The 230,686-nt window shown below is 41.6% G+C and carries 189 protein-coding genes and 1 tRNA gene (2 of these 190 only partly in view); 93 read left to right on the top strand and 97 right to left on the bottom strand.

What is annotated here, in order from left to right:
* The 3 genes from G9Q97_RS02885 to G9Q97_RS02875 all read right to left on the bottom strand — a co-directional run.
* Positions 1-519 carry the 5' portion of a LytR/AlgR family response regulator transcription factor gene (locus G9Q97_RS02885; RefSeq protein ID WP_166142933.1) on the bottom strand. It extends 297 nt beyond the left edge of the window, so only the first 519 of its 816 coding nucleotides appear in the window; it begins with the start codon at positions 517-519; its stop codon lies beyond the left edge, outside the window.
* Positions 516-2,369, bottom strand: coding sequence for a tetratricopeptide repeat-containing sensor histidine kinase (locus G9Q97_RS02880; protein WP_166142931.1), 1,854 nt, complete (start codon positions 2,367-2,369; stop codon positions 516-518). The genes G9Q97_RS02885 and G9Q97_RS02880 overlap by 4 nt, the downstream gene beginning before the upstream one ends.
* Before the next feature lie 130 nt (positions 2,370-2,499).
* Positions 2,500-2,649, bottom strand: a complete 150-nt coding sequence (locus G9Q97_RS02875; protein WP_166142929.1) for a hypothetical protein — start codon at positions 2,647-2,649, stop codon at positions 2,500-2,502.
* 492 nt (positions 2,650-3,141) lie between these two features.
* Here G9Q97_RS02875 and G9Q97_RS02870 point away from each other — a divergent pair, with 492 nt between their 5' ends.
* On the top strand, positions 3,142-3,744 hold the full coding sequence (locus tag G9Q97_RS02870) for a DUF6252 family protein (protein ID WP_166142928.1): 603 nt from the start codon (positions 3,142-3,144) through the stop codon (positions 3,742-3,744).
* A 56-nt stretch (positions 3,745-3,800) separates the two neighbouring features.
* On the opposite strand, the gene G9Q97_RS02865 is transcribed toward G9Q97_RS02870, so the two are convergent.
* On the bottom strand, positions 3,801-8,411 hold the full coding sequence (locus G9Q97_RS02865) for a caspase family protein (protein ID WP_166142926.1): 4,611 nt from the start codon (positions 8,409-8,411) through the stop codon (positions 3,801-3,803).
* The gene (locus tag G9Q97_RS02860) at positions 8,335-10,365 is read right to left on the bottom strand and encodes a caspase family protein (protein WP_166142924.1); all 2,031 of its coding nucleotides are present in this window, start codon (positions 10,363-10,365) and stop codon (positions 8,335-8,337) included. The genes G9Q97_RS02865 and G9Q97_RS02860 overlap by 77 nt, the downstream gene beginning before the upstream one ends.
* A 190-nt stretch (positions 10,366-10,555) precedes the next feature.
* On the opposite strand from G9Q97_RS02860, the gene G9Q97_RS02855 reads away from it, so the two are divergent.
* The 4 genes from G9Q97_RS02855 to G9Q97_RS02840 all read left to right on the top strand — a co-directional run bounded on the left by G9Q97_RS02855 (position 10,556) and on the right by G9Q97_RS02840 (position 17,766).
* Entirely contained in the window at positions 10,556-12,769 is a 2,214-nt protein-coding gene (locus G9Q97_RS02855; RefSeq protein WP_166142922.1) for a tetratricopeptide repeat protein, read from the top strand.
* 331 nt (positions 12,770-13,100) lie between these two features.
* The gene (locus G9Q97_RS02850) at positions 13,101-13,778 is read left to right on the top strand and encodes a helix-turn-helix transcriptional regulator (protein WP_166142920.1); all 678 of its coding nucleotides are present in this window, start codon (positions 13,101-13,103) and stop codon (positions 13,776-13,778) included.
* 140 nt (positions 13,779-13,918) lie between these two features.
* Entirely contained in the window at positions 13,919-15,823 is a 1,905-nt protein-coding gene (locus G9Q97_RS02845; RefSeq protein WP_166142918.1) for a hypothetical protein, read from the top strand.
* Entirely contained in the window at positions 15,820-17,766 is a 1,947-nt protein-coding gene (locus G9Q97_RS02840; RefSeq protein ID WP_166142916.1) for a hypothetical protein, read from the top strand. The genes G9Q97_RS02845 and G9Q97_RS02840 overlap by 4 nt, the downstream gene beginning before the upstream one ends.
* A 401-nt stretch (positions 17,767-18,167) precedes the next feature.
* On the opposite strand, the gene G9Q97_RS02835 is transcribed toward G9Q97_RS02840, so the two are convergent.
* The 3 genes from G9Q97_RS02835 to G9Q97_RS02825 form a co-directional block, all read right to left on the bottom strand.
* Positions 18,168-18,572, bottom strand: a complete 405-nt coding sequence (locus tag G9Q97_RS02835) for a SpoIIAA family protein (RefSeq protein WP_166142914.1) — start codon at positions 18,570-18,572, stop codon at positions 18,168-18,170.
* A gap of 140 nt (positions 18,573-18,712) precedes the next feature.
* Entirely contained in the window at positions 18,713-19,048 is a 336-nt protein-coding gene (locus tag G9Q97_RS02830; protein WP_166142912.1) for a hypothetical protein, read from the bottom strand.
* Between the two features lie 380 nt (positions 19,049-19,428).
* Positions 19,429-20,028: a superoxide dismutase family protein gene (locus G9Q97_RS02825; protein ID WP_166142910.1), complete on the bottom strand. Its 600-nt coding sequence runs from the start codon at positions 20,026-20,028 to the stop codon at positions 19,429-19,431.
* A gap of 360 nt (positions 20,029-20,388) precedes the next feature.
* Here G9Q97_RS02825 and G9Q97_RS02820 point away from each other — a divergent pair, with 360 nt between their 5' ends.
* Together G9Q97_RS02820 and G9Q97_RS02815 are read left to right on the top strand one after the other, a co-directional pair.
* The gene (locus G9Q97_RS02820) at positions 20,389-21,036 is read left to right on the top strand and encodes an ureidoglycolate lyase (RefSeq protein WP_187357702.1); all 648 of its coding nucleotides are present in this window, start codon (positions 20,389-20,391) and stop codon (positions 21,034-21,036) included.
* Positions 21,037-21,070: 34 nt separating this feature from the next.
* Positions 21,071-23,191 (top strand): T9SS-dependent choice-of-anchor J family protein, encoded by a 2,121-nt coding sequence (locus G9Q97_RS02815; protein WP_166142909.1) that lies wholly within the window; start codon positions 21,071-21,073, stop codon positions 23,189-23,191.
* Between the two features lie 94 nt (positions 23,192-23,285).
* On the opposite strand, the gene G9Q97_RS02810 is transcribed toward G9Q97_RS02815, so the two are convergent.
* Complete coding sequence (locus tag G9Q97_RS02810) at positions 23,286-23,498, bottom strand: hypothetical protein (protein WP_166142907.1); 213 nt, start codon at positions 23,496-23,498, stop codon at positions 23,286-23,288.
* A gap of 444 nt (positions 23,499-23,942) precedes the next feature.
* On the opposite strand from G9Q97_RS02810, the gene G9Q97_RS02805 reads away from it, so the two are divergent.
* The 5 genes from G9Q97_RS02805 to G9Q97_RS02785 all read left to right on the top strand — a co-directional run bounded on the left by G9Q97_RS02805 (position 23,943) and on the right by G9Q97_RS02785 (position 30,171).
* Positions 23,943-25,526 (top strand): PKD domain-containing protein, encoded by a 1,584-nt coding sequence (locus G9Q97_RS02805; protein ID WP_166142905.1) that lies wholly within the window; start codon positions 23,943-23,945, stop codon positions 25,524-25,526.
* A gap of 159 nt (positions 25,527-25,685) precedes the next feature.
* Positions 25,686-26,918 carry a M16 family metallopeptidase gene (locus G9Q97_RS02800; protein WP_166142903.1) on the top strand — a complete coding sequence of 411 codons (1,233 nt, stop codon included), beginning with the start codon at positions 25,686-25,688 and terminating at the stop codon, positions 26,916-26,918.
* Entirely contained in the window at positions 26,918-27,556 is a 639-nt protein-coding gene (locus G9Q97_RS02795) for an O-methyltransferase (RefSeq protein WP_166143462.1), read from the top strand. The genes G9Q97_RS02800 and G9Q97_RS02795 overlap by 1 nt, the downstream gene beginning before the upstream one ends.
* A 6-nt stretch (positions 27,557-27,562) precedes the next feature.
* Complete coding sequence (locus tag G9Q97_RS02790) at positions 27,563-29,143, top strand: LysM peptidoglycan-binding domain-containing protein (protein ID WP_246255370.1); 1,581 nt, start codon at positions 27,563-27,565, stop codon at positions 29,141-29,143.
* A gap of 44 nt (positions 29,144-29,187) precedes the next feature.
* The gene (locus G9Q97_RS02785) at positions 29,188-30,171 is read left to right on the top strand and encodes a DUF3078 domain-containing protein (RefSeq protein ID WP_166142901.1); all 984 of its coding nucleotides are present in this window, start codon (positions 29,188-29,190) and stop codon (positions 30,169-30,171) included.
* Here G9Q97_RS02785 and G9Q97_RS02780 read toward each other — a convergent pair.
* The 3 genes from G9Q97_RS02780 to G9Q97_RS02770 form a co-directional block, all read right to left on the bottom strand.
* Positions 30,168-30,641 (bottom strand): hypothetical protein, encoded by a 474-nt coding sequence (locus G9Q97_RS02780; protein ID WP_166142899.1) that lies wholly within the window; start codon positions 30,639-30,641, stop codon positions 30,168-30,170. The two genes, G9Q97_RS02785 and G9Q97_RS02780, sit on opposite strands and share 4 nt — an antisense overlap.
* A gap of 116 nt (positions 30,642-30,757) precedes the next feature.
* Positions 30,758-31,903, bottom strand: coding sequence for a DNA polymerase III subunit gamma/tau (locus G9Q97_RS02775; RefSeq protein ID WP_166142898.1), 1,146 nt, complete (start codon positions 31,901-31,903; stop codon positions 30,758-30,760).
* Between the two features lie 149 nt (positions 31,904-32,052).
* Positions 32,053-32,913, bottom strand: a complete 861-nt coding sequence (locus G9Q97_RS02770; protein ID WP_166142896.1) for a GNAT family N-acetyltransferase — start codon at positions 32,911-32,913, stop codon at positions 32,053-32,055.
* 139 nt (positions 32,914-33,052) lie between these two features.
* Here G9Q97_RS02770 and G9Q97_RS02765 point away from each other — a divergent pair, with 139 nt between their 5' ends.
* The 4 genes from G9Q97_RS02765 to G9Q97_RS02750 all read left to right on the top strand — a co-directional run bounded on the left by G9Q97_RS02765 (position 33,053) and on the right by G9Q97_RS02750 (position 36,999).
* Positions 33,053-34,540 carry a DUF5687 family protein gene (locus G9Q97_RS02765; RefSeq protein ID WP_166142894.1) on the top strand — a complete coding sequence of 496 codons (1,488 nt, stop codon included), beginning with the start codon at positions 33,053-33,055 and terminating at the stop codon, positions 34,538-34,540.
* Positions 34,537-35,235 (top strand): ABC transporter ATP-binding protein, encoded by a 699-nt coding sequence (locus G9Q97_RS02760; protein WP_166142892.1) that lies wholly within the window; start codon positions 34,537-34,539, stop codon positions 35,233-35,235. Before G9Q97_RS02765 ends, G9Q97_RS02760 begins: the two co-directional genes overlap by 4 nt.
* Positions 35,236-35,309: 74 nt before the next feature.
* Positions 35,310-36,539, top strand: coding sequence for a sulfite oxidase (locus tag G9Q97_RS02755; RefSeq protein WP_166142890.1), 1,230 nt, complete (start codon positions 35,310-35,312; stop codon positions 36,537-36,539).
* A gap of 4 nt (positions 36,540-36,543) precedes the next feature.
* Positions 36,544-36,999 carry a hypothetical protein gene (locus G9Q97_RS02750; protein WP_166142888.1) on the top strand — a complete coding sequence of 152 codons (456 nt, stop codon included), beginning with the start codon at positions 36,544-36,546 and terminating at the stop codon, positions 36,997-36,999.
* Position 37,000: 1 nt separating this feature from the next.
* Here G9Q97_RS02750 and G9Q97_RS02745 read toward each other — a convergent pair whose 3' ends face one another.
* A complete protein-coding gene (locus tag G9Q97_RS02745; protein ID WP_246255368.1) occupies positions 37,001-38,386 on the bottom strand; it encodes a DUF3748 domain-containing protein in 1,386 nt (461 codons plus the stop codon).
* 138 nt (positions 38,387-38,524) lie between these two features.
* On the opposite strand from G9Q97_RS02745, the gene G9Q97_RS02740 reads away from it, so the two are divergent.
* The 5 genes from G9Q97_RS02740 to G9Q97_RS02720 all read left to right on the top strand — a co-directional run bounded on the left by G9Q97_RS02740 (position 38,525) and on the right by G9Q97_RS02720 (position 44,696).
* Complete coding sequence (locus tag G9Q97_RS02740) at positions 38,525-40,672, top strand: glycoside hydrolase family 31 protein (RefSeq protein ID WP_166142884.1); 2,148 nt, start codon at positions 38,525-38,527, stop codon at positions 40,670-40,672.
* Positions 40,673-40,840: 168 nt separating this feature from the next.
* Positions 40,841-41,269: a hypothetical protein gene (locus G9Q97_RS02735; protein WP_246255344.1), complete on the top strand. Its 429-nt coding sequence runs from the start codon at positions 40,841-40,843 to the stop codon at positions 41,267-41,269.
* 106 nt (positions 41,270-41,375) lie between these two features.
* A complete protein-coding gene (gene typA / locus G9Q97_RS02730) occupies positions 41,376-43,184 on the top strand; it encodes a translational GTPase TypA (protein ID WP_166142880.1) in 1,809 nt (602 codons plus the stop codon).
* Between the two features lie 161 nt (positions 43,185-43,345).
* Complete coding sequence (gene pfkA, locus G9Q97_RS02725) at positions 43,346-44,320, top strand: 6-phosphofructokinase (RefSeq protein WP_166142878.1); 975 nt, start codon at positions 43,346-43,348, stop codon at positions 44,318-44,320.
* A 1-nt stretch (position 44,321) separates the two neighbouring features.
* Entirely contained in the window at positions 44,322-44,696 is a 375-nt protein-coding gene (locus G9Q97_RS02720; RefSeq protein ID WP_166142876.1) for a hypothetical protein, read from the top strand.
* On the opposite strand, the gene miaA is transcribed toward G9Q97_RS02720, so the two are convergent.
* Positions 44,681-45,595 (bottom strand): tRNA (adenosine(37)-N6)-dimethylallyltransferase MiaA, encoded by a 915-nt coding sequence (gene miaA / locus G9Q97_RS02715; RefSeq protein WP_166142874.1) that lies wholly within the window; start codon positions 45,593-45,595, stop codon positions 44,681-44,683. The two genes, G9Q97_RS02720 and miaA, sit on opposite strands and share 16 nt — an antisense overlap.
* Before the next feature lie 47 nt (positions 45,596-45,642).
* On the opposite strand from miaA, the gene G9Q97_RS02710 reads away from it, so the two are divergent.
* Genes G9Q97_RS02710 through G9Q97_RS02690 form a run of 5 tightly spaced genes read left to right on the top strand, consistent with a single transcriptional unit; the run spans position 45,643 to position 49,382 of the window.
* Entirely contained in the window at positions 45,643-46,401 is a 759-nt protein-coding gene (locus G9Q97_RS02710) for a response regulator (protein WP_166142872.1), read from the top strand.
* Positions 46,394-46,774: a response regulator gene (locus G9Q97_RS02705; protein ID WP_166142870.1), complete on the top strand. Its 381-nt coding sequence runs from the start codon at positions 46,394-46,396 to the stop codon at positions 46,772-46,774. The genes G9Q97_RS02710 and G9Q97_RS02705 overlap by 8 nt, the downstream gene beginning before the upstream one ends.
* Before the next feature lie 4 nt (positions 46,775-46,778).
* Complete coding sequence (locus tag G9Q97_RS02700; RefSeq protein WP_166142868.1) at positions 46,779-47,057, top strand: hypothetical protein; 279 nt, start codon at positions 46,779-46,781, stop codon at positions 47,055-47,057.
* Complete coding sequence (locus G9Q97_RS02695; RefSeq protein ID WP_166142866.1) at positions 47,054-47,815, top strand: MBL fold metallo-hydrolase; 762 nt, start codon at positions 47,054-47,056, stop codon at positions 47,813-47,815. Before G9Q97_RS02700 ends, G9Q97_RS02695 begins: the two co-directional genes overlap by 4 nt.
* A 1-nt stretch (position 47,816) precedes the next feature.
* The gene (locus tag G9Q97_RS02690; RefSeq protein WP_166142865.1) at positions 47,817-49,382 is read left to right on the top strand and encodes an NFACT RNA binding domain-containing protein; all 1,566 of its coding nucleotides are present in this window, start codon (positions 47,817-47,819) and stop codon (positions 49,380-49,382) included.
* Positions 49,383-49,481: 99 nt separating this feature from the next.
* Here G9Q97_RS02690 and pyk read toward each other — a convergent pair whose 3' ends face one another.
* Together pyk and G9Q97_RS02680 are read right to left on the bottom strand one after the other, a co-directional pair.
* Positions 49,482-50,912: a pyruvate kinase gene (pyk, locus tag G9Q97_RS02685; RefSeq protein WP_166142863.1), complete on the bottom strand. Its 1,431-nt coding sequence runs from the start codon at positions 50,910-50,912 to the stop codon at positions 49,482-49,484.
* A gap of 13 nt (positions 50,913-50,925) precedes the next feature.
* Positions 50,926-51,354, bottom strand: a complete 429-nt coding sequence (locus tag G9Q97_RS02680; protein ID WP_166142861.1) for an IPExxxVDY family protein — start codon at positions 51,352-51,354, stop codon at positions 50,926-50,928.
* Positions 51,355-51,502: 148 nt separating this feature from the next.
* Here G9Q97_RS02680 and G9Q97_RS02675 point away from each other — a divergent pair, with 148 nt between their 5' ends.
* From G9Q97_RS02675 to G9Q97_RS02655, 5 genes are read left to right on the top strand one after another with little or no spacing between them, the layout of a single operon-like run.
* Complete coding sequence (locus tag G9Q97_RS02675) at positions 51,503-51,739, top strand: acyl carrier protein (RefSeq protein ID WP_010855324.1); 237 nt, start codon at positions 51,503-51,505, stop codon at positions 51,737-51,739.
* Between the two features lie 19 nt (positions 51,740-51,758).
* The gene (fabF, locus tag G9Q97_RS02670; protein ID WP_166142859.1) at positions 51,759-53,012 is read left to right on the top strand and encodes a beta-ketoacyl-ACP synthase II; all 1,254 of its coding nucleotides are present in this window, start codon (positions 51,759-51,761) and stop codon (positions 53,010-53,012) included.
* 2 nt (positions 53,013-53,014) lie between these two features.
* The gene (rnc, locus tag G9Q97_RS02665) at positions 53,015-53,758 is read left to right on the top strand and encodes a ribonuclease III (RefSeq protein ID WP_166142857.1); all 744 of its coding nucleotides are present in this window, start codon (positions 53,015-53,017) and stop codon (positions 53,756-53,758) included.
* Between the two features lie 37 nt (positions 53,759-53,795).
* Complete coding sequence (gene nadE, locus G9Q97_RS02660; protein WP_166142855.1) at positions 53,796-55,652, top strand: NAD(+) synthase; 1,857 nt, start codon at positions 53,796-53,798, stop codon at positions 55,650-55,652.
* 31 nt (positions 55,653-55,683) lie between these two features.
* Positions 55,684-56,790 (top strand): prolipoprotein diacylglyceryl transferase, encoded by a 1,107-nt coding sequence (locus G9Q97_RS02655; RefSeq protein WP_166142853.1) that lies wholly within the window; start codon positions 55,684-55,686, stop codon positions 56,788-56,790.
* A 1-nt stretch (position 56,791) separates the two neighbouring features.
* Here the strand turns inward: G9Q97_RS02655 and yidD are convergent, their stop codons facing one another.
* The gene (yidD, locus tag G9Q97_RS02650; RefSeq protein ID WP_166142851.1) at positions 56,792-57,052 is read right to left on the bottom strand and encodes a membrane protein insertion efficiency factor YidD; all 261 of its coding nucleotides are present in this window, start codon (positions 57,050-57,052) and stop codon (positions 56,792-56,794) included.
* A 73-nt stretch (positions 57,053-57,125) separates the two neighbouring features.
* Between yidD and G9Q97_RS02645 the strand changes: the two genes are divergently transcribed.
* The 3 genes from G9Q97_RS02645 (at position 57,126) to G9Q97_RS02635 (ending at position 61,553) form a co-directional block, all read left to right on the top strand.
* On the top strand, positions 57,126-58,541 hold the full coding sequence (locus G9Q97_RS02645) for a BamA/TamA family outer membrane protein (RefSeq protein ID WP_246255342.1): 1,416 nt from the start codon (positions 57,126-57,128) through the stop codon (positions 58,539-58,541).
* Between the two features lie 79 nt (positions 58,542-58,620).
* The gene (locus tag G9Q97_RS02640; protein WP_166142847.1) at positions 58,621-59,454 is read left to right on the top strand and encodes a PorV/PorQ family protein; all 834 of its coding nucleotides are present in this window, start codon (positions 58,621-58,623) and stop codon (positions 59,452-59,454) included.
* Entirely contained in the window at positions 59,451-61,553 is a 2,103-nt protein-coding gene (locus tag G9Q97_RS02635) for a ComEA family DNA-binding protein (protein WP_246255340.1), read from the top strand. The genes G9Q97_RS02640 and G9Q97_RS02635 overlap by 4 nt, the downstream gene beginning before the upstream one ends.
* A gap of 42 nt (positions 61,554-61,595) precedes the next feature.
* Here G9Q97_RS02635 and mscL read toward each other — a convergent pair whose 3' ends face one another.
* Entirely contained in the window at positions 61,596-62,018 is a 423-nt protein-coding gene (mscL, locus tag G9Q97_RS02630) for a large-conductance mechanosensitive channel protein MscL (protein WP_166142845.1), read from the bottom strand.
* Between the two features lie 127 nt (positions 62,019-62,145).
* Here mscL and G9Q97_RS02625 point away from each other — a divergent pair, with 127 nt between their 5' ends.
* The 6 genes from G9Q97_RS02625 (at position 62,146) to G9Q97_RS02600 (ending at position 69,799) form a co-directional block, all read left to right on the top strand.
* Positions 62,146-64,239, top strand: a complete 2,094-nt coding sequence (locus G9Q97_RS02625) for a S9 family peptidase (protein WP_166142843.1) — start codon at positions 62,146-62,148, stop codon at positions 64,237-64,239.
* 140 nt (positions 64,240-64,379) lie between these two features.
* On the top strand, positions 64,380-65,807 hold the full coding sequence (locus G9Q97_RS02620) for a circularly permuted type 2 ATP-grasp protein (protein WP_166142841.1): 1,428 nt from the start codon (positions 64,380-64,382) through the stop codon (positions 65,805-65,807).
* Between the two features lie 15 nt (positions 65,808-65,822).
* Entirely contained in the window at positions 65,823-66,803 is a 981-nt protein-coding gene (locus G9Q97_RS02615; RefSeq protein WP_166142839.1) for an alpha-E domain-containing protein, read from the top strand.
* The gene (locus G9Q97_RS02610) at positions 66,800-67,540 is read left to right on the top strand and encodes a peptidase (protein WP_166142837.1); all 741 of its coding nucleotides are present in this window, start codon (positions 66,800-66,802) and stop codon (positions 67,538-67,540) included. Before G9Q97_RS02615 ends, G9Q97_RS02610 begins: the two co-directional genes overlap by 4 nt.
* 61 nt (positions 67,541-67,601) lie before the next feature.
* Entirely contained in the window at positions 67,602-68,459 is an 858-nt protein-coding gene (locus tag G9Q97_RS02605) for a transglutaminase family protein (RefSeq protein WP_166142835.1), read from the top strand.
* Between the two features lie 95 nt (positions 68,460-68,554).
* A complete protein-coding gene (locus tag G9Q97_RS02600; RefSeq protein ID WP_166142833.1) occupies positions 68,555-69,799 on the top strand; it encodes a metallophosphoesterase in 1,245 nt (414 codons plus the stop codon).
* Between the two features lie 90 nt (positions 69,800-69,889).
* On the opposite strand, the gene G9Q97_RS02595 is transcribed toward G9Q97_RS02600, so the two are convergent.
* The 3 genes from G9Q97_RS02595 to G9Q97_RS02585 all read right to left on the bottom strand — a co-directional run bounded on the left by G9Q97_RS02595 (position 69,890) and on the right by G9Q97_RS02585 (position 75,036).
* On the bottom strand, positions 69,890-72,937 hold the full coding sequence (locus G9Q97_RS02595) for an efflux RND transporter permease subunit (protein WP_166142831.1): 3,048 nt from the start codon (positions 72,935-72,937) through the stop codon (positions 69,890-69,892).
* A 3-nt stretch (positions 72,938-72,940) separates the two neighbouring features.
* Positions 72,941-73,975 carry an efflux RND transporter periplasmic adaptor subunit gene (locus tag G9Q97_RS02590; RefSeq protein WP_246255338.1) on the bottom strand — a complete coding sequence of 345 codons (1,035 nt, stop codon included), beginning with the start codon at positions 73,973-73,975 and terminating at the stop codon, positions 72,941-72,943.
* Between the two features lie 314 nt (positions 73,976-74,289).
* Positions 74,290-75,036, bottom strand: a complete 747-nt coding sequence (locus G9Q97_RS02585; protein ID WP_166142827.1) for a TrmH family RNA methyltransferase — start codon at positions 75,034-75,036, stop codon at positions 74,290-74,292.
* A gap of 5 nt (positions 75,037-75,041) precedes the next feature.
* On the opposite strand from G9Q97_RS02585, the gene tamL reads away from it, so the two are divergent.
* Genes tamL through G9Q97_RS02570 form a run of 3 tightly spaced genes read left to right on the top strand, consistent with a single transcriptional unit; the run spans position 75,042 to position 78,995 of the window.
* Positions 75,042-77,471: a translocation and assembly module lipoprotein TamL gene (tamL, locus tag G9Q97_RS02580; protein ID WP_166142825.1), complete on the top strand. Its 2,430-nt coding sequence runs from the start codon at positions 75,042-75,044 to the stop codon at positions 77,469-77,471.
* A gap of 22 nt (positions 77,472-77,493) precedes the next feature.
* Complete coding sequence (gene hemF, locus G9Q97_RS02575) at positions 77,494-78,405, top strand: oxygen-dependent coproporphyrinogen oxidase (RefSeq protein ID WP_166142823.1); 912 nt, start codon at positions 77,494-77,496, stop codon at positions 78,403-78,405.
* A complete protein-coding gene (locus G9Q97_RS02570) occupies positions 78,402-78,995 on the top strand; it encodes a phosphatase PAP2 family protein (RefSeq protein ID WP_166142821.1) in 594 nt (197 codons plus the stop codon). The genes hemF and G9Q97_RS02570 overlap by 4 nt, the downstream gene beginning before the upstream one ends.
* Here G9Q97_RS02570 and G9Q97_RS02565 read toward each other — a convergent pair.
* Positions 78,979-79,569: a riboflavin synthase gene (locus tag G9Q97_RS02565; RefSeq protein ID WP_166142819.1), complete on the bottom strand. Its 591-nt coding sequence runs from the start codon at positions 79,567-79,569 to the stop codon at positions 78,979-78,981. The two genes, G9Q97_RS02570 and G9Q97_RS02565, sit on opposite strands and share 17 nt — an antisense overlap.
* A 125-nt stretch (positions 79,570-79,694) precedes the next feature.
* On the opposite strand from G9Q97_RS02565, the gene G9Q97_RS02560 reads away from it, so the two are divergent.
* The 6 genes from G9Q97_RS02560 to G9Q97_RS02535 all read left to right on the top strand — a co-directional run bounded on the left by G9Q97_RS02560 (position 79,695) and on the right by G9Q97_RS02535 (position 83,530).
* On the top strand, positions 79,695-80,351 hold the full coding sequence (locus tag G9Q97_RS02560; RefSeq protein WP_166142817.1) for a protein-L-isoaspartate(D-aspartate) O-methyltransferase: 657 nt from the start codon (positions 79,695-79,697) through the stop codon (positions 80,349-80,351).
* 12 nt (positions 80,352-80,363) lie between these two features.
* Positions 80,364-80,903 (top strand): acyl-CoA thioesterase, encoded by a 540-nt coding sequence (locus G9Q97_RS02555; protein WP_394352948.1) that lies wholly within the window; start codon positions 80,364-80,366, stop codon positions 80,901-80,903.
* 35 nt (positions 80,904-80,938) lie between these two features.
* Positions 80,939-81,499, top strand: coding sequence for a hypothetical protein (locus G9Q97_RS02550; protein ID WP_166142815.1), 561 nt, complete (start codon positions 80,939-80,941; stop codon positions 81,497-81,499).
* Between the two features lies 1 nt (position 81,500).
* Positions 81,501-81,824 (top strand): DUF3817 domain-containing protein, encoded by a 324-nt coding sequence (locus G9Q97_RS02545; RefSeq protein ID WP_166142813.1) that lies wholly within the window; start codon positions 81,501-81,503, stop codon positions 81,822-81,824.
* Between the two features lie 9 nt (positions 81,825-81,833).
* Positions 81,834-82,856, top strand: a complete 1,023-nt coding sequence (locus tag G9Q97_RS02540) for a hypothetical protein (protein ID WP_166142811.1) — start codon at positions 81,834-81,836, stop codon at positions 82,854-82,856.
* Between the two features lie 176 nt (positions 82,857-83,032).
* Complete coding sequence (locus G9Q97_RS02535) at positions 83,033-83,530, top strand: Dps family protein (RefSeq protein ID WP_166142809.1); 498 nt, start codon at positions 83,033-83,035, stop codon at positions 83,528-83,530.
* Positions 83,531-83,575: 45 nt separating this feature from the next.
* Here G9Q97_RS02535 and G9Q97_RS02530 read toward each other — a convergent pair whose 3' ends face one another.
* The 7 genes from G9Q97_RS02530 to alaS all read right to left on the bottom strand — a co-directional run bounded on the left by G9Q97_RS02530 (position 83,576) and on the right by alaS (position 93,587).
* Positions 83,576-86,026: a leucine-rich repeat domain-containing protein gene (locus G9Q97_RS02530; protein ID WP_166142807.1), complete on the bottom strand. Its 2,451-nt coding sequence runs from the start codon at positions 86,024-86,026 to the stop codon at positions 83,576-83,578.
* Entirely contained in the window at positions 86,013-86,852 is an 840-nt protein-coding gene (locus tag G9Q97_RS02525; protein WP_166142805.1) for a hypothetical protein, read from the bottom strand. The genes G9Q97_RS02530 and G9Q97_RS02525 overlap by 14 nt, the downstream gene beginning before the upstream one ends.
* Positions 86,849-87,427 carry a hypothetical protein gene (locus tag G9Q97_RS02520; RefSeq protein ID WP_166142803.1) on the bottom strand — a complete coding sequence of 193 codons (579 nt, stop codon included), beginning with the start codon at positions 87,425-87,427 and terminating at the stop codon, positions 86,849-86,851. The genes G9Q97_RS02525 and G9Q97_RS02520 overlap by 4 nt, the downstream gene beginning before the upstream one ends.
* Before the next feature lie 27 nt (positions 87,428-87,454).
* Positions 87,455-87,925, bottom strand: coding sequence for a nucleoid-structuring protein H-NS (locus G9Q97_RS02515; RefSeq protein ID WP_166142801.1), 471 nt, complete (start codon positions 87,923-87,925; stop codon positions 87,455-87,457).
* Between the two features lie 346 nt (positions 87,926-88,271).
* Positions 88,272-89,390 carry a TlpA disulfide reductase family protein gene (locus tag G9Q97_RS02510; RefSeq protein ID WP_166142799.1) on the bottom strand — a complete coding sequence of 373 codons (1,119 nt, stop codon included), beginning with the start codon at positions 89,388-89,390 and terminating at the stop codon, positions 88,272-88,274.
* A 2-nt stretch (positions 89,391-89,392) separates the two neighbouring features.
* Positions 89,393-90,877, bottom strand: a complete 1,485-nt coding sequence (gene gatB / locus G9Q97_RS02505; RefSeq protein WP_187357701.1) for an Asp-tRNA(Asn)/Glu-tRNA(Gln) amidotransferase subunit GatB — start codon at positions 90,875-90,877, stop codon at positions 89,393-89,395.
* A gap of 73 nt (positions 90,878-90,950) precedes the next feature.
* Entirely contained in the window at positions 90,951-93,587 is a 2,637-nt protein-coding gene (alaS, locus tag G9Q97_RS02500) for an alanine--tRNA ligase (RefSeq protein ID WP_166142797.1), read from the bottom strand.
* 153 nt (positions 93,588-93,740) lie between these two features.
* Between alaS and G9Q97_RS02495 the strand changes: the two genes are divergently transcribed.
* The 4 genes from G9Q97_RS02495 (at position 93,741) to G9Q97_RS02480 (ending at position 97,268) form a co-directional block, all read left to right on the top strand.
* Positions 93,741-94,718, top strand: coding sequence for a M23 family metallopeptidase (locus G9Q97_RS02495; RefSeq protein ID WP_166142795.1), 978 nt, complete (start codon positions 93,741-93,743; stop codon positions 94,716-94,718).
* A 354-nt stretch (positions 94,719-95,072) separates the two neighbouring features.
* On the top strand, positions 95,073-95,429 hold the full coding sequence (locus G9Q97_RS02490; RefSeq protein ID WP_166142793.1) for a MerR family transcriptional regulator: 357 nt from the start codon (positions 95,073-95,075) through the stop codon (positions 95,427-95,429).
* A 118-nt stretch (positions 95,430-95,547) separates the two neighbouring features.
* A complete protein-coding gene (dprA, locus tag G9Q97_RS02485) occupies positions 95,548-96,534 on the top strand; it encodes a DNA-processing protein DprA (protein ID WP_317168712.1) in 987 nt (328 codons plus the stop codon).
* 74 nt (positions 96,535-96,608) lie between these two features.
* Entirely contained in the window at positions 96,609-97,268 is a 660-nt protein-coding gene (locus G9Q97_RS02480) for a hypothetical protein (protein WP_166142789.1), read from the top strand.
* 87 nt (positions 97,269-97,355) lie between these two features.
* Here G9Q97_RS02480 and dnaN read toward each other — a convergent pair whose 3' ends face one another.
* The 14 genes from dnaN to G9Q97_RS02410 all read right to left on the bottom strand — a co-directional run bounded on the left by dnaN (position 97,356) and on the right by G9Q97_RS02410 (position 112,548).
* Positions 97,356-98,480 carry a DNA polymerase III subunit beta gene (gene dnaN, locus G9Q97_RS02475; protein WP_166142787.1) on the bottom strand — a complete coding sequence of 375 codons (1,125 nt, stop codon included), beginning with the start codon at positions 98,478-98,480 and terminating at the stop codon, positions 97,356-97,358.
* Between the two features lie 225 nt (positions 98,481-98,705).
* Entirely contained in the window at positions 98,706-100,367 is a 1,662-nt protein-coding gene (gene gldG / locus G9Q97_RS02470; RefSeq protein ID WP_246255334.1) for a gliding motility-associated ABC transporter substrate-binding protein GldG, read from the bottom strand.
* Positions 100,368-100,380: 13 nt separating this feature from the next.
* Positions 100,381-101,103 (bottom strand): gliding motility-associated ABC transporter permease subunit GldF, encoded by a 723-nt coding sequence (gldF, locus tag G9Q97_RS02465; protein WP_166142784.1) that lies wholly within the window; start codon positions 101,101-101,103, stop codon positions 100,381-100,383.
* Positions 101,104-101,106: 3 nt separating this feature from the next.
* Positions 101,107-102,015: a gliding motility-associated ABC transporter ATP-binding subunit GldA gene (gene gldA / locus G9Q97_RS02460; protein ID WP_166142782.1), complete on the bottom strand. Its 909-nt coding sequence runs from the start codon at positions 102,013-102,015 to the stop codon at positions 101,107-101,109.
* Between the two features lie 251 nt (positions 102,016-102,266).
* Positions 102,267-103,466, bottom strand: a complete 1,200-nt coding sequence (locus tag G9Q97_RS02455) for a phosphoglycerate kinase (protein WP_166142780.1) — start codon at positions 103,464-103,466, stop codon at positions 102,267-102,269.
* Between the two features lie 37 nt (positions 103,467-103,503).
* On the bottom strand, positions 103,504-104,466 hold the full coding sequence (locus G9Q97_RS02450; protein ID WP_166142778.1) for an L-threonylcarbamoyladenylate synthase: 963 nt from the start codon (positions 104,464-104,466) through the stop codon (positions 103,504-103,506).
* Positions 104,466-105,179, bottom strand: coding sequence for a tetratricopeptide repeat protein (locus tag G9Q97_RS02445; protein WP_166142776.1), 714 nt, complete (start codon positions 105,177-105,179; stop codon positions 104,466-104,468). The genes G9Q97_RS02450 and G9Q97_RS02445 overlap by 1 nt, the downstream gene beginning before the upstream one ends.
* 83 nt (positions 105,180-105,262) lie before the next feature.
* Positions 105,263-105,814 (bottom strand): NUDIX hydrolase, encoded by a 552-nt coding sequence (locus tag G9Q97_RS02440; protein ID WP_166142774.1) that lies wholly within the window; start codon positions 105,812-105,814, stop codon positions 105,263-105,265.
* A 4-nt stretch (positions 105,815-105,818) separates the two neighbouring features.
* Positions 105,819-106,406 carry a hypothetical protein gene (locus G9Q97_RS02435; RefSeq protein ID WP_166142772.1) on the bottom strand — a complete coding sequence of 196 codons (588 nt, stop codon included), beginning with the start codon at positions 106,404-106,406 and terminating at the stop codon, positions 105,819-105,821.
* Positions 106,403-108,325, bottom strand: coding sequence for a RecQ family ATP-dependent DNA helicase (locus tag G9Q97_RS02430; protein ID WP_166142770.1), 1,923 nt, complete (start codon positions 108,323-108,325; stop codon positions 106,403-106,405). Before G9Q97_RS02430 ends, G9Q97_RS02435 begins: the two co-directional genes overlap by 4 nt.
* Before the next feature lie 72 nt (positions 108,326-108,397).
* Positions 108,398-110,374 carry a ComEC/Rec2 family competence protein gene (locus G9Q97_RS02425; protein ID WP_166142768.1) on the bottom strand — a complete coding sequence of 659 codons (1,977 nt, stop codon included), beginning with the start codon at positions 110,372-110,374 and terminating at the stop codon, positions 108,398-108,400.
* Positions 110,375-110,529: 155 nt separating this feature from the next.
* Complete coding sequence (locus tag G9Q97_RS02420; protein ID WP_166142766.1) at positions 110,530-111,096, bottom strand: DUF3575 domain-containing protein; 567 nt, start codon at positions 111,094-111,096, stop codon at positions 110,530-110,532.
* 43 nt (positions 111,097-111,139) lie between these two features.
* Positions 111,140-111,589 carry a GNAT family N-acetyltransferase gene (locus G9Q97_RS02415; protein WP_166142763.1) on the bottom strand — a complete coding sequence of 150 codons (450 nt, stop codon included), beginning with the start codon at positions 111,587-111,589 and terminating at the stop codon, positions 111,140-111,142.
* Positions 111,586-112,548, bottom strand: coding sequence for a PhoH family protein (locus G9Q97_RS02410; protein ID WP_166142761.1), 963 nt, complete (start codon positions 112,546-112,548; stop codon positions 111,586-111,588). The genes G9Q97_RS02415 and G9Q97_RS02410 overlap by 4 nt, the downstream gene beginning before the upstream one ends.
* A 100-nt stretch (positions 112,549-112,648) precedes the next feature.
* Here G9Q97_RS02410 and G9Q97_RS02405 point away from each other — a divergent pair, with 100 nt between their 5' ends.
* The gene (locus tag G9Q97_RS02405) at positions 112,649-113,425 is read left to right on the top strand and encodes an SAM hydrolase/SAM-dependent halogenase family protein (RefSeq protein WP_166142759.1); all 777 of its coding nucleotides are present in this window, start codon (positions 112,649-112,651) and stop codon (positions 113,423-113,425) included.
* A 160-nt stretch (positions 113,426-113,585) separates the two neighbouring features.
* Positions 113,586-113,669, top strand: a tRNA-Leu gene (locus tag G9Q97_RS02400).
* A gap of 713 nt (positions 113,670-114,382) precedes the next feature.
* Here the strand turns inward: G9Q97_RS02400 and G9Q97_RS25155 are convergent.
* The 5 genes from G9Q97_RS25155 to G9Q97_RS02380 form a co-directional block, all read right to left on the bottom strand.
* Positions 114,383-114,505 carry a hypothetical protein gene (locus tag G9Q97_RS25155; RefSeq protein WP_262889452.1) on the bottom strand — a complete coding sequence of 41 codons (123 nt, stop codon included), beginning with the start codon at positions 114,503-114,505 and terminating at the stop codon, positions 114,383-114,385.
* 26 nt (positions 114,506-114,531) lie between these two features.
* Entirely contained in the window at positions 114,532-115,551 is a 1,020-nt protein-coding gene (locus G9Q97_RS02395; RefSeq protein WP_166142757.1) for an Lcl C-terminal domain-containing protein, read from the bottom strand.
* Positions 115,552-116,289: 738 nt separating this feature from the next.
* Positions 116,290-116,751, bottom strand: a complete 462-nt coding sequence (locus tag G9Q97_RS02390) for a hypothetical protein (protein WP_166142755.1) — start codon at positions 116,749-116,751, stop codon at positions 116,290-116,292.
* Positions 116,752-117,365: 614 nt separating this feature from the next.
* The gene (locus G9Q97_RS02385; protein ID WP_166142753.1) at positions 117,366-117,707 is read right to left on the bottom strand and encodes a hypothetical protein; all 342 of its coding nucleotides are present in this window, start codon (positions 117,705-117,707) and stop codon (positions 117,366-117,368) included.
* Position 117,708: 1 nt separating this feature from the next.
* Positions 117,709-117,879 carry a hypothetical protein gene (locus G9Q97_RS02380; RefSeq protein WP_166142751.1) on the bottom strand — a complete coding sequence of 57 codons (171 nt, stop codon included), beginning with the start codon at positions 117,877-117,879 and terminating at the stop codon, positions 117,709-117,711.
* Between the two features lie 407 nt (positions 117,880-118,286).
* Between G9Q97_RS02380 and G9Q97_RS02375 the strand changes: the two genes are divergently transcribed.
* A complete protein-coding gene (locus G9Q97_RS02375; RefSeq protein WP_166142749.1) occupies positions 118,287-118,673 on the top strand; it encodes a helix-turn-helix domain-containing protein in 387 nt (128 codons plus the stop codon).
* Between the two features lie 501 nt (positions 118,674-119,174).
* Here the strand turns inward: G9Q97_RS02375 and G9Q97_RS02370 are convergent.
* From G9Q97_RS02370 to G9Q97_RS02335, 8 genes are all read right to left on the bottom strand, one after another.
* On the bottom strand, positions 119,175-119,552 hold the full coding sequence (locus tag G9Q97_RS02370) for an energy transducer TonB (protein ID WP_166142747.1): 378 nt from the start codon (positions 119,550-119,552) through the stop codon (positions 119,175-119,177).
* A 298-nt stretch (positions 119,553-119,850) separates the two neighbouring features.
* On the bottom strand, positions 119,851-120,489 hold the full coding sequence (locus G9Q97_RS02365; RefSeq protein ID WP_166142745.1) for a hypothetical protein: 639 nt from the start codon (positions 120,487-120,489) through the stop codon (positions 119,851-119,853).
* On the bottom strand, positions 120,486-125,102 hold the full coding sequence (locus tag G9Q97_RS02360; protein ID WP_166142743.1) for a DUF6443 domain-containing protein: 4,617 nt from the start codon (positions 125,100-125,102) through the stop codon (positions 120,486-120,488). The genes G9Q97_RS02365 and G9Q97_RS02360 overlap by 4 nt, the downstream gene beginning before the upstream one ends.
* Positions 125,099-125,539, bottom strand: coding sequence for a hypothetical protein (locus G9Q97_RS02355; protein ID WP_166142741.1), 441 nt, complete (start codon positions 125,537-125,539; stop codon positions 125,099-125,101). Before G9Q97_RS02355 ends, G9Q97_RS02360 begins: the two co-directional genes overlap by 4 nt.
* A 7-nt stretch (positions 125,540-125,546) precedes the next feature.
* On the bottom strand, positions 125,547-128,732 hold the full coding sequence (locus G9Q97_RS02350; protein WP_166142739.1) for a hypothetical protein: 3,186 nt from the start codon (positions 128,730-128,732) through the stop codon (positions 125,547-125,549).
* A gap of 507 nt (positions 128,733-129,239) precedes the next feature.
* The gene (locus G9Q97_RS02345; protein ID WP_166142737.1) at positions 129,240-129,959 is read right to left on the bottom strand and encodes a DUF4197 domain-containing protein; all 720 of its coding nucleotides are present in this window, start codon (positions 129,957-129,959) and stop codon (positions 129,240-129,242) included.
* 111 nt (positions 129,960-130,070) lie between these two features.
* Positions 130,071-131,003 (bottom strand): hypothetical protein, encoded by a 933-nt coding sequence (locus tag G9Q97_RS02340; RefSeq protein WP_166142735.1) that lies wholly within the window; start codon positions 131,001-131,003, stop codon positions 130,071-130,073.
* A 6-nt stretch (positions 131,004-131,009) separates the two neighbouring features.
* Positions 131,010-132,392 (bottom strand): MBOAT family O-acyltransferase, encoded by a 1,383-nt coding sequence (locus G9Q97_RS02335; protein WP_166142733.1) that lies wholly within the window; start codon positions 132,390-132,392, stop codon positions 131,010-131,012.
* Between the two features lie 364 nt (positions 132,393-132,756).
* Here G9Q97_RS02335 and G9Q97_RS02330 point away from each other — a divergent pair, with 364 nt between their 5' ends.
* A complete protein-coding gene (locus tag G9Q97_RS02330) occupies positions 132,757-133,854 on the top strand; it encodes an AI-2E family transporter (protein ID WP_166142731.1) in 1,098 nt (365 codons plus the stop codon).
* Positions 133,855-133,897: 43 nt separating this feature from the next.
* Positions 133,898-134,923 (top strand): glycosyltransferase family 2 protein, encoded by a 1,026-nt coding sequence (locus tag G9Q97_RS02325; protein WP_166142729.1) that lies wholly within the window; start codon positions 133,898-133,900, stop codon positions 134,921-134,923.
* A 282-nt stretch (positions 134,924-135,205) separates the two neighbouring features.
* Here G9Q97_RS02325 and G9Q97_RS02320 read toward each other — a convergent pair whose 3' ends face one another.
* From G9Q97_RS02320 to G9Q97_RS02305, 4 genes are all read right to left on the bottom strand, one after another.
* Positions 135,206-136,024 (bottom strand): polysaccharide deacetylase family protein, encoded by an 819-nt coding sequence (locus G9Q97_RS02320; protein WP_166142727.1) that lies wholly within the window; start codon positions 136,022-136,024, stop codon positions 135,206-135,208.
* An 865-nt stretch (positions 136,025-136,889) separates the two neighbouring features.
* Positions 136,890-139,538, bottom strand: a complete 2,649-nt coding sequence (locus tag G9Q97_RS02315) for a DUF7133 domain-containing protein (protein WP_166142725.1) — start codon at positions 139,536-139,538, stop codon at positions 136,890-136,892.
* 125 nt (positions 139,539-139,663) lie between these two features.
* On the bottom strand, positions 139,664-140,356 hold the full coding sequence (locus G9Q97_RS02310; protein ID WP_166142724.1) for a phosphoadenylyl-sulfate reductase: 693 nt from the start codon (positions 140,354-140,356) through the stop codon (positions 139,664-139,666).
* Positions 140,357-140,476: 120 nt separating this feature from the next.
* The gene (locus G9Q97_RS02305; RefSeq protein ID WP_166142722.1) at positions 140,477-141,634 is read right to left on the bottom strand and encodes an MFS transporter; all 1,158 of its coding nucleotides are present in this window, start codon (positions 141,632-141,634) and stop codon (positions 140,477-140,479) included.
* Between the two features lie 383 nt (positions 141,635-142,017).
* Between G9Q97_RS02305 and G9Q97_RS02300 the strand changes: the two genes are divergently transcribed.
* Together G9Q97_RS02300 and G9Q97_RS02295 are read left to right on the top strand one after the other, a co-directional pair.
* Positions 142,018-142,707: a spheroidene monooxygenase gene (locus tag G9Q97_RS02300; protein WP_166142720.1), complete on the top strand. Its 690-nt coding sequence runs from the start codon at positions 142,018-142,020 to the stop codon at positions 142,705-142,707.
* The gene (locus tag G9Q97_RS02295) at positions 142,704-143,624 is read left to right on the top strand and encodes a glutamate--tRNA ligase family protein (protein WP_166142718.1); all 921 of its coding nucleotides are present in this window, start codon (positions 142,704-142,706) and stop codon (positions 143,622-143,624) included. Before G9Q97_RS02300 ends, G9Q97_RS02295 begins: the two co-directional genes overlap by 4 nt.
* Here G9Q97_RS02295 and G9Q97_RS02290 read toward each other — a convergent pair.
* Positions 143,602-144,810, bottom strand: coding sequence for a Gfo/Idh/MocA family protein (locus G9Q97_RS02290; RefSeq protein WP_166142716.1), 1,209 nt, complete (start codon positions 144,808-144,810; stop codon positions 143,602-143,604). The two genes, G9Q97_RS02295 and G9Q97_RS02290, sit on opposite strands and share 23 nt — an antisense overlap.
* Before the next feature lie 371 nt (positions 144,811-145,181).
* Between G9Q97_RS02290 and G9Q97_RS02285 the strand changes: the two genes are divergently transcribed.
* Both G9Q97_RS02285 and G9Q97_RS02280 read left to right on the top strand, forming a co-directional pair.
* Positions 145,182-148,265: a PVC-type heme-binding CxxCH protein gene (locus tag G9Q97_RS02285; protein ID WP_246255332.1), complete on the top strand. Its 3,084-nt coding sequence runs from the start codon at positions 145,182-145,184 to the stop codon at positions 148,263-148,265.
* A 10-nt stretch (positions 148,266-148,275) separates the two neighbouring features.
* Positions 148,276-149,169 (top strand): hydroxypyruvate isomerase family protein, encoded by an 894-nt coding sequence (locus tag G9Q97_RS02280; RefSeq protein ID WP_166142714.1) that lies wholly within the window; start codon positions 148,276-148,278, stop codon positions 149,167-149,169.
* 93 nt (positions 149,170-149,262) lie between these two features.
* Here G9Q97_RS02280 and G9Q97_RS02275 read toward each other — a convergent pair whose 3' ends face one another.
* From G9Q97_RS02275 to G9Q97_RS02180, 20 genes are all read right to left on the bottom strand, one after another.
* Positions 149,263-150,429, bottom strand: coding sequence for a glycosyltransferase family 4 protein (locus G9Q97_RS02275; protein WP_166142712.1), 1,167 nt, complete (start codon positions 150,427-150,429; stop codon positions 149,263-149,265).
* 85 nt (positions 150,430-150,514) lie between these two features.
* Complete coding sequence (locus G9Q97_RS02270; RefSeq protein ID WP_166142710.1) at positions 150,515-151,567, bottom strand: NAD-dependent epimerase; 1,053 nt, start codon at positions 151,565-151,567, stop codon at positions 150,515-150,517.
* A 45-nt stretch (positions 151,568-151,612) separates the two neighbouring features.
* Positions 151,613-153,298, bottom strand: a complete 1,686-nt coding sequence (locus G9Q97_RS02265) for a capsule assembly Wzi family protein (protein ID WP_166142708.1) — start codon at positions 153,296-153,298, stop codon at positions 151,613-151,615.
* Between the two features lie 41 nt (positions 153,299-153,339).
* A complete protein-coding gene (gene pssE, locus G9Q97_RS02260) occupies positions 153,340-153,795 on the bottom strand; it encodes a PssE/Cps14G family polysaccharide biosynthesis glycosyltransferase (RefSeq protein WP_166142706.1) in 456 nt (151 codons plus the stop codon).
* Complete coding sequence (gene pssD, locus G9Q97_RS02255; RefSeq protein WP_166142704.1) at positions 153,792-154,289, bottom strand: PssD/Cps14F family polysaccharide biosynthesis glycosyltransferase; 498 nt, start codon at positions 154,287-154,289, stop codon at positions 153,792-153,794. The genes pssE and pssD overlap by 4 nt, the downstream gene beginning before the upstream one ends.
* The gene (locus G9Q97_RS02250) at positions 154,289-155,161 is read right to left on the bottom strand and encodes a glycosyltransferase (RefSeq protein ID WP_166142702.1); all 873 of its coding nucleotides are present in this window, start codon (positions 155,159-155,161) and stop codon (positions 154,289-154,291) included. Before G9Q97_RS02250 ends, pssD begins: the two co-directional genes overlap by 1 nt.
* Positions 155,162-156,355, bottom strand: a complete 1,194-nt coding sequence (locus G9Q97_RS02245) for an O-antigen ligase family protein (protein WP_222851894.1) — start codon at positions 156,353-156,355, stop codon at positions 155,162-155,164. It abuts the gene before it with no gap.
* Positions 156,348-157,304, bottom strand: a complete 957-nt coding sequence (locus G9Q97_RS02240; RefSeq protein ID WP_166142698.1) for a glycosyltransferase family A protein — start codon at positions 157,302-157,304, stop codon at positions 156,348-156,350. The genes G9Q97_RS02245 and G9Q97_RS02240 overlap by 8 nt, the downstream gene beginning before the upstream one ends.
* A complete protein-coding gene (locus G9Q97_RS02235; protein ID WP_166142696.1) occupies positions 157,297-158,427 on the bottom strand; it encodes a Wzz/FepE/Etk N-terminal domain-containing protein in 1,131 nt (376 codons plus the stop codon). Before G9Q97_RS02235 ends, G9Q97_RS02240 begins: the two co-directional genes overlap by 8 nt.
* A gap of 26 nt (positions 158,428-158,453) precedes the next feature.
* Positions 158,454-159,344: a glycosyltransferase family 2 protein gene (locus tag G9Q97_RS02230; RefSeq protein ID WP_166142694.1), complete on the bottom strand. Its 891-nt coding sequence runs from the start codon at positions 159,342-159,344 to the stop codon at positions 158,454-158,456.
* Between the two features lie 248 nt (positions 159,345-159,592).
* Positions 159,593-161,047: a lipopolysaccharide biosynthesis protein gene (locus G9Q97_RS02225; RefSeq protein ID WP_166142692.1), complete on the bottom strand. Its 1,455-nt coding sequence runs from the start codon at positions 161,045-161,047 to the stop codon at positions 159,593-159,595.
* Positions 161,048-161,050: 3 nt separating this feature from the next.
* Complete coding sequence (locus tag G9Q97_RS02220; protein ID WP_166142691.1) at positions 161,051-162,298, bottom strand: glycosyltransferase family protein; 1,248 nt, start codon at positions 162,296-162,298, stop codon at positions 161,051-161,053.
* Positions 162,291-163,343, bottom strand: coding sequence for a nucleotidyltransferase family protein (locus G9Q97_RS02215; protein ID WP_166142689.1), 1,053 nt, complete (start codon positions 163,341-163,343; stop codon positions 162,291-162,293). The genes G9Q97_RS02220 and G9Q97_RS02215 overlap by 8 nt, the downstream gene beginning before the upstream one ends.
* 64 nt (positions 163,344-163,407) lie before the next feature.
* The gene (locus tag G9Q97_RS02210) at positions 163,408-164,034 is read right to left on the bottom strand and encodes an acetyltransferase (RefSeq protein ID WP_166142687.1); all 627 of its coding nucleotides are present in this window, start codon (positions 164,032-164,034) and stop codon (positions 163,408-163,410) included.
* A complete protein-coding gene (locus G9Q97_RS02205; protein ID WP_166142685.1) occupies positions 164,021-165,163 on the bottom strand; it encodes a LegC family aminotransferase in 1,143 nt (380 codons plus the stop codon). Before G9Q97_RS02205 ends, G9Q97_RS02210 begins: the two co-directional genes overlap by 14 nt.
* Position 165,164: 1 nt before the next feature.
* Entirely contained in the window at positions 165,165-166,352 is a 1,188-nt protein-coding gene (locus tag G9Q97_RS02200) for a UDP-N-acetylglucosamine 4,6-dehydratase (RefSeq protein ID WP_166142683.1), read from the bottom strand.
* A 172-nt stretch (positions 166,353-166,524) separates the two neighbouring features.
* A complete protein-coding gene (locus tag G9Q97_RS02195; protein ID WP_246255330.1) occupies positions 166,525-169,098 on the bottom strand; it encodes an SLBB domain-containing protein in 2,574 nt (857 codons plus the stop codon).
* A gap of 410 nt (positions 169,099-169,508) precedes the next feature.
* A complete protein-coding gene (gene gmd, locus G9Q97_RS02190) occupies positions 169,509-170,648 on the bottom strand; it encodes a GDP-mannose 4,6-dehydratase (RefSeq protein ID WP_166142679.1) in 1,140 nt (379 codons plus the stop codon).
* Positions 170,649-170,680: 32 nt separating this feature from the next.
* Positions 170,681-171,634 (bottom strand): GDP-L-fucose synthase family protein, encoded by a 954-nt coding sequence (locus G9Q97_RS02185; protein ID WP_166142677.1) that lies wholly within the window; start codon positions 171,632-171,634, stop codon positions 170,681-170,683.
* A 4-nt stretch (positions 171,635-171,638) separates the two neighbouring features.
* Positions 171,639-172,637 (bottom strand): mannose-1-phosphate guanylyltransferase, encoded by a 999-nt coding sequence (locus G9Q97_RS02180; RefSeq protein ID WP_166142675.1) that lies wholly within the window; start codon positions 172,635-172,637, stop codon positions 171,639-171,641.
* Between the two features lie 382 nt (positions 172,638-173,019).
* On the opposite strand from G9Q97_RS02180, the gene G9Q97_RS02175 reads away from it, so the two are divergent.
* Together G9Q97_RS02175 and G9Q97_RS02170 are read left to right on the top strand one after the other, a co-directional pair.
* Complete coding sequence (locus G9Q97_RS02175) at positions 173,020-173,526, top strand: UpxY family transcription antiterminator (RefSeq protein ID WP_166142673.1); 507 nt, start codon at positions 173,020-173,022, stop codon at positions 173,524-173,526.
* A gap of 122 nt (positions 173,527-173,648) precedes the next feature.
* Positions 173,649-175,436, top strand: a complete 1,788-nt coding sequence (locus G9Q97_RS02170) for a glycoside hydrolase family 15 protein (protein ID WP_166142671.1) — start codon at positions 173,649-173,651, stop codon at positions 175,434-175,436.
* Here the strand turns inward: G9Q97_RS02170 and G9Q97_RS02165 are convergent.
* Entirely contained in the window at positions 175,426-175,824 is a 399-nt protein-coding gene (locus G9Q97_RS02165; protein WP_166142669.1) for a hypothetical protein, read from the bottom strand. The two genes, G9Q97_RS02170 and G9Q97_RS02165, sit on opposite strands and share 11 nt — an antisense overlap.
* A gap of 203 nt (positions 175,825-176,027) precedes the next feature.
* Here G9Q97_RS02165 and G9Q97_RS02160 point away from each other — a divergent pair, with 203 nt between their 5' ends.
* The gene (locus tag G9Q97_RS02160; protein WP_166142667.1) at positions 176,028-176,378 is read left to right on the top strand and encodes a single-stranded DNA-binding protein; all 351 of its coding nucleotides are present in this window, start codon (positions 176,028-176,030) and stop codon (positions 176,376-176,378) included.
* A 349-nt stretch (positions 176,379-176,727) separates the two neighbouring features.
* On the opposite strand, the gene G9Q97_RS02155 is transcribed toward G9Q97_RS02160, so the two are convergent.
* Positions 176,728-177,714 (bottom strand): aldo/keto reductase, encoded by a 987-nt coding sequence (locus G9Q97_RS02155; RefSeq protein WP_166142665.1) that lies wholly within the window; start codon positions 177,712-177,714, stop codon positions 176,728-176,730.
* Between the two features lie 84 nt (positions 177,715-177,798).
* Between G9Q97_RS02155 and G9Q97_RS02150 the strand changes: the two genes are divergently transcribed.
* Entirely contained in the window at positions 177,799-178,188 is a 390-nt protein-coding gene (locus G9Q97_RS02150) for a Dabb family protein (protein WP_246255328.1), read from the top strand.
* A 40-nt stretch (positions 178,189-178,228) separates the two neighbouring features.
* Here G9Q97_RS02150 and hslV read toward each other — a convergent pair whose 3' ends face one another.
* Positions 178,229-178,771, bottom strand: coding sequence for an ATP-dependent protease subunit HslV (hslV, locus tag G9Q97_RS02145; protein ID WP_166142663.1), 543 nt, complete (start codon positions 178,769-178,771; stop codon positions 178,229-178,231).
* Positions 178,772-178,864: 93 nt separating this feature from the next.
* Positions 178,865-180,535, bottom strand: a complete 1,671-nt coding sequence (locus tag G9Q97_RS02140; RefSeq protein ID WP_166142661.1) for a pyruvate dehydrogenase complex dihydrolipoamide acetyltransferase — start codon at positions 180,533-180,535, stop codon at positions 178,865-178,867.
* A 122-nt stretch (positions 180,536-180,657) separates the two neighbouring features.
* Between G9Q97_RS02140 and G9Q97_RS02135 the strand changes: the two genes are divergently transcribed.
* The 10 genes from G9Q97_RS02135 to G9Q97_RS02090 all read left to right on the top strand — a co-directional run bounded on the left by G9Q97_RS02135 (position 180,658) and on the right by G9Q97_RS02090 (position 193,447).
* Positions 180,658-181,626: a YheT family hydrolase gene (locus G9Q97_RS02135; RefSeq protein WP_166142659.1), complete on the top strand. Its 969-nt coding sequence runs from the start codon at positions 180,658-180,660 to the stop codon at positions 181,624-181,626.
* A gap of 35 nt (positions 181,627-181,661) precedes the next feature.
* Positions 181,662-182,360 carry an SOS response-associated peptidase gene (locus G9Q97_RS02130; RefSeq protein ID WP_166142657.1) on the top strand — a complete coding sequence of 233 codons (699 nt, stop codon included), beginning with the start codon at positions 181,662-181,664 and terminating at the stop codon, positions 182,358-182,360.
* Positions 182,360-183,250, top strand: coding sequence for an MBL fold metallo-hydrolase (locus G9Q97_RS02125; RefSeq protein ID WP_166142655.1), 891 nt, complete (start codon positions 182,360-182,362; stop codon positions 183,248-183,250). Before G9Q97_RS02130 ends, G9Q97_RS02125 begins: the two co-directional genes overlap by 1 nt.
* 662 nt (positions 183,251-183,912) lie before the next feature.
* Positions 183,913-186,258 carry a GumC family protein gene (locus G9Q97_RS02120; RefSeq protein WP_166142653.1) on the top strand — a complete coding sequence of 782 codons (2,346 nt, stop codon included), beginning with the start codon at positions 183,913-183,915 and terminating at the stop codon, positions 186,256-186,258.
* A gap of 35 nt (positions 186,259-186,293) precedes the next feature.
* Positions 186,294-187,169: a beta-1,6-N-acetylglucosaminyltransferase gene (locus tag G9Q97_RS02115; RefSeq protein WP_166142651.1), complete on the top strand. Its 876-nt coding sequence runs from the start codon at positions 186,294-186,296 to the stop codon at positions 187,167-187,169.
* A 27-nt stretch (positions 187,170-187,196) separates the two neighbouring features.
* Positions 187,197-188,600 (top strand): oligosaccharide flippase family protein, encoded by a 1,404-nt coding sequence (locus tag G9Q97_RS25270; protein ID WP_166142649.1) that lies wholly within the window; start codon positions 187,197-187,199, stop codon positions 188,598-188,600.
* The gene (locus G9Q97_RS02105) at positions 188,597-189,877 is read left to right on the top strand and encodes a hypothetical protein (protein WP_187357700.1); all 1,281 of its coding nucleotides are present in this window, start codon (positions 188,597-188,599) and stop codon (positions 189,875-189,877) included. The genes G9Q97_RS25270 and G9Q97_RS02105 overlap by 4 nt, the downstream gene beginning before the upstream one ends.
* 354 nt (positions 189,878-190,231) lie before the next feature.
* Positions 190,232-191,242, top strand: a complete 1,011-nt coding sequence (locus G9Q97_RS02100; protein ID WP_166142647.1) for a Gfo/Idh/MocA family protein — start codon at positions 190,232-190,234, stop codon at positions 191,240-191,242.
* An 8-nt stretch (positions 191,243-191,250) separates the two neighbouring features.
* A complete protein-coding gene (locus G9Q97_RS02095; protein ID WP_166142645.1) occupies positions 191,251-192,141 on the top strand; it encodes a hypothetical protein in 891 nt (296 codons plus the stop codon).
* Between the two features lie 343 nt (positions 192,142-192,484).
* Complete coding sequence (locus G9Q97_RS02090) at positions 192,485-193,447, top strand: beta-1,6-N-acetylglucosaminyltransferase (RefSeq protein ID WP_166142643.1); 963 nt, start codon at positions 192,485-192,487, stop codon at positions 193,445-193,447.
* A gap of 53 nt (positions 193,448-193,500) precedes the next feature.
* Here G9Q97_RS02090 and G9Q97_RS02085 read toward each other — a convergent pair whose 3' ends face one another.
* Positions 193,501-196,083 (bottom strand): malectin domain-containing carbohydrate-binding protein, encoded by a 2,583-nt coding sequence (locus G9Q97_RS02085; protein WP_166142641.1) that lies wholly within the window; start codon positions 196,081-196,083, stop codon positions 193,501-193,503.
* A 445-nt stretch (positions 196,084-196,528) separates the two neighbouring features.
* Here G9Q97_RS02085 and G9Q97_RS02080 point away from each other — a divergent pair, with 445 nt between their 5' ends.
* The 5 genes from G9Q97_RS02080 (at position 196,529) to G9Q97_RS02060 (ending at position 201,776) form a co-directional block, all read left to right on the top strand.
* The gene (locus G9Q97_RS02080; RefSeq protein ID WP_166142639.1) at positions 196,529-197,527 is read left to right on the top strand and encodes a 3-oxoacyl-ACP synthase III family protein; all 999 of its coding nucleotides are present in this window, start codon (positions 196,529-196,531) and stop codon (positions 197,525-197,527) included.
* 11 nt (positions 197,528-197,538) lie between these two features.
* The gene (locus G9Q97_RS02075) at positions 197,539-198,117 is read left to right on the top strand and encodes a hypothetical protein (protein ID WP_166142638.1); all 579 of its coding nucleotides are present in this window, start codon (positions 197,539-197,541) and stop codon (positions 198,115-198,117) included.
* 247 nt (positions 198,118-198,364) lie between these two features.
* The gene (locus G9Q97_RS02070; RefSeq protein WP_166142636.1) at positions 198,365-199,948 is read left to right on the top strand and encodes a toxin-antitoxin system YwqK family antitoxin; all 1,584 of its coding nucleotides are present in this window, start codon (positions 198,365-198,367) and stop codon (positions 199,946-199,948) included.
* Between the two features lie 46 nt (positions 199,949-199,994).
* The gene (locus tag G9Q97_RS02065) at positions 199,995-200,162 is read left to right on the top strand and encodes a Lacal_2735 family protein (RefSeq protein WP_166142634.1); all 168 of its coding nucleotides are present in this window, start codon (positions 199,995-199,997) and stop codon (positions 200,160-200,162) included.
* Positions 200,163-200,324: 162 nt separating this feature from the next.
* Positions 200,325-201,776, top strand: coding sequence for a DUF6600 domain-containing protein (locus G9Q97_RS02060; protein ID WP_166142632.1), 1,452 nt, complete (start codon positions 200,325-200,327; stop codon positions 201,774-201,776).
* Between the two features lie 71 nt (positions 201,777-201,847).
* Here G9Q97_RS02060 and G9Q97_RS02055 read toward each other — a convergent pair whose 3' ends face one another.
* Entirely contained in the window at positions 201,848-202,771 is a 924-nt protein-coding gene (locus G9Q97_RS02055; RefSeq protein WP_166142629.1) for a sugar phosphate isomerase/epimerase family protein, read from the bottom strand.
* 132 nt (positions 202,772-202,903) lie between these two features.
* Positions 202,904-204,559, bottom strand: coding sequence for an Ig-like domain-containing protein (locus G9Q97_RS02050; protein WP_166142627.1), 1,656 nt, complete (start codon positions 204,557-204,559; stop codon positions 202,904-202,906).
* A gap of 285 nt (positions 204,560-204,844) precedes the next feature.
* Here G9Q97_RS02050 and G9Q97_RS02045 point away from each other — a divergent pair, with 285 nt between their 5' ends.
* Positions 204,845-206,347 (top strand): hypothetical protein, encoded by a 1,503-nt coding sequence (locus tag G9Q97_RS02045; protein WP_166142625.1) that lies wholly within the window; start codon positions 204,845-204,847, stop codon positions 206,345-206,347.
* On the opposite strand, the gene porU2 is transcribed toward G9Q97_RS02045, so the two are convergent.
* Both porU2 and G9Q97_RS02035 read right to left on the bottom strand, forming a co-directional pair.
* The gene (gene porU2 / locus G9Q97_RS02040; RefSeq protein ID WP_166142623.1) at positions 206,339-211,366 is read right to left on the bottom strand and encodes a putative type IX secretion system sortase PorU2; all 5,028 of its coding nucleotides are present in this window, start codon (positions 211,364-211,366) and stop codon (positions 206,339-206,341) included. The two genes, G9Q97_RS02045 and porU2, sit on opposite strands and share 9 nt — an antisense overlap.
* Positions 211,367-211,373: 7 nt before the next feature.
* On the bottom strand, positions 211,374-212,489 hold the full coding sequence (locus G9Q97_RS02035) for a putative type IX sorting system protein PorV2 (RefSeq protein ID WP_166142621.1): 1,116 nt from the start codon (positions 212,487-212,489) through the stop codon (positions 211,374-211,376).
* Between the two features lie 394 nt (positions 212,490-212,883).
* Between G9Q97_RS02035 and G9Q97_RS02030 the strand changes: the two genes are divergently transcribed.
* The 8 genes from G9Q97_RS02030 to G9Q97_RS01995 all read left to right on the top strand — a co-directional run bounded on the left by G9Q97_RS02030 (position 212,884) and on the right by G9Q97_RS01995 (position 220,683).
* Positions 212,884-213,222 carry a PadR family transcriptional regulator gene (locus G9Q97_RS02030; protein WP_166142619.1) on the top strand — a complete coding sequence of 113 codons (339 nt, stop codon included), beginning with the start codon at positions 212,884-212,886 and terminating at the stop codon, positions 213,220-213,222.
* A 51-nt stretch (positions 213,223-213,273) separates the two neighbouring features.
* Complete coding sequence (locus G9Q97_RS02025) at positions 213,274-215,172, top strand: PspC domain-containing protein (RefSeq protein ID WP_166142617.1); 1,899 nt, start codon at positions 213,274-213,276, stop codon at positions 215,170-215,172.
* 58 nt (positions 215,173-215,230) lie between these two features.
* Positions 215,231-216,631 carry an MBL fold metallo-hydrolase RNA specificity domain-containing protein gene (locus G9Q97_RS02020; protein ID WP_166142615.1) on the top strand — a complete coding sequence of 467 codons (1,401 nt, stop codon included), beginning with the start codon at positions 215,231-215,233 and terminating at the stop codon, positions 216,629-216,631.
* 66 nt (positions 216,632-216,697) lie between these two features.
* Positions 216,698-217,240 carry a peptidase associated/transthyretin-like domain-containing protein gene (locus tag G9Q97_RS02015; protein ID WP_166142613.1) on the top strand — a complete coding sequence of 181 codons (543 nt, stop codon included), beginning with the start codon at positions 216,698-216,700 and terminating at the stop codon, positions 217,238-217,240.
* 130 nt (positions 217,241-217,370) lie between these two features.
* Entirely contained in the window at positions 217,371-217,940 is a 570-nt protein-coding gene (locus G9Q97_RS02010; RefSeq protein WP_166142611.1) for an RNA polymerase sigma factor, read from the top strand.
* Complete coding sequence (locus G9Q97_RS02005; RefSeq protein WP_166142609.1) at positions 217,930-218,700, top strand: hypothetical protein; 771 nt, start codon at positions 217,930-217,932, stop codon at positions 218,698-218,700. The genes G9Q97_RS02010 and G9Q97_RS02005 overlap by 11 nt, the downstream gene beginning before the upstream one ends.
* 20 nt (positions 218,701-218,720) lie before the next feature.
* Complete coding sequence (locus tag G9Q97_RS02000; protein WP_166142607.1) at positions 218,721-219,746, top strand: hypothetical protein; 1,026 nt, start codon at positions 218,721-218,723, stop codon at positions 219,744-219,746.
* 19 nt (positions 219,747-219,765) lie between these two features.
* Positions 219,766-220,683, top strand: coding sequence for a DUF4097 family beta strand repeat-containing protein (locus tag G9Q97_RS01995; RefSeq protein WP_166142605.1), 918 nt, complete (start codon positions 219,766-219,768; stop codon positions 220,681-220,683).
* Between the two features lie 23 nt (positions 220,684-220,706).
* Here G9Q97_RS01995 and G9Q97_RS01990 read toward each other — a convergent pair whose 3' ends face one another.
* Both G9Q97_RS01990 and G9Q97_RS01985 read right to left on the bottom strand, forming a co-directional pair.
* Positions 220,707-221,165 carry a hypothetical protein gene (locus tag G9Q97_RS01990; protein WP_246255327.1) on the bottom strand — a complete coding sequence of 153 codons (459 nt, stop codon included), beginning with the start codon at positions 221,163-221,165 and terminating at the stop codon, positions 220,707-220,709.
* A gap of 47 nt (positions 221,166-221,212) precedes the next feature.
* Positions 221,213-222,307, bottom strand: a complete 1,095-nt coding sequence (locus tag G9Q97_RS01985; RefSeq protein ID WP_166142601.1) for a ferredoxin--NADP reductase — start codon at positions 222,305-222,307, stop codon at positions 221,213-221,215.
* Positions 222,308-222,514: 207 nt separating this feature from the next.
* On the opposite strand from G9Q97_RS01985, the gene G9Q97_RS01980 reads away from it, so the two are divergent.
* From G9Q97_RS01980 to G9Q97_RS01970, 3 genes are all read left to right on the top strand, one after another.
* Positions 222,515-223,249: a DUF4397 domain-containing protein gene (locus G9Q97_RS01980; protein ID WP_166142599.1), complete on the top strand. Its 735-nt coding sequence runs from the start codon at positions 222,515-222,517 to the stop codon at positions 223,247-223,249.
* A gap of 134 nt (positions 223,250-223,383) precedes the next feature.
* Positions 223,384-224,727, top strand: a complete 1,344-nt coding sequence (gene purB, locus G9Q97_RS01975) for an adenylosuccinate lyase (protein ID WP_166142597.1) — start codon at positions 223,384-223,386, stop codon at positions 224,725-224,727.
* 339 nt (positions 224,728-225,066) lie between these two features.
* Positions 225,067-226,635 (top strand): SulP family inorganic anion transporter, encoded by a 1,569-nt coding sequence (locus G9Q97_RS01970; protein ID WP_166142595.1) that lies wholly within the window; start codon positions 225,067-225,069, stop codon positions 226,633-226,635.
* Positions 226,636-226,679: 44 nt separating this feature from the next.
* On the opposite strand, the gene G9Q97_RS01965 is transcribed toward G9Q97_RS01970, so the two are convergent.
* The 5 genes from G9Q97_RS01965 to G9Q97_RS01945 all read right to left on the bottom strand — a co-directional run.
* Entirely contained in the window at positions 226,680-228,740 is a 2,061-nt protein-coding gene (locus tag G9Q97_RS01965; protein ID WP_166142593.1) for a heparinase II/III family protein, read from the bottom strand.
* A 176-nt stretch (positions 228,741-228,916) separates the two neighbouring features.
* Positions 228,917-229,456 carry a HEAT repeat domain-containing protein gene (locus G9Q97_RS01960; protein ID WP_166142591.1) on the bottom strand — a complete coding sequence of 180 codons (540 nt, stop codon included), beginning with the start codon at positions 229,454-229,456 and terminating at the stop codon, positions 228,917-228,919.
* A 142-nt stretch (positions 229,457-229,598) separates the two neighbouring features.
* Positions 229,599-229,781: an Arc family DNA binding domain-containing protein gene (locus G9Q97_RS01955; protein WP_166142589.1), complete on the bottom strand. Its 183-nt coding sequence runs from the start codon at positions 229,779-229,781 to the stop codon at positions 229,599-229,601.
* A 4-nt stretch (positions 229,782-229,785) separates the two neighbouring features.
* On the bottom strand, positions 229,786-230,268 hold the full coding sequence (locus tag G9Q97_RS01950) for a hypothetical protein (protein ID WP_166142587.1): 483 nt from the start codon (positions 230,266-230,268) through the stop codon (positions 229,786-229,788).
* A 3-nt stretch (positions 230,269-230,271) separates the two neighbouring features.
* Positions 230,272-230,686, bottom strand: partial view of an SPFH domain-containing protein gene (locus G9Q97_RS01945; protein ID WP_166142585.1) — the 3' end only. It continues 434 nt past the right edge of the window; 415 of the gene's 849 nt are visible here — the last part of the coding sequence; its start codon lies beyond the right edge, outside the window — the gene reads right to left on this strand; its stop codon occupies positions 230,272-230,274.

The raw sequence follows: 230,686 nt of genomic DNA, 5'->3' as shown, positions 1-230,686 counted from the left end.
CTCCAGTAAAACGAGTTTCTCTAAAGGTAAGGCTGTTAATTCCCCATGAGCTGTAGCTACAAAGATGGCATCCGGTTGCTGAAGTTTTGAATAGGAAGAGTCCAGGTTATTTGTTTCTGATAAAGTGGATTGGGATTTCCGGATCAATAGCAATTCCAATTGATCGGCGAGTTGCTGGCGGTCGTAAGGCTTGCGCAAGAAGCCGCAAGGAGCGGTGAGTTTGGCCAGATCGAACCCATTCGGCAATCCAGAAACGAAAATAATAGATATAAATTTAAGGGTCAGATTGATATGGTGGGCGAGTTTGATGCCTGCCTGCTTGTCTCCCTGCAAATCAATGTCCAGCAAGACCACATCCGGCTGCCCGGTGCGCAGCAACTCCACTGCCTGTGAAAAAGTCTCTGCCGGCCCCAGAACAGTAAGCGGTGCCAAAGGAAACAGTTTTGATAAATCCGAGACAATTAAGTCTGCCAGGAAAGGATCGTCCTCCACAACCAATACTTTTGAAGGGTTATTCATATCTTCAACTTGAGGGTATAACAGGTTCCAGGAAAAGGTTCAACAAACAATTCTGCATGGATGTATTTAGTAAGTCGCTGCATCAAGCCTGTGCCAACACCTTGTTTCTGCCCACCATCCAAACCTATCCCATTGTCCTTAACATTTATAAGAAGGTATGCCCCTTGTTTATTCATGGACACAACGATTTCTGGATTAATAATTTGATCGGTAAAGGCATGTTTGGTTGCATTGGTAACCAATTCGGCTATGATTATGCCCAAATTTAAAACGATATTTGTAGGTAGAAATATATCAGCCTTAGACTCAACCTGGAAATTAATCCTGTGTTCCGTTAGCTTAAACATCTCTTCAAGTCTTATCACCAATTCTTTAATATACCCTCCAATATGGATTTCCCCTTTTTCATCCTCAAAATTCAGGTACTGTTGCAGGGAGGCTGCTGATAAAATGGCTGCCTCCAAATTTTGCATCACCTGTCTGGATTTATCGGCTTTCAAATTTCCGGATGCCATTCTTATTAATGACTGCACCTTCATCAAAATATTATAAGTCCTATGAGTTAAATCATCCTTCTGTGATGCAATGATTCCATTTTTTTGTTTTAAGGATTGATTTAATTTATACAGGAAATAAACCAGCAGAATAGTCACTCCTATCAAAAACACCAAAACCACTATATATAGGAGGTATCGCTCGTTTTCCATCCGGACTAAAGCTGCTTCCTGTTCGGCGAAATTCCTTTCCAGTTCCTTTTCCCGTAACAAATATTCAGACTCAACACGCTGAACATCCAGCAGCTCCTCCTGAAACAGTTCTTCTTTTAATGCAGCGAGTTCTTTGTGAGCATTGAACGCAGCGGAAAATTTCTGTTCCTTTTCGGAAAGGGAGATTTTCAATTCTAAAAAATTAAGGTACAATTCTTTGATAAATACACTATTAAAAAGAGATTTTATGCTATTCAGGTAGGTATTCGCCGATTGGAAATCATTTTCCATCATAGCCAGGTTGGCAAGGTTTGTTTTGCAGATAATCTGTCCTTCGATATCGCTGTTATCCAGGTATAACCGATGTGCCTCCAACAAGTAACTCGCGGCTTTTTTTAAATTACCAATTTTAAGATAATCCTCGCCAATATTATTTAGATTTGCAGCCTGCTCCGTTTTAGGAAGGCCGAGTGCGGTTTTTACTTCCAAAGCTTCCAGATTAAAATAGAGACTGCTATCATAGCGCCCGGAATGAAAATGGTTCATTGCCATATTGTTGTACAAGTAGGCTATTCCCATAGAATCATCCAACGTAAGGGCGAGGTCGAGTGCGGTGCGTTGTTTTTCAAGTGATTTGTCGTATTGCTTCAGATTGAGGTACATTATTCCCATGGAATTAAGAATATCGGAAACTTGCTCCATGTCCCCATGGAGTTGCGCCAGTGTCAATGCCTTTTGACTGTTTTCCAAGGAGTGGGAGTAAAGGCCAATTTGTCGATAAGCCATGGCCAGGGACTTATAGGAAGTGATTATTCTGGTGGTGTCCATGAGCCGTATGGCCACTTGATTGGATTTCAAATAATACCGCGCACTGGAATCATATTTTAGTAATTTGTAGAATGAAAACCCCAAGCTGTTAAACGTTTTCCTTGCATTGCCCAAATCCTCCATCCAATCGGACTCTTTTATCAGCTGATAATAAATGTCAATTGCCTTTTGATGGTGCCTTTCCTCCTGAAAAGTGGAAGCTTCCGCATAAAGTGACTCATACCTTTTTGCACTATTCACTTCTTGGGCTACTAATTCCTGACCGGGTAAAAAAATGGCCACATGTATGAGGTAGATAAGTACGTTGTAATTCACAGCCCTATAAAATAAATACCTGAAAATTAGAATCCTCGTTAATAATATACATAAAAGGCTTTGAAAACAAATCCAAAGCCTTTTGATTGTAATTCAATGCTAGAAGTTTTAACTTACATCAGCACTTCTGCTAGCCGTTTCCAGGATCCTTTTCTTCGGGATCTTTTACCAATTCCAAATGGGTGGGTTCCATTTCTTCTTTGTCTGCGAGAAGTCCACATCCGGAAATCCCCCAGATTAGAATTAGGATTGCGACGATTTTTTTTACTTGATTTTCCATAGTTAACGATGTTTAAGGTTCGTTTTCCAGGTAATTTCAAGTGTTTGATTACTAATTATTTACATCTTGACGTCAAGCTATCGTCAGGAGAGTAGTCAAGGCTATTTTGCCTGGTGGATGAAAAATGTAAGAAGCTTAAACCCTCTAATTAGTGATCCCAAGCTGTATTTATCTGAGCAGATAGATCGAGGCATGGAATTAAAGCATTTGAAAAAAATTCCGTCAACCGGCCGTCAGGAGAAATTTTCTATCCAATTCACAGGTCCATCTGATTTTTTGATAAATATCAGCATCCGTCCATCAAATTGAAATTTTCAGTGAGTTGTCAGGTTTCACCAGAATTGGTGGTTCGGTTAGAAATTTGAAAAACTAATTTTGGCTGGACCTATGGGTGAGTCTCAAAATCTGTAATAGCGAAAATCAATTGTGGTGACAGTGTAGGAAATCAGACAACCGCCAATAAATTATTCAAAAAACATAAACCAGAATTGTATGAAAACCAGCATGAAGTTAATTGGATTCCTAATCACCGTTTTGATGGGGGTAAGTTGTAGTAACGATGACGAGGGAATGGAACCAGAGGAAACAGGAAGGCAAAGCATTACCGCCAAAATAGATGGGAGAGACTTTGAGGCGGTAATGCCAAATGAACAGGATCCGGAGGCTGAATTTATTTTAACCAACCTCGTAATCAACCCCAATGGAGGTGGGTTCGTACTGGGCATTTCCGGAGTGGACGGAAGTTGGGAGGATGCGGCTGCGGTTGACGTTAGAGTAATATTAATTGGGCCGAATCTAAGTTCACTAAAAGCCGGAACCATTTTCACAAATAGAGGCACGGACACCGAACCGACCTTTGACGGGTATGTGGCAGCTGGAGTTTCTACAATGGTCCTGAACAATATGGAAAACGCTTATATTGCATTAACCGACGATTTTGGAACAATCCAGGTTGAGGTGACCTCCATAGACCATAGTGCCAAACAGATTTCGGGTACTTTTGAATTTACAGCAGTCGATCCGGATGAGGAGAGGACGGTGGTGGTAACTGAGGGAGAATTTAAGAATATCAATTGGGGAGATAAAGTTATCTGAGTGTCGCTGACGGTCTGGGATAATTCTTCAGTGCTTGGATAGCGTGGTAAAGGTATTTACTCCCAAGTTTGGTCACCATAGGCATCCTGTATGGCTTCCTGCCATTCTTTCGCGTCTTGGTCGTTGAAGATGGCTCCGTAGCGTCGCAAACGGTCTTTTTCCTCCTCGGAAAATTTGGAGTCAGGATGGAGGTTGCGAAGGTCTAGGCCTTGGGTGATAAGGCCTGGTTCACTAATGAACTTTCTAATTTCTTTCCCCGTGGTTGTTGACCATTCTCTCACCGTTCCACCGGAATCATTTGACAAAATAGTCTTCCCGTCTCTACTGTGATCTACCGAGCAAATAAAAATATCATGACCTACATAATTCGTCAAGCATTTTCCATTGGACCTTGCCCTTTCCTGTAATTCACCACTATTAAAACCCAATATTAGGCGACTTCCGTCTCGACTGTAGTTTGCGAAACGGGTAAATTCCAAAAATTTATACGATTTCAGATTATCTCCAGTACTAGGCGAAAGTTCCGCTAAAGACCCAATTGGCTTGTGATTATGAACCAATACCCTTTGCCCGTCTGGACTGTAAACCGCAGAATGTACCTTACAATTTCGATCGTTTAATACCTTCACCGATGACTCTGACCACACAGACCATATTTTTGCAATTCCGTCTGCTGAACAAGACAATATATAACTGCCATTTGGGCTGTATACCGCAGAAATAACGCATCTGTTTATATTGATCGTACGCTGACACGAACCCCTCAAAACTGACCACTCTTTTACGGTTCCATCATCAGAGGCGGAAAGTATTTTTTTATCATCTGAACTATATAGGAGCGTATTTATTTTTCTAGTATGTCCCGCAAATTTACGGGTGCATTCCCCCGTTGATAGTTTTAATTCCATCAGAGAATGGTCTGAGGATACTGTGACTATCCGCATACCATTTTGGCTATAACTAATAGTGGAATTGGCACCTTTAAAAATTTTTAAACATTTTGCTTTATAAACTGACCATTCAAAAGTCTTTGTAAATTTACTATTGAGAATACAACGACCATTTTTGCTATATACTGCAGAAGGACCTATACCATTTTCCCCCTTCTGCACAGCAAAAAGGCACTCGCCAGTTTCCACAGACCATTCTATAATACTTCCGCTTTTAGAACAAGAAAGAATCCGCAGCCCATCTTCACTATAAATTGCTTTGTGAACTATATCCATATGGCCCACGAACGTGCGAATACATTTTCCTGTTATTACTGACCATTCCTTTACGGTTTTATCATAGGCACAGGACAGTATTCGTTGGCCATCCTTACTATAAATTGCAGAACACATTCCAATGTAATGACCTTCATATATACTGATACACTTTCCAGTGGATGCAGATAGCTCCTTGATAATTGTACCTGTAACAAAAAGAAATTTTTGACCATCCGGACTATAGACCGCAGATGTAACACCTGAATGCTGTTTATCAAATGACCTTAGGCATTCGCCAGTTTCAGTAGCCCATTCCTTAATGCTTCGGTCCCTAGAGGTAGAAAGAATCTTTTTATTATCCAAACTATACACTGCTGATTTTATATCATCCGAATGTCCAATATAAATTCGTAAACATTCAAGTGATCTCGCACACCATTCCTTAATTGTTCCATCACTTGACGCTGATAGAATTCGACTATCATCCAAATTATAAGTCACAGAATTCACACAGCCCGAGTGTCCAGAAAATATTTTTGTGCATTCACCATTTATTCCAGACCACTCCTTTATGTTACCATTTCTATAACCCAATAGTATTCGCTTCCTATCTCTATTGTAAACTGCAGAGGTGACTGAATTCGAATGTTCTAATTTTAGTATAAATGTACATTTTCCTGTTGCTGCTATCCATTCCCCGATTTCAGAATAACCTGAAATTCCAACTATCCGTTTGCTATCTAAACTATAATCGACGTTTAAAATTCCATATAAACCTTTTGGGTTTTCAAACAGTTCTCCATCTATCCATGCGCCATCGACTTTAGCTGGCAGATAGTTCTTACCTCGAAATGCCGACATCGGAATTCCATTTAAAACCACGCCTCTTAAATCAATATTCTGAAGGTTTGCACCCGCTAAGGTGCCACGAGTCTCATGCAGGATAGTAACTGCATTACAAACGGTAAAATCCTCCTTCATTTCTCGGCCTTCACATTGAGCCAGAAGTCGGGAAACAGAATTATTTCTTATACGAGCGGGAACCTGCTCCCCACGTAGAAGAATTTGTGGTTCAAAAATATACTCTCCTTCCATTTCGCCAATCAATCTCCTCAAATAAACTGGGAAAACTCTGGACTTCCATTCCTTAGGAAGAAGATTTTCCTCAAGCGAAAAACGAATACAATTAACAAGATGACAAGCAGCGAAAAAATGACGAATGTTGGGATGTAAAAACCGTAACTCATTACCTTCCTTCGTGAGAAGTTGTAGATGTTCCACAAGATATTTCAGAAAGGTTTCTGATCGTTCCAGTTTTTGCATATCGCTTAGCTGGCCGATAGGTAAGTGCTCGTTTATTTTCCAAACCTCTTGAAACTGCGAAAAGCTAGTCCTTCCATTGAGTTTCTCATACGCTTTATTAAATACCTCGTAAAAATTATAGTCTGTATCAGTCGCTATATTCCATGCTATGGAAACTCTTCCTTTCTTTTCCATTGACCAAGCCAAAAAGGGAACATAAAAAAATAACAAAAACCGCACTAAAAGCTGTTCATGCGATCGACCCTCATATTCTTCCATCAATTTAGCGAACTGTGCTTCCCTAAAATTCCACAGAAGCTCTGCTTCCGTTCTTACTGTAAAAAAGGTAAATCGGGCATCCTCTTTATATTTTTTTAAAATAACCTCTGAACCTGCATATAATGTCAGCATCATGGGATTACCAAAAAACTGCAATAGTCTCGGGTCAGGTTCATTTGTATTATCAAGTTTGTTTAAGTATGCTATGATTTGTTTATCTTGTAAGGGTACCAATTCTACCACCGTATATTTATTCGCCCAATTAAAATTTTGAATTTCAACTTTTCGTGAGGTGAAGATTATTTGAATTGAAGTACCATCACCCGATAACCAACTGAGTTCAGTCGTCAACTCCTCTCGAGGTACTGTGACATGGTTAAACCCATCAAGAAGTAAAACAAAGCGAGGATTTTCCCGACTTTTAGCGGAATTAGGAATAGAATCGAAAAAAAGTTGGCATATAAAGTTTCTAAGACTTTCAGCCATAGGGTAACTATCAAAGTAATTTTTTGCTATGTAGCGGAGGATAAATCCTTTTCTTTCGGCTTTCTGCACATGATTAAATTCATTCAGTTCCACATAAATAGGGATAGGGTAATCTTCCTTTTCCAAAAACTCTTTCCAAAGCCTTAGGATCGACATGGTCTTCCCACTTCCTCTATTGCCTATTAAAATGGCATGAGTACAGGGTTGCTGCCACAATGAAATAACAGAAGTAGTTAGTGGTGCAGGTTCCCCATCCAACTTAACTTGATTTTGTTGTAACTCGGTGTGGATCGTATCTGCAAGTAATCCACTTTCAATCTGAGAACCCTTTAAGTGTCTATTCAAGAGTTTTGATCGAAATAAAATAGATCTCTTTCTAAGCTGATTTTGTGAATAATCAAGGTTATTCTTCGGGGTATGCTGATTTGGTTGAGGAATGTAAACTTTTCTATTTTGAAAAGCATCATCTAATACAAAATTAAACGTGCCTCCTTTGAAGTCGGCGTTTACACTGTTATCACAATGAGGCGAACTTATAAAGATCCCTGCTTCCTTTCTCTGCTCTTCAATTAAATCATTAATTGAACTTACAGGCAAATGAGAACGTGTGTTTTCTTCGAGAATTTTGATAAGAGAATCTGTAAAAAAACTTTTGTCCGGAACAGGTTCATTTCTTCCAGACGCCAGAATCCATCTGGAGGGATTATCCGGTGAGTAGCTCTTATTTGTAGGTCGGACTGAATCCGGCAATCTGATTTCGTGGGGAGTAAAAGTAGAGGAGTAGCATGTATCAATAATAACTAATATGTCTTTAGCCACAATCTTAGTAAGCCGGTCCATTATATCCTTTTTTCCTAATAAATTAAACGCACTTATATCCATTTCTGGATCTGGTGGCACTGAGTCGTAGGGTGCAAAATAGGGTTGTGACTTCTTATCAAGTTCGTCTCTATATGCATGGCCTGAAAGTATCACGATCAGGTTGTCACTTGGAGTGATAATATCGTTGCCTTTCCGGAAGCTGTGCAGTTTTTGAAGTATGGCCGGTCTCGTGGCTTCCCTATCTTTTAAAAAAGATACCAATTCAGGATCAGCGGAGATTTGATACTTTCTTTGCAATACCTCCAATAATCGTTCGCAATCAGAAACTGGAAATTCAAGCGCGGGCCAACCAGAATCATAGGCGCTAATAGCTACAATCAGCACGAATGTTCGGGCGGTCTCCGGTTTGTTGGTCACCGAATTAAAATTTTTCTTGTTAGAAACTATTCCTCGATTTTGTTCAGCCATTTCTAATCTCTTATTTCTGAATTGGTTAGGAATTGAAGTGATTGGTATGCGGTAATGGCCGGAAAATCCGGATTGAAAAATCAAATGCCGTCCACCGCTCATAGCCCCTCAGTTTTCCCGGCTTAGCTGGAATCGACGAACGCATGGTTTCCTTCTCCTCGGTAGTTAGGGACTTCTGTTGAAAAAAGGCCAGGTTTTGAATGGGATCGGTTGAAACCAAAATCCGCAAATATTCTCTAACCTCCTCTATGCCGGAACGTCCAAAAGCATCGTCCACTTCCAGACAAATATCCTCGTAGCTGCCATCTAGGTTTTCTTCATATTTTAAAAAAACCTTATCACCTTTTTCCAGATATTGGCTATCCGCTTTAATCAATTTTTCATAAATGCCAAAAAGGCTATCGAAGTAAAGAGCCGCAACATAGCAGGATGGCAGATCCGATTCCCTATTTAGCGAAATCGAGAAACGAAACATCGGATTACAACCGTCTTTATACCCTAACTTAATCTCCTGAGTGGGTCTAATATGTAGTATTTTGTTGTCAGATAAGTCAGTCGAATGCATCCTCTTCTGATCTCCACCCACAACACTTTCAACCCTAAACGCAAAATCATCCTCTCGAAAAATAGAGTTTGTGCTGTTCAACGCCAGCGTATAATCCCACCTCCCGATGCTTTCAACAGTGTGCATAAAATTTGAAGCATCCCTTCTTGGCATTAAATAGGGAAAACCTTCCAACTCATACTGATTACCTTTTAAGTTAACCTTAAAATCCCAGGCTTCACTGGTCTCTATAATTGGCTTAACAAAATGATATCGGCCTGCTTCATACGTTTCTAGCAAGCTCATTCTCGATCTTTGATCCAATTCCGAGCAGTCCAACTTTTTTTGTTGAATAGCCAGGTTAACTAAAATGGCGCGATAGGTTTTATTCGCGACGTCCAGAAGATCTAAATCTGGCCCCTCGACAACCGACAATGCCATTGCCACTTCTCCTACTTCCAAAGTTATCGACTGCTTCGCATCCGCTTTCCATTCTACCTGTACCAATGTTTTACCAAGGTCGTTGGAAGGTACCAAGCCATGGATCAATCCCGCATTTAACTGCCAGCGTCTCCTTTGGGAATTGTAATGAAGTTCAAATGAAGGATGATAAGGAAGCAAACCCTCTCCCAAAAAACTGCGGTCAAGCTTCCAATCTCTACTTGCTACCGCCATCGGAGTCTGACTCGTCAAGTTTAATGACACCGTTGCACCGAGGCGTTGAATAATGTCGCGATAACTGCATATACTGCCTCCTGAACGTAACAAAGCTACCAAAGCGTTTGAAAACCTCCCTCCATTCATGGTATCGACCGCCAGCTGTTCTGGCCTGCAAGCAGCTAAGTGTACATAATCCGCAAAAGGGAAGGTTATGGTGCCATTTGATTTTATAAAAAAATGTTCCGAATACCCCAAAAAATCTTCTAGTTTCGCTCCACTATCAGATCCATTTACCGACCTACGTCCAGTCTTCGCTCCACGCGTTACCCCTCCTCCATGGCAACAATCCGTAATGACCAAACAATGGACATTGGGCTTATCTTTCAAGGTACGGTGCAACAAATAGGACATTTCCTTATCCCGTAAATCACGTGAAGTACTTCTACTATCCTTTAAGACCAAGGTTTCAAGCCTTCGATCGGCGAATTCGGCGGGGATGTCCGAAGAGGAATATCCGTGTCCACTGAAATAAAATAGGCAAATATCTCTTCTATCATCATCGGCTTTGGCTAAGTGCTCAAATGCTGAGTTTGTTACATTATTAAAAGTGGGAGACTCGTAGTCTAACGTTTTCCCCAAAGTTTTCTGGTAGCTTGTTATCGCACGCTCCCCATTTTCATTTGGCGAGAGAAAATATTTTGGTTGGTAGTCCAACAATCGCTGTTGAGCGCAAAACTCACGCAGAAATGCATCGATGTTTAGGATATCAATTATACATCCATAAAGGGGAGGTACATTGGATTCATAGGCATTGATCCCTATTAGTGATGCATAAAGGGTCCTATTTTTCATAGGTTCTAAAAAACGTGCTAAATTCTAAAACTAAAATTGACGATCAGATTAAGGGTTTTCTGAAAAATAGGAAATTTTTTTCTAATTTGACCAGTCATCCCATATAAAATACTTCGCTCTTAGGGATAAATTAACAGTCAATCATTACATTGAGCAATTAAATTTTGGTTGAAAAGCATATTCAAAAATCATGGAAAGTAAAATTGACCTTGGAGAACCTATAAATTTTGGTTTGGTGTATGCGCTGTTTCAGAAGCTAATTACTAAATACCATCCAGATTATATTTCGGGGAAGACAAACAAAAGTCTTACATTGGAAAACACGAAAAAAGTCCAGGAATTCAGTCAAAACATTGAAGATGCAAGTAGTCAGAATCAACAACGGGTTGGCCTTACGACTGTAAAATCAATCATTGCAGCCTTAAAGGGCAATCCGCATGGTAGGAATGAACCTAAATTAGCTTTTGATTTGGAAACGATAAATGCTCTTTGTCACTTGGTCGGCAATCCCAATTGGGAAAGTTTTTCCACAGAGTCAAAAGCTGTAGCATTAGCGGAAACCATTATTTTAGAAAATAGGGAAATAATTGAGCGATATAGACGATTCACGATTGTAAGGAACAAATATGTCCATAAACCCACAATTTATTTCAATTTTCGCGCATCAAGCAATTTTGGAACCGCACATCAAATACTGAAAACCGCAAATAGAGAGTTTCAGGACCGATTGATTCGTTCAAATCTGAAAGATACTTTGGAATTAATTTTTACTGACGACAACGAATCAGTCATCTCCGATGGAGAGAACGTATCGATAGCAAAATCGAAGAATGCCGATGTTGCTGTATGGGGATATTTTGATGTAGTGGAGAATGGAGAATTATGGGCACAAGTTAACTATGCCATCATCGGATCAAGTTATGAAAACAGAATTTCCAAAAAAACTAGTTATTTCCCCGAAATGAAAATTAGCTTCAGTGGAGTTCGGAACGGTGAATTTTACACATCCTTTGATCACGCTATTCAATTGATAATTGCTATTGAAACCATATTAAGAGATGAATTTCAAACTGCACTTTCGCATTTAGCTAAAATACCGGACAATCAGAAATGTGCTGAGTCATGGTTTATACAAGGAACCTGCCTATACGAATTGGGCAGAGAATCTGAGGGAGTAGAATGTTGGGAAAATGCGCTCAAGCAGGATGAAAACCACTTGAAATCCATTACCAATCTGGCAATGCATTTGTTCAGAGATTACAACAATAAGGAATGCGACATAAATGAAAGGGCCCAGATTTCAAAGGCTTTGCGACTGTTGCAGAACCCTCTGTTTGATGATGCTCCGGCAGAAATTAAACTTCGAGTAGGTTCTCTATTTGCAGAGTTAGGTGAGAAAAAACACGCAATTAGTTATTTAAACGATGTTGTTAAAGACAAGCAAATCCCTGCAGGGGCAGAATATGCATGGTTAAAATTAGGACAGCTGGAAAATAAACCAGAAAATTTCAAAAAGGCGGCACTGCTTTCTGACGAATTTGAGTTTCACAAAATTTGTAAAAGCCTAATTGAAGGAAGCGGTTTAGATAAACGTAGGATTTTTGAAGAAATTTATCGGCGAAAACGTAGTGATCCTAGGTTACGGGAATTATATGAGGAAAAGGATTTTGGGATAGCGGAACATACCGATCAATTTCCGCTAAAGATTTTTGATTTAACTGGAAAGATTGATTTAATACCTCAATATTCAAGAAGATTGGTAGATAAAAATGTTCGCGACAATGTAATAATTAAAGAAATTGACGGCGGCCTTTACTACGACGATATTATAATCTGCGGTGAGGAAGAAGTGTCGGGTACTGTTTTACTTTGTGATGAACAGGGGAGATTTTCTGATATATTGCGGCTTAAAATTCCGGCCCATAGACAGGGGGTCACAACCGTGGCAGATTGTCTCTATTCCTATTTTGAGAATTTGAGAAGTACGGAGACAAAAGACGCCTATTTGTTTTTGGAACCCCATATTATACGAGATGAATACTTTCTGCCTAATAAACTTATAAAGCTAATAAATAAGTCAAACAAAGAGTTTATTACTTTGGAAACAAAGCGATCAGGTGAACTTGTCCTGGATAAAGATGTTCTTGGAACGTGGTATAAGGAGGGTATTGAGTCGCATCTTAGTTTAGAGATTCAATTACAAACTGATTCAATTGAATTTTACACACTTAAAAACTTAAATTTATTTATTCCAATTGAAATGATGCTGAAAGAAAAGGTGAAAAATTTTACTGATTTTCTACATCCAGCAAATATGAATGAATTTTACTTAGCTATAGCAAATTATTTAACGGACGTTTACGCATATGTTGAAATGGAAGCCGTAAGGAATTGGATAAAATAAAAAAAGTTTGTAGTAGCCGGTTTCACCCTTTTCAAGCTGACCAGCTAATCACTGTGAAAAAAAATCACCTTTCTCCGAACCGCCTCTTCTGCAACTGTTATGACCAGATTAGGATTTGGTAACCTTTTTTGGAATTCGGCTTAATGTACTGTATACCGGGGGTTTTAAAACGAGTATCAATAAGTTTGCCTCTTTACAAATTAACCCCATTCCCTAAAAAGCAACCTTCAGCCCCTAAGTACCCACCTTCGTGAACTTCATTTCTGTTTCTTTTAAGCCCTGATTTACTTGACCACCAAAAGTAGTGGTTACCCCAAAAAATCAGGATCAAATGAGCTCCAAAAGTAATAGCAAACAAGATGGGTTAGCAGCCAAAATCCAAGCCTTTCGAATGGCTGCCGACTGGATTCCCGGTATTAAAATCATACAGCGGACCGAACCCTGGGAAAACCTGTTTATCTGCAGTCAGGGAAAAGAGCGATACCAGCTTTCGGAAAGCTTTTTTCAACACCTTCCCAGCCATGAGTTTCGGCGATTGATTTTCGATCCGGAAAGTCCCGACACCTGCCTGCTGGGACCCTCTGATGCGGACGATAATGGGCGTCCATCCAAAAAATTCTATGTACGCAGGGATCGGTTAAAAGATCAAACCGAGATGGAACTGATCAGTGTTTGCCCTATCCTTCCGGATAGCCCTGGTATTGAGAGCTATTCACTGATCCAGATCATCCCCATCGATTTGCAATCCTGGGCCGCCCCCAAGACCAGTAGAATTGCCAGGGAACTGTCCTTTCAAAAGAGAAACTACATAAAATTCCGGCAACTTTCGGATAGGAACAAGGAGGTACTTTCCCTGATAGGCCGTTGTAAAAAAGCGGAAGAAATCGGAGAGGAATTGTTTATCGGGGTCAATACGGTGAACTCCCACAAGAAACGAATCAAAGAACTCCTGGAAACCAACGACACCTGGGAACTGATCCAGTATGGTCTGGCATTTGACCTGATATAACAATCACTATAGTTTGTTTGTAGAATTTTCCGGGACACCCACCATGCAACTTGAGTAAAAAACAATATTAATTATTTAAACGACATTTTTTTATATTCAAAAATTAAACTACCTTTGTCTTATCATTTTTAAATCAAGCGATGAAAATACGGCTTTTGCGCCCGTACCTCCTGTTTTTTTGGGTTATGGTTTTTGGGGCATGTGAAACGGAGGAGGAACTTCCCCATGAAATTGAAAGTAAGCTATTACTTGAACTGGTACAAACCTTTGCAGGTGCTGAAGGTAGCCGTATGCAACAGGTCCCCATACAGGGTGTCAGCAATCTGGTACTGACCATCGAGGAAGAGAATGGGGCAGCAACAGACTATTCCTTTAAATCCATTCCGGTGCTTAGCTTCGAAAACAGACTCATTATCGAAGAATTAACACTCTCCCCGGGAAAATATCAGATTACCGATTTCCACCTTAGTGATAGCCTTGGATCTATCCTATATGCAAGTCCCCTTGCCGGATCTCCTTTTGGTGAAATTTTGAATCAACCCCTTCCTTTATCTTTTCAATTGAGGGCAGCCGCATCTGAGGCAATACAGGTTGAGGTAATTTCAACTGCTGGGGCATCCCCGGAAAAATTTGGCTTTCAACCTGACATGGAGGGATTTAGGGAAACGTTTTTCTTTTTTCTTACGCTCACGGGAGAGAAAATAGACGAATACCTGGATTTTCTGCCTGGAAAACTAAATGTAAGCACAGAAACATTTAATATGAATTTTTCCCTTGATAGAAACCTGAACAGAATTGTCTTACCAAAGGAAACGACTCCCTACCTTTTCCAAGTAGAAAGTGTAAACTACCAACCCTTAAAGATTTCTTTAGGTTATGACAGCGTGAGCCAGTTTGATCAAAAGCCGCTTGTCCTGGAACTGATTAAAAAACAGGACGAGGAAGCGTATATTGGAGGAAGCTTTGAAGGAATGGTATTCCTTTCTACGCAGACACAGGTGGATTCCTTTGCACGTAAAGGATACGAATCCATACAAGGAAACCTCACCATTAGTCACACATCTATGGATGATGCCGATCCGGTGAAAGACCTGAGTGGATTAAACTCGCTTCAATCCATAAACGGGGATTTTACATTGAGTGACAACCCCTTGCTGACTTCGGTTTTGGGCCTGCAAAATTTACTGGAAATAAGCGGCAAGTTGACAATTCAAAACAATGCCCGGCTTGAATCATTAACTGATTTTTTCAGATTGAGGTATGTTCCTCGTATAAACCTGATCAAAAACCCAAATCTTCGCAATTTTGAGGGATTAGGGACTTCAACGCCCTCATTAAAATATTTGCACATAGAAGGAATGGATCATTTTGAGTCCTTGAATGCTTTAGGGAAATTTGGCAGTTTACATTCCTTGACGATTAAGGCCAACCCCCAATTGACCCAAATTAATTTCAATCTACCAGAACAGAAGTCTATACCTTCATTAACCGTAACCGACAACCCTGAACTGCAGCACTTTGGCTACGCCGAAAATTGGGGGTTTGACAGGATATCATCTTTGGTTTTGGTAAACAATGAAAAATTGGAAGATCTGAAGGGCTTACTTTCACCAGAAGGAATAATTGGTAACAGGATTGAATTGGTCAACCATCCTAAAATAAAAACACTTCAAGACCTTACTTTTCACGAATTTTTTAGCAGAATCAATATTCGGGACAATGAATCTTTGGAGGACCTAATCCCCTTTACACCGCTCACTGTGCTCTTTTCCCGATTAATTCTGGAGAACAATCCTAAAATAAAAAGCCTGCAGGGCTTGCACAATATTAGCGAGGTTGTATACACCGAAATCCCCCAATCGGATAATCATCCTTTTCCAAACCCTATTCCTGTTTTGTTTAAGATCAGGGATAATGCAACATTGACAGATTTCTGTGCTTTTGCTGATCAGATTACTCTATTTGAACCAGCCTTTAGCGAAATAGAAAATAATGGGTTCAACCCTACCCATGAAGACCTTAGAAACGGAGTTTGCAAAGAATGAGAACGCACCTGAAAAACCACCGGTTGATATACCTGATTTATTGGATCGGTCTGTCTTTTTTTTTGTTGAATTGTGAAGGGTTGGAAACTCCTGACCCTACAACGCCATCCACACCAATCGAGGATCCGGTAATTGAAGACCCACAAAATGATGTGGTGGTTCCTTCCATTGTACTCCAACTCAATCGAAAATCCAACTCTTCCGCACAACACCGAATGAAGGAGCTGGTCTTGAAACATGCAGTAATCACCATTCGGACCAAGGAGGGCAACCTAACCGACTACGAATCAAAAAAAATAAGCGTGGAAGAAAAAGATGGGTACTACCTGACTGAAAAAATTCACCTGCCAGAGGGAGCATATGAAGTAATTTCTTTTTTCGTTTTAAATGCGGACCATACTGTCGCAGAGGCAAGCCCTAAAAAAACTTCTTATCTGGGTGAAAATTCAACCATGGCACTCCCCTTACCTTTTGAAATTTCCCCGGTAATTTCAGAAGGCGAGGAAGAACCGGTTACAAGGATTCCTTTACAGGTAGTGACCATAGCAGGGAGTAAACCGGAAGATTTTGGATTTCAATCATTTGAAATAAATGTAAAAAGTCCGCTTGTTTTTTATGTGGCACTGGTCTCCAACCTGCGGTCAATGGACTTCCTCCCGGGATTCCTTCAAATTGTTGTTTTGGGGGAAACTTTTGATTTAGAATTAACTTCAGGCATTACTCAAAGCATGGAGCTGCCGATTGCAGAAACCTATACCCTTAAAGCAATTAGCCAGGACCGGGAAAATCAAAATCTGACATTCTCATTGGAGGAATTGATGCTTTTTACTGAAAAACCACTGTTCCTTGAGATGAAGGAGGAAATTAGCGAATGCCCTGATGGCGATCATTTGGGCAATGTCATCCTGCAAAATCAATCCGAAGTAAATGAATGGAAAAATAGCTGCCGGACGGGAATTGTAGGCGACCTGACAATCCGGGGAAACCATCCACAGGATCCTATTATTGACCTTTCCCCATTGGATGGCCTGATTTCTTTGAGCGGAGCATTAATTATCCGCGACAACCTGCAGTTGAAAACCCTCAAGGGCCTGGAAAACCTAATCCAAATAGGCAGCATGCTCCAAATCGAAAACAACCCCTATTTACAAGGTTTGAATGATTTAGCAGGAATCACAGCTTCTCAGCTCCATGTTTACGTTAAAGACAACCATTCCCTGGTGAATTTAGAGGGGCTAAATGGCATTACTGATGTAACTATATTCGAAATTTCCAATAATACCACCCTTAAAAATTTCCATGGTTTGGAACATTTGAGTTGGGTAAACCAACTACAGATTTTTTTCAATGAAAATCTGGAATCATTTGATGGCCTTGCCGGTCTTCGGCACATTGGAGAACTGGAAATAAACGGACAATCAAAAATCAATTCATTTGAGGGTTTCAAGAATGGGGTACAAAACCTAAACAACCTCTCTTTAAATAATATGTCAGAGATCAAAAATTTGAGGGGTTTACTGGCTCCCGGCGGCAAGATCAACAAAAGCCTGATTTTATTCAGTACAGCACTTGAAACTTTGGAGGGACTTTCATTAGCCGATGAAATCCCTTTCAATATCGAGATCCAGGACAATTATTCCCTTCAAAATTTGAACCAGTTCTCCAACCTTACGGCTGTAGGCAGGAGGTTCAATATAGAAAATAACAGAAATCTCAGGTCTTTATCAGGTCTGGAAAACTTACAATCGGTGGGGGTTGGCGACGGTTCGGACAATGCTGCAAAACATCCATTCAATATTCGGTACAATGATTTTCTGGGAAATTTTTGTGATTTAAAACCCCTTCTGGAGAAAGGGACCTATCATCAGCTGGTCATTGCAGATAATTTTTACAATCCTACTTCACCGGAAATTTTGGAAAACGAGTGTAAGCAGGATTTTTGAAATCCTGCATCACATAGAACAGCCTTCAGTGGTATAGATATCCATTTCAAATAACCAATTTCATTTAAATAAATTACTATTGTAAAATCAAGCTTAAACCTGCAGGTAATCCGTTTCCTCTTTTTACTTATCACAACGGTACAAAATGCCACCCATTGATACAGCTATGGTTGGCATTTTGAGCTTTTAACTTTCTCAAAACCCACTACCCCCATTTCCATCATTCAAGCTTTATTAGGTAATTGGCATGTTTAATTAAGGGTATAGTTCAAGCGGAAAAATAACAAGTCAAATTCACCATAGTCCCTAATCTTCCCATAAGGGTAAAATCATTTCCCAACAATAAACCTTCCAGGAAAGTTGAAAACCCGGAGGATTCTAGACGGCCAAAACAAGAAATATCAACTTCTCATTACCTGACTTTTTTTGGAAGGCTCCTCCATCTCAACTTGATCAGATAGCCAGGACAGGGCCTTTAATTTTTCTGATGGGGCATAATACCTGACCTCCCTGAAGCCGAATTTAGTAACAATATCCATCCTGGGTGTTTCCCAATCGCCATTTCCTACCAGGGCAATTCTACTGAAATTACAGAAATGGCTGGTATCGAATTTCATTTCTTCCCAAAATGATTGAAAAGCTTCCAGATCAAATTCCTCCATCTCCATGTAAAAAAAAGCCTCCCCATTAGCAGTTATTTTGTGGTTAAGCAAAGGCAAGAGCTTTGAATAATCTTCATGGGTGATGTGTTCCATCATTTTGACGGCGATAATTTTTCCCTCAGTCGGACCTAATATTGTTAACATGGCTTGGGTTTTCTGTATTTGATTTTATGATTGATGAAATTATCCTCTTATTTATTTATCCTCCACTTATAAGACAAAAAAACAGTGAAGCACATTTATTAAGGATTAAACTCGTGATAAAGCCGGGAAGGCCGAAAAAATCAGGAAAGAAAGCTTCTCCAGGAATGGTACAGCACAAAAAGCAAAACCTGGTTTCGATTGAAATATTTAATCTCTAATTGATTTAAGAAAAGCCAATGGAGATCATTTCCACTTTTTCCCAGAGCCTGAAACAAATCAAATCCATAAGAATCGTCCCATTTTTTTTCATCCGTAATTTCTCTTGGATCTTCCTCACCCCTGGGCAATGGATCATTACCATAGGGGCCAGGGAAAAGAAATGGACTGTTATCTATCTGGCTGACTTTGGTCAGGGCCCTATTATGCTCTCCCGAGGAAATACCTTGCCTGGATGAGCTTATATAAAAGACAAGCACCAATCCCAATAGTATACCGATGGAATACTGACAAAGCCTTGAAATATATTTAATTGTCCGGTTGACCAATCCTAACAGGGAAAATAATTATTTGAATCCTGTAAATGTATCATTTTTCTTGGTGCTTGCCAACAAATATGGTTTTTTAGGGATGAAACCCTATGGGAATAGTTAAAATAATAAATTTATGAAATCCTTACCGAATAATCTTTAAACGCCCATTGCAATAAACCAGCGGGCTGTCAAGGTTTGCGCTACATTTCAGGTCTGAGGTCTATAAATAGAAAAGGAGCACCATTCACATGATGCTCCTTTCTATGGTAGTACATAAATCATACCGACAAAACAATACGCATCATTTTGTCAATAATCTTAAAGGATCAAGATCCAGCCTGGATCACTCCACAAGCTACTCTTGAACCGGCTGCGCCAGAAGGTTGAGAGGTAAAGTCATCCGCATCAGCGTGAATGATCACTGCTTTGTTGAGGATATCACTGCTTGCGCCGTCCCCAATAGTCCAGCCTTCAACTTCCATTTCGACAGCACCTACACCGTCTTCTCCAACGACCATATTGTCAATATCACCGCTATGGTATTCATCTTCTCCACGCTTTCCGTGGGGATCATCAGTTGGATTCCAGTGTCCACCTGCCGAGGTGGCATCTGCGGCACTGCAATCTCCATTTTCATGGAGGTGAAGGGCATGCTCTCCTTCGGAAAGATTTTCTACCTGGACTACCAGGCGGATCTTACCATTCTCCAGTTCAGTAAAGGTTGCCGACCCGCTGACATTGCTTCCACTAGCTCCGGAAATCATGGCCACAGCCGACTGAAGCTCCATAGTTTCAGTTTCAGTTTCGCTGTCCATAATTTCCACTTCTTCTATCGTCTCTTCGTTGGAACTGGTACTTCCAGATCCGCAAGCAAACGTAATTGATGCAATTCCTACAAGGAATATGTAATTCAGATGTTTTAACATAATTAAAGCATTTAATTTTGTTGATACCCTTAACCCCCGAAAAAAATGTGCCAAGTCTTAATTAACTTCTATATTCTTTAAAAAAACGGCAAAAAAATCTTAATAATTGGAATAGGCAGTAGTTCCCCTGGCAGGATCAATCGTTTTATTTTAAGAAATTATTCCACCCGACCAGTTTTCAGCCTCGCCATATTTGCTGGTATAAGCCTGTTAATTGATGCATTTTGTCAATTTGACATGAATTGGCATTAATTAATTGGACGAGGTTAAAAATACAGAAAAGAAAAAGCAATTTTCTTTATAATCCAATTTTATCCTATATTTTTGATAGTACCATTCACGGTCAACTGTTACATTATCATGCTATTAGATTATCAGCATCCCAAAATACCTGCTGGAATTAAACATGTTGAGATTCCTGTAATTCAAGCAACAGACCAATCCCTGCAAGGTTATGGAAAGCTGGTCAGCAAAGAGGAATACTTAAACTATCCCATAGAGATTGTCCGCTGGCCTGCATCTGGTACCCGGGAGGTAGACGAGGACACCGGAGATGAGGCGGGAACAGTATCAGGTGACTTTGATTTTTACTGGGAGGGGGATTATTTCAAAGGAAAAAACCATGCTGTAAATTCCGAGTACCTCTTTGGATGGAGCAAGGCACCTGAAAAAGCAAGTGCCTCAGGCACAGCAGAACCTGAACGGGTGATGCTTTGGCACGCGAACTATCATCCGGATGGTGGTCAGCTGTTTTTTCCTTTGGAAGGAAAAACCTTCATTTCACCACTCGCTTTACCCGGGGACGCAGTTACTCCCGGAGATTTCAAAGCTTTTCGGGTAGAGAATGGATTGGGCTTGTATATCCACCCAAATGTTTGGCATGAAGCCATAATACCTTTAGAGAAAAAGGCCAGATTTTATGATGAACAGGGAGCTGTTCATGCCAGGGTCAGCGTCCATTTCCCCAATGAATTTGGGGTCCTACTCAGTATTCCTTTGAAACGGTAAATCCGGGGTTATCATGAGCCAAACTTTATGAGACATGTATCTGCTGTATTTCTTTCTGGTCTTTTTGGGCAAAATCACATTTGCAAATCTTCGTGAAGTACCTGACATACTAACTCCTAACTCCATTATTATACAGGAAAATTTTAACCGGAGTTGCACGAAAGGCATTCCCCCGGGTTGGACCGTATATGGGGTGACCGGCAATCAAACCTGGACCTGTACTACTTATGGACATAAAACCATTCAAACAGATAATGAGATTTCGTATGCCCTGCAAATCAACGGCTATTCTGGAAAAGCAGCCGAAAATGAAAGTTGGCTGATCAGCCCGGTTTACGACTTAAGCCATTTCCAGTTTCCATTACTTTCTTTTTATAGCAGGGTAGCATTTGACGGGCCTCGTCCCCAACTTTTTATTTCTACGGATTATGAGGATGGTGATCCCAATGCTGCTACCTGGACAGCCCTGGGCGACCGCTTTGCGAGGGGGGATCATTGGACGCATTCCGGAAAAATCAATCTGGCCAGATACAAATCAAGGGCGATACGGCTTGCCCTCGTATATTTCTCCTCTAACGAACAGGGAGCTGCCCGTTGGACTTTGGACGACTGGACCATCACCAATTCCGGGCAAGCTCCGGCTCCATTTCTCAGTACCAACCTGGAAAACACCGACTACATGCATTTTGAAACGGTGCAAGCGGGTCAATCCGGCACCGATCTTCAAAGTTTTGAGTTTTTGCTATCGGACCCTTCAGGAGGATTGACCATTCGGGTAAATGAGGGTTTTGGCATTTCCAAAACGCAAAACGGATTTTCCCAGCAACTTTCCTATACCGCCGAGGAAGCGGCCCGGAACAATACTTTATGGATTCGGTTCGAACCCCAAACGGAAGGAGCCTTTCATGGACCGATCTCCTTCTTATTCGCAGATAGCATCCAACAGGTCTCATTCCTTTCCGGATCCACCATTAATCAGGAAGAAACGTTGGATATTGTTACCTGGAATATTGCCTGGTTTGGCTCGGACCTCCCCTACCAGGGACCGGAGGATCCCGGGAAGCAATTGGAAAATGTCAGCCAATTGATCAGGGCCATGGATGCTGACATCTATGCCTTGCAGGAAATAACCAACCTGGATCAATTCCAAAAACTGGTAGCTTCACTGGAAGGCTATGAAGCCGAGATTTCCCCCGCCGCTTCCTATGGAGCATCAGATTTTGAAGCAGCGCAAAAACTGGCCTTTCTCTACAAAACCTCAACCGTAAGCCCTGTCACCTTCAGGGTCCTGCTTCAAGGTGTTACTTCCGAAGACATCGGGCACTACCCTGCTGAACCAAATCGCTTTTGGGCCAGTGGCAGACTTCCATTTCTAATGGAAGCAGAAATCCGGCTGGGTGGAATGCAGCAAACCTTGTCCCTGGTCAATCTCCATGCCCGATCCAATGGAGGTGGGGAAAGTGCGGCCAATCCAAGATATGCCATGAGGAAATTTGACGCAACAGTATTAAAAGATTCCCTGGATCAGTATTACGGAACCGAAAACCTCCTTATCCTTGGAGATTTGAATGATGACCTCGATGAAACAATAGCCGATACCAATGCCTCCACCGTATCCGGCTCCGAAACTTCATTTATCCGCTTTATGCTTGACAAGGACAATTATTTCCCGGTTACACTGGCTCTGACAGAGGCGGATTTAAGGTCCTACATTTTATCGGACAATATTATTGACCACATGATCCTCAGCAATGAATTGGCTGAAAGTTATCTTTGCCAGTCTGCAAGAATAGTAGTCCCTGAGGATGGCATAGCAAACTTCCTGAACAATACCTCAGACCACCTGCCGGTAATAATACGGCTGGACCCGAAAAAGAGCCCGGCTAACAATCTGATTTTGGGACTTCCGGAAGAAATAAATACCAGCGGCATCAGCCTATATCCCAACCCGGTAAATCAAACGCTATTTGTCCAACTCAAAGGACAAAACCCTCAGGTAAGTTTAATCAATCCAATGGGAAAAATTATCCAAACCCGGACCAGCCAGGAAGGAATGATTGCTTTTGATGTTTCCATGCTGCCCAGAGGGGTTTATCTTTTACATATTACAGGTGAAGCATCCAGGGACATCTATAAAAAAATCATTGTCAGGTAAGCAATACCCGGAAAATTGATCCTTTGTCCGGTAAAAAGACCGGCCACTCATGCTACTCACAAGTGGCCGGTCTGAACCAACAAACAAAAAAAAATCAGGACAAAGCCTTTGCCCTTTCCGCATGAAAAGATTTCCAAAGTAAATATCCAAATCCCAGCTGAGGGACGACCAATAACAACATCTGCGGAAATACCGCTCCGGAACCCATGGCCAGGTTCACATTCAAAAGCTGCGAAACCGTGAGAATCACCAGCACAGAGACCAAAGCAAACAAATTGGCCAAAATTAATTTCGATTGATTTTTCATAACATGTAAAAGTTAAAAATTTAACAATTCAACAGGTTTTTTGTCCTAGCAACACCTATCTGAAGGCTAAGTTGAGGCAAAAAAAACATTTTTCCAAACCTCTAAGAATCATGAAAATCAGCAGTTTACGGCATTTTTGATTACAAAAAATGATAAATGTAAATCGTTTTAGGTAAACTGTATTTGGGCTCAAAAATATGCTGAAAAAAAAATTAAAAATTTTTTCCGCCCTATCAACCAGGTCTAAAGAAAGGCTGGTTTGAACAAAAGTGATTCACTATTCCCTTACCTGATTTATACCTGGAAAATTTGAATCACATTTTTGAAATTTAGATATTTTTAAAATTTAATTTTGTATATTTACTTTACTATTCATAAAAACATACATAAATGGGATAGTATAAAATTTTCGACTGTTGAAAAATGGGGTTTGTCATAAAAATAATGTTGTTGACATGCCTGGGATTGGGTGCAGCGCTACAAAGTTTTGCCCAGAACCAGGGGCACTTACTTGATCTCAGAACCTGCGGAAAATCCTGTTCCTCCAGTAATTATTCTATTGAATCGGTCTACCTCAGCGATGTAACCGGAAATCCCATCACCAGTTCTCTGCTTACCTGCACACCGGGGGTGGAGCAAACTACTTATATTTCTTTTATCTACCATACCAGTTCAGGCAGTGGCGTAAGCAATGGACGTCTATTTGCTGACCTGTCGGTGGGCGAGAGTACCATGTTTCTAAATTATTATTTTGGCAATATTCCCCCAGCCAAAACCACAGCAGACACCCTAACCCTATCTGCATTCCCCCTAAACTGGGTCTGTGGAGAAGAGGTAATTTTAAGCAATTCACTCCTGGCATGGACCCCAAGTGGATCAGCAGATCTTTCAACAACTTATATTTGTAACGATTACCCCACTGCACAATGTCAGTTTACTTCGGATATAGTGGTGGACGCTCCGTTGGCTGTGCAGTTTGAATATAGCTACGATTGTCCAGAAAATGGGACAAGTACGGTATACTTTACCAGCACCACCAATGGCGGAAGGGAAGCCTACACCTATAGCTGGAGCTTTACCAATGCCAAAATCAGTAGTTCCACGCTCGCTGATCCCATCGTGGAATATAACGAATCCGGCACAGCGGAACTTACGGTCACGGATGCCAATGGCACTCAAAATACCTATAATGTATCTGTAGAAGTACCTGAAGAAATCGATTTGACAGGTACGGTCACAGACCATACTGATGATGAAAACCCCGATGGAGCTATCAGTCTGGATATCAACAGTACAGGAAACTATACCTTCGCATGGACTGGACCGGGTGGTTTTACCAGTGATCAGCAGAACATCAGTGAACTTATTGCAGGGGACTATTTCCTCACGGTTACGGATAGTTTTAGCTGTTTCACGGAGAGGACCTTTGAAGTGCTGTATTTTGGTGCCTTGCCCATCACCTGGGGAAAGATGCGCGTTTCATTTAGTCCTGATCAGTCTGAAGCCATCCTGGATTGGACCACCTATAAGGAAACAGCCTCCAGTCATTTTGAAATTCAAAAATCCGTAGGGAACATTAACAATTTTGAGCCCATTGCTGAAGTCAATAGCGTCGGAAACAGCCAAGATATCAGTCATTATACTTTTAAGGATAAGATTTTAACATCAAACGGGCAAAGGATTTATTACCGAATCCGGCAATACAACCTGGACGGAAGCAGTGAATACAGTGAGACTATTTCTGCAATTGTTCCGGAAGGGACCCAAAAGGCAGCTGATTGGATAATCTATCCCAATCCCTACAAAGAAAATGCCCTCTGGTTACACTATTTGGGGCCGGTTATTCCGGATTCAAAAAAGCTAAAAATCAGGTTGATTTCTGCCGCCATGACTACTACAACGGAAATTGAATGGAACAATAACGCCATAGACCTGAAAGAGAAAATGAAAAATTTACCAAATGGGTTGGTGATTTTGGAAATCCACTATGGAAATATGATCCAACGGTTGAAATTAATCATTAGATAATTTTAGATGTAATTTGGTTGAATCGGGTTAACAAGTGGGGATTTACTGTTTAAGCTTCACTATTGGCAGCGTATCAAATCGCAGGAGGAATCCCTTTTTTCGGTCTACCGGTTTCTTTCCCAATTTTTGCTGTTATTTTTGTGTTTTGAAAAGCAAGGCATGCCATATCAGATCAAGGAATTAGCAAACGGAATCAGGATTGTTCATCAGGAAGTTACCAGCACCAGGTTGGTACACTGTGGGTTTGTACTGGATATAGGCAGCAGGGATGAAACCCATGAGCAGCAGGGACTGGCCCATTTCTGGGAACACATGGCCTTTAAAGGCACCCAAAAGAGAAAAGCCTTCCACATCATCAACCGCCTGGATTCAGTGGGAGGCGAGTTAAATGCGTATACCACCAAAGAAAAAATCTGTTTTTACGCCACCGTACTTCAGCAGCATTGGGACAAAGCCGCCGACCTGCTTTGTGACATTACTTTTCACAGTACCTTCCCACCAAAACAAATAGACAAGGAAAGGCAGGTTATCCTGGAGGAAATGGCCATGTACAGGGATTCGCCTGAGGATTCCCTGCAAGATGAATTCGACACACTATTGTTCCCTGATCATTCGCTTGGGTACAATATTCTGGGAACGGAGGAAAGCGTCGGAAATTTTTGTCAGGAGGATTTTAAAGCCTTTGTGGAAAAGCACATGTCTACTTCCAGGATCGTATGTTCTGTAGTAGGAAACATCAGCTTCAAAAAAGTCCTGAATAGACTGGAGCCTTTGCTGGAAAACATCCCGGCAAAGCAAAGTTTTACAGAAAGAAAATCCACCAACGCCTACCAGCCAAAAACCAATATCCTTTATAAAGAAATTACCCAGGTGCACTGCGCCCTGGGCAAACCTGCCCCATCCTTAACTGATGAAAGACGCATTAAATTATTTTTGCTAAACAATATCCTGGGCGGGCCGAGCATGAATTCGAGGTTGAATATGGCCCTGAGGGAAAAACATGGCCTGGCCTATAGTATTGAATCCATTTACCAGCCCTTTACCGATACGGGATTTATTGGGATATATTACGGAACAGAAGAAAAAACTGCCGCAAAGGCCAGGAGAATCGTACTCAGGGAAATCAAGAAAATCCGGGATAAAAAATTGGGGACCATGCAGCTGCACATGGGAAAGGAACAAACCATAGGCCAAATGGCCATGGCTGAGGAAAACTATTCCGGTTTGATGCTGGTATATGGCAAAAGCCTGTTGGATAAGGGCGGAATCGAATCTTTGGAAGATATTTTTTCCAAAATACGTTCCTGTACGGCAGAAGATTTGCAAGAACTTGCCAACGAGGTGTATGATGATGAAAAATTCAGTTTTCTCACTTATTTACCCAAAGCATGATGATCAATGAAGATTTATTTACATACTGCTTGCAACACAGCGCCCAGGAAGATGATTTGCTCGGACATATCAGCCGGCAAACACACCTGAAAGTGCTAAAACCCCGCATGCTTTCAGGCCCACTGCAGGGTAAACTGCTTGAAATGCTGGTAAAGTTGAGCGGCGCAAAACGGGTTTTGGAGATAGGCACTTTTACCGGTTATGCTACCATTTGCATGGGCCGGGGGCTTGGGAAAGAAGGTAAAATTGTCACCATGGATATCAATGAAGAACTGGAAACCATGGTCAGGGATTTTTTTTCCAGATCAGGCATGGCTTCTAAAATAGATTACCGTATTGGCAATGCCCTGGAATTGATACCAGAAATGGACCAGGCCTTTGATTTTGTTTTTATTGACGCAGATAAAAGAAATTATGTCAATTATTACGATCTTGTCGTTCAGGATATGGAGCCTGGCGGATTGATTTTGGCGGACAACATCCTTTGGTCGGGAAAAGTTTTGGCTCAAAATCGTAAAAAACTGGACAGAGATACGGCTGCTATTCTGGCTTTTAACAAGCGAGTTCAGGAAGATCCAAGGGTGGAAAATGTCGTTTTGCCTATCAGAGATGGTATCATGTTGGCAAGAAAGCTATAAGCAAAAATGATGAGGATATTCATTAGTTGTTTAATCATTTTATTTTTTGACTGGTCTGCTTTGCAAGGTCAGGTTGTACCTCAGGTGCCCAAAACCATTTATTTTGCAGGCATGACCTTGCGGCTCAATGCTGCTGCCCAAAAGGAAATACAGGAAGATGTAGATGCCCAGTACAGGAGCCTTTCCCATTTCCAGGTAAAATTGGACAGGATCAATCTATTTCTTCCAGTAGTAGAACGGGTATTGCGAGAAGAAGGAGTCCCCGAAGATTTTAAATATCTGGTCATTCAGGAAAGCAGCCTGATTTCAGATGCCGTTTCCACATCAAATGCCGTGGGTTTCTGGCAATTTAAAAAAGCGACAGCCGAAGAAGTAATGCTGCGGGTAGACCAGGAGATTGATGAAAGAAAAAGCATAGTAGCCTCTAGCAGAGGTGCCGCCGCCTACCTCAAAAAGCACCAAAGCTACCTCGACAACTGGGCCATTACCCTGGTTTCCTACCAAATGGGCCTGGGGGGTGCCAGAAGCTACTATAATGACAGGTACCGGGGGCAGCAGACAATGGACATTGACCGGTCCACCTACTGGTACCTGAAAAAATTTCTGGCGCATAAAATAGCTTACGAAAAACAACTGAACCAAATGGTAAGTGACGGAGGATACTTACACGAATACCCCGTAAGAGGCCCCACAGACCTGAAGGCGATAGCAAAAACCCTTAGGGTAAGTGAAAGCCATCTAAAAGAGTATAACAAATGGACAACAAAGGGAAAGATACCCGGAGACCGGACCTATGTAGTCACTTACGTTCTCAACGGAATCGTCCCTGAAAGACCTGTTTTGGCCAGTAATCCGCCCATAGCCACGGACGAAGGACTTTCTCCCATGAAAAAAAATGCCCGGGGATACCCTCAGGTAACAGGAAACATCAATAAGGCCGGCCAGGCCGGTCAGATACGGATAAATGGGATCAAGGGGATATTGGCTTCAGGTAGCAACCTCAGCCAATTGGCCAAACAAGCTGGCATTAGTGAAAGGAAGTTGAGGCGGTCAAATGACCTCAAACCTGCTGACCCGGTACAGAGCGGGAAATATTATTACACCAAAAGAAAAAAAAGCAAGGCTGAGGCAGCCGAACATGTGGTACAACCCGGTGAAACGCTTTGGGGGATTGCTCAACTTTATGGTATCCGACTGCATTCCCTGATGGCCAAAAACCGCATTTATAAAGACAAGCAACTGCTTCCTGGCATGGTGTTGCGGCTTAGAAAATACTATAAAAGAAATGAAACCATATCGCGGGTAAAACTGATCCCTGCCAAGCCCCAACAACAAGTCGCAAAATCCAGGATTGAAAAACAGCAGGTCATTGCCCCTGACGAACCTGACAACAAGAACATCGTCGTACCCGAAAGGGGAGAGCGGGAAAAAGAGATAAGCGCGGTGTTTCATCAGGTTTTACCCGGTGATACCCTCTATGCCATTTCTAAAAAATATGATGTAACGGTCGATGAACTAAAAGACTGGAATAAAATCGGTCCTGACAACCTACTTTCGGTGGGACAAAAACTGGAAATCAGAAAATAAATAAAGGAATTGACTGTATATTTGCCCCATAGCTAAAGACAAACATGCCCGGTAGGATTATTTTATTTTTGATTTTGTTATTGATTACAAGAGCCGGCTTCTCCCAGGATATTTCCAAAGCAGATACGGTTATCATAGGAGGAGATACATTGGTCATGCGGGGTGATTCTTTGATTTTCACCACTGAAGCACCACCTGTTTACTGGAAAAATGGGGGGAATTTTAATTTAAGCCTGCAACAGGTAAGTTTAAGCAATTGGGCAGCTGGGGGAGCGAGCTCTTTTGCCTTGAATACTGGTATTCAGCTTTTCGCCAATTATAAAAAAGAAAATATCATTTGGGATACCAAATTATCGGTTAATTACGGCATAAACCGACAAACTGGAAGGGCCTACCCCACCCGGAAATCAAATGACAATTTCAATTTTTCGAGTAAATACGGACGACAGTTGAGTGAAAAGGTTTACCTATCCACCCAAATTGATGCCCGGACCCAACTACTTGAAGGATACCGGTACTTCCGGCCCTCAGGTGCGGAAAGAGAGAGTCGAAACAGAATCTCGGACTTTTTGAGTCCTGGATATGTGCAATCCTCCACTGGTTTGAATTACCAAACAACATTTGAAAACGATGGTAAATTCTCCACCATTCTTTCTCCTTTTACCGGTAGGTTTACCATTGTAATGGATGATTCTCTAAGCAGGGCAGGTGCATTTGGTGTTGTCCCCGGAGAAAAAGTCAGGCCAGAGGCTGGTGTTTCCATGGGCACTACGGCGGATTTTCAGTTGATGGAAAACATTCGCTGGAAAACAGATCTCAACCTATTTTCCAACTATGAAAAACTTGGAAACATGGTTGTCAATTTCAATTCGGTCATCAGCCTCAAGGTAAATAAATACATTTCTACCCGGATTGAAACCATCCTCATCTACGACGAAAGTGTTTTTATAGAACAGGATGATGGCAGCTCTTCCCGGGCCATTCAGCTTCAAAATCTCATTAACTTCGGAATTGGCCTGGACTTCTAAAAATCAGTTTCCAGGCCAAAACGATTCTTAAGTTCTTTTAAGGCTGGAGATTTTTTCAAAAGGAAACTCAATTTTTCACTGGAAGTATACAGGTTTTTTGAAGGATCAATAGCCTCTTCTTTCACTTCAAAACTAACTTCCAGTTCCGGGTGTTGCAATTTTCTGCGCAGGATTCCAGTCAGCTCAGGCCTGAGTTTGGAAAAAAGATCTTCCTGAATCCCTTTGCTCAGAAAGAACACTACATGGTATCCCCTGACTTCAAATGGCTGCTTCAATAGGGCCATCTCCATGTTTTTATGATCTTCACTAAAAGCATGTTTTACCTCTTCCAACATTTGTTGTACTGCCTGCTCCGTGAGTTCTTGTATAGGCTTGACCGTAGTTTCGGCTGATACCGGTTGTTTTTTCGTCTCTTTTTCAACCTGCCCGGTCAATGGGCGCTCCTTTATTTGATTCCTGACGGCAGACAAACTGGAGGGAATTGCAATAGTCTTTTTTACAACCGATCCTTCGTTGACCTGGCCGCTTAAGCTTGAAGGTTTGGGCAGCTGTTTGGTTTCATCTGAATCATCCTTACCTTCAGCTGCTATACTTTTTTTTTTGAATCTGCATCAGAAACAGCCGCAAGATTGATCGCATGAGGAAGTTTGGCCAGTTTCATCAAAACCAATTCTACATGTAACCGCTGGTTTTTACTGCTCTTGTAAGCCATATCTGCCTGATTACAAATGTTCAGGGCCGACAAAAGAAAAGAAAGTGGTGTTTTAGCTGCCTGAGCAGTATAGCGTCCTTTTACAGTCTCCGAAACCTCAAGCAGCTGTACGGTATCCGGGTCTTTGCAAACCATCAATTCCCGAAAATGCTCGCTCAGGCCTACCAGAAAATTGTGACCATCAAATCCCTTCTTCAAAATTTCATCAAAAATCAACAGGGCTTTGGAAATGCTTTCTTCCAGCAATGCTTCTGTCACTTTAAAATAATAATCATAATCCAGCACATGAAGATTATTGATGGTCTCCTGGTAGGTCACTTTATTACCTGCAGAAAAAGTGACAATAAGATCAAAAATCGACAAAGCATCCCTTAGGGCTCCATCGGCTTTCGACGCTATCAGCCTTAAGGCTTCATCTTCATAGTCGATATCCTCTTCTTTTGCAATATAAGCCAGGTGTTGGCTGATATCCTGCACCTGAATTCTGTTAAAATCAAAAATCTGACATCTGGAAAGAATTGTAGGAAGAATTTTGTGCTTTTCGGTAGTAGCCAATATAAAAATTGCATGTTTGGGTGGCTCCTCCAGGGTCTTCAAAAAAGCATTAAACGCCGCTGGACTGAGCATGTGCACCTCATCAATGATGTATACTTTGTACTTGCCCTTTTGAGGCACATACCGGACCTGCTCTACCAAATTACGGATTTCGTCCACGGAATTGTTGGACGCAGCATCAAGTTCATGAACATTAAAGGAACTGTTGGCATTAAACGCCTCACAAGAACTGCATGAATTACAGGCCTCCCCACTGTCCTGTCTGGATTCGCAGTTTATGGTTTTGGCCAGTATCCTGGCACAGGTAGTCTTTCCCACTCCTCTGGGGCCACAAAACAAAAAAGCCTGAGCAAGGTGGTTGTTTTTAATGGCATTTTTTAAGGTGGTGGTAATATGACTTTGTCCCACTACGCTTTTAAAATCGGAGGGCCTGTACTTTCTGGCAGAAACAACAAAATTTTCCATCACTGCAATTTATAAAATAAATTGAACTTAAATCTGCTCCTCTCTCCTTTTTACCTCTCAGAAAAGGTTAAGCCGCTGAAAATATGACTTTTAAAATAAAAGTGGATTCTTATCATAAATTCAATGCCCTTAGTGTAAAAAAGAATGGCTCATCCCAATTCTGGTCCGGCAATCAGGTAATATTTTTCTGGCATGCCTACAGAGGAATTGGTATGTAAATACATCCTTATCAATTCTCTTTGGGTTTTAAAACCTTCCTGCTCCAACCAGACATTCATCGCTGGTCTGTTGGCAGCCATATCCAACACCAATTCCCTTCCCCCCCACTGAATCATGGCCTGTTGCAGAAGTGCCCTGGCTACGGCCTCGTTTTCTGCTATCAGGGGCCCAAGCTGTAAGTAGTTACTGCCTTTTCTGCTCAATAAAAAGCCTTTGACAATCCCTTGCTCCCTGAATAAATATGCTCCCCCGGGAAATGAGGCCCATATATGTCTGAGTACTACTTCCCTATCTGCTCCAAAAACAGCAGCATCAAAGGGAAGTATTTCATTAAAACCGGAAGAATCAAGCTTGTAAACCGACGGGGAAAGGTCACTATTTGTCAAAGCACCACCTGTCTTTCTGATCCACCTGAAAAGTGAATATTCTTTTTTGAATCCCAATTTCTCATACACTGCCTGACCTGCAGGGGTTGCATCTAATTTGATGGTTTGGCAGAAGTTCAGTTTGTGAATCACCTCCCGCATCAATCTTTTACTGATCCCTTTCCTTCTGAATTGTCGATGGACGAGCATCATCCCTATCCATGCCAGTTTGTTTTCAAAAGCAAAAGCCGACACAGTCCCCACTGTTTTTTCTTCCAACCTCGCCACAAGACAAAGATCAGGATGGTGGGTAAGGAACAGCTCCCAGTCTGTTTGGGTTTGGTTCCAGCCCTCTGCCGTTTTTAAATCCATTACAGCCGGCAGGTCTTCTTGCTGCATGGTCCTTAAGAATATTTCCGAATCCATAGCCTTGGGTATTCCTCCAAAGATGTAATATTTACCAGTAAACAGGAAATTTTTAACGGCAGTTGTTAATTTTTTTATATTTTAGAAATTGAATTTTGATTCCTAATTGATAGGCGACAATAAAAACCCAATAACGAATATGGTGAGCAACCTGATAAAACTGGAAATATTAAAAAGGATAAGAAGTACTTCCTTTGCCAGAAGCCTTGCCATTGGGATTTTTGTTTTTTTTATCGGTATTTTCCTTTTGGGTTATCTGTTGCTCCTGGGCCTGGTACTTAACAAGCTCATCAGAGAAGTACTCGGAAAAGATGATGCTGTGGTCTTTATCAACAGTTGCCTGTTGTATTTTTTCTTGTTGGAACTCATTTACCGGTATTTTATACAGCAGTTACCCGTCATCAGCCTGGGCAGTTTTCTGCATCTACCCCTGTCCAAATCCAAAATCATTCATTTCCTACTTGGTAGCAGCTTCATTTCTCCATTAAATATCATTTCTTTATTGGTTTTCGGACCTTTTGCACTTATGGAGATCAAACCCATTTATGGTGGATTTCCAGCAGTAATTTGGTTGGCTGCCGTTATTCTTACCAGTTGGTCCATACATTGGTTTATTCTATGGTTCAAACAGCGATTTGAGGACAGCCTCATAGGCACATTGGCCGTTTTCACTACCCTTCTGATCAGCCTTGGTGCCAATTATTTTGGCTTCTATGACCTGGGGGCCTTTTTTGAGCCTGTATTTACTTTTGCCCTGGAAAGTCCCGTACCCATTTTCTTGCTGCTCACCCTATTGATTTTGAGCTACTTTCTTTGTTTCGCCTTTTATCGCCAAAATGCCTATCTGGAGGAACTTAGTGAAAAAGAACACCTGCAGTTTGCCAATAAAAACCTGGGCTTTCTGTCAAAATTCGGGCTTGCGGGAGAGATGGCCAATTTGGAATGGAAACTGATTATCCGACATAAAAAAAGCCGGACATACCTGATGTTATGCCTGGTCTTCTTGCTATACGGGCTTATTTTTTATAACAATCCTGCCTTTCAGTCAACTTCCGGCTTTAATCATCAATTTATTTTTGTTGGGACCTTTATCACCGGTATTTTCATGTTACAGTATGGACAGCTTTTTTTGAGTTGGAACTCCCCGGCATTTGATTTCTATGTCCACCAAAAAAATGGCTTGAAGGCACTGGTCAGGGGAAAATACCTTTTGTTTACAGGGATTTCCTTGCTGTGTTTCATCCTGTCTATACCATATGTCTATTTTGGTTGGAATGTTTTACTGATCCACCTGGCCACCTTTTTGTTCAATATTGGTATCACCATACACCTGGTCATTTACCTGGCCTTATGGAAACCCAAACCCATGGACCTGAATAAAGGTTCTATGTTCAATTATGAAGGTATGGGTTTGTCACAATTTTTGATGTTCATACCACTGATTGCCGCACCATATGCTGTATTTCTACCTTTTGCCTACCTGTTTGGTGATTACGCAGGCTTGTTGGCCATGAGTATTACAGGGGCTTTTGGATTACTGGTATTTCGAAGGATTTCCACTTCGATGGCAGAAAAAGTCATTCAAAACAAATATGAAATTTCCTCTGCATTTCGACAGGAATTATGATAAAGATAAATGGATTGAAGAAAATTTATGGGGAGGCCACGGTGCTCAATATTCCGGAACTGATTATCCCCAAAAGCCAGTGTTTTGGCCTGGTAGGGAATAATGGTGCTGGAAAAACAACGTTATTCCGGATCATGCTGGATTTGGTTCGTGCTACAGAAGGTATTGTAATGGTAGATGAAGAAGATGTAAGCAAAGGTGAACAGTGGAAAACTAAAGTAGGTGCTTACCTTGACGAAAACATGTTGCTTTCCTACCTCAGTCCTGAGGAATATTTTAATGCCCTACGAAAAATCTATCACCTTTCAGATCAGGACCTGAACCTGCATATGGAAAAATTCACCGATTTCTTCAATGGAGAAATCCTTGGGAGTAAAAAATACATCCGGGACCTTTCCAAAGGGAACATCAAGAAAGTGGGCATTGCGGCAGCCATGCTGGGCAACCCCGAAGCTGTCCTGTTGGATGAGCCATTCGAAAACCTGGACCCCAGTTCACAAATCCGGCTAAAAAAACTTATCCTGAAAGAAAAAGCAGACCATCAGGTCACCTTTCTGATTTCCAGCCATGATCTCAACCATGTCATAGAAATCTGTGACCGGATAGTTTTATTGGAAAAAGGGCAAATGATCAAAGACCTTGATGAAAAGAATAAAATGACGGAGGAATTAAACAGCTATTTCAATGTAGGCTAAAACACCCCAGGAAAACGAAAGTTTATAGATTGATTGAATCCTCCACATGCTATTTTGCTTAAAAATTTAATGATATGAGAAACCCTTCCAACAGAAGAAATTTTATCAGAAAAACATCTTTGGGTTCATTGGGCGCTTTGCTTGGTGCAAAAATTGTTTATGCCCTTCCCGAAGGATATCTTCCCCTGGCTTTACACCAGGAAAATGATCCGGGCAAACTTTTTGGAAAACATGAGGAAATGGTGGTCCTGAATGACCAACCCTGGAATGTGGAGGCTCAGGCCCATTTACTCGATGAGCCCGTTACCCCGGCAGATAAAATGTTTATCCGGAACAATGGTATCATTCCGGAAGATGTAGACGTCAATTCATGGACATTAACCATCAAAGGCGAATCTTCCAGTCAGGAAAAAACCTATTCCCTTCAAGAATTGAAAACCAAATTTAGCCCACACAGCTACCAATTGGTTTTGGAATGTGGTGGAAATGGGAGAAGCGAATTCTATCCTCCGGCCGAAGGTAATCAATGGACAGTCGGGGCAGTTTCCTGCGCCAGGTGGACAGGAGTCAGGTTAAGAGACGTACTCCGGGATGTGGGCATCAAAGATAATGCTGTCTATATTGGATATTATGGAGCAGATACCCACCTCAGCAGGGACCCCAATAAAAACCCGATTTCAAGGGGGATCCCGATAAACAAAGCCATGGAAGACCAGACACTGCTGGCGTATGCCATGAATGATCAGGATATCCCCATTGCCCATGGCCATCCCCTGCGCCTGATAGCTTCAGGATTCCCAGCCTCTGCATCAGGGAAGTGGATCCATACCCTGGCGGTAAGAGATAGGGTACATGATGGGGAAAAAATGGCACCACCTTCCTATTCAGTTCCTTGCGAACCAGTGCAGCCAGGCACGAATGTTGCCAATGAAGACATGTGTATCATTGAAAAAATGCCGGTAAAATCCCTGATCACCTATCCAAAATCCGGAGCCATTATCGGGGAAAACCAAAAGTTAACTATTCGTGGGCATGCCTGGACCGGTGCCGGAAATATCAGCAAAATGGAATATTCTATTGATTTCGGAGCTACCTGGCAGGCCTGCAAACTGCAAGCTGCTGTCAATCCCTACGCCTGGCAACGGTTTGAAGCAGCAATCACCTTTCCCCAAAAGGGATACTATGAAGTCTGGGCAAAAGCTACTGACAGTGAGGGTATAAGCCAACCCATGCTTACCCCTGGCTGGAACCCCAAAGGCTACCTTAACAATGCCTGCCATAGGATAGCCGTAAAAGTATCTTAAGAACATGCAACATCTACCTAATAATTTAAGATTATTGATTGGAGCAGGGCTTTTGGTGCTGATCCTGATTGGTTTTGGTATTTATTTTCAGTCTTTGCCCGATGCGCCTCCCGCCGATGGAGAGATAAAAAATGCAGATAAGCCCCTTGCAGTAGAAGGGATTGAATCTGACATTCAAAACGGCATACATGAACCAACTGGATTTATTGCCAGTGAAGGTTTGGAACTGGTCATTGCCCACTGTACTGCCTGTCATTCCGCCAAACTGGTCACGCAAAACCGTGCAGACCGGGAAGGATGGAAAAAAATGATTCGGTGGATGCAGGAAACCCAAAACCTTTGGGAGCTGGGCGAACAGGAAGAAGCCATACTGGATTACCTGTCAGCAAATTATGCTCCGGTAAAAACGGGTAGACGTCCACCTCTTACCAACATAGAATGGTACGAGTTAAAAGACTGATTTAAGGCCTTTCGGCCAAAAATACCTGAATAAACCCTTCAATCTTTTTGTTAAAAGCCAATCTGTTTCCATTGCGTGAATAAGCCAGGGCATAAGGGGCAGAAACAAACCCAGGGCTGATCCTTCTCGGAAGTCCCGGACTTCCTTGCTCATCCAATCGATTGAGGTAAATGGCATTGTCACATACATAGGCGAATTCCCTGATTTCAGGATGCCAGCTCACCATGCTTTGTACATGGCTATCATGAAAACTTACCTGGATAGAATTCCCACCCAGGCTGGGTACCAAAAACACCTGAACGATTCCCCTGTCGTCTTTGGCCAGGTAACTCACATAAGTCCCGTCCATGGATGAACTTACCCAGTGTCTGGGTTCCGGGGAGACACCAGGATATTTCCTGTTTTCGGTAAATGTCAATCTTCTCCATCTGGCATCCTTCGGGGGCATGGGCATGGTAGTCAGGGTCCCTTCCAGCGGTCCGTAATTACCGGCTTTATGAATATCCTCTGGTACATCCACTATAAAAACCTCTGTCAACTTCTTTCCATCCCCATTTAGCAAATCCCCTAAAAAAGCCCTTGAAAGCTGCCAGCTTCCATCTTCCCGCTGATATCCATTTTTACCAACCCACCAATCGCTATATGCACGGCTGATTTCGTCGCTGCCGGGTTTGGGAGCAGCCACCACTTTGACCAATACTACGGAAAACCAACTTCCCTGAATATTCTCCCCAGGCTGATCCATATCCACTTCTATGACTGGAGCCCGCTTTTTGGACACCCCTACTGTTCTTAAGTCATGTACCTTGCCGGTTTTTTCCTGCAAAGCTACCATCAAGGCATCGTTATAGGTAAAGCCCAACCAGTCTCCATCACCACTCCACTGATGGCGGTGCGTTCCTCCTCGAAGAGCTCCCGGTGTAAAAGGAGCTGAAACATCCCGGCTATCCATCCAATAGGATCGATTTCCGGCGGATTCATCTACAATCATTCCCAGACGCCTGTGTCCTGCGTAAGGAGTATCCTCATCCGAAAGGGGCAAGCCATGAATGAAAACCACCTGGTTATGGTAAGGGTGGTAACTTACCGCCCCTACCCCGGGGCCATAGGGATTTGAGGATGCTACCTGGTAAATGATTTGGGATTCTCCGTTTTCTACATGTACTTTTTCAATCCTGTCATTCAGGGCTATTCCCGCAGGATCCGGGCGGGTATCGTAAACAATCCACTGATCGTCAGGAGAAAAATTTTGGTTATGGTCCAGTTCATGATTTTGAGGTTTAAATGTCAATTGCCGGATATTCCATAAATCCTGGGAGTAAGCAGGCCGTATCAGGAGTATCATAAAGTAAGCAAACGCACAAGTTTTGAAGAAAGAATGGAGCATTGAGCAAGTTTTATCTGTATTTGTTAAATATACTTCCCAATAGCTACTTTTTACCATTTTTCATCAGCCTAATTGCAATCGGTTTTATAAGTCCGATTTTTTTCTGAATATTAGCAGTCTTACAATAAATCCGGAAAAATGAAATATAACATTTACTGCTTGATTTTTTTTATTGGTTTCTATTCTGTCTCCCAGGCCCAGGAAATCCAATGGGAGTCCATCGCCCCGGGAATCTGGAAAGGCACCACTGGGGTTCCTGAAAGCTATGATCTTTTGTCGGCTGCGAATCCCACTACCAAAATGGCTGCCATAGAAAAATTGGGAGCGGCACCATTCCCTATGGATAAAAAAGAGGTTACGGCCAGGCAAAAAGACGGTAAAACCTATTTGAAGTTTCCCTTGACGAGGGAGGAACAGCTTTTTGGATTCGGTTTGAACTTCAAAACGGTCCACCAAAGGGGACGTATAGTAAGACTCCATGTAGATCATTACGGCGGAGTCGATAACGGCCGAACCCATGCCCCTGTTCCATTTTATGTTTCTGATCTGGGATATGGAATTTTCATCAACTCCGCCAGGTACCTTGATATTTATGCAGGATCTGCATCCCGGCTGGACAGCAAAGATCCTGCAATAGCAAGGGATCGCAATACAGATCCGGAATGGACCGCAAGTCCTTATTCAGATGGGGTGGAAATCCTTGTTCCTGCCGGGGGTGTCGAGTTTTACTTGTTTGCAGGCCCTTCTCCCCTGGAGGCTGTGCAAAGGTTTAACTTATTCAATGGTGGAGGCCCCTTACCTCCACGCTGGGGCCTGGGATTCACGCAACGCGTTCACCGGCTTTATGACCAGGATGATGTCATCTCGGAAGTAGATGAGTTTGAAAAGAGAGGTTTTCCCCTGGATTTTATAGGTTTGGAACCCGGATGGCTGAGTAAATCCTACCCAAACACCTTTGACTGGGATGCTGAAAGGTTTCCGGACCCGGCAGCATTGGCAGCGACCTTAAAAAAGAAAGGAGTAGGCTTAAATCTTTGGATCAACCCTTACGTTTCGCCGGAAGCAGATTTTTATGAGGAGCTAAAACCCTATTATGGAAGCCATACGGTCTGGGCAGGAGCTGTGCCTGATCTCAGCATAGAAAAGGCACGAAACATCTACTGGCAAAAATTTAAAAAAGACCATATTGGTGTTGGGGTGGGGGGATACAAAATCGATGAGGTAGATGGATATGACCGCTGGCTTTGGCCGGATGTAGCGGTATTTCCTTCTGGTCTGTCAGCTGAGCAACTGCGCCAGACTTATGGATTATTGGTTCAGCAACAGAGCGCCAAACTTTTTCGGGAACAGGATCGCAGAACCTACGGACTGGTGAGGGCCTCGAATGGAGGTGGGGTTTCTTTTCCCTATGTGTTGTACAATGATTATTACAACCACAAGGATTTCATTACAGCCCTCATTAACAGCGGCTATGCAGGGGTATTGTGGACCCCGGAGGCCAGGGCCTCCGATACTGCTGAGGAATGGTTGAGAAGATTTCAAACAGTGGTCTTTTCTCCCATGGCCATGATCAATGCCTGGGCTAGCGGCACCAAGCCCTGGACCTACCCTGAGGTGGAAGAAAAGGTAAAAGCCATGGCATTATTGCGCATGCAGATGATGCCTTACTGGTACAGCAGCTTTGCCGAATATCATTTTGAAGGAATGCCTCCATTCCGGGGCATGAACCTGGAGCCCGGTTTTGAGGAGAAAATTCAGGTGCAGCATAGGAATGCCATTGACCTGGAATCCAATCCTTATGAAGAAGCACTAAAAAAAGAGATCAAAGACCAATACATGGCGGGACCCTCGCTTTTGGTAGCCCCTTTTTTTGCTGGCGAAACCTCACGGGAGGTAATACTGCCAAAAGGGAATTGGTACGATTTCTATGACGGAAGCTATGCCGGTAATGGGGAAATCATTTCCATAACTGCCCGACTGGACCAGATTCCTGTTTTTGTCAAAGAGGGAGGAATTATTCCCATGATGGAGCCAAGACTTCATGCGCCTGCTAAAGGAGAAACTTTTGACCTGGAAATAAGGCATTATGGAGAAACTCCCTCCACTTATTTGCTTTACGATGATGATGGGGAGTCCTTCGCCTATGAAAAGGGTGATTTTTCTTGGAGGGAAATAAAAGTCGAAAAGGACGGGAGTGGAAAGTGGAAAGGGACTGTATCTAAAGCAGCAAAGGGTAAGCCTGATCATATTGGCGCCGTCAGCTGGAAATTTATGACCAATCAATAATTTGATTGAAATTTAAGAGACATTCTTTTTGGCCTCTTCCCTGGGAAAAACATTGATTTAAAATAACTATATTTAAAGGAATATGTTATCCATTTAGATGTTTGAAGGAATCATGCAATAGGTTACTTCATTCTTTTAATTATCGATACCAAAAATAAAATGAAAAGCATGGCCCATTTCAAAAAAACAAACTTATTTCTTATACTTTTAATCTTATGGGGATTTACATCCTGCTCCACTAAAATCACCTTTCCGGTTTCAGCAGTGGTACCTGCTGCTGAACCTGCTGCCAAAATCGGGAAAAATAAGGAGGGGGCTTATGAAGTGGAGTTGAATGTTAATAATCTGGCCTTACCTGAAAGGCTATCGCCTCCTAAAAAGCATTATCTGGTTTGGATAGATACGGATCAGGGCATCAAAAAGCTGGGAGAAATGTCCAATAATAGTGGCATGTTCAGGAATAGGGGAAAAGCTGCTTTTGAGGCAAGCACCCCATACCGACCCACAATAATCCTGGTAACAGCTGAAAACGATTTGGAAATAAATTTTCCCGGCAGCCATGTGGTATTGAAAAGCCGTCCTTTTGAAGTGAAATAAAAAACGATTGAAGGGTAAAATGATTATTATGAATTCATTATCAATCTTATTTATAAATTAATTTTCAAAATATTATTTGTACTTTTGCACCTTAATTCAATTACACATGCAGAGTATCCGTAATATTGCGATTATCGCACACGTTGACCATGGGAAAACTACCCTGGTAGACAAAATCATTCACGCCTCAAAAATTTTCAGAGAGAATCAACAATTTGAGGACCTGATCCTGGACAACAACGACCTGGAAAGGGAGAGGGGCATTACCATTCTTTCCAAGAATGTTTCTGTCAGGTATCAAGACATCAAAATTAATATCATAGACACACCTGGTCACGCTGATTTTGGTGGTGAAGTGGAACGGGTTTTGAAAATGGCGGATGGGGTAATCCTATTGGTGGATGCCTTTGAAGGTCCCATGCCACAAACCCGATTTGTTCTGGGAAAAGCGCTGGAGTTGGGTCTCACCCCAATTGTAGTCGTCAATAAAGTAGACAAAGAAAACTGCAGGCCCGATGAAGTACAGGAAGCAGTTTTTGAATTGATGTTTAATCTGGATGCTACCGAGGAGCAGTTGGAATTCCATACCCTTTATGGTTCTGCCAAAAATAACTGGATGGGGCCTGACTGGAAAAACCCAACAGATTCCATTATCCCACTACTGGATGCTATTGTAAAGTACATTCCAGAACCGAAGATTGAAGAAGGAAGCACCCAAATGCAAATCACCTCGCTGGATTATTCCAACTTTGTGGGCAGGATAGCTATCGGAAGGGTAAAAAGAGGAAAGATCATAGAAGGCCAGCAATATTCCCTTTGCAAGGCAGATGGAAGCACCAAGAGAATTAAGGTCAAAGAAGTTCATGTTTTTGAAGGCCTGGGTAGAAACAGAGTCACTGAGGTGCAACCCGGAGATATTTGTGCCATTACCGGCATTGAGGGCTTCGATATCGGAGATACGGTAGCCGACCTGGAAAAGCCCGAACCCTTACCGAGGATCACTATCGACGAGCCTACCATGAACATGCTTTTCACCATCAACAATTCTCCGTTTTTCGGAAAAGAAGGTAAGTTCGTCACCTCCAGGCACCTGAGGGACAGACTGATGAAGGAAACAGAGAAGAACCTTGCCCTGCGGGTTGAACCCACTGACAGTGAAGATAAATTTCTGGTCTATGGCAGAGGCATTCTTCACTTGTCCGTGCTGATTGAAACCATGCGCAGAGAAGGATACGAAATCCAGGTGGGACAGCCTCAGGTTCTTTACAAAACCATCAATGGGGAGAAACATGAACCCATTGAAACTTTGGTGGTAGATGTTCCCGATACGGCTGCAGGTAAAGTTATCGAATTGGCTACCCAAAGAAAAGGTGAGCTATTGGTCATGGAGCCAAAAGGAGATTTACAGCATCTGGAATTCAAAATCCCGTCCAGAGGATTAATTGGATTGAGAAACAATGTACTGACAGCCACGCAGGGTGAAGCCATCATGAATCACCGGTTCTCAGCCTATGAACCATTCAAAGGAGTCATTCCCGGAAGAGTCAATGGGTCTTTGATTTCTATGGAAGGTGGCGCATGTACGGCTTATGCCATTGACAAATTACAGGACCGGGGCTTTTTCTTTGTAGATCCGGGAGAGGAGTTGTATGCCGGTCAGGTAATTGGAGAGCATTCCCGTGACAATGACATTGTAGTGAATGTACAAAAAGGAAAACAGCTCACCAATATGCGGGCTTCCGGCTCAGATACAAATACTAAAATTGCGCCGGCCAGAAAATTTTCCCTGGAAGAAGCTATGGAATACATTCAGAAAGATGAATACCTGGAAGTCACTCCGAAAAGCATCAGGATGCGGAAAATACACCTGAACGAGAACGAGAGAAACAAAGCTGCAAAAATGCAGGATGCATAAACTTTCAAAAAGGATGGGATTAATTTTTCATCCTTTTTTTATTTCTTGCTGAACGATTGACCATATTTCCTTAAATTTGAGCGTTGAATATGAATTATTGATCCCGATTGGAAAGCTTGCCTTATTTCCAGCTTCGGGTCCCCTACCCTATAAATCCAATCATGAAGAAAATTGCAGTATTTACATCAGGAGGAGATTCACCCGGAATGAATGCCTGTATCAGGGCAGTAGTCAGAACAGGTATATACCATGAGATTGATGTTTATGGCATCATGTATGGTTATGACGGAATGATAAATGGAAGCATCAGGAAAATGCAATCCCATTCGGTAAGTAATATCCTCCAAAGAGGTGGGACCATACTAAAATCTGCAAGAAGTGAGAATTTCCGAACCAAAGAGGGCCGGAAAAAAGCCTATGATGAACTCACCAAACATGGGATAGAAGGATTGGTGGCTATAGGAGGTGATGGCACTTTCACCGGAGCAAAAATATTCTTTGAGGAATTTGGAATACCTACCGTTGGATGTCCTGGCACCATAGACAATGATATTTTTGGCACCGACTATACCATAGGTTTTGATACTGCAGTTAATACAGCATTGGAAGCCATAGATAAAATCAGGGATACTGCGGCCGCACATGACCGTATCTTTTTCATAGAAGTAATGGGAAGGGATAGTGGATATATTGCCATAGAATGTGGTATAGGTGGGGGAGCTGAACTGGTCATGGTACCGGAGACTACCACTACCATAGATGATGTGGTAAAGTCCCTCAAAGGACTTAGAAAATCCAAAACTTCAAGTATAGTGGTGGTAGCGGAAGGTGATGAAGAGGGCGGTGCAGCCCAGATTATGGATAAGGTTAAATCCCAGTTTAAAGGGGATGATAAAGAATTTAAAGTCACTACCCTGGGCCATATCCAAAGAGGTGGCAGCCCTACGGCCAAAGATAGAATTTTAGGCAGCAGAAGTGGTATGGCGGCAGTGGAGGGATTGCTAAAAGGCGAATCAAACTGTATGGCAGGAATTATTAACGACCAGGTCGTTTATTCTCCCTTTGAGGAATGTATCAATAAAAGCAAACCCCTGAAAGAAGAATACCTCAGGCTTCAGGAACTGTTAAGTATCTGAAATGGGATTCATACCAATTTTTATTTCCCTGGGGGGTTTTGTGTTCCTGTTTGTAATTCTGGTGCATTACAACCTGTTACAAAAAAGAAAAAACATGCAAACAGCCTTGCAGCACATCGCCGGGCTTATGGATAATTTAGGCATGGATAAAACAGATGAACCCCAGAATTCTTTCCCTGTTATTGATCTTTCAAAGGCGGAACGCCTGTTCAGGGAAATGCGGAATTCGCAACGGACTGCTAATGGTCCTGAGAGCACCAAACTTCTTGAAGAAAAAATTCTTCAGGCAAAACGGATAAGGTATGAATACAATAAGCTGATTAAAACCAAGCCTTATTCCTTTGTGGCCAAACTTCTGGGTCACCGGGAAATTTGAGCCAATATCCAGGACTGGATTTCAGTATAAGATTGGGGGTGAAACCAGACGTAGTCCGGATCCCGTCGCAACCAGGTCAATTGCCGCTTGGCATATCTTCGGGAATTTCTTTTCAGCAACCTGATAGCTTCTTCCCTATCATATTCTCTATCTAAATACCCAAATATTTCTTTGTAGCCTACCGTCTGAAGTGCATTCAACTCCCGATAAGGATACAATTGAGCCGCTTCTTCAAAAAGGCCATTGCGGATCATTTCATCCATCCTTTGATCTATCCTTGCATAAAGTTCCTCTCTGTCCCTGCTAAGTGCTATTTTCAAGGTCCTGAATGGTCTTGACTTTTTACTTTTTTTCCTAAATCGACTGAAAGGTTTACCGGTGCTCAGGCATACCTCAAGGGCCCTGATCAGTCGCTGGGGGTTATTGAGATCCACCTGCTGAAAATATTCCGGATCCAGGTCCAACAACCTGTTTTGCAGCTCAGGCAAGCCACCATTCCGGTATTTGAGATTAAGCTCTTCCCTGATTTGCTGGTCTGTTTCTGGCATCTCATCCAGCCCATCTACCACTGCATCTATATACAAACCTGAGCCACCAGTCATGACGAGCAAATCCTGATCTATGAAGAGATTTCCAATTAAATGAAGGGCATCTTTTTCAAATGCTTTAACATCATAAGGATCGTGAATGGACTTGTTATCAATAAAAAAATGGGGTACTTTTTTCAAATCCTCTGTACCCGGTTTTGCGGTACCTACATTCATTTCCCGAAAAAATTGTCTACTATCCGAGGAAATAATAGAAGTATTAAATTTTTTGGCTAAATTTATGCACAAATCAGTTTTGCCTACAGCAGTTGGACCGGCGACGACTAAAAGAATTTTGTTGATGGGAGTCAAATTTTGTGAAACCTAAAATAGAATCCCGAAGTTAAGGAATTTCAGCCATGAAAAACAAAAAAGTCCTGATCGTAGATGACAATGCACTGAACCGCAGGGTTTTCGAAAATGTAATCGGACACAACTATTTTTTTGAATCTGCTTCTGATGGCATGGAGGCCATTGAGATGCTCAAAACAAAAAAGTATGACATTGTTTTGATGGACATACAAATGCCCAGGCTGGATGGAATATCCTGTCTCAAAATAATCAAAGAAGAAGAAATCACCAATATCCCCATCATTGCCATTTCCGCCTATTCCAATCAGGGTGATCGGGAGTATTTTTTATCTACCGGCTTTGATGATTTTATTGCCAAACCTGTGAAACCAAAAGACCTTTTGGAAACCATCCATTTCCATTTGCAACCAGGCCTTCATAAACCCGATACTTCAGAAAATGATTCCAATGAAGAAGTCAATCTCAATGAATCTGTCATTCAACAGCTATTGAAATACCATAACCTGGATAACATAAAATCAGTCTATCATGACTTTTTAGAAGAAGCGGAAAGCCTGACTGAAGAAATAAAAAAATTGGCAGATTTGAAAAAATTTGAGGAAATTGGAGAAAAACTTCACATATTGAAGGGTAATTCAGGAACTTTGGGGGTAATTGTGATCCACAAAGTCACTTCCAATTTTGAAAAAAAAATCAAGCAATTGGAACATAACGAATTGTACAAGGAAATTAGAAAGTTGGAAGAGGGATTAAAAACCTACCAAAAGCTTATTGAAAACGATAAAATATTTGCGAAATATGAGTGAATCCAAAAAAGTACTGGTAGCGGAAGACAGCTCTGTGATCATCAACTTAACAAAAAACGTTCTGTTATTTGAAAACTTTCATATAACAGCTGTTAAAAATGGGAAACAGGTACTGGATAAGTTGGAAAATGAAGACTTTGACCTGATACTGATGGATATCAATATGCCTGTGATGGATGGCATTGCCTGTACCAAGGCCATCCGTAAACTTCCTGATGCAAAAAAATCAGGAATCCCGATCATCGCCATTACAGGGAATTATAAAAATTTCACCCTTGATGATTTCAAAAAAGCAGGTCTTGATGACTATGTTCAAAAGCCTTTGGATTATGATTTACTGCTTTCTACGGTAAAAAAGCATCTTTTCAAGTAATAAAATGCCCATCAAGTATACCAAAAACTATTTGGACAAATTGGAAAATATTTTTGCTGCCTCTGAATATCACCTTAGGTATGAAAAAGGCAATTTTAAATCAGGTTATTGTATTCTAAAAGACACTAAGATCGTTATCATCAATAAGTATTTTACCTTGGAGGGCAAAATAAATGCTTTGCTGGAAATCTTAAAAACGCTTGATTTTAACCCTCAGTCTTTTGAAAATCAAAAGCAACAAGATTTTCTGATTGAACTTAAACAAACTGAATTGAAGCTTTGAACATAACATTTTTAGGGACTGGAACTTCTCAAGGTGTGCCTGTCATTGGTTGCAATTGCGAGGTCTGCCGGTCTTTGGATTTCCGGGACAAACGATTGAGGACATCCCTTCACATTGAAGATCAGGGTACAAGTATCGTCATAGATACAGGCCCGGATTTCAGAATGCAAATGCTCCATAATTCCATTCACAGGCTTGATGCGGTGGTATACACTCATGAGCACAAAGACCATACTGCAGGTCTGGACGACATCAGGCCATTCAATTTCAAACAGCAAACAGACATCCCCTTATTTGGCACAACTCAGGTACTGAATCAGATCAAATCAGAATTTGCTTATATTTTTGCGAAAAACAAATATCCCGGGATACCCAGGGTGATGATGCATGAAGTCAGCAACCTCCCCTTTGATGTGATGGGTATCACATTTACCCCGATTCAAGTCATGCATCACAAATTACCGGTTTTCGGGTTTAGGATAGGTGACTTTACCTACATTACTGATGCCAATTACATCTCACCCGAGGAGATTGAAAAAGTTAAAGGGACAAAAACACTGGTTCTGAATGCTTTGCAAATTAAACCACATATTTCTCACTTTACTTTGGAGGAGGCCCTTGCTTTCATAGAAGAAATCAATCCTGAAAGCGCCTATCTGACTCATATTAGCCATAAGTTGGGCCTGCATCAAAAGGTTCAAACCAACCTGCCTGAAAATGTAGCCATGGCTTTTGACGGCTTACAAATCTGCACCTGACATGCACCTGAATTATCACTTTCTCCGGTTCCTTTGCCCTGCATTGGAAAAAAAAATTCTCGGAGGCCTTACTACAGCCTGCTTTTCACAGCATAAGGAAGAATTGATACTGGAATTTCAAACCAAAGAAAACCGATCTTTTCACATCAGGGCATTGTTGCTCCCATCAAATACCAGCCTGAGCTTTCCAGAGGATTTTAAAAGAAGCAAAAAAAACAATGTTGACCTGTTTCCGGAAGTCCTTCACCATACCCTTACCGGCATACACCTACTGGCATTTGAAAGGGCCTTTTTTCTAGAGTTTGACAATGGCCTGATACTGTTGTTTAAAATGCATGGAAGCCGGTCCAATATCCTGCTATACCCCACCAGGGACGACCTTCCTGTACGGTTGTTCAGGAAGGATCTTAGAGAAGACATGACGATTCAACTTTCTGGATTGGAAAAACCCTTGGACCTGAGCTGGGCCCGGTTCAAAGCCCTGCAAGGCAATGCCAGCCAGTTTTTGCCGACCCTGGGAAAACTTCCCAGAGCCTGGTTGAAAAAACAGGGATATATTGAAGCTGATCTGGAATCAAGGTTCAAATTGATACAGGAAGTAATGGACATGATGGAAAGCCCCCTGTTTTCCATTTATCAGGAGGAAGACAAATACCTGCTGACCCTTCTTCCCTGCTCTAATGCGCTATACGCTACCACTGATCCGCTGGAGGCCGCCAATAGTTATTACCAAAAGGCAGTAGTTCAACAAGCCTTTGACAGCCAAAAACTGGCCTTGTTACGGTCTTTAGCCGAGCAAAGGAAAAAAACGGAGAATTACCTCCAGAAAACCAGGGATAAGCTAAAAATTATGGAAAGCGAACCAGCGCTTAGTCAAACGGCAGACATCATTATGGCAAACCTCCATCAAATACCCCCTGGGTCAGAGCAGGTGAATTTGTTTGATTTTTATTCCAATGAGGTTCGGGAAATAAAGTTAAAAAAAGGAACCAGCCCACAAAAACATGCCGAAAACCTCTACAGAAAAAGCAAAAACAAAAAAATTGAATTTGAACAACTAAGAAAAAATCTCGATGTAAAGGAAAAACAACTTGCTGAATTAAAACAGGAGGAGGAAGAATTGCTGCAAGTGGAAGATTTCCGCACCCTAAAAGCAAAAACCAAAACAGGAACAATCCATGGTTCAAAACAGGAACAGGTACAATTGCCTTACAAAAAATTTGAGGTAGAGGGTTTCGAAGTATGGGTAGGAAAGTCTGCCAGGTCCAATGATGAGTTGTTAAGGAGGTATACCTGGAAAGAGGATATCTGGTTACATGCCAAAGACGTAGCAGGCTCTCACGTAATCATCAAACAACAATCGGGTATGGCTATTCCCAATCCCGTTCTGGAAAAAGCCGCCGCCCTGGCAGCCTATTATTCCAAAAATAAAACAACCTCTCTGGCTGCTGTAATATTCACCCCCTGCAAATTTGTACGTAAAGTAAAGGGTTCTCCTGCCGGGGCAGTAATGGTAGACAGGGAAAAAGTAATAATGGTATCTCCGAAAGGGCCGGAAAACCTGTGAGGCAAAAAAGGCAGCCTGTTTTTACCAGGCTGCCTAAAAATTTATTGGTCAACTAATCGAACCCTGCGGTTTCAAGACAATCCCACCGTTGGGCAGCTATCAATCGACCACATGTATTTTTAGCATATTGGTTCTTCCTTTGGCCTTTAAAGGCATGCTTGCGGTATTGATGATAATATCCCCTTCGGTCACATGGTTCTCCTCTTTCAGCTTATCCTGGATGTCCTGGAAAGTGGCGTCAGTAGAGACCCTGTTGTCGTAGTAAAAGGCCCTGATGCCCCAAACCAAACTCAGTTGGGTCAAAAGTTTTTTGTTCCGGGTAAAAACAAAAATAGCTGCTGAAGGCCTGTGGGAAGAAATCCTAAAGGCGGTAAATCCGGAAGTGGTGATCCCTACTATGGCCTTGGCTTTCACATTTCTTGACAGCCTGCTCGCCATTAATAACAAATTATTGCTTAAAAAGCTCTCCGTGTCTTCAGGGATTTTGTAAAGGTTGTGGTAGATATCTGCATTTACTTCTATATGGTCAATAATCTTGCTCATGGCTTTCACAGCAGCAATGGGGAATTTTCCCGAGGCTGTTTCGGCGGATAACATCACGGCATCTGCTCCATCCAATACCGCACTGGCAACGTCATTTGTTTCTGCCCTGGTAGGTCTGGGGTTCACAATCATACTTTCCATCATCTGGGTTGCAATGATGACAGGCTTGCAGGCGATTTTGCATTTTTCAACCATCCTTTTTTGCCACAGGGGTACGATTTCCATGGGTACCTCCACACCCAAATCTCCTCTTGCCACCATGATGGCATCAGTCGCCGCAATGATTTCATCAATATTGTCCAAAGCCTCAGGTTTTTCAATCTTGGCCACAATTTTACAATCCTTACCGGCATTGGTGATTCTTTCCCTTAAATCCAGGATATCATCGGCTGTGCGGACAAAAGAAAGGGCAATCCAATCTACTTCGTTCTCCAGCCCAAACTCCAAATCGATAAGGTCTTTTTCAGTCAGTGAGGGAGCACTGATTTTTGTATTGGGAAGGTTGATCCCTTTACGGGATTTCAAAATGCCTCCATGCACCACTGTACAATCTACATTTTTACCATCCGTCTTTAATACCACCAACTCAAGATTTCCATCATCTATGAGTATGCGATCACCTTGCACCACATCATTTGGCAGATTCTGATAAACCGTACTTACCAGGGAGGCCGTGCCTACCACAGGATCGTTGGTAATGGTGATGGGATCTCCCTGCTTAATCAGCACACCATTATTTTCCACCTCCCCCACGCGTATCTTTGGTCCCTGAAGATCCTGAAGGATACCTATATTAAATTCTAAATCTTTATTTACCTCCCGTATGGTCTTGACCACTTCTGCGTGGATCCCATGATCCCCATGGGAGAAATTTAATCTGAAAATATCAGCTCCCGCCATTACCAATTCTGTAATGGTTTCTTTGGTGTTGCTGGCCGGACCAACGGTAGCTAATATTTTCGTTTTATTAAAAATAGGTACTCTCATTTTTATGTATTATTTAATATGTTAACAGGTTTTCTTTTGATTTTAACTTATTGATATCAATTTTTACAATGCCATGGATTCCATTAACCTTGGAAAGGCCGTCAATATACGTATTAAAATCCACTTCACAGGTTAAGTCCTGACTGAGTAAAAAGTAATCCATATTCCTGAGCTCAGGAACCAGAAATCTGGACTGCCCCCTTACCGGATATGACTTATTTCTGAGTAATTGTATGTACCCATGTTCTTTTTCTATAATAAATTGAGAAATAATTAAATCCGGCTGATGGAGAAATTCCATTTCATAATCTGCCGTTTTTTTTAAATTGATCCCGAGTGTATGGTTGATCAGCCAGGCCAGTTTATAGTCCTTTAGAGGGGCTACAAGGCCTAAAAGATCAAAATCAAATACCGTTTCGACATGAAGTTTGTTTTTCTTCATTTAGGAAGAATTTAAAAAAACAAAGTTAAAAATTTTATTCCAACTTCAATCTCTGGTGGAAAGTTCTTAATTTAGTTTGCCTTTTTTTTTGACATTCAGGTATTAAATAATTTTCTTTGCGGAGTGTTTAAACTAAACTGATCACAAAATGTCTGAAATTGCACAAAAAGTAAAAGCCATTATCGTTGATAAGTTAGGCGTCGAAGAATCTGAAGTTACTCCCGAAGCGAGCTTCACCAATGACCTTGGTGCCGATTCTTTGGATACTGTAGAACTTATTATGGAATTCGAAAAAGAATTCAACATTTCCATTCCGGATGACCAGGCTGAACAGATCGGTACGGTTGGCCAGGCGGTTAGCTATTTAGAAGCTAACGTAAAATAACCCATACTTAAAATCATTTATGAATTTAAGAAGAGTTGTAGTAACAGGTTTAGGTGCCCTTACACCAATTGGTAACACCGTTGACGAATTTTGGAACGGTTTGACAAATGGTGTAAGCGGTGCTGCGCCTATTACCCGTTTTGACGCCTCAAAATTCAAAACCCAATTTGCCTGCGAAGTTAAAAATCTTGATATATCGGATTTTTTAGACAGGAAGGAAGCAAGAAAAATTGATCCTTACACCCAGTATGCCATGGTGGCTGTGGAGGAGGCCATGAATGATTCAGGTTTAAACCTGGAGAAGATTGACCTAAGCAGGGCCGGGGTGATTTGGGGGTCTGGTATTGGTGGGCTCAAAACCTTTCAGGATGAAGTCACCGATTTTGTCAATGGAGAAGGTGTCCCTAGATTTAACCCATTCTTTATCCCTAAAATGATTGCGGATATAGCTGCGGGGTTTATCTCCATTAAATATGGATTTCAGGGACCTAATTTTGCTACGGTTTCGGCTTGCGCATCGGCCACCAATGCATTAATAGATGCCTTTAACTATATCCGTTTGGGCAAGGCAAATGTATTTATCTCCGGAGGTTCAGAAGCGGCTGTAACAGAAGCAGGTGTAGGTGGTTTCAATGCCCTTAAGGCACTTTCTCAAAGAAATGACGATCCGGCAACAGCCTCCAGACCCTTTGATAAAGACAGGGATGGATTTGTACTGGGAGAAGGTGCAGGTGCCCTGATTCTGGAAGAGTATGAGCATGCCAAAGCCCGTGGAGCCAAGATCTATGCTGAATTGATTGGGGGAGGTATGACTGGCGATGCTTATCATATCACTGCACCACACCCTGAAGGCAGGGGTGCAGCGAATGTAATGAAATTTGCCCTTGAAGATGCAGGGATTTCAGCCGAAGCCATTGACTATATCAATGTACATGGAACCTCTACTCCCCTGGGAGATTTGAGTGAAGTCAAAGCCATAAAAAAAATCTTTGGTGATCATGCCTATAAAATGAATATCAGTAGCACTAAATCCATGACTGGGCATTTGCTAGGTGCTGCAGGTGCTGTTGAAGCCATCGCCTCGATTCTTGCCATGAAAAATAATCTTGTCCCTCCTACCATAAATCATTTTACGGATGATGAAGAAGTGGACCCAAAATTGAACCTCACTTTCAATAAAGCCCAGGAGCGGGAAGTGAATATAGCGCTAAGTAACACTTTTGGATTTGGCGGCCATAATTGTTCCATCATTTTCAAAAAAACAAAGGAATAAATTTGAAATTACTTCGGTTGCTCAGGGTTCAGGAGCTAACTTACAACAAGAAAGAAAAAAGGCTTGCTTCCGCTATCAAGAACATAGTGGGTAGCAAGCCTTTAAATTTATCCCTTTACAGGCTGGCTTTCAGACACGTCTCGGTATCCAAAGAAATAAAGTCCGGCGTAAAAATCAGCAATGAACGTCTGGAGTATCTTGGAGATGCAGTCCTGGGTACCGTTGTAGCAGAATATCTTTTTCAAAAATTCCCCTACAGGAACGAAGGCTTCCTCACAGAAACCCGTTCCCGCATCGTTAACAGAGAATCCTTGAACCAGGTGGGCCAAAAAATCGGTTTACCCATCATTGTAGAATCTGAAATGGATGGCAAAGTACCCAATTCCTTTAAATCCCTTTATGGCGATACCCTTGAAGCACTGATTGGGGCCATTTACCTGGACAGAGGATACTATTTCTGTAAAAAATTCATAAACAAAAGACTCATCAACCCTTTCTTTGATCTGGACAGCATCATCGCTACAACGATAAACTTTAAAAGTAAAATCATAGAATGGTCTCAAAAAGATAACAAGGAGATTGATTTTGAGTTAAAATCCGTAGATGGCAACCAAAGATTCAAGGAATTTACCGTAAGCTTGAATATAGGGGGGGCTTCGTTCTCGGAAGGAAAAGGGCCTACCAAGAAAAAAGCCGAACAGGAGGCTGCCAGAATAGCCTGCGAAAAATTACAGATTATCTTTTAAAAAGATCATTCATTATTTTGGGTGAAAAGCTAAATTTATGTCTTCTCTACATCTTGCAGGCGCAACAGTAAACCAAACACCCCTGGATTGGGAGGGAAACTTTAACCATATTCTGCAAGCCATTCAAAAAGCGAAGGACCAAAGCGTGGACTTGCTTTGCTTTCCCGAACTGAGCATTACAGGCTACGGAAGTGAAGATCTTTTTCTAAGTTACTGGTATCCCAAAAAAGCCCTTGCCTATCTCAAAAAAGCCCTTCCTTTCACCAAAGGAATTACCGTCTGCCTGGGTTTACCCTGCCGCATCAACCAAAAAGTTTACAATTGCATGGCCGTGCTTGAAAATGGCAAAGTCCTTGGTTTTGTTCCCAAGCAATTTTTGGCCATTGACGGGGTACATTATGAATGCCGCTGGTTTACTCCCTGGAAAGCCGGATTGATGACAAGCCTGGATTTTGACGGGGCCTCGGTTCCTTTTGGGGACATGATATTTGAAAAAAAAGGACTTCGCTATGGTTTTGAAATATGTGAAGATGCCTGGAGAGGAGATGCCCGGCCCGGTTACCGGCTGAAAGACCGAAAAGTGAACCTTATACTTAACCCCAGTGCAAGCCATTTTGCTATGGGAAAAAGCCACCAAAGGGAAATACTCGTTACAGAGAGTTCCGAAGCATTAGAGGCTGCTTATTTTTATGTCAACCTGCTGGGCAATGAAAGTGGAAGGATGATCTTTGATGGAGAAGTTCTTTTTGCTGATAAGGGAGAGCTCTTGTATAAGAACCCCTTGTTATCCTTTAAGGATTACCAACTCATTAGCTTCAAATACCCCTTACCCAAAACACTAGAAACCCCTGAAAAAACAGCAACCGAAAGCAAAAACGAAGAATTTACAGCTGCTGTTTCGCTGGCTTTGTTTGATTACTTGCGAAAAAGCAGGAGCAAGGGCTTTGTACTGTCCCTAAGTGGGGGCGCAGACTCTTCCACCATTGCCATTTTGGTTGCGGAAATGGTCAGAAGAGGCATTCTATGCCTGGGTACACCCCTTTTTCTGGAAAAAATTCACCGGTCTTCAGACATTGACCCCAAAAGCAGCGTCAAAGACATTACCGGCAAACTGCTTACCACTGCCTATCAGGGCACAAAAAACTCCTCTGCCGATACATTTAATAGTGCAAAATCCCTGGCCGAAAGCATTGGTGCTGTTTTTAACCAATGGTCTATTGATGAAGAGGTAGCCTCCTACACCAGAAAAATAGAAGCTGCCCTGGGTAGAAAGCTGGAATGGGAAAAGGATGACATAGCCTTGCAAAATATCCAGGCCAGAGCGCGATCCCCGATTATTTGGATGCTGGCCAACATCAACAACAGCCTTTTATTAAGCACCTCTAACAGGAGTGAGGGGGACGTAGGTTATACCACCATGGACGGAGATACAAGTGGCAGTATCTCCCCCATTGCGGCTGTTTCAAAGGATTTTATTTTGCAATGGCTGCGATGGGCGGAGAGCACATTGGGCTATGAGGGATTAAAGGAAGTCAATGCGCTACAACCTACTGCTGAGCTGAGACCAAAGGAAAGAAAACAGACCGATGAGGAAGACCTGATGCCCTACCCGGTACTAACCGCCATTGAGCAACTGGCCATAAAAGACAAACGTTCGCCAATAGATATTTATCTGAACCTGAAAGAAGAACTTTCTCTTGAACCATCTATTTTAAAAAGTTACATTGCCAAATTCTTTCGGTTGTGGTCCAGAAACCAATGGAAGAGAGAAAGACTGGCTCCATCTTTTCATCTGGATGAGTTTAATGTGGACCCTAAAACCTGGTATCGTTTTCCCATTTTATCCGGAGGGTATCAGGAAGAATTAAAGGAAATGGAAAATACCGAAGAATAACTTTAGGCAATTAGCTAAAAAAACAGAAGCAATGATCAACAGTATTTTGTATTATGTGGTTTGGAGTCCAAATCCGGCGGTTTTTTCAGGGTTTGACAGGCTTCGTTGGTACAGCCTGCTTTTCGCCCTAGGATTTATTATTTCCCAGCAGATCATGGTACACTTTTTCAAAAAAGAGGGGCAGGATGAAAACCTTGTTGACCGGTTGACCATCTACATGGTGCTGGCTACCATTATCGGTGCGCGTTTGGGGCATGTGCTCTTTTATGAGCCTGCCAGGTACCTGAGCAACCCCATTGATATACTGAAGGTATGGGAAGGCGGCCTGGCCAGTCATGGAGCGGCCATTGGGATACTTTTTGCGCTCTGGCTATATGCGAAAAAGACCCCGGGCCAATCATACCTTTGGGTGGTGGACCGGATAGTGATCGTAGTTGCGCTGACAGGGGCATTGATCAGGTTTGGTAACCTCATGAATTCAGAAATTGGCGGAAAAGCCACAGGCACGGATTCAGGATTTGTTTTTGCCAGAGATACGGAGGAAATCCTGCTTACCATGAACCTTCCCATTGAAGATATCACCGCTTATAAACCCAATGAACGGAAGGAAGAATTGACTGGATCCGGAAGGGTACCTGTTAACATAGACATACAGATCAACAAGGGGGGGTTTGATGAAAAGAACCTGAGAAACGTTTTGGAAAGGGATATCAAGTATGCCCTGACCCGGTTTAGCAGTTCAAAAAAGTACATGGCAGAAGATCCAGATGCTCCTCTTGATTTGGAGATCCGGGACCAGGGCAGCCACTACCTTGCTGTGGTCAAAACTTTTGGGATAGCCAAACACCCTACCCAAATTTACGAATCCATTACCTACCTGCTGATATTTGCCTTCCTCTTTTTGGGATGGAAGAAGTATACCTCCACCATTCCCGAGGGTTTATACCTGGGAATATTCCTGATATCCGTATTTGGAATGCGGTTTGTTTGGGAGTTCTTCAAAGAAAATCAGGTAGAATTTGAGGACAACCTCGCATTCAATATGGGGCAGGCATTGAGTATCCCCCTGGTTCTTGCTGGAATTGGACTTGTGTTTTATGCCCTGAAAAACGGAAGCAAAAAAAACATTGAGGAGTAAATCAGGGGACAGGATCGTGTCCCTGCCCTCCCCAGGGGTGGCACCTGCTTATTCTTTTCAATCCCAGCCAGCCTCCTTTGAATACTCCATGTTTCAAAATAGCTTCCTTCATGTATTGACTACAAGTAGGATGATACCTGCAAGACCTTGGAAATAAGGGTGATAAGAGATATTGATACACCAATATGGGAAATATTGCAATTTTCTTGACTATTTGCTTCACTTTTATCGTATTTATACCATATAAGAAAAAAAATAACATTAAAGTTCTACATCCACCTATCAACTTTCGGGTCATTTTGACATTTAAACCTTTAATATCCCTTTTCTTACTTTTGATTTTAGGTTTTTTGGCAAGCCAGCAGGGGCATGCCGGGGATATTCCCACCATTGACACTATAAAGCAATCGAGTCCTCCGGAAAGAGTGACTGTGAACAATATATTCGTGGTAGGAAATGAAAAAACCCGCCGAAGGATCATTTTAAGAGAAATGGATATTGAGGAAGGTGAGGTATATGATTGGAATGACTTCGTACAGTTATTGCTGGCCGATCAAAAAAAAATCTATAACCTGCAGCTCTTTACTACCGTCACGCTCACCCCCCTTTTTCTGGAAGATGACCAGGTGGAATTACTGGTATCCTTAAAAGAAAGATGGTACATTCTGCCCAGCATTATTTTTAACCTTGCAGATAGAAATTTTTCGGAATGGTGGATCAATCAGGGAAGGGACTTTTCCAGAGTCAATTATGGTATTAAGTTAGACCACAACAATGTAGGTGGCAGGAATGAAAAATTGAGGATCATAGGGCAATTGGGATTTACCCAGGCCATTGACCTGAATTACAGCATACCTTACTTTGACAAAAACCAGGTGCACGGATTGGCAGCCAAGTTTAATTATTATACCAACAAAAATATTCCCATCAGATCTGTAGACAACAAACAATTTTTTTATAAAAACCAGGAAGAAGATGTCCTCAGAAAAACCATCAATGCTTTTTTGACTTACAACTTCAGGGGTAGTTTTTACAATACCCATTTCCTGACGCTGGGTTTTCACAATACCCGGATACATGAAGATGTGCTGGAGCAAAATCCTGACTACTTTACCCATGACAGCCAAAGGCTCAAGTATTTTCAGGCTACCTACCGGTACCGGCACGACCATAGGGATAACGTGGCTTATGCTACCCAGGGCACATTACTGGACATGAGCCTGACACAATATGGCCTCTTTGCAGGAGACAATATCAGTGAAACCGAATTTTCTATCCTGGCCAGCAAATACACTCCCCTGGGTGGGAAATTCTACTTTGCAACGGGAATTTCGGGATCAGCATTCTTCAGTTCCAGACAACCATATACCCTGGTGAGGGGTATAGGTTATAAACCTGATTTTATCAGGGGCTATGAGGTGAATGTCATAGAAGGACAACAAACCTTCGTGCATAAAAACAGTCTTCGGTATGAATTACTCAATGTAGCTTTTGATATTTCTGATTTTATGCCCCTTGAAGAGTTTTCCATCATTCCCTTTCAACTCTACCTGAGCGCCAATTTTGACCAGGGTTTTGTCAGGGATGCCAACAGGTTGCCGGAAAATGCCCGGCTGACGAACCGGTACCTATCTGGTTTTGGCCTGGGTCTAGACCTTATCGGTATCTATGATGCCGTTTTCCGCTTTGAATATTCTTTCACCAATACGGGTCCCGGAAGTTTCTTTATCAATGTAAAGGCCCCTTTATAAATTCCTTAATTGTTTTTAATATACATTTTTTTGTATTATATTACTTTGTCAATTTATTTTTCCCTAAGCTTTTTTGACAATGGAGAAATGGGTTTTGATAACAATACTTTTATTTACCGTCCAGATCAGGAATGGCGGGGCACAAAACAGTATGGATCATTTCCCGAAAGGTGCGCAAAGCATGGGATTAGGAAATGCCAGCCTCACCCTAAACGAGCCCTGGGCCGTTTTCAACAATATTGGGGCCCTGGGTACAGCACCTGATCAGCTGATCGCATTTGCAGGATATGACCATCGGTTGGGATTAAATGAATTGACCACTCTCGCTGCAGGTTTGACCATTCCTGCAAACAAATTGGGAAACATAGGAATCGGGCTTTCAACCTATGGTGCGGCGCTTTTTAACCAGCAACAAATTGGCATTGGTCTGGCCAATCAATTGGGACTGGCCAGCCTGGGAATCAAACTGAGCTATTTCCAGACCAATATTGATGGTTTCGGCAGAAGTGCCCGGCCCGTTATTGAGTTTGGAGGTACAGCGGAACTCATACCAGGCTTATTTTTTGGAGCCCATATGTACAACCTAACCCGATCAGCGATAAGCAAGGACAGCAGGGATTATCTCCCTACCACCATGAAAGCAGGCATCTCCTACCGGCCTTCAGAAAACCTCATGGTTAATCTTGAAACAGAGAAGGAATTGCTTTCACCAGCACAGTTTAAAGCAGGATTAGCATACAATTTCGAGCAAAAATTTTGGGCAAGAACAGGCATCAATACCCAACCCAACAATTTGTATTTTGGTATTGGGTTCAAGCCCCGGAGGTATCAAATCGACTATGCCATGAGCCGCAATTACCTGTTGGGTTTTACGCATCATTTTTCCTTTAACTATAACCTCTCAGAACCTTGAAAACGCTGATTTTTTCCGGCTTATTTTTACTGGTGGGCATGTATCGGCTTTCAGCTCAAAATGTTGCAACCGGAGAGTTGGATTTAGAAAGTTTTGTTGAGGAACGGTTCTCCTTTCAGGAGGAAGATATTGCCTATGAAGACCTGTATGAGAGTCTTTTACAGGTGCATTTAAACCCACTTGACCTGCAAGAAGCCACTGCCGAACAGCTCCGCTCCCTGTATATCCTCAGCCCCTTTCAGCTAGCTTCCTTTTTGGACTACCGGAATACATTTGGGCCATTAATTTCCGTTTACGAGCTACAGGCCATTCCGGGATGGACCCTGGAAACGATCGAAAATATCCTCCCCTTCATACGACAAGATGTTTACTCAGGAAATCAAAAAATGCCTGGATTTAAACGCTTTCAGGCAGCAGAAAATGCCTACCTTATTTTTAGAAACCGCCGGGTTTGGCAAACCCGAAAAGGATTCACCCCTGCAGATACCCTGAGCAACGGTCAACTCAGCAGCCGCTACCTGGGTGGCCCTGATGACCTTTATGTCAGGTTCCGGCTTCAACAGCCCGGCGACTTCAGCATTGGGTTGACTGCCGAAAAAGATGCCGGAGAGCAGTTTATCTGGGATAAAAAAACCAAAAGGTATGGTTTTGATTTTTTGTCCTTTCATTTTATGCTTTTTGACAAAGGCCCCTGGAAAACCCTGGCTTTGGGAGACTATCAACTCCAATTTGGTCAAGGATTGGTATTTGGTTCTGGCTTTTCGGTGGGAAAGGGGGCAGAAACCATAGCCACGGTAAGGAGAAGCTCTCTGGGCCTGAGGCCCTATACTTCAGTCCTGGAATCCGGCTTTTTCAGAGGAGCTGCTGCTACTTACAAAACCGGAAATTTGGAATTGACTGGCCTGTTTTCCCTTGCTCCCAGGAGTGCAAATTTACAGGTAATCCCGGACAGCCTGGAAGCTTCTGAAAGCTATTTGTCTTCCCTGATCAGTTCGGGATTGCACCGCACCAAAAATGAAATCGAAAAAAAGGGACAAGCCAGGGAACAAAATTTCGGCCTCAACCTGCAATACCGCAATTCAGACAAGGGTATTCAATTAGGGACTAATTTTCTTCATTCCAGATACAGCCAGGAGGTATTTCCACTAAAAAGAATTTACAATCAATTTGAATTCAGGGGCAAAAGCAATTACACAGGTAGTATTTACTTTTCTTATAATTTTGCCAACCACTACTTTTTTGCAGAATCGGCCATTTCAAAAAGCCGGGGAATGGGCCATGTTTTCGGGATCATGAGCAGCTTAAATCGATCTCTGGACCTTTCTCTGGTTTGGAGAAAATTCGATAGAAACTTTCACTCTTTTTATGGAAATGCTTTCTCTGAAGGCTCCCGACCCATCAACGAAGAAGGATTGTATTTAGGACTCAATTTTAAACCCAACAGAAAAATAAATTGGTCTGCATATTACGATTATTTCACCTTTCCCTGGTTACGTTTCCGGATGTATGCACCCTCATCAGGAAATGAATGGCTAAGCCGCTTCACCTACCGACCGCATAAAAAACTGATGTCCTTTATCCAGTGGAGAGAGGAAACCAAAAGCAGAAACCTGGTTTCGGAGGAACAATCCAGCAACCACTACCAGTTGGCTACAGGAAAACGGAGAAATTTTGTTTGGAGCCTTTCCTACCAACCCAATCAGTGGTGGCAATTCAAAACAAGGGTTCAACAAAGTTCATTTCAAATAAATGGACAAAAAACCAGAGGCTTTGCCATATTGCAGGACCTCTCGGCCAACCTGGGAAATTGGAAATTCAGTGGGAGACTTTCTCTTTTTGATACGGATGACTTTGAAAACAGACAATTCCTTTACGAGAGGAACGTACTGTGGGCATTTTCAATACCTAATTTATATGGTCAGGGATACCGGTATTATCTGCTGGGGCAATATAAATTAAATCAACGAATCACCTTCTGGTTAAGATGGGCCAAAACCACCTATACCAATAGGGAGAGCATTGGCACCGGACTGCAGGAGATAGCGGGCAATGAAATAACAGAAACCACCTTTCAGGTACGGTACCAGTTTAACCGGTAAAAGCCACAATAAAAGCTTTTACCGGTTAATAATCCAGAGTTATCATCCTTGCTTTTTCAACAAGTCCCTGATTTCTTCCAGCAACACTTCGGTTTTATTAACCGTAGGAGGTGGAGGAGTAGGTGCCGCTTCTTCCTTTTTCTTCAGGTTATTGATCAGTTTAACGATCATAAACACAGCCAATGCAACAATTGAAAAATCAACCACAAACTGAATAAAATTGCCATAATTTATGGTCACTGCTGCAATTTCTGTCCCCGCCGGATCCAGGTATGCATCTTTGAGGACTACCATCAGGTCGGTAAAATCCACACCCCCCACCAATAATCCGATTGGGGGCATGATAATGTCATTCACCAGGGAGGACACTACCTTTCCGAATGCCGCACCGATAATCACTGCAACGGCCAGGTCGACGACATTGCCTCTGACGGCAAAATCCTTGAATTCTTTAATCAATCCCATACTTTTGTTGGTTGAAGTAAATAAAGATTTTAGTAAAATGTAAGTTTAAAGCCTTTCAATATAGTTATAAATTGAAAACTTTTACAAATAGCACGGAAAACAAAATTTAAAAATACAATTTAACAAGATGGCAAATCAAAAAAATACAGCTCCTCCTATCGCAAAAATTAAACCCACAATCCTTGAATTTCATCAACATACCCGAACAGACAATTATTTTTGGATGAAAGAGAGGGAAGACCCTGAAGTGATAGACTATCTCAATAAAGAAAACGAATTTAAAGAAAGATGCCTGGAACCTACCAAAACTTTGCAGAACAACCTTTTCAAAGAAATGAAAAACCGTATAAAGGAAGAGGATTCCAGCGTACCCTATTTCAAGAAAGGTTTTTTTTATTACCAAAGGTTTGAGAAAGGTAAAGAATATCCCATTCATTGCAGAAAAGAAGGTCAACTCTCAGCCGGGGAGAGTATTCTATTGGATGTCAATAAACTGGCCAGAGGCAAGGCATACATGAATGTGAATGCACTTTCTGTTTCTCCAAACACTCACCTGCTTTCCTATGCAGCAGACGCGGTGGGTAGGCGGATTTATACCATCTATTTTAAAAACCTGACAACTGGTAAATTATTGGAAGACCAACTCAGTGAAGTTACCGGGAACATGGTCTGGGCCAATGACAACAAAACATTGTTTTACAGCAAACAGGATCCAAAAACCCTTCGGCCAAACCGGATTTTCAAACATATCGTTGGTAAAAACCAGGCTACCGATTCACTGGTTTTCGAAGAGAAAGATGAAACATTTACGGTAAGCGTAAAAAAATCCAAATCCGGTAAATACCTTTTTATAAGTAGTAATAGCACGGTATCCACTGAAAACAGGTTCCTTTCAGCGGACCAGCCGGAAGGGGACTGGAAGGTCATCAACCCAAGGGAAAGGGACCTGGAATACGAGGTGGATCACCACGAAGATTTCTTTATCATACTGACCAATGCCGATGGTGCTAAAAATTTTAAGTTGGTTAAAACTCCCGTGGAATCTCCAGGAAAACCAAATTGGGAGGATCTGGTTCCGGGAAGGGAGCATGTATTACTGGAAGAATTCGAAGTATTCCGGCATCATCTGGTGATCAGCAATCGCTTTAATGGTTTGAGCCGGCTGGAAATAAGGTCATGGGATGGTCATAAAAACCATACCATCAGCATGCAGGACCCTACCTATTCGGTTTGGATCGGGAATAATCCCGAATATTATACCGACCTGCTTCGATATGGCTATAACTCCCTTACAACCCCTTCATCGATCTACGATTATCACATGGACAGCCGGGAAAAGACCCTGATGAAACGTCAGGAAGTTGTAGGGGGGCACGAACCGGAAGATTATCAGTCCGAAAGAATTTGGGCCATGGCGGCCGATGGACAGGAAATACCAATTTCTTTGGTTTATAAAAAAGATAGTTTTACCAAAACAGGTGAAAATCCTTTGCTATTGTATGGATATGGTGCATATGGTTTCAGCACAGATCCCTATTTCAGTTCCAGCAGGCTTAGTCTCCTGGACAGGGGTATAGTCTTTGCCATGGCTCATGTCCGGGGTGGACAGGAATTGGGTAGGCACTGGTATGAAGAGGGTAAAATGCTGCATAAAATCAACTCTTTCACAGATTTTATCAGCTGCGGGGAACATTTGATCCAACAAAAATATGTACATCCCAAAAAACTTTTTGCTATGGGAGGCAGCGCTGGAGGATTATTGGTTGGAGCGGTAATAAATATGCGTCCAGATCTTTTTCATGGGGTAATAGCTGCCGTACCCTTTGTGGATGTTGTGACCACCATGCTGGATGAAAGTATCCCGCTCACCACAGGGGAATTTGATGAATGGGGGAATCCCAAGGATAAAATTTACTATGATTATATACTTTCCTACTCCCCATATGACAATGTTAAGCCCCAGGCCTACCCACATTTGCTGGTCACATCAGGGTTTCATGATAGTCAGGTACAATATTGGGAGCCTTCAAAGTGGGTGGCCAAACTCAGGTCCTTACGAACCAATGACAACCTTTTGCTCCTACACACCAATATGGAAGCTGGGCATGGGGGTGCTTCCGGGCGGTTCAGGGCATTGAAAGAACTGGCCATGGAGTATGCATTCATCCTTTGGTTATCAAAAGCTGAAAATCAGCCTAGAAATTCCACCGAAAATGTGTAAAAATGGGAATATCCATTTAAAATTTGTCTTGAAAACACCATGAATTGGCCTAAAAAATTGTAGTTTTAAAAATATTTGATTAAATTTTTAAGCTATTATTTTAAAATCAACTACTGACAAATTCATTTTAAAAAACCAAGATGAAGGTAATCCACAACGACCAACAGGCCTTTTATGATGAAATGTACCATGAAAATCATTCACTTAGGGCCCATTACAAAAGTTTTGGGGAACTCATTAAAACCAGTTCCGCAAAAAAACTGAGCCATCTTCAATATTCCGCAGATAAAGCTCAGATGGCTATGGGCATGACATTTAATGTCTATCATGACAAAGCCGGGCAAGAGAAGATCCTTCACCTGGACATCATACCAAGGATTATTCCTGGCAATGAATGGCTGGTTCTGGAGAATGGGCTTAAACAAAGGATTGAGGCTTTGAATTTATTCCTTCATGATATTTACAATGATCAAAAGATTTTTAAAGACAATATAATTCCAAAGGAATTAATCCTGGGAAGTAAAGATTTCCTTGAGCCCTGTATAGGATTTACTCCTCCTAAGGGAATCTGGTGCCACATCACCGGTACAGACCTGGTAAGAGATAAGGATGGTGATTTTTATGTACTGGAAGATAACCTCAGGTGCCCATCTGGCGTCTCTTACATGCTGGAAAGCAGAGAGATTATCAAGCGGGCTTTTCCGGAGCTGTTTAACAAGCTTGGCGTAAGACCAGTCTCGGATTACAGTACCAAATTGCTGGACATGTTACAATTCCTTTCAGATAAGGCAAAACCGGTCATTGGGGTTTTGACACCTGGGGTATATAACTCAGCTTATTTTGAACATTCCTATCTGGCGCAACAGATGGGTGCCGAATTGGTTTCAGGCCAGGATCTCCTTGTGGTGGACAAAAAAGTATACATGCAAACCACCAAAGGTCTGGAACAAATTGATGTTTTGTACCGAAGAATTGATGACACCTTCCTGGATCCATTGGCTTTTAATCCGGATTCTATGCTTGGGGTACCAGGCCTTTTTGATGCCTACAAGGCTGGAAATATCGCCCTGGCCAATGCCCCGGGCACAGGCGTGGCAGATGACAAAGCTGTTTATGCCTATGTGCCCAGGATTATCAAATACTACCTGAATCAGGAACCCATTTTAAAAAATGTCCCCACCTACCTTTGCAGAGAGGAAAAAGACAGGAAGTATGTACTGGAAAATATTGCTGATCTGGTGGTCAAAGAAACCAATGCGGCAGGGGGCTATGGCATGCTCATTGGTCCCAAATCCGATGAAACAGAACATGAAAAATTCAGGAAACTGATCAAAGCCAACCCAACAAACTATATTGCCCAACCCACACTTTCCCTATCCACCGTACCTTCCATTATTGACAACAAGGCTATCGAAGGTAGACATGTAGATTTAAGGCCCTACATACTTTATGGCAAAGATATAGAAGTGATTCCCGGAGCACTTACCAGGGTAGCACTCAAAAAGGGCTCCCTTGTTGTCAACAGCTCTCAGGGTGGTGGCAGCAAAGATACCTGGGTATTGTATTAACCAAGAACAACCGATATGTTAAGTAGAGTAGCGAATTCGATTTATTGGCTGGGCAGGTACCTGGAAAGGGCCGAAAATTATGCCCGGTTTATTGATGTCAATTTTAACCTGATGCTGGATCTTCCCGGTGACCTGAAAGAACAATGGGAACCACTCGTCATGGCCACAGGAGACAAAGACCTTTTCCAGGCCACAAACAAATCCTACGACATGCAGGAGGTCATTTATTTCCTCGCTTTTAGTGAGGAAAATCCCAATTCCCTGATCAGTTCTATTTCGAAAGCCAGGGAAAATGCGCGGATGGTTCGGGAAAACCTCAGTAAGGAAACCTGGGAAAAGCTGAATGAATCCTATCATTTTGTAAAAAAGGCCTCAGAAACCAAAACCTGGAAAAAGGAAGACCCGAGAAGTTTCTTTGAAAGTGTAAAATCCCAGATCCTGTTGCTGTATGGACTTGCAGACAGCACGGTTGCCAGAACAGAGGGATGGTATTTCAGACAACTGGGCCAATACCTGGAAAGAGCGGACAAAACTTCCAGAATACTTGATGTTAAATACCACATCCTGCTCCCCTCTCCAAAGGAAGTAGGCTCACCACTTGACTTCCTTCATTGGATGGCCTTGTTAAAATCGGTTACGGCATTCAACACCTACAGGAGACTTTACGGTAATATTGACCCATCCGGGGTGGTGGAGTTCCTCGTACTGAACAAATACTTTCCAAGATCTGTGTTCTTTTGCCTTAAAGAAGCTGAACAGAGTCTTTTTAAAATATCAGGGTCAAATGGTGACGGTTATTCCAATAGAGCGGAAAAATCAATTGGTGAATTACGGTCCAAACTGGAGTTTGATGATGTCAATGACATCATTGCCACTGGTCTCCATGAATACCTGGAGCATCTTCAGGTTAAAATCAATCATATATCGAATCAGATAAACGACAATTATTTCCAAATAAAAGATAACTTTGTAAGCCAAACCATGGAGCAAGGATGACATTTTGTATTGGAATAAAAACGAAGAACGGGATCGTTGGTTTATCGGACACCAGAATAACCTCAGGAAATGAGACGACCACCTCAAAAAAATTATATACAGTAAACAGAAAAAAGCACGCTTTCTTTATCATGACTTCAGGACTTCGTTCAGTAAGGGACAAGGCCATCACCTATTTTGGCGAACTGATTGAAAAAGAAGATGCCTCTTATGATAAATTGTACAAAGCTGTCAATGGATTTGCCGATCAGGTGAAGCGGGTGGCGGAAGAGGACATGAATTCCCTGGAAAAATCGGGCTTTTCTTTTAATCTCTTCTCCATCATTGGTGGTCAACTGGAAGAAGACAAGGAACCCAAACTTTACCTCCTGTATCCGCAGGGCAATTGGATAGAAATCAGGCAGGGAACCCCCTTTGTCATAATTGGCAATACGGGCTTTGGGAATCCCGTGCTCAGAAGATCATTGAAATATGATGCCCCGCTTTATTTTGCACTTAAAAGTGCATTCCTTGCTTTCGATGCCACCAGGATCAGTTCCAATGATGTAGATTACCCCGTGGATACGGTGGTCATGGAGAATGACAGCTATAATATTATTGAAAACAGATTCGAGCAACATGAATTAAACCATTTGTCTGAATTCTGGAACGATTCCTTAAAAGAAACCATTAACAACTTGCCGGCTGACATCCTGAAAAAAGCCTTTTCTCATGTAGAATTAGAAGAAAGTGAATAGGTGCCACAGCACTTGAGACCAATTGATGCGAGGTTTCCTTTTTAAAATTAAACGACAAACCATGCGTCTGAAAATCCAACATGAAACCATTTATGATTACCACAATTCTGTAGGCCTAAACCCCCACAGCATCTTTCTTAAACCCTTACCCAGAAACTATCTGGAAATAAGCAATTACCGCTTACAGGTACAACCTGAACCTGAAGGACTGAATGAAAGGTACGACATAGAAGGTAACCCCTATTTTCAGGCCTGGTTTACGGGAGAAACCAACATGCTTGCCATCAAGGTATCCTTTGAGACAGTGCATGTGCCATTCAATCCTTTTTTGTTTTTGGTGGATCAGTGGTTCATCAATAAACTCGATTTGTCTGCAAACAGCCCTTTTCAATACCTGCAGGAGGACCTGCCTATACTTCAGCCCTACCTGGGTCACAGCGACAATGCCCTGCTCAGAAAGTACGGCATGGATAAATTGACTACCAGGGATCCGATACAATTTTTAACACAGTTAAATGCGGCCATTCATGCTGACTGGCGGCACATCATCAGGGAAGAAGAAAATCTCTGGCCAGCCACCAAAACCTTTGCTGCGGGAAGAGGTTCCTGCAGGGATCTGTCCTGGATGTTAATAGAAATCCTCAGACATTTGGGCCTTGCGGCAAGATTTGTTAGTGGTTATGCCTTTAATCCCGAACTGGATGAAGGCCACGAACTACATGCATGGGTGGAAACCTTCCTTCCAGGTGCTGGCTGGATAGGACTAGATCCGAGTCTGGGACTAATGACTGACGAACACTACATTCCTCTGGCCTGTAGTTTTCTTCCCCAAAAAACTTTGCCTGTACATGGCACTTATGGTGGCGAAAATCTGCAAGCAGCCACCTTATCGGCCACAGTCAACATTGAGGCCTTTTAAGCAAACACCGTTCTTTTTTAAAATACCCTATTTTTTTCACCTGGAAATCAAACCTTTTCTATTGGTTTGCGATTAATCAGGGTAACATAAAAACAATGCGTAAAGTGGGGGGCACCATATTCATTTTTATTTTAATGGCTGTACTGTTTTTCCTGAATTGGTACGTATACCAGGCTGTAAAAACAGTATTGCCTCACAGTATTCTGGCCACAGGTAAAATGGTCTATTGGCTAATTGCCAGTGGCGTCAGCCTATGGATAGGTTTTACTTTTTTCACCATCATGCAGGAGGGTAAAATCTCTACCATGTCCCAAAAATCCCTAAACCTTTTTCTCACCATTTCCGTGACGCAGTTTACCGTTATTCTCTTTCTTTTTGGAGAAGACATATACCGTTCACTGAGTTCTTTGTTCGGTTATATGACATCCTCCGAACCTGGCAGCAGTGCAGTCCTCCCCTCCCGGAGGAAGTTTGTGAGTCAATTGGCTTTTTCCATAGCAGCCATTCCTTTCACAGGATTTGTCTATGGTATATTCAAAGGAAAATATGATTTTAGAACAATCCGGAAAACAGTCTTCTTTAAAGATCTGCCGGAGGCATTCGATGGATTCACCATCACCCAATTGTCAGATATTCATGCCGGTAGTTTTACCGATTTTGATGCTGTAAAAAGAGGGGCTGACCTGGCCGCAGCGCAAAACTCAGATCTGTTTGTATTCACAGGAGATCTGGTCAACCACAAAGCAGATGAAATTGATCCTATGATCGCATCTTTTGCACAGATAAAGGCTCCTTTTGGACAATTTTCCATTTTGGGCAATCATGATTATGGCGATTATACCTCCTGGCCAAGCCCTGAAGCCAAACAAGAAAACTTTGATAGGCTTAAAGAAAAACACAAAAAGCTGGGCTATGACCTGCTGCTGGATGAGAGCAGAATTATCGAAAAGGAGGGGCAAAGAATCAGGCTGTTGGGTGTAGAAAACTGGGGTGTTGGCTTTCATGCCAAAGGGGATCTGGAAAAATCCCTTGAAAATGTAGACCAGGATGAATTCAAAATTTTACTTTCCCATGACCCATCCCATTGGGACGAGCAGGTTAAAAATCATTCCAAAAACATCCATTTGACTTTAAGTGGTCATACCCACGGCATGCAGTTTGGTATAGAAACCCCTGTTATCCGCTGGTCTCCTGCCCAATACCGGTATCCTAACTGGGCTGGCCTGGCCGAAGAGGCAGGCAAGTTCCTTTATGTCAACAGGGGTTTTGGCTTCCACGCCTTCTCCGGAAGAGTAGGTATCTGGCCGGAAATTACGGTCATTGAACTAAGAAAGGGTTAAAGACCAATTATTGATTGGGTGTCTTGTCGACATTTACCTTGTTAACCTCAGTCAAAATATTCGAAAGAGCTATAATCTGTCTCAATTATCTCAGACTAGAACTTTTTTCTTTACCCAGCCTCTAGCCAAAAACCAATAAGCTAAGGGAACAAAATACAAGGCAGTAAAGGTACCAATGGTCAATCCTCCAATGACGGAAAACACCAGTGGCCGCTGCAAATCTGCACCCAACCCTGCACTAAAAACTACAGGAAGTAAGGCCAGAATGGTAGTTACCGATGTCATCACTATGGGTTTCAACCGGATTTCTCCTGCCATGTAAAGGGCTTTTTCCAGCGCTGTATCAAGTCCGTCACTGTCTTCGGAATACCTGCTTCGCAACCTGTTGATGGTGTCGATTTTCAATATGGCATCGTTGACCATGATCCCCAGCATGACCACCAGTCCTATGGCAGACATCACATTCAGGGAAGTACCGGTGAGCCAAAGCACCAAAAAGGCTCCGCCAATTCCCAGGGGAAGGGTAAGCATTACAATCAGTGGCTGCAGGAAATCTTCAAACTGGGCTGCAAGAATAAAATACAGCAATAGAATTGCTACCAGTAAAATCCCCATCAATTGCCGGATAGTTTCCCTGTCCTGAAAGAACTGCCCCGTAAAATCGATAGAAAGATTTTTTCCCAAGGCCCAGTTTCTTACCTGTGTTTCATATTGGTTCGGATTTGGACTATCCAGGGTCAGGGACTGATAGATTCCCGCTTTGTCTGCTGTCACAAACTTGTAATTTTCATCATAGGAAAACCGGATAAACTGATCCAGGGAATAAGGAACATCATCCTCTCCATAAAGAAAATTATTTTTTAACAAGGTCTGAAAATTAACCTGATCATTGAGAAGCAATATGGGTGTAATCTCCCCAAATCGCTTGATATCCGTAATCAGGTAATTGCCAAACAATTGTTCGATCTTATCAATCAGTTGTTGCACCTCAATACCATATAGGGTGAGTTTTTCCAGATTGGTTTGAAAAATCACCGAAGACCCTTTTTGCAAACCGGGTCCTTTAGACCAGGAATCAACGGGAAAATCCTCCAGCCAGGGATCCATGATACTGGCTGTAACCGGCTTGTTGGCCCCCAGATCTTTCCACCTGACTTCATAGTAAGGCCTGTCAGAATTAAATAATTGGTCAAAGGCATTTGGTGCATCGCGGAGATCAATACTGGCCAGGGGAAAATTATCCTGAAGCTGCCGGACCAGGTTGGCACTGACCTGTTCCTTCTGTTCCCGGCTGTTAAACAACAGGTAAAGGTCGGCCTGCTGTATGGCATTTTCTCCCTCAAATAGTAAAAACTGCCTCAGTCCCACATCGCTTTCCGCCAATTGGTATTGTCCCTCCATTTGCGTCATTAACTGCTGTATCCTATCCCTGTTTTGACTGGCACTGATGGGTTCATTCCAATCCAAAGCCAACATGACATCAAACTTTTCTATCGGGGGCAAACCTTCCACTTTGAGTAACCATCCGGTGGACAATAATAGCGGAATTAGCAGCAATAAAACGAGAAGGGACCAGCCTCTCTGAGCAAATAATCCTTTGTAAACCACTTTGTATCTCCTTAAAAGCCACAAAAATAAGCGACTGTCCTGTCTTGCCGCCTGCAAGGGTTTGTTCTTAAAGAACAAATGATACAAAAGTGGCAACAAGATAAAGGCCACCAGGAGCGATACGGATAAAATAGCGGCCACAGATACTGCCTGGTCATAAAACAAGGCACCTGCAATACCACTTAAGAAAACCAAAGGAACAAACACAGCCAAAGTAGTCAAAACGGAACTGATAAGGGCAGACATGACTTCGTTGACACCGGTAACACAGGATTCAAACAGAGAGCTACCATCTTTATTTTTTCTGCTGATATTATCAAGTACAATGATGGAATTGTCAATCAACATCCCCAAGCCCAGGGCCAGTCCACTCAGTGAAATCACATTGATGGAAATATCAAAAAAGTAAAAAACAGAAAAACTAATGATCAGAGAGGCAGGAAGACTTATCCCGATAATAATGGGGGTCCTGTAGTTTCCCATAAATACAAACAAAATCCCAAAGGCAAACAAGCCTCCAAAAAGCAGGCTGGTCTGCAAGTTATTGATTCCGGCATTAAGTAGGGTGGATTGATCCTGGGTCAAGTCAAATCCAACCTGGGGATAGTCTTTTTCAAATAAGCTTACTGCCTCATACACCAGCGGCATGATCTCATTCATTTTTGCAGCCGCCTGCTTGTGAACCGTCACCACCAGGCCTTCCTTTCCCTGGTAAAGATGGAAACCAGTTGGTTTTGCCAGATCATAATTTACATCCGCCACCTTTTCCAGATTTACGGTGTAACCGGAGGGGCTGCGAACAGGGAGGTTTTTGACATCTTCGGGAGTCTCTATCCGGGTCGCCAAACGCAGGTAATACCGAAACTGTCCGTCCTCCACACTGATTCCGGGCAACTCACTGTTACCCGCCTCTATGGCCCTGATAAGGTCTGCCTCCTGCATGCCCAGCCCTGCCAATACCGGCTTGTTAGGCGTGACAACAATTACTCTTTCTTGTCGCCCATTGATATCCACCAGGGCTACTCCATCCAACTGCTCAAGTCTTTTTTTGATTACATTCTCGGTGAGTAAGGAGACTTCAGCAAAATCCACACCATCGGAAGGGACCACCTGCAAGCGGACGATTGGAATGTCATTGGTATTGATCCGGACTACCTGGGGTCGGGGCATGTCCTCCGGTAGACTATTGGTAAGGCGGTCTATTTTCTCATTAACTGCGATATAGGCCAGTTCCATTTGCGTCTGGTAGTCAAAAGTCAACCGGACATTACCTACTTCAGAACCTGCTTTGCTTTCCATGTCCTGCAATCCACTCAGTGTTACCATGCCTTCCCTGATGGGACGCAGCACATTCTGTTCTATGGATTCCGGTGAAGTATTGGGATAATTAACCTTGATGACGATCTGAGGCACATCAATTGGTGGCAAAAGAGAAACAGGCAGGGTACGAAACAAGATGATGCTGAAAATAAGCAGTGCCAAAAAGGTCATACCAACCGCGATGGGTCTGGCAAGTAAAAATCGAACCATATCTTATTCTGTTAAAACCTGTACCGGAGCCTGGTGAGCCAGCTGCACATTGTTGCTGATAATTACTTGCTGGCTGGCTACCAATCCATCGAGGATTTCCATTTCCCGGCCATTGTCCTTTCCTACCTCTACATAATTCCAGATGGCTTCATTATTATCTATGGTGAAAACCACCGGTCTGCCAGAACGGTATACCACCGCCTCCTTAGGAACCACCAGACTGTTATTCTGCGGTGCGCGGATCACGGATCTTGCATTCATGCCCGGCAGCAGGCTTCCTGATTTGTTAAGGGTAAGTGTGACCTGCACCAATCCATTTTCATCCACTTTTGGGTTGATACTTGTAACAGTCCCCATGATGCCTTCTCCCGTTCCTGAAACCGGGTATACTTCAGCTTTATGACCTTTGTTCACAAAACCGATATCTGATTCCAGGATTTTTACTTTCATTTCGAGGACATCGGTACTGAGAACCAGACAAACCTCATCGCCCGTATTGACCAAACTTCCCTTTTTCAGTTGCAAATCTGCAATGGCCCCACTGATCGGAGCTTTTATTTCTGTTTTCTCAAGATTTCGTTCGGCTTCTCTTACCGCGATCTCGGCAGATAAAAGACCACTTGATGCCTTCCAGAATTCATCCCTTTCGGCATTCACCAGAGAATCCAACAGGGAAGTTTCTACATCTGCTGCTATCCTCCTACTTTGGTATTCTGCTGTAGCCGACCTCAAATCCACCTGCGCCTTTTCCCAGTCCATCTGACTATCCGTCTTGTCCAGACGGGCAATCAACTGCCCTTTCTCCACCCTTTGCCCTTCCTCTACTACCACATCCAGCAGATAACCGGGCCTTTCCACGATAACCATCACCTCATTGGCCGCTTCAATTTTGCCTGTGGCATTGATCAGGTAGTCAAAGGATTTACTTTCCGAATGCCCCACCCTTACAGTAGTGGCCTTAACCTCATCCCGGAAGGTTTCCATAGGAACTTCCTGGCTTTCTGCTTCAGGTTCGCTGCAAGAAATCAATTGTCCCATTAAAATTGGGATTGCAAAAATTAAAGTGATTTTTTTCATTTCAGGTAAAGGTTAGGACCATTGGTTTTTTTCTGCACAAGGATTTACGAGTTAAATAACTAAATTATTAAATTATCTCCAAGTGATTGCCCTTAAATTTTGTTAAATAAAAAAATCAAACAAGAATCAACCTTTCTAATCCTTCATCCACAGCCCGCAGTTTCACCTGGAGCGAAGTCCAAATTTTTTAATTGGGGGTCTGTCTTGATTTACAGCATGTTGAAAATAAGCTGAGGCCCTTACCATGGCCCTTGGACAGATAATCCACTGATCTGTCATTTGCTTAAACGCCTTAAATTGTCACAAAGAACTGCTGTAGCAACCGCCACATTCAGTGACTCGGCAGCTCCAAATCCGGGAATGGTCAGCTTTTGGGTGACCAGGTTTTTCAAGTCCTCCCGAATGCCGTGGGATTCATTTCCCATTAACAATATACCTTCCGGAACTCCCTCAAAATCATGAATGGAGATTCCTTCCAGAAAAGCACCATAAATGGGCACTGAGGAATCCCGGAGTTTTGAATTCAGATCCACATATTCAAAGGCCAGCCTGCTGAATGAACCCATGCTGGCATGTAGTACTTTGGGATTGTAGACATCCGCCGTCTCGGGAGAAAGCAAGATTTTCTTGATCCCGTACCAGTCTGCAATCCGTATTATGGTACCCAGGTTTCCCGGATCCCTGATATCATCCAAAGCGAGGACCAATTCTCCGGGCCGGATTTCCAGGCTTGTGTTGGGCTTGATGCTGGCTACTGCAAGGGCTTGCTCATTACTTGAAAAAATCCCCAGACTTTTCAATTCTTTCGGACTGCTTTTAATTTTTTCACCTTTAGACCTGTCTATCAAGTCCTGCTGATCAGAAAGGTACTTTTCGGTAAAAAGTAAATGAGTAATGGTGAAATCTGAAAGCAGCAATTCCGTTACATTCTTGGCTCCCTCCACAAAAAAAGCGTTTTCTTGTTTACGGAATTTTTTCTGTTGCAAGGATTTAATAAACTTAACCGTATTTTTGCTTAGCATTAGCCATGAGTGTTGAAGTGAAGAATATCAAATATATAAACTTTCTTTTTTTGATCCTGTCGTTGTGGGGCTGTTCGTTGACCAGAGGGCTAAAACATGACGAACTTCTGCTGTATAACATCAATACCGAAGGAATTGAAAAGAGTGATGCGGAAGCACTCAAGAACCTTATCCAACAAAAGCCCAATACGAGGATTCCTGTTTTTAATCTATCACCAGGGGTATTGGTTTACGATATGGGTACCGCTTTTTATGATAGCACCAAACTCGCCTCCCGGTTAGAGCAGAAGCGCCAGGAGGCCCGTGAACTTTCAACCTTGATAAATGAAGGCAATTCCTCAGGAAAAATTGAAAAACGGTACAGAAAACTGGAAGGCAGTATCAATAATCTGGAGCGAAAATTGGAATACGGAAACTGGTTTATGCGGACTGGCAATGCCAAAGTCATTCTGGACAGTACAAAGCTGGCTTCCTCCAGGCAACAAATGACTGTCTACCTGCAAAATAATGGTTTTTTCGAAGCAAAAGTACATACAGAAATTGACACCTCGGGTAAAAAGGCGGAAGTCAGTTACCTAATTGAAGAGAGGGCAGGTTACAGGATCGATAGCATTTTTACCAAATCTGATGATTCTCAAATTTATAATTTACTCGAAAAACACAAACAGTTCAGTCTGGTAAAGGAGGGTGATATGTATACGCAGGCTGACCTAACCAATGAAAGGCAAAGGATTGAAGACCTGTTAAAAGACAATGGGTATTATACCTTTTCCAAATCATTTATCGAGTACAATGTTTTTAAAGATACTCTGGAGAAACAGGTAGTCATAGAACAATTGATCCGAAAAACAAGCCAGGGTCGAAACCACCGCATTTACACCATTGATTCCATTGTCTTTACCATTGCCAGTCCAAACGACATCATTCCTGACGAGAAAATTCGCTCTGAATTTGACAATGTGCGGTTCATCATGTACCAGGACCGATATGCCGAAAAAATTATCCGCTCCCGCATATTTCAGAAAAAAGGTGATGTCTACAGTAAAAATGCGGTCATAGAAACACAGCGGCAGTTGGCCAATCTGGATGTTTTTAGGTTTGTAAACATCTCCTTTGATACTTTGGATAATCGCATCCGCACGAAAATTTTTACCCGGCCCAACCAAAAATTCCAAATCACCAATCAGCTTGGGGCCAGCGTCACTGAACAGCTCCCCGGACCCTTTTTCAGCCATTCCCTGCGAAACAGAAACCTTTTCCGTGGGTTGGAAATTTTCGAATTTAATTTCAGGGCAGGCCTTGAAGGGGTGGCATCCGCCACAACCGAAGGAGGCGTGTACAGAAGCCGGGAACTTTCCTCTTCTGCTTCCATGATTTTTCCGCAATTTTTGGTCCCTTTTAATTTTGGAACGCTTGAAAAATTTGGCCGTTACAATCCCAGAACAAGGACCTTACTGGGGTACAGCTATGTCAACCGTCCGGAATATGTGAGAGATGCCCTGAATACCATATTGGCCTATACCTGGGCCACCAGAAACCTGAGACATCAATTTTCAGTCAACTTACTGGATGCCAATCTTATCCGTTCTAACCTGGATTCCCTGTTTCAATCCAGACTGGAAGAACTTCAGGCGCAGGGCAACAACCTGATCAACTCTTTCCTTCCTTCGTATGTCAGCAGTATTTCAGGTCAGGTCATCATCAATTTCAATCAGTACGGGCTTTACAGAAAAAACCAGGCTTCCCTTTGGCGCTTGTTTGTGGAAAGTGGTGGAACTACCTTTAATTTCCTAGACCCCGAAAGACTGGCTGACAGAAACCTGAATTATTTCCAGTTTTTAAAATTCCAATCGGACTTCAGAAGATATATACCCCTGACCAATAACAGTACCTTTGCCTACAGACTCAACCTGGGTCTGGCCAAGCCTTATGGTATCAGTGGAGGGGTATTACCCTACGAAAAGTATTTTTTTGCCGGGGGAAGCACCTCTATCCGTGCCTGGCAACCCCGAAGATTGGGACCAGGGAGTTTTACCCCGGAAATCCGGGAGGATGGTTCTTTTGACTACAGGTTTGAACAGCCCGGAGAAATTCTTTTTGAAGCCATGTTTGAATTCAGAAGGAAATTATTTGGGTATTTTGACGGCGCATTCTTTATTGATGCGGGAAATACATGGACATTTGCAGTAGATCCCTCCCGGGAAGGAACCGATTTTAAATTTAACAGATTTTATAAAGAGTTGGCCGTTGGAACGGGTTTAGGGCTCCGCATGGATTTTGACTTCCTTGTACTACGCCTGGACATGGGAATTAAGGCTTATGACCCGGCCAGACCAGAAAAGGAGCGATTTATTTTGGACAAAATTTCCTTCAAACAGCCTTTTGGGGAAAAAGGCCAGCAAGTATTCAATATTGGGATAGGCTATCCCTTCTAAATTTTATTGTCAGCGATAAGTAATGGAAAAAATCAGTAAGGAAGCTATTTCGGAAAAATTCAAAAACATACAAAACCATATTTGCCATGAGCTGGAAATGGAAGATGGGCAGGGGGAATTTATAGCGGATAAATGGCAACGTTCCCAGGGTGGTGGTGGCACAACCCGTGTGATGAAAAACGGCAAAATCATTGCCAAAGGTGGTGTTGCTTTCAGCGCCGTCCATGGTCCAACTCCGGATAAAATCCTGAAAAAACTCAAACTCGACAAATCGGATTTTTTCGCTACCGGAGTATCCATTGTCATTCACCCCATCAGCCCTCTGGTACCCATCATTCACATGAATATTCGCTATTTTGAAATGAGCAATGGTACTTATTGGTTTGGAGGCGGAATAGATCTTAGCCCCCATTATATAAATAGGGCAGATGCGCAGTATTTTCACCGGCAGTTAAAAACCCTTTGTGACGGATATCATCCTGATTTTTACCCAAAATTCAAGAAATGGGCAGATGACTACTTTTATCTTCCCCACCGGGAAGAAACCAGAGGAATCGGAGGTATTTTTTTTGACAGGTTGACAGCAGGTGCCGACATGCCTTTCCCAAAATTGCTTTCATTTGTGGAAGAAGTGGGTTACCTGTTTCCGAAAATTTACCGTTATTTAATGAACCAGCATTCTGGTAAGCCCTATGGAGAAAAAGAGCTTCAATGGCAGGCCTTGAGAAGGGGCAGGTATGTGGAATTTAACCTGGTCTGGGATGCAGGTACCAAATTCGGTTTGGACACCAATGGCCGCACCGAAAGCATCCTCATGAGCATGCCTCCACTGGCAAGATGGGAGTACAACCAAATCCCTGAGCCGGGTTCAGCAGAAGCCATTACCTTGAATCTATTAAAGAAAGACATGGACTGGATTAATGCAGCGGGATGATTGAATCTATAAAAAATTGGGATGAAGCTTTGTTTCTTTTTCTAAACCAGCTGCATGCACCCTGGCTGGATCCCGTCATGTTAACGCTTACCGGGAGGTTCATCTGGATCCCTCTTTATTTGTTTTTGTTGTTTCTGATTATCAAAACCTACAAAAAAGACAGTGTTTGGTACATCATTGGGCTCCTGCTGGTGATCATACTGGCAGACCAGCTGACTTCCAGCATCATGAAGCCCTTTTTTGAAAGACTCCGGCCCTGTCATGATCCAAGGTGGGACAATGTTATTAGCAACTATTCCGGTTGTGGAGGGAGGTATGGTTTTGCATCCTCCCATGCCGCGAATACTTTCGGTTTGGCTGCCTACCTTTGGAAAGTTGGGAAAGATCATATCAGGGCATTCCGCTGGCTATTTTTATGGGCAGCTATAATTTCCTACACAAGGGTTTACCTGGGCGTTCACTACCCATTGGACATTGTCACAGGTGCCTTGATTGGGATGATTATAGCCTGGTCGGTTTATTGGTTGACCGGCAAGGCACAAAAAGCCTGGAAACGACATTTTGGTGCAGGGGCTATTGGTACCCTTTGAGAACTCTCTGGATGTACTTGCCAATGATGTCAAATTCCAGGTTTACCGTATCTCCAGGTCTTAGCAGGTGAAAATTGGTGTGCTCATAGGTATAAGGGATGATGGCGACACTAAAACTACCTTCTTTGGAATTGAAACAGGTAAGGCTGGTTCCATTGACACATATGGATCCCTTTTCTACCGTAATATTCCCAGCTTGACTATCGTAGGTAAAATCAAATAACCAACTTCCTTCCTTATTGCTTACTGCTGCTAAAGTGCCCGTTTGGTCAACATGCCCCTGAACGATATGCCCGTCAAATCTCCCATTGGCAGGCATGCACCGTTCCAGGTTAACAACATGCCCCTTTTCCAAATTTCCTAAATTCGTTTTTTGCAGGGTCTCCTCAATTGCAGTAACCCGATAAATATTCTTATCCACAGCCACCACGGTAAGGCAAACTCCATTGTGACTTACTGATTGGTCTATTTTCAATTCTCCTGCGAGAGGACTTTCAATATCAAAATGCACGTTGGTCCCATCAGTTTTTTTCTGTTTGATTTTACCTATGGACTCTACAATTCCTGTAAACATATGCTTATTCTTTTATGAGAAACAAAAGAGAAACCCCAAGACAGATATTCTTGTTTCCATAACAAAGTAAGCCATTTTTAGCATTAACTTAGCCATTCAATCGGTATAAGATAAGATCAAAAACCATGTTGAGACTGGAAGACAGCTATTTACACAAAGGGCAAAGAAGAAACCTGACGCAAACACTACGCAAAAAAGGGATTAAGGATGAAGCGGTATTAGAAGCGATCAACAACTTCCCCCGTCATTTTTTCTTTGACTCTGCGCTGCTCAGCCATGCCTATGAAGACAAGGCCTTTCCAATTGGTGAAGGACAAACCATTTCCCAGCCTTACACCGTAGCCTTCCAAACCATGCTGTTGAATGTAAAACCAGGAGACAAAATTCTGGAAATAGGAACTGGCTCAGGATATCAGGCAGGCATTTTGTACTGTATGGGAGCAAAAGTGCACACCATTGAATTTAATGAAGTATTGTACGACAGAACCCGAAAATTTTTACCGAAGATCGGTGTAAAAGTGAAGCATTATTGTGGGGATGGAAGCAAGGGTTTGCCGGAACAGGCTCCTTTTGATAAAATTATTGTGACGGCCGGAGCACCTACGGTGCCTAAAACTTTATTAAAGCAATTGGCCATCGGTGGGGTGATGGTCATCCCTGTTGGGGACAGGAATACCCAGCAAATGTTGCGCTTAACCAAGCAAACGGATAAAAAAATCCTTAAAGAGAATTTCGACAACTTTGCATTCGTACCCCTTCTGGGAGAAGAGGGATGGCAATAAAACAGTGGTTTTATGGAAATGAAAAAGAAACTTGTGGAGGAATCAAAGGTGATCATGACCGAAATGGTCCTGCCCAATGATACCAATACCCTGAATAATTTAATGGGCGGGAAATTGATGCATTGGATGGATGTGGTAGCTGCCATAGCTGCCCAGCGGCATTCCAATTCAATAGTCGTAACAGCATCGGTAGATAACATATCATTTAAAAACCCCATTGCCCTGGGAAATGTAGTCACCTTGAAATCTCAGGTTACCAGGGCTTTTGCCACATCTATGGAAGTGTATATTGAAGTATTTGCGGAAGATATTCCAGCCAACAAAAAATATGCTTCTCATAAAGCTTTTTTTACTTTCGTAGCCGTAGACAAACAGGGAAAGCCGATACAAGTCCCGGAGTTGGTCCCTGAGGGTGAAACCCAGGAGGAATTGTATGCCGGAGCATTAAGGCGCCGGCAATTGCGGCTGATTCTGGCCAATCGCATGGACCCCCAGGATGCAACGGAATTAAAATCCCTTTTTGACCTGGATGGGGTCAGCAAGAAGCAATAATTTTTTGTAATTTATAGCTTACTAATCCAATTGAAATGAATAGTAAAGAATTATCGCTTTTCCTTTCTGAAGACATTTTTGTTATAAAGGATGAAATCAATGAAAAAATGGCAGCTGACCGGATGGCAGCCCGTATGGATTTGGAATCCGAGACTTCAGCTGTCCTGGAAGAACCGGAAAATGAACAAATAGGAAGTAAGGAACAAGACCCCGAGCCTCTTCAGTATGAAGGTGAGTTCAAAAAATCTATTCTGGTAATTTACCAGGGGGATGTGCTCGGGGAAAGTTCGAGAGCGTTTTTATTTAAGGTATTCAGAGCGGTAAACCTTTCGCTCAGAGATATTGCCCTGGTATCGGAAAAATCATTGAAGGATTGCAACGAAGACCCTTTGTCACAGCTTGATCCCAATAAAATGATTCTTTTTGGGACCTTGCATCATCCCCTGATGGGAATGAAAAAAGACAACTACCATATTTCTCAGGAACCGTTTGAATATTTCTTTGCCGATGAGTTGGAGGAATTGGAAAAGAATGAGGGACTAAAAAGAAAACTGTGGAACACCCTGCAGGTTTTTTTCAACATTAAAAAACAATAACATGACAAATGAAGAAAGATTGGCCATATTGAAGCGTTTCAGGATCATCAGCCTCACCGAAGGTGTTTCTATGTTGATTCTGGTATTTATCGCCATGCCATTGAAATGGATATTTGAATTACCAGCCATGGTCACTTATGTGGGCTGGATCCATGGTATACTGTTTATCCTATACATCCTGGTATTATTTCCTACTTCCCGAAAATTGCGTTGGACTTTCCGGAATGCATTGTTTGCGCTGATCGCATCGGTGCTGCCATTTGGTCCTTTTTTATTTGACAGAAAGCTTAGAAAGCAGGAAGCCCTCATAGAAGACCGAAATTAACTTCAAGGCATGGCAGTCATCAGTAAAAAGAAGATTGTATACCCCATCAGTGAACCCCTGAGGAAATACCTGATCAAATACGGCCGTGAAGTGGATATCCCCATCCATTACAAGGAGTTATTGAGGTATGGTAATTCCATAGCTTTGTATGACTTTAAGGGAAACGACACCTTGTGGGAGACGGTGTTTTACGATGAATCAGACAGAAATGAAATCCACTTAAAGGTCAAAAAAATCTATGCCCTTTTGAAAGCGGATGGAGACATGAGCGTCATGCAACACCTTTACGTGGATAGAATAGACCTTTGTACCTATGGCAATACGCAGCCTTTCAGGGTTAGAATTGTAAACCGCATCAATGATAATTTTGACTATTTTTACATCAAAAACGCAGATGCCTCACGGGTATATGGTTTGGAGCTTGAACACCTGCTCTCTCCCAATAGGATCGGTTACCTGGTCTACAGAGATTCCCTGATTGAGGAACATATTGCCGGCATTCCCGGTGAGCAATTCATGAAACAACAGATCCATGATCCTTTGTTGAACCCCATCCGATTGTCAAAGGAATTTGTCAAATTCAATGAAAGGTGTTTTGTGCGGCTTCTTGGCGACATGCATTCCTCCAATTTTGTCATAGATGTTACACCGGATTTTGAGGAAACGCATTACAGGATAAGGTCGATTGATTTTGACCAGCAATCCTATGAAGGAAAAAAATCCATTTACTTACCCCAATACTTTAAACAAAATAATGCATTGATACAATTGGGAATCCGGCACATCACCCCTGAATCCATGGCACAGTACCAGAAAGAAGAAAGGGCTTTAATTGCCACCCGCCTGAAAAGTTCCCCAAAAGAAATAGCAGATATTTTAAACAGCATGGAAAAGGATACCATCTCTACCGAAGCCAATACCAACCTGCTCAAACAGGAGCTGGCAAGACATTATAACAATCCGGATTTCTTGAAATGTCGCAATATGGGTGAAATACTGAGAATGAGCCTGAATCAGGTATTACATCGGTAATTTTTATTGCCCTTTTTCCGATTATTCTTCTGTGCAGCGGGTAATATCCCTGAAAAACCAAATAAAAATCATGTATCCTGACGGGAGTAGCATGGAAAAAATCCATAGTTTGGCATAATTTGTGTTTCTATTTTTATAGAATTTCTTTTTAGAACCTATTAAAATAATAGACTATTATGAGCGCTACAGCAGAAAAAAGAGTTTTTAAGAAACTTGGATACAATAAAGATGAATCAGAAAAAATTGTTGGCTCCTTAAACAAGTTATTGGCCAACTACCATGTACATTACCAGAAATTGAGGAATTTTCATTGGAATGTGACAGGAAGTGATTTTTTCGATTTGCACGAGAAATTCGAAGAATTGTACGATGAGTCTTTTGCCAATATTGATTTGATTGCGGAAAGAATCAGGGTATTCGGAATGACTCCCTATAGTTTGATGAAAGAATACTTACAGCACGCAGACATTGAAGAGGTAGGTACGGATTTAAGCTCTAAAGAGATGGTTGAGGAAGTCCTGAGAGATTTTCAGATCCTGGTAGACAATATGAACGAATGTGCTGTAAAGGTAGCCGAATTAGGTGATACGGCTACAGAGGATATGTTGATTGCTTTTATCAAAAGTCTGGAATTACATCACTGGATGCTGAGTTCATTTATCAAAACAGAATAAAAAAAAGCCCGGTTGGGCTTTTTTTTATTCTTAAATGTCAGTTCTTCAATAATACCTTACTTCACAATCGGGTAAATCTTCTTTGAATTTTTCGATATTTCTACTGCTAATACGGGTATTGTAGCAAACCAGATTTTCAAGGTTAATCATGTGGCTGATTGGTTTCAGGTTTCTTACGTTTGTGCTTGCAATATCCAGAAAACGCAAATCATAGAGCATTTCCAATCCTTTGAGATTGCTGATATTTGTACCTGACAAATTCAACTGTCTTATCCTACCCAGACTATTCAAAGGATTTAGGTCCTCCACAGAAGTATTGGAAACATCCAACACTTCCAAATAAGTAAGTGGCTCCAGAACTGTGAGGTCCGTAAATGGAGTTTCTACAATTTTCAAAGACTCCAGCCTTTCCAATCTTGAAAGGGCAGAAGGATCCTGCAGAGGTACGCTTTTTATACTTAGGTCCTTCAGGTTAAAAAAGATCAGTAAAGGTTCAAGATCGTAAATATTTGCACCATCAATGGCAATTTTGTCACTGGCAGTAATCCTGTGCAGGGTCTCCTTGTCGGGTTCATCAGACAAGTCGAAATAGGACCGAAGCAAATTATTCCATTCATTTTCCAACCCATCCCACCAGGAATTCAATGCCGCTGTCCTGAAAATAATATTGGTTTCTGGAAGAATCCTGGCCAGTTCATATACTTCCCAATCAGGCACCTCGGTACTGTCCAGATAAACCAGGCCTAAAGATTGCAATGATTTCAATGGCTCAACAGAACTGATTTTGGTATGCATAAAAGAGATCTTTTTGAGTCCCTTCAATTCCTGCAAAGCCCTTAGGTTATTTACTCCGGATTTATCCCCATGTATATCTGTCAAATTCTTTAATTCAGCGAGTGGCGAAAGGTCCTCCACCATGGTGTTCTTAAAAGAAATGAATACGGCATTTTTGAACTTTAAGGCTGGCCTAAGGTTCACGACCTTGCTGTCATCCAGTGTCAATGAATCGATATTGACCAATTCAGAAAGTTCTTCAATGGTGGGCTGTCCCTGGCCCAATCGGGGGAATTTTTGGATAAAGACCTGGTTCCACCCATCTGGTAGAGTTTCCCACCATGTCTGCAGGTTCTCCACATTGTGAATGAGTAAAATTCTGCGGTTGACTCTGGAAAATGATTCTGCAGCATTTTCTGAAATACTGGTACGGTCTGCATAAATCCTGGTTACGGATTTTGAACCACTTAAGGGATCCAGTTGACTTACCTCTGTACCGTTGATGTTGATCCGCCATAGATTTGTCAGGGCTGCCAAAGGGGAAAGGTCCAGGATGTTGGTGGCCTCAAGGTTTATTTCCTCGAGACTTTTGAGTTCAGCTAAAAACCCGAAGTTGATCAGGTAATTACCTTTGAGATTAAGTAATTTCAGGTTAATGAGATGCCTGATATTTTCAATATTATTAAAACCGCTCTCTTCCAGATCCAACTCCTCTAATTCGATAAAATTTGCCAATACACCAAAACCCATTAATGCCGTTTTAGAAGCCTTAAAAATTTCTAAAGCTTTCAAGCTGGAAAGCTCCTCTATATTGTTCACCTCAGTGCCGGAGATGTCCAAATACCTGAGTTTATCGGAATATTTGATAAACTGAATATCTGTTGCAGCTGTATGAGAGATATCGAGGTAAGATAGGAAAGTAACATTGCTTACGGGTGCCAAATCTTCGATCTGGGTATGGCTAATATCCAAATACTTCAGGTCTCTGAATACCTGGATTGGCGAGAGATCAATTAGCAGGCGATTTCCAGATAGATCTAGGGTATCCAATGCAGCAATTTTATACAACATGGCCAAACCCACTGAATCCTCCTCGATTTGGAATTGCTTCTTTAGCAGGGTTTCCCATTCCAGGGAAAGGGTAGACCACCATTCCAGCAATTCTTCATCCCTACTCAACTTTGTGGTATAGATGCTGGCTATTTTAAGTTCATTTGAATCCCTGTCCAAATTGATCTCAATATAGCGGGACTTGGTGTTTTCAATCTTTTCATTTTCCAATCCCAAACCCGTCAAAGTCCGGTCAAGCGCTATTTCAAAAAACAATTCGTCATTGTCATTCAACTTTGGTTTTACTTCCTTTATCTTGAATTCAAAAGCCACATCTTTAAAAAAAAACTCTATATCCTTAAGGTAAGCAACGACGTTCTTATTGGTGATAACCTTCCTATCGGTCAATAGGTCATCTTCAATCTGTACATTCTCATCTCTGAAAATCTTTTTGTAACTCTCCCTGATGATCACATCTTTGTCTCTGGCAGAGGTCTCACTACTTCCGACAGTATTGAGGAAATATTGCAAAAATCTGACCTGATCTTCGGCTTGCTGGCTAAAGTTTTTAATTTCTTGTTTGCTATACTCTCCCAGATCCTGGGCCAGGAGCAAGGATGTACTACTTAAAAAAATCAGCAGTAGGGAAATATTTATTTTAATTGCGGTCATAGATGTAATTCAATATGATTTCTTTATCCCCTTCCTCAAGCTTCAATAAATTGGCAATGAGCCATCCGGTATTGAATCCCGGTCGATTGAATTGAGTAAGTTCAAAATACCACTTATCGATTTGAAAAAAATGGAATTTAGTATCTTTAACGGTTTCGAATTTCATCCTGTTTTTCTTAATCTCATAAAGAAAAATAGTAAGATAATCAGGTTTATATCCGTCCGGGGTGTAGGATTCCGGCTTTGGATTATCCAACATGGCTTTTTTGAGGTTCATAAAACCCAGCTCATGGCTAAGTGGGTGAAGGAATTTTTTATCGTCACCTTCAGGTTTGTCAAATGCATCCGAAAATGGAGGGAAACTCACATTTTCAACGACCCATTCATAGCCAAGACCCTGCGGTTGCAGCTTCAGGAACAAGGTTACATCCTGCCTTTTCCCATTGTAGTTAAACACCGTAGTGACTTCGGCAAACCACTCTCCCCCATGGAAATTCAAATATTGGGGGTAAACATCTGAAACAACATGATTGATAAATTCCCTTTTAAGGTCATTGGAAACATCCGATGTTTCATTGTCAAAAAGAATATTAATGAAAGATTTTCTCAATGCCTTATCCCGGTAATTTTCATCACCCGGATTATATCTTATGTCTCCTTCTTTACTCTCTTCGGCATTGAATCTTCTGAAAAACTGGTTAACTTGTTTGGTTGCAGCAGCAAATCTGCCGTCATCTATAACCCGCCCGGAGCTATCAAAAGATTGCCCCGGTGCGGAAAATATAGATATAAATATGGTAATTAAAATAATGAATACTATTCTCATGCTGATGTTTCCGTCACTCTCACGTCTCCAAGAAGTACGTCCCAGAATTCAATAGTTCTTCCGGAAATCTGTGTCTGTTTCTTTTCGACGTAAATGGTAATGTCTTTCTTTGTTGTATCTCTGTAGTTCAATCCGGCCTCTTGAGAAGTACCTTCAAACCTCTGGTAGATGGTGATCACTCCAACATACCTGCCATCTGGTTGCCTTTCCAAATCGCTGATATAGTGGATATCATACCAGCTGATGTTTACCCGGTCATAATTCAAAGCCATCAGCCTTTCAAAATATCTTCTGATTTTGTAATAAGCTATTTCGTTGGTATTGATGGATGAGACGCCCATTTCAGCATCTGGAGCAAAAAGTTCTTCAGCACGGTCCATTACTCTGGTAGCCTCAGAAAACTGGGTTTCCTTACTACCTATGATGCTGATATATTTACTCAAATCCTTAACTTTTTCCAGGGCCAGGGAATCTATGGCCTGCTTTCTTTGAGGACTGATGTTTTCATCCTGAGCAAAAACCGAGATAGCGGTAGCCAGGAAAAAAACCAAAAGGGATGGAATATATTTTTTCATAATCGCTTAATTCTTTTTGTTTGTTTATTATCTTCTTCTTAATTCTAATTCGGTAACCTTCCCTGACCCATCCATTCTGATATCACTGATGAAATTCAGATTCTTCCGGGTATCTTTCAAATAATTGAGGTAGCGTTCTATTGTTGTGGGCTCGTCATAATCCTTGACGCCTGATTCTTCATGAATGACAATCAACACCGGCGTATTCTGATTGGAAAACATACCAAGGGCTTCTCTTATTGTATTGTTGGCACTCTGAATATTTGAAGCATTGGCCACAGCGTCAAAATAATTTTCCAATTTTCCAACAGCCACTTCCTCAGCAGAAGGCTGCTCTGGTTCCGGCTCTGGTGCTGGTGCTGGTTCTTCTACAGGTGCAGGTTCAGGCTCAGCCTCAACAACCTTTTTCTTGCTTTTACAGGCTCCCATGGCTAATAGCACAAATAGCATAACAGTCAATGACCGTGTCAGGGGAAATTTTAGGTGTCTTTTTTTCATAAGAATTGAATGGTTTTTAAGGTTAATGCAAAATCAAAATGTATATTAAGTGAGGTCTTTTCACCCTATTTTTCTTTAGATTTTACATTAAAGAATGAAAATATTAGTACTAACTTTTTTAAGGAATTAAATTTTTATTTGGCAAAGTTTTCAATGGGTGACAATTATATAGATTTGAGTAATTGCTATTTCCGATGATCCATTTCAGGAATTTTTACTACAAACATGATCAATTATAGTGAAAAATTCCTTGAAACGCACAATTGAAACAGCATTTTCTGAATTTGCTTTAACTTTATAGAATATTCATTTTTGATATGTCCTGGCGAATTATTCAATGTAATCTTTAATCGAATAATTCTTCCAATTTTCGTTCCAGTGACTTACCTCTAAGGTCTTTCGCCAGAATATTCCCTTCAGGATCTATCATATAAGTAGCTGGTATGGCATTGATCTGATAGGTGGCAGCAGCCTCCGAATTAAAATATTTAAGATCAGATACCTGAGTCCACTCCAATCCATCTTCCTCTATGGCTTTCACCCACATTTCCCTCGTCCGGTCCAGAGAAACCCCAAATACTTCAAAACCTTCATCCTTGTATTTGTTATACAGACGTACCACATTGGGGTTTTCGTCTCTACAGGGTTTACACCAACCGGCCCAAAAATCAACCAGAACATATTTTCCCCTCAAATCTGACAAATTAACCGTTTCTCCCTGGGGATTGGGTAAGGAGATTTCCGGGGCTGGTTGCCCTATGGACAAGGCCCGCAATTCTTCCAATTCCTGTTTCCAGGAATTGATCAGTTTCATGTCCGGGTATTTATTGCCCAACTCTACAACTACACTATCAAGGTAGTTAAAATCAGTCCTGGGATTAAGCATACCCAGCCCGGCCAAAGCGGCAAAACTTCCCTCCATTTCTGCTATGGCTCCCTTTATCCGCTCTGCATGGTCTAACTCCAATTCCATTGCCTTCTCCTGAATAGACTGGATTTTTTCCTGATTCTTCTCTGCCATGGCATCATAAAACTCAGTATTTAAGGCATTACCCTCTTCCTGATATTGAGCAGTAAGTTCATCGATCTTCTGCATCAGCTGACTATCCTTTGATCCGGAAATTTCCAGTTCTTCAGATTGAAAATCATACTTGATCTGGACATCCTCATCATAAAGTGCCAAACGAACCGTCTTTTCTCCAAAAAGATCAAGCTCGTAAAAATTAGGAGTATCCAGGCTCAATTCATAAGAAAATCCCCCATCACTGTTCCTATCAATCGTATCCAAAACTTCGATCCTGTCATTGTTGTATTCAGAAATCAAGAGCTGTCCACCAGGGGCATTCTCAAATTCTCCGGAAATGGATATTTTTCCATCGAATACCTGCTCCTCTTTTTCTCCGCAGGAGAAAATCAATAGTGCAACCAATCCGATGGAAAGCACTGCTTGAATAGAATTCTTCATATTTATCGGTTCAATAATTCAGATAAAATTTTACTGGCAACCTTGGGATCGGCCTTTCCTTTAGATTTTTTCATTACTTCACCCATAAACATTCCCATAAGCCCCTTTTTCCCAGATTTGTATTCCTGAACCTTTGACTCGTTTTCGGCCAGTACTGATTCAATAACGGGTCTTATGGTCCCTTCATCGCTTTCCTGAATCAAATTCAACTTCTGGGCAATTTCCAGAGGAGATTGTTCAGGGTGTTTTAGCATCTGGGGGTATATCTTCTGTGATGCCACAGTATAACTTACCTTTCCAGCATCTATCAAGGCTATCAGGGAAGCCATTTGTTTTGGGCCAAGTGGAAAATCTTCAATGCCCAGGGTCAGTTCATTGAGGTATGATTTGATCGGCCCCATCAACCAATTGGATGCACTTTTATAGTTTTCTGTATGGTGGCACAATTCCTCAAACCACAAGGCTATTTCCTTTTGATCAGTCAGCACCCCGGCATCATACTCAGGCAAGCCATATTTTTTGACGAATTTAGCAAAAAGCTCCCTTGGCAAAATGGGCATTTCATCTTTTATGGAGGTCAACCACTCTTCGGAAATAACCACAGGACTTAAATCCGGTTCTGGAAAATACCTGTAGTCATTGAGGTCCTCTTTGGTACGCATACTGCCGGTATTGCCCGTAGTGGCATCAAAGGTTCTCGTCTCTGAAACGATCTCCTTCCCATTTTCCAAAAGCCGTACCTGCCTGTCATATTCATGTTCGATGGCTCTGGCTACATTTCGGAAAGAATTCATGTTTTTTACTTCTACTTTCTTTCCCAGAACTTCATCTCCCCGAAGTCTTACAGACACGTTGGCATCACATCTCAAAGACCCTTCTTCCATGTTTCCGTCACATATCCCCAGGTATTTGACAATTTTTTTGATCTCCGTCAACACATTGTATGCTTCTTCCGAAGACCGCATGTCCGGTTCAGTGACAATTTCTATCAAGGGTACTCCTGCCCGATTAAAGTCAACCAGCGTATCTACTTCTCCTGCCAGGTGGATCGATTTACCGGCATCCTCCTCCATGTGGATTCGGGTAAGTGCAATGTTTTTCTTTTCACCGCTGGACAACACAATAGGCACATGACCTCCTACACAAATAGGGTTTTTGTCCTGTGTCAGTTGATAACCCTTGGGTAGATCAGGGTAAAAGTAGTTTTTTCTGGCAAATACGTTTCTCCTTGTTATGGAAGAATCACAGGCAAGGCCCATCTTAATGGCATATTCTACCGCCCTTTTATTTACTTTTGGCAAAGTACCCGGATGACCTAGAGTGATCACAGATATATTGGTGTTGGGCATATTGCCAAAAGTTGTAGAATCAGAAGTATACATTTTGCTTTTGGTGAGCAATTGTGCATGCACTTCCAGCCCAATGACCAACTCGTATTTCATTTTGGTTTCTTCTTCCACCTGGGAAATAGACTTCTCTTCAATCATTTTTCAATCATTACATTAATCGTTCCAAAATTGGCGGAGATTTCACCTAAAACCAAATCTGGATGCCGAAAAATCATTTAGTTGACAACTGAAGTATAAGTTCAGCTTTGTTTAGCAAATTGGGTAATCCAGAGGAGTCTTTACCTCCTGCTGTGGCAAAAAAGGGCTGGCCACCTCCCCCGCCTTTAATTTCTTTAGCCAATTCTTTGACCATTTGTCCAGCATTCAGTCCTCTTTCGTTTACCAGAGAATCACTGATCACAACGGCAACCTGAGGTTTTCCGCCGATATCTGCCGCTAAAACGGCCACCAGACTATCCATCTCATTTTTCAATTCAAAGGACAATTTTTTCAGAGACTCTGCATGAGGCAATTTAATCAAACCAAGGATTAATTGGTAACCGTTCAAGGATTTTGCCTGATTTTTTAAACTTTGTTTGATTTGTTCTGTCTCCTTCAGTTGAAGCCCCTCTATTTCCCTCCTTAAATTGGCCCGCTCGTCAATCAAACTTTGTATGGCCCCTACCAAATCCTTCGGGCTTTTCATTACTTCCTGTAAATCCTGTATCAATTGAAATTGGCGATTGACATATTCTTCTGCCCTATGGCCCGTTAAAGCTTCAATTCGGCGTACGCCAGCAGCAATAGATGTTTCAGATACAATTTTAAAGTAACCGATTTCACCAGTTGCTTGCGCGTGGGTTCCTCCACACAATTCAATGGAAAAAGAAGGATCAAAAGCGATAACCCGCACATGGTCCCCATATTTTTCCCCAAAAAGGGCAGTAGCACCCATGGCTTTTGCCTGAGCAATTGGCACATTCCGCCGTTCATCCAAAGAAATATTTTCTCTGATCTTTTCATTAACAATACATTCTACCTGATCCAGCTCTTCCGCAGTCATTTTGGCAAAATGGGAAAAATCAAACCTGAGTAGTTTTTCATTGACCAGAGACCCTTTCTGTTGCACATGTTGTCCCAATACCTGTTTTAAAGCAGACTGTAACAAATGGGTGGCTGAATGATTGTTTTTGGTCCACTTTCTTTTATTGGCATCCACCTGACAGAAAAATTCACTTTCGGTAAACTCCGGCAATTTGTCCACCTTGTGTACGATCAGGTCATTTTCTTTTCTGGTATCCAATACCCGGATCGTTTCGTTTCCATTCGACAGGATGCCGGTATCTCCTACCTGTCCTCCGCTTTCTGCATAAAAGGGCGTTTCTGTCAAAACCAACTGAAAACTGCTCTCCTTTTTCTCTTTTATTTTCCGGAATTTTATGATTTTAGCATGCGTGCTTAAGGCATCATACCCGACAAAAACCGATGTATCTTCCTCATTCACCATTACCCAATCCCCGGTTTCCAATGTGGCAGCTGAACGGGAGCGGGCCTTTTGTACTTTCATGGAGGCCATAAACCCCTTCTCATCTACACTTAGGCCATTTTCTCTGGCAATAAGCGAAGTAAGGTCCAGTGGGAAACCATAGGTGTCATACAGTTCAAAAGCCACTTCCCCCGGGATGACTTGCTCATTTTTTGCTTTCATGGATTCCTGGATATTTTCCAGGTTCTTCAATCCCTTATCCAGGGTTCTGAGGAAGGCCTGTTCTTCTTCATGGATAACCTTTCCTATGAAATCGGCTTGTTCTTTTACTTCTGGGAAAAATTCTCCGAAATTATCTGATAATATCGGCACCAAATGGTATAGGAATGGGGATTTAAGTTCCAAAAACGTGTATCCATACCTGACCGCCCTGCGAAGAATTCTCCTGATCACATATCCTGCCTTATTGTTGGAAGGCAACTGCCCGTCTGCGATGGTGAATGCGATAGCACGGATATGATCCACAACCACCCTGAAGGCAATGTCGGTTTTTTCGGACTGCCCGTAAGAAAAACCCGAAAGTGATTCAATTTTCCCTATGAAGGGAGCGAAAAGGTCGGTGTCATAGTTAGACTTCTTCTGCTGAATCACCCTTACCAGGCGTTCCAGCCCCATGCCGGTATCCACATGCCTGGCAGGTAGTTCTTTTAAACGTTTGTCGGCAAATCTATTGAATTGGATAAACACCAAATTCCATATTTCTATCACCTGGGGATGGTCAGCATTTACCAACTCCCTACCGGGAATCCTGTCGATTTCCTCTTGCTCACGCATATCGATATGAATTTCAGAACAAGGGCCGCAAGGGCCGGATTCACCCATCTCCCAGAAATTATCTTTTTTGGACCCATACAATATCCGCTCCTTTTCAATCAGGCTTTGCCAAATGGAAAAAGCTTCCTTGTCTTCATCCAAACCATCCTCACTATCCCCGCCAAAAACTGTGACATACATGCGCTCAGTGGGTAATTGATACACATCCGTCAACAATTCCCAGGCCCAGTGTATGGCCTCTTTTTTAAAATAGTCCCCAAATGACCAGTTTCCAAGCATTTCAAACATGGTATGGTGGTAGGTGTCTACCCCCACTTCCTCCAAATCATTGTGTTTTCCCGAAACCCTAAGGCACTTTTGACTGTTAGTTACACGCAAGTTATCCGGAATGTCATTTCCCAGGAAAAAATCTTTAAATTGATTCATACCTGCATTGGTAAACATCAATGTAGGATCATTCTTGACAACGATTGGGGATGAGGGAACAAATTGATGCTTTTTTGATTGAAAAAATTCAATAAATTGGCTTCTTATTTGTTTGGAATTCATGTTTATTTAGCTTAAACTTGATAAGTTGGAATATTTGATATTTTTGGATTACCTTTGTGCCCAAACACCCAAATGAATGGCTTTCAGGATGTAAAACGATCACCCGGGTTTTTCAGAATACAAAATTAAGAGTTTTAACGTACTATTTGTTAAATGAGTAGAATAAAATATTATTACGATCCCAAGACCTGCAAGTATGAAAGGTATGTCAGGAGTAAATGGGATGTAACCCTTAACGTTTTAGGTTTTTTATCGCTTTCCTCCATTTTGGCGGTTGGTATCCTTTTGGTTTTTCATTATTATTTTGACAGCCCCAAAGAATTAATGCTGAAGAAAGAAAACAGAGAACTGAAACTATACTACGAGCTTTTGGAGCAAGAGGTGGGGCAACTGAACACCATGATGGCAGATCTTCAGGAAAGAGATGACAATTTGTACAGGGTTATCTTTGAATCTGAACCGATCCCCAACTCGGTAAGAAAAGCCGGTTTCGGAGGTTCAGACAGATTCCGGGAAATCAAAGAAAAAGGGCTCAACCAGGAGAAAATGATCATTTCAGTTTCCAGTAAAGTGGAAACCCTCAAAAGACAGCTTTTTATCCAATGGGAATCCTACAATGAACTGTCTGAAACGGCCATGAACAAGGAGGAATATTGGGCTTCCATTCCGGCTATACAGCCCATTCACAATGAAGAATTAAACAGATTGGCATCCGGATATGGCATCAGGCTACACCCCATATTAAAAGTAAGAAAAATGCACACCGGGGTTGACTTTTCTGCTCCAAAAGGAACACCCATTTACGCTACCGGTGATGGAGTGGTCAAGCAAGTGCGTACCGAATTTGGAGGTTACGGCAAATCCATTATTATTGACCATGGATTTGGCTTCAATACCAGATATGCCCACATGAATGATTTTAACGTTAGGGTAGGTGATAAAATCAAAAGGGGTGACAAGATCGGAACCGTTGGGAATACAGGGTCCTCTACTGCCCCGCACGTTCATTATGAGGTAATAAAAGACAACAAATATGTCAACCCGGTCAATTATTTCTTTAAAGACCTGGAACCTAGTGAATTTGATAAAATACTTGAGCTTGCCTCCAGGGAGAATCAATCTCTTTCTTAAGCAGTTTACAGGTATAGCTGATTTTGAAAAGCCTTCCCTCACTTGATGAGTGAAGGCTTTTTCGTTCTTCCCGAAACGATGACCTATTGCGCCTAATTTGAAGACCTGAATTATGTATGGCTGGGAATGACGAATAAATTGCCCTGATCGTCACATTTAGCTCCTTTGTTGGTTATTGGAAGCAGAAAATAGGAACCAGTTTCTTCTTGTCATGGATTCACAGGGCTTAATCCTTTTCATGGTTAAAAATTAAAGATTTTCCCTGAAATTAGATTGAACTCAGGTTATATAAAGATCAGGTATTACATTTAACGGATTATTTTTTTATTTTTGATTGAAAAAAAGACCAATCCATTGCCATACAAAGAAAAGGAAATAGAAAAGAAATATTATTCTATCGGTGAAGTTGCAGAAAAGTTTAAAGTTGCTACTTCATTGATCCGGTATTGGGAGGGTGAATTTGATATCATCAAGCCCAAAAAGGATAAAAAAGGAAACCGAAGATTTACCAGGGAAGACCTGGATAAAATCCAGCTGATCTACCACCTGGTAAAAGAAAAGGGGTATACCCTTGCCGGTGCACAGGAAATCATTAAAAAGGACCTGCATAAAATCCAGGATACTGCCTCCATGATTCAAAGGTTACATGAAATCAGAAGCTTTTTGACGGAAATCAGGGATAATCTGGATGCCAAGCAAGGAGAACAATAAGTTATTGCACAATCTGGCGCTCAGTCTATTTCCAAACTTAGGGCCGAATATATTCAAAACCATCATTAATTATTGCGGATCCGCTGAGGGTTTCTTCAATCTGTCCCAGGGTAAAGCAATGAAAATACCCGGCATTGGACCCAAGCTTTTGGCTTACAGAAAAGGAAAAGATGCCTATTTGAAAGAAGCTTCAAACTTAATTGATGCCGCTGATAAACAAGGTATTGAGATTCACTGCTATCTGGAGGCCAATTACCCGGGAAGGTTGAAGTCTGTTCCTGATGCCCCTCCTTTTCTTTTCTCAAAAGGAAACTTAAACCCTAATCCAAAAAGGACCGTAGGCATCGTTGGCACCAGAAATGCCACCACCTATGGAAGGAGCATTACCCAAAAAATCACTGAAGAACTTGCCAGGTTTCAGCCCACTGTCATCAGTGGGCTGGCTTATGGTATTGACATAGAGGCGCACCGGGCAGCCATTTCAAACAAAATCCCAACCATTGCCATACTTGGCACTGATGTTAATACCATTTATCCCGCAGCCCACAAAAAAACTGCCGAACAAATGAAAGAAAACGGGGGACTGATAAGTGAATTTAAAATGGGAGCTGCTTTAAACCCCAGTAATTTTCCCCAAAGAAACCGCATTATCGCAGGCTTGTCCGATGCCCTTATCGTGGTGGAGGCAGCCAGAAAAGGAGGCGCTTTAATTACCGCCGAAATTGCCTACAGTTACAACAGAGAAGTTTTTGCAGTTCCTGGAAACTTACAATCCCAATACAGTGAGGGTTGTAATAATCTTATCAGAAGCATGAAAGCTGGTATCTATATGGGGCCTGGCGAAATTGTGGAATCCCTTTCCTGGGATAAGGAAAACGATGCTGCCACACCGGCTCCAACGCTTACGGACACTTCAGATCTGGATCCGATGGAACTAAAAGTACTGGAACGCTTGTATGAAAAAACAGAAGCCGAAATTGACTGGTTGAGCAGGGACCTGAATATCCCCATTCCCCAGTTGGCTGTCAAATTATTAAACTTGGAATTTTTGGGTTTTGTCAAAGCCATCCCTGGCAAAAAGTACCAATGGACACGCCCAAAGTAAGATATCTCACCATTAAGCCGCTTAATTAGAGATAAATGTTTAAATTGAAAAAACTACCACTAAACAAACTCATTATGAAAAATTCATTTGTTTTCTTAGGCTTTCTGTTGATTTTAATAAGCTCCTGTTCTCCGGAAACCAAAGAATCTGAGGATAGTCTTCCAATGAAAGTGGCCAAAGCTTATGGCTTTGATCATTTGGATGAAGTCAAATCCATTTCCTATACCTGGAATGTCCGAAGAGACAGTGCCACTGTGCTGGTTAGGGATTGGGCATGGGATTTGGAAAATGGTGAAGTATCCTATTCAGGACCTGACACCACTGCCACCTATTTGATTGCCAACAAAACTAAAGCCGTTGAAAGTGTGGACCAGAAATTCATCAACGACAAATATTGGCTGCTTTTTCCTTTTCATCTGGGCTGGGATGAAGGTTATGAAGCTGAAATCATTGAAAATCAGCGATCACCCATTAATGCTGATCCTACCACAAAAATCATTATCCGCTACAACGATTCAGACGGGTATACCCCCGGGGATGCTTATGACATTTATATCGATGAAAACCACATGATCAAAGAGTGGGTATTCCGGAGAGGAGACGGCCCCGAGGGCAGGGCCTTTACCTGGGAAAACGTAGCTGATTTTGGCAACATTAAAATTGCACAAGATCATCATTTGGAAAATGGGGAAAAGATCATTTGGTTTACAAATGTGGAAGTTGTAAAAAAGTAAGCAAACCGAATTCAGGTTATCAAGTAAAATCCAGGCACAAAAAAACCGGCAAAACCGGTTTTTTTGTGCCTGGATTATTTTTGCCCCCTAAACATAATTACTCAACATTACCGGCATGACCAGCATCAGAATATCCTCATTCTCACTCATATCGGATGGCAAGATCAAACCCGCCCTGTTCGGAGCACTGAATTTAAGCGTCACTTCTTTGGCAGAAATATTATTGAGCATTTCAACCAGGAATTTGGCATTGAAGCCAATTTCAATATCCTCTCCCTCATGTTCACAGGACAGCCTTTCATTGGCTTCATTGGAAAAGTCCAGGTCTTCGGCAGATACCTGAAGTTCGCTACCAGTAAGCTTGAGCCTGACCTGATGGGTGGTCTTGTTGGCATAGATGGCTATTCTCCTGAGTGAGCCCAAAAATTCCTGCCTGTTGATAACCATGTCATTATTGTTGTCCTGTGGGATGACATTTTCATAATCAGGAAACCGTTCATCGATCAACCTACAGATCATTTTAATATGATTGAATTTGAAGTAGGCATTGCTGTTGTTAAATTCTACAGTAACCGGCACATTCTCTGAAGGAAGGGTGGTCTTCAATAAGTTCAAGGCCTTTCTGGGTACAATAATACTAGTGGCTTCTGGGGAGGCAATATCCACTCTCCTGTACCTGATCAGCCGGTGTCCGTCCGTCGCCACAAAAGTAGTATTGGTTTCACTTAGATTGATGTAAACCCCGGTCATTGCCGGTCTGAGTTCATCGTTACTTGTCGCAAATATGGTATTGGCAATGGCATTGCTCAGGATTTCAGTGGACATTTCCACAGAAGAAGCATTGGTAACACCAGGAATCCTGGGGAAATCAGTGGCGTTTTCACCTGACAACTTGTATCGGCCATTATCCGAACTGATTTCTACGCTGTAGGTTTCCTTGTCTATGCTAAAAGTCACCGGTTGCTCAGGTAGGTTCTTTAAGGTTTCAATCAAAATCCTGGCAGGAACCGCAATATTTCCGTCTTCTTTCGCCTCCACTTCTATCTCAGTCATCATAGAAGTCTGCAAATCTGAAGCTGTAACGGTGAGTTTACTGTCTTTAATTTCAAAAAGAAAATTTTCCAAAATCGGCACTACCGGATTGGTAGTCACTACTCCGTTGATGGATGACAGGTGCTTCAGAAGTGATGAAGAAGAAACAATAAATTTCATATGTATAATCTTTTATAAGTAGGTCAAATATAAATCACTGTTTGTTATGAGCACCACAAAAATGATGATATCAGGAACCATTAGCCTCTCGGTTTCGCTTTATTTGATTCCACTCATTCATCCAATGGATTTAACAGGGTAAAGTTATAAATAAAATCATAAAAGGCCTCATCAGGAATTGAATTGATGGTATAAAATTAACCTGATTGGGCCAATTCTCCCTGTTCACCCCTTTTCATATTTCCTTTTTCTGAAAACATATTGCAGATAACCCAAAAATAAGATCATTGCTACAGGGAAAAAGATATTGATGGATTGCCATAGCGTTTTTTGCTGTTTTATTTTCACCTTATTCAAAGGTCTGATTTGAAAATCCTTCCTTTTGGCCGCCATTATTCCATCCGGATCCACCAGGTAGTTTACGGCATGCTGCAAAAATTCCCTGTTGGCCATTACATTTTCCGAGTAAGGATTCGCACCTAAGGGGACTGGACTTTTTTCCCGGGGGTCTATCCAGCTTTTTACAATATCCGCATCACCAGCTACCAATACCCTGCCCTGATTACCCTCTGCAATAAATGCCCCTTCATCAAATTCCTCTGGCACAAACCTGTTTTTGAAAAAGGAAGTGAAGTTACCTTCCAAAAGGTAAACCAGGGGAAGGCTTCCCGCGGTAAAAGAGTTCACATCGGGTTCGGTTGACATGTCTTCAAAGGCCACCCTGACAGGGGCACTCTGTTTTTTGCTGTATTCACTGCTGAATATCAAGGGAGTTTTGCTTACCCCATCCGCCTTTACTGTATCCAGGGTACTCGCAAAGCGAAACTGTACCTGATCCAAACCTTTGGTAATCGGGTGATCGGCCATTTTACCCGCCTGTATGTAAAAAGGCCAGGGTAAAGAAATGATCTGAGCCTGATCTCCAAATTCACCTGCCACTACCGGGTGGTAACCAAAATTGAGATCCTGTATAAGGTCCCGGTTGATCCGTACACCATAACGAAACAGTAAATCATCAAGTCCTGTATCGAAAGGCATGGCTACCGTACCGTCTCCTCCTGCTTCCTCAAGATTAACGACCATCTGATCAACAAAAAACAACAGGTTTCCTCCGTACATCAGGTACTGATCTAAAAGGTATTTTTCTCGCTCCCCATAAGCTTCCCTGGGCCCTGCCACCAGTAAAGCCTCAAAGGCCAAAAGGTCCTCTACCGATTCGGCCTGGTCAAAAGGTACCTTGTATACCTCATAATCTTCATTCAGTGCCTCCACCATGCCAAAACCTTCATCCTCACCCATTTCACCTTGCCCGATGATCACACCTACCGCCTTTTTGTTACGGGTATAAAGCCTTTTTATCGCCTGGCTGATTTCGAATTCAAGGTTCTCTATGGATAAATTGAGGATTTCATCCGGCCCCATTCCCATCTCTCCTTTCAGTAACAATACGCCCAATTCATAGTCCTGGCTTCTCAACATGATGCCCGGAAAAATCAATTTAGTGGTTTGTGCTCCATTTTGTGTGCTGTAAAGATTGGTTGGATTTATCCCATAAGCAGCAAGCATCTGAATGTAATCATCTCTGGATGCCTTATCCATTTGCAAAGGGTCATTGTATTTTATATTGATATCCTCATTGCTATAGGCGCGAAAGATCTTCAGGGTCTCTACTATTCCCTTTTGAAAACGCATCATTCCCGGAGGTAAATCGCCATTGAGCAGCACCTCTACCTCCAGGGGACTATCCATATTTGCCAATACTTCCTTCGTAGCCTTGCCGATAGTAAACCGCCCTTCTTCAGTAAGATCCAGTCTGAATTTCCACCATTCACTCAAGCCCAGAACCAGAACCCAAATGAGCAGGATGGCCAACAGCCCGAGAAGCATATTTTTGCTATTTTTAGTCATGTCTCCCGATCAAAATCCATGTAAATACCAGCCAGGTCAGGATCATCCCAAAAAAATAAAACAGGTTTTCTGATACGATGACCCCTCTACCCATTTGTCCGTAATGAAAGCTGATCCCCATACCTTCCAGAAATACAGCCCATTCGCCCGTGGTCAGTGCAGCCAGTGCTCCCAGGCCTCCATAGAGTAGAAAACAAATAAATACAGCAATGACGAATGCCACTATTTGATTGGAAGTGAGAGATGAACTGAACAAACCAATGGCTGCAAATAAAGCCCCCAAAAGTAATAAGCCTATGTACGCACCAAAAAAACCAGCACTATCAATATTTCCAACCGGGTCGCCCAGCTGCACGATGCTCAGATAGTAAATCAAAGTAGGCAAAAGGGTAAAAAATAGCAACACCAGGGAGGCAAAATACTTGGCCAGTACGATGTGATGGCTTCTCAGGGGAGATGTTTTGAGCAGTTCCCAGGTCCCGGATCTTTTTTCCTCTGCCACCATCCTCATGGTGATCGCGGGAATCAGGAAAACAAAAACAAAGGGTGTATAGCTGAACAATGGATCCAGATCGGCATATCCGTAATCGAGTACACTGGTACCTTGAAAAACCCAGACAATCAGTCCCAGGGCAACCAAAAAAATACTGGTAATCAGGTAAGCGGCAAGGTTGCTGAAAAATGCATTTACTTCTTTAAAGAAAAGGCTCAACATACCTTAATTTTGGGTTAATCTGTAAAATACCGACTCCAGGTTCTTTTCCTCTTGTCTGATACTGACTAAATTTAATTGCTTGTCCCGGATCAACACCAACAGCTCTTGCCTTAATCTTTTTGGGTCCTCACAGGAAAATTCAATCCTGCAGGGGTTGGTGTGGACAAAATGACTGTAAGCCATTCCTTCCAACCAGGACTTCTGCACCGGTTCTTCTGTTTCCAGAATAAGATGAAAATCCTCCTGGCCGGATTTGAGCTGCTTCAAGAGGTCCTGGGCTACAATTTTACCTTTATGAATGATCACCACTTTGTCGCAAAGCGCTTCAACTTCCTGCATGATATGCGTACTGAGAATCAACGTTTTATTGACGCTTACATGTTTGATCAACTGTCTTATTTCAACCAGCTGATTGGGATCAAGACCAGATGTAGGCTCATCCAAAATGATGATTTCAGGATCATGTAACAAACTTTTGGCCAGGCCTACCCTTTGTTTATACCCCTTTGACAGCAAGCCGATTTTTTTGTTCCGTTCCGCCGTCAACCCGCATTGCTCCATCACCAATTGTATCCTTCCCTTAAGCAATTTGCCATCCATCTGGTACAATCCCCCCATAAAAGAAAGAAATTCTGAAATGTACATTTCAGGGTACAAAGGATTGTGTTCCGGAAGATAACCCATCAATTTGCTGGCCGTTTTTGGATGCTTATCCACGGCAATACCATTTACCAAAACCTCTCCCCCATCGGCTGTGAGGTAGCCGGTAAGAATTTTCATAGTAGTAGATTTCCCTGCCCCATTGGGGCCTAAAAATCCCAGCACCTGACCCGGATTGGCTTGAAAACTAATTCCTTTCAAAACCTGCTGGTGACCGAAACTTTTGGAAAGCTGCTGAATGGATATGGACATAAAAGCAATTAACGCTAAATTCAATGGAATCTGACAAACTTAGATAGGTTTAATCAGGATTAATGCATTACCATTTATAGCAAAAACGCTGACCTTCCCAAAATCTTGTCTACACAAATCCAAAAAGTCAATCAAAGGCTGCTTCAAATCCTAGTATGAATCTGCCAAACTGGAAAACTATCACAAAGAAAATGCATCCAAAGGAAGAAAGTCCACACTTTTGATTTCAAGCAGCCTCTGTATAGGTATTACTATGGCTCAAGCGCCTTAACTCCTGGCAGGACTTTGCCCTCCATGAGTTCGAGTAAGGCTCCTCCACCGGTAGAAACGAAAGATACCCTTTCTCCAAATCCGAACTTATTGACTGCAGCGGCAGAATCTCCCCCTCCAATCAGTGTAAAAGCTCCTTTTTCCGTAGCGGAAACAACTGCCTCAGCTATGGATTTGGTACCTTTTTCGAAACTACTCATTTCAAATACACCCATCGGACCATTCCATAAGACGGTTTTAGAGGAAAGGATTACTTCAGCGAATTTCTTTCTGCTTTCAGGTCCTATGTCCAATCCCATCCAGCCATCAGGAATTTCCCCTTTTCGGGCAGTACCTTGTTCTGCATCATTGGCAAAAGCCTTTGAAGTAACTGAATCCTCGGGTAAATAGAGATTGACATTTTTTTGTTTTGCCTTTTCTAACAACTGCAAGGCCAATTCCATTTTATCTGCCTCCAGCAGGGAATCACCAATGTTTCCTCCCTGTGCTTTGGCGAAAGTATAAGACATACCACCCCCAATGATCAGGTTATCTACCTTATCTAATAATTTGTCTATCAGAAGTATCTTGTCGGAAATTTTAGCACCTCCCATGATGGCGGTAAAAGGCCTTTCCGGTTCTCCCAAAACCTTCTCGGCATTTTTCAACTCGGCGTTCATCAGGTATCCGGCAACTTTATCGTTAAAAAATTCAGCCACCACCGCAGTAGAGGCATGCGCCCTGTGGGCAGTCCCAAAAGCATCATTGACGTAAATGTCTCCCAATTTGGCCAATTTTCCGGCAAATTCCTTATCTCCTTTTTCTTCTTCCTTATAAAACCTGAGATTTTCCAAAAGCAGAACTTCACCTGGATTTAAACTGGTAGCCAACTGGCTGGCTTCACGACCTATGCAATCTTTGGCAAACTGCACGGATAACTCCAATTGCTTATTCAGCTCCGTAATGATGTGCCGCAGGGAAAACTTATCTTCAGGACCTGATTTTGGCCTTCCCAAGTGGGACATTAGAATGACGGCACCTCCGTCCTTTAGGATTTTTTTGATGGTAGGTAGAGCCGAAACAATCCGGGTATCGTCTGTAACATTGAAATTATCGTCCAGGGGTACATTAAAATCCACCCTAACCAGGGCTTTTTTTCCCTTAAAATCAACATTATCCACAATCTTAATTCTTTTATTCATACGTTGTAGGTTTAAAACTCATTCAAAAATAAGCATTTTATTTGGCAGAAGCCCGTCTCAACCGATCATTTATGGCTTTTCCCAAATTAATTTCCGGAAGCTCTTCCGCCAGAATAATTTCCGCTTTGGAATTATCCAATGCTCTCATGGCTAAAAACAGGTTTCTTGCAGCCTCATCGTAGTCTCCCTCAGGGCTCAATTCAAACTGCAAGTCAGCGGGCACCTCCGGTATTGACCGGTTAAAAGTAAGGACTGCAAAAACAGTTCCTTTCTGTCGATGCTTGATCATTAATTCGTCCAGATTTCCAAGGACCATTGGTTTTCTGGGAGCATAATGGCTCTTCAACATACCTGGTGATTTGGGGTTACTGCTGGACTGAGGTAAAATCAACACTTTCCCAACGACCGATTCAATGTGATTGACAGAAATTCCGCCAAGCCGGTAAATGATTACCTGTCCCTGCTCCATTCCCACAATAGTGCTTTCCAGTCCCACCTCGCAGGTTCCTCCATCTAAAATATAAGGCACTTTTTTACCCAACTGGTCCTGAACATGAATGGCTGCTGTAGGGCTGATATAGCCAAATGGGTTCGCACTGGGTGCTGCCAGGGGAAAATTCAGGGTTTGCAATAGGTTCCTGGTCAATGGATGCCTGGGAACCCTTACGCCTACGGTATCTAAACCACTGGTGACCAAATCAGAAATAACTTTCTTTTTCGGTAATAACAATGTCAAGGGACCAGGCCAGAACTTTTCGGCCAGTAGCGCTAATTCCTCAGGAATTTCCCTTACATATTCCTTTACCATTTCAATGTCACCAAGATGTATGATCAAAGGGTCAAAACTGGGCCTTTTCTTGGTTTTAAATATGGCAAGGACCGCATTTTCATCCAGCGCATTCCCCGCAAGTCCATATACCGTTTCTGTGGGTATGGCTACCAATTTCCCGGAAGATAACAGGGAAGCGGCTTTTTCTATGTCTTTTCCTATCTCTGCCATTATTCCTCACAGAATTCGTCAATCCATTCTTTGGCCTGCGTATAGCCCAGAGAAAGGGCCATCTTTAGCTGGGTACATCCCGCTTCTTTGTTTCCCAAAGCACTCATTTCAGTCACTCCAAGCAGGTAATAGGCAGATGCGTTCCGTTGATCCAGCCTGACCACTTCATTTAAAGTGGCGATGGCCGTAAGCGGGTCATTGTTTCCCAATAAGGCTTTTGATTTGTTAAAAAGCACCCGGGTATCCTCTGGGTTACCCTTCAGGGCCATGTCAAAATCCACCAATGCATCATCGTACATTTCCAATCCCAATAAGGCCAGGCCCCTGTTGTAATAAATATCCGGCTGATTAAAATCCAGGCCATTTGCCATGTTATAGTCATACAAAGCCTCTTTAAAGGCCTCCTTTTCCATCAGGGCATTTCCACGGTTAAAATAAGGTTTATAATTGGTGCTGTCCAATGCTATGGATTTGCTGAAGGAAGCTATGGCTTCGTCCCATTTTTCCAATTCAAAAAAGGCCACACCCCTGGCGTTATAGGCATCGGGATAGTCCCCCTCTTTCTGTACCACCCGGTCAAAATACTCAATGGCTTGCTGGTACTCCTGTCTCTCCAAAGCAGCTACTCCGGCATCAAATAAATCTTCAGCAGACGGTTGACAAGCGCTAAGTAGTAATAAAAAAGCGAAAATATTGAAAAGGGGTTTGTGCATTTTGATTTTTTTTGCAAAGATAAGAATTAACGGGTGTAGCATCCCTATAAATCCGGCACAAAAACCAAAAGCGATCGTAAGGTCTACAATAGAATTTCTGACCTGCTGGTTTTTTCCAACATCCTTAAAATGGAACCCTCATAACCGACCAATTCGGCCGTCATGTCAAAACCCACCCAGGCCAGGTCTTTGCTCTCCGGACTGATGACCAGGGGTTCATCCATTTCTGCCTCTATCAAAAACCTGACATCATAATGAATGTGTTGGGGATCTTTGGCATTGGCGGGTATAATGTGTCTGTCCAGATCAAAAATGAAACGGTCTACCAGCCGCAGGGAGGTCAGTCCACTTTCTTCCCTGGCTTCATCCATGGCCACTTCCAGGAGATTTTCATTCCCATCTGCATGGCCGCCCAATTGTAACCATTTTTGCAATTTACGGTGCAGGGTGAGTAAGGTATGTGTTCGCCTTTTATTCACAATCCATGCTGATGCCGTAAAATGCCCCTCTTTTCGATCCCTGCTAAAAGCCATGGGATCATCCAGAAGTGCTAAAAAATCAGGTATCATCGCTTTTTCTTCTTCAAAAGGAGTCCTGTAATTCCCGATAAAATTTCTTAGAAGTATACTATCCATATATTTAGTCTGCTTTGAATAATTGATCCATAAACTGCTCGAAAGGTGCTGGTTTGAAGTACAACCTGTCAGCATAAACTGTTACCAACACTTTCAGGAAATTGGGCTTATTGTTCAGGTAAATTTTTTCCAAACTAATGTTACCAAACAATTGATCAATTTTATTTTCAGGATCTGTTACGGATAAGGGAGGTTTAAAATAGTACTTCTCCGTAACCCTTACAAGATCATGTATTTCCTCTATTTTCCGATCCAGGCTAACCTTCCTGTACCCCAATCCCAGGATTCCCTGCCCCAGTGCAATAAATAACCTGGAAAAATCAACATTTGTCAAGGGTGCCTGGAAACTCACCGCAAAGCCGTTGGCATAAGGTGACTGCAACACATGCACCTCCGGTGCTTTGTTGACACCGGCCTTTTTCAAATGATAATTATCATATATACTTTTTAATGTTGCTTTTCCCTGGGGTGAATTTGCCCAGCCCAAGGCCTTGTCCTCTTCCTCCCTGGAAATGGTGAAATTTTCCCTGATGGCTAACTTACTATTTTTTCCGGGAAAAAGACCTCCCAACAAATCATCAATAAATTTCATTTAATTCTGATTTTACCATTTTCCCCGGTGGCAATTAAGCCTTCATCTTCCATCTCCCTGATCAAGCCTACCGTGTGCTCACTTAGCCTTTCTCCTGCAAGTTGTATTAATTCCTCTAAAGAAAACGCTTCTCCCTCCGCTAAAGTTTTAAGTATTTTTTCTCCTATTCTTTTATTGATTGCTTCAGCTTCCTTTTCTTTCTTCTTTTGGATACAGGTATCACAAATACCGCAGGTAAAATCATTCTTTTCCTCAAAATAATCCAAAATAACAGCAGTTCGGCAAATTTTATTATTTTTGACATAGGCAATCATTTGCGCTGCTTTCTCCCTGGCTCTTGTCCTTCTAAGGGCAATCCTTTTTTTGTCCAGAGGAAGGGAGCCCGCATCCAGCCTGGGCGTTAAAAATGTCACCTGAGGCTTGTCCTTTTTACCGGAATAGGCCGCCAGACCCAGATCCTCTAATTTTAGCAACATTTTGCCTACTTCTTTTTCTGAGATTTGCATCAGTTGAGCGATTTTGTTCTCCTGAATGCGGATATAATTGACAAACAATTCTCCCCCATAAAGCCTGAGCAGCAGCTTGATCAAAGGGTCCAGAGTGGCATAGGCAATTTGGGCCTCATATATTTTAGTCTGAGAAACCAGAAAATGCAGGGATGAAGGCAGGAAAACACTTTCAGAAAACAGGAGCAAGCCTTCCTCCTGCAATACTTTAATCGCATTGTAAGCCAATTTGACATCTAAAGCATAGGTGTCAACAAAATCCGGAAAATCGAAATCAAAGCTACTCATTTGGGCACTTCCCACAGCTATGCGGTAATAATTGGCCAGGCATTGGTACACCCGCTTGATCAATTCCTCAGGAGGATAGGCATTTTCCGCCATTTCCGTTAAGCCCAGACAATCCTGCTCCCTTGCGATCAAAACTGCATAAGCCTTGATCCCATCTCTACCGGCCCTTCCTGCCTCCTGGTAATAGTTCTCCAGATTTTCAGGTAAATCAAGGTGTAAGACTACCCTGACATCAGGTTTGTCTATCCCCATACCAAATGCATTGGTGGCCACCATCACGCGGGTTTTGCCCTGTATCCAATCCATTTGCCGTTGGTTTCGAAGGTTCTGCTCTAGTCCGGCATGGTAGTAAGTGGCTGAAATCCCCAGTTTTTGCAAGTATTGTGCGGTCTCCTTGGTTCCTTTCCGGCTCCTGAGGTAAACAATGGCACTTCCCGGGACTTTCTGCAAAATTGAAAATGCCTGCTCCACCTTGTTTTCTGCCCAGCGCACCACATAGGATAAATTGGATCGCGCAAATGACTGGACAAAAACCCGGGGATTGCTCAGGTGGAGTTTTTCTAAAATGTCCTTTCTCACGGCTAAGGTAGCAGAAGCGGTCAGGGCAATAACAGGTACATGTGGGGCCAGTTCCCTGATTTTCACTATCTCCAGATAAGCAGGCCGGAAGTCGTAGCCCCACTGGGAAATACAATGTGCCTCATCTACCGCAATCAAATTGACATCCATCTTTTTGAACCGCTCAATAAATATTTCTGTTTTCAGGCGCTCTGGCGATACATAAAGAAATTTATAGTCTCCATAGACACAATTGTCCAGCAGGGTATCGATTTCCCGTTTTCTCATCCCTGAATGAATGGCCATTGCCTTGATCCCTCTTTTCCGCAATTGATCCACCTGGTCTTTCATCAGCGCTATCAGCGGGCTAATGACAAGGCAAATCCCCGGATTCATCAACGCAGGCACCTGAAAACAAATGGATTTTCCCCCACCGGTAGGCATCAAGGCCAGGGTATCCAGCCCTGTGGCAGCGGAGAGCACGATCTCCTCCTGCAAAGGCCTGAAATCCTGGTAGCCGAAATGCTTTTTCAGCGTAGCTATTGCCAATGTCTTCAATTGATCCATACCCGGATAAAGAATAAAGGGATTTTTCTTTTGCGTTTAAATTTTCACCAAATTAATCCGCTTATCTGCGAATCACAAGAAAGGCCGCCTATTGTTAAAACTTATTTTTATAGCAGCCTGGGGCAAGGCAGTTGGCATATCGGTGGGATCAAAAACCTGCCAGTTGCCGGCTTCCCACAGATGCATTTCCAATTCCCTTCCATCCGTAGGCAAGCGGCTATCCTTATCCAATGTGAGTCTCCTTCCACAGGGCAATTCAAGGTAAAGCAAGCTCCCTTTATCCCTGACTACCAAAAATTTACCCGATGTACCGGTAACCTTGATCCTATGGGGGAGGATTTCATAGTTGAATTCATCAGGTTTAACCTGCCAGGCCATGCTGTATAAATTGCCACGATAGGTATAATCCAGAGCCATACCACCTTCCAGCCGGTAAATCACCAGGTAATTTTGATTGATTTTCAGGAAGGTTTTGTAAACCCTAAACCCTGAAAGCAAAAATAAAGTTACGAAAACAAGGATAAGGACAGGTTTCTTTCTTGTCTCAACCAGCAAATAAACAAAAAATAAAAATGCCCAGATCAATATCATTTCGGGTAGCTGGAAATATATCTGGTCAATTTTGGCAAAAGGCAAATGTTGCAGGCTGAATATGCCCGCATTCAGCAACTGCAGGGCAACATCAAGCAGATAGCCCATACCAGTGGCCAATAAGGGAAAAGCGGAAAACAATAAAAAAGGAATGCCCAATGACATGATCACAAATGCTCCCGGGATAGCCAGTAAATTGGACAACATGAAATAGGTAGGGAAAACATTGAAATAATGAATGGCGAGTGGAAAAGTAGCCAATTGTGCGGCTATCCCTACCGTGATGATGTCCCAGAGATAGTTGAGCCATTTCTCTTCCGGATACCAGAGTTTTGCGATCATGGGTTGAAAAAGAAGTATTCCCAACAATGCTGTGTAACTCAATTGAAAACCAACAGCATAAACCAAAAAGGGATCGTAAACCAGCAAAACCAAGGCAGAAAGCGCTAAAGGGTTGAAGATGGAAGGGTTCCTCGACTTGATTTGGGCCATGGAAATAAAGGTAAACATGGTGGCAGCGCGCAGAACGGATGGAGACAAGCCGGTAATGGCAGCATAAAACCAGATAAGGACCACTACCATAGCCAGAAATACCGCCCTTTTGTAACCCCTCATCTGATGAGGCTTAAAAAAGAGAAAGAAAAACCCGTATATAATGCCCACATGTAAGCCCGAAACAGCAAGTATATGCATGGCGCCGGCTGTGGCATAAGCCTCCCCTATCTCCTCATCCAGGTCTGCCTTTTGTCCCAAAAGCAAGGCTTTGGCTATCTGAACGGCTGCCTCATCCTGCACATATTCGGCGATTTTTAACTCCAGGTATTGCCGCAATTTCAAAATCCCCCCATACCAGACAGACAATTCCTCCTTGCCCAATACAATAAAAGCAGTGTCAATGAAATGACTAAAGTAAATCTGCTTTCCTGCCATGAAAGCGGCATAATCGAATGTTTCCGGATTTTTTGGCGGGGAAATCCTTTGCGGAGCACCTGAAACCAACAGGACAGTTCCCGGTTCCAAGGCCTTGTCTGAGCGATGGTAGACCTGTATTTTGCCATTCGCGCCCTTCCAGCCTGTAGTGGTTTCTATGGCGGAGACTTCCAGCAAATTGCCAATGCTCCTTGCCTTTTGCTGATCCAGCTCCTTTACCTCGGCAAGGTAGCCTGATATGTCTTCCTGATGAAAGAGGTGTTGCGGGTCATTGTTTACGTCATTGATCGCCGCCACCCATATACCTGCTAAAAACAAGCTGGCGTAAGCCAAAACAGGCATCACAAAATAATAAGGCTTCCTGAAGGCTGGGCGGTATGCTGCCGACAAAACCGTAAAAACCGCCCACGAAAGCAACAGGTATATGAAAAAAGGTGAGGGCTCCAGCGGACCCAAATGGGGATACAGCAGCACCCCTGAAACAAAGAATACCGTGTACCTGACAAACGGAAATTCATTGAACTTCATAAAAAAGAAAAATTGAAGCCTGTCCCCTGGTTCATCTGTGCATGCAACAACACTCCATGAACCGAAAGGATAATCAATAATACAAGAAAAAGTTAAGCAAAATTCTTAATAAAACAAGGTAAAGCCCTGAATTTCAATAGATATTAAACAGATAATTAAAACCTAAAGCCTATACTAAAACCTGCATTGAATTCAACGGGATCAAAACGGTCGCTCACCTCATTATTAAAACCCCTGGCGATATTAACATAAGGCCCAAGCGCAAATTTATCATTGTGTACCCATTTGTAGCCCGCTCCAAATCCGATCATAAAACTGTTCAGGTCGGTTTCCATAACCTGATCGTTTTCCAGGGTTTCTGAAAAGGTACCGTTACGGTATTTTAAAAAAGGCAACACATAAAACCCTGATGGATCGGAAGCCGTGACAAAATAGTAATTATAGGAAAGCATAACACTGGTAGCCTTAAAATCCCTACCTTCTCCGCTATCGGAAACATAGGAAAACCTGTCCATAAACATCAATTCCAGGCCCAGAGATTGATTTTGGTCCAGAAAACGCTCATATCCCAATTCAAGAGATCCGACAACAATGGTATTGACAATATTGATTTTAACTTCATTTGCCGGTAAAGTGGGATCTGGCAGGCCTTGGGAAAAAGCCGGATGGTAACCAATTCCAATCATTGCGACAAAAACCAGGGCAAGCTTAATATGTTTCATACTAAAAATAACGTTTAAAAGATGTGATTTATTGATTTGATTATTATACTTTATTTTCCGGCAAAAGTTTCATGAGGTAGTGGTCGATATTGCATTCCACAAACAGGTCGCCGGATTTTTTGAAGCCGGATTTTTCATAAAGTCCCATCGCCTGTACCTGCCCGTGCAGGTAAATGGTTTTTCCTTTAGAAAGCGGATGGCTATTGATATCTTCCAATACGGCTTTTACCAGTGCTTCGCCTATCCCCTTTCCCCTGAAGGGTTTCAGCACAGCAAAACGCTCCAGCTTAATGCCTTTGTCTGTAAATCTCCATCTGGCGGTCCCTACTTCCTGCTGTCCAAAATAGGCCAAAAATTGGGTCGAATCCCGCTCAAATTCATCATATTCCTCATCAGGTGCTACCTGTTGTTCTTTGACAAATACTTCCTCCCTGATTCTAAAGGCTTTTTGCAAAGTGGGCAGATCATTTATTTTTTTTACCGAAATGTTCATTTAGGTTGTTTTTCTTCTACCTCATTCTTTTCGTAGGCCTCGATAATGGATTTAACCAGGCGATGCCTGACCACATCCCTGCCGGAGAGGTTTACCACTCCTATGCCTTTAACATCTTTGAGGATCCGTAAAGATTCCCTCAATCCGGACTTCTGTTTCAGGGGAAGATCCACCTGAGATTGGTCCCCGTTAATGATCACTTTAGAATTTGGTCCCATTCGGGTCAAAAACATCTTGATCTGTTCACTGGTAGTATTCTGGGCTTCATCCAGGAGGACAAAGGCATCGTGAAGGGTTCTGCCACGCATGTAGGCCAGTGGAGCAATTTCTATCACCCTGTTTTCCTGGTAAAACCGCAATTTCTCGGAAGGAACCATATCGCCAAGAGCATCATAAATAGGTCTAAGGTAGGGATCCAGTTTTTCCTGCAGGTCACCGGGCAAAAATCCCAGGTTTTCCCCCGCCTCCACGGCTGGCCTGGTAATGATGATTCTTTTGACTTCCCTGTTTTTCAATGCCCTGACCGCAAGGGCCACCGCAATATAGGTCTTGCCTGTTCCTGCTGGTCCAAGCGCGAAGACCAGGTCATTTTTATAGGAAGCATCTACCATTTTTTTCTGGTTGGGGGACTTGGGGCGAACCACCAGGCCCTTGTTGCCAAAAAGGATGACATCATTTTTGATTTCCGTCTGGTTGGGAGGAATGCCTTCCAGGGCAATGTATTCTTTGACATTATCAGGAGTGACTTGCCCAAATCTATTAAAATGCTCCAGGAGCATGTTTAGGATATCATTGATTTTTAGGATTTCGGGGGCTTGTCCCTTGATCCTGATCTCATTGCCCCTGGACACAATTTTGCTTTGGGGAAAGGCTGCTGATATTTGCCTGATATTTTCATTTTCCGATCCGAGGAAATCCAGGAGGGAAATGTTTTCCAATGTAATGACTTTTTCTACCAATATGTTTTCTTCTGTTTACCTGATTCTAAAAACAAATTTAAAATGCTTATTTTTGTTTATTCATAATACAAAAGTACGAATTTTTAATTGACTTGCTTGTATGGCATTGGTAACATTCATATCGGATTTTGGAAACGCAGATTACTACGTACCAGTGGTAAAGGCCAAAATGTTATCCATTAATCCTCAACTATCCATAGTGGACATCAGTCATGATATCGAACTCTATGATATTGCCCATGCAGCCTTCGTGCTCCGTGCAAGTTATAACGAGTTTCCCAAGGGTACTGTTCACCTGGTAGCCCTGAATACCACCAGCAGCATTACCGATGGTTACATTGGCATCAAACTAAACGAACATATATTTATTGGCCCCAACAATGGGGTTTTGAGCATGCTGGCCGACCAGGACCCGGGAATAGTGGTCAAGTTTTCCGATATCCATATCAAAAACAGCAGCTTTCCCGCCAAGGACATTCTGGCACCCATTGCGGCAAAAGTGGCCAGTGGAGCGGCCATCCACGATTTTGGCGGACCACTTCAAAACATCAAAAAAATGATGAGCCGGCAATTCAAAGCCAGCAAAAAGCAAATTGTGGGATATGTGGTGCGGGTAGATCATTACGGTAACCTGATCACCAATATACCCATGGATGTATTCAACAAACTCAATCCGGGCAATTTTCAGATTGCCTTCGGGCGGGAAACGCTGGAAAGCATACAAAAAAATTACGATGAGGTAGAGCCTGGAGACTGCTGGGCATTTTTCAACAGCCTGGGGCTGTTGGAGATAGGCATCAACCATGGCCATGGAGCCGATTTGCTGGGTTTGAAATATGACAGCCCGATCTTTATCAATTTCGAAAGTCCGGAATAGAGCCAGTGCAAGAAACAGGCTATCCCGGTTTTAAGGCTTGGTTTGCATGTAGGCAAAAAATTGAAATATTCGGGTTTTAAGGGGATAAAAATTTTGGTGGAGAAAAATTCTTTGCCCATATTTGCATCCCGTTCGGCGAGGAACGGGAATAGTTTGAAATGCCTTGGTGGCGGAATTGGTAGACGCGTTGGTCTCAAACACCAATGAGGTAACACTCGTGCCGGTTCGACTCCGGCCCAAGGTACAATTTAAAGGCTCCTTCTTGGAAAAGACGGGGCCTTTTTTGATTTTAGACGCTGGGGGGGAAGTTTATCCTGATGTAGTGGAGCGGAATCGGAAATTTAGGCGCTGGTTTCAAAAGTCTGATTGATAGCAGACTTTTTTCTAGCAAATCAGATGCGTTCTTTTGTAACTCATCCGTGAGACACAAATGCTGTAGCATCTCATAGAAGCGAAAATATGAGACGCAAAATACTTTATAGCTATTTGATGAGACACAAAATCACTACTGGTTGACAATTTCCCGCAAAGGTTCGAAAACATATAAAGAGGGACGCCTTCCCGCTCCATTTTCAATGGATTTGATCAAATTATTTGCCTCCATAGCAACCAGCAGCCTGGAAGCAGATGCTCTGAACACACCCGATGCTTTATAAAATCTTACAGCCTTAAAGTTCAGCTTCTAGATCTACTGATTTTAATAGAAATGCATTTACTCTCCCAGCAACCTAAAATACGCTATTAAATCAGGAATAGTACAATATGGATTCCGCTGAAAAAGAGGCACCTCTTGCTGCCTGAGGATTATCCGGTTGGCCCTTTCAATGGCATCTTCATGCTTATCCCTGAGAAGAGCATAGTGGTCAAGTTTGGTTTTATGATAGTTCTTCCAAAATTCTTTCAGATGCCGAACCGCTTCCTCTTCTTTTTGGAAGGCCCTGCCGCAATCCTGATAATTTATTCGGTTTCCTCGGGGACATCTTCCTGCATTTCGATTAAAAAATCCACATCGTTGATGATTAGGGTGGCGCCTAATTTACCAGAGGCGTGCCATTTGTCCAGGGGATTTTCAAGCCGCACAACTGGTTGTATAATTCAATAAATAGTTAAAACGACCGAACAGCACGAACAAGGAAGAAGTCGAGAAACTTAGAGTTGGCGTTCTGGGCACCGTCGGTGAAGGCCTGATTCCATGCCAGGTTTAAGCTAAACTCGCTGGAACTCCAATAAAGGAAATTGGCAAAACCCCCAACCGCATCTTTATTTAGATATAGCTGGTTCAACTCGTCTTTGCTCGGTAAATACCAATCACTGTAACCTCCTGATTCCAAACCATTACAAAGCTGAGCCGCATAGCTTCCCGCTCCAAAAGTATTTACAATGGCTGTTGTATTTGCCTGCCCTGTACCCAAAGCTGTGCCTGTTGCCCCTGTTGTGCCGCTTAAGATTTCCCACGCTGCGCTACCTTGATCGCTTGGAGCCGCGATTATCCCGTGGGTTTCGCTTGGCACATAGCCCGGGTCACCAGGCTGGAAGATATAGGCAATGATACCTCCCTGGTATTTCCTACCTATCTCTAGCACTTCCGAACAAACAGGGATAAAGGAATAGCTTTCGTTAAAAGTGATTGGAGTACCTAATCCCTTCTGTTCAATACTGAAGGATATCTCATCACAGCCGGACCAGCCTTCCGGAAGCGGTACCGTATGTTTGACTGTGTGGCCTGAGCGCACACTTGTATAATTCAGGCCATCGCCATCAATAGCAATCGTAATCCTAGCCTTTGCCCTTGATCGTCCGGCAGTGATCGCATAGGTCACTTCCACTACAAAATCTGTTTCGGTGTTGTAAGCTTTGTAGCTGACCGATTTTGTGTTTGGCCCGGCACTTCCCGTAGCCAGGTCGGAAACAGGATAGTAATTCTCACTTCCCGCTTCAATACAATCAGCTTCACAGGATCCAGCCGGTGCCATCAGAAATGGACTGTTTTCCAAATCTGTTTCTGACATCTTTTGCGCATTTTGCAAATCCTCTGATATATTTTCCAGGCTGCAGGAATACGTTACAGCAGCAGCTGCAAGCAACATCATAAAGGTGTTGAGTTTACTCAGAAGATAATTTTTCATAGCACATTAGATTTTCTAAATTTCCTACTCATACGGCTTTTCGGAACACGCCCCGTTTTTTAGCGTGGTTTCTGAATTCCACTTTTTGATGCTACTTTGCATCCCATTTGATGGTTGTCAGCCTATTGGCTTTTGCTGACCGTTATGTTTCACATTTCACCCGCTTCATCAATGACATTCTCCGGTCTCAGACCAATGAATGCATTGTTATTTTTCAACGAACAGTAAAGTCTGAAAAGACTGCCAGTAATAGCTCTCTCTCGGTCCAGAAAAAGCGCTTATTTACCTTCTCGACCTTTTGTCTTCAGGTATCCCTGAAGGGAGCCAGGGGTAAAATTGGAAAGATTAAAGAAATTAAAATAAAGTAACAATGCCCTACCCTCGGCCATAGGGAAATGCAAGTGAATTTAACTACTCAAAAAAATAAAGCGAATGACCTGGATCGCTTTTTAAAATGATTAATATCAGCTTATCATCGCATTCCATCGAAGGGTCAAATCAAAGGCGAACAACTAGAGGCTTCAGTTTCTGCATAAATCGAAGCCTATATCCTATGTGATTGTATCAGCCTCCTTCTTGCTGAAACGCCCATATTTTCAGTCAAAGGGAGAGTTTTTTGACTTAATGATATATTCCAAAAAAAATACAATTAAATGTACTGCTATTCGATTTTTTCATCCATCTCGTAAAACAAACCCATACCTACATTTCCCTAAACCTAATCCCTCCAATAGGAAGCTACTCATCTTCGTCCGCAGAGAAATCGTCTATGTATTTTAGGCAGGAACAATACTCCTTAAAAATGCATTCCTCTGGCGAGCCTGAACAGTAATCAAAGGACATAAAACCCTCGTTAACGATACTGGTTTTTTGATTCAGTGTGTCTACCGTCATGGTATAGGCAATGGACAGGGGAAGCGCCTTCGGCAGATCTATATCCAGATTCCAGGAGAACATCATTTTTTTAAAGGCCTGCAGCACCAGTTCCATATCCGCGTCCGATAGTTGTTTGGCAGGAGGAAAATCGACGCTTTTCAACCCACAATAATGGCCAAAAGTAGTGGTCGGTTCCTCTGATAGCCAGCGTTCCATTGCTTCAAATTCCTCCTCCATGCTTTGCAAAGGTTCTCGTTTCAAGGAATCCCGGTCTCGGTGGGACCTGGCGATATCGTCCAACAAATGGGGAATGTACGGATGCATGATCTAAAATAAGTAAAATTCATTAAAATCTCAATACCCCTTATTGCTATACATGCTAACCGAAAGTCGGGGTGAAATCTCGCAACCATCATCATCGCTATCGATTACTTTTTTGTTAAATACCTGTAGGTCAACATATTAAAAACCCACATCGTCATCCCGATTTCTGCGTTTTTTTTTAATGTCAGTTCTACCGATGACGCAATAAAAAAATGTTTCTTTTAAAGTATAACTCCTGAAGAAATTTTATAGAATAGAACACCTACAAATTTAAATACGGAAAGAGGGTTGGCCCGACAAAAAACCGGCCTGTCCTGAATTTTCTCAGGAGGGTGCGGAAGGATTGTGGGGGGAAGGATTTTTTTGTCTTGATTTTATTGTACTTTTTCATCAAGGAAAAAGTACAATAAAAATATGTTAAAATACAAAAAATAACCTTTAAATCATAATTATCCATTAATAAATGAGATGTTTATTTTCCCAGATAATGCAAAAATCGATCGTCATCCAAATCTCTGCGTTTAAAAAAGCCTCTTTGTATTGGATTGGGCATAACTGGAACCTAAAAAATATGGTAAAAAATTTAAATACGTCAAAAAAATGATCTACAGGTCTTATTTGGTTTTATCCTCACCCTTTTTCCCTTCTTTTTTAAATTTCTTCTTTTTACCAGATTTCTTTTTGGTTTTATCGAAATAGACCCCGTCCGTTTCCATATCGGAGATGCTGCGTTGTATGGTCTTCCTTAGTTCCTCCCTGTCTTTCCTGGGAATTTTATCGTCTTCAAATAGGGAACTCAACACGTTGAACAGGGCAGCCCTGCTGGGGCCGGTAGCCTTTTCATATTCCCAAGGTTCTTCCTCCATTTTGCCAAATTCCTGCACAGAGGTGACGATAAATACCACAAAGGATACTACCACTACCATTGTCAATATGATTACGTCTAAGTTTTCCATTTTACCTTTTCATGTTAAATATGATCAAAAAGCCCAGTATGGTCGGGCACCATAAACCAATGAAAATGGCTTTTAGAGGTTCATTTGCAATGAGAAAGTAGTATTCTGATACCCCGATCAGAATGACCACCAATACCATAAGTACAATCTCTGACTTTTTAAACTTCTTCATGAATTTTATTATTGCTTAACAAATGTGTGGCTTAACTGACCGGCTTGGGAACAAAATCAATGAGCCCCAATGCCGCAAATGAATTTATCCGTATATCGGAATAATTACCTGAATAGTATTAACCACTGAATGGGCATAAAGTTTTTTCTGCAAAAGATGATAGTGCTCTCAAAATGGACTCGCAAAGAGAATGAGAAGTGAAGGTTTGGATCTGTACCATTTTATTCGGCAGGTCAAAAATTAAAACAAAACCCCTGTAGAAGCAAAAGACCGCCTGCAGGCATGGGAAGCGATTCATGGATTTTAAAAAATACGCTGAGCGTATCGTATCCCCTACTGACCTTGTTGTACTTTTTTCCTACCTTAAAGGATCGAATAAATATCCCATCAACCAAAAAAAGACTGCAATGAACACGCTTAAACTTGACCTGCTAATTTCAAGAGAAAACGACAACTTTAAGGGCAGCCTATCCTACAAAAACAACCCCCTTACCCAAACTGCACCCAGTATTCCGGAGCTGGAAACACAAATTAAAAAATTGTTGTGGGAATTTGAAAGCCTGGACTCGGAGACTGTCGAATTCAACCATTACTACCAATGTCCTGCTTTTTTCAGCGAATTTGCTGTACTGAACAAAGAGCAACTGGCCGCACTCTCGGAGATCAGCAGCTCCCAACTTGAGGCCTTTTCTTCCGGCACGAAAAAACCCAGCCCGGCTGAGACCGAAAGGATAGAAAGGGCCTTAAAAGAGTTGGCTTACCGATTGCTGAAAACATCCCTGGTGCTTTCCTGATCGGGAAAACAGGGCAGGCTTTGGGTAATTCCCCTACTATCTGCTGGGTAAGAGTACCAACGACTTTTTTAGATGATACCGTCAGGAGGTCAAAAAAAGTACAATCATGAGGCAATGAACTTATATCCGAACGTTGAACGTAATCCTGCACAAATAGGAGATTCTGAACCGTTTCAACGCTTAGCATAGCAATAAAAATTCGAAAACCCAGACACTTTATTGATAGCAGAAATCAGCAAGTATTGCGGAGAAAGTTGTATCTATTGGACTCAATTGCCATATAGCTCCAGGCAATGGGATTATCCAGCGCTATTGGTTTCAGCTAAACAATTGGGTTCTTAGACATTGAATGTCAGTCATTTCTTTATAATGCGCGTAAATTTTGGCTAAAGCCGGGGGATATTAACTCCAATTTCAAGGAATGGGCTAAAGCCACATTCCTATTGAAGTGAACCACGGAAGATAGTTGTTGATCGTTTACTAAAAAATTTATTTTTTGGGTTACCCTAACTTTACAGCCTTTCCATTTATTCTCCCAGGAACCCATAATGGCATCAACTTAATAATTCTTGTTACCTCGTTTACCAAAAATTGCGAAGGATCATTAATAATTTCAACATTAGAAATAGATCCATCTTCATTTACTACTATTTGAAAATAAACTGGGAAGCCACGTTCATGCCTTTTTGGAATATCAAACTTCGAAATTTTCTCATAAAACTTCACTTGCTTTTGCTCACCTCCTTTGAATCTAGGAGGTGTGTCTACTATCAGAAAAACATTATTATCACCCTGGCTATTGGAAGTGATTTCTATGATCCGCTCTTCCTGTGCATAGCTGCACATAGGCAATAATAAAAACATTAATATAATCCTCATGAACCTTAAATTTTAAACCTATTGATCCATTTTATTTTATCGTTTACGGATTTTGACACTGTAGCATAAAAGGATACAGGAATTGCTATTAATCCAGGGATTAACCACCAAATATTAATACCGAAGTAATCTTTAAGAAACACAAGGCTAGCTATGGTTTTACACAGAATTATCTAAAACACCTATCCTTCGATACAATATTATAGTATCTGACATTTTGAAAGCCTTCTTTCTTTGCAAAAAACAGAATGGACAGCGTAATGGTTTTGCGCATAAAAAAAATACCAAATGATCTTTTTTATTTTATTTCTACCAAGTAGGAAACCTTGACTTTCTCCCCTTTATGCTTCCCCGGTTCAAAAAGCGGCATGCTTTCCACTATATCTCTTAAATTACTTTCAGTTGTGTCATCTGCCATTAATATTTCTTCCACAAATGCTTTGCCCTGCTCATCAATTATAAGATAAATTGCCATACGACCGGAAATTTCCCGTTGAATTTTTAATAACTCTTTTTTCAAAAACACAGGAACCAAACTGTCATTTTCCATATAATATGTTGCTCCTTTGAATAATGGCTTTTGGTCAATAACATAATATTGATACAGCTTTTCTTTTGTAGGTTCAATAGGAATATATGCCTCTGAACCATTCTGCCTAAATGCTATCTGCTTCAATTTAGAACTTCTGGGTTTTTTCACATTCAAACTGATTAGTACCGAATCTCCCGCGTTCAGCCTTATTCCAGTATGCCTAATTGTTATTGTGTCTAGATTACCCTCATTCTCAAAACTGATTTGCGCCACATCAGTAAACCCAAACCCCCGAGGCCCGGGAACCACATGACTCTCAATAACTATCCCCTTTTTATCCAAATACTCGTTTGAACAGCCTAAAAAAGGAATGCAAAAAATGAATATGATTAGTACCCTTATCATTTTTTATAAAATGAAGATTTATAATAATCAGCAGCAGCTCTTTTTTGCCAACCTGTTCCACTGTACTTCCCAGTATTTGCTTTTAAGAAGGCTTTCCAACCTGAATTCGAATTAGTCAATGCACTAACTCCTTGCGATCCAGTTGCTCCGACCGTACGAGAAAAATACCGTGAACCTCCGACAATGAATGGCTTACCTGTAGGGTTAGGATCTGCGAGTGTTAATCCCATCTCAATTGCAGACCCCATCATCCTAAGCCTACTTGTTAAATATCCGAACCTCATCTCATCATCTCTAGATGAAATTGGCTGTGCTTTGCCTTCCTTTTCAGCCTTGTCTATAAAACTCCCAAATACATTGTCCGTTTTCCTGTATTCGTTTCTTAATTGGAAATCAGTCAAAGAATATTGGTAACCATTTTTCCTGTTATATGATTTATCATCGAACTGGGCATCGAAACTCGTTAATACCACACTTTCCCTCAGCCTATAGACATGTACTTCGCTGCCTGAAACACTACCACGGCCCAACCTTTCGGCCTTGCTATTAACCACATTCACAAATTGAAACTCGTCGCCACCTAAATCACTTACCCATTCAATTTCTCCCGTATTAACATAGTAATTATACTCATCCAACATCCCATCAGGATCGATCCTGTTCAGCGGATTGTTCTGCACATAGTTGTAGGGAGAAAGCCAATCTCTCTCGCTGGCCATGGGATCCACGGTCATCCATCTTCCCAACACAGGATCATATTGTCTAGCTCCAAAATCATATAGATTAAGATTATGGTCATAGAGAAGCTCCTTCCCATTATATAGATACCTGTTCTCCTTCACCCCCTCTCGCTGATATCCCAGACCGGCCAACTCCAAACCCCAGGGATCATAGTGGGTTTCCTGAATGACGGGAGAAAGGGTCGTCTCCACCGTGAAATCATCAAACCAGACATTTTCTGCCGTTTCGTTCACCAGAAAGGCTTCCATATAACCTTCCTGACTAATATACAGCTCTTTTTCCAGTTTTTCATGCCCGTTGGCTGCTTTTTTACTGAGCAGCTCCTTGCCGCTTTCATAAAGTTTTCCCTGCTTATCGTACAAAGCATACATCATATAGGCCTCAGGGGCGGCTTTTTGTTGCAGGTCTCTGATCACCAAATCGACCAATTGTAAAATCCCCAAACCCGTTGGCACCGAATTGGAAATGCCTATTTCCCCCAAATCTGCGATCAATCCTTCCCTGATACCGGCTTTTATAAAATCCTCCGGCCGAACGCTGGGTTTCACAGGAGCCTCGTATTTGGCCTGTGCGGAGAGCATGATAAGGCTTCCCATGCCCACTTCCTGCCGGCGGGACGGACCCAGCAGCCTGCCCCGTCCTGCATTCAGCCAGGCAACCTGGGTTCCTCCGGGAGTCGTATTGTGTTCCGGACCCAGCTGCCTGCTGGGCGCAATCTGACCAAAGGCTTCGGCTTCCTTTTTGGCATTGGCCATTTCCATGGTGGCAGTAACCCTTTCGGTTTGAGGTGAACGAAGCACTTGCCGGACATTGCCCAGGTGATCCCTGAGGAAAAATTCATAATTGGCCTTTCCCGATTCAAATACCACCCGGCCCTCCTCATGCAGCAGGTGGTCAAGCCGGCCATCCAGGAAAACAAAATCCCCTATATATTGCATTTCCTTTACCTGCTTTCCATTTCGGTAAGCAACTTGTCGACGCTTGCTGCCTGAAGCATCGTAAGCAAACTTCAATCGATCTCCATTGGAAAAGGCAAACTCCTCCGGCAGGTTCAATAGGTTATAGGTCATAACGGAAAGACCTTTGTCCTGATTGGTTTGCTGGTTGCCATTGGCATCATACTTGTACTTTCCGGGAGAATGGTTGGGTTTGAAATCGGCCGATAAATGGGCAATGCCGGACTGACCATCCTTGACACGGGTCAGTCGGTTGCCATATTCACCCAGGCTGGAACTGCTTTCGTATTGGTATTTCAGATCATCCACCAATCCATATTTTTTTTCGGTAAGGGCACCCCTTCTTTTCAGGGTTTTGATATTGCCATTGGCATCATAGCTGATCTGATCCAGGGAATACCGATTATTTTCCCCAGGCGAGGTGGCTACATTATAATCGGCCTGAAGCAGTCTGCCAGGCTTATCGTAGTGGTAATCGTACTGCCGGAATGTCCCGTCCAAACCAGACCATTTGGAACCCATAATGTTGCCGTCCCATCTTTTACCGCTTTCCTGATAGGACAGGCTCTGGGAAAAAAGGCCCGGAGAAGAACTTCCTATTTCTGCTAACCAGCCCCGGATAGTGTATCTGAAATCCTGACCAGCATCGGGAATGGCAGGGAAATGTACTCCCGATTTTCTACCCAGTTCATCGTAGCTATAACTTGCGAGGGTAACGGTAGCACCATTATCGATCTGCTGGCTAATACTGGAAAGCAGACCGGCGTGGTTATAGTAATACATCTTCCGTATCGTCATATTAACCGGATGAATCAATTCCGAAAGCGTTTCCGTCACCTGACCTTCAAAATTGTACCGGCTGGAGCGCCTGATGGTAGCCCCCAAAGGATGCTCTTCCAGGGATTGTATTTCCCGACCTTTTTCGTCATAAAAATAGGTACTGGTAGTATACCTGCCACTTTCCAGGTCTTTGATTTTCTTTACCGTCAACAACCCTGTGGTCCGGGAGGAAGGGGAAGGGGGGTAACCAGGTGCCTGTTTGTATCTTCCTGCAGGTGTATTTTCATAACTGTCATAGTAGCTCAAAGTAAGGATTTCACCTTCTTCTCTTGGGAAAATATCACTTTCCGCTTTTTCCACTTCAGCAATGCTGCCGGAAAAACTGCTATTTCCGGTGGCTCTAAAATGGAAGCCGGGGCGCAGGGTAATGCTTTCTGAGGCCAGTAATGTCTCATGTCCACTGAATCTGGAGGAAATGTCGGTTTTAATGCTGCCTGCTGCCCGATTATTTTTAACAGGTATTACCTGGTGCTGCTTGTCAAGTTCCTGCTGTAGCTCCGATCGACTTCTGCTGTCGGCGGTCAGACCGGTTTTCACAGGCCGGTCAAAAGCATCGTACAGGGTGTACTGCCAGTTGCCCTTTTTTCTGAGTTCTCCATCCTGAAAACCCACCTGCCTGTCCAACCTGTCATACAGCAGGTATTCAACGGCTTTTCCGGGAAGTTTTTTCTCCACCATTCTCTTCTTACCATCATACCGGTACCGAAAATACTGGGCATTGGCAAGGGTAGGATCGGTGGACAATTCCCAGCCTTTGGTATGTAGAATCTCAATAGCTTTTGGAGGTATGACCACTCTGAGATCGCCAAAATCATCGAAAACGTAATAAGTGCTAAGCCAGCCGGTGTGCCCTCCGGATTCGTTGCTGGCAGTAAGCTGGGTCTTCTTTAAAATCTCCCTGCCCTGCTCATCCATAAAGGTAAGGGTACGCAGGTTGTCTTCGTTGTCGGTAATCTCCACCCACAAACTGCCCGCAGGCCATTCTCCCCGGAGTTCCGGAAGGCCCTGTTCGTTCACCTCAAACCACTTTACCTCATCCTGTACCGTATTGGATCTTCGGCTAAACTTTAATTCCTTTCCAGTTCCCATCTTCCAGTCCTTTCCGGGAGCTGCTTTCTTAGCCATTCTATTCAAGGGTGAGGATTCAAATGCAATTTCCTGATAGGAAAAAGAGTCTCCAAAGGCCTGTTGGTAAAATTCCCTTTGAAGGTCAACCGCATTTTCCCTGAAAAGTCCCGTTTCCTGTCCGCCATGCGGGAAAGGAAGGAATTCCAGGGCCTGCCTGCCCAACTCATCATAAACCATGGGAGTTATGATATCCTGACCTTTTGAATTTGCCTGTACGTTTACCAGCTGTTTGGTCCTCCCGATACCGTCATAATAGGTATTGGTTTGATAGACCGATTCTCCTAAATTTTCAAGTAAGGCTGCCGCGGATTTTATGGGTTTTCTCGCCTGATAAGTGGTGAATCGGTTCTGATTTTCGGAAAGTACCTTCACCCGAACCGGGATTTTTTGTGTGATACAGCCTGTCTCCTTGTGCTGGTAAGCCAGGTAATAGGTTTTGCTCTTGGTCAGCAGGGGCGTGAGAAACTTCCTGCTAGCTGAAAGTTGGCTTGTCTGGTCTGAATCAAACCAACGATAGGCAAAGCCCTCAGGAGCTGGATTGGCTTCCAACCTGGCCCTGCCTTTTCGGATTACTGTAACCTCAGGTGCTGAGGGGCTGATCTGAGGACAAATACTCCGGCTTTTGACCGTTATGGTCTTGCTGTCGTAAAAATAACTGCCAAATTCACTGTAACCATAAAAAACTTCATGGTCTCCCGCTTTTTCGAAGGTCAACCGGAGACCGGAAATATCGGAATGTACGGGCTGTCCGCCGCTATGCATCCAATTATAACTGCCATTTAGCGGACCATTCAACCGGTACCCTTCGGTATGAAAGTCCACCGTAAAGACAGCCTCCTCACCGATTTCTACTGAAGCAGGACCGGAAATTTTAACAGTGGTTATGTTCACCTGTGCAAAAAGGGAACCGATCGAAAACGAAAGTAAAACGGGAAAAAGTATTTTCATGGCACTTCTCTTTTGAGGTAAAGGGTATGCAATACATTTTCCGTATTTTCACCGGAAACCAGCTTCAGGCTCTCCGTCTGAAATGAAACCGTATATTTTTTATCCTGCCCGTTCTCTAGCGACAGGCTCAAATTATCCGGAAACTCAAATTTCCAGGTTCCTACTAACACATGGGATTTGCCACTCAATAGCCAATAGGCCTCAAATCCACCATCGGGATAAAAAATATATTTCCTTGTTTTCAGTGATGCCAGGAACATTTCCCGGACAGGTCCGGGCATAGCTGTAAATTTGCTGTCCGGAAGTTTTTTAATTTCCTGCATTTGCCGCTTAAGGTCAAGTTCCCATACACCCGAGAGGTCCACCTGGCTTGCCGTTTTCTGGGCAAAACCAAAAACAGGGGATAGAAGTAAAAACAATAGGTATATTGATTTCATCAGTTTTTCAGGGTATCATGTAAGCATATTCATGTAGTGTTGTCAAAAAACCATCCTGATCCCGGACAGCTGCCAGCCTGCCAAAAGCGTCATACTCATAATATTTGGCCGCATTCCTGATATCGATGACACTGGTCAGGCCTCTTAAAGGCGCATGGGTAAAAGTGGTCATCTGCGCTTCTGCCGGATGAAGTCTGAGATCATCAATGTAGATACCACCTCCCTTTATGGTAACAGCGGGCTGGGTAACTGTTCTTTCTATCAGCTTCCATTGGGTATTCAGGGTCTCTATCCGCCCCATAAATAACCATTTCTGGGTCCCTGATTCGCCTTTTGCCCAAAAGCTTAATTTGAAGGCATTGTTGTCGTCAGCTCCGGCTGCGGTAGCAGATACCTGTCCGCTGGACAACAAATAAGCCTTTTTACCGGCTTTGGCAGCGCCTTCCTTCGGTACTAATCCATCCCCTGAATAGGTCCATCCTCCCTTCTCTTTTCCTTCAAAAGAAGAAAAAGCAACCTGCGTCCATGGCGCATTTTCTACTATAGCAACAGGTAAAGCGCCGGCATAACCATAGAGAAAGGCGGCAGGCGGGCCTGCTATCCTTGTCATTTGAACCAGGTTTCCGGATTGATCGTATTGATCCAACCTCAACCCAGGTCGGTAGTGCTGGTCCATGAGCAAATTTCCTGAGGCATCAAAATTCCCTGGTGAATACGTAGTCAATTCCAGCGGGCGGGCTGTTTCCAGAAAATGGATAAGGCTTTTATGGTATTTGCCGGATCCCGGATATATTTCTTTGTAGGTATTGATCCGTCCTGAGACAATTCTTTCACTTCCCTGATCTCCTTCTTTGACTATGGTGTAGGTTTCTATGGGGACATGCAATCTATTTTGTTGATACATTTGATCGTAAATAAAGGCCTGCCCAGTTGAGTTTTTGCCTCCATTAAGAAAGTCGGTAACATACCTATTTTCCTGGATGGTAGAACGGGGGCTGCCATCTACCCGGCTTTCCTCTCTGGTTACCTGTAAAAATTCAGGATGGTATTCTATATTGGTAAGCCTGGTAAAATCCTTTAATCCTGGAGAACGCAGCCTTTCCTCTATTCCGGACTGCTTATAAATCCCGGTGGTTTGTTTCTGTGTTGTAACAATGTATTCATAGGCATCGTAATGAATATTGTTTTCCATACACAGCTCAAAATAGGGGTATCCTAATTTGCCATTTTGATAAACATATTGAAAAACGCCTTGCCCCACCGCTTGCTCATCTTCCCTGAAATTTTCATACTGAATCGAGGTTTGTGCCAAAATTTCATCCTTGCTGTTGTAAACAGTTTTGCGGGTCAATTTCCCCCTGGCCCAGGCCATGGAATTGATAAATGGCTTCGTGGAAGTACCAAAAGGATATCCAATCACCTTATCTGGAATATGTAACTTGTTATCAAACTCGTAAACCGTCTTGCCATTATTCCCGTTTCCGCTTTCATATTCCGTTACAATGGGATACACCACAGGGCACTCTTCATAGCCCCTGCCTGTCAGGGCACTGGAAAAATACATCCTGCTCCTGTAGCGAAGGGAGGATGTCTGTGTCCCTGTTTTAAAGTATCTGGTGTTTGAATAGAGAAACTCATCCAAGATAAAATTTCTGTAGCCTGCCCCAGGACCATTTCCTCCATACACATAGTTTGTGACCAGGGTTTCGGAACCGGTATTTCTCCTGATTGCTTTTATCCTGAGCCCTCCGGCAAAGTGTGCTTTATCCAGAATTCGGTATTTATGCGGCTCAAACTCAAACTCCGCATTGCCCCCGGTAGGATAGGTAATTCTTTTCAAGATCCCTTCTTTCAGGTAGGTGGTATCGGTATTTCTATCCGCTGTTCCAAAAGCAATGGTAAACCCGGTGGTCAAATCCACCTCGGTTGGGGGGATAAGGTTAGCATTGGCCTTGTTGTTGAAATAACCAAAATTATCAATCCTGAAGCTGTTATTGGGCTTATCCCAGGAAAAGTAATTTGTAAAATAATCAAATTTATGGCTACCGACGAGGGTATTTACCCCATCTTTTATCCGAAGTGCATCCAGCTTCAACCTGTAATTTTGGCTGCGCCTACGGTCCTGGAAATATTGGTCCAGATCAAATTCGTATTGTTTAATCAACTGATAATTTTCACCGGTCTTTTCATAAACTTCTATACGGTCCAGGTGATTGAGCCCGGGTTGGTCCAGTCTTTTGGAGCCCAAAACAAACTTAACCATGCCCGTTTTGAATCTGATTTCGGACAGCCCCAGCTGGGTAGATGAAGTACTGGTGTACACGGTAGCAATATTGGTATCCATTTGGGGGCAATCCAATTCATTGTTTGGCAAAAACATACAGTCATCCAATAGGGTCATGCTATTGCTGACTCCCTGCTGGTAGGATTTACCCACATTCTGGTAGGAAAAATTGATGAAATCATCTGTGTCAGGAGACCGCATTTCCATCAAATACCAGGTGGCAACATGCCCTTCTGAACCACCTGAAGTGATAAATTCCGTAGCGCGGTCATCCTTGCTATTTTTACCAAACAGGTATACAATGCCATTTTCGTCCAAAATTTCAAATTGATCCAGTCTTTTGGTATGAAATATTTTCAAAGGCAAATTTGGAATTAGATAAGGTGCTGCCCCAGCCTGCCTCAGGTAGAACTTTCCGCTCTGACCGGGAAACTGATAGGAAAAGAGATCTGCCTCCCGGTCTATGATATCGACTGACATCTTTTTATACTCGTAATCGTTGCAGTCCGGACTGTTGGGAATAGTGTAATCATTGATATTGCGGAGAAAACTATTTTCATCAGGCTTATTATTTACATTGCGGGAAATAAATCCCCCTCCCATCACAGACCAGCCCAAGCCTACCCAACTGGCCTGGTCTGTGTATTTGATCCCTGAAGCATGGTAGCTCAACCTAACAGGTACTTTTAATGGGCCGCTATTGATTTCAAAAATAGGTATGGAAATATCCGGCAGCCCTGTGTACAGGTTGACAGGGTAATTTCCGAATTTTTCCATAGCTGCTACGTTTGGAGTTTTTTGCCGGAATTTCGGGTTTAGTTCATGCATGACCTCTCCTGGTCCCTGCGCCCTGAGTTGGCAGCAGATGGTGACACAAAAAATCACCATAACCCACGAATTGCGATTCATAGTTGATCGATTTAAGTGAAAGTATAAATTGGTCAATGCAGGCAAAATACCCGCCTGCATGCAATACCTGAAACAGGAAACGTCAACCGATAAGCAATACTGAAATATCAGTAGGGATCAGATGAAAAACTTCACCTATCGGCAGTAATCCGGAATAGTTGGTTTTGATTGTCCGGATTAGGGAAAATAAAATTGTAATTTAAAAGAAATTGAAAAACTTTCATGACCCTGGTTCAACCTCCTCGGATCAAAAAAGACCTGATGCCTCTTAGGAATAATCTTTTCCCTACCCTAGGATAGGTAGATCATTTTCGACGATTAAATTAATAAAAAAATAGAAATTACCAAATTAATTTTAGCATTTTTAATTGACAGGGGAGCATTAAGTTTTATCGAATTACAACTTTCAGTATAAAATCTTTAGCCGCATTTCCCGGTGTTTTTAAGCCATTGAAGCAGCCACTGAATTTTGGAGCTGAGTTTTAATAATTTCAAGTAAATAAAATATCAATTGTCCTGTGCGGCAAAAACCCTGCGCAGGAGGGCTGTAGTCCTTTCTGCCGGGTTCTCCCGGATGGCCCTTTCTTCCTTTGCTATCAGTTCAAAAAGTCCGGAAATGGCCATGTTGGTAACATAAGCATTGAGATCCGGATCCAGTTTTCTCGCAGTAGTGGGAAATCCATTATAGGTATTCACCAGATCTCCGTAATACCTGGTCGCGCCGACCTGATCCAGGGCTTCCTGAACATGTGGAGCAAATAAAACTTTTAACCTATCAGTGGAAGTCCTTTGCAAATACTGGGTAGCGGCATCCTGCTCCCCCTTTAGTATATTCCAGGCATCCTGAACAGTGAGCTGCTTTATGGCATCAATAAAAATGGGTTTGGCCTCTTTGGCTGCATTTTCAGCTCCTCGGTTGATGGTCAGCAGGACCCGATCAACCTCAGACCCCAATCCAATTCGTCTCAAGGTCGTTTCTACTCGCTGTACATCTTCCGGAAGGGCTATCCGGATCAGGTCATTTTTGAAAAACCCATTCTCTCTTGATGCCTGATCTGCACCTGTGGAAATACCCTTGATAAGGACTTCCTTCAGACCATTGCTTACATCCTGTTCCGTCAAAGTCGCCTCCGTGGCCCCTTGAATAAAGCGGTTGACTTCGGATGCGGTACACCCGGTAATCAAAATGGTTACGAAGAAAACGTAGACAATCTTTAAAATTTTCATTCGGTACATATTTATTTTTCCTTCTAAAAATTTACGATGGGCATCTTTCATGCGTACGTATCATTTCTTTTAATAATAAACATACAATCATTGAGCCATGTTATAAAAATCTCATTCCCCACTTAGTTCCTTCAGTAATAATTGTTGGCCTTTCTCACTCAGATGACCATGATCGATGTAATTGGAAAGGTCTCCGGTAAAAAAAGAAAAATCGCTGCGATTAAAATTTTCAAAAGTGATCAGGGGATTATTGGCGGAATAGGTCAATTTCACTTGCTCCCAATATTGTGAAAACGATCCCTTGTGATCCTCATAGATGGGCAAGGGGACGGGATGAAAATAAACCTTGGTTTGAATTTCGTTGGCCTCCAACATTCGCCACAACTCTTTTAGTGAGGCTTCTGGAATGGGGGCTATCTCAAAATCTTCGGAATGAAGCTTGGCTTTCTCTTCCTCAATTTTGGCCTCGACATCAGGTCCTTTAAATAGCGGTTCAAATTTATTTGTTCCATTTATCAGGTATTGGTCTGAGGGGTACTTGTTAGGAGCCAAATTCAACCACCTAATCAAGGCAAATCCATATACGCGGAGCAAATGCACAGATCCAAAGGCAGTCCAGTAGGTCTTTGTATTCATAAATAGGCTGCCTTCCATTTCATTACTTTGGGTCATGTAAGGATGGATACATACCCAGGCCCGCTTAATCTGATGTTTAGACGCCAACATCCTATCAAGCAGGGGTATCATCGTTTGAACCCTGGCTCCCATCAGGCTGGCATTGTAATAGCGTATCTCTTTTACAGGTTCAGGGTTGATATTCGCAGAAAGAGAGGGCCCAAGAATCACCCCATCAAAATTTTCCGGTATGTATCGGAACGCCATCAGGTATTTGGATATCCGCTCTTCCCCATATACCCGGATATTTTTTTTGAAACCAAAAACGCCAAAAATATCCAGACCAATATTCAATAACATCAACCCCACCGCCGTCAGGAAACAGACGAAAATGACACGTTTAAAATACTGGTTAAAATACTTATTCATAGATAATTAGAAATCGAAATATAGAAAATCATTTTGAACAATTGAGTTCAGAAAAATCAGGTTTAAAACAAATAGTAAGACGGTCATCAACCCGTACTTAAAGGTTGGCTTAATCTGATTGCCAAGTTGCATATCATTTGGCAAAAAAAGAAGTAAAACTCCTGCAGCCCAAATGGGTGAATTGTAAAGGTTACTGACCAGGTAAAAATCTGACGTGGCCGTTTTTGAAAAATAGAACATGGCGTCCAACAGGCCTGTGGCATCCTCAAGATTTTCTGCCCTAAAAAATACCCATGTAATGTTTACGAATAAAAAGGTAATTAAAATGGAAGGTATTTTTGGTATCTCGAATCCTGAATTTTTCCAATACCGATGAATTACCAATGCCACTCCGTGCAAAAAGCCCCAGATAATAAATGTCCATCCGGCGCCGTGCCAAATCCCTCCCAGGAGAAAGGTTACCATCAAATTCATATCCGTTCTTCCCGAACTCACTTTATTTCCTCCCAGGGGAATGTATATGTAATCCCTCAAAAACCTGCTTAAGGAAATGTGCCAATTCCTCCAGAATTCCTGAATAGTTGCAGAGCGGTACGGAGAGTTGAAGTTTTGAGGCAGTTGAATATTTAACAGTAACCCTAGTCCTATGGCCATGGAAGAATAACCACTAAAGTCAAAATACAATTGCAGGGAATAGGCCAGGGAAGTGATCCAGGCTTCCTGACTCCCAAGCAATTCAATGTTGGCATACCCGTTATTTGCTATTATCCCAAAAGTATCCGCCAAAACGATTTTTTTTGCCAACCCCATCATTAATATAAAAAAACCCCTGGAAAGATTCTGATAATTGATTTGTGTTAGTAGCGGATTTCGGATCTGAGGCATCACTTCCTTGTGATGCACGATGGGACCAGCAATAAGTTGGGGGAAAAAAGAAACAAATAATCCGTAGGAAAAGAAATTGGTCCTCGCCACGATTCCTTTACATGAATCTACCAAATAGGCTATTTGCTGAAACGTATAAAAAGAAATCCCTAAGGGCAGTGCCCAGTTAAGATATGAAACGGAGGTATCGGAAATCACATTGACATTATAGATCAGGAAATCTGCGTATTTGTAAAAAAACAGGATCAGAAGATTAAAGGTTATTCCGACCACCAAAAACGGCTTCTTTCCTTTTGCTACCTCCTTGCTAATGAAAAAATTAAAAACGATCGAGAGACCGATGAGAATCAAGTACAGAGGCTTCCACCATCCGTAAAAAAATAGTGAACAAAGAAACAACCAACGAATAATAACAGAAAGGTTCACTTTGGGTCCTAACCCATAGAATCCCAAAAGAACAATTGGCAAAAAAACGAAAAGGAATAGAAAAGAATTGAAGAGCATGACCAAAAATGCTTTAAAAAATCAAAGGTACACATGTTTCAATTTTTTTGGTGCAAAACCAAAATTTATCCTACCAACGTCGGGGATAAGCATCTCCTTTTTTTGGCTACCAGGCACTTAAAAAATTTGATGAGGGGAAAGACTGCCGTAACTCGCAGTTAATAAATTTTAATCGAATCATTTGACATAAATTTTCTTTATCTTGAGATAAATTTTCTACTAACAGCTGATAATATACCACCTGATGACGCTCATTTATGCCATCTTTCAGGAAATACCTAACGATATCGGTCTGCTTTTCTCTTTCGAAAAGTTAAACGTGATGCATGAATTAGTTATAAACTACCCTTTTTAATTTTATCCTATGCAACTATCCTTTCAACATTTGTTCTTTACCCTGGCCTTTGCCGTGCTGGTCGTTGCCATTATGGTGGTGGCCAAATCCATTCTTATTCCTTTGGGTCTGGCTTTATTACTGGCTTTCATTTTGCATCCCCTACATAAAAGGCTGAAGCAAAAGAGGATCGGTAACATCGGCGCTGCCATCCTGGTACTGCTATCATTCTTTCTGGTACTGATAGGCATTTTGACTTTTTTCTCCACAGAAATCCTTTCACTATCTGACCAATTGACCGATTTTGGGGACAAATTGATGTCTATTTTCACCGATTCGGTGGTGTTTGTGAATGAGAACCTGAGTTTTCTGGGCAATTTCGATAAGGATCAATTATTGGAAGACGGAAAAGCCTGGATCAAAGATGGGGCAGCAAGCCTGTTGGGGAAAACCTTCAGCAATACAGCCAATATTCTTACAGGGCTTTTTACGGTGATCATTTATACCTTTTTGTTCCTTATTTATAAAGAAGGGCTAGTGAGTGCTTTCATGCGATTTGCGCCGGAAGAAAAGGAGCCTCAATTTTTAAAAATGCTTAAAAAAATTCAGAATGTGGGTCAAAAATACCTTTCGGGCATGCTCACCTTGATTTTGATCCTTGGACTTGCCAATAGTACCGGATTATGGATCATCGGACTGGATAGTCCCTTTTTGTTTGGATTCCTGGCGGCGACCCTTTCCATTATTCCCTATATCGGCACCACCCTTGGAGCAAGTATTCCGGTGCTTTACGCTTTCATGTCAAAAGATGAACTTTGGGTGCCTATTGCAGTAGCGGGAATGTTTTGGCTGATTCAGGTCATAGAAAGCAACTTTCTGAGTCCTAAGATAGTGGGGAACAGTGTAAACGTCAATGCATTTGCCGCCATCCTCAGTCTGATAATCGGAGCCTCGGTTTGGGGTGTTGCCGGTATGGTCTTGTTCTTGCCTTTCGCTGCAATGTTAAAAGTAATCTGCGAGAATTATATCCCACTCCAGCCACTGGCCTTATTGATAGGAGATGACCATTTCAATGACAAAAGCGATAGCTCACCTTCATGGATCGATAAAATCCTAGGTAGAATTTAATGGAAAATTAAAAAACATTAAAATATATAAATCAAATTACCCAATGAATTTACCACAGCTCTCAGTTGTAATGCCTGTCTATAATGGTGAGAAATACCTGGAGGAAGCCATTAATAGCGTTTTGAATCAGACCTTTACCGATTATGAATTGTTGATCATAGATGATGGGTCAACGGATTCTTCGATTGAAATTATAAAATCCATAAATGATAGTAGGATCAGGTTAATAAAAAATGAAACAAATAAGGGGGTGGCCTATACGAGGAACGTCGGGCTGAAGGAAGCAAAGGGGGAATACTTGGCATGGATGGACTGTGATGACCTCATAGAACCGGATAGGTTTGAAATTCAACTTAAATACTTAAAAGAAAATGCAGAAATAGGGATTTGTGGAACAGCCTTGAAACGATTTGGTGAAGGAAAACCGCGGGTCTCAAGAGAATTTTCTGACCCTGAAATGATAAAGGCAGCACTGCTATTTTATCCCGCAATTCGACCAGCCACTGCTATGTATCGAATGGAAATGATAAGAAAAGCAAAACTCTCTTATGATACAAGACTTGCAGTAGCTGAAGATTATGACTTTTACTTGCAGGCTAGTTTTCATTTTCCAATTAAAAATATCGATCCGGTACTTTATCATTATAGAGCTTCAGAAAAAAGTATCATGAAAGTATATTCTGAACGTAAACAACAACTGTTTGAATTTCACAAAATTATATATTCAAAAGCTTTTGAAAAAATGGGTATTTTAAAGCAGGAAAAAAATTATAAATTACATTATGGCTGCGCTTCTACACAACTAATATCGTCTTATACAGAATTAACTGAAATTTATAATTGGCTTCTATACCTAAAAGAAAGGAACAAAAAAGTTGAGCTTTACAGCAAAAACTCATTTAATAAAGTACTGGCATCAATATTCTTTTTTGTCTGCAAAAAATCATCTCAAATTGGTCCTAAAACCTTCTTTTTTTATTTAAAGAATAAAAATTCTTTCCCGTCTAATGAACCCCATCCAACAGTTAAATTACTTATACGTTGTTTACTTTTCTATAAAAAGTTTTAAAATATAATAATTGGAACATGTATTATTGAATAAGATACTATATGTAATTTTATAGGAACAAGGTGAATTTGACTTGGACAACAGTTTTGCTATTCATTATACAAAAATGCTTTAGGGTTACCATTCAGCCGGTTTTTAGACCTGCTTACCTGAAAATCAAATCAGTACCCTAAAGTCATAGACAGAATATAATCAAGTTATGATAGGAGAAGCTCCAGCTTTGAATACCAATATTCAGGAATATAATAATACACAAATTGAAAAAATCAAATGCACAATCCTTTACTTCTCAACTAACTGATTTTTAATGGCATTTGAAAAAAATAGGGCAGGCTTAATTATTACATCTTTTTGCTGAGTTAAATAGGATAAAAAATCTTTATATCCCAATAATATTTCCGTGCTAGAATATAGGATCCAGGGATGAAATCCGATCCCAAAAGTATCACCAATTTTCGTCTTATCGTAAAGCGCCTTAAAATATTCAAATACTTCCACTCTGCTTTTTTCTGCGCCATATAATGGCCAGTCATCTCCTACTGTTACCAGGCGAACAATCGGATACTGCTTAAAAAAGGTAAATTTCATGGGTGAGATCTTTTTTCCTTTATACGGTAAATAAATCACATCATAGATGAATTTATTTTTTATAAGGAAATTAAACATTGATATATTCCATTGTCCATTTGGAGAATGAAAACCCTCAACATTTAGTTTATTATTGAATTTTACACTATCAAAGTTAGTGAAATCAGTTTCCATTGTACTTCGATCCATTACCTTTGGAGAAACGTGTGCATAGGTATGCGAACCAACTTCATGTCCTTTTTCTGCAATCTTGGATAGTGTTTCAGGATACTTTTCTATTACTTTCCCTACAGTAAACCAGGTTGTTTTAATTTTCACCTGGTCTAAATGGTCCAGTAAATACTCAATATCTAAATTTGAAATATTTGTTTCGTGACCGCTAAATTCCCTTTCATAATCAAAATAAATAAAACATTTTTTTAATGAACTTTCAGAAGTATCTTCCTTAATTCGAAATAATGAAATCAATTCCAAAAAGCGATAATATATTTTTAGATGTATTTGCCTCAACATAACAGACATTATTTACACTTGGTATTTATTAATCTTTTAAAAAAACTTTCATTACAGCACTTGACAAATAAGGGATTATAATATTTCAAACCTCTGAATAATTAATCTACAAGTTTATATATTTTAAACTAATAACCTTGAAAAGGTTCCCACGGGCTTTATCCTCGTTTTTTATTTATGTCTTATAGTTGGGAAATATCAACAGGATGAAATCGAGCATGACGTAGCCGTCACACATTGGGATGACTAACAACCATGCGAGATTCCATGTGCCCACTAAAGAACAATTATAGACACATGAAATCGAGCCTGCCTACCGCAGGCAGGCATGACGAAATCGTCACACAGTGGGATGATTATTAATCACGCGAAGATTCCCCGTCCGACTTGCTTCATCCGGGCGGGCATCTGACCATTTAAAGACAATTATAAACTGATGAAATATACCTCACAACTTCTCATTTTCCAAAACTTTCAGGAATATACCACAAAATGGCACATTCTCTAGGAATTATTTTTTTTAAAAACACCTTGATACCCTATCCTGTATTGGTTGATGGCCTATTTCACAACCCACCCAAAACCGGTGTATGTATGCATCCAAGTTAATTGACACAAGTTGACGTCCCAAAAAATTCAGGTCAGTCTTTGATGATTCTCAATTTCAATTTTGACCTTATAGCATAAGGAAAATATTTCCAAAAATCAAAGATGAGTGCACTTCCAAATCTATTTTCGATACAAACTCAATTAAATCAATAAAGGTTTTTGGCGGATTATACCTGTCTTAATTAAAAAGCCGAAACAATAATGTTCCGGCCTTTTTATTTCATTAAAATCATCCGTTCAAAATACTCGAATAATGTTACTTTTGTTCCGAAAGAAAGGTAATGAGGGAGGCAAACTCTTCATAAGACAATGCATTGGCCAGGCCTGCAGGCATCATGGAGTTTTCCATTTCAGTCCTTTCTTTGATATTTTCGGTAGGTAGCGTAAAGGCTTGTCCGGCAATGTTCCGGATCACCAGGCGCTCGGCACTTTCCTCAGTCACAAATCCTACGTAAGTTTTGTCATCATTGGTATTGATCATTACGGTAGCAAATCCCTGAGAGATGGAGGCATCCGGTTTCAAAATGGATTCTGCAATCTGTTCCCTGGTCATGATACTGCCGATTTGCCCCATGAAAGGACCTTTCATTTGCTCCCCTTTCTCTATACTGTGGCAAGCCTTACAGCCCTGTTGCTCAAAAATGGCTTTTCCCTGCACCGCCTCACCCTTAATCTCCTGCATGGCCAGCAGGATGTCTTCAATGGAAGACTCCCCTATTTGGCCCTTCTGGTTTTTGATCTTTTCCAAATCTACCTCAGGTTCTTCAAGAACCTCAGTTACCGTATAATCTCCACCAAACTCCATGATTCCCATGCGGTTTTTCTGGTTCAACATGGCTATGAAATCCTTGTCGTTTTGGGTACCATTCTCCCAGAGTTGCTGAAACAAAGATTTGATCTTTGGTGATGCTGACCACATTACGGATTTATAGTATGGACCATGTGTATCTGGCCGGGTACCCCACCACCAGGAACCATCATAAGGTGCTTCCCTGGTGTATAACCTGGCCAATACGGTTAGTATACCATTTTTTAAATCAATCTCCTCCGTTCCTGCTCCGTTGTACCTGGCTATTAATCCAGCAACTGCTTCAGGGGTATGCATGTAGCGCAATGCCCAAAGTGCCAGATCGGAATTACCCGTACCCACTTCCTCTATAATTTCCTTATCAGCCCCCAGATTGACCAAAGCCCTGACAGCCAAATGTGGCAGAATGATCTCAGCGTTGGGTTTGGCATGTGGCCCCTCCTCACCAAATTCGGGTGCCTGGAAAGAACCAGGTACTTCTATCTCCATCAAATGAGGAATGGCGGCTTTATCCCCAATACGACCCAGGGCAATAATCGCCGCTGCCCTGACCCTGGGAGAAGCATCCCCCAAAGCGTCAACAAAGGGCGCTATGGATAATTCACCCAAATAGGCTTTCCTATCTGTAATTGCCCTGAGGGCGTATTCTTTCATGTTCGGATCATCCAATAATTCTTTCAGGTTTTCAAGCCCGTCAACACCCTTGATCTGAGAGTAAGCGTACATGGCCGCAACCCTGGCAAAATCCGGTGCCTGCCTGTCTGTTGCTACCTCCCAGGCCTCTGAAGCCGCATCATCCGTTCCGCGATTCAGCAATTCATGCTGGGCATAAAGTCTGCTGGTTGCGCTGCCTTCAGCCAGCATGTCGGCCAGGTCATCCACATCTGCTAAAGCCAGGTCAGGCATTTCGCTGTACTCCAAAATTTTTGGAACAACCCTTACCACAAAACCCTTTTCTTCACTCCCGGAATAACCTGCCCCATCCCAGGCTGCCATAAACATCCTGCCCGAACCATCGATATCCAGATCGGTAATCTGGGGCAATTTGAAAAATTCTTCCTCCTGTTGCGTGTACGAGGGCCCATCGGCTTTCACCCTGTGAATATACAGTTGGTTTCTTCCCCAATCTGCCATCATGGGCACCTTATTATAAGCTTCCGGCCAACGGTGGTCATCCATAAATAAAGCACCGGTTCCGGATCCACCCCCCACATCCACCAGGGCAGGAATAATTTCCTCGGTGAAATGCTTGAACAATACGGGGTAACCATATTCTCCGGTTTGGATTTGATGGATAAAGCGGATGTTCCATCCCCCGCCATCATTGGTATTTCCCCTGGTAAACATGTTCATGTAGGGATCAATCGCCACATCGTAAATGTTTCTGAGGCCATGGGTATATACCTCCATCTCGGTACCATCAGGACGTACTCTCAGGACGCCACCCCCAAGCATGGTCATTTCGTTGCCTTCCCTGTCTACAGCCCCATGAAATCCAAAATCACCAACGGCAATATAGATCCATCCGTCTATTCCCAATCGTATACCATTAGTGGCGTGGTCGGTTCCTCTTCCCTGTAAAAACTTGGGTGAACTGATATGTTCAATCAAGGGTCTGGAAGGCCCATCAGCCACACCATCATTATTATTATCTTCAAAGACCACCAGATTCATACCGGTGGCAAGGCTATCCTTCTGAGAAAATACAGTATGTAAGACAAATAGTTTATCTCCTAGAGGGATTATCCCCCTGGGATTATCCACTTCTGCATATACCGTGTGTTCGTCGGCCGTACCATCATTGTCAATATCCAGGAGTTTTACAATTCTCCCTTTGCCGGGGGTCTTGCCTAATGAGCCGATGGCATCCACCCCCACGTACACTTCCCCATACGGGGAAACTGCCAGACAAGCCGGGCTGGGTGTTAGCTCAGGGCCAGAAAACGTCTGTACTGCTAACTCTTCAGGCCAGGCCAGTGCCTTACTCAGGGAATCCAGAGACTCGGAAGTAGTGGATTCGATGATTTCTACCTGCTTTTCCGGCTCACAGGCCAAAATAAAAGACACTAAAGATAATAGGATAAAGGTCCCTCTCATAAAATACTGATTTTTTGCGGATGAAAATTATAGAAAAAGTAAAACCCATCCAACATTTGGATGGGTTTTGTGTCAAATTTACGCTTAAAATTCCATAATAGGCAAATAAGTATCTTTGTCTGCCCTTACAAATGCAAACCACACTCTGTTTTGGGGCTGTTGTTCCATCTACCACTTCTATCCTCTCCTGGTACGGTACAATGCTTACATCCTATGGAGTGATAACCAAAAGCAATAAGGGGATGAAACGGAAGTTTGTGCTCCTCGATGTACTGATCGCGTTCTTTTTCGGTTACATCCAGCAAAGGGTAAAATTTCAAAATCCCTCCTCTTTCTTCAAAAATATCCAGACTGGCACGATGGTCACTCTGCCAACTCATCAATCCGGATACCCATACAGAAAACTTGCTTTTGATTAGTTCTAGGGGTTTCACCTTGTTGATAGAACAGCAAAGTTCCGGATCTGTTTTCCAGGTTTGATTGGTACTGGTGTATTCATGGTCCTCCTTTCCAGCACTGACAGAGGCCACATTCAGGCCGTAAAGCTCCGTGAGTTTCTTTTTGTAATCGAGCGTTTCCGGAAAATGGTAACCAGTATCTATAAAATAGATTTTCTGCTTGGGATTGCATTTGGAGAAAACACTCAATAACAAGGCTGAAGTAGCGGCAAAAGAGCTCGTAAGCATCACTTCCCGCTCATCAAAATCATGGTACAACTGATGAACCCGTTCTTCCACAGTCAATTTGTGGTACTTGTCATTCAATTCCTTTATCTCTTCTTTTGAATATATTTTTTTTGAAACCAATGACTCCTGCATCCTCTTTTTTGTTTATTCTATAAAACCTACCGATTTGGTATGGTATTAAATTTTTGTAAAAATAAGCATAAAAATTTAAAAACCAATATTGCTTTTTCTTTATATAAAACCTGCTGGATTTCAGGCCACAACAGGTGAAAAGTTCTTTTTCCCTACCCAAACCCAGAAAGTAATCATCAAACCAACCAGAGAAATTAAAGCAAAAGATCCTTTCAAGCCCACCAATTCAGCAATAAAGCCGATCAGAGGGGGCCCCAATAGAAAACCAAAAAAAGAAACCGTAGATACCATCGCCAAAGCTATTCCAGGAGAATAACTGGAGGTGTTTCCTGCCAGGCTGTAGGTAAGGGGCACTACGGCAGCTGTTCCAAATCCAACCATCAGAAAACCAGGAATGACGGCCCAAATGGAAGGAAGCAGAACAGCAAGCATCAATCCTGCAAAAACGGTCAGGCCTGAATACTGCAACACCTTTATTTTACCAAATCTATTGGCAAGTTTGTCGGCAGCAAACCTGCCCATGGCCATGGCTCCCATATAGGCTACATACCCTGTTGGAATTAAAGCAGATGGAGCTTTTACAACCTTGGCCATATAAACACCGGACCAATCAAACATGCAGCCTTCGCACATCATGCCACAAAAGCCCACCATGCCCAATTGGATAATCACTGAATCAGGTTTTCTCCATTGAAAACCTGCCCCTGAAGTTTCTTTGGTTTTGGCCTCAGACACAATTCCCTTCTGAAAAAAACCTATCAAAAATGTCCCGGCAACCAGGATAAACAAGTAATGCTCCCCTGGCGAAAATTCAAAGTAAACCATGATGGCACCAATTCCAGCTCCAAAAAACCCAGCTAAACTCCATAAACCATGAAAAGAACTCAGAATGTTTCGTCCATAATCTTTCTCTATCCCAAGGGCCTGGGTGTTTAAAGAAATATTCATCATATTGCCCATTATCCCAAATACAAACACCATTAGGGCCAAAACCAAAGCTCCTGGTGAAAAGCCAATACCCAAAAGTGCCAATATATAGCAGGACATACCAATCAATACCACCGCTTTGCTTCCAAATCTAAATACCGCCCATGCAGCCAGCGGAAGTGCCAGCAGGGAGCCCAGTGGCATACCCAGGAGTACTGACCCCAACTGACCTTCACTAAGGCTGAACTGCTCCTGAAAATCAGGGATTCTGGATGCCCAGGAAGAAAAACACAATCCTGTAAGAAAAAAAAAGACTCCTGCGGAAAGTCTTCTGATTTTTAATTTCACCATACCATGCTGTACAAAGGACAAAGGTAGTGGAAAAACCAAAGCATTTTATTTCTTCTGTAAACTTTTGGCAAAGGGCCGCCAAACTTTATCCTGAGTAAACAGGTTATTCTTTTTGAAACAATATTTTTGGTATGCTTTTGACTCTCCGGGATCAATATCAATGATTTTGTTTAGGAAGCTATTCAAGGCACATTCACTACTCCCCGAAATATGGAATTTGTAATTGCAGGAACCACTATCGCATTGGCAATATTGTTGATAAGGATAATTATAAAGCGGGTTTTTGATTGAATTTATGAAATAAGACTGGTGTAATCCATTTTTGCTTTGCTAATTTTGCACAGCAACAGGCATGATACCATGGACTTTTATTACCATCTGCTATGAATTCTAAAGAAGAAATCGTATCCATCACTTTTTATGAATACCCTAAAAGGAACCGCTGGTGGGCTTTTAATCAAATGCAATTGGCAATTGAGCCTTTAAAAAAAGCCAAAGGAGTGAAGTTTTTTAAACTCATGGGGACAGGTGGTGGTTTTGGATTTTCCCTTAAACCGGACTTGAAAACCTATGCCCTGTTAATGGTCTGGAACAGCCTGGAATTCGCCAAAAACTTTACTGATTCAGATGCCTATTTACGCTTCAATCAACAATGCCGAAGCAATTTCACTTACTGGATGCAGTGCATCCAAAGCCACGGAACCTGGCATGGGCAGCATCCCTTTTCAGTCAATGAACAAAAAACAGATGGCCCGATCATGGTAATCACAAGGGCAAGGCTAAGATGGAATAAAATTTTACGTTTTTTGTCCCAGGTGCCAGAAAGCAGCAGAGCTGCAGCCGGAGCGGAGGGGTTGATTTATACAAAAGGCATAGGAGAATGGCCAGCCATTGAGCAGGCGACCTTCAGCTATTGGCAAAGCCAGAAACACATGGAAACCTTCGCTTATCAATCCGGTCATAGGGAAATCATCCGTAAAGTTAAACTGGAAAAATGGTACAAGGAAGAGCTATTTGCTCGCTTCGTTCCCATAAACTTAGACAAACAAGGGGCTGATAGTCCATCAAGATGACCCTTTCATTCCAGAAAACCAGATTGGCCCCAACCCCTAGCGGGTACCTGCACATAGGCAATGTAGTGTCATTTCTTATTACCTGCAGCCTGGCCAGGCATCATGGTGCAAAGGTATTACTCAGAATCGACGATTTGGACCAAAAAAGAACCCGGACAAAGTACATACAGGATATCTTTGATACAATGGAATTTTTAGAAATTCCATACGATGAAGGGCCCCGGTCTGTGAAAGATCTCTTGCATGAATTCTCCCAAGGACACCGAATGGATCTCTATGAAGGCATGCTTGAATACTTAAGGGAAAAAGATCTGGTTTTTGGCTGTGACTGTTCCAGAAAGAAATTGCGAGAAAATCATCCTAAAGGCTGGTATACCGGTACCTGCCTTCAGCGGCATTTGCACTTGGACAGCAAGGATATTTCCTGGCGGCTGAATGCCCTACATCAAGAACAACAGCAAATCAAAACCTTTCCTGATACAGTAAGAACCTGCATTTTGCCCCGGTCCATGAATTATTTTGTGGTCAGGAAAAAAGATGGTGACCCGGCCTACCAGTTGACTTCTCTGGCAGATGATATCTATTTCGGCGTGGATTTGATCGTCAGGGGGGAGGATTTGTGGTCCTCATCCTGCGCACAAATTCAATTATCAGGATACCTTCCTGAAGACCCCTTATCTCAGGTTACATTTTTTCACCACCCTTTGGTCAAAGAAGGTAAACAAAAACTCTCCAAATCCGATGGTGCCATGGCCATTACAACCATGCGTGAAAAAGGCATGAGCAAAGCGGATATCTACCAACTTGCAGGCAGGCACCTGGGTCTGAATGGCCCCGTCAATACCCTTTCGGAATTTGAAGCTGCCTACATGGAAAACCTAAAAAGAAACCCTCTCAATCATCATAATCCGGAATAGCCAGCGACTTCCCTCCATTCAGGGCAGATTGGTGCGCAACAATCCCTGGCACGGTATAGGCTAGTGCCTCGTATACATTCACCTCAGGCCACCTCTCTTCCAGAATAGCCCTGATAAATTCATGGGTGATGAAAGTGTGAGATCCATCGTGCCCGCTGTTGTGCCGCATTTTTTCAGGGAGCATTTCTGTTTTCCACCATTGGGGAAATTCATAGGCTTCTACTTTATTTTGGCTATGTTCAAATCCTGCATCATCTTTCCCCAGCTGATCTGCCGTTGTCACCATGGTGGCCTGATTTTCATGCCCGGAAGGCAGATAGAGACTCATTTTCTCTCCTCTCCACTCTCCCCTTTCAGCATTTCTCAAAGCTCCTTTCCAGTTTACCTCCACCCTGAAAGGATGGTTCCTGTTGGTTTGAAAAAATGCCGTTTCATTCCAGAATGGATTTTGATAAGGGTTGTCCTTTAAAAGTCCCTCGCCATTGCCCCAGCCCACACAACTTACCTGTTTCAACCTTTCACCTGTCACACTGATCAAAAATGCCGTACAATGGGTTGGGTAATGCATGGGAGGCAAGCCATGTCTCCAGGTAGGCGCTCCGTTTTCAAACCAAAGCACTTCTAGCCCCGGGTGGTTGTACTCTGCTGCAGCACTAAAAATCTCACCAAACCGGCCTTCTTTATAGAATTTTTTGGCAGAAATGGTTCCCTGCATGTAGGTGGTGGTCTCTGCCATCATATAGGTTTTGCCAGATGCTAAAACCGCCTCCTTCACCTGACCGCATTCCTCCAAATTCATGGCCAGAGGCACGGCACAAAGTACATGTTTACCCGCTATGAGGCTGGCAATGGTATGTGCGGCATGGTCTGGGGCGGGAGTTGCCAGAAAAACAGCATCAATCTTAGGATCTTCCAAAAGTATTTCCAGAGAGGGGTAACTTTTCGAACAGCCATAGGTTTCCTTCAAATGATCTCTGCGGTCTTTTCTCAAATCACTTACTGCTTCCACTACACAATCCGGATGTTCATGGAATTGAAATGTAGCCCCAAACCTACCCCCTACGATACCTATTCTTACTTTTTTATCAGATGCCGAAGGTATGCTCCATGAGGGAAATGCCCCCAAACCCAGAGATCCTGCCAACAATCCACTTTTAGTAATAAAATTTCTTCTGCTCAATTTCATGTGTTTATAATTTTATTTTCATAGGTCAGATGCCCGCCCGGATGACGCCAGTCGGACGGGGAATCTCGCAATGATAATCATCCCTCTGTGTGACGATTGCGTCATGCCTGCCTGCGGTAGGCAGGCTCGATTTCATGGTCATCGAATTTTTAGATTGATCATTGAAGATAATTAAAGATCCTGAATTATTACTCCATTTTGGTCTCGGGGTACTATCTGGAAGTAACTGTTGCTGCAGTAAAGCCAATACAGCCAAATAAAAAACAGCTATAACTGTCAAAAAAACAATTAAAATAATTGGTTTAATCGGGTAAATTTCCGTTTATTTATCCCTGATTTCTTTGCATAATTAACAATAACTTCTACCCATCATGCCCCATTTATTTTGCCGTATGCCATTATGGTTTTCAATGCTGTTTTTGGCCTTAGGCGTAGCCTGTAGTCCGGATACTGAAGAGGCTTCTGAACATCCTTTTGATCAATTGACGGAGGAAGAAAAAAGATTGCCAGAAAATGCATTGGTAGGCATCAAGGTCAACGAAAAAGTCAAGGTCAACCTTTTTGCATCAGAACCCATGCTCACCAATCCTACCAATATTGACATTGACCACAAGGGTAGGGTTTGGGTTTGCGAAGCTTACAATTACCGGCCAGCCATCACCGGCAATGAGACACGGGAGGTAGGGGATAGGATTTTGATATTGGAAGATACTGACGGAGATGGATCTGCCGATAAAAGTACTGTCTTTTACCAGGACCCCGAACTCAATTCACCTTTGGGCATTTGGGTAATGGGAAATCAGGCGATTGTTTCCCAAAGCCCTTACGTTTGGCTGCTAACAGATACTGATGGGGATGATCAGGCGGACAAAAAGGAAGTGATTTTCAAAGGTATAGGCGGAGAACAGCACGATCACGGCATGCATGCCTTTGTATTCGGCCCGGATGGTAAATTTTACTTTAATTTCGGCAATTCCGGTGGCACGATTGAGGATCGCAACGGAGAGGTATTGAAGGACAGCAACGGCAAACCCATTCTTCCTGAGCATTACAAGGAAGGCCTGGTATTCAGGTGCAACTCTGATTTTTCTGAGATTGAAGTTCTGGGACAGAATTTCCGCAACAATTATGAAGTGGCTGTAGATTCATACGGTACCATGTGGCAATCCGACAATGATGATGATGGCAACAAGGGTGTACGTATCAATTATGTGATGGAGTATGGAAACTTTGGTTACAAAGATGAAATGACAGGAGCGGGATGGAGGGCCAACAGGACCAATAAAGAAAAAGAGATCCCCCGGCAACACTGGCACCTGAATGATCCGGGCGTAGTCCCCAACCTTCTGCAAACAGGAGCAGGTTCGCCTACTGGAATGGTGGTGTACGAAGGCAGGGCTTTGCCGGAGATTTTTTGGGACCAAATGATCCATACCGACGCCGGGCCAAATGTGGTTCGTGCTTATCCGGTAGAAAAGGACGGTGCGGGCTACAAGGCTTCCATTGTAAACATCATGGAAGGAGACAAAGATCAGTGGTTCAGGCCATCTGATGTTTGCGTGGCACCGGACGGTTCTTTAATGGTTGCCGACTGGTATGATCCGGGAGTTGGCGGTCACCAGGCGGGAGATCTGAACCGGGGAAGAATCTTCAGGATTACCAATTCGTCCTCGTCTCCTGAGCAACCTGAAATCTTATTCAATACGCTCGATGGCAGTATGGAGGCACTATTGAATCCAAACCTCTCCACCCGGTACCAGGCCTGGAAAAACATAAAAGCCATGGGTAAAGATGCTGCCCCAGCCCTGGAAAGGATTTTTAAAGAAAACACCAATCCCCGATTCCAGGCCAGGGCTTTTTGGGCCCTTGCCAAAATAGATCATGATAGTGAAAAATATATTCAAGCCGCCATCAGTCATGAAAATCCGGATTTGCGGATAGCTGGATTGCGGGCTGCGCGGCAGGAAAAACTGGATCTGGCTCCATATCTCAAACAATTGGTCCGGGACACTGATCCACAGGTACGAAGAGAAGCCGCCATCGCACTGAGAAATTTGCGCATTCCGGAAGCTCCGGAACTGTGGGCCACTTTAGCCGCTCAACATGACGGGGAGGACCGTTGGTACCTGGAAGCCCTGGGTATTGGAGCGGAAGGGCAGTGGGATAGTTTTTACAATGCCTGGCTGGAAAAAACTGGCGATGAGCCGATGAGCAGTAAAAAGCAGCAGGACATCATCTGGAGATCCAGGACAGGAAGGGCTGTGAACCACCTGGCAGCACTTGCCTCCGATCAGGGCCAGCCCTTGGAGGATCGTTTGCGGTATTTCAGGGCCTTTGATTTTAATCCGGACAGGGAAGGAAAATCTGCAGCCCTGGTGAAAATGCTGGAAGAGCAGTCTTTGCGCCAGGAAAATCAGGAAGAAAGTAACCGTATCAATAAACTGGTGCTTAGCCACCTGGATCCAGCTTATTTGAATCACTCAGAAATTGCACAGAGCGCCTTGAGAAACGCGCTAAAGGAAAGCGAAGGTACCGAAGCTTATCTGGAATTGGTACAAAAGTTTGAGGTGAAGTCAGAAAACGAAAGGTTACTGGAAATGGCCTTGGTGGAAAGCGACAACAATTTGGGTAAAACAGCCGCAACCTTGCTCCTGCGCCTTGATGGTATTGAAATGGTCCGGGAAGTGCTTTACAGCGGAGCGGAAGAAAAAGTTTATCCCATGCTTTCTGTGCTAAGGGGCATAGGTACACAGGAATCTTTGCAAATGCTTGAATCCATGGCCTTTGATAGCTCATTGCCACTGAATACCCGAAAAGAAGCTACTTCAGCCATAGGCGGGAGTTATGGGGGAGAAGAGAAAATTTTGGAATTGTTAAAGTCTGAACGGCTTCCCGAAAATCTAATTCCTGCTGCAGTAACCGGTGTAAGTCGTGCCTGGAGAAAAAGTGTACGTGCAGAGGCAGCCAGTTATCTGGATAGTAGTTCCGGTGCAGACAATCCCTTACCCCCAATGAGCGAACTACTGGCCATGGAGGGCAACATTGAGAAAGGCCTGGTGGTATTTAAAACCAACTGTGCAGTTTGCCACCAGGTAGGTGAAATGGGGATGGATTTCGGACCAAAACTCACCGAAATTGGCAGCAAGCTTTCGAAAGAAGCACAGTTCATTTCTATCCTTCACCCTGATGCAGGCATTAGCTTTGGCTATGAGGGCCATGTCCTCCAAATGAAAGATGGAAGTACCCTTGGAGGAATTATTGCCAGCCAAACCGAAACCGATATTGAATTAAAAATGCCTGGTGGAAGTACTGTTCCCATAAAGACTGCAGATATGAAGACTATGGAGCAAATGGAGAATTCCATGATGCCCTCCGGCCTGGAAAAGGCGATGAGTACACAGGAATTGGTGGACCTGGTAGCCTATCTGATGTCATTGAAAAGAGAATCTAATTAATTTATTATTTATGAAAAATAACACCAATAACCCAAGAAGAAACGTATTGAAAAAAATTGCGGGTACTGGCCTGGCAGGCATGCTGGTCCCCGGTTTATCTGACCGCCTTATGGCAGCTGAAGCCCAACTGCCGGAAAACTTAAAAGGCAACGTCAACCACTCTGTTTGCAGGTGGTGCTATAACGATATTGCCTTTGAGGACTTGTGTAAGGGTGCTGTAGAAATTGGACTGAAGTCTATAGAGTTGGCAGGACCGGAGGAATGGCCCATACTTAAAAAATATGGGCTGGACTGTGCCATGCCCTGGGGAGCCGGGTTAGGGATTGAAAGGGGCTGGAACAATCCTGAGTTGCATGAGGAATTGATCAAAAGTTATGAAGAGGTAATCCCCAAAGTAGCTGCCGCAGGTTACAAGCAGATCATTTGCTTTTCGGGTAATAGAAATGGGCTGGATGACACAAAAGGAATAGAAAATTGTGCCATGGGGCTGAAAAAAGTCATGCCCACTGCAGAAAAACATGGGGTCATCATGTGTATGGAACTGCTGAACAGCAAGGTAAATCACAAGGATTACCAGGCAGACCATACAGCATGGGGAGTGGAAGTATGTAAGGCGGTAGGCTCCGAAAACATTAAACTGCTTTATGATATCTACCACATGCAAATCATGGAAGGCGATGTGATCGCAACCATCAAAAAATACCATCCCTATATCTCTCATTACCATACCGGAGGAGTACCTGGCAGAAACGAGATTGATGAAACGCAGGAATTGTACTATCCTGCAATCATGAAGGCCATTTTGGATACAGGATACCAGGGATATGTGGGGCAGGAATTTATTCCCAAACGGACAGACAAACTAGCTTCGCTAAAACAAGGAGTGGAGATTTGTGACGTTTGAAAAAAGTGCTGAAAAGTGAAAAGGCCGCTCCTTCCCAGGTAGCGGCCTTTATTGTTTTAATTAGTATGATACCTCAACAATTTCTCTGGGGTATCAATTCATGTTGATTTTATTGTCAGAAAACACATTTTGAGAAATTTCTGGTTTCCTTTTGGCGAAACGTTTCTTTCTTCTGACCGGGCCTTTTTCTGACAAGCTGGGCGCTTTTTTACAGTTGCTTTTGATATTTTTAAGGGTTCTTTTGTCCATCCATATCCCCAGAGAAACAGCCACCAGGGTCAAAACCGGAAAGAGTATGTGGTCATTTAAAGCATAACCAAAAAAGACCAAGCCTATAAAACAAAGCTTAACCGTTCCCAGTGTAAGGGCCACCTGATCGTGCTTGAGTCCCATGCGAAGTAAAAAGTGATGCACATGACTTTTATCTGGTTTAAGCGGGGATTTACCCTTCATACTTCGTTTGATAAAAATCCTGACCGTATCATATATCGGAACGATCAAAAATGCCATCCCTGCTGAAAAGGGAGCATTTACTTTCAACCCCTCCCAGGGAGCCATGGTCCCGGACTTATCAACAAATAGAATGACCAATACCACAAGCGCAAAACCTAAACTCAATGATCCGGTATCACCCATAAATATCTTCGCCGGATGCCAGTTAAATACCAAAAATGCAAGTATTCCTCCGACCAGGGTAAAGGATATCAGGCTATAGGCGGTCATTCCCAGACTAAAAAACCAGAAACCCAGAATAGTAAGCGTGACCATGCTGAGCGATCCGGCCAGGCCGTCTGCCCCGTCTATCAGGTTAAAGGAATTGGTCAACACCAAAATCGCAAAAAAGGTAATCAGCACGCTTATTAAATAAGGAATTTCATAAATACCCATAAATCCATACAAACCGGATATTCGGATATCTGCCATGATGATCACAAAAAAAGCCGGTATGGATTGCCCGATTAACTTTTGAGCTGCCGTTAATTCGATCAGGTCATCCCGAAGTCCCACAGAAAACATGATCCCAAGGGCCACCAGAAAATACCTGGTTTCTACGATTTGATCGAAACTTAGCCATGCAAACAAACCCATAAAGGCAGCAAAAACGATCGCAATGCCTCCCATGGACGGTATGCTTCCCGCATGTATTTTACGTCCTCCGGGGGCTTCCATAAAATTGATCTTTTTAAGGACCATGATCAATACAGGAGTCATTAAAAAACCAAAGAAAAAAGATGTAGCTGTTGATAGAAAAATATTCATAGCATGAAAGTTTTCACAAAAGTAAACATAATGAATTTACAATTTTAGTTTTTTTCCTTGAAATTTCATGAAAACCCCAACTTACTTACACATTATAGTAGCTTCTGTACCAATCTATAAACTTTTGAATACCAAATGTCACTGATGTTGCAGGCTTGTACCCCAGCTCATTTTCCAAAGGCTTGGTATCGGCGAAAGTAGCCGGCACATCTCCTGGTTGTATGGGTAACATGTCTTTTCTGGCTTCTTTCCCAAGTGCAACTTCTATGGCCTTGATAAAGTCCATCAAACGAACAGGGTTTGAATTTCCTATGTTATAAACCGTATAGGGAGCCTTAGATTGACTGGCATCCCCGGTAGCTGGATCCCAATCCGGATTTTCCATGGGAGGATGATCCACTACCCGGATCACACCTTCCACGATGTCATCCACATAGGTGAAATCCCTTTGCATCTCCCCATAATTGAATACTTTAATGGGTTGGTCTTCCAATATGGCTTTTGTAAACAGAAATAGTGCCATATCTGGTCTGCCCCAGGGTCCATATACCGTAAAAAACCGTAAACCTGTGGTAGGCAGGCCGAAAAGATGGCTATAGGTATGGGCCATCAATTCATTTGACTTCTTGGAAGCGGCATACAAAGATACCGGATGATCCACATTCTGACTGGTGGAAAAAGGCATTTGGGTATTGGTGCCATATACCGAACTGGAAGAGGCGTATGCCAAATGTTTGATCTCAAAATGGCGGCAAGCCTCCAGAATATTCAGAAAACCTACAATATTGGCTTGAATATAAGCGTCCGGATTGGTCAGGGAATACCTTACCCCTGCCTGAGCTGCCAAATTCACCACTTTGTCTATTTTTTGTTCCCTAAAAAGGTCAAATAACCCTTCCTTATCCTCCAATTTCAGTTGAATAAACTGGTAATGGGGATGTTTGGAGCTTTTTACAATTTTACCGTAATGGATGCTGGCTGGATCAATACCGGTTAATTTAAGGCGATCATATTTTAGCTGCACCTCATAATAATCATTGATACTGTCCACCCCAATGACTTCGTCGCCTCTTTCCAAAAGCTTTTGCGCCAGGTGCATACCTATAAAACCTGCTGTACCAGTTACCAGAATTTTCATCTTTATTTAATTTTTTGAATTAGTATTTACAAATATTTAAACTATCTAATTATCCTTAAAATCCCATAAATAAACCAAATGGAGATTACCATGAAAGGACAACAAATGCTTTCCAGTTGGAAAATCAGGACTGCTGTCGCTTGAGGTTTGCCATTGGTAATTTTTGCCATTCACCAGCTGCAATTTTGATCCCAGCAATACATTATTCCATCTCTTATTAAAAATAACGCCTACACTCAAATCCACCCAGGGTTGAACTTCATCCTGCTGTCCAAACGCACGGTAGTAAAAGTCCTGGTGGTTGGCGATCCGCTCCACTATTATCCCCAACTTGTCGAATTCATCAACAACCGAAAATTCAAGGGTTTGGCTGTTGCTGCCAGTACCTATACCCGTGCCCAAAGATTGTCCTCTATTTACAAATCCCCTTACCTGATAGTGTGTGGCCCAGGATGTTCTACCTCCTAAACCTTCATAGCGGATGTATCGATTTACGGATTCCTGATGTTGGGTCACTTCTCCTCTAATTTGGAAGAACTTATTTTCTTTGCTTAATGAAAAAAGCTTTTGAAAGCCCATCAAATAGGCCCTTGCATGTTCCGGGTTCATCAGAGCCTCCCTCCAATCATACGAGTGATCCCTTCTCCCATACTCCGCATATATCTCAGCATTGGAAGCTTTATTTACCAGACGAATAAATATTACAGCTTGTTGATCTCTGGCCTCATTGTCAAAGGCCAGGGTATTCCCATCTTCAAAAAAGTTCTTCTTTTGAAATGCATCAAAAATAGGAAAATAGTCCCTGAATTTGTCACCTCTATTATCGTTATACTGCTGAAAAGTTCTTAAAAAGCCCAGGAAAAAGCCAGGAACCCACTTTGGCTGATAGCTTACCATGAAGCCGTTCAAGTACCTCCAGTCCCCTTCAAAAGGGAGAAAATACCTATCATTCAATTGAGGGATTTGCGAAGCTTCTCTACCAGAATTTTCTAACCTTCCAACCAATACCTGCCCTTCAAAATTACCAATAGCAGTTTTTGCCGGCTTGATGGTATTTAGAGTCAAATAGGGAAAACTTTCTGCATTATTTGAAAAAGTGAGTGAGCTCCATTGTCCCGGACCCCACCAAACAGAACGTGAGGATACGCCGATTTCAAATGCTCCAAAGCTTGCTGTGAAACTTGATTGGCCCCACCAAAATCTGTTATACCCTCCATTTGAAAAATTTTCCGGGGTATCATCATTGTTCCAATAGTGAAACCGGGCCCTTTGTACAGCTGGTGAAAAACTTTCAGGAAATCCCTTAAAAGGCTTATCCTGAGAAAAAACAAATTCTGGTTGTAGCTGGAAGTTTAAAAATCCCAACCTGGCAAAAATACCCCCACTCAGGTATTGCTGAAATCCGCGACCGGGAGGAATACCAAAATCTCCCCAACCATAGGGCCTCTGCCCGTTAAAGATCTGATTACTGACTAATGGAAGGACGGAAAAATCAAAATGGCTTCTTTTAGACTCGGACTTGTTCTTTGATCCAATTTCATCCGTAATCTGGGGACGAATGGAAAGAACTTCTTTTTCCGCCGTTTCTTCAGAATGGATTACTTGCTGCCTTCTGGATAACTCCTCTAAAATTGGAGTGCCCGGTGCCAGAACCTGTGAAAAAGCATTTATATGAAAAAGGAGAAAAATGAAGGTAAAAAACCACCACTTTCTAAAATTAATCAACAACATACTACCGCAAAAAATATCTATTAAAGTAAAAAAGGAGCAGCTCAATTTCCGCTGACGCTAAATCTGAGGATTTCCTCTGTTTTATCAAAATCATGTTTTTCAAAGGGCAACAAATCTATTCCTTTAATTTGTTGCAGGGCATTGAAAAGTTCATCAAAATCAATGACCGTCAAGGCATACCCATTATTTCCCATAAAGGCTGCGATATCCAATTGGTGGTTATCTGTTCTTTCGGTATTGGGCACAATGATGATCCTCTTCCTCAGTTCCAAAAGTTTGTAAATGGTCCCTGCTCCGGCATGACAAATTATCACATCACTACTTTGGTAGTATTGATCTATTTTTTTGGAAAATGAGAAAAATGGATGGTTTACTGGCTTATATGCGCCATCAGCAATCTGGAAAGTAAAAGCCATATCCGAAGGTAAAATTAGCTCATCGAGGTACTTTATCAAAGAATCAAATCTGGTTGTACCCACTGTTACCAATATCTTCATAATAAACCCGAGTAAATTGCTTTTGGATAAAACTTTTCCTGGGATCTGTTTTGAATATAAAACCTGTCCGCCAAGCGATACATGACTTTTCCGGCATAGGATTGGGTTTCAAACCTGGACCAGGTCTCAATAAAAATGATTTTGGATTTTAGCATCTTAAATAGCATGGAAAACGGAATAGCCAGTCCCGGTCCTGTAGAAATTACTGAAACTACCTGATAATTCTTTCTAATACGAAAAAAGCATTGGAGAAAATTGAAATATTTCTGTGGGAGTTTAAAAAAATGGGCTGCAGAAAAATATTTATTTCTGAATGGGGGTTGCTCAAAATTTTCAAGGACAAGATGATGCTCAATGGATGCCCCAGTTTCTGTGATGGCGATAAAATCAATTTTTATTTCCGCATTCTGCCGATCCATTTTATTCAGAAGTCTTTCCATTTGGGCTTTGTGCCCACCAGAACCATAAATTAAAAGAATTACCTTGGGCTTCATTACTTTCCGAGCAGTTTATAATAAAATCGATGCCTGAAATATTTAATTGCCAATGGATCATCAATTCGTCCCACCTTTTGTTTAGATGCTTCCTTATATCCATTGATGTACTGCCTGGCATCCGCCTTTTTTCCTTTAAGGAACATTCTTGCAGCTCCTGCCCACACGTACAAGTAAGGTACGTGACGCATGTAAGCAGACTTGCCATAGTACTCGTAACCAAATTTTGCTCCTCTTTGCCTCAATCGAACTTCCAAATCAGGAAATGACCGTACTTTCCAATCCATCATGATGGCTTTGGCAGCAGATACCGCATCCTGAGAAACTGAAATCTTATAACCTGTATCATCCAAACATTTTCGCCTCCAAACCCGGAATCCACTAGGTGCAAAACTTCTGTTTACATAACTGGTAATGATTTCGCTTCCATAATCTTCGAGTTGACGGGCAGCGGAAGCTATACCTAATTTGGGATCCTTCCTGAAATTTTCCAGAAGCCTTCTGTAATAGTCCTTTTCCGGAACTACATCACTGTCCAAAATACCTACAAAATCATAATCAGCCTTATTTTTCTTTTCAAGATCAAAAATTTGTTCCAAACCAAATTTGATAATTCTGCTGTATTTCGGGCCAAGGGCATAGCCTTTTTCTACATCTTCGTAGTCCACCCTTTGCACTATGGTATTTTTAAATGCTGAAGCATGGTTGTCCAGTTCCTTTTCAAATATCTGAACAGTATCATCCGTACTTCCATCGTTGATAAAAATCCATAAATCAGGTTTGCGGATTTGGTTGGCCATCCCTTGAATTAAATTCCGGATGTTCTTGGCCTCATTTTTCGCCGGTGTAACTATCGCAAGTTTGTTGCCCATTTAAACGTCTGTTTTCATTAATTTCTCCTCCTTGTGTTTGATGGCTATTATTGCCAGCAACAACCACCAAAGTGTATTCAATACAACGATATTCCCAACAATCATTCCTAAAAATATAGCTGCAAGTGCTGCATATATGGCAAAATACGTGTTGGAATTGTGTATTATAGAGGCCCTTCTCATTCTGGACAAAGCATAATACAAAGCAAATAAAAACATGATCAGTCCAAATATGCCAAATTCAAGCAATACCCTTATATAATCATTGTGTGGTTCTCTTATACTGCTTTCTAAAAAATAAGGACTTGCCAGGGATGCAAATTCCAGACCCATACCAGTATACAGGCCATCCTTTGCTACCAGCTCATCGTACATCAATTTCCAGGTCACAATTCTCCACACCAGAGAGCTGCCTCCTCCTGCCTGATTTTCGGCAAGCCTCTCAGAGATCGATGTTACATCTGTCAACTCCTTGATCCTGTTTTGCATCAAAAATGCTGCTCCGGCCAGAAAAAATGGGAATATTAAAATAGCAAAAATTTTCTGCCATCGCCTGGCATAGCGAAGCATAAATAAAAACAATACCAACAAAAGGCTTATAACGCCACCCATGCCACCTAAAAATGAAGAAAGAAGGAAAATTAGAAACGCAGAGAAGTAATACCTGTATACGACTAATAAAATTGCAAAATAAGGCACCAAAAAATAACTGAAATGATTTGAATTGATAAAGGTTCCGCTGGGTCTTTCCATTCCCATAAACAAAAACTGAAAAACTGCGAGCACACTTTCCAGCAGAACGACCAGAGTATATAGTATGAAAATTTGTCGGAAAGACACTTTGCTATAGTAAGCCAAGATAAAAACCGCAAAATAAGAAAAATAGCGAACTACCCCTCTGATGCTAAAAAAGGGTTGATTGTGCAGGTAGACCGCATTCAAAAAAGCATATCCAATCAACAGGAAAAAAAAACCTGTGTAAAATAGCAAGTATTTTGGTATACTCAATTTGAACAACAATAAAAGGAAAAAACCTCCCAAAAGGGCCAGCCCTACTACTGCTCCCAGTCCTGATCTGTCCACGAGTATCCTGAAAAACAAGAGTACGACCAGCAAAACAGAGAAAAAATCCCACTGGAGAACTTCCTTTAATCGGATTTTATTTGGCAAAGAAAAATGCAATTTATCAATCATATTTACCTCTGCTGAGGACCCGGTAAGCCTTTGCTGTCACCTCAGGAGGAAAAATAGAAACCAATGTGATAACTCTACCCTTAAAATTAAGGTGTCTCCATTTGGTCTTTCCCCATAGGGATCCTGGTTTTTGCCCCACTCTTAGGGTTTGAAGCCACCTGCTGACTACCCTGGAATTTAAAAACTGAAATAACAGCGATTTAACCTCTTCACTTTCTGCTTTTTCCGCCAGCAGCTTAACGGTATCTGCTTCACAGCCCAACTCAAAAACCTGGGTTTTGGTGACCATATTTACGGAATCCCTATGATAAATTACCGTTTTCTGGGGAGACCAAAGGGCCAATTTCCCCCAATAAATAGCCCTTAACCAGGTATCCACATCTCCGCCGCGCTTGCACCTTCCTTCAGGAAAACCCGAAATAGATTCTAATAAAGATTTGCGGATACCCAATGCCCCTGTCCAGAAAGGTGGAAAGCCATCCCGGCTGTTCACTAAAAAAGATTCCAGGTCAATTTCGTGCACACCCTTGGTTTGGTGTTTTCTATGATAGGCACTGTCAAAAGACTTACTGCTGTCTTTCCCATCAAAAACATCTGTCCATGAGGTAGATACAATTGATATATCAGGCTTACTATCAATGAGGTCTGAGAAAGTAGCTAAATGGTTAGGCTTCCATGCATCATCAGCATCCAAAAAAGCAATCCAGTCAAATTTTGCTTTCGATATGCCCAGATTTCTTGCCGCATACCCCCCAGGCCCCGGCGTACCCCTTTGGAATACCTTTATCCGATCATCGTTAAAAGAAAGTGCTTTTTCATAACTGCCATCTGAAGACCCATCGTCCACAAGGATCAATTCAAAATCTTCAAAATCCTGGTTTAAAACCGAATCTACAGATCTATCCAGGTGGGGGAATTTATTGTAGATGGGAATAATAACACTAATCATCTGAAAAATGAACTTTCAATAAACGATAAACCAATAGTCCAAAAATGAAAAGAAAGCCTATAATCCCTCCTAAAAATAGAAAAGCAATACCCAATAACAGATACTTAGGCTCACTGGGTATGATTGGAACCTGAGGCTTTTGAAAAATTGTCAGCAGAGGCCTGGCTTCCTGGACCTTTATCCGAGATTGCTCCAGCTGTTGCGCCAGGGAATTATACACGTTAAATTCCAGGTTAAAATCAGACTGCAATCTGTCCTCTTCGGTTTTTACCAGTTGTGAATTGATTCCTCTATTACTGTCCCTGAATTTAGCGAGGCTATTTTGTGTTTTCTCCACACGGATTTTTGCCTCTTCTGTCCTTTCCTTGATAAAATTGAAATTTTTCAACTCTTTTTCCAAAATAATATCGGTAAGGTATTCCTTCAAATGCCTGACCAATATGTCGTTCAGCATGGCACTTGCTAAGGATTCATGCATTTTGGTTTGGATGACCAATAACCTCTCTTCCTTTTCTACTACTATTCGCTTTTTTAGCTGACTAATGGTTTTTCGCTCAGCAGGCTCAAAAGATAATATATTCCGTTCTTTTGGAATATTTGTTTTGTCAGGGATAGCCATTGGCCCTTGCTCAGAAGAAAAAAGGGTTGATTTAACTAAGGAAGGAAGGCGTAATAAGTAAAAATAAAAATGATGCTTTTCATATTCATTTACAAAATCAAACAGGGTTATACTGTCCTGAACCTCTTCCAGATAAACGTTTTCATACATCAGGTTTTTCAAAAAGTCACTTTCCATTAACAATTCGGGTATCAATTCAGCTGGCAAAGCCTCAGAATTCTGATCCCCAAGCCCCAGGTTGCCCAATCCTGAAATAGAAGCCAAACCTCCAAGAGCTTTGTTATTGAGACCTGCAGGCTGTTCCATTAGCAGCTTCGAAGTAGTTGAATATTCTGTTGGAGCAGTTATCAGATACAATAGACCCAAACTGAAAACAAAAAGGGTAATCAGCAGGATCCATTTTTTAAAACCAAACACAACTTTGATCAGCGCCTTCAAGTTGACCTCTTCTTGTTTCAATGATTTTAAAATAAATACATCCAATTCTTTGATATTACCTTTCATCTATGCCTTGTTACGAATTTTAAGATTTATTTTTTTAGCCGACACAATTTAAGCAGCTCCGCAACTCCCAACAATTCGATATACCATCTGATCAACAAGACGATCAGGTAATCGCCTAAGGAGTCAAATTTAATATAATCAATTCTTGAAATAGGAGGTAATGTTCTTTTGAGTAATGTAAGCATCTGCCGACTTAATTTTAGTTTGGAAAACGATTCAAGATAATACCCCCCAATTGTTCTTCGCTTCTTTTCGGCAATTTTTGAAATTCTTTCTCTGGCAGGATGATTGACCACTGCATTTTTGGCATAACCGATATTTTCACCGGCCTGGCTCACTTTAATGTTCCAGAAAAAATCCCCGCCCGATTGCAGGTTTTCATCAAAAAGTCCGTATTGATCGAAGAGGTCTTTCTTCGCAAAAAAATTTCCTGTTACTGATTTCTTATACAACTTTACATTACGTTCCTGCTGGAAGGCAAAATATTTTTCATAGATAAAAGCAAATTTGTTTCCTTTATCTGTTTGGAAAATATTAATTCTACCACCAACACGGCTGTAACCGTTGTATTCAATAACCTTCATGCCTTCCGACAACCAGTCGGGTTCAGGTAAACAATCTGCATCCGTAAATGCCAAAACGGTTCCCCTGGCTTTTTGAATCGCCAGGTTCCTTGCAGCATAAGAGCCTGGTTTTTCTTCCTCCAGTAAGCTTACTCCTTTTTGTTCTTTCCACCAAGAGGGAGGCGGATCAGATGGAGCATTATTGATCACCAAAACCTCGAACTGGTGCTTCGGATAGTTTTGTTCCTTTAATGCTGCAAGACACCACTTCAGACGTTCCCAATCTTTATAGGTGGGGATGATTACCGAAATATCAATTATTTGCTTTTTTTCGGAATTCACTTCTAATATCAATGCTTATCTACTTTACTTAAAAGCTTGCTATTCAACCAATTGAACTAGGCACCTACCCAATAATAGTATCTTTGTCTATAAGGCCTAAAAGGAACATTCCTTTCCAAAATACATTTAAATATAGAAATGGTTGGCAATATTCAATTATTAAAGCCTCTAATATGATTATTATCGAGAAATAAATACATATTAAATTAGAGCAAAATCAAAATATTAAAACTAATCCGTAATGATATCATTAATAAACTTTAAAACTTATGTAAATCTTTATCCTTTGACACAATAATATTATAAATTTCAAATAAAAATCCTTTTTCTAAAGGGATTACAATTAGTAAAAAAACTATGCCTCCAATAATAATTTTAAAAATAAAACTATAAATAAGCGGAATAGTAAAGAATAAGTCGATAAGGAATGAAGAAATAATTATGGACACCGAACCCAAAATTATAATAAACAAATTTTTTAATTGATCTAAAACGGATAAATGAATATACCTTAATGCAATAGCTAATATTGGTATTGATCCAAATGTACCAATTATTACATAGGCTATAACCAACCCATTAAGTCCACCAAATTTCATGCCAATAAACCAGGAAGGGATTAAAACAAAATTAAGGAACAAGGTAACTTTAAAGGCGGTTGTCGCTTTCCCTAAAGAGTTGTAAATAACACCATTTAGGGTTAAAATCGATTGGACAGCACCAAGGATGCTCAACATTTGGATAATGAAAATTGCTTCAACCCAATCCTTCCCTAAAAACAACAATACGAATTCTTTAGAAATTGCGAAAAAACAAAACATAATAGGAAAAGAAAATAAGGCAATAATTTTTGTTGCCTTAAGATAATAAAAAGCTATTACATCTGGCTGATTTTGGATTTTAGAAAATGCAGGAAAAAGCACTTTAGTAAAAACACTAGATATATTTTTAATAGGTAACATCATTAAACCATAACTCCTGGAATAAATTCCTAGAGAAGATCCTCCTAAAAATTTCCCTATTAGTAAATTATCAAGATTTCGAGTCAAATAACCTAACAAATTTGTGCCAGCAATGCCAGAACCATACAAAATCAAAGATCTTATATCGGCATATGAAAAATAAAAACCTGGTTTAAAATCAGCTATTTTCCAAACAAACAAGAGATTAAAAAAGGAAAAAAGAAGGGTTTGAAATACTAAACTCCAAACGCCATATCCATTAAAAGCCAAATAAAAAGCAACTGAATAACTAATAACAGTAGATATCCAGCCTCCTTTGATTTTTTCTTTAAAGCTTATTGATTTACTAATTAATGAGTTTGGAACACCAGTTAAGGAATTAATTATTAAACTAATAGTAACCACTCTTGTTAATACTTTAAGTTCTTCTAACTTATAAAAATCAGCAAGAAGTGGGGATCCAAAATAGAAAATTAAATAAATAACAACGCCAATAAAAAAGTTGAGCCAAAAAACACTTGAAATTTTGTTTTTTGTAAGTTTCGGGTCATAAACAATGGCTGAACTAAAGCCAAAGTCAACAAATAAATTTGCAAAGCCAGAAAATACGGTAATCATCCCAACTAATCCGTAAGCTTCTGGTCCAAGTAATCGAGCCAAATAAATCCCAAACCAGACAAAAATAACTTGGGAAACTACCTGATTGATTAGATTCCACTTAAGCCCGGATTTAACTTTAATTTTTAAAGACATCCTTTAACTATCCAATACGCTATGCCACGATTTGACACAAACATCAGAAAAAAAGGAGTCTTTAATCCTTTTCTGATTTTTTGAAACAAAATCTACATTACGATTTTTGGATATTGCCAATTCAAAAACTTTGGGAAGTTCTGAAAGATCTTTAATAGAATAAAAGACTAATCCAGCATCTTCAAATGGACTATACGGTAACCATTTACCCGTTATTACCTCAGCTCCAGCATAAATCGCCTCAGTAAGAGAGCCACTTAAAGCATCTGAAACAGGTAAATGAATATAAACTTTCGTACAAAGCTTTAACAAAGCAAGTTCCTCCCAACTTAAAAATTTATCAAGTATTTTTCCAGAAAAATCGTTTAGACTCAACTCCTGGAGACATTCCTTTTCATAAAGATTATCTTTTGGATTTTTATAAGAAAAAGGTAATATGAAGTAGCATTTTTCTTTAATTTCCAGAGGTAAATTTGATAATTGTTTTAAAATTGGAATATGATTATTCTCTCGGAACCCATTATGACCAATTATAATAAGATTTTTGGTTAACGGAAAATTAAATTCTTGAAAAAAACGAATTTTTATTAAATCAATTTTTGGAGCATATTCATCCAAAAGGCTATATAATCTCTCTTCAGGAGGAAACTTGGTAAGAAATATTTTATCTCTTAAATCTCGTCCAAATTTGGTTAAAATCTGCTCCTTAAGCTCTAAACTATGCGTAGTTATTTTACATGCATCCCTAAGCACTTTTTTTTGTATGTAATAATCAAAAACACCATTAACCCGCATTAAATCTGACCCCCAAAAGGAAACTATATATTTTTGATTCTCACCTATATGCCAATATAAAGCTAGCTTTTCTTTTGTTGGAAAATGAAAATGAATAATATCATAATTGTTCTTAAGTATTTTTTTAGACATTGTCGCATAAACAATAAATTCTTTAAAAAAGGAATATAGATAATTTGCACTTGCACCAAATCTTAAAAATTGGAATAAATAAAAATATAATTTAAAGTTAAAGAGGTTTAATAGATCTTTAACTTTAATTGATCTACGTATTTTATATTGGTTTGTAAAACCATAAACACAATTGTCCTCCTTCAAATTGAAGAATGACCTTAAACCTAAAATATCAATATCATATTTCTCTGGATAGTATTTATGCAAATTTTTATACAACTGTCCAATAAAATTACTTTTACCAATACCTGCAACAAGAACTTTTTTTGATGTTTTATCCATTACTTTTGGAAATCTTTAAATACTCTTCCCATTCCCCGATATCCTTCCACGACTTTTCACTAACGGGAAATACACCAACATTACGACCTTTATTATGGATTTTATTTATTAATTGGGTAATATGAATAAATTCATTCTCAGGTATTTCATTCAAAAGGTCTGGCTCCAAAATGTACATTCCACTATTAATTTTGAAAGTAAGCTCTGGCTTTTCCAATAAACTAACTAGTTGTCCGTTGTGAGTTGTTTCAATTGTACCATAAGGAATGGAATAATGTTTGAGAGCAGCAATGATAGTAATGTCATTTTTATTTGTTTTATGGTATTCAAGTATTTCGGAATAATCTTGCTCTATTAAAATATCACAATTACTAACGAAGAAAGTCTCATTTATCACTCCCTTCAATAAAGACAAACTCCCTGCAGTACCCATTGGTTTGTCCTCTTTGAAATAATCTATGGAATAAGGGAGGTTTTTACTTTTTAAGTAAAAATCAATCAAATCAGCCTTATAGTTAACAGATATATGGAAACTATTACAACCATGCTTTGAAAATCTATCAAATATATGTTCCAGCATCGTCTTTTCACCAATTGGGATCAGGGGCTTGGGTATCACGTTGGTAATCGGTTTAAGCCGTGTACCAAAACCGCCTGCCATGATTACAACTGGTAGATCGAACTGATTTTTAGGTTGAAGCTCCTGCTCCTTAAAAATATCTTCCCAAAAATAAATTTTTAAGATTTCTTGATTTTCATTGATTACTGGGCATAACTCCATTCTAAAATCAAGCATCATTTGTTTAATTGAATCAAAACTATCATTGGGTTTGGCGACTCTGATTTTTTTTCTCAAAATATCACCAATAGGAGTCTCCAGTGGTTTATTTTGAATAATTGCCCTTTGGATATCTCCAACGCTGATTAACCCATCAAATTGCTGATTATCCAAAACAACCAACAGCTTTTTATCTATTGAATCCATTTTTCTTAATGCATCCAAAATAGTTTTTTCTTTGGTGATAATTCTACCTTCTAAATCCATAAAATATGTCGCATCTTTAGATAAAAATCATTAACATTAAAAAACATCTTTAAAGATCCTTGGCTCATTTTTTCCTTACTGGATTTCCAAACCAAATTCCATTTTCCATAACGTTTTTCGTAACTACTGTCCCTGCGCCTATAAGTGCACCCCCAACAACCGATTTGTTTTCTCTTATAACCGAATTTGCCCCAATAAAACTTTCGTTACCGATTTTAACGTTCCCACACAAAACTGTACCAGGTGCAACATGAACGAAATTCGCCAGCTCACATTCGTGCTCAACAATGCAACCCGTATTCACAATTACTCCGTCTCCTATTTTTGATTGGGCATTGATCAATACTGCCTTTCCGACGTAAGTCGAAACTCCAATAGACGCTGTCTTAGAAATATTGGCACTTGGATCCTTTAAAACAAATTGATTCAAATTTAAACTATTAAAGAAATGAACCAGATTTTTCCGAATTGAATTGTCTCCCACTGCCGGAAAAACCAACCGGTCACCAACAATCTGCTTGACATCTACCTCCTTCTCAAAACCAAAAAATTCCAAATTGTAAGGATTATCATCTGATTTATGTTTGTCAAAATATCCAACTATTTCATAACCCAAGTCTTTTAAAGATTCAATGATGACATATGCATGTCCGGAATAACCGAATAAAAAAACTTCTTTAGCTTCTGACACTGCTGGGGATATTCACTATTCTTTCCTCTAAATATTCCGCATTTTTCTGATCATCTTTATAGCAATGCGAATACATTGGCAGGCGATACATGAGCTGCCAAATTGGACGGGTCATGATTTGGCCCTCATTCGTAATTTTTAAAAATGAATTGCGGTGTTTCAAGCTTTCCAATTCCACACACATCAGCCAGTAATTTGCATGGGTGTTTTCCGTTTCTCTTCTAAAGGTGATTCCCTGAGTTTCGAAGAATTCAGCATAATCAATGGCCAGTTGCCTTTTATTTTGCAAAAACCCGTCAAGTTGTTCTAGTTGGCCACAAAACAAAGCTGCATTCAGATTTGGCATTCGGAAATTATAGCCAACATTATCGTGAGCATATTCATAAGGATGAGGCACTTTGGCTGTGGTCGTTAGGTGTTTGCCTAATTTACCCAGATCTTCATCCTGGGTTACAATCATTCCTCCTCCCCCACTAGTAACAATTTTGTTTCCGTTAAAGGAGAATACACCCAATTTTCCAAAAGACCCTGAATGCTTGCCCTTATAGTAGCTCCCCAGCGACTCAGCAGCATCTTCCACTATTGGTATACCCCACTTGCTACATACCACCAATAGTTCATCCATATGTACTGGAAATCCAAAGGTATGCATCGGAAGGCAGGCACTGATCCTTTTACCTGATTTTTTGTTGTAGGCACCATCATCCCTCATCTCCCCGTATTCCTCCAAAAATTGGGATACTGCCTTTGGCGATAAGCCCATTGTATCGTAATCCACATCCAAAAAAACCGGCTCTGCTGATGCATAATGAATGGCATTGGCCGTAGCTACAAAAGTAAGTGCTTGTGTAAGCACTTCATCCCCTCCCTGAACTCCAGCCAACTTTAAGGCTACTTGTAAACCCGAAGTCCCGTTGACAACAGCTACGGCGCTCCGTGTCCCACTTATTTCAACCATCATTTTTTCGGCCTTGTCCACATAAGCTCCTACCGATGAAACATAGGTCGAATCAAGTGTATCCAGGACATACTTGCGCTCATTACCCCTAAATACCGGACTATGAAGGGGTACAAAATCCTTGGTTTCAAATTTATTCCTAATAAAATTTATTACCTCCTTGTACTCCATCTTACATTTTTGAATCTAGGTATTTACCTTTTTCCTTATGATCAAATCCAGGAATCAAGTCATGAAACAATTTTAACAAGTTCTCTTTGGACCATTTGCCAGATTGGGTAAACTCCTCAACCTGATCAATAAAAAATTCAAGCTTTTCTTGCTCAAAAGTCAAATTGCTTTTTACAATACCGACATTTTTAAAACGCTCCATATCGAGTACCTCTTCCTCCATAAAAAACTCTTCAAAATCCTTTTCACCCGTAGTATCACTTGCCGTAAAAAAACAAGGCCACTTGCTTTTTGCAGGCAAGGTCATAACCATATTTCTAGCTTCTTCTTCGCTGGAACATTCGTAAGCCTCATACCCCAATTCTTTCAGATACTTTCTGGCAATCTCTGCAAAAGTTATCAAATGCAAATCCTCACTTAATTTGGGAAAGAAAATTTCCTTGTTACCACCCAAAAGGCTGGACATTAAACAAAGTTCTCCTGATTCTTTTGGAGTTACAAAATACCGTTTAACATCATTGGGAGCAACTATTGGTTGTTTTTTGAGTATCCTTTGATTGAAACCATGGAGCAAAGACCCATCTGAAAATGCGACATTGGCAAACCTTGCCGTTGAAATAGCCAGGTCCTGGCTTTCTTGCATTAAAAATAACTCCATAATGCGTTTAGATGCCCCCATCATATTAACAGGGTTGGCAGCCTTGTCCGTAGAAACACAAAAATATTTTAATGCTCCATTTGCCTTGGATTGTTTAATGGTTTTTAGGGTGTTTAAAACATTAACTTCCACCATTCTCATTAATGTAAAAGGATCCTTTTCGCTTCTTACATGCTTTAAGGCAGATAGATTCAAAACATAATCATACTCCCCATCAGCCTTAATAAATGCATCATAAATAGTAGATCCAATATCCAATGCAAATGTTCTAAAATCTCCTTTTATATACCCTAATGAACTCCTTATATCCCTTACAAGCTCCACCAAATTATTTTCACTGATATCTACAACATGAAGTTTCTGGGGATTTCTTTTGAAAATTTCTTTGGTAACAGCCTGTCCTATAGAACCCGCTCCTCCAATTACCAAAAATTTGGAGGCAGAAACCTTCTCATTTAGTTCCTTAGTATGCAAAGCAATATCTTGCCCAAAAAGAGTTCTGTTTCTACCTATTAATTTTAATACGTCCATTTGACTAGAATTTTAAACTTATTTTTCATTTTGGACCTCCAATTTGGTAATGCTTCATGTTCTCTAAGTATTTATTTTCTTTCTTCGCTGCATTTAATAATAAGATGGCTTTTCTAATAAAAAACAAAACCTGAATTCAGACGGAGTAAGAAAAATTGAACCATTTCTCTGATCAATTTCTAACCCTGTCAATCAAGATAACCAAAGTGGCCAAGCTTGATGCCATACCAATCCATGCCTGTACGGACATGGGTTCTCTTTCAGGCTTTTTGGGGACAATTATTTCTGCACCAGGTTCCAACTTCGGAAAAAAACTAAAAAACAAAAAACTGTTGGTCCTTTTTACATCTCCATTGGCATACACCACATAAGAACGGGATTTTCTGGCCGATTCACTAAAGCCCCCAGCTCTGGAAATATAATTCCTGAAACTCCTGCCCTCATCATATCTAGCCGTAGTGGGATACAATACTTCTCCCCTCATTCTTACCGTCTGCAGCTCCTTAGGAATACTAATAATATCACCTTCCTGTAATATCAAGTCATATTTTGACCCTGGCAGTTCAAGGATTTTATCCAATTCAATTCCAATCAATTCTGTATCTCTGGTAGCTACTTCCATCACAGAACTGTCCGCTCCTTCGAGAAACTGGTACCTGTCCTCCGAAAAACTTTCCACCCCTTCGCTACCCGATCTGCTTTTATTTCTTTCTTCACTGAGAAGGGCCACCCTTTCTTCCAACCTTTTCATCAATTCTTTTTCAGATTCTGCATTTTCAACCTTTTCATCCCTTTCCATGTTTTCCAGCAAAGACTCCAATTGCTCCAGCGTCAACACTTCTTCCTCCTTGGTATTGAAAAACTCTGTCCTTCTGATTAAGGTCGCTCCCTTGGGATAAGCAAATTGATTCAAACCACCTGCCCGATTCAATACATCAGATATCCTTTCATCTCTTTTTTCAAGGGCATATTCCCCGGGATAAAAAACTTCTCCCTCTACCTCCACAACTTTTTCCCGTTGAAAACCGGGGCTTTCACGAACAAATACGTGATCGAAGGGCTGTAAAGTAATATTCTTTTCTTCATCGCTTATTTTCAGGTTCGGATCTATGGATATGTTAATGATTTGAGCAATATCTCCACTGACATTTCCTTTCACCCTTCTGGCAATTTCTATATTTGAACTGCTAGCAGATTCTTTAAAGCCCTTGGCTTTGGCAATCAGATCTCCCACCGTCATGCTTTCCGCAAACTGATATACACCTGTTCGGTTTACCTCTCCTGAAATTTGTACGTGGTATTCCTCCTTGAGATCATAAATGCTGGGAACGTTCAGGATATCTTCTCTTTGTAATTTGACATCGGGTGCTTCACCTGAAAGAATGGCATTTAAATTTAGCGTAATGATTTCCATGGTAAAGTCAGGATTGGTCCTGTACAAAGAAACCCTCTCAGAAAAAGCATCCCCCCGAAGCCCTCCGGCCATTTTTAGCAAGGATTGTAAGGTCATCTCTTCTTCAATGGCAAACTCACCCGGCCTGAAAACTGCTCCGGAAACCTGCGCCCTATTTTCATACCGCTCCAGGATTGCTCCTACAGTAAAAAAATCACCATCCTTGACGGCGAAAGTTTTAAAATCATTTTTATATACATTTTCTATGCGCATTTCCTTATCTGTAGTCCGCCTTACCGTCAACAGTTCCCGGTAGGCATCACTTTTAAACCCACCCGCGAATGAAAGTAAATCATTGATGCTTTCTCCAGGTTTGATTTCAAAAATACCAGGCCTTCTCACTGGCCCTTCCAGTTCTACCCTGGTGCGCACGGGAGGAACAATCACTACATCATTGTCTTGCAATATGATATTCCCTTCCTGTTTTCCTTCCACCAAAAAGGCATAAATATCCACTTCACCTACCAATCTGTTGTCCCTGTACACCTGAATGTTTCTAAATGACCCGTTTTCGTTTGGACCACCTGCCTGGTACAAGGCATTGAAAACATTGGCAAAAGAAGGCATGGTATAGCTGCCAGGAATCCTCAATTCTCCTGCCATGGTCACCTGAATACTGCGGATATTGCCTACCCTCACTTGCAGGAAAGTATTGGGATTGGGTCCTCCCAATCCAGAATAAATCTGTTGCAAGGCATTTTTTAATCGGGACCGCACCGATTGTATTGATGCCCCACCTACATTGATCGGACCAATATTCGGGATAAATACCGTGCCTTCCGGAGATACCGTAAGGTCCAGAGATTGCTGGGATGCTCCGAAAACGTCTACTAACAATTGATCTCCTGTGCCCAAAATATAATTTTCAGGTGTCGGGAGATTTAAGTTTGGATTAAAATTAAGCTCCTTGTTATGAAATAAAGTAAAACCAAATATTTTCTTTTGTTTTGGACTCAGGTCATAGTATGGATCTGCCTGCCTTAAAGAATCAAAAACATCGGTTTGTTCAAGCCCTTCGCCGGTTACTTGTCTTTGGGTTTGCCCCTGATCTTGCCTTCCCTTTGATCCTTCCACATTTCCCGATTTGAGCATCTGAATGCGCTGGGTAAGTTTACTTATTTCAGCTGCTGGCATTCCTCTCTCCCTTGCCAAGGCTTGTAGTTGCGCCTCATTCATACCTGAAGATTCTGCCCTTCTGATCAGTTGTTCTATTTGGGCATCAGAAAGCTCATCCACTTTAAGGTTTTGAATATCCTGCAAGGATTGGCCATAAGACATTAATCCAAAACACATGAGGACAACAAAAAGAATAAATTTTAAGTTATGAAGTAAAATTCTGATCAGCATTTGAGTACCGGTGGTTATTAATGAAATGAAATCAAATAAAATCTAAAAACAAAGGAAGGACACCTTCTAAAAAAATTAAAGCTTCGCCTCCTCAGTTACATATAGTAAAAGAGCTGTAATGCATGGGATAACCTTTATGATCAACAAAAAAGGGATATTTATTGAATATCCGCACAAAAGTAAGCAATACCAGCGGAATAACATAAGATGATTTTTTTTGAATCTGCCCAGGTAATCGAAAAAAACAAAATTAAATTAGGTAAAATAGTTGATCACTGATTTAAATTAAAAAATTTATGCGCAAAATATAATTATTTTGCGCATAAATTTAATTTTTACTTAAATGATAAAAAAGGCTATTCCGCCTGATTCAGCACCTTGTGTCCGCCTTTCATCAAATGGATATCGCGCTTGAATAAGCCCACATCGGAAAGGACCATATCCTCTACCAACATTTTAAGGTCGTATTTAGGCTTCCATCCCAATTTGGTCATGGCCTTGGTAGGATCTCCGATCAGCAGGTCCACTTCAGTGGGCCGGAAATAGGCCGGATCAATTTTCACCAACACATCTCCTTTGTTTACTTTAAAATGTGAGGTTCCGAGCACATCAAAAGCCTTGTCCCTATCGATAGCTTCCAGTATTCCTTTCTCATTCAAACCTTCCCCTTCAAACTTCAACTTAAACCCAACCTCATCAAAGGCCATTTTGATAAAATCCCGGACCTTGGTGGTTACCCCGGTAGCGATGACATAATCCTCCGGCACCTCCTGCTGCAAAATTCTCCACATGGCATCCACATAATCTTTGGCATGACCCCAATCCCTTTTGGCATCCAGGTTACCCATGTACAGGTCTTTTTGCAATCCCAAAGCGATCTTGGCCACCGCCCTGCTTATTTTTCTGGTCACAAAGGTCTCCCCTCTCAGAGGAGATTCGTGATTGAACAAAATACCATTACAGGCATACATACCATAAGCCTCCCGGTAGTTTACCGTAATCCAGTACCCATACAATTTGGCCACTGCATAGGGAGACCTGGGATAAAATGGTGTCGTTTCAGACTGGGGAACAGCCTGCACCAATCCGTAAAGCTCGGAGGTGGAGGCCTGATAGATTTTGGTCTTTTTCTCCATGCCCAATAACCTGACCGCTTCCAGAATCCTCAATGTTCCCACTCCGTCTGCATTGGCTGTATATTCAGGTGTATCAAAACTTACCTTTACATGGCTCATTGCCGCAAGGTTATAAATCTCATCAGGTTTGGTTTCCTGAATGATACGGGTTAGGTTCATGGAGTCTGTCAAATCCCCGTAGTGCAAAAACAAACGCTTGTCATCATCATGTGGATCCTGGTACAGGTGATCTATCCTGTCTGTATTAAAAAGAGAGGCTCTTCTTTTGATACCATGTACAATATACCCCTTGGATAATAAAAGCTCTGCAAGATAGGCTCCATCCTGCCCGGTAATCCCTGTTATTAACGCCGTTTTCATAAATGATTTTTTTATTTGCTGATAAAAATATATTACAATTTAACCTGTTTGATTTGATCAATATTTTTCAGGAACCACTGGTAGGTATCCTGAATACCTTGTTCCAATGATATCTTGGCCTTCCAGCCTGCCCCGGTCATTTTACTTACATCCATCAATTTTCTGGGGGTTCCATCTGGTTTGCTGCTGTCCCATACGATTTCTCCCTGGTGTCCGGTGACCTGCTGGATCAACGCTGCAAGGGATTTGATGGTCAGATCCTGGCCTGTACCCACATTGTACAAATTATCCTCAAATGTATGCTCCATGGCAAAAACTACTGCTTCTGCCATATCATCCACATGCAAAAACTCCCGCATAGGAGTCCCGCTGCCCCATAACTTGACAGGCTGGTGACCATCGATTTTTGCTTCATGAAATTTTCTGATCATTGCCGGAAGCACATGAGAGGTTTCCAGATCAAAATTATCAAATGGTCCATAAAGATTGGTGGGCATCAGGCTCACAAAATCTTTCCCGTACTGTTGCCTGATGGCCTCGCAGGCTTTTACACCAGCTATTTTGGCCAGGGCATACCACTGGTTGGTCGGCTCCAGTGATGCGGTAAGCAACATGTCTTCCTTAAGCGGCTGAGGAGCCAGCTTGGGATAAATACAGGAACTCCCCAGAAAAATAAATTTCTCTACTCCGGCCTGAAGTGAAAAATCAATCAGGTTGTTCTGGATGAGTAGATTTTCCATCAGGAACTGATAGGGGTAGTTGTTGTTGGCAAGGATACCGCCAACCCTTGCAGCAGCATCAATGACTATCTCAGGTTTTTCTTTCTCAAAAAAACTTTTCACACTGGATTGGCTTTTCAAATCAAGTTCCCTACTGCTCAAGCCAATTAAATTTTGGTAACCTTTTTGCTTAAGTGCCCTGAAAATGGCAGCGCCCACCATACCATTGTGACCTGCAACATATATTTTGGTCTGCTTTTGTATCATTTGCTTAGTTTAATAATCCCGGGTTTTCCTTTTCCAATCTCTCATACACTTTTTTTACCTCCTGCGCATTATCCTTGTTCAGCACCAATATGGCATCCGGAGTTTCCACCAATACCACATGCTGCAGCCCAACAAATTCCACATGCTTACCAGCTGTTCCGAGCGCCAGGTTATTCCCCTTTCGTTCCTTACTGCCTGGTTGAAAATAGTCGAAAAGAGCTTCAAAAGACCCCATATCAGACCAGGTAAAGGAGGAGGGTACCACCTTGATTTTGTCTGATTTTTCCATCACGGCGTAATCTACACTAATGGAAGGAATTTCCATACTTAACTCCAAAGGCAGAAAGCCATCCTTTGCATTTTGCAAGGCCACCTTTGACTTTTCCAGCACCTCTGGTTCATACTTTTGAAGTTCATCCAAATAAGTGCCTGCCGTAAAACAAAACATGCCACTGTTCCAGAGAAAATTGCCTTTGTCCAAAAATTCTTTTGCCCGGGACAGATCCGGCTTCTCTCTGAAACCCAGGACCTCATTGCCCTTGTGTTCAATGTATCCAAATCCGGTTTCCGGCCTGGTAGGGATCAATCCAAAGGTGACAAGGGAACCCTTCCGAGCCATTTCTATGGCTTGTTTCAGTGAATTTTGATATTTTTCTTCATCTCCTATCAGGTGATCGGATGGGGTAACCAACATTACAGCATCTGAAGGGACGGACAAAGCCGCAAAAGCTATGGCCGCAGCGGTATTTCTGGGGGCAGCTTCCACCAATTCAAGATAGTCTGAGACATCCATTTTCTCCAGGATATCCCTGGAAAGCTCGTAATTATCCACCCCGCCAACTACCATCACCTGGTTACAAATGCCTGCATTTCTTTTGATGGTTTTCTGGAAAAGTGATTGATTATCAAAAATGGGAAGGTATTGCTTTGGCTTGCTTTTACGTGAAAGCGGCCAAAGTCGGCTACCGACTCCTCCCGATAAAACTACATTAACAATTTTCATGATTTTGTTTTTTCGCTGTTCCAGTACAAAAATAAAACCATACTATTCTGTTTGATCCACAAAAGAATAATATGTTAAAATGGTATGTGTTTTCACCAAACACAAAACTGATTGTTCTTATAAAAGAATTAAATTATTGCTATTGTGACAGTTAGACTTTTATTTCGATTTCTTATAAAAGATACGCCAAAAGTAAATAAAAAAATCAAAAGGGTAAAGAATTATTTTAAAACCATTTTTAACTATTTAAAAAACATAAAAATATATTCCAAATATTAAAAGCCCAATAGAGGTTGAAAACATGGAAAAATTCCAAAAACAAGAGTTGACGGTTGCACAAATTATTCGGTAATTTCGGGTTTAAAACCTGTAAATCTGTATAATGACAGAAAAATATAATTGGTATGTGATGTATACTGCTCCAAGAGCGGAAAAAAAGGTAGCCCAAAGACTGAAAGAAAAAGGTACCGAAGTGTATCTCCCGATTATAGAAGAACTAAGGCAATGGAGTGATCGAAAGAAGAAAGTGCAACGACCACTTTTTAATGGATATTTATTTGTTTATACCAGTAAGGAAAGGCTTTGGGAGGCTTTACAAATCAGTGGTGCGGTAAAATTTATTAATTTTTCCGGCGAACATGCAGTGGTGCACCAAAATGAAATTGACACCATACAACGGATCATAGAAACCGGGGTGGCAGTGGAAGTAGATACTGATGATATTGATACAGGTGAACAAGTTAAGATTTTAGGTGGTGCCTTGCAGGGGTTTCAGGGTGAGTGTATCCAAAAATCCAATCAGGATTATTTCATAATTCGTATACCAAGTATCAATCAAAGCATGCTGGTAAAAGTCTCCCGCAAATTTTTAGAGGTAATAAAGCAATAAAGGTAGCATTTAATTATTATCAACTCTTAATTTTAATAACTTCGCAAATTAATTGCCCTTTCTTTTTATTATTTTCAAGAGAATGGCACATGCTTTATTCATAGACTTTAACCTGCTTTTGAATGGAAAAACATACATATGGCACCGGCCTCATAGGTAATTGCAGTTACATTGCCCATATTGAGAAAAACACGAATATCAGCTGGTTGTGTTTGCCCCGATTTGATAGTGATTTTCTATTTGGGAGCATGCTGGACAAGGAAAAGGGTGGTGAGTTTACTGTCTTGCCGCAAAATGGCGGATTCACCTCCCGCCAGGCTTACAAGGAAAACACCAATATACTGGAAACCTCCGTGGAAACATCTGCAGGCGAAATGTATAAGGTAACTGATTTTGCTCCTCGCTTTTTAAATTTTGACCGGTACTTTAAACCCACAATGTTGGTAAGAAAGATAGAGCCCTTAAAAGGAGAACCCAAAATCAAAATAAACTGTCAGCCAGTAGCCAATTACGGAAAAACCAAATTGACCCCTACACCAGGCAGTAATCATATTCAGTTTGCCGGGCGGGATCAGCAGGTAAGGTTAACAACCAATTGCTCCATCACCTATATCATGGAGGAACAGGAATTCAGATTACAAAGAACCATTTACCTGGTGCTTACCTATGGAAATCCTATGGAAGCTCCCATCGAAAGCACCATGGAAAAATTTCTGAATGCCACTTGCCAATATTGGCGCGACTGGGTGAAATCTACCAGTATCCCGAATTTTTATCAAAAACTGGTGGTGCGTTCCTCACTTGTGCTAAAAATCCATCAATATGAGGATACCGGCGGAATCATAGCTGCCTCCACCTCTAGCCTTCCGGAATCGCCGGGCTCTACCAGAAATTGGGATTACAGGTATTGCTGGATGAGGGATGCCTATTATACGCTAAATGTATTCAACCATTTGGGTCATTTTGAGGAATTGGAGCGGTATTTTGAATTTATACAAAACCTGCCAGTTGATGAAAAAGGCAGGTACCAACCCCTTTACTCGATCACAGGCTCCTCCAAATTACCTGAAACGGTTGCCGACTTACATGGTTATATGGGCAATAAGCCGGTACGTTTTGGTAACCAAGCTTACACACATATCCAAAATGACTTATATGGTCAGGTATTGGTTAGCTTGTTGCCACTTTATGCAGACAAAAGGTTTATCGAATCGGAAAAAAGCCATAGCAAGCCCTTCATTAATAATCTATTGCAAAAAATAGAGGAAACAATGGACGAAAAAGACGCAGGCTTGTGGGAATTCAGAAATTTAAAACAGGAGCATTGCTATACTTTCCTTTTTCATTGGGCAGGAGCCAGTGCCGCTGTAAAAATGGCAGACCGGCTGTCTGATTTGGAGATGAAAAATAAAGCAGTTGAATTAAAAAATAAAGCCATAAAGAAAATAGAGGCTTGCTACATACCGGAAAGAAAGGCTTACGCTCAGGCCATAGGAACCAAAAACATGGATGCCAGCACCTTGCAATTGATCACCATGGGTTATTTCGGCAATGATATTGAAAGTGCCAACAATCACCTTAAAGCCCTGGAAGAAGATTTACTGGCCAAGGATTTCTTGTTTTACCGTTACAAGCACCTGGATGATTTCGGTGAACCAGAAACTACCTTTCTGATCTGTGCCTTTTGGTACATTGAAGCCCTGGCCTGTGTAAACCGACTTGAAGAAGCCATGGAAGGTTTTGAAACGTTGAGCAAATACTGTAACCACCTCAATTTGTTTTCTGAGGATGTCGACCAACACACCGGTAGTCAATGGGGCAACTTCCCTCAAACCTATAGCCATGTTGGTTTGCTCAATGCTGCCTACAGGATAGACAAAAAACTGGATAAGCCCAATTTTATGATTTAACAAACGGGGACCGTTCGCGTTTTTCTTCCTTGTTTCTCACTACAAGGATCCAATCCTGATCGAGTTTTAAATAGCCGTAATCGTAACAATACGCATACAAATTGCCTTTTTTATTGGTGTAGGTATGGGTGCAGTACCTGAATTGAAAACCCATTTCAAGCATGTTGCCCCGGAGGGTTTTGGCAGTATCCTCGGTGTCAGGTAATATATTTGCCAGGATATTCCTGTTTCTCTTCAGGGCATTGTTGATGTTTCGGATCAGTCTGTTACTTCCAGATTTCATCTGATTGTTGTAACTGTTTCTGCAATAGTCGTCACAAAATTTTTTATCCACCCTACCAAACAAAGGCTTTCCACAGCTTACACATTTTTTAGGTTGTACTGTCATAAAAGTCCTTTTAAAGGAAAAATTAAGCATAATATATATAAAAAAAGTCATTTAACAAATGAAATTATCCGTTTGTAAACGTTTACAAACATTTACAAACGGTTTTAAACGAAAAAAACCCGAATAATTTTTGCCCCTATCCCCAATTTTGTCCTGTTCCAATTCGGAAAACATACACATTCTTAACTTAAACAATTCACGTCATGAACGCTATTAAAAACAAAGTACAATTGATCGGGAGACTGGGTGCAAAAGCAGAATTTAAAACAGTCAATGGGAACACGCCTATGGTAAGATTGAATCTTGCCACCAATGAATCTTACAAAAACAATAAAGGGGAGAAAATTGAAGAAACCTACTGGCACAGTATCGTTGCCTTTGGGAAGCCGGCAGAAATTATACACAAATACACCGACAAAGGTTCGGAAATCTGCATTCAGGGAAAATTGGTGAGCAGGTCCTATGAGAACAAAGAAGGGATTAAAAAATACATCACCGAAGTTCAGGTCAATGAGGTTTTACTCATGGGAGAAAAATCAGCAGCCAAAGCCTGAAGGCCTTGTTATTTTTAAAATCTGCTTTTTTAGGTTAAACTCATTTTTTATCCGATTAGTCCGGTGGAGTTTGGGTGGCTCCACCGGATTTTTGCTGATAGCCGAATTTCAAATCGGTAATATCTCATTTGCAAGACTCACGTATTTTAAAAAAATATCAAAATAAAAGGGTGAATTTTTTAAATAGCTCAATTTTTTAATTTTTCACCCAGGACTGTTTGAAAATTTAGATTAATTAATTTAATTTTAACCCAATGAATTTCAGGTGTTTACCTGTAGATCATTGGGTTATTTTGGGTTTATTGTTTATTGACTAAAGCTATGAAAGTAAGTTTTCATGGCTTTTTTATTACCACTGAGGATGAATTTCAGCTTTGAAATATTTATCATAGATATCCCGAACAGCAGCCATTTCCTCATTTGTCAAGGGAGCTATTGATGCAGCCTTCACATTGGCCATTACCTGTTCTGGTTTTGAAGCGCCGGGAATTACTGTGGAGACTTCTTCAAACATCAAAACCCATCGGATTGCCAGGGCTGCCAGTGGGGCCGGGTCTCCGAATAGCTGCTTCAGCTCACTTACAGCCTCAATGCCGCGATCCAAATTTATACCCGAAAACGTTTCTCCTTTATCAAATGCTTCTCCATTTCTGTTGAAATTTCTGTGGTCTTCAGGATGAAAAGTGGTGTCCCCATCAATTTTTCCAGACAACAATCCACTTGCCAAAGGCACCCTGACAATGATACCGCAATCTTTTGACCGGGCCTGTCCAAAAAACTCTTCTGAGGGTTTGGGCCGGAACATATTAAAAATCACCTGTACAGTAGTCACATTTTGGTAGTCCAGGGCAAGCAAGGCTTCGTCTACTTTTTCGACACTCACCCCCATATTTTTTATCTTCCCTTCCTTTTTCAGGTCTTCAAAAAGGCCGAAAATTTCAGGCCTGTGGTATACTTCCGTTGGAGGGCAGTGCAATTGTATCAGATCAATGGTGTCCAGGTTCATGTTTCTCAGGCTGCCCTCTACATAACCCCTTAATACTTTCGGAGTATAACCCTCTGAGACATGAGGCTGAATTTGCCGGCCACATTTGGTAGCCACAAAAACTTCTTCCTTTCGCTCCCGGATGATCTTTCCGACAGCTGCCTCACTCATTCCTGCATCGTAAACATCCGCTGTATCAATAAAATTTATCCCCTGATCTATGGCTTCATGGATGATGCCTGAGGCCACTTTATCGTCAAAGGAGCCTCCCCAGCCTCCTCCTACCTGCCAGGTACCCAACGATACTTCTGAAACATTCAGTCCGGTTTTTCCAAGTTTTCTGTATTTCATTTTAAGTCCTTTCTTTTCTTAATTTTTAAACTATTAATATATATCTTTAATCTCTTAAACGATTTTCCATTAAATGAAACTATAATGCTCAATAGAAGAAAATTCATGGCCTCCCTGACTGCTTTGGGATTTGGAGCATTTATTTCACATCAAACCAACGCTAAAACCCACGCAAACATGATTGTACACCAAGTGTTTTTCTGGCTTCATGATCCGGCTAAAGATCTTAAAACGGTCATGGATGGCTGCAAGAAAATTGCCCAAACCAAAAGTGTGAAAGACTACAAAGTCGGAGTTCCTGCCGGTACCCAACGAAGGGAAGTAGTAGATCATAGTTTTCACATATCTCTGACCGTCTATTTTGACAGCCTTGGTGATCACGATCTTTATCAGACCGATCCTGTTCATTTACAGTTTGTGGAGGACCACAAAGACAAATGGTCTCGGGTCAAGGTATATGACTTTGAGGTATAAATGGAAAAGGCCTTCAAAGATAAGATTTGAAGGCCTTTTCTTATTCACTTACCCTTTCAATGATTAGGTTGTGGTTGGTATAAATACAGATATCCGCTGCAATGTTAAGGCTTTCTTTGACCATTTCCTCTGCACTGAGTTGAGGGGCGTATTTTTTTAGTGCTCTGGCGGCTGACTGTGCATACATGCTTCCTGAACCAATGGTGGCAATCCCTAAATCGGGTTCAATTACATCCCCAGTCCCTGAAATAATCAGCACATCTGTAATATCTGCAATGATCATCATTGCTTCCAGTTTACTTAACATCCTGTCTGTCCGCCATTCTTTGGCCAATTCCACCGCTGCCCGCTTCATGTTATTGCTGTACTTTCCTAATTTCTCTTCGAATTTTTCCAAAAGTGTAAACGCATCGGCGGTAGAACCGGCAAACCCGGTGACGATCTTCCCTCCCTGCAATTTCCTGATTTTATTTACGCTGCTCTTGGCAACGGTATTCCCCAAAGTAGCCTGGCCATCTGCACCGATAGCTACCTGCCCTTGGTGGCTGATGGCTACTACTGTGGTTGATTTGAGTTTTTCCATGATTCTTTTTTTGATAATTGTTTTCAATAACCGTACTAAAAACAAAAAGCCCTATTTCTAGGACTTTTTGACATTATCTAATTTTTTGCATTGTCAGATAAGAAGCCTGACCGGATCTTCCAGAAGTTGTTTTACTGTCTGCAGGAAGGCCGAACCTATGGCTCCATCTACTACCCGGTGGTCACAGGAAAGGGTCACTTTCATCAGGTTCCCTACTTTGATTTCCCCATCTTTTACAATTGGAGTTTGCTTGATACCTCCTATGGCCAGGATACAGGCGTCTGGAGGATTGATTATGGCCGTAAACTCATCAATTCCAAACATGCCCAGATTCGAAACCGTGAAGGTGTTACCCTCCCAATCCTTGGGCTGTAGCTCCTTATTCTTGGCCTTTCCTGCCAGGGACTTGGCTTCCTGGGATATCTGAGAAAGACTCTTGCTGTCCGTAAACCTGATCACCGGGACCAATAGTCCTTCATCCACTGCCACTGCCATACCGATATGCACATGGTCATTGTACCTGATCTTGTCTCCCATCCAAGCCGAATTCACATTGGGATGTTGCTTTAAGGCAGCGGCAACAGCTTTAATCACCATATCATTAAATGATATTTTCACCGGAGCCACTTCATTCATGCTTTTCCTTGCCTCAATGGCTTTGTCCATGTTGATTTCCATGGTCAGATAAAAATGAGGTGCAGTGAATTTGCTCTCGGCAAGCCGTTTGGCAATCACCTTTCTCATCTGGGAAACCTTTTCCTCTCTGAAAGACTCCTGCCCAACTGCAGGACTGGCAGCCATTGCTCCGGAGGATTTATCCGCAGCAGCCACTTTCGAGGGATCGAAACTTTCAATATCTTTCTTAATGATTCTGCCCCCGTCACCGGAGCCTTTTACCAGAGAAATGTCAATTCCTTTGTCCTTGGCCATTTTCTTTGCCAGAGGAGAAGCCTTTATTCTTCCATTTGAACCTGATGAGGCAGTACTACCCGTTTCTTGCTCCGGTTTTGCTTTTTCTTCTTTCTCAGGGCTTTTTTCTTTTGGCGCATCTGTCTCCTCTGTGCTTTCCGTGGCCGAACCGGAAGAAGCCTCTTGTTTGTGAGCTTCCAGTAATTTCTTATAATCGGCTCCTTTCTCCCCAATAATGGCGATGACCCCATTTACTTCCACTGAATCTCCTTCTTCGACTCCGATATATAGAAGGGTACCGTCTTCATAAGACTCCAACTCCATGGTAGCTTTGTCCGTTTCAACCTCAGCCAGAACATCACCTGATTTCACTTCGTCTCCTTCCTTTTTCAACCAACTGGCAATGGTCCCCTCCTGCATGGTGTCACTCATTTTAGGCATGGTGATCAAGGTAGCATTGATATCGGAAGTATCTATTTTTTCGCTTTTCGTCTCGGATTTTTTCTCGGCCGATTCCTGCTTTTCTGCCGACTCCTTTTCTTTGGGTGCAGTATCTTTTGAAGACTCACCATCTCCACCAGACTTAATGTCTTTGAGCAAATCATCTATGTTTTCGCCCTTTTCTCCCAAAATGGCTATGACCCCATTCACCGGTACGGCATCCTTTTCGTCTACTCCAATATGAAGCAATACACCCTCATCATAAGACTCCAATTCCATGGTGGCCTTGTCCGTCTCAACCTCTGCAAGAATATCTCCGGGCTTTACTTCATCTCCTACCTTTTTTAACCATTGTGCGATCACCCCTTCTTCCATGGTGTCGCTCATTTTGGGCATTCGTATTATTTCGGCCATAAGTTATATTATTCGAATTCATGTTTTCAGCAATCCAAAAATAGTTCTTAAAATATGTTTATTCAAATTTAATAATAGTATTTTCACGTAGGAAAGGAATCTGGAATGCATTTAGCGAAAAAATGCCCGTACTGAAAAATTCAAATTACAACCCCCACCAACTACTATACAATGGTCACATGCAGACCATTATTCCTGCTCTCTTCAGAGAAAAACACCTTTTAAGGTTTGAAAGAGAAAGAATTAACACAACAGATGGTGATTTTCTGGACCTGGATTGGTTGAAGCAGGAAAGCACAAACCTGATCATAATCAGCCATGGTTTGGAAGGCAATAGTCAGCGGCCCTACATGACGGGCATGGCGGGTATTTTTTTTGATTCAGGATACGACGTATTGAACTGGAATTACAGGGGGTGTAGTGGCAGCCCCAACCACAAACCATTTTTTTACCATTCCGGAGCTACCTATGACCTGGAGGAGGTGGTTTGCCATGCTTCAGGTAAATACAAATCCATTTATTTGGTTGGGTTTAGCCTGGGGGGTAACCTCACGCTCAAATACCTGGCAGAAACAAATTGGCCCTGCCAAAAAAACATAAAGAAAGCCGTGGCCATTTCTGTTCCCCTTGACCTAAGTGCCTCTTGTGATAAAATAGATCATTTTAGGAATAAAGTATATGCCTATAATTTTCTGCTCTCATTAAAGAAAAAGGTGCGGAAAAAGGCCCTTGCTTTCCCGGAAATTATTTCAGACTTTCCCTTGCGATCCATTTACACCCTAAGGGCATTTGATGATGCATTTACCGCTCCCCTGCATGGGTTTAAAAATGCAGCGGATTATTACGAAAAAAATGCATCCCTCTATTTTCTAGAAGCCATAAAGATACCCTGCCTGATTTTAAATGCCATGAATGATCCATTTCTTGGCAAAACTTGTTATCCCAGAGAAATTGGAGAACGCTCGGAAAAGATTTATATGGAATTCCCAAATCAGGGGGGCCATGTTGGTTTTAGTCCGAGATCAAAAGCAGAAAGATACTGGTCTGAATCCAGGGCTCTTGAATTTATCCAAAACGAAAACTATCTTTAAATTACATCATCACCCGAAGCCGAATCCAATTCAATATGTGTGGAAGATATTCACTTGCAAAAACGAAAATAGACCTTGAAAACAGGTTTGAGGCTGAAATGCTGGAAGCTTTTACTCCAAGATACAATATTGCTCCTTCTCAACTTGTCCCTGTGATCACTACCGAAAGCCCTAAAGGGTTTTCCCATTTTTATTGGGGCATCACTCCTTCGTTTGCAAAAAATAAACCTGTAGCCAATAAGCTCATCAATGCCCGGGCAGAAACCATTACAGAAAAAGCAACATTTAAAAATGCATTTAAAAAAAACCGGTGTCTGGTACCTGCAGATGGTTTTTATGAATGGAAAAAAATCGGCAAAAAAACAAAAGTACCTTACCGGTTTGTCCTACATGGGGAGTCCATATTCTCCATGGCAGGCATTTGGGAAGAATATGAAACTGAGAAAGGAGAAACAGCACACACTTTTTTAGTTTTAACCACTGCTCCCAATCAACTTTCTGCAGAAATACATGACAGGATGCCAGTCATTCTCAAAAAAGAAGATGAGGCCAAATGGTTGGATGTGCGTACGCAGGAGGAGGAATTGCTTGGCATGCTTGGTCCTTATCCAGATGACGAAATGACTAAATATACGGTATCCCCTATGGTAAATCAGGTAGCCAATGACAGTGCATACGTCATTCGAAAAACCCTGCCCATGGATCAATTTGGAAACTATACCTTATTCGGATAATGTATAAAATAGAAATTCTTGATCTTCATTTTAAAGCTGAAAAGCATACCATTGCCTGTTTTTTGATTTCGCTAAACAATCACCATGTTTTGGTGGAAACCGGCCCTGAAAGCACCTGGTTCAATTTAAAAGATGCTTTAAAAGGGCATGGGTTGAATCCCGGAGACATTGATGCCGTCCTGCTCACACACATTCACTTTGACCATGCCGGGGCTGCATGGAAATTAGCCGAGGCAGGAGCCGACATATTCGTTCACCCGGTGGGGCTTACTCACCTGGCTAGCCCTGAAAGATTGTGGCAGTCGGCAGCCAAGATTTACGGTGAGGCAAACATGGAGCAGCTCTGGGGTGAAATGAAAGGCATAGACAAAAGTAAATTGGTCCCCACCGGCCATAAGGAGACCATTCATATCGGAGACCTGGTCTTTACTGCCCTGCATACTCCCGGACACGCCAGTCATCACATTGCCTGGCAACTGGGCCAAAGTGTATTTACCGGGGATGTTGGAGGAGTTAAAATTAAGGATGGTCCGGTAGTACCCCCTTGCCCTCCTCCGGATATCCACCTGGAAGATTGGAAAAAATCCATGCAAACCATTTTAGACAGGCAGCCGGAGAAGTTATACCTGACCCATTTCGGTGAGGTCAACCAGCCCAGAGAGCACTTTACTGAGCTCACAAAAGTCCTGGACAATTGGGCTTTCTGGATGAAAGTCCACTTTGATAAGGGGACACCACTTGAGACTATTAAAACAGCGTTTATGGCCTATACCTCCAACCAAATGGAATCTTTTGGTGCAGGAAAAAAGTTGCAATCGCTTTACGAATATGCCAATCCCAGTTGGATGTCAGTAAGCGGCCTGATGAGGTACTGGAAACTTAAAGGCTAAAATAAAATTTATTTTTTACCATTTTATATTTTTTTAATTATATTTAAATATAAAAAAATAATTTTAATTAAAAAAATCTGTATTTCACAGAGCTGCTAATCAATTTGTGTATTATTTTTTATATTTTTCATTAAATTACTTATAGAAAAATAATATTTTATACTAAAAAAATACTTTAGTTTTATTTACTTTCTCCGTATTTTCACAAAATTATATACCAAATAATTTTTCCTTATTAAAATATATCCACGAGTATTACATGATTAACTTGTCAATTTTTTAGCGCAAGATCATTTTGAATTATAAGAAGCCCGTAAAAACTGACTAAAATCATTTAATTATCATCACAAAAGCTTTTAGATAAAAAAAATTATTTTTACATTTGTAAAAATGTTTTTTAAATACATAAAAAAGTTTGTGATAAAATTTTACCCAAACAGCGATCTTAGAAAGAGGTAAAGTTTTATTTAATTATTTAAATATTATATTTAATATATTAAATATAATATTTTTTGAACTAAATAGTATATTTCCATTAAAAATGGAAATTACTTTAACGGCAGGTTCTGATCTCAATCCTTCATTTGTGATTGACGTGACGAAGTTTTGACCAAACGGCAATTTGAAATTCATTTTTACTACCCAGTAAATTTTATTACATCATGGACATTAAAGATTTATTGAATCAGGAAATCGACTTGAAAAAATCAAGTTCTGTTCCTCTTGAATTTTACTTTAAAAAATACCTGAGACACTGGTATTTATTTTTGGGGGGTGTTTTGTTAATGTGTGGTGCAGCATTGGCCTATATTTACTACACACCAAGCCAGTATGAAATCAATTCTACATTGATGATTAATAACGGTACGGAGGCGAAGAAGGGTTTTTCAAATAATACTGTCCTGGATGATTTAGACGGTTATCAGACCACCAGCATTGTCGAGAATGAAGTGGAGGTATTAACGTCAGTATCCCTGATCAAAAAGACCCTTGAAAATCTGGACTTTTACAACACCTTCTTCGTAGAGGATGGGTTTAAGCGATATAAAGAAATTTACGGGAAAGAAGTCCCGGTCAGCATCAGTTACAGCAAATTAAATGATCGGCCCGAAAAATTTACCGAAATGGTCAGACTTGAAATAATAGATGACAATTCCTATGAATTGGAAATGGAAGAAGGTAGTAAGAGTCGGTATAATTTTGGTGATGAAATAAATAACTTTTTTGGAGAGTTTACCATTGATCTAAAAGAAAATCAGCAGGAACCCTATCCGAAAAGCCTTTTTTTTACCTACAATGATATGCGGGAAATGGCTTTTGAATACAGAGAAAACATCAATGCAGAACCAACAAATAAGCTGTCCACTGTCATTTCCATTACCTTGTTGGCTACTACCCCTGAAAAAGGAGAGGATTTTTTGAAAACATTAGTTGAAGTTTACAATACTGAGGCCTTAAAAAACATCAATTCCACAGCGTCCAACACGCTTGCTTTTATTGATGAACAAATGGAGAAGCTGACTACAGAACTTGCAGAGATAGAAAAAGCTGTTGAAACCTACAAAAACGAAAACTCCATTTCTGATTTGAGTGCTGAATCCCAGATATACCTGCAAAACTCCAGCAACACCAAGCAGAAACTTTCCGAATACGATATCAACTTTGAAGTACTCAATAACCTGGAAGAAAATTTAACCAGTAGTAACAATTTGTCCGAAATGGTTCAGGGATCCTTATTGATAGAAGATGAGGCTTTGTCTGATTTGGTTAAAAAATACAATGAGCTGCAACGCCAACGTCAACGTCTTTTGAATGGAACTACATCAGACAATCCTTTAGTAAAAAACCTGGACGAGCAACTTTTTAGCCTTCGATCAAATCTGTTAGAAAATATTCAAAGCAGTAAAAAAAGCATACAGATAGCCAAAAAAAGCCTTCAGGAAAATGCCTTGGTAATAGAAGAAAGAGCCAACCGGGTTCCTCAAATTGAACGGGAGCTTTTAAACATAACAAGACAACAATCCACCAAACAGGAAAACTACCAATATTTAATGCAAAAAAGGGAAGAGTCCATTCTTTCCCTGGCCGCCACATCCGTATCCAATGCCCGGGTCATAGACCCCCCAATTGCTGGGTTGTATCCTGCCAAACCTATGAAAAAGTTAATCATGGTTTTTGCATTTATTCTGGGATTAGGCATCCCGTTTGGATTGATTTTTGTCAATGATTACTATTTTGGAAAGATCGGGCAAAAAAATGAGGTGGAGGCAATGAGTCAGGTTCCAATTATGGGAGAAATATCTCATGAAAAAAGAAAAAACCTGTATCTCGGAACTCCAAACCACAAGTCTCTTATTGGAGAACAAATAAACCTGATTTGGACAAATATGAAATTTGCATCCATGAAAAGAACAAATCAGGTGATTCTAACCACCTCCAGCATTGGAGGGGAGGGAAAAACCTTTTTTAGTATCAATCTTGCCCGGACCATCGGACTATCAGGAAAGAAAACAGTGATTTTGGAATTTGATCTCAGAAAACCTTCAGTCCTTAAGCAACTTGGTATTAAAACAAACAAACCTGGAATCAGCGAATACCTATCGAGTGAAAACTATATTACCAGCGATATTCTTACACTTTCTGAAGAAAATCCAAATATTTTCTTCATTGGTGCTGGTAAATTATCAGATAATCCACTTCAAATCATGAACAGCCCCCGATTAGAGGGGCTATTTGTTGAATTAAGGAATAAATTTGACTATATCATTATTGATAGTGCCCCTATAGGGTTAGTTGCAGACGCATTTTCTCTCTCCCCTTTCGCCGATATGTTGGCCTATGTCGTAAGGTACTATTACACCAAACCCAATCATCTTAAATTAATCAATGAAATTGCAAAAAATGAAAAGTTTTCGAATCCTGTATTGGTCTTGAATGATGCTAAATCCGAGCATAGTTACGGATATAAATATGGATATTATTACGATACAAAGACAGCTAAAATTTAACTTTGACTATCACTTTTTATTTTTTTTAATAGACAATGAAACACGCAATTCTATTTTTGGCTTATAAAAATATTGACCACTTGGTGGAATACATGAATCTTCTGGATGACGATTTTCTGTTCTACATACACCTGGATAAGAAAAGTAAAGTAAAAAACGACGCTGTCGAAAAGCTTCAACGACAAAAAAATGTGGTGACCATAAGTCGTGAATATGGGGTGAATTGGGGAGGGTTGAACCTGCTAAAGGCTTTACTCCTTTTGGCCAAAGAAGCCCTGAAAAATAAAGAAATTGGCTATCTCCACAGCATGAGTGGTCAGGACTTTCCTATTAAAAGCAGCAAAGAAATTAAGCTATTTTTCGAAAAGCATAAAGGAAAACAGTTTATTGAACATTTTCCCTTACCCACTTTCCGATGGGCTGAAGGAGGTTTTAACCGCTTGAATTATTATAACTTTTACGATGTTTTTAATCAAAAAAATAAAGCAGGAGCTCTATTTATCAGTGCTTTACTGAAATTTCAAAAGATTGCCGGCATCAAGCGAAAGCCCATAGAATCCTTCTCTGACCTTTACGGTGGATCGGTATGGTGGTCACTAAGCAGCTCTTGTGTCAGCTACGTCATTGATGTATTGGATAAGGAGCCCAAAATAATGCAGCGCATGAAACACACCCATTGCCCAGAAGAGATAGTCTTTCAAACGATCCTTATGAACTCACCATTTAAACCCTTAGTTTTTGGAAATTCCTTGACCATGGTGCTTTGGGAATATCGTAACGGAAACAGCCCGGCTATCCTTGATAAATCGGACTTTCCCAAAGTATTGAAATCGGACAAATTATTTGCCAGGAAATTCGAGTACCCAGTATCGAAAGAGCTCATACAGCTTATAAAAAAAGAGGTGGCCTGAAGTCGGATTTCTAACTATTTTTTTGACGTGATAAAAAAAATTTTACAAAACACAGTATTTAAAAACTTTTCGTACCTGACTATTGGGAGTATACTATCACAATTTATCAGTTTATTAACGGTACTGAAAATTACCAAAAATCTTCATCCTGATGATTATGGGTTGTATACTTTCATGATTGCTCAAGGCACATTGCTGCTTACAGTTGGTGATTTGGGCATTAGAAATATAGTCATCCGGACAATCGCCCGGGACCCGAATCGATCCAAAGACCTGATCTATAATGGTGCCATTTTAAGAACACTGGCCCTTTTGGTTTTAGGATCTGCTTATCTGGTATACAATCACCTGCTTGGTAACTTAGGGGCAGAAGAACTGCTTTTTGTCCTTTTATTCGCACTGATTTCCTGCTTTGGAAAACTATTTGAAACAGCATTTCTGGGACACCAGAAAATGCTGCCCCCATCTGTTATCAATCTGCTTTTTAGTATTCTTTGGTTTCTCTGGATATTTTTACTTCCTGGAAAAGTCATGGATGTTGCCTTACTTTTCTATTCTTTTCTGGCATTGAACATAATAAAAAACCTGGTATTCCATATCACTTTACAAAGGCAAAATCTCATTTTAGGAAAGATGGATGGATTTGTATCTTCATCTTATTCCCTGCTAAAAGAAAGCTGGCCCTATTTGGTCATCGTGCTGGTAATGCTTCCTTACACTCAGTTTACCAACAATTTTTTGGATATTAATTCAACACGTGAAGAAATTGGCTATTTCAATCTTTCCGGAAGGCTGACCGGACCGATTTCGTTTGTACTTGATTTTGGCCTTGTAGCTATTTTCCCCAACCTATCGGCACTTTGGGTTTCTAACAAAACCAAATTTAAAAATTTTGTGAGCATCGGTTTCAAATATTACATGCTTTTGGGAATGCTTCTTTGTTTTCTTTTCACTCTTTTTGCAAAAGAATTGTTTGAATTTATTTTCCCTGAAAGTTACCTGTCCGCGATTTTAGTTTGTCAACTTCAGGTTTGGTACTTATTCCTTACTTCTGTAGACAGCCTAATTGGAACAATTTTCGGGGCTACCAATAACGAGAAAAAAATACTGCGATTGGGAATTGTTAATTCACTTTTTTCCACTCCAATTTTATTCTTCAGCAGCCAATACGGGGCATTGGGATTGGCTACCGGAATGGTTTTTTCATTCGCCATTTTCCAATTTTATCTCTGGTATGTGTTCAGAAAAACACTTCACCTAAAAATCGAAGACAGGGCTCTGATGTGGGTCTCTGCTGCGATTTTGTTTGTATTCTCCTATTTTATAGGAAGTGAAATAGATTTAATCAATAAGCTATTGGTTGGTCTTTTGGTATTAATCCTCACTAGCATGTATTTTTTTAGAAATTACACAATTTCAAAATCAGTATGAAAGAAAAATTACTCATAGGATTTATTTTCCTGTTGGTTATCATCAATTTACGATTTTTTGATGCTACATTCATCAATCCAACATTTGTCAATTACCTGGATTTTTTTGCGGTACTGGGAACGGTGATGGTTTCTGCAGTGTACATGTTCGATAGGCAGGGTGGCTTTGTATTACCCATTCAGATGATCTCTTTATCCATCATTTTTTCCATGGTGATGGCTCTTTTTTCATGGGGGCAGGGATTTAAAGACAGCTTATTTGAGACTTTCCCTTACATGCTCTGGCTATTGTTCTTCTGGTTACTTCACTTAAAAATTCCAATTAGAACCCTTGAAAAAATTATTATTGTATATGGAGTATTTTATGCAATTCTTTATTTTTTTCAATATGCCAATTCCCACATCGTTCTGTTTGGAAAACCCATTTCAGGTGAAGAATTTACGGAAGAAAGAGGGGCTATACGCATCATCTTTCCTGGAGCGGGAATCTTTATACTATCTATTTTTATCGCAATCACTAAAATCTCTCTTAATGACCGGTATAAATGGCTTTATATAGGATTGGCTGTATTGGGATTAATTATTCCGGTAATGCAGGTGACCAGACAGTTTATTGCCGGGGTATTTCTCATCTATTTTTTCCATTTCTTTAAAAGTCAGTCCTTATTAAGAAAATTCCTTATCCTGGGAGCATTTGCGGGTGGATTGCTTATCCTGGTAAATTCGGATATTCCAATGATCAAAGGTGTCATTGAGGTACAGCAAAGAGATGCAAAATTAGGCAAAGACTATATCCGGGTTCAGGCTGGTGAATATTTTCTAACTGATTTTTCTCCAAATACCCTAAGTCAAATCTTCGGCAATGGGGCACCAAACTGGGGAATTTCTTCCTATGGCAAATTCATAGAGAGGCTCAGTATTATTAAAGGATATTTTCTCTCAGACGTCGGGATAATCGCTGTCTATGCCATGTTCGGAGTTTTTGCAATAATAGGCTTTGGGTTAATGTGGTACAAAAGTTTTGTGTTGCCAGTCCCCAAACAACAGGAATATGTTAAATACTATTTGTGGTACCTGTTATTTACCAGTTTTACATGGTATTCGGTATATCACTACCATTATGTCATTGCTACCATATTTGCGCTATATATCTATCACCGCTCCTATATGGAACAAAAAAAATGGGACATTATCAGCCTTCTAATAAAGAAAGCACCCGATTCTATGGAAAAGAAAAAGATTTTAACTCCGGTAAAAGAAGCAAAAATGATTACCTGATGAAGCCAATGTCGTTTTCCTCACTCAGGAAAACGTGTAAGGGTAAAAGGAATTTACAGAGATCAATGCTGAAATAAATCAAAAATAGTTATCTCAAAAAGGTAATAAATCTCTTATTAAATTTCCCACCAAATACCTGTGTTTTAATCCAACAATTGGGGTGAATTACTTTCTAAAGGTGTCCATATCTCAATAAACCAGAAAAACTCGGTTATTACCTAATAAATGATTTACAGATCAGAACCCTGATTTATAGGTTTGGTTTGTAAAAAGCCAGGAATGCTGGCTTAAAAAAAAGCATCCTAAAAGTGAAAAAAATAAGATAACTCATAAACATTTAACCCGCTAAAAAAGATGGTTCGAACAGGAATAATAGGATTAGGTAAAATGGGAATTTCCCATTGCGCCATACTAGGAGCACATCCGGATGTTAACCTTGTAGCTGTATGCGACAGCTCAGCATTGGTAATTGATGCGTTTAAGAAACATTCACGCTTCCAGTGTTTTACAGATTACCGGAAAATGATTGCAGAAATGAATCTGGATGCGATTGTGATTGCATCTCCAACCAAATTTCACACCGAGATGGTGAATTATGCACTGGACCATTCCCTTCATGTCTTTTGTGAAAAACCCTTTGTGCTGAACCCCGAAGATGCCGAAATATTGGCAGAGAAGGCCGAAATGAAAAACCTGGTCAATCAGGTGGGCTATCACAACCGGTTTCTGGGAACCTTCAATGAGGTGAAAGTATTGCTTCAAATGAACATATTGGGCGAGCTATACCACTTTAGCGGTGAATCTTACGGTCCAGTGGTTTTGCGGGAAAAAGGGAGCACCTGGAGATCCCAAAAAGGCCAGGGAGGCGGATGCTTATATGATTATGCGTCACACACCATTGATTTGATACATTTTCTACTGGGCAAACCCATGGAAGTTTCGGGTACCCAGTTAAAGCGGATCTTTTCCAATGATGTAGAAGACGCCGTCTATTCCAGCATTACCCTCAATAATGGACTTAGGGGTCAATTATCCGTAAACTGGAGCGACGAAACGCATCGGAAAATGAATACACAAATAACCATTTTGGGCAAAAAAGGAAAAATAATAGCCGATGCTACGGAAGTCAAAATTTTTTTGAAAGAAGCCAACGAGCTTTTGGTTTTACCCAAAGGCTGGACAGTAAAATACCTCACTGAACTGACTCCCAATGTAGATTTCTACCTGCGGGGCGAGGAATACTCCTCTCAGATCGATCATTTTATAAAATGCATAAATAATTCAGAAACAATCAATAAAAGTTCATTCAGGAGCGCATCATGTACCGACCAACTTATTTCTAAATTAATTTCAGACAATAAATAACAAATACCATGGAAAGAGTACTATTCGGTGATAACCAGTTTTTTGGAGTCAACCACAGTTCAGATGAAAAAGCAAGGGCCCAAACTATTCGTTTTCAGGAAGATGATGCCATCATGGCAGTATTAGACGTTGCGATTGATGAAGGGATCAATACCTTTATGTGTACAACACATGATCGAATTGGTGAGATTTGTAACCGTATCAGGGGAAATGAAAAGTACAAAGATTTCAAGTTATATCCTTGCATGCCTTATGCACACAAATATGCAAACGCTATAACAGAGCTGGGCTATTTGGGAACAATTAAACAATTTGTACCGGGGAATATTTTCAGCACCTTTGCTAAAGGCGGATTGGCTTTTATGAAAAAAGACTTTACCGAACTTGCAAAATTAATGATTGATGCCGAAATGAAAATGTTTAAGGGGATCAACACACCGGTGATTTGGGTGCAAAACGTAATCACAGATTTGCTCCTTGGGCTTGGCATGACTGACTTTCTCGTTGTTTTTTATAACCATATCAAGGAAAAATATCGTGCAGAACCTGGTTTTATAACCATGAATTTGCCTTTATTGTTAGATACCCTGGAGAAAGCAGGAATAGAAAACCCCACTGTTTGCGCTTCCATCAATAAAATTGGGTTCAGGATGTCTGGAGGGATAAAAAAATATGAGGAGGTAATTGGGCAAAAAAGATGCAAGCTGGTAGCCATGCAAGTATTGGCAGCAGGTGCTATTCCACCAAAAGAAGCCTTTGAATACGTCTGTTCCCTAAATGGGGTAGATTCCATTCTATTTGGAGCATCCTCAAGGGCCAATATCCATCAGTCAAAATCAATCATAGACAGCTGTTCTGTCTTGAAACATGGTCCGACTTCAAAAGTAAACTATTATTAGTTTTAATAAAAATAATTCATTAATTGCTGGAAATTTCCGCAATACCCGTCATTTCAATAAAGGATTTCCAAAGAAATATTGTTTCGGTATTGGTATATCACCATCTAAAATTCAGGAGAGCTGAAAAGTCTTTTCCTCATCTGTGAAAAGATCATAATTTGGTATCTTTGACCAATACTCCTGTTGCCGTTTGTAAAAAAGCTTACAGCAAAGCCTCTATAAAGGAAATGGTATTACCTTTTGTCGAGGATTAGACCCTAATGGAGTCCTGCACAAAAATAAACTGATTGTAAACCTTTCGGGAATCCAATTGATTTTTTTTTAAGCTTTAAATTAAATATCAATGACCATTAATTATTTAATACTTGCTCATACCAATCCGCTTCAGGTTAAGAAATTGGTTACTGCTTTAAATCACAAGAATAGCTATTTCTATGTTCACGTAGATTTAAAAGCCAAACTTTCGCCGTTTAAAGATGCTTTAAGAGAATTTCCCAACCTCTACATGCTTCCCGAAAACCAGCGAGAAACCTGCAACTGGGGAGGAATAGGGATTGTAAAAGCAACCTTTACCATGCTCAAGCTAGTAGATCAGAGGGGCAAAAAAGGGTATGCTGTGCTTCTGAGCGGACAAGATTACCCGATTAAATCAATCGATTACATTGATTCCTTTTTTCAAAGTAACGAAGGAAAGGATTTTATTTCCTGGTTCTCACTACCAACAACCATTTGGGCGAGAGGAGGTATGGATAGGTTAAACTGGTACAAAATAGATTTATCCGATAATAGAGGTGATTTTGTACAATTACCATCTATTCATGCCAAAGAGTTTTATAGTTTTGATAGTTTTAAAAAGCTGGTGAAGTCAATCAGCAGGGGGAAAATTAAAGAGCTACAGGTTTTATTGTATAAAAAAAGCTTTCCTGCTTACCTTAAGCCTTATGGCGGAGATACCTGGTGGGCTTTAAATACGGAAACGATTTCAAAAATCCTGACGTTTATACAGGATCACCCGGATTTACTCAAATATTTGGCTGATTCCCTTCTTCCGGATGAAATGTTGTTTCAAAGTCTGGTACTGGAACTTAACAAGGAGAATTTAGGTCAGATCCATGATTGTTTGACCTATGTGAATTGGTCAGGCAGCATAGATGATCCCTCTCCCCAAACCTTTACAACAGAGGACATTCCCCGACTAAGAGATCTTTCTCCTAATTTTTTATTTGCGAGAAAATTCGATATCATTTCCAATCCCCAGCTTTTGGATAGCATTGAACAGGAAGTTTGGCCCGCCTATGTTAAATAAAAAAAATGTAGCCAATTATGTTAAGTTAATTGGCTACATTTTTTTGGTTTGAATTAAGATATTATCATAAATCGCAGACGCTCTACCGAATTGTCCTTTTTCAAAACACTAATGAGGTAAACGCCTTCTTTAAACCCATTAAGAGGTATGAGATACCGGTCATTTTCTCTTTGAAGATTCAATGGATCAAACTGGAACATCAGGTTTCCAAGGCTATCATGGATCAAAAATTGTTGAAAATTCTCAGCATCTCCTTCCAGATATATCTGATCAACGGCAGGATTTGGATAAAGAGATATTAAAACTTCAGGTTCTTTGCCTTTTATATCCTCATTCAATAGACCGGAATCAAGCTCAGTTTGGCCCAATCGGAGGTTGGAACTTGTAGCGCTTATCCTACCTGAGATCGCCAAACCGGATATGGTTGCCCTGTTGGCAGAAGCCTGTAACTTAAGTTCCAAAATACCGTCATTAACTTCCACTTCCTCGAAAACCAATTCCAGGGGTTGGTTATTATTTTCTAAAAAAAGATCTAAATTGTTCTTTACTATTTTACCTTCCAGAGAAATGCTAAATACCCTATTCCCTGCACTTGCTCTTGGCCCTCTTTTCCCATACCAAAGTTCATTGTGATAGGTTTTTACTTCATAAGTCCCGTTTGGTACGGGTATTTTATAAATTAGATTGAGCCCGTGTCTTTCTGTTTGAAATAAAACATCCTTGCTGGCATTGACATCAGCATAAATGGTTTTCGAATTAAAATAGTTAAAAGAACCTATTTCTGCTTTAAATTCATTATTTCCAAAGACTGTAGATTCACCTGCACCGGTATTTAATGCCATTTGAAAATCGTTTTGGATTGGCCCAGGTTTTCCATCTTGCCCCACTTGGGGGAAAACCGATAAACCCGAAAGTGTTGCTCTATTGTTAGTAGCAAGCATTCGGATGTCCAAATACCCATCAACTACCTCTATGTTTTCAAAAACAAGCTGCGTGGGTTCATTATTACTTTCTCTGTAAAGGTCAAAATTCTCTTTAACAAGCTCTTCTTCCAATTGAATGGAAAATACCCTTCTACCGGCAATTGCCGAAGGACCATTTTTACCAAACCAGAGCTCATTATGGTACGTTACTACCGTATATATTCCATTATCGAGGGGAACTTTTAATCTGAGATCGGGTGAGTTCCTTTCCTGTTGGTAAAGTTTTGTTCCACTAGCGTCAATATTTGTAAATGTATAGGATGTTCCAAAAACCACTTCTGACCCGGGATCAGACATAAATACAGCTTCTTCAAAAATTACATTCTCATTACTTCCAAAACTATAGTTCAATCCGGAATCTGAGGGAAGTTGCGTGATTTCATCAGGAACAACTACTGGTTCTTCAATAATTTCCTCTTCCTTTGCCAGCACAATTAGTCTTATTTCCTCTGATTCATTAACAGAACCTTTCGAATCCCAAACTTTTGCTTTTACCTTATAAGTGCCTTCTGAGAGGTTGGACAGGGTATAATCATGAGGTAGGGCATCGGAAGCACCCAACAAGCTCCCATTACTAAAAAACTCCACCTGAGCGATTTCAAGGCTTGGGTCGGTTGATACCTCTGTTTCAATTTTAACCGTCTCGCCTTCGGTAAAAGTGAATTCATTTTTTGGTTCAATAATAGATACCTCAGGTTCTAAAAGTGGAACGGGTTCCTTTTCCACACCAGGCGCTCCCGGAAGATTGATAGATAGATCGTCAAGGTATATATTTGTGACATTTGGAAAGGTTTTATCAGCATATGCATTAATACTAAGCATATTTTGATCCACCTCTGGTCGTAGGGTATTCCTGAATTTCGTATCTATAATCAATGTATCATCCTGCCAAACAAGTACCCGACCTTTATCACCCCTGTCCTGAATGATGCGCATTTGAATTTTTACCCACCTTCTTACTGGAAGATCCACACCCACTGGAGCTTTCCAGCTTACATTAGATTGACCTCCCCAAAATTTTTGCAGGTCGGCCAGACTTAAAAAGTTTGCTCCGCCACTTCCGGCCCCGCCACGTACATCCAGACCAAGGACAAAATGAGGATTGTTAATCTGGTCCGGTCCGGTGCCAGCACCCCCGGGAGCAAATTTTACACCTTTCGTTTGAATCAGGTTAAACCAATTGTTATTCGGGTCAAAATCGATTCGGTTTGGGAAGTAAAAATATTGGGTAAAAATTAAATCTTTGTGGTCGGCAATCTCTGACCATCGGTAATTTCTTGTACCATGACCTCCACCATTTGTGGTATTTATGGACATTTTCAAGGAATGATTCCCCGACCTGGCTGCTTCGGAGCTGACAGAGCTATTTCCGCTACCGGTATTATATTCTCCCCCACCACCATTTTGAATCCATTCCTCCTGTGTACCATTTTCATGTCCGGCACTCCATAATTTTTCTCCCAGGGCATTCGTTGGAACGGTATCTTGATTTAAATAAATAGAACTATGATTAATACCATAATTAAATTTATTTACACTAATAATATCACTACTAATTGCCATAGTAGTAAAAAACATTAAAAAAGCACATCCAAGCACTCCTCTTTTTAACCCCATTCGGGTAGCTGTACATTCATTTGCTGTTTTTTTCATTTCTGTTTTCATTTGATTAGGTAATATTTAATTCATAAAAAGGGAATTGATTTATTGTTTTTTGTTTTTTGATTTTACCAATAAAGAATTATGTATTTGACATACATCAATATTTTTTTCTGATAAATACGGTGTTTTTTAAAATAAACAAAATTTTATTTTATTAAGCAATTACATGAAGACAAAATATTTTTGCCCTGTCCATTATTTTTTTTTAGTATTTCGAGAAAAAGTTTCGAAATACTTTTTTTGAGAAATGAACCTCAAAAAATAGATTATAATTAATCTATTATTAATAATATTTTTAGTAGATATATTTTTAGACCAAATTAGTCTCAGGGTGAATTAAGCTATTTGGTTACGCACATTAAGCCATAATTAATGCCAAAATTGATTTCTCAATTTAAAATGACATATTTGTTCCTTTATAAGTAGCCATGCAATAATGAAAAATTCCATTATCTCCGGAGCCGGCCATTACCTGCCGGACCGTATTGTAACCAACGAGGAGCTTTCTTCAATGATGAATACCAACGATGCCTGGATCGTGGAGCGAACAGGGATAAGAGAAAGAAGGTGGTTTACCCCAGGAAAAGATACCGTTACCAGCATGGCCAGGGCCGCTTCAGAAATGGCCATAAAAAATGCAGGCCTTAATAACAAAGAAATAGATTTTATCATCTTTGCTACCATTACCCCGGATTATTTCATCCCCGGAAATGGAGTATTGCTACAGAGGGAATTGGGTTTACAGGGAATTGGTGCACTCGATATCCGGAATGCCTGTTCGGGATTCGTGTATGCGTTATCCGTTGCAGACCAATTCATCAAATCAGGTATGTACCAAAATATTCTGGTAGTAGGTGCTGAAATCCAATCGTCCGCACTGGACAAAAGTGATGAGGGACGTTCAAGTGCCGTGATATTCGCGGACGGTGCCGGTGCAGTAGTACTTCAGGCCAGCAACGAACCTCATAAAGGGATACTTTCCACACATTTGCATGCAGACGGGGACCATGCGGAAGAACTATATGTGAAAGATCCCGGAAGCAGCAGAAAAGTCAGGGTTTCACAAGAACTGATTGATAGCGGGTCTTTTAACCTGCAGATGAATGGTAATGCGGTTTTCAAACATGCGGTGATCAGGTTTTACGAGGTAGTTCAGGAAGCCCTGGATGCCAATAATTTAAAACCCAAAGATCTGGACCTGCTGATCCCCCACCAGGCAAACCTGAGAATCAGCCAACACATCCAGGAAAAACTGGGCCTTGAAGAAAATCAGGTCTTTAACAATATCATGAATTATGGAAATACTACAGCAGCTACTATCCCCATTGCCATTAGTGAGGCTTTGGAAACCGCAAGGATAAAACCCAACGACCTTGTCTGTCTGGCCGCTTTCGGAAGTGGTTTTGCATGGGCATCTGCATTGATCCGCTGGTAAAGTATCTAAGTATGTTTGAGTTTGAAGAATTGCTGGCCATCACAAAAAACAAATTGCTATTTGAAAAAATAAGTGAAGCTAAAAAAAGGTTTACACACATTTTTGCTGAGGTAGCCAATCAAATTTCCGTTGATTCATTATCTAAAGCTCACCGAAACCATAGGGGCATCAAAATTAGTAAAGGAAATGAATTGCAACGTTGCCCCTATCAGGTATTGGATGTATTGAGAGATTTTGATATTTCCCGGGGATGTAATATCCGCATCCTGCACTGGTGGGGAAGAGGCTTATTTGTGCTGGTTTTTTTTGGTAAAAATCACCCCTGCCTCAGCGACTCCAAAAAATTAATCAATTGGGCAAGTGTACATAACTATCAGATATGCTTGTCCGATTTATGGGCGTACGGAAAAATCATCGATGAAAAAAAAGTTCAGGAGAGTAAAAATTTTAGCCCGGAAAAATTCAGCGATCATTTAACAAACTTCTCGCATCTTCAATTGATCAAAGCCATACCCATCGTAGATATGGAAACACCAGCAGATGAAATTAAAAATGAAGTAGAAAATATCCTATATTTGATGCTCCCTTGATAGTCCGTAAAAATGGGGAAAGGGGATTATAATAAGGCTTTTAACAAAAATGATTAAACTTTTCCCAAACTAAATATAATTTTTTAACTATATAATGTAAATTGGAACCCGTAACAGACACAATCCGTATCACTTTGTAAATTGATCTGAAACACTCATGAAATCGAGCATCGCGAACACGTCACACCGTGGGATGATTATTAAAATGCGAGATTCCATGTGGCAAATAAAAAAACGATAATAACACATGAGATATATATTTGCCTTGGTTTTACTGGCCTTCTCAGTTTCCCAATCATATGGACAAGGTCAGGTAGTCAACATTTATAACAATGACTCTACCTTGATGGGCAATGGGGTTATGGTGAATGGCAAAATGGATGGCCTTTGGAAATTCATCAACACCAAAACCAATAACCTGATCCAACAAGGTACTTTCGAAGAAGGTATCAAAGACGGGAAGTGGGTCATTTACTATTCCAATCAGCAGCAGCATATTGTCGCAGAGTACAAAGACAATAAACTAAACGGGGCTTTTCAGGAATTTGACCTGGGCGGTGCCTTGGTCAAAGAGGCTGTTTACCAGGACAGCGTTTTAATAGGTCCCTATAAAGAATATTACGGCAATCAAGATAATTCCGGATATGTTAATCCCAAGCAGATTAAAACAGAAGGGAATTATACTGATGGTAAAAGGAACGGGGAGTGGATGTTTTATTACGAAAACGGTGAAAAAGCCGTAGAAATCACCTTTAAGGATGGTTTACGAGAAGGTCCCTACCGGGAATATTCCCCTTATGGTGAATTGGTGATAGAAGCCAACTACAAAGACAATCAGACCCATGGAGATTTTAAAAGATTTTCTCCCACTGGTAAAGTTCAGGAGGAAGGTACCTTTGATCAGGGAAAACGGGTAGGTAAGTGGACGAGCTATTTCCCGGATACCAAAATAATGGAATCGGAAAAAACATATGATCAATCCGGCAATAAAACCGGAACCTGGACTTACTATTATGAAAATAAAAGGACTGCAAGGGTAGAGCGGTATGAAAATGATATCCCCGTTGGTCAATGGGAAGAATATTTCCCGGATAAATCTCTGGCAAAACGGGTCACTTATGACCTTGGAGTCATGGTTGGGGAATACATTGAAAATCACAGTAATGGCAAACCATCTGTCAGGGGGCAGTATGAAAATGGTTTTCGATCAGGTATCTGGAAAAACTATTACCCGGAGGGGAAATTATATGCCATAGGTGCCTATAAGAATGACTTGAAATTCGGGCTTTGGAAATACTTTAATAAAATTGGCATTTTGGTGGCTGAGGGAAACTACCAGCTGGGCAATGAATCCGGACAATGGTTTTACTATTATGATGGAGGACAGCTCAAGTCTGTAGGAAGCTATCTATTGGGCCAGGAAGACGGCACCTGGGGCCTTTTTTATGACAACAAACAACTCACCCAGGAAGAAATTTGGGATTTCGGCAGGTTGATGAATGTCAGTGAATATTACAATTATGAAGGCACTGCAAAATTGGATTCGGGCACACTGAAAGATGGAAATGGCACCAGAATCACTTATTACATCAACGGACAAAAAGAATCTGAAGGCAATTACCAATCTGGAAAACCTGAAGGCACCTGGAAGTACTACCACGACAACGGAAGGTTAGCATCAGAAGGCCTCATGGAGGAGGGTAGAAAAGAAGGTACATGGAAATATTATTCCAGATCCGGCAATCTGGAAGACATGATAAATTTTAAAAACGACGAAGTTGTACCTGAAGAAATGCCTGAAGAAAGCGATCTTTTTCAAAATTTTGATTAATTTCAAACAGTTCCACAACATGCATGGTTTATCATAAAAAAAGAACATGTTCGGATTATTCAAAAAGAAAACAGAGATCGAAAAGTTGCAGGAGCAATATGAAAATTTACTGCAAAAAGCACATAAAGCCTCTCATCAAGACAGAACCCTCTCCGATAAATTGATGACAGAGGCAGAGGAAATAGCAAAAAAAATCGATACACTTAAAAAATAAACAAGTGTTTTTTTAAGAATAATATGTCAAAATATAAAGTATTACGATTATTTTACTAATTTTTTATTTGTATTTCCTACATAATATTCTATTTTGTTAGCAGCATCAGAACCTGGAACACTTATTGCCGTATGAATTGATAACAATCAATTATTATGCGCCATGAAAAATTCCATAAGTAATCGGTCCCAAATGGTGAAGGTCGCCAGCATGTTTATTTTCGGCCTGTTTTTTCTATTTACAGGAAGGGTAAACGAAATCAAAGCATCACCTTTTGCAGTATCATTTCAGGTATTTTATGATGAGCTAAGTCCTTATGGGGACTGGGTGGAGGATCCCCATTACGGGTTTATTTGGATCCCCTACGCAGAGCAAGGATTTCAACCTTACAGGACCAACGGTCATTGGGTAATGTCTTCCTTTGGCAACACCTGGGTTTCTACGTATGACTGGGGCTGGGCACCATTTCATTATGGCAGGTGGTTTTTCAGTGACATGTATGGATGGGCCTGGATTCCCGGGTATGAATGGGGTCCTGCATGGGTCAACTGGAGGTCAGGAAGTGGCTATTATGGTTGGTTTCCCCTGGGTCCCAGGGTACAATTTTACGCTTCTGTAAGGTTCCCTGTTTACTCCCATTGGGTTTTCGTACCCAGAAGAAGGTTGCTGAGCAGAAACATTTACAGGTATTACCTGCCAGGTAGAAATGTAAATGTGATATACAACCAAACCAACATCATTAACAATACTTATGTATATAACAACCAAACCTATATTACCGGGCCCAGCAGGTCTGAATTGCGTAGGGTAACCCGTAGGGATGTTCCGGTGTATCAGGTAAGGGAAGGGCGAAGACCAGGCAGGTCTTCTATCAATAACAATAACCTGGAACTGTATAAACCAGAAATCAGGAGGACAAATACTCAGGCTAGAGGGGATATTAACCTCAGACCAAGGAGTTACACTTCTTCCAGAGATTATAAACCTTCCGATGCCAATCAGGTAAGGACTGAAAGAAGAGCCATGGTACCGGGTACAAATACACGTAGCACCATTAGAACGGAAGCCTTAAAAAACAGGGGAGAAGCAAGTAGCCGTGCTGATACCAGAAATGGAATCAATACCCGTAACAACAATTTAAGATCCAGTTCTGCCATGGAACAACCTAATAACATCAGGCAAAGAAGCTATAATCCGGCAACTGAGACCAATGTAAGGAGAAGTCAGCCCGCTCCATCAAATACCAGGAGACAAGTGCAGCCCCGGGTACGGACTCCCCAAAACCAAGCGGATGTAAGGGTTGCCCCAAGGGAAAGAACCGTTAGGCCAAATACAACAAACGTAAATTCCAGGCAAAGAAACACAACCCATAGTAACCAAAGGGTTAATCCTGGAAATTCCAGACAGCAAGTTCGAAGATCTGCTCCTTCCAATACGATAAACAGGCCGAGTACACAAAGGCAGAGAAGCCAACAAGTACAAAGTCCTACCCGTAGAAGTAACCCAACTGTAAACAGGAGCAGTACCAGGGTAGCTCCTAAAGCCCAGCCCAGCCAGAGAGCAAGAAGCTCCTCTGCTCCATCTACTTCTTCGAGATCAAGACGTGGAAATTAAATCCGCAGAAATAAAAAACGCCAGGTGATTTTCCTGGCGTTTTTTTATTTTTAATACAAAATTAAATCAATTCACAAGGCGGAATTAACCGCAGCCTTCATTTTCTTCAAACCAGTTTTAGCTACTTCCAAAGGATCCTTTTCCCAATACCCAGGGTTAAATAATTCCAGGGATAGCACTTTATCTCCTCCCATCTCATTGAGGTCATTGATGATCTGGCCCAAAGGGGCTATACCATCTCCCGGATAAACCCGATCCTTGTCTTGCTGTTTTTCTCTGGGAATATCACCTGGATAGTCGTTCATGTGAAAAATTTCAATGGCCTTGCCATTGATTAGTTTCAACCCTTCAAAGCCAGACCCTCCCCGAAAAAGGTGGTAGACATCTGGTAGCAATCGTGTATCCGGATCATTGGCTACGGCCGCTACCATCAATACCTGTCCCAGGTGATGAAAAGGATCAAAGGCTCCCCAAAACTCAAGTTGTGGCATTACCCCTGTTTTCCTCCCAAGCTCCAGTAAAGCCTTATATCTTTTACCCGCCAACATAAGATCTACCGGAGCTTCAGCACCTATCCCAGGGGCTGCTACTCTTTTGCAACCTATAGCTGCCAAAAGTTCCATTTCTGTCTCCATCTGCTGAAACCCAGCCCTGCTTTTTTCCTCATCAGCCGCCATCCATGGGGCAAAGCCTATGGCATTCTCAACCCGGAGGCCATGCTGTTGAATCAATTTTTTAAGTTCATCGGGATCATTTCCCGCTGAAATAAATTGCTTGACATCTTCAATCCACACCTCAATACCATCATAACCTGCCTCAGCGGCAATCTCAATGTATTTTTTCAATCCCGGTTGCTGTCCTCTGATGGTACTGGTATTCAAACAATAACTAAATCGGGTTCTCTTTTTGGGTTTTGCAAAAGATGCAGCAGGATTTAATGCCACCATAGATCCCAGTCCTATGGATTTCAATAATTTTCTTCTATCGGTTTTCATGGGTTTGTCTTAACAATATTTTTGCTTTCACAGTGCTCATTTAATTCAGGGGATATGCCAATAGCAAAATTCCCTCAGCGTTTAAAAGTACAAAATAATCTCAGAAATTGAGGGAAAGAAGGCCTTCCTCAATCAATTCTTTTGAAATTTCAGCACTTCCTTCCCCCAGACAAGAACATAAATGCCCTTTTCTAAAAGGCTCACATCCAGCCGAATCAAAAATCCATCCCCTTCTAATTTTTGGATCAAATGTGTTTTTTCTCCTCCTGTCAAATCAATGACTTTCATAGGCAATCCCTCTTCAATAAAACCTTCAACCATAAGTTCATTTTTCACAGGATTTGGATAAAGCCTTACTTCCTTGCTTTTTTGCTCCAAAAAATCCACTGCAAGTACTTCAGAAAATGCCTGACTGTGATCTTGATCCACTTGCCTTAGCCTCACAAATACCCTTCCTTCCCCATTCATCCGAACAAAATGAGTGTAGTCTACTGCATTATTGGAAAAACCAACAGCCTCGATGCGGTCTATAACCCGCCAGTCGCGCCCGTCTACAGATGTTTCTACTTCGAAAAAGGCAGTGTTTTTTTCAAAGGCCGTTGTCCAGGCCAGAGCAATACCCCTATTCGCCAGGGTGGAACCAGTAAATTCCAACCACTTAACCGGTAATTTAACTTGATTTACCTCTATTGTAACAATGGCCTCATCACATTGCAGGCCACCATCTCCACATATCTGATACGTGAATTGATCTATACCGAAAAACTCAGCATAAGGAAGATACTCTATTTCTCCCGTTACGGGATTGATGGTTAAAGAACCATTATCCGGCCCATCCAAAATACTGAGATAGGCAGGATCCAGTATTTCATCCGGCAGATCATTTGCCAAAACATCCAGGACAACGGGCTCTTCCTGATTGGTGATACCTTCATCATTATTGGCAGCTACGATATCAAATACCCCAACTTTATAGGCTGCAAAGGCAACATCACTGGTCCCATTTAACCGGTACCGCAAGCTTCTTACCTCTTCATAATTGTCTATATTGATCCCAAAGGCTTCCAGTTCGGCTACCCACAAGCGCAGGTCTCGGTTGGTTTTGATAAAGCCCGCACCAGCTCCTCCATCCAAATCATAAAAATCAGCTGACCATCGCCCCAGTATATTGATGGCCGTATGGTCTATGTTCAATGAATTCCCGACCAAATTCCCGTCTCCATCAGTAAGATACACTTCATCAAGTATGCTGCTTGGGTCTGCAAATTGGGTAACGAGTATATCAGGAATACCATCACCAATTTGCGTGGGATCAATGATACCTGAAAAATCAAAAATTACGTTTCCCGAGGCGATATTGGCTACGCCAGTTCCATAATCCAGGCCCTGAAGTCCATCAGTCAGAAATGCAGAAAGATTGGGAGGCACCGCAAAAGGTGCAGGAGCTGATATTCCATTGTCCACACCATCATAAAGCTGACCCAGACCAATAAAGGTACCGGAAGACTTTGCTGCAATGTTTCTAACAGGAAATGCCTGATAAACCTGAGGATCAAATGTTACCCCCGCAGAACTCAGCCTCCCATCATCAATGCCTGTGGAATATACATTCCCCTGCCAGGTAAATCCCAATAAATGGTGAGAATTATCAGGAAGTACAGTACTAATATCCCCAACTCCGGAAGTCCAATAGCCATTAAAGTCTGTATAAATCCTTGAAGCTCCTCCATAGGTCTGAGATTTCACATCTGACAAGCCTAAAATAAACAAGGCAATAAAGTAGCACATTCCCTTTCTAATAAAAGGGTTTTCAGATAAATGGGCCTTTATTGACTGGGTCAAACAAAACATTTTATTTTTCTCTTTCTTCCTGCGCAAACCAACACATACAAAGATTTGAACTTCCTATAATTAAATATGAAGGTTATGTTATAATATTAATATAATTATTAGATTTAAAACATAAATGTACGCATAAAACTTGTAATATTTATAACAAAATACTTTAAATCACAAAATTTAAAAATATATTATTTACCTTTATGGACTAAAATGACTACAAAAGCACAACCCATGGAGAAAAAAAACTTAGTTCCACAATTGGGGATTTTTTTAAAAAAAGACACCGCCTTTTTAATTCTGGCAGGAAGTTTTGCCCTGTTGACGGTAGCGACCATTATCAGTGCCTGGAAATTTGGTTCCTACCTTTTGCCGGACACCATAGGCTATTTTAAAATCACCATAGGTTTTTCTGATGCACTAGCTTCTCTTTCTCCTTTTTATCCCTTTTTACTCTCCAACTTCCCTTTATCCCTGATCCCTTTGTTTGATCGGGTATTGTTTTTAAGTCTAATCACAAGTGTATTGGCCATCTATTTACTTTACAGAATAGCCACGCATGCTGACAGAAACGAAGGTGTAATTTTTTTTTCATTTGGAATAAGCTTGTTTTCCTGGTGGTCGTTCAGGGTTTTGGGGAGTGCGCATGCAGATAGTGTCTTCTACCTAATGGTTTTGGTCTGGTTATACATTTTCATCTGGCCGGACAAAGAGGACAATCATTATTTTCCCGCAATGGCCGTATTATCGGCCCTTATGATCTGGGTAAAATTAAATGCACTCTTTTTAATCCCTCTTTTGTTGATTTGGATCCTTATTGACCGCAATTGGGGCTGGTCAATAGTTATCGGCAGCATGATTGCCTCCTGGGCTCTTTTTCAATGGGTGGTCCCCGAGAATATATTGCAGTTTCACCTGACGGAACAAGTGGCAGGCAAACAAGGCCTGTTAACTCATTTAGGTCTTTTCTACGAAAATCTGGCAAGCTGGATGCAGGTTACCCTGGGTCTTGTCATCTCGGATACCCTCAGCCAATTGATTCCAAAACCTGTAACCTTCATCATGGGTCTGGGCTGGGCTTTTTTCCTGACGGCTTACCTGCTAATGAACAAAAATAAAAGAGAGAATAAAACCTACCAACTGTTGCTATTTGGAGTAGTGTATACCCTTTGTTTTTTGGCCTTTCAGCAGTGGTCCGGGTACAGGGAGGTCAATTACCGGACACTCTTTCCTTACCTGCTGGTAATTTCCTGGGCCACCTGGATAACCCTTATTCGTTTAAATCAGAAGAAAATAATGATCCTTTTGGCCATTTGCATCAGTGGGCATACCATGGTAGGGCATGGCCTTTTATGGCAAAGAAAAGACGTGGCGTCCCTGACACTGGCAAAGGACTTTCATCAAAGTGAGGTTAGAAAAAACATTGAGGGGGTGTTGGAAGAGGGGCACCTGGAAATACGTACAGATGCCCCAGAGAAATTAATGCTTTCATTTGTTGATTTGCAAGTGCTGCCAATCCAGCCGGGAAACCTATTTATAGAAGGAAAAAACTACCCTTTAAGTGAGGAGGAAAAGCTTCGGGAGAGAGAACAGGCACTGGAATCCCTACTCAGTGGGAAAGCAGTAATCGTGTTGTTTAAAGCGGATGAATTTTGGGAGCAGGTAGCAGAAAATGCTGACGTAGCCTCAACTGTTGATGATGGGGTCATGATTTTATCATTAAGCGCCCTACCTTAAAAGGTACATTTTGCCATAACCCTTTTTGAATGCCTTATCAGCAGCACTGCTCCGTAATTCCATAAATTGACCATTTTTCCGGACCAAAACCCTGTAAATATAAACGCCATTGGCCAATTGATCCCCAAATTCATCTTTGCCGTCCCAGGCATAGGCAGAAATGTTATTGCCAATAGTAACGGGGCCCAATTCATCCTGAAAAATTTCCTTCACCACCTTACCACTAATGGTCATGATTTGAATTTTTATTTCATCAGGAATTTCCGACCCGGTGAGTGTGAAAACAAAACGGACATTGTTGCTAAAGGGATTGGGGTAAGGGTAAAAATGGGTAATCTGACTCTCATTGATCACTTCAAAACTTACTTCATAGGGCTCGGAACCAGCTTCATTGCCAGATGCGTCACTGGCATTGATCCTCAAAGTATAGGTACCATCTGCCAAAGGACCCGGCTGATATTCTATTTTAAAATCTGAACTTTCGCTAGCTTCAAACCATTTCACCTCAGGATTACTGAAACTTATCCTTTCAAAATCACAACCTTCACAAGGTTTTCTGATCATCAGCTCCATGCCAAGGGTATCTTTTTTTAGGGCTATCTTATTCTCATCTTTTACAAGGGCTGATATGACTACTGTAGGAGAGACAATATCTCCATTCATGATATTCCTTCCGTCAAAATTTACCTCCAGAATGGGGTTGAGGTCATCCCCTTTCACCTTAAAAAATCCAGGAAGATCCAACACATTGTTTCGGTAAAGTTGCTCCGGAAATATTCTTGGGTTGGCAAAAACATTCAGGGAATTGTTCCCTGGCCTACCCTTTGATTCAAACTCCACGGTAAAGGAAGCCGAAGTTCCGGCCTTTACCGCGGGGATCTTTTTACTTGCCCTATCGATTCTTCTCTGATCAATATTTTGGAAGGTGTATTCTATGGTAATGGAGTCCGTAAAATCGTGTTCGGAAATATTAACAAATTCAAATTCAAGCTCATCCGATTGTCCCTCCAGGAGTAAGGACTCTTTTCGTTTCTCTTTTATAACCAAAACGCCTTCCGGTACTCCTGTATAATTTACTTGCCATTTGGCCAACTGGGGCATGGCATTCGTTGGCAGGTCTTCCAAGTCATACCTTAACCTAAGATAAGGATAGCTTTGTGCATCAAACCGGGAAAGGTCTGCTTCCTCTTCCTTCACATTGCTGAGCAGAGGTACCTCTCCCCCATCCGGCGTCACACCAACAACAACCATATTACTCCTTTCGGATTCGAAAAGGTTTTTTCTTTTAATTTCGTTGAAAAAGCCAAACCATTCCCTGGCAGGCCCTATCCTGGGGGAAAGAATTTTTCCGGAAGGAAAATAACCTGTAATATCTGTTTCAAAAGTAATTACCTGAGATTCCCGCGGTGATGCTGCATTGATATCGGGGACTACCTCTATTGCCTCACCTGGATTCATGCCTTTCCTTCCAAAAAGGATGTAGGGATCCCCCGTTTGCAGGTTCCTCAGTGTAGCCTCATTGGCGCCCAATTCCTTCATTTTAAAATAGGCCTCATCTGGCCAATCAGAAAAAGTTACATTTCCTACCGAGAATATTACTACATAATCATTCTCATGCATCCCATCCACAAAATCCAATAACATGGTTCCATTTGCACCGGTGATATTGGCATTGCGGATACTCTGAATCACCTGCGGTACCCTTCCGCAGGAACGGGGATCCAGTACATCTATGGTAACCAAAGGAACCGGCAAGTAGGGCTCCAAAGTCCTGTGGTCAAAAGCCATTAAACCCAGGGATCCGTTTGGACAAAAACGGTTAAAGGTATCCAGTATATAAGCCACTCCGTTCAACATGATCTGCGTATTTTCCACATCGTAGCCTTCCGTATCCGATCCAAAAGTGAAAATGTCAATGTTAAGGGCTGTTTCCTGAAATTGCCATTCTCCCTCAGATAAATTGACCTTGATATTATCCAGCTGATTCCTAAGGAATTGGGGCAACTGCCGCTGCGTCCATCCTTCAGGTCCGTTTTGGATATAGGAAAAACTACTGCTATTCCAGGAATCATCCTCCCCTTCTTTGGGGGACAGGAACCGTGTCCGCCAATAAAAGGTAAGCGAGTCCTTAGCTGGAAGATTATCGAAAAGGTCTACCTCCCATTTGGCCAGGTTCTCCGTGGTGATCCTAACTTCTTTTCTCCTGGAGCTGGAAAAATCAGCAGTCGTATCCAATTGCAGAACCAGGTTTCTTGGTTCCTGCAAAAATCCCGGAATCTGTGCTATCAATGAAACTTCGGATTCGTTTACAATACCGAACTCCAGGGGAAATAGGTTTAATGTACCGCTTAAGGGTACAAAGAAGGAAGCGGAAACGACATTGTTTGAAAAAGTCATTTCTTCTATCATCCTGTCATCATTGATAGCTATACTAAAGACATTGTCTCCAAAAGAACTGATTCCTGAGTTAGGAATGACAATGACCAAAGTGTCCTGCCTGAAAACAGGTGCCAGCAGCCCTGTTTCTATATCGATTATACTCCCATCAGGCAATTGCCTTTTAATATCAAGGCTCACAGAATCCAAATCCACCCGTCCCAGGTTTCTGATCAGCAGAGATAGCTCCAACGAATCTGACAAGGAATTTAAGGCTTGCCCCCCTACTCCACGAAGCTGCACCTCTTCTGGTATTATGGAGTAATCTGCCTTGCTGGCAGGGAACATGCGGGATGCAGGATCTCCTAAAAGAATGATCTGATTGGCATGCGATTGGTTTACCTCCGAACTTCCATACCTCGAATAAAGTTGGTTTTCGGCCTGAATCTTAACTTTACCCAGGCTTTGATAAATCATCGAAGAATCAGCAAATGCTTTAGCATAAAATGATTCGCTGTACCTCCTGAGATAGACATCTATACCAATATCCGCATGGGCCAGAAAATTGGACGCTCCCCTATCTGGAGTCACAATCCAGTCCTCCCCAAAGGTATAAGCATCTCCATAGGCATTTCCGGCATCACAACCATTTAAAAGCAACACGGGATATTTACCCTCGTTCCGGTAGCCCATTTCATTGACACTGGCAAACCCAATATCGATATCGGTGGTCGAAGGGGCTGCGTGGCCAAAAAATGTCACCAAACCCACTCCGTCATTGATTTCATCGGAAATATTGATCAATTCGGTGGTGGCATTTGACCTTTTCCTTACCGTTTCCACATTTCCGCCCAAATAAACATCTTCTGCCACGGCTTTGAAACCGTTCAAAAAATTAAAAAAGCGCTCTAATTCAAAGGCTGACCTACCTCCGCTTAAATGGACAATATTCTTTTGCCAGGGCTCGGTAACTCCCAAAGCATCTTTTTCCTTGATCTTATCCAAATAGGCACCCACATCGTCCGGGGTTCTCGCGGGAATCCGGCCAATACCAATATTTTGTCCCAAGGGGTCAGCGGGATCCAATCCCACCGCAAAACGGTTATCAGAATAGGGATAACCATATGCAGGCACCAGTTCCTGAAAATCAAATAGTGAAGGGTTATTTCTGTAAAAATAAGTGACCCCTGCCTGCCTCCTGGTGTTGATCATACCATAGGCCCTTCCAATCAATAGCAAGTATTCCGGCCGAAACCGATCGTTGTATTCCTTTAAAAAATTACGGATACCCAGCGGTGTCTTTTCTCCATACGAAAACTGATCGTAAAGCTCCTGAACATTCACCGTCAATGTATCAAAACCTCCACCAGCCGGGGTAGCCCGGTAAGCAGCATAGGCACCTACAGGATCCCCATAATTGGTCGCCGGCCTCCTCAGCCGTTCGTGGGAGATTATCAGGAAATTGGCATTTTGGGCCAATAGATTTCGGAATTTTACCCGCTGTAAGACATTTATTTCTTTTACCTGACTTAGGTTTTGTACCAATACGGTGCCGGGAATACCCTGAGTTCCCGTAGGTACCTGAAGCACATTTCCCAAGCGGTTTAGTTCATACTTTACCGGATTGTCAACATCTTTAATATCATAAGCCACATATTCACCGTTATTCCCGGGTATGCTCAGCATTTTACCGGGCTCCTGAAACGCAAATATTTCTTTTTCAAAGTCCCCGGAATAGCCAACCGACCCGTATACAAGCCTGGAATAATTGATGGAAATATTGTCCACTGCATTGTTTACCCCGAGAGAGGTAACACTAATAAAAAGATTGCCATCAACTGAAAAATCGCTTGCCCTCAGGTCCTCTTTGAATACTTTAACCTGGAAATCATCAAAAGATACCTGGCCCAACTCCCTTAGGGAAGCAGCTGAAGGTCCCACTTTTATTGAGGTCAAGTGGGAAGTTTCAGAGCGCCCGACAAGGCTTATTTCCAAACCTGGAATAATCTCTGCTCTGATTTCCCCAAGGTTTGAGAAATTCAATGACCTACTGGCACCTTTGGTAACAATGGAAGATGTCCAGCCTTGTCCCTCATCATATTTGGACAACCGCACCCCGGGAAAATAAATTTTCCCCAGAGAATACTGTTCCGAAAAATGTTGCAGAGCCGATTTTTGGTAACTTGAGACCTCGCCCGAGCCGATTGAGGGTGTGGTAAGGACCATTCGCTTACCTCTTTCGCCGGGAGATACCGTCAGAAAAAAGGCAGTGGTATCATTATGGGTATTATAAAAGGGATTTGGCAACAAATCAGGACTATCATACAATGCCGTATCCAAAGTCCCGTCATTCCTTTTGCCTATAAATTCCAGATAATCTCCCTGATCGAAAACCCCATCCTCTTCACCACTTACAAACACGGCAACCTCTTTGCCACGATGATACACCTGGATTTCCCTGGGGTCTAAAGAAGCAATGGGAATACCCGATGCAGAAAATGTGGTATAGCTCAACCTAAAAACACCATCTGTTGCTGTCGGGATCTTATAATACTCCTGCTCATGTTTCACCCATTGGCTTACCTGACCAAAAGCCGTGAAAGAAAACCCAATCAAAGCCAATAAAATAATCACTCTAAACATTACCAGATTAATTGTTTTCCCAACCCCTATAAATCCTGAAATCTTCCTTTAAAGGATTCAATGAAACCTTTACGCTAAAAACATGAGAGAATGGGGTTTCAGAAATACTTCCAATATCAGTCAAGGCATAATCGATCAATACCTTTTCACTGGCTTTAAATCCCAAACCAAAACCTGGCTGTACACTGGTATATTTCGTACCATCGAAATTATTCAATTTTTGAAAATTACCGGCCCCAAACCGGAAGAAGGCTGTATTTTTGTAATCCAGCTCCAGGCCCATTTTTGGATCAACGTTAAAAATCCTGCTTCCATACAAAGCATTGCGCTGCCCATCAAAGGTAAGGTCCAAATCCAACACGGCAAGGAGACTAATTTCAGGTGTAATTTCGAAATGTTTGGCTAGGCCTAAAATAGCCCTGGGAAGCGTCAGCTCAATGCTGTTTATGGGGACTTCATTTTGTGTCTGGGAATAGATCTCCCTAACCAAATCTGCATTGTGGGACCAGGCGTTAAAAGTTGTGGTCACATCTCTGGCCATCAACCCAATTCGCCAATCCTCCCACAGGTAAATGGCACCAAAATCCAAACCAAACCCCCAGGCTTTGGCAAATTTACCTACATTTCTATGGATAATTTTGGTATTGACACCAAATTTGAAGTTATCGCTGACATCCCTGGCATAGCTTAACAAAAGCGCATAATCTGCCGCATTGAAAAATTGAATATTATTGTAGTTCAAGGCCCCGTTGGCATCATATAAAAAGCGGGTATCTGGGATATCATCTACTCCAAAACGGATCATGGATATGGCTATCTGGTTGTCCTCCTGTATATTGGTGGTATAGGCTGCAAAATCAAACTTGGCTATACCCGCAAAATATTCCGCATGCATGAGGGCAAACTCATGTTCATGGGATACGCCAATTAATCCTGCGGGATTCCAATATGCTGAAGTCACATCACTGACAGCAGCAACCTGCGCACCCGCCATGCCAAGTGCCCTGGCACCAATACCAATATTCATGAATTCGTTGGAATATTTAGGGGCTATTCCCTGTCCTCTGACGGATCCAAACAGCAACAGCCCTACCAACACACAAAAATTAGCCCTGGAAATCATAAGATTAAATAATAATTCTGATGCAAAGTAAAAAGAAAAAGGCAATGGAAATATTTTGAAATTAAAAAATTTACTGGCCACCGCAACTGTCATGTTCAAAAACGGACATAAAACTGTTCGCAGACAGCCTTCATTTCAGTTGCTTTACGAAATTTTAACGCTATGCTTAAATTTGAGAATAAAATTTCCCTTTTGTTTGGATAAAGAGATATGCGCTTTATGGAGCAAATAACGCATTTTGATACAGATTCAGTCCTGGCCAATACCAAAGAGGCAGATAGAAACAGGTATTACAAGGTACCTGTTAAAAAATTGGTATTATTTTTCTTGTACAAGGGTAAATAGAAAAGATAAAGATGGGTTCAATCCCCAAAAAGCTACTAATCCAGAGAAAATGAAAGCTTCAAACACCCAAACCCAAATGCGGAAAGGAATATTGGAATTCTGCATTTTACATATTATTGCCAGGGGTGAAGTCTATGCCACTGATATGATAGATGAACTCAAAAATGCGGAACTAATCGTTGTGGAAGGCACCCTGTACCCGCTACTAAACAGGCTAAAAACCTCCGGACTGGCCAAGTATAAATGGGTGGAGTCCGAGACGGGACCTCCCAGAAAATACTATTCCATCACCCAAAAAGGAAATGATTTTTTGAAAGAACTCGATAAGACCTGGTTGGACCTGGACAGCTCTGTCAATCAAATACTCAAAAAACCGAAAAACCAATAGCAGCATTCAGGTTATTAAACTTAATTTTCTTAACCTTAGCAATAGAAAATCATGAAAAAGACAATAAGCATAAATATCAGCGGGATATTATTTCACATCGAGGAAGATGGGTATACTTCGCTAAAGCATTATCTCGATGCCATCAATCAGCACTTCTCGCTATATGAAGACAATCAGGAAATTATTACGGACATAGAAAACCGGATCGCTGAAATCTTTCTCAGCAACCTGAAAAACAACAAACAAGTCATCACAGCAGAAAATGTGAGCAACCTTATTGATAAAATGGGAACCATAGCGGATTTTAAAGCTGTGGAACATGACATGCTGGAAGAAAACAATGCGGAGGAAGGGCACAATGATTTTTACAAATACATTACTCCTCCACATCAAAATTCCGGGAAAGGCTATAAAAAATTAACCCGGCTAACTCATTCGAAAATTTTGGGTGGGGTATGTGCAGGTTTCGCCAACTACCTATCTATTGATCCGCTTTGGACCAGATTGATTGCCATATTATTGATTTTCAGCGGAGGACTCAGTTTTAATACCTTTCCCATTCCTTTCTTTTCTGACAGGTTTAATTTGGGAATGGCCATTGGCTGGTGGACAGTTGCTGCTTATATCCTGCTTTGGATCATCCTTCCTGTATCCAACGAAAAACCAGAGGACAAAAATATCAAAAAATTGTATAGAAACCCCGATGACAGGGTAATGGGGGGAGTAGGAAGTGGCTTAGCAGCTTATTTCAATATCGATGTCATCTGGATGAGACTGGCCTTCGTGGGTTTAATTTTTGCCGGGGGATCCGGGTTTGTGTTGTACCTTATCCTCTGGATCATTACTCCTATGGCCAAATCCATTACGGAAAGAATTGAAATGAAGGGAGGGGCCATCACCCTGAGTAACATTGAAAATACCATTCAGCAAAACCTTTCCTCGGAACCAACTCAAAAGGAGTCTACTGGCAAATCAATAGTTTTAGCGCCTTTTCGGTTTTTAGGCATGGTCATAAATGGTATTGGTAAAGCCCTGGGTCCTTTTGGAAGATTTCTGCTCGAGGTGGTACGCGTGCTCTTCGGACTCTTCATATTTTTCCTCGGCTTGATCCTGATCATTTTACCCCTTGCCTTTCTTGGATTATATTCCGAGTTGGTAAGCCAAAGCGGATGGAATTATGTTCTGGATGGATTCCCCATTGATGCGGTAGGAGAATTGTTACCCGTTTGGCTGGCCATAGCTGCTGCTGTTATCGTATTGATTCCCAGCATCGCCCTGGTAATCCTTGGCCTGAGTGTACTCATCAAAAGAAACCTCATAGATGGCCGGTTCGGTTTTGTTATGTTTGGGATTTGGGTTTTGAGTATATTGATCTGCTCCTTCCAAACACCAAAAATCATCAGTCAATTTAAGGCTGATGCAGTGCATGAGGTTAACAAGGAAATGGAGTTGCCTGAGGGGACCCTGTTGATCAAAGGTGAAGATGGTATATTGGAAAATAAGGATTGGGGCCTGGTCAATCTTCAGGTAAGGAGACACGATAAAAACAATATATATTTGGAGCAGCGGTTCTCCTCCAAAGGCTCTGACCGCGAGGATGCCTTAATCCATGCATCTTCTGTGAATTACAACCTGCAAATGGAAGACAGCGTTTTGGTTTTTAGTAAAATTCTCACTTTCCCCAATTCCGCAAAATTCCGCATGCAAAAATTGAATCAGACACTTTACCTGCCCATGAATACCCCTTTTGTCATAGACAGAACTTTGTTGCCGATTTTGAAAAACACCCTGGTCCAGCATGGCTACAAATCCAGGGATATTAGCAGCAGACATCATTGGGTGTTCAATGAAGACGGTCTGCTATGTTTGAATTGCATCAATGATCCCAGGCAATCTGAAGCCGACAGCTTATCAAGAAGCATGTTTCAGGACAAGTATTTTATGGAATAATCAATGCGTTACACCCACTTTTTTCTTACTTTCAGGATTGCAAACAAAGAAGAATTAAATGGATGTAAAAGTTAAGTTTTTGGGTGGGGCCGGTACAGTTACCGGCTCCAGGTTTTTGCTTGAAGCAGGTGGGTTTAAGGTGCTCGTGGATTGTGGGTTGTTTCAGGGGCTTAAAGATTACAGGCTACGGAATTGGGACAGTTTCCCGACAGATCCTGCCGAAGTAGACATGGTTTTGTTAACCCACGCCCACATTGACCATTCCGGATACCTTCCCAAATTTGTCAAGGAGGGATTCAAAGGGCAGATTATTTGCACAGAGCCTACCCTGGAACTGGTAAAAATCCTTTTGTTGGATGCCGGAAAACTTCAGGAAGAGGAAGCGAAATTTGCAGCCAAAAAAGGCTATTCAAAACATACCAAACCTTTGCCGTTATTTTCTCAGGAAGATGCTGAAAAAGTATTCCCCCTGTTGCAGGCAATCTCTTTTGAAGAAGAGGTAAAACTGAACGATTACATCAGCCTTTTGGCTTATAACGCAGGACATATCCTTGGGGCATCAATTTTAAAGTTAAAGATAAAAGGTGAGCATCAGGAAAAGAAACTTATCTTCTCGGGTGACCTGGGACGTTATCATGATCCCATCCTGAATCCGCCTGCTAACATCCCCTTCGGAGATGTTGTTTTTGTGGAGTCCACCTATGGAGACAGAACCAATGAATCCGAGAACCTGGACAAAGAGCTGGCAAAATTGATAAGGACTACCTACCAGAATGGCGGCGTCTCCCTGATACCTTCATTTGCCGTAGGAAGAACACAAATGATACTTTTTTACTTACACCGCTTACAGGAAAAAGGTTTAATACCGGATATACCCATATATGTAGACAGCCCAATGGCCATAGATGTGACGGGGCTTTATAAAAATTTCCCCCATTACCATCATCTTGGGCCTTCGTTAGAAGATCAGGAGTCCAATCCATTTCTTCATAAAAATCTCCATTACTACAGGGATCAGGAGGCATCCATGAGCCTGAATCATATCCGGGGGGATGCCATCATCATTTCTGCGAGCGGGATGGCTACCGGAGGCAGGATCTTGCATCACCTGTACCATCGATTGCCCAATGAAAATGACAGTGTGATTTTTGTGGGTTACCAACCTGAAGGCACCCGGGGTCGAAAAATCCTTGATGGAGAAAAAGTTTGCAGGATATATGGTATCGATGTACCTGTAAAGGCAGGCATCCACTTTATTGACGGACTCTCAGCCCATGCTGACCAAACAGAACTGGTCCGATGGTGTGAAAACTTCATCTCCAAACCTAAATTTACCTTTCTGGTGCATGGCGAAAAACAAGCCAGTGAAAAACTGGCCGGAATTTTGAAGGACAAATTGGGCTGGAATGCAATTTGTCCCCATTACCTGGAATCCTTTGAATTATTTACAGGGATTTAAAATAGGCAGCAATGACACACTTAATGTAATGCAACGATTTAACTGAAAAATTTTTAATAATTTTTTATGAAAACAGTGGTGAGATTATTCATTTATGGGCTTTTTGCCACAGCATGTCTTTATTCCTGTAAGTCCTCTAAAACTATATCAGTACCATCCGACAAAACAACTAATAAACAAGGAAATGAGGATGCCGGTCGATCTTCCAATTCCGACCAAACCGCAGGAATCGAGGGGCAGGTTATTTGGGTAGAAGGTAATCAAATGCCCCAAAGTTCCGATATAAAATCTCAGTCTTCGGCCTCCGGGAACGGGAAACCTGCCAAAAGAACCATAAGAATACATCAGCTTACGCATATCAACCAGGCCAGTCTGGGTGATTATCTTTTTGGAGATATTGAAACGCCGCTTGTCGCAGAAGTTGAAACCGATGAGCAGGGTTATTTTAAGGTAGAATTACCACCCGGCAGGTACTCTATATTCACCGTAGAGGAAAATGGTTATTTTGCAAACGTATTTGATCTGGACAGCTACATTCATCCTTTGACGGTGGAGAAAAGCAAATGGAATAAAATTCAAATACGCATTGATTACAAAGCGGTTTACTGAACATAAAAAATTGATTTTCAATTTTTTAAAAGATATTCTTATCCATTGGAATAATTTTTTTGATTAATTTCATCCTGGCATGCAACCATCCTCTGGCCAAATGTATCTACCTAATTGTAAGCCATAAATAATGCCAGCCAAAAACAGATTTACGGAAGAAAACGATTTGATCAAAGCTTGCCTAAAGGGTGAAAGATTAGCCCATAGGGAGTTGTACGAATTGTATTCCGGAAAATTTCTGGCCATATGCCTGAGGTACATAAAAGATCGGGATCTGGCTCAGGATGTTTTGGTGGAAGGATTTATGAAAATATTTGACAAGCTGTCTCAATACAAAAGTGAAGGAAGTTTTGAGGGCTGGATGAAGCGAATAATGGTAACCCAGGCATTGCTTACGCTAAGAAAAAACAAAAAATTACGGATGGAAATAGATTTGGATGGTCAAAATGAAGTGATAGATTTCAATACCGAGCTGTTTAATTCCGGTGCAGAAGAACTGCTTCATTTGATTGCCACACTTCCTCTGGGCTACAGGACTGTTTTTAACCTTTATGCCATTGAAGGGTATTCCCACAGGGAAATATCAGAAATGCTGGACATAGCTGAAAACACGTCTAAATCACAGTTAAGCAGAGCAAGGACCATGCTACAGCAAAAGCTGAAACCTAATCTACAAAAAGAGAAGAAAAATGGAGGATAAAAAAAATAACCTGGATGATAAAATCCGCCAAACCCTCTCAGGGCATCAAGAAACACCTGATGATTGGGTATGGGAGAAAATCTCAGCCAGACTGGAAAAGAAAAGAAAGCCCATGCTTATCTTTTGGAAAGGCTGGGCAGCCGCAGCTGTATTGATATTGGGATTCAGCTGGTTTTTGCTTCAGCTTCCTATTCCCGAAGTCAATAAACCCATTTCCCTTGATTCAAATGACAAAAACGAAAACGACAAAACGGTTTTTAGCCCTGAGGAAAAGAATGATCTAACTGATCTGGCCGAAGTCACAGAACCTGAGGTAAAGGTGGAGAAGGAAGAGCAACAGCAAAAACCTGCCAATGGCCAACTTTCCAACCAAAAGGAGACCATAAAAAGTCAATCATCAAACAAGCCAGTGGAAAACACCAGCCCTTCCAGAAAACAGGAAGTGGCACTTGAGGCAAGCCCTGACATTTTACCCGAATGGAAGGAAATCATCCCGGTTCCGGATATTGACCTGGCATTGGAAGATACACCGTCCGGACCGGATCCCGGAGCTGTTGCAGGGGAGGAAGCCTATACGGTAAGGATTGTATCCAGAGGTTATGCCCTGCAACCCGAAAAAGAGAAAATTGTAGATGGTCTGGAAAACAAAATTGAAGGCTTTTTCAGTAAAGTTGACCAGGGATTTGGCGATTTGCAAGACGCAAAAAACAATCTCTTCGCCTCACTTGGTACCAAAAGAGAAAAAAAAGAAAACAGATAATCGTATAAACAACATCAAATATGAAAAAGTATGTTATCGCCATTCTACTTATGGCCCTGGTACAGCTGGCATTTGGAAATCCTGTCATTCCGGAAGATAAGCCAGTAAATGACAGCATTATCGTAGAGTTTGGAAAATCCGGTAAGGTGGTTTTTCTCGTGGACAATCCAGAGGACTTTGAACGGCTAAAAAGCATGGACATCAACCAGATCATCAAAGAGCTAAATATACCTGAAGCTGAAAACGAAGGTGTAGTTACCGTAATAGAGATGAGGCAAAAGGATGGCAACAAAGAAATTGTAAGTATTTATGAAAATGTAGGGGAGACAGAGGTCAACATTGGCAGGTATAAAATCATTGTGGATGAAACAGGAGGCCGAACCAAGGTGAAAATGGAAACCGGCCCAAAAGAAAAAAAGGACCCTTCTTTCAGAACCTACCTCAATACTGATCTCGGAATCAACAGCTATTTTCAAAATGGAACTATCCCCGGTGCCGGGTCCCCTTTCAGTCCCAAAGGTTGGGGAAGCTGGAACGTGGGATTTCACTGGATGGCAAGTCAAAAACTCACCAAAGGTGCCTATTGGGATTTTGGACTGGGGGTAAGCTGGTATAACTTTAAGTTAGATAACCCCAGATACCAGGCCATTGGCTCTGAAGATGGTATTACCATGGTCAACAGGACGGATGTCAATGGATTTAAAAGTAAAATATCGGCCTCATACCTTAACGTTCTCAGCATGTTCAGACTGGATTTTGGCAAACTTAACGACAACGGAAGAAATGGGCTCCGCATTGGTGTTGGACCCTACGCAGGCTACCGCCTGGGGGGTAGAAGTAAATTCGTGTACCGGGAACTCGGGGGCTCAGGCCGAAAAAAGGAAAAAGAACCTGCAGGCAGTTATCTAAGCAATTTCAGGTATGGCATAAGGGGAGAAGTTGGTTTTAAAAGCATTACCTTTTTCACCACTTACGATCTAAATCCATTGTTTCACGACAGCCTGAGCCCCGACTTAAGCCCTGTAAGTTTTGGAATAGTATTTTAATTAAATCCTCTACTTTATCATGAAAAATCATTTTAAATTCAGTTTACTTCTTTCTCTCTTGTTTTCAATGGGAATGCTTTCGGTTCAGGCCCAGGAGCTCATCAAAAAGTCATTTTCAGGAATACAAAAGTTGGAAATTAAATCCTCTGGTATCGCCATAGAATATGAAGGTCAGGTAGGCCTACAGGAGTTGTCTCTCGAAGCTTTGTTGGGCAGCAATGAAATCTCCGATAAGTCACTGCTCATGGTGACTGTTGGAAATACCCTGAAAATCGCCTACAATCCTCCCAAAGGAAGCTGGAATTCAAAAAAACAGATTTATCTAAAAGGTCCGGCCAACATGATTCTGGATATTAAATCCGGATCTGGCTCCCTGGCGGTCTCAGGTATTACTTCCAACGAAACTCATCTTGAAGTAAGCTCTGGCCAGATCAACGCCACAAACCTGACCGGGAATACATGGATCAAAGGCAGTTCAGGTAACCTAAACCTACAAAACATCAATGGAGATGTGACCTGTAGGCTGACATCCGGTAATGCCTCAATAGCAGATATAAAAGGCGATCTGGACTTTAAAGCAACCAGTGGACAGCTTAAAGCAGAATCCGTAACTGGGTTATTGAATGCCAGCCTTACTTCCGGAAACATCCGGCTGAATAGGATCGGAGAATTGGGCAGCCTGGAAATCACTTCCGGAAACATCAGAGCAGACCATGCCGGTTTGGGGAGATCTACTCAGTTAAACGGTTCTTCAGGCAATATTCAAATCAGCACGGCCAGTGATTTTGATCAATACAACTTTGACCTGCAGGCTGGCTCCGGAAATATCCGGATAGACCGGCAATCCAAATCAAAATCTCTGGTAATCCAAAATGGGAATTTTCCTACAATAAGAGGTAAGATCAGCTCGGGAAACATCGTGATCCAACCCATCTGATACATCAGGAAAGGACAAGGTTTTTAATTTTCTCTTCGGTTGATTTCAAAAACCATGTCCTTTTCTTCTTTTTTCAATTTCAAGGCTTTGATGATCCTGTCGGGTGTGGGTTTTCCGATTGAAATAAAAATCAAATTCAAGGCATAGGCAATGGTAAAAAGCTGATTATCAAAAATAAACAAGCCTACTGCACTCAATAGTCCTGCCCAAAATAAACTCCAATACCTGCCGAATGTCGCTTTGCCATAATGCGTTAATTTTTCATTTAATGTCGCAGGAGCATTCCTTATCAGCATTATTTTTTTGCGAAAAGCATAATACTGGAAAAATAGAAGGAAACCAACAAGTCCAAATATCACATGACTGAGTATTTGAGGAAGTGCAGGCATGTCAAATTGCATGTTCCCACTACTGGTATACAAATAGGCAAAGGAGAAAAACGGTAATGGAACAGCAATCAACAACAAAACTTTTTGCTCCATTAACCTGAATTTTTTCTTTAACTCCAAAATCAGTAATTCCCTATCCATTATTCAATCTGAATGACTACATCAGAACCCTTTGGTTTGGACGAACAGCAGAGGATATACCCTGATTTAATTTCCTGCTCACTTAAACCGGCATCCTCATCCATATTTACTTCCCCCGAAATCAGTTTTCCCATGCAGGCAGTGCACAAGCCACTTTGACAAGAATATGGCATGTCCAGGCCCTCATCCAGTCCTGCTTCCAGGATTGTTTTTTTAGGCCCTACATCGAAAGCATACTCCTCCCCTTCCAGAATGATTTTCACCGGTCTGCTGACCACATCCGTCAAATCTTCCTCCTGAGCCGATTTTTCTTTTTCCAAATGAAAACTTTCTTTCAGGATCAACTCTTTGGGTATACCCAGTTGCCGGAGTGCGTCCTGGCTGATATCCATTAATCCCTCAGGGCCACAAACAAAAAACTTCTGATTGGCTTCAAAAGACTTGAAATTTTTCAGATAAAACTGTTTTACTTTTTCCTGATCCAACCTTCCCCTATCTCCTTCCCATCCTGCTTCAGGTTGGCTCAGCTGATGGCTGACCGCCAACCTGCCCGGGAATTTCTCCTGAAGGTCTTCCAGCAACTCTCGAAAAATGATCATTTCCCTGGAGCGGCTACAATACAACAAATGAATTTGTGCATGTGGCTCATTGACCAGAATTGATTTTAAAATCCCCATAATGGGGGTAATACCGCTTCCTCCTGCAATCAAGCCATAATGTTGCCGATTATCTGAATGATAGTTTGTTACAAAATTACCCAGGGGCTTCATTACCGCAACTCGCTTTCCGGGGAAGAAATGATCATTGATATAATTCGATACCAGACCACCATTGAGCCTTTTAACAGTGATCCCTGGAAATGGATCTACAAATGGAGACGTACAAAGGCTGTAAGACCTCCTTTCTTGCTTGCCATTTATTTCTAAAATCAAGGTCAGAAATTGCCCAGGCTGGTAGTCCAGAAAAGGCTCAGGCTGCTCGAAATATACGGTCATGGTGTCTGCTGTTTCCACCACAGTTTCCCTGATTCTCAGGGTCAAATAATTGTCTTCTTTTTTGCTGGATTTTTCCCTATTGAATAAATTAAATAACATCTTTTTTATGGCTATATATTTATTGTCTTATCGTACAAAATTAACAGTCCTGCTTCATTTACCTAATGGCAAAAAAATTAATTTATTATGCTAACTATCAGTGAGACTTTTAGGTTCTCCTTTTGATTTAAAATATTTTTTCGGGGTATTGTAGCACTTCCATCTCAGTTAACGTATTGGTGGCAGAAGATTAAACCAAACTATTGAATGAAAGCAAAAATGTTAAACTACTTGAGCAACAGCAGCAGCACCTGGAAAAAGGCATGGATTCTAATCCTATTGCCTTTTACTTTTTCCTGTCTGGATACAGACCAGGAAAACATTGACAATACCCCTACGGCCTATGTCTCTTTTTTCAATGGGACCAGAGCAGACAATGAAATCAAAATTGAGGTAGATGACAGGGTTTATGACCGAAAGTCATTTGATTTTGGTCAGTATATTGATTATTGGTATTTCTATACCGGCGAAAGAGATTTCTCCTTTAAAGACCCTGAAACACAAGAATCCGTACTGGATACCACCGTCAATCTGGAAATAGAAAAAGTATATTCCTTTTTTATGACAGAAGATGGATCACAAGTCAAAACCATTTTTACCGAAGACAGTCTGAAAACACCAGATACCGGTAAAGCATTGATCCGTTTGGTGCACCTTTCATCAGACAGCCCCGAAGTAAGTGTCTACCAAAGGGATGAGGATGACCCACTGATCGGTGATCAATCCTTTATGGATATCACGGATTTTGTTGCTGTGGACATGGGGGAAACGGACCTTTTTATAAGATCCAATGACAACGGCGAGGAACTGTCCAGAATCAACGATATCCATCTTCGGGAAGGGAGAATTTACACCCTTATCATCAGAGGAAAGGTGCAAGCCGACAGCAATTCTGCAGATGCCTTGCGCTTACAACTAATTAGAAACTACCCCAACTATTAAGTAACTGATAATTTGTTTAACTATTAAGGCTCTCGTTTGCGGGGGCCTTTTTTATTTTAATAATTCCGGGAGTACCATCGGCATTTCAATAATAAAAATTAATTTTGTGCTTTAAAAAATGGATCCTTTAGAATATGGTACTAACCCCACTTACTGCAATTTCATCAATTGACGGCCGTTACGCTTCAAAAACAAGCCCTCTGATGGCATACTTCTCTGAATTTGCATTGATCAGGTACAGGGTAAAAGTGGAAATCGAATATTTTGTTGCCCTTTGCGAACTACCACTGCCTCAATTGAAAAGTGTGACCCAATCCCATTTTAAATCCATCCGGGAAATTGAATTGCGATTTGAAGAAAAAGATGCCCAGGCAATCAAAGACATAGAAAAAACCACCAACCACGATGTCAAGGCAGTGGAGTATTTTTTAAAGGAACGTTTCTCCTCCCTTGGACTGGAAAAAGTTTCCGAATTTATCCATTTTGGTCTCACTTCACAAGACATCAACAATACTGCCATTCCCCTAATGTATAAGAATGGCATCCAGGAAATTATCTTACCCGCAATTCTGGAAATTAAAGAAAAAATAGCCAACAGATCCATGCAATGGGATTCCGTACCCATGCTGGCCAAAACCCATGGCCAACCGGCATCACCAACACGCCTGGGCAAAGAACTTCAGGTCTTTGTAAGCCGCCTAAACGGGCAATTGGATCTACTCCATTCCATACCCTATGCTGCCAAATTCGGAGGGGCCACCGGCAACATGAATGCCCATTATGTAGCTTATCCGCAAATCGACTGGAAAAAATTTGCAGATGATTTTGTATCTCAGAAACTTGGTCTTAACAGGAGTTTCCCTACTACCCAAATTGAGCATTATGACCATTTGGCCGCACACATGGATTCCCTTAAAAGAATCAATACGATTTTTTTGGATTTCAGCAGGGACGTTTGGCAATACATTTCGATGAATTATTTCAAGCAAAGTATCAAAGCCGGAGAAGTCGGTTCATCTGCGATGCCGCATAAAGTAAATCCAATAGACTTTGAAAATGCAGAAGGGAATTTTGGCATTGCCAATGCCCTATTCGAACACCTTTCCGCTAAACTTCCCATCAGCAGACTTCAACGTGACCTTACAGATAGCACCGTACTTCGGATTTTGGGTGTACCACTGGCCCATATGTTAATTTCCTTGCTTTCCTTGGGTAAAGGTATAGAGAAGCTTGAACTCAACACGGACGCGATCAACCATGATCTGGAAGATAATTGGGCAGTGGTAGCAGAGGCCATTCAGACGATTTTGAGAAGAGAAGGTTATCCTAAACCTTATGAAGCCTTAAAAACCCTGACCCGCACCCATCATAAAATTAGCCAGGATTCATTGAAAGATTTTATTTCCACTCTGGACGTGACTGATGAAGTAAAAAAAGAACTGTCAGAAATTAGCCCCTTTAACTACACAGGAAAATAAAAACAGGATTTATAGTCCAATTTCATCGACCAAACTTGACTTTTGTTAGTTAAAATTTGAATTTTAATGTTTGTTGTCTGTCAGAACACATTGTCTTGGCAAAACCAAATTTTACTGAGAAATACATTGAAATAATTTATTCCTGAAATTATTTCTTAAATCGAGGAATTAAATCGAGGAATCGGTGAACCCTTTTGCATAAAATTTGCTTATGTGAAACATTATGAAAAATAATATCAGTAATTTTCCATAAATTAATCAGTATTCAAGTTCAGGTCTAATTGGTTCTTGATAGGATAATTACCTTACAAACCCATTTTACCATTAATTTATCATGCTATGTCGAGTAAAAAAGGATATTTTTCACATTTAGGATCGGATTTACCTGCCGGACTGGTCGTTTTTTTGGTGGCATTGCCACTTTGTCTGGGCATTGCCCTTTCCTCCGGAGCACCGCTGTTTTCAGGAGTAATTGCCGGAATTATAGGTGGTATTGTTGTTGGATTCCTATCGGGTTCACATACCGCTGTATCGGGTCCGGCAGCAGGTCTTACTGTTATCGTATTGAATGCGATTGAGGACCTGCAGGCGTATGAACTTTTTTTAACGGCATTGGTACTGGCAGGCGTCATTCAGTTTGTGCTGGGAATTATAAAAGCCGGAGTAATAGGCTATTATTTCCCGACTTCGGTCATCAAAGGAATGCTGGCGGGTATTGGTATCATACTGATTATCAAACAAATACCATTTGTTTTTGGAACTAACTCAAGCGAACTGGTAGAAGATTTTATTCCCCTGGTAAATGATCTGGAAGCCGTGCTCGCCTTACAATCTTTAAGTGAAACCATTAATTTCGGTGCCGTTATCATAGCGGCTGTATCCTTGTTTATTCTGATTTTCTGGGAAAAACCCGTTATTAAAAATCACCGTTTCCTTCAATTTATTCCAGGTCCCTTACTGGCAGTTTTATTGAGCATTGGGATAAATAAAATATTTAAATTCGTCATACCCGGTACCGGTCTGTATGTTGATGCCCAGGATAAGGTAACCCTTCCTCAAATATCCGGAATTTCAAGCCTTGGAGATCATTTGTTCTTTCCTGATTTTTCCGGGGTGTTTAATCCCGAAGTTTGGGTTATTGCCATCACAATTGCTATCATTGCCAGTCTGGAAACACTTTTATGTCTGGAAGCTTCAGATAAAATTGATCCACAAAAGCGGGTTTCTCCGCCCAATCGTGAACTATTGGCTCAGGGAGCAGGAAATTTCGTAAACGGACTGGTTGGCGGAATGCCGATTACAGCTGTAATCGTAAGAAGTTCCGCAAACATCAATTCCGGAGCAAAAACCAAAATGTCAGCAGTATTCCACGGCTTATTGCTGCTTACCAGTGTCTTGTTAATTCCCAATTTATTGAATTTGATTCCACTTGCCAGTTTGGCCGCGATTCTCCTGGTTATAGGTTATAAGCTTGCTAAAATATCCCTTTTTAAATCCATGTATAAATTGGGTTGGGACCAGTTCCTGCCTTTTCTGATTACCATTTTAGGTATCGTCTTCTTTGATTTGCTAAAAGGTATCGGCATGGGCATGATTGTCGGAATAGTGTATATTTTGAAACGGAATTATAAAAATTCTCACGTCTTCAAAGATTCCAGAGAAGACGACGAATCCATCATCCATATTATTCTTGCCGAAGAGGTGAGCTTCCTAAACAAGGGATCGCTGATCAAAACCCTCAAGGAAGTAGGCGAAAACAAGAAGGTCATTATAGATGGAAGCAATTCAAAAATCATCGATTATGATGTGATTGAAGTCATCAAGGATTTTCAGATCAACGCCAAAGAAAAAAACATCACCGTTGAGGTAATTAATATCGATAAAGAAAACACAACTGTATTGAACTAACATTAGGACCTCCAATATCCGTATTGGAGGTCCTTTTTTCACCACTATTTTTTTAAGTCGGCTAATTCGCTATCAAGAAAAGGAATGATCAGGTGCCAATTCTCCCCATCCTGTTTGATTTCCAATTCCACCATTTCATTATTCTCAGACAAAATCCTGGCATCAGTAATCACACCCTCTTCTCTGGAGGGAACCAACAGCCAGACCAAATTGGTAGATTTCTCAATATTCGTCTGGTAAGTGCTAACGGTATTGGGTTCATATAAATTATACTCCGGGCTGTACCATCCCTGTATTTCTGGAGTTTCCTGACCCTTAATCACCTGCACTACATGGTTCAGATTGTCACCCACAGGCATGATGGCCAAATTCCCGTCCTGGTGTTTGCCTGTAACCTGAAGCTTGTCCTGGCTTAGCCGGATATCCGGATGCCAGTGCCACAAAGCCGTTATTTTTCTTGGTCTATCCGTGACCACCCTGTCCACCACCACCCAAAAAGCTTCGCGCACATAAAAAAGGCTGCGCACATGGGTTGCTTTTCCTTCCAAGTCCTCAAATTGGTCAAAACTTTGAGAAGCATAGTCAAAATCTGTTGCTATTTTCACATATCTCTGATCCAATGCTTCTGTGGCATGGGTAGGGCCTGGCAACTGTCCTTTTCCATCTATGAGCAGTACATTATGCCCCTTGCTGCTTTTGGCGTAGGGCCTGAATTTATCTGCCACCGCACCAGTATAGGCAAACCTACCTGCATCAACCAAATAGTCCTTTCCAAAAGCTGTCACTGAAAGGTGCAATTTATCGTTGTGCTGATGACCACTACCCCAGGGCCCCATATCAAAGAAAGACCAATGGGCCGATGCCTCAAATCCACTTCTGGAAATCAACTGACCGGCCCAGGGAAAAAAGTAGGAAGGCCCCTCATTTGGAGCAATACCTGCTTCTCCATTACTGGCAATAAATGCCCAGACCGGTTCATCAAATTTTTCGGCTCCCTCTAAAATAAGTTCCCTGTCACTTCCCCTATCCCCGTCATTGTTAAGTATACGGTGACCGTCCGGTCTCACTGCCTTCGCAATGTACCCATACATACCCTTTATGGTTTGGGTAAAATAGCCGGGAAGTTCACGGCCCGCGGCCTCACACAAAGATTGAAAAAGCTCAAAATTATGCATGGACACATTGTGGTAGTGGGAAGCAAGCTCGGTCTGCACTCCATCAGGATAAACCTGGTCCCGCATACTTGCTGTCATTACGGCTATGGCATAATCCAACCAGTCTTCTGAAGCTTTGAACTCAGGAAAATAAGCGGCAATGGTCGCCAATGCAGAGATTTCCATGGTCAGCCAGTTATTGCCCCCATGAAAATTCCGGCTGTAATGGGCATGATCAGGCAGACTGCTGAGGATTAACAAGCGGGTGGCGGGAGAAAGATATTCACTTTCCATCATGCCATAAAAAACCCTGGACCAGGCTTTGGCCCTGGCAGCTACCTCCAAACCCCGCCAGATGGATTCAGACCCTTTTTCACCGGGATATGGCATGCTCTTGATGATAAAATCCTTTAAAAATAAATCCATATAGCTGGCATATTTTGGATTTCCGGTTTCAAAATAGGCATTCATCACCTGCATCAATTGACTGTGCCGGTTTGAAAGCCAAGCCCACTCCCTGTCATTGTTTGGCCCCTTATAGTACCAATCCCGATGTCCATCCGGAAGCAAAGGCACTTTGCCTTTCACATTCTGAATGGTGAAGACGTCTTGCAAAATGGTATCTGCTTCGGCTATGGTCTTGTCAGTGGATAAAAGGGGAAGTGTTTTTCGGAGCGAACGGGCATTGTCCCCTTCCCTGTAGTACTCAAGTAAGTTTTCCGCTGCCAGTACCCAGTTTCCCCGCTCCTTGGCTTCCTTCACAGCAGCCAAATCGGAATGACTCAATTCCAGGTGCTCAAAGATACCCTTAACCGTTTCCGGGTAAGCCAGATACAGATCTTCAACAGTCTGGATGGATTGCCAATCTTTCTGAGCGGATACTTCACAAACAGAAAAAAGAGAGGTAAAAAGAATCAGGAGGCAATTTTTGGTTATTGAATTTTTAAGCATCACTTTTCAAAATTGTTGGTAATTAAATGTACCTAAAATCGGCAGAAAATACCTGTCAATTCGTAATCCAAATAAAAAAAGCCTATCAGGTTTCGCCTGAATCTTTTAACAAGAAGCTGATTATCAGTAAAAAATGAAATGTTTATGAGATTTTAGAAAATCATAACAATTCCAGTTTAATCCGATAACAAATCTTCTAACTCCTTTAATATCGTTTCAGCTTCCTCCTTTTTCAACTCAAAGGCCTCGTCATGAGAAGCATTGTTCAAAAAATGCCTCCAATGCTTTTCCGCCTTTTTCAAAGTTCGGGGACTGATATCGAATTCGGTATAATCGAGGTGAACTTTGGCCAATGCAGCCGCTTTGAAATTGCCAAAAAGGTATATGCGAAACAGATCCACAAACTTTTGGCTTAAATCAAATTCTTCCAATAAAGAAACCAACCCGCCATTATGGGCATGGTTAGTGGGCTTATGAATGACAACCAATAAAGCATCTAATGATTTGTCCCTCTCCTCCGGTATCATGGACAAAGTTTTTGCTGCCAAAAAAGCCTCATCCATATCTCCTTCATTCATTACTTGTATCAACTTTTGACGCACCTCTGGATTTCCCATCCTCGCCAGGTGCTCCCCATATTTCAAAGGCTCTTCCTGATCCTTGTCCAGCATTTTCTCCAAAAGGCCATTGATTTTTTGTTCTGTTTCTTCAGTCATAAGTATAATATTAATCGATTTAAATCTCCTTTGAAGGTTAATTTTAGTCTATTTTTCAAAACAAAAAACAATCCCACAAAAATTCGGGGATTGTAAGACAAATTAAACCAATTTGCTTGAAGCAAGACCAATAAATCGACCCTCAATCATTCTCGGAATGGTTTTGCTGGTTTTTTTTGGGAAGCCGGCCTGCTTTTTTTAAAGCATCGTGAATCAGCCACTCCAGCTGTCCGTTGGTGCTTCTGAATTCATCCGCTGCCCACTTTTCCACAGCCTTCATTAATTTCTCATCTATCCTTAGGGCGAAGGGTTTCTTTTGCGCCATTTTATTATTTAACTATTTTCCAATTTTCCCATGCTGCCATCAGTTCTTCTGGTTTTCGGGTGCTCAATACAAAACTACCTTTTTTCAGGTGAACCCTTATGGCATGCCTTACACTGAAGATGTAACGCCACTCCCCTCTCAGGCTGTACCTGATCCCAATACCTCCTGTTCCCCAAATTGCACGGGTAGAAACAGGCTCAATATGCTGAATGCTCTCCCAGGAGTACTTCTTCCAGGAATTGATAAATGGCGGGCTTTTGAAACTTAGCCCCCAATCATCCATCCTGATTTCCAACTTCATGGTCAGTAACAACCATAAAACAGAGCCCATTACCGCCATCAGCAGGGTCAGGGCTAGTGTGCCCTGGAGGCCGGCATCTCCAGAGAGGTCTTTCACCAGCAAAATGATGCCAAAAAATAGCGAAAGAACCAGAATAAAGGGAAGCAACCAGATGTTCCTCAGGTATTGCTCTTCCTTAAACACCATGTTTTATGAATTGAGAGTTCCTACATTCACCACCGGGCTGGCATTTTTATCCGAGCAAAGCACGACCATCAGGTTGCTTACCATAGCGGCTTTCTTCTCGTCTTCAAAATCGATGATTCCTTTGATTTTCAAATCTTCAAGAGCCATCTCCACCATGCCAACTGCCCCATCTACAATCATTCTTCTGGCCGCCACAATGGCTGTTGCCTGCTGCCTTTGCAACATGGCGGAAGCAATCTCCGAGGAGTACGCCAAATGGGAAATCCTGGCTTCGATCACTTTTATCCCGGCATGTTGCAAGCGGTCACTGATTTCATCCTCAAGGGATTTATTTACATCTTCCACTCCGGAGCGCAAGGTTACTTCTGCATGTTCGTCCTCAAAATTGTCATAAGGATAAGTTCCTGCCATTTTCCTA

It is taken from the genome of Cyclobacterium plantarum, from assembly GCF_011290685.1.
In the GTDB taxonomy this organism is placed as follows: domain Bacteria; phylum Bacteroidota; class Bacteroidia; order Cytophagales; family Cyclobacteriaceae; genus Cyclobacterium; species Cyclobacterium plantarum.
The sequence above is the reverse complement of the archived record's forward strand: the minus strand, read 5'-3'. Positions and strand labels throughout refer to the sequence as shown.

Excerpts from the sequence above, each read along its gene's own strand:
- G9Q97_RS02875 (WP_166142929.1), bottom strand. The coding sequence starts at position 2,649 with ATGGAAAATCAAGTAAAAAAAATCGTCGCAATCCTAATTCTAATCTGG.
- G9Q97_RS02870 (WP_166142928.1), top strand. The coding sequence starts at position 3,142 with ATGAAAACCAGCATGAAGTTAATTGGATTCCTAATCACCGTTTTGATG.
- G9Q97_RS02865 (WP_166142926.1), bottom strand. The coding sequence starts at position 8,411 with ATGAGCGGTGGACGGCATTTGATTTTTCAATCCGGATTTTCCGGCCAT.
- G9Q97_RS02860 (WP_166142924.1), bottom strand. The coding sequence starts at position 10,365 with ATGAAAAATAGGACCCTTTATGCATCACTAATAGGGATCAATGCCTAT.
- G9Q97_RS02855 (WP_166142922.1), top strand. The coding sequence starts at position 10,556 with ATGGAAAGTAAAATTGACCTTGGAGAACCTATAAATTTTGGTTTGGTG.
- G9Q97_RS02850 (WP_166142920.1), top strand. The coding sequence starts at position 13,101 with ATGAGCTCCAAAAGTAATAGCAAACAAGATGGGTTAGCAGCCAAAATC.
- G9Q97_RS02845 (WP_166142918.1), top strand. The coding sequence starts at position 13,919 with ATGAAAATACGGCTTTTGCGCCCGTACCTCCTGTTTTTTTGGGTTATG.
- G9Q97_RS02840 (WP_166142916.1), top strand. The coding sequence starts at position 15,820 with ATGAGAACGCACCTGAAAAACCACCGGTTGATATACCTGATTTATTGG.
- G9Q97_RS02835 (WP_166142914.1), bottom strand. The coding sequence starts at position 18,572 with ATGTTAACAATATTAGGTCCGACTGAGGGAAAAATTATCGCCGTCAAA.
- G9Q97_RS02825 (WP_166142910.1), bottom strand. The coding sequence starts at position 20,028 with ATGTTAAAACATCTGAATTACATATTCCTTGTAGGAATTGCATCAATT.
- G9Q97_RS02820 (WP_187357702.1), top strand. The coding sequence starts at position 20,389 with ATGCTATTAGATTATCAGCATCCCAAAATACCTGCTGGAATTAAACAT.
- G9Q97_RS02815 (WP_166142909.1), top strand. The coding sequence starts at position 21,071 with ATGTATCTGCTGTATTTCTTTCTGGTCTTTTTGGGCAAAATCACATTT.
- G9Q97_RS02810 (WP_166142907.1), bottom strand. The coding sequence starts at position 23,498 with ATGAAAAATCAATCGAAATTAATTTTGGCCAATTTGTTTGCTTTGGTC.
- G9Q97_RS02805 (WP_166142905.1), top strand. The coding sequence starts at position 23,943 with ATGTTGTTGACATGCCTGGGATTGGGTGCAGCGCTACAAAGTTTTGCC.
- G9Q97_RS02800 (WP_166142903.1), top strand. The coding sequence starts at position 25,686 with ATGCCATATCAGATCAAGGAATTAGCAAACGGAATCAGGATTGTTCAT.
- G9Q97_RS02795 (WP_166143462.1), top strand. The coding sequence starts at position 26,918 with ATGATCAATGAAGATTTATTTACATACTGCTTGCAACACAGCGCCCAG.
- G9Q97_RS02790 (WP_246255370.1), top strand. The coding sequence starts at position 27,563 with ATGATGAGGATATTCATTAGTTGTTTAATCATTTTATTTTTTGACTGG.
- G9Q97_RS02785 (WP_166142901.1), top strand. The coding sequence starts at position 29,188 with ATGCCCGGTAGGATTATTTTATTTTTGATTTTGTTATTGATTACAAGA.
- G9Q97_RS02775 (WP_166142898.1), bottom strand. The coding sequence starts at position 31,903 with ATGGAAAATTTTGTTGTTTCTGCCAGAAAGTACAGGCCCTCCGATTTT.
- G9Q97_RS02770 (WP_166142896.1), bottom strand. The coding sequence starts at position 32,913 with ATGGATTCGGAAATATTCTTAAGGACCATGCAGCAAGAAGACCTGCCG.
- G9Q97_RS02765 (WP_166142894.1), top strand. The coding sequence starts at position 33,053 with ATGGTGAGCAACCTGATAAAACTGGAAATATTAAAAAGGATAAGAAGT.
- G9Q97_RS02760 (WP_166142892.1), top strand. The coding sequence starts at position 34,537 with ATGATAAAGATAAATGGATTGAAGAAAATTTATGGGGAGGCCACGGTG.
- G9Q97_RS02755 (WP_166142890.1), top strand. The coding sequence starts at position 35,310 with ATGAGAAACCCTTCCAACAGAAGAAATTTTATCAGAAAAACATCTTTG.
- G9Q97_RS02750 (WP_166142888.1), top strand. The coding sequence starts at position 36,544 with ATGCAACATCTACCTAATAATTTAAGATTATTGATTGGAGCAGGGCTT.
- G9Q97_RS02745 (WP_246255368.1), bottom strand. The coding sequence starts at position 38,386 with ATGCTCCATTCTTTCTTCAAAACTTGTGCGTTTGCTTACTTTATGATA.
- G9Q97_RS02740 (WP_166142884.1), top strand. The coding sequence starts at position 38,525 with ATGAAATATAACATTTACTGCTTGATTTTTTTTATTGGTTTCTATTCT.
- G9Q97_RS02735 (WP_246255344.1), top strand. The coding sequence starts at position 40,841 with ATGGCCCATTTCAAAAAAACAAACTTATTTCTTATACTTTTAATCTTA.
- typA (WP_166142880.1), top strand. The coding sequence starts at position 41,376 with ATGCAGAGTATCCGTAATATTGCGATTATCGCACACGTTGACCATGGG.
- pfkA (WP_166142878.1), top strand. The coding sequence starts at position 43,346 with ATGAAGAAAATTGCAGTATTTACATCAGGAGGAGATTCACCCGGAATG.
- G9Q97_RS02720 (WP_166142876.1), top strand. The coding sequence starts at position 44,322 with ATGGGATTCATACCAATTTTTATTTCCCTGGGGGGTTTTGTGTTCCTG.
- G9Q97_RS02710 (WP_166142872.1), top strand. The coding sequence starts at position 45,643 with ATGAAAAACAAAAAAGTCCTGATCGTAGATGACAATGCACTGAACCGC.
- G9Q97_RS02705 (WP_166142870.1), top strand. The coding sequence starts at position 46,394 with ATGAGTGAATCCAAAAAAGTACTGGTAGCGGAAGACAGCTCTGTGATC.
- G9Q97_RS02700 (WP_166142868.1), top strand. The coding sequence starts at position 46,779 with ATGCCCATCAAGTATACCAAAAACTATTTGGACAAATTGGAAAATATT.
- G9Q97_RS02690 (WP_166142865.1), top strand. The coding sequence starts at position 47,817 with ATGCACCTGAATTATCACTTTCTCCGGTTCCTTTGCCCTGCATTGGAA.
- pyk (WP_166142863.1), bottom strand. The coding sequence starts at position 50,912 with ATGAGAGTACCTATTTTTAATAAAACGAAAATATTAGCTACCGTTGGT.
- G9Q97_RS02680 (WP_166142861.1), bottom strand. The coding sequence starts at position 51,354 with ATGAAGAAAAACAAACTTCATGTCGAAACGGTATTTGATTTTGATCTT.
- G9Q97_RS02675 (WP_010855324.1), top strand. The coding sequence starts at position 51,503 with ATGTCTGAAATTGCACAAAAAGTAAAAGCCATTATCGTTGATAAGTTA.
- fabF (WP_166142859.1), top strand. The coding sequence starts at position 51,759 with ATGAATTTAAGAAGAGTTGTAGTAACAGGTTTAGGTGCCCTTACACCA.
- nadE (WP_166142855.1), top strand. The coding sequence starts at position 53,796 with ATGTCTTCTCTACATCTTGCAGGCGCAACAGTAAACCAAACACCCCTG.
- G9Q97_RS02655 (WP_166142853.1), top strand. The coding sequence starts at position 55,684 with ATGATCAACAGTATTTTGTATTATGTGGTTTGGAGTCCAAATCCGGCG.
- yidD (WP_166142851.1), bottom strand. The coding sequence starts at position 57,052 with ATGTTATTTTTTTTCTTATATGGTATAAATACGATAAAAGTGAAGCAA.
- G9Q97_RS02640 (WP_166142847.1), top strand. The coding sequence starts at position 58,621 with ATGGAGAAATGGGTTTTGATAACAATACTTTTATTTACCGTCCAGATC.
- mscL (WP_166142845.1), bottom strand. The coding sequence starts at position 62,018 with ATGGGATTGATTAAAGAATTCAAGGATTTTGCCGTCAGAGGCAATGTC.
- G9Q97_RS02625 (WP_166142843.1), top strand. The coding sequence starts at position 62,146 with ATGGCAAATCAAAAAAATACAGCTCCTCCTATCGCAAAAATTAAACCC.
- G9Q97_RS02620 (WP_166142841.1), top strand. The coding sequence starts at position 64,380 with ATGAAGGTAATCCACAACGACCAACAGGCCTTTTATGATGAAATGTAC.
- G9Q97_RS02615 (WP_166142839.1), top strand. The coding sequence starts at position 65,823 with ATGTTAAGTAGAGTAGCGAATTCGATTTATTGGCTGGGCAGGTACCTG.
- G9Q97_RS02610 (WP_166142837.1), top strand. The coding sequence starts at position 66,800 with ATGACATTTTGTATTGGAATAAAAACGAAGAACGGGATCGTTGGTTTA.
- G9Q97_RS02605 (WP_166142835.1), top strand. The coding sequence starts at position 67,602 with ATGCGTCTGAAAATCCAACATGAAACCATTTATGATTACCACAATTCT.
- G9Q97_RS02600 (WP_166142833.1), top strand. The coding sequence starts at position 68,555 with ATGCGTAAAGTGGGGGGCACCATATTCATTTTTATTTTAATGGCTGTA.
- G9Q97_RS02595 (WP_166142831.1), bottom strand. The coding sequence starts at position 72,937 with ATGGTTCGATTTTTACTTGCCAGACCCATCGCGGTTGGTATGACCTTT.
- G9Q97_RS02590 (WP_246255338.1), bottom strand. The coding sequence starts at position 73,975 with ATGGGACAATTGATTTCTTGCAGCGAACCTGAAGCAGAAAGCCAGGAA.
- G9Q97_RS02585 (WP_166142827.1), bottom strand. The coding sequence starts at position 75,036 with ATGCTAAGCAAAAATACGGTTAAGTTTATTAAATCCTTGCAACAGAAA.
- tamL (WP_166142825.1), top strand. The coding sequence starts at position 75,042 with ATGAGTGTTGAAGTGAAGAATATCAAATATATAAACTTTCTTTTTTTG.
- hemF (WP_166142823.1), top strand. The coding sequence starts at position 77,494 with ATGGAAAAAATCAGTAAGGAAGCTATTTCGGAAAAATTCAAAAACATA.
- G9Q97_RS02570 (WP_166142821.1), top strand. The coding sequence starts at position 78,402 with ATGATTGAATCTATAAAAAATTGGGATGAAGCTTTGTTTCTTTTTCTA.
- G9Q97_RS02565 (WP_166142819.1), bottom strand. The coding sequence starts at position 79,569 with ATGTTTACAGGAATTGTAGAGTCCATAGGTAAAATCAAACAGAAAAAA.
- G9Q97_RS02560 (WP_166142817.1), top strand. The coding sequence starts at position 79,695 with ATGTTGAGACTGGAAGACAGCTATTTACACAAAGGGCAAAGAAGAAAC.
- G9Q97_RS02555 (WP_394352948.1), top strand. The coding sequence starts at position 80,364 with ATGGAAATGAAAAAGAAACTTGTGGAGGAATCAAAGGTGATCATGACC.
- G9Q97_RS02550 (WP_166142815.1), top strand. The coding sequence starts at position 80,939 with ATGAATAGTAAAGAATTATCGCTTTTCCTTTCTGAAGACATTTTTGTT.
- G9Q97_RS02545 (WP_166142813.1), top strand. The coding sequence starts at position 81,501 with ATGACAAATGAAGAAAGATTGGCCATATTGAAGCGTTTCAGGATCATC.
- G9Q97_RS02540 (WP_166142811.1), top strand. The coding sequence starts at position 81,834 with ATGGCAGTCATCAGTAAAAAGAAGATTGTATACCCCATCAGTGAACCC.
- G9Q97_RS02535 (WP_166142809.1), top strand. The coding sequence starts at position 83,033 with ATGAGCGCTACAGCAGAAAAAAGAGTTTTTAAGAAACTTGGATACAAT.
- G9Q97_RS02530 (WP_166142807.1), bottom strand. The coding sequence starts at position 86,026 with ATGACCGCAATTAAAATAAATATTTCCCTACTGCTGATTTTTTTAAGT.
- G9Q97_RS02525 (WP_166142805.1), bottom strand. The coding sequence starts at position 86,852 with ATGAGAATAGTATTCATTATTTTAATTACCATATTTATATCTATATTT.
- G9Q97_RS02520 (WP_166142803.1), bottom strand. The coding sequence starts at position 87,427 with ATGAAAAAATATATTCCATCCCTTTTGGTTTTTTTCCTGGCTACCGCT.
- G9Q97_RS02515 (WP_166142801.1), bottom strand. The coding sequence starts at position 87,925 with ATGAAAAAAAGACACCTAAAATTTCCCCTGACACGGTCATTGACTGTT.
- G9Q97_RS02510 (WP_166142799.1), bottom strand. The coding sequence starts at position 89,390 with ATGAAGAATTCTATTCAAGCAGTGCTTTCCATCGGATTGGTTGCACTA.
- gatB (WP_187357701.1), bottom strand. The coding sequence starts at position 90,877 with ATGATTGAAGAGAAGTCTATTTCCCAGGTGGAAGAAGAAACCAAAATG.
- alaS (WP_166142797.1), bottom strand. The coding sequence starts at position 93,587 with ATGAATTCCAAACAAATAAGAAGCCAATTTATTGAATTTTTTCAATCA.
- G9Q97_RS02495 (WP_166142795.1), top strand. The coding sequence starts at position 93,741 with ATGAGTAGAATAAAATATTATTACGATCCCAAGACCTGCAAGTATGAA.
- dprA (WP_317168712.1), top strand. The coding sequence starts at position 95,548 with ATGAAAATACCCGGCATTGGACCCAAGCTTTTGGCTTACAGAAAAGGA.
- G9Q97_RS02480 (WP_166142789.1), top strand. The coding sequence starts at position 96,609 with ATGAAAAATTCATTTGTTTTCTTAGGCTTTCTGTTGATTTTAATAAGC.
- dnaN (WP_166142787.1), bottom strand. The coding sequence starts at position 98,480 with ATGAAATTTATTGTTTCTTCTTCATCACTTCTGAAGCACCTGTCATCC.
- gldG (WP_246255334.1), bottom strand. The coding sequence starts at position 100,367 with ATGCTTCTCGGGCTGTTGGCCATCCTGCTCATTTGGGTTCTGGTTCTG.
- gldF (WP_166142784.1), bottom strand. The coding sequence starts at position 101,103 with ATGTTGAGCCTTTTCTTTAAAGAAGTAAATGCATTTTTCAGCAACCTT.
- gldA (WP_166142782.1), bottom strand. The coding sequence starts at position 102,015 with ATGTCCATATCCATTCAGCAGCTTTCCAAAAGTTTCGGTCACCAGCAG.
- G9Q97_RS02455 (WP_166142780.1), bottom strand. The coding sequence starts at position 103,466 with ATGAATAAAAGAATTAAGATTGTGGATAATGTTGATTTTAAGGGAAAA.
- G9Q97_RS02450 (WP_166142778.1), bottom strand. The coding sequence starts at position 104,466 with ATGGCAGAGATAGGAAAAGACATAGAAAAAGCCGCTTCCCTGTTATCT.
- G9Q97_RS02445 (WP_166142776.1), bottom strand. The coding sequence starts at position 105,179 with ATGCACAAACCCCTTTTCAATATTTTCGCTTTTTTATTACTACTTAGC.
- G9Q97_RS02440 (WP_166142774.1), bottom strand. The coding sequence starts at position 105,814 with ATGGATAGTATACTTCTAAGAAATTTTATCGGGAATTACAGGACTCCT.
- G9Q97_RS02435 (WP_166142772.1), bottom strand. The coding sequence starts at position 106,406 with ATGAAATTTATTGATGATTTGTTGGGAGGTCTTTTTCCCGGAAAAAAT.
- G9Q97_RS02430 (WP_166142770.1), bottom strand. The coding sequence starts at position 108,325 with ATGGATCAATTGAAGACATTGGCAATAGCTACGCTGAAAAAGCATTTC.
- G9Q97_RS02425 (WP_166142768.1), bottom strand. The coding sequence starts at position 110,374 with ATGAAGTTCAATGAATTTCCGTTTGTCAGGTACACGGTATTCTTTGTT.
- G9Q97_RS02420 (WP_166142766.1), bottom strand. The coding sequence starts at position 111,096 with ATGAAACATATTAAGCTTGCCCTGGTTTTTGTCGCAATGATTGGAATT.
- G9Q97_RS02415 (WP_166142763.1), bottom strand. The coding sequence starts at position 111,589 with ATGAACATTTCGGTAAAAAAAATAAATGATCTGCCCACTTTGCAAAAA.
- G9Q97_RS02405 (WP_166142759.1), top strand. The coding sequence starts at position 112,649 with ATGGCATTGGTAACATTCATATCGGATTTTGGAAACGCAGATTACTAC.
- G9Q97_RS02395 (WP_166142757.1), bottom strand. The coding sequence starts at position 115,551 with ATGAAAAATTATCTTCTGAGTAAACTCAACACCTTTATGATGTTGCTT.
- G9Q97_RS02390 (WP_166142755.1), bottom strand. The coding sequence starts at position 116,751 with ATGCATCCGTACATTCCCCATTTGTTGGACGATATCGCCAGGTCCCAC.
- G9Q97_RS02385 (WP_166142753.1), bottom strand. The coding sequence starts at position 117,707 with ATGGAAAACTTAGACGTAATCATATTGACAATGGTAGTGGTAGTATCC.
- G9Q97_RS02380 (WP_166142751.1), bottom strand. The coding sequence starts at position 117,879 with ATGAAGAAGTTTAAAAAGTCAGAGATTGTACTTATGGTATTGGTGGTC.
- G9Q97_RS02375 (WP_166142749.1), top strand. The coding sequence starts at position 118,287 with ATGAACACGCTTAAACTTGACCTGCTAATTTCAAGAGAAAACGACAAC.
- G9Q97_RS02370 (WP_166142747.1), bottom strand. The coding sequence starts at position 119,552 with ATGAGGATTATATTAATGTTTTTATTATTGCCTATGTGCAGCTATGCA.
- G9Q97_RS02365 (WP_166142745.1), bottom strand. The coding sequence starts at position 120,489 with ATGATAAGGGTACTAATCATATTCATTTTTTGCATTCCTTTTTTAGGC.
- G9Q97_RS02360 (WP_166142743.1), bottom strand. The coding sequence starts at position 125,102 with ATGAAAATACTTTTTCCCGTTTTACTTTCGTTTTCGATCGGTTCCCTT.
- G9Q97_RS02355 (WP_166142741.1), bottom strand. The coding sequence starts at position 125,539 with ATGAAATCAATATACCTATTGTTTTTACTTCTATCCCCTGTTTTTGGT.
- G9Q97_RS02350 (WP_166142739.1), bottom strand. The coding sequence starts at position 128,732 with ATGAATCGCAATTCGTGGGTTATGGTGATTTTTTGTGTCACCATCTGC.
- G9Q97_RS02345 (WP_166142737.1), bottom strand. The coding sequence starts at position 129,959 with ATGAAAATTTTAAAGATTGTCTACGTTTTCTTCGTAACCATTTTGATT.
- G9Q97_RS02340 (WP_166142735.1), bottom strand. The coding sequence starts at position 131,003 with ATGAATAAGTATTTTAACCAGTATTTTAAACGTGTCATTTTCGTCTGT.
- G9Q97_RS02335 (WP_166142733.1), bottom strand. The coding sequence starts at position 132,392 with ATGCTCTTCAATTCTTTTCTATTCCTTTTCGTTTTTTTGCCAATTGTT.
- G9Q97_RS02330 (WP_166142731.1), top strand. The coding sequence starts at position 132,757 with ATGCAACTATCCTTTCAACATTTGTTCTTTACCCTGGCCTTTGCCGTG.
- G9Q97_RS02325 (WP_166142729.1), top strand. The coding sequence starts at position 133,898 with ATGAATTTACCACAGCTCTCAGTTGTAATGCCTGTCTATAATGGTGAG.
- G9Q97_RS02320 (WP_166142727.1), bottom strand. The coding sequence starts at position 136,024 with ATGTTGAGGCAAATACATCTAAAAATATATTATCGCTTTTTGGAATTG.
- G9Q97_RS02315 (WP_166142725.1), bottom strand. The coding sequence starts at position 139,538 with ATGAGAGGGACCTTTATCCTATTATCTTTAGTGTCTTTTATTTTGGCC.
- G9Q97_RS02310 (WP_166142724.1), bottom strand. The coding sequence starts at position 140,356 with ATGCAGGAGTCATTGGTTTCAAAAAAAATATATTCAAAAGAAGAGATA.
- G9Q97_RS02305 (WP_166142722.1), bottom strand. The coding sequence starts at position 141,634 with ATGGTGAAATTAAAAATCAGAAGACTTTCCGCAGGAGTCTTTTTTTTT.
- G9Q97_RS02300 (WP_166142720.1), top strand. The coding sequence starts at position 142,018 with ATGAATTCTAAAGAAGAAATCGTATCCATCACTTTTTATGAATACCCT.
- G9Q97_RS02295 (WP_166142718.1), top strand. The coding sequence starts at position 142,704 with ATGACCCTTTCATTCCAGAAAACCAGATTGGCCCCAACCCCTAGCGGG.
- G9Q97_RS02290 (WP_166142716.1), bottom strand. The coding sequence starts at position 144,810 with ATGAAATTGAGCAGAAGAAATTTTATTACTAAAAGTGGATTGTTGGCA.
- G9Q97_RS02285 (WP_246255332.1), top strand. The coding sequence starts at position 145,182 with ATGCCCCATTTATTTTGCCGTATGCCATTATGGTTTTCAATGCTGTTT.
- G9Q97_RS02280 (WP_166142714.1), top strand. The coding sequence starts at position 148,276 with ATGAAAAATAACACCAATAACCCAAGAAGAAACGTATTGAAAAAAATT.
- G9Q97_RS02275 (WP_166142712.1), bottom strand. The coding sequence starts at position 150,429 with ATGAATATTTTTCTATCAACAGCTACATCTTTTTTCTTTGGTTTTTTA.
- G9Q97_RS02270 (WP_166142710.1), bottom strand. The coding sequence starts at position 151,567 with ATGAAAATTCTGGTAACTGGTACAGCAGGTTTTATAGGTATGCACCTG.
- G9Q97_RS02265 (WP_166142708.1), bottom strand. The coding sequence starts at position 153,298 with ATGTTGTTGATTAATTTTAGAAAGTGGTGGTTTTTTACCTTCATTTTT.
- pssE (WP_166142706.1), bottom strand. The coding sequence starts at position 153,795 with ATGAAGATATTGGTAACAGTGGGTACAACCAGATTTGATTCTTTGATA.
- pssD (WP_166142704.1), bottom strand. The coding sequence starts at position 154,289 with ATGAAGCCCAAGGTAATTCTTTTAATTTATGGTTCTGGTGGGCACAAA.
- G9Q97_RS02250 (WP_166142702.1), bottom strand. The coding sequence starts at position 155,161 with ATGGGCAACAAACTTGCGATAGTTACACCGGCGAAAAATGAGGCCAAG.
- G9Q97_RS02245 (WP_222851894.1), bottom strand. The coding sequence starts at position 156,355 with ATGATTGATAAATTGCATTTTTCTTTGCCAAATAAAATCCGATTAAAG.
- G9Q97_RS02240 (WP_166142698.1), bottom strand. The coding sequence starts at position 157,304 with ATGATTAGTGTTATTATTCCCATCTACAATAAATTCCCCCACCTGGAT.
- G9Q97_RS02235 (WP_166142696.1), bottom strand. The coding sequence starts at position 158,427 with ATGAAAGGTAATATCAAAGAATTGGATGTATTTATTTTAAAATCATTG.
- G9Q97_RS02225 (WP_166142692.1), bottom strand. The coding sequence starts at position 161,047 with ATGTCTTTAAAAATTAAAGTTAAATCCGGGCTTAAGTGGAATCTAATC.
- G9Q97_RS02220 (WP_166142691.1), bottom strand. The coding sequence starts at position 162,298 with ATGGATAAAACATCAAAAAAAGTTCTTGTTGCAGGTATTGGTAAAAGT.
- G9Q97_RS02215 (WP_166142689.1), bottom strand. The coding sequence starts at position 163,343 with ATGGATTTAGAAGGTAGAATTATCACCAAAGAAAAAACTATTTTGGAT.
- G9Q97_RS02205 (WP_166142685.1), bottom strand. The coding sequence starts at position 165,163 with ATGGAGTACAAGGAGGTAATAAATTTTATTAGGAATAAATTTGAAACC.
- G9Q97_RS02200 (WP_166142683.1), bottom strand. The coding sequence starts at position 166,352 with ATGGACGTATTAAAATTAATAGGTAGAAACAGAACTCTTTTTGGGCAA.
- G9Q97_RS02195 (WP_246255330.1), bottom strand. The coding sequence starts at position 169,098 with ATGTGTTTTGGATTAATGTCTTATGGCCAATCCTTGCAGGATATTCAA.
- gmd (WP_166142679.1), bottom strand. The coding sequence starts at position 170,648 with ATGAAAACGGCGTTAATAACAGGGATTACCGGGCAGGATGGAGCCTAT.
- G9Q97_RS02185 (WP_166142677.1), bottom strand. The coding sequence starts at position 171,634 with ATGATACAAAAGCAGACCAAAATATATGTTGCAGGTCACAATGGTATG.
- G9Q97_RS02180 (WP_166142675.1), bottom strand. The coding sequence starts at position 172,637 with ATGAAAATTGTTAATGTAGTTTTATCGGGAGGAGTCGGTAGCCGACTT.
- G9Q97_RS02175 (WP_166142673.1), top strand. The coding sequence starts at position 173,020 with ATGACAGAAAAATATAATTGGTATGTGATGTATACTGCTCCAAGAGCG.
- G9Q97_RS02170 (WP_166142671.1), top strand. The coding sequence starts at position 173,649 with ATGGAAAAACATACATATGGCACCGGCCTCATAGGTAATTGCAGTTAC.
- G9Q97_RS02165 (WP_166142669.1), bottom strand. The coding sequence starts at position 175,824 with ATGACAGTACAACCTAAAAAATGTGTAAGCTGTGGAAAGCCTTTGTTT.
- G9Q97_RS02160 (WP_166142667.1), top strand. The coding sequence starts at position 176,028 with ATGAACGCTATTAAAAACAAAGTACAATTGATCGGGAGACTGGGTGCA.
- G9Q97_RS02155 (WP_166142665.1), bottom strand. The coding sequence starts at position 177,714 with ATGAAATACAGAAAACTTGGAAAAACCGGACTGAATGTTTCAGAAGTA.
- G9Q97_RS02150 (WP_246255328.1), top strand. The coding sequence starts at position 177,799 with ATGCTCAATAGAAGAAAATTCATGGCCTCCCTGACTGCTTTGGGATTT.
- hslV (WP_166142663.1), bottom strand. The coding sequence starts at position 178,771 with ATGGAAAAACTCAAATCAACCACAGTAGTAGCCATCAGCCACCAAGGG.
- G9Q97_RS02140 (WP_166142661.1), bottom strand. The coding sequence starts at position 180,535 with ATGGCCGAAATAATACGAATGCCCAAAATGAGCGACACCATGGAAGAA.
- G9Q97_RS02135 (WP_166142659.1), top strand. The coding sequence starts at position 180,658 with ATGCCCGTACTGAAAAATTCAAATTACAACCCCCACCAACTACTATAC.
- G9Q97_RS02130 (WP_166142657.1), top strand. The coding sequence starts at position 181,662 with ATGTGTGGAAGATATTCACTTGCAAAAACGAAAATAGACCTTGAAAAC.
- G9Q97_RS02125 (WP_166142655.1), top strand. The coding sequence starts at position 182,360 with ATGTATAAAATAGAAATTCTTGATCTTCATTTTAAAGCTGAAAAGCAT.
- G9Q97_RS02120 (WP_166142653.1), top strand. The coding sequence starts at position 183,913 with ATGGACATTAAAGATTTATTGAATCAGGAAATCGACTTGAAAAAATCA.
- G9Q97_RS02115 (WP_166142651.1), top strand. The coding sequence starts at position 186,294 with ATGAAACACGCAATTCTATTTTTGGCTTATAAAAATATTGACCACTTG.
- G9Q97_RS02105 (WP_187357700.1), top strand. The coding sequence starts at position 188,597 with ATGAAAGAAAAATTACTCATAGGATTTATTTTCCTGTTGGTTATCATC.
- G9Q97_RS02100 (WP_166142647.1), top strand. The coding sequence starts at position 190,232 with ATGGTTCGAACAGGAATAATAGGATTAGGTAAAATGGGAATTTCCCAT.
- G9Q97_RS02095 (WP_166142645.1), top strand. The coding sequence starts at position 191,251 with ATGGAAAGAGTACTATTCGGTGATAACCAGTTTTTTGGAGTCAACCAC.
- G9Q97_RS02090 (WP_166142643.1), top strand. The coding sequence starts at position 192,485 with ATGACCATTAATTATTTAATACTTGCTCATACCAATCCGCTTCAGGTT.
- G9Q97_RS02085 (WP_166142641.1), bottom strand. The coding sequence starts at position 196,083 with ATGAAAAAAACAGCAAATGAATGTACAGCTACCCGAATGGGGTTAAAA.
- G9Q97_RS02080 (WP_166142639.1), top strand. The coding sequence starts at position 196,529 with ATGAAAAATTCCATTATCTCCGGAGCCGGCCATTACCTGCCGGACCGT.
- G9Q97_RS02075 (WP_166142638.1), top strand. The coding sequence starts at position 197,539 with ATGTTTGAGTTTGAAGAATTGCTGGCCATCACAAAAAACAAATTGCTA.
- G9Q97_RS02070 (WP_166142636.1), top strand. The coding sequence starts at position 198,365 with ATGAGATATATATTTGCCTTGGTTTTACTGGCCTTCTCAGTTTCCCAA.
- G9Q97_RS02065 (WP_166142634.1), top strand. The coding sequence starts at position 199,995 with ATGTTCGGATTATTCAAAAAGAAAACAGAGATCGAAAAGTTGCAGGAG.
- G9Q97_RS02060 (WP_166142632.1), top strand. The coding sequence starts at position 200,325 with ATGAAAAATTCCATAAGTAATCGGTCCCAAATGGTGAAGGTCGCCAGC.
- G9Q97_RS02055 (WP_166142629.1), bottom strand. The coding sequence starts at position 202,771 with ATGAAAACCGATAGAAGAAAATTATTGAAATCCATAGGACTGGGATCT.
- G9Q97_RS02050 (WP_166142627.1), bottom strand. The coding sequence starts at position 204,559 with ATGTGCTACTTTATTGCCTTGTTTATTTTAGGCTTGTCAGATGTGAAA.
- G9Q97_RS02045 (WP_166142625.1), top strand. The coding sequence starts at position 204,845 with ATGGAGAAAAAAAACTTAGTTCCACAATTGGGGATTTTTTTAAAAAAA.
- porU2 (WP_166142623.1), bottom strand. The coding sequence starts at position 211,366 with ATGTTTAGAGTGATTATTTTATTGGCTTTGATTGGGTTTTCTTTCACG.
- G9Q97_RS02035 (WP_166142621.1), bottom strand. The coding sequence starts at position 212,489 with ATGATTTCCAGGGCTAATTTTTGTGTGTTGGTAGGGCTGTTGCTGTTT.
- G9Q97_RS02030 (WP_166142619.1), top strand. The coding sequence starts at position 212,884 with ATGAAAGCTTCAAACACCCAAACCCAAATGCGGAAAGGAATATTGGAA.
- G9Q97_RS02025 (WP_166142617.1), top strand. The coding sequence starts at position 213,274 with ATGAAAAAGACAATAAGCATAAATATCAGCGGGATATTATTTCACATC.
- G9Q97_RS02020 (WP_166142615.1), top strand. The coding sequence starts at position 215,231 with ATGGATGTAAAAGTTAAGTTTTTGGGTGGGGCCGGTACAGTTACCGGC.
- G9Q97_RS02015 (WP_166142613.1), top strand. The coding sequence starts at position 216,698 with ATGAAAACAGTGGTGAGATTATTCATTTATGGGCTTTTTGCCACAGCA.
- G9Q97_RS02010 (WP_166142611.1), top strand. The coding sequence starts at position 217,371 with ATGCCAGCCAAAAACAGATTTACGGAAGAAAACGATTTGATCAAAGCT.
- G9Q97_RS02005 (WP_166142609.1), top strand. The coding sequence starts at position 217,930 with ATGGAGGATAAAAAAAATAACCTGGATGATAAAATCCGCCAAACCCTC.
- G9Q97_RS02000 (WP_166142607.1), top strand. The coding sequence starts at position 218,721 with ATGAAAAAGTATGTTATCGCCATTCTACTTATGGCCCTGGTACAGCTG.
- G9Q97_RS01995 (WP_166142605.1), top strand. The coding sequence starts at position 219,766 with ATGAAAAATCATTTTAAATTCAGTTTACTTCTTTCTCTCTTGTTTTCA.
- G9Q97_RS01990 (WP_246255327.1), bottom strand. The coding sequence starts at position 221,165 with ATGGAGCAAAAAGTTTTGTTGTTGATTGCTGTTCCATTACCGTTTTTC.
- G9Q97_RS01985 (WP_166142601.1), bottom strand. The coding sequence starts at position 222,307 with ATGTTATTTAATTTATTCAATAGGGAAAAATCCAGCAAAAAAGAAGAC.
- G9Q97_RS01980 (WP_166142599.1), top strand. The coding sequence starts at position 222,515 with ATGAAAGCAAAAATGTTAAACTACTTGAGCAACAGCAGCAGCACCTGG.
- purB (WP_166142597.1), top strand. The coding sequence starts at position 223,384 with ATGGTACTAACCCCACTTACTGCAATTTCATCAATTGACGGCCGTTAC.
- G9Q97_RS01970 (WP_166142595.1), top strand. The coding sequence starts at position 225,067 with ATGTCGAGTAAAAAAGGATATTTTTCACATTTAGGATCGGATTTACCT.
- G9Q97_RS01965 (WP_166142593.1), bottom strand. The coding sequence starts at position 228,740 with ATGCTTAAAAATTCAATAACCAAAAATTGCCTCCTGATTCTTTTTACC.
- G9Q97_RS01960 (WP_166142591.1), bottom strand. The coding sequence starts at position 229,456 with ATGACTGAAGAAACAGAACAAAAAATCAATGGCCTTTTGGAGAAAATG.
- G9Q97_RS01955 (WP_166142589.1), bottom strand. The coding sequence starts at position 229,781 with ATGGCGCAAAAGAAACCCTTCGCCCTAAGGATAGATGAGAAATTAATG.
- G9Q97_RS01950 (WP_166142587.1), bottom strand. The coding sequence starts at position 230,268 with ATGGTGTTTAAGGAAGAGCAATACCTGAGGAACATCTGGTTGCTTCCC.